This window comes from Allorhodopirellula heiligendammensis, from assembly GCF_007860105.1.
GTDB lineage: Bacteria > Planctomycetota > Planctomycetia > Pirellulales > Pirellulaceae > Rhodopirellula > Rhodopirellula heiligendammensis.
Map to the genome: position 1 here is coordinate 575592 of NZ_SJPU01000001.1, position 230686 is coordinate 806277.

Annotated in this window: 171 protein-coding genes, 1 other RNA gene and 1 pseudogene (2 of these 173 only partly in view); 102 read left to right on the forward strand and 71 right to left on the reverse strand. The window is 56.8% G+C overall.

The genetic code is table 11. The features are described from left to right. The 4 genes from Poly21_RS26955 to Poly21_RS02230 all read left to right on the forward strand — a co-directional run. Positions 1-92, forward strand: partial view of a hypothetical protein gene (locus Poly21_RS26955; protein WP_302117281.1) — the end only. It extends 139 nt beyond the left edge of the window; the window shows 92 of its 231 coding nt (coding positions 140-231); the start codon falls outside the window, past its left edge; its stop codon occupies positions 90-92. A gap of 201 nt (positions 93-293) precedes the next feature. Beyond that, the gene (locus tag Poly21_RS02225; protein ID WP_146405397.1) at positions 294-1367 is read left to right on the forward strand and encodes a DUF1559 domain-containing protein; all 1074 of its coding nucleotides are present in this window, start codon (positions 294-296) and stop codon (positions 1365-1367) included. Beyond that, positions 1367-1537 (forward strand): hypothetical protein, encoded by a 171-nt coding sequence (locus Poly21_RS26960; RefSeq protein WP_302117282.1) that lies wholly within the window; start codon positions 1367-1369, stop codon positions 1535-1537. Before Poly21_RS02225 ends, Poly21_RS26960 begins: the two co-directional genes overlap by 1 nt. A gap of 215 nt (positions 1538-1752) precedes the next feature. Beyond that, positions 1753-2493: a hypothetical protein gene (locus tag Poly21_RS02230; RefSeq protein ID WP_146405398.1), complete on the forward strand. Its 741-nt coding sequence runs from the start codon at positions 1753-1755 to the stop codon at positions 2491-2493. A 70-nt stretch (positions 2494-2563) separates the two neighbouring features. On the opposite strand, the gene ppk2 is transcribed toward Poly21_RS02230, so the two are convergent. After that, positions 2564-3457, reverse strand: a complete 894-nt coding sequence (ppk2, locus tag Poly21_RS02235) for a polyphosphate kinase 2 (protein ID WP_146405399.1) — start codon at positions 3455-3457, stop codon at positions 2564-2566. Between the two features lie 562 nt (positions 3458-4019). On the opposite strand from ppk2, the gene Poly21_RS02240 reads away from it, so the two are divergent. Both Poly21_RS02240 and Poly21_RS02245 read left to right on the forward strand, forming a co-directional pair. Further along, positions 4020-4205: a hypothetical protein gene (locus Poly21_RS02240; protein WP_146405400.1), complete on the forward strand. Its 186-nt coding sequence runs from the start codon at positions 4020-4022 to the stop codon at positions 4203-4205. A 109-nt stretch (positions 4206-4314) separates the two neighbouring features. Next, positions 4315-4440 (forward strand): hypothetical protein, encoded by a 126-nt coding sequence (locus Poly21_RS02245; protein WP_302117284.1) that lies wholly within the window; start codon positions 4315-4317, stop codon positions 4438-4440. A gap of 151 nt (positions 4441-4591) precedes the next feature. Here Poly21_RS02245 and Poly21_RS02250 read toward each other — a convergent pair whose 3' ends face one another. Further along, positions 4592-5854 carry a M16 family metallopeptidase gene (locus Poly21_RS02250; protein ID WP_146405401.1) on the reverse strand — a complete coding sequence of 421 codons (1263 nt, stop codon included), beginning with the start codon at positions 5852-5854 and terminating at the stop codon, positions 4592-4594. Between the two features lie 151 nt (positions 5855-6005). On the opposite strand from Poly21_RS02250, the gene Poly21_RS02255 reads away from it, so the two are divergent. From Poly21_RS02255 to pstB, 7 genes are all read left to right on the forward strand, one after another. After that, positions 6006-6938, forward strand: a complete 933-nt coding sequence (locus Poly21_RS02255) for a UDP-2,3-diacylglucosamine diphosphatase (RefSeq protein WP_302117287.1) — start codon at positions 6006-6008, stop codon at positions 6936-6938. 80 nt (positions 6939-7018) lie between these two features. Then, positions 7019-8212, forward strand: coding sequence for a BtaA family protein (locus tag Poly21_RS02260; protein ID WP_302117288.1), 1194 nt, complete (start codon positions 7019-7021; stop codon positions 8210-8212). Further along, positions 8209-9075 carry a class I SAM-dependent methyltransferase gene (locus tag Poly21_RS02265; protein ID WP_302117289.1) on the forward strand — a complete coding sequence of 289 codons (867 nt, stop codon included), beginning with the start codon at positions 8209-8211 and terminating at the stop codon, positions 9073-9075. The genes Poly21_RS02260 and Poly21_RS02265 overlap by 4 nt, the downstream gene beginning before the upstream one ends. Before the next feature lie 99 nt (positions 9076-9174). Then, the gene (pstS, locus tag Poly21_RS02270; protein ID WP_302117290.1) at positions 9175-10251 is read left to right on the forward strand and encodes a phosphate ABC transporter substrate-binding protein PstS; all 1077 of its coding nucleotides are present in this window, start codon (positions 9175-9177) and stop codon (positions 10249-10251) included. Beyond that, entirely contained in the window at positions 10251-11225 is a 975-nt protein-coding gene (pstC, locus tag Poly21_RS02275; RefSeq protein WP_146405403.1) for a phosphate ABC transporter permease subunit PstC, read from the forward strand. The genes pstS and pstC overlap by 1 nt, the downstream gene beginning before the upstream one ends. Further along, entirely contained in the window at positions 11225-12139 is a 915-nt protein-coding gene (pstA, locus tag Poly21_RS02280) for a phosphate ABC transporter permease PstA (RefSeq protein ID WP_146405404.1), read from the forward strand. Before pstC ends, pstA begins: the two co-directional genes overlap by 1 nt. 23 nt (positions 12140-12162) lie before the next feature. Then, entirely contained in the window at positions 12163-12987 is an 825-nt protein-coding gene (gene pstB, locus Poly21_RS02285) for a phosphate ABC transporter ATP-binding protein PstB (protein WP_146405405.1), read from the forward strand. 139 nt (positions 12988-13126) lie between these two features. On the opposite strand, the gene Poly21_RS02290 is transcribed toward pstB, so the two are convergent. Both Poly21_RS02290 and Poly21_RS02295 read right to left on the reverse strand, forming a co-directional pair. Then, positions 13127-15949, reverse strand: a complete 2823-nt coding sequence (locus Poly21_RS02290; protein ID WP_146405406.1) for a UvrD-helicase domain-containing protein — start codon at positions 15947-15949, stop codon at positions 13127-13129. Then, positions 15946-18918, reverse strand: coding sequence for a PD-(D/E)XK nuclease family protein (locus Poly21_RS02295; RefSeq protein WP_302117291.1), 2973 nt, complete (start codon positions 18916-18918; stop codon positions 15946-15948). Before Poly21_RS02295 ends, Poly21_RS02290 begins: the two co-directional genes overlap by 4 nt. A gap of 465 nt (positions 18919-19383) precedes the next feature. Between Poly21_RS02295 and glgB the strand changes: the two genes are divergently transcribed. The 3 genes from glgB (at position 19384) to Poly21_RS02310 (ending at position 23575) form a co-directional block, all read left to right on the forward strand. Further along, the gene (gene glgB, locus Poly21_RS02300; protein WP_146405407.1) at positions 19384-21372 is read left to right on the forward strand and encodes a 1,4-alpha-glucan branching protein GlgB; all 1989 of its coding nucleotides are present in this window, start codon (positions 19384-19386) and stop codon (positions 21370-21372) included. 137 nt (positions 21373-21509) lie between these two features. After that, complete coding sequence (locus tag Poly21_RS02305; protein ID WP_436967468.1) at positions 21510-22265, forward strand: DUF1559 domain-containing protein; 756 nt, start codon at positions 21510-21512, stop codon at positions 22263-22265. A 173-nt stretch (positions 22266-22438) separates the two neighbouring features. Then, positions 22439-23575, forward strand: a complete 1137-nt coding sequence (locus tag Poly21_RS02310; RefSeq protein ID WP_146405408.1) for a thioredoxin fold domain-containing protein — start codon at positions 22439-22441, stop codon at positions 23573-23575. A gap of 120 nt (positions 23576-23695) precedes the next feature. Here Poly21_RS02310 and Poly21_RS02315 read toward each other — a convergent pair whose 3' ends face one another. Both Poly21_RS02315 and Poly21_RS02320 read right to left on the reverse strand, forming a co-directional pair. Then, positions 23696-25798, reverse strand: coding sequence for an ABC transporter permease subunit/CPBP intramembrane protease (locus Poly21_RS02315; RefSeq protein ID WP_146405409.1), 2103 nt, complete (start codon positions 25796-25798; stop codon positions 23696-23698). Next, a complete protein-coding gene (locus Poly21_RS02320) occupies positions 25795-26550 on the reverse strand; it encodes an ATP-binding cassette domain-containing protein (RefSeq protein WP_146405410.1) in 756 nt (251 codons plus the stop codon). The genes Poly21_RS02315 and Poly21_RS02320 overlap by 4 nt, the downstream gene beginning before the upstream one ends. Positions 26551-26805: 255 nt before the next feature. Between Poly21_RS02320 and Poly21_RS02325 the strand changes: the two genes are divergently transcribed. The 4 genes from Poly21_RS02325 to Poly21_RS02340 all read left to right on the forward strand — a co-directional run bounded on the left by Poly21_RS02325 (position 26806) and on the right by Poly21_RS02340 (position 32297). After that, positions 26806-27837, forward strand: a complete 1032-nt coding sequence (locus Poly21_RS02325; protein ID WP_146405411.1) for a transglutaminase-like domain-containing protein — start codon at positions 26806-26808, stop codon at positions 27835-27837. A gap of 194 nt (positions 27838-28031) precedes the next feature. Then, positions 28032-30095 carry an SH3 domain-containing protein gene (locus Poly21_RS02330; RefSeq protein ID WP_302117293.1) on the forward strand — a complete coding sequence of 688 codons (2064 nt, stop codon included), beginning with the start codon at positions 28032-28034 and terminating at the stop codon, positions 30093-30095. A 178-nt stretch (positions 30096-30273) separates the two neighbouring features. After that, the gene (locus tag Poly21_RS02335; protein ID WP_146405412.1) at positions 30274-30690 is read left to right on the forward strand and encodes an OsmC family protein; all 417 of its coding nucleotides are present in this window, start codon (positions 30274-30276) and stop codon (positions 30688-30690) included. A gap of 149 nt (positions 30691-30839) precedes the next feature. Beyond that, positions 30840-32297 (forward strand): beta-ketoacyl-[acyl-carrier-protein] synthase family protein, encoded by a 1458-nt coding sequence (locus Poly21_RS02340; RefSeq protein WP_146405413.1) that lies wholly within the window; start codon positions 30840-30842, stop codon positions 32295-32297. A gap of 69 nt (positions 32298-32366) precedes the next feature. On the opposite strand, the gene Poly21_RS02345 is transcribed toward Poly21_RS02340, so the two are convergent. From Poly21_RS02345 to Poly21_RS02400, 12 genes are all read right to left on the reverse strand, one after another. Then, entirely contained in the window at positions 32367-33515 is a 1149-nt protein-coding gene (locus Poly21_RS02345) for an N-acetyltransferase (RefSeq protein ID WP_146405414.1), read from the reverse strand. 242 nt (positions 33516-33757) lie between these two features. After that, on the reverse strand, positions 33758-35047 hold the full coding sequence (locus Poly21_RS02350; RefSeq protein ID WP_146405415.1) for a beta-ketoacyl-[acyl-carrier-protein] synthase family protein: 1290 nt from the start codon (positions 35045-35047) through the stop codon (positions 33758-33760). 6 nt (positions 35048-35053) lie between these two features. After that, entirely contained in the window at positions 35054-35560 is a 507-nt protein-coding gene (locus tag Poly21_RS02355; protein ID WP_146405416.1) for a 3-hydroxyacyl-ACP dehydratase FabZ family protein, read from the reverse strand. A gap of 2 nt (positions 35561-35562) precedes the next feature. Further along, positions 35563-35952, reverse strand: coding sequence for an acyl carrier protein (locus Poly21_RS02360; RefSeq protein WP_146405417.1), 390 nt, complete (start codon positions 35950-35952; stop codon positions 35563-35565). Between the two features lie 39 nt (positions 35953-35991). Then, complete coding sequence (locus Poly21_RS02365; RefSeq protein WP_146405418.1) at positions 35992-36516, reverse strand: 3-hydroxyacyl-ACP dehydratase FabZ family protein; 525 nt, start codon at positions 36514-36516, stop codon at positions 35992-35994. A gap of 93 nt (positions 36517-36609) precedes the next feature. Further along, the gene (locus tag Poly21_RS02370) at positions 36610-38025 is read right to left on the reverse strand and encodes a class-III pyridoxal-phosphate-dependent aminotransferase (protein ID WP_146405419.1); all 1416 of its coding nucleotides are present in this window, start codon (positions 38023-38025) and stop codon (positions 36610-36612) included. Between the two features lie 200 nt (positions 38026-38225). Beyond that, positions 38226-38657, reverse strand: coding sequence for a response regulator (locus Poly21_RS02375; RefSeq protein WP_146405420.1), 432 nt, complete (start codon positions 38655-38657; stop codon positions 38226-38228). Positions 38658-38678: 21 nt separating this feature from the next. Next, positions 38679-39533, reverse strand: a complete 855-nt coding sequence (locus Poly21_RS02380; RefSeq protein WP_146405421.1) for an alpha/beta hydrolase — start codon at positions 39531-39533, stop codon at positions 38679-38681. A gap of 418 nt (positions 39534-39951) precedes the next feature. Next, complete coding sequence (locus tag Poly21_RS02385; RefSeq protein ID WP_146405422.1) at positions 39952-41451, reverse strand: DUF1559 family PulG-like putative transporter; 1500 nt, start codon at positions 41449-41451, stop codon at positions 39952-39954. 4 nt (positions 41452-41455) lie between these two features. Then, entirely contained in the window at positions 41456-42931 is a 1476-nt protein-coding gene (locus tag Poly21_RS02390) for a hypothetical protein (protein ID WP_146405423.1), read from the reverse strand. Beyond that, on the reverse strand, positions 42928-43557 hold the full coding sequence (locus tag Poly21_RS02395; protein ID WP_146405424.1) for a hypothetical protein: 630 nt from the start codon (positions 43555-43557) through the stop codon (positions 42928-42930). Before Poly21_RS02395 ends, Poly21_RS02390 begins: the two co-directional genes overlap by 4 nt. Then, positions 43544-44041, reverse strand: coding sequence for an RNA polymerase sigma factor (locus Poly21_RS02400; RefSeq protein WP_302117298.1), 498 nt, complete (start codon positions 44039-44041; stop codon positions 43544-43546). Before Poly21_RS02400 ends, Poly21_RS02395 begins: the two co-directional genes overlap by 14 nt. Positions 44042-44482: 441 nt before the next feature. On the opposite strand from Poly21_RS02400, the gene Poly21_RS02405 reads away from it, so the two are divergent. From Poly21_RS02405 to Poly21_RS02455, 11 genes are all read left to right on the forward strand, one after another. Further along, positions 44483-44710 (forward strand): Sec-independent protein translocase subunit TatA/TatB, encoded by a 228-nt coding sequence (locus Poly21_RS02405; RefSeq protein WP_146405426.1) that lies wholly within the window; start codon positions 44483-44485, stop codon positions 44708-44710. A 1-nt stretch (position 44711) separates the two neighbouring features. Further along, on the forward strand, positions 44712-44996 hold the full coding sequence (locus Poly21_RS02410) for a Sec-independent protein translocase subunit TatA/TatB (RefSeq protein ID WP_146405427.1): 285 nt from the start codon (positions 44712-44714) through the stop codon (positions 44994-44996). A 138-nt stretch (positions 44997-45134) separates the two neighbouring features. After that, the gene (gene ispF / locus Poly21_RS02415) at positions 45135-45644 is read left to right on the forward strand and encodes a 2-C-methyl-D-erythritol 2,4-cyclodiphosphate synthase (RefSeq protein ID WP_146405428.1); all 510 of its coding nucleotides are present in this window, start codon (positions 45135-45137) and stop codon (positions 45642-45644) included. A 118-nt stretch (positions 45645-45762) separates the two neighbouring features. Beyond that, complete coding sequence (locus Poly21_RS02420; protein WP_146405429.1) at positions 45763-46785, forward strand: ROK family protein; 1023 nt, start codon at positions 45763-45765, stop codon at positions 46783-46785. A 22-nt stretch (positions 46786-46807) separates the two neighbouring features. Further along, entirely contained in the window at positions 46808-47269 is a 462-nt protein-coding gene (locus Poly21_RS02425) for a RidA family protein (protein ID WP_146405430.1), read from the forward strand. A gap of 48 nt (positions 47270-47317) precedes the next feature. After that, the gene (locus Poly21_RS02430) at positions 47318-48070 is read left to right on the forward strand and encodes a 3-keto-disaccharide hydrolase (protein ID WP_146405431.1); all 753 of its coding nucleotides are present in this window, start codon (positions 47318-47320) and stop codon (positions 48068-48070) included. A 108-nt stretch (positions 48071-48178) separates the two neighbouring features. Then, positions 48179-49189: a stage II sporulation protein M gene (locus Poly21_RS02435; RefSeq protein ID WP_146405432.1), complete on the forward strand. Its 1011-nt coding sequence runs from the start codon at positions 48179-48181 to the stop codon at positions 49187-49189. Positions 49190-49195: 6 nt separating this feature from the next. Further along, positions 49196-51115 (forward strand): DUF4129 domain-containing protein, encoded by a 1920-nt coding sequence (locus Poly21_RS02440; protein WP_146405433.1) that lies wholly within the window; start codon positions 49196-49198, stop codon positions 51113-51115. A gap of 92 nt (positions 51116-51207) precedes the next feature. Further along, positions 51208-52554, forward strand: coding sequence for a hypothetical protein (locus Poly21_RS02445; protein WP_146405434.1), 1347 nt, complete (start codon positions 51208-51210; stop codon positions 52552-52554). Next, a complete protein-coding gene (locus tag Poly21_RS02450) occupies positions 52551-53636 on the forward strand; it encodes a class I SAM-dependent methyltransferase (RefSeq protein ID WP_302117301.1) in 1086 nt (361 codons plus the stop codon). Before Poly21_RS02445 ends, Poly21_RS02450 begins: the two co-directional genes overlap by 4 nt. A 59-nt stretch (positions 53637-53695) precedes the next feature. Continuing rightward, positions 53696-55084, forward strand: coding sequence for a sensor histidine kinase (locus Poly21_RS02455; RefSeq protein ID WP_146405435.1), 1389 nt, complete (start codon positions 53696-53698; stop codon positions 55082-55084). A 51-nt stretch (positions 55085-55135) separates the two neighbouring features. Here the strand turns inward: Poly21_RS02455 and Poly21_RS02460 are convergent, their stop codons facing one another. From Poly21_RS02460 to Poly21_RS02475, 4 genes are all read right to left on the reverse strand, one after another. Next, positions 55136-55675, reverse strand: a complete 540-nt coding sequence (locus Poly21_RS02460) for a shikimate kinase (protein WP_146405436.1) — start codon at positions 55673-55675, stop codon at positions 55136-55138. Positions 55676-55959: 284 nt separating this feature from the next. Beyond that, the gene (locus Poly21_RS02465) at positions 55960-57375 is read right to left on the reverse strand and encodes a hypothetical protein (RefSeq protein WP_146405437.1); all 1416 of its coding nucleotides are present in this window, start codon (positions 57373-57375) and stop codon (positions 55960-55962) included. A gap of 166 nt (positions 57376-57541) precedes the next feature. After that, positions 57542-59089 (reverse strand): glutamate--tRNA ligase, encoded by a 1548-nt coding sequence (gltX, locus tag Poly21_RS02470; protein ID WP_146406794.1) that lies wholly within the window; start codon positions 59087-59089, stop codon positions 57542-57544. A 392-nt stretch (positions 59090-59481) separates the two neighbouring features. Continuing rightward, the gene (locus Poly21_RS02475; protein WP_436967486.1) at positions 59482-60426 is read right to left on the reverse strand and encodes an outer membrane protein assembly factor BamB family protein; all 945 of its coding nucleotides are present in this window, start codon (positions 60424-60426) and stop codon (positions 59482-59484) included. A gap of 32 nt (positions 60427-60458) precedes the next feature. Between Poly21_RS02475 and Poly21_RS02480 the strand changes: the two genes are divergently transcribed. The 6 genes from Poly21_RS02480 (at position 60459) to Poly21_RS02505 (ending at position 68061) form a co-directional block, all read left to right on the forward strand. After that, a complete protein-coding gene (locus Poly21_RS02480; protein WP_146405439.1) occupies positions 60459-61142 on the forward strand; it encodes a TIGR04283 family arsenosugar biosynthesis glycosyltransferase in 684 nt (227 codons plus the stop codon). Beyond that, positions 61135-61497, forward strand: a complete 363-nt coding sequence (locus tag Poly21_RS02485) for a hypothetical protein (protein ID WP_302117302.1) — start codon at positions 61135-61137, stop codon at positions 61495-61497. Before Poly21_RS02480 ends, Poly21_RS02485 begins: the two co-directional genes overlap by 8 nt. A gap of 163 nt (positions 61498-61660) precedes the next feature. After that, complete coding sequence (locus tag Poly21_RS02490; protein WP_302117303.1) at positions 61661-62851, forward strand: hypothetical protein; 1191 nt, start codon at positions 61661-61663, stop codon at positions 62849-62851. A gap of 34 nt (positions 62852-62885) precedes the next feature. Beyond that, a complete protein-coding gene (locus Poly21_RS02495; protein ID WP_146405441.1) occupies positions 62886-64142 on the forward strand; it encodes a P-loop NTPase in 1257 nt (418 codons plus the stop codon). 257 nt (positions 64143-64399) lie between these two features. Beyond that, on the forward strand, positions 64400-66718 hold the full coding sequence (locus Poly21_RS02500) for a ribonuclease R family protein (protein WP_146405442.1): 2319 nt from the start codon (positions 64400-64402) through the stop codon (positions 66716-66718). A gap of 185 nt (positions 66719-66903) precedes the next feature. Continuing rightward, the gene (locus Poly21_RS02505) at positions 66904-68061 is read left to right on the forward strand and encodes a fused response regulator/phosphatase (RefSeq protein ID WP_302117304.1); all 1158 of its coding nucleotides are present in this window, start codon (positions 66904-66906) and stop codon (positions 68059-68061) included. A gap of 62 nt (positions 68062-68123) precedes the next feature. Here the strand turns inward: Poly21_RS02505 and ftsH are convergent. Further along, positions 68124-69986 (reverse strand): annotated as a pseudogene (ftsH, locus tag Poly21_RS02510) (ATP-dependent zinc metalloprotease FtsH); the annotation flags it as partial. Positions 69987-70452: 466 nt separating this feature from the next. On the opposite strand from ftsH, the gene dxr reads away from it, so the two are divergent. The 4 genes from dxr to asnB all read left to right on the forward strand — a co-directional run bounded on the left by dxr (position 70453) and on the right by asnB (position 77656). Continuing rightward, complete coding sequence (gene dxr, locus Poly21_RS02515; RefSeq protein ID WP_146405444.1) at positions 70453-71739, forward strand: 1-deoxy-D-xylulose-5-phosphate reductoisomerase; 1287 nt, start codon at positions 70453-70455, stop codon at positions 71737-71739. Positions 71740-71799: 60 nt separating this feature from the next. Next, entirely contained in the window at positions 71800-73917 is a 2118-nt protein-coding gene (locus Poly21_RS02520; protein WP_146405445.1) for a site-2 protease family protein, read from the forward strand. Positions 73918-74485: 568 nt separating this feature from the next. After that, positions 74486-75652, forward strand: coding sequence for a DUF1559 family PulG-like putative transporter (locus tag Poly21_RS02525; protein ID WP_146405446.1), 1167 nt, complete (start codon positions 74486-74488; stop codon positions 75650-75652). Positions 75653-75742: 90 nt separating this feature from the next. Next, the gene (asnB, locus tag Poly21_RS02530; RefSeq protein ID WP_146405447.1) at positions 75743-77656 is read left to right on the forward strand and encodes an asparagine synthase (glutamine-hydrolyzing); all 1914 of its coding nucleotides are present in this window, start codon (positions 75743-75745) and stop codon (positions 77654-77656) included. 503 nt (positions 77657-78159) lie between these two features. Here the strand turns inward: asnB and Poly21_RS02535 are convergent. Beyond that, on the reverse strand, positions 78160-79545 hold the full coding sequence (locus tag Poly21_RS02535; protein WP_146405448.1) for an NAD-dependent succinate-semialdehyde dehydrogenase: 1386 nt from the start codon (positions 79543-79545) through the stop codon (positions 78160-78162). A gap of 201 nt (positions 79546-79746) precedes the next feature. Further along, entirely contained in the window at positions 79747-80049 is a 303-nt protein-coding gene (locus Poly21_RS02540; RefSeq protein WP_146405449.1) for a hypothetical protein, read from the reverse strand. A gap of 425 nt (positions 80050-80474) precedes the next feature. Here Poly21_RS02540 and Poly21_RS02545 point away from each other — a divergent pair, with 425 nt between their 5' ends. The 15 genes from Poly21_RS02545 to cmk all read left to right on the forward strand — a co-directional run bounded on the left by Poly21_RS02545 (position 80475) and on the right by cmk (position 97146). Continuing rightward, positions 80475-80864, forward strand: coding sequence for a hypothetical protein (locus Poly21_RS02545; RefSeq protein WP_146405450.1), 390 nt, complete (start codon positions 80475-80477; stop codon positions 80862-80864). Then, entirely contained in the window at positions 80845-81150 is a 306-nt protein-coding gene (locus Poly21_RS02550) for a hypothetical protein (protein WP_146405451.1), read from the forward strand. Before Poly21_RS02545 ends, Poly21_RS02550 begins: the two co-directional genes overlap by 20 nt. Before the next feature lie 600 nt (positions 81151-81750). Then, the gene (locus tag Poly21_RS02555) at positions 81751-83940 is read left to right on the forward strand and encodes a PQQ-dependent sugar dehydrogenase (protein WP_302117305.1); all 2190 of its coding nucleotides are present in this window, start codon (positions 81751-81753) and stop codon (positions 83938-83940) included. Positions 83941-84054: 114 nt separating this feature from the next. Beyond that, positions 84055-84246: a YqaE/Pmp3 family membrane protein gene (locus Poly21_RS02560; protein WP_146405453.1), complete on the forward strand. Its 192-nt coding sequence runs from the start codon at positions 84055-84057 to the stop codon at positions 84244-84246. 100 nt (positions 84247-84346) lie between these two features. Next, entirely contained in the window at positions 84347-85003 is a 657-nt protein-coding gene (locus Poly21_RS02565; RefSeq protein WP_146405454.1) for a DedA family protein, read from the forward strand. A gap of 105 nt (positions 85004-85108) precedes the next feature. Further along, on the forward strand, positions 85109-86032 hold the full coding sequence (coxB, locus tag Poly21_RS02570) for a cytochrome c oxidase subunit II (protein WP_146405455.1): 924 nt from the start codon (positions 85109-85111) through the stop codon (positions 86030-86032). Positions 86033-86137: 105 nt separating this feature from the next. After that, positions 86138-88636, forward strand: coding sequence for a cytochrome c oxidase subunit I (gene ctaD / locus Poly21_RS02575; RefSeq protein ID WP_146405456.1), 2499 nt, complete (start codon positions 86138-86140; stop codon positions 88634-88636). Next, positions 88636-89037, forward strand: a complete 402-nt coding sequence (locus tag Poly21_RS02580; protein ID WP_302117306.1) for a transmembrane prediction — start codon at positions 88636-88638, stop codon at positions 89035-89037. The genes ctaD and Poly21_RS02580 overlap by 1 nt, the downstream gene beginning before the upstream one ends. Beyond that, positions 89037-89738, forward strand: coding sequence for a cytochrome c oxidase assembly protein (locus Poly21_RS02585; RefSeq protein WP_146405457.1), 702 nt, complete (start codon positions 89037-89039; stop codon positions 89736-89738). The genes Poly21_RS02580 and Poly21_RS02585 overlap by 1 nt, the downstream gene beginning before the upstream one ends. Next, the gene (locus Poly21_RS02590) at positions 89735-90826 is read left to right on the forward strand and encodes a c-type cytochrome (RefSeq protein WP_146405458.1); all 1092 of its coding nucleotides are present in this window, start codon (positions 89735-89737) and stop codon (positions 90824-90826) included. The genes Poly21_RS02585 and Poly21_RS02590 overlap by 4 nt, the downstream gene beginning before the upstream one ends. A gap of 341 nt (positions 90827-91167) precedes the next feature. Further along, a complete protein-coding gene (locus tag Poly21_RS02595; protein ID WP_146405459.1) occupies positions 91168-91380 on the forward strand; it encodes a hypothetical protein in 213 nt (70 codons plus the stop codon). Between the two features lie 308 nt (positions 91381-91688). After that, positions 91689-92585 carry an AAA family ATPase gene (locus Poly21_RS02600; RefSeq protein ID WP_146406798.1) on the forward strand — a complete coding sequence of 299 codons (897 nt, stop codon included), beginning with the start codon at positions 91689-91691 and terminating at the stop codon, positions 92583-92585. A gap of 5 nt (positions 92586-92590) precedes the next feature. Further along, positions 92591-93841 (forward strand): DUF58 domain-containing protein, encoded by a 1251-nt coding sequence (locus tag Poly21_RS02605; RefSeq protein ID WP_302117310.1) that lies wholly within the window; start codon positions 92591-92593, stop codon positions 93839-93841. Next, positions 93841-96423, forward strand: coding sequence for a transglutaminase TgpA family protein (locus Poly21_RS02610; RefSeq protein WP_146405460.1), 2583 nt, complete (start codon positions 93841-93843; stop codon positions 96421-96423). The genes Poly21_RS02605 and Poly21_RS02610 overlap by 1 nt, the downstream gene beginning before the upstream one ends. A gap of 51 nt (positions 96424-96474) precedes the next feature. Then, entirely contained in the window at positions 96475-97146 is a 672-nt protein-coding gene (gene cmk, locus Poly21_RS02615; protein WP_146406800.1) for a (d)CMP kinase, read from the forward strand. Positions 97147-97264: 118 nt separating this feature from the next. Here cmk and Poly21_RS02620 read toward each other — a convergent pair whose 3' ends face one another. The 6 genes from Poly21_RS02620 to ychF form a co-directional block, all read right to left on the reverse strand. Continuing rightward, the gene (locus Poly21_RS02620; RefSeq protein WP_302117313.1) at positions 97265-98245 is read right to left on the reverse strand and encodes an alpha/beta hydrolase; all 981 of its coding nucleotides are present in this window, start codon (positions 98243-98245) and stop codon (positions 97265-97267) included. Between the two features lie 143 nt (positions 98246-98388). Then, positions 98389-99252, reverse strand: coding sequence for an alpha/beta hydrolase family protein (locus tag Poly21_RS02625; protein WP_146405462.1), 864 nt, complete (start codon positions 99250-99252; stop codon positions 98389-98391). 20 nt (positions 99253-99272) lie between these two features. Next, positions 99273-100352, reverse strand: a complete 1080-nt coding sequence (floA, locus tag Poly21_RS02630) for a flotillin-like protein FloA (RefSeq protein ID WP_146405463.1) — start codon at positions 100350-100352, stop codon at positions 99273-99275. Between the two features lie 151 nt (positions 100353-100503). Beyond that, positions 100504-100839 carry an amidohydrolase gene (locus Poly21_RS02635; protein ID WP_146406801.1) on the reverse strand — a complete coding sequence of 112 codons (336 nt, stop codon included), beginning with the start codon at positions 100837-100839 and terminating at the stop codon, positions 100504-100506. 38 nt (positions 100840-100877) lie between these two features. Then, on the reverse strand, positions 100878-101468 hold the full coding sequence (locus tag Poly21_RS02640; protein ID WP_302117314.1) for a hypothetical protein: 591 nt from the start codon (positions 101466-101468) through the stop codon (positions 100878-100880). Positions 101469-101855: 387 nt separating this feature from the next. Beyond that, on the reverse strand, positions 101856-102947 hold the full coding sequence (gene ychF / locus Poly21_RS02645; RefSeq protein WP_146405464.1) for a redox-regulated ATPase YchF: 1092 nt from the start codon (positions 102945-102947) through the stop codon (positions 101856-101858). A 348-nt stretch (positions 102948-103295) separates the two neighbouring features. On the opposite strand from ychF, the gene Poly21_RS02650 reads away from it, so the two are divergent. Together Poly21_RS02650 and Poly21_RS02655 are read left to right on the forward strand one after the other, a co-directional pair. Then, positions 103296-104129 (forward strand): SDR family NAD(P)-dependent oxidoreductase, encoded by an 834-nt coding sequence (locus tag Poly21_RS02650; protein WP_302117317.1) that lies wholly within the window; start codon positions 103296-103298, stop codon positions 104127-104129. 114 nt (positions 104130-104243) lie between these two features. Beyond that, positions 104244-104582, forward strand: coding sequence for a hypothetical protein (locus Poly21_RS02655; RefSeq protein WP_146405465.1), 339 nt, complete (start codon positions 104244-104246; stop codon positions 104580-104582). Positions 104583-105032: 450 nt separating this feature from the next. Here Poly21_RS02655 and Poly21_RS02660 read toward each other — a convergent pair whose 3' ends face one another. The 3 genes from Poly21_RS02660 to Poly21_RS02670 form a co-directional block, all read right to left on the reverse strand. Continuing rightward, positions 105033-106226: a DUF1559 domain-containing protein gene (locus Poly21_RS02660; protein ID WP_146405466.1), complete on the reverse strand. Its 1194-nt coding sequence runs from the start codon at positions 106224-106226 to the stop codon at positions 105033-105035. A gap of 757 nt (positions 106227-106983) precedes the next feature. Then, positions 106984-107964 (reverse strand): alpha/beta hydrolase, encoded by a 981-nt coding sequence (locus tag Poly21_RS02665; RefSeq protein ID WP_302117319.1) that lies wholly within the window; start codon positions 107962-107964, stop codon positions 106984-106986. A gap of 14 nt (positions 107965-107978) precedes the next feature. Next, complete coding sequence (locus Poly21_RS02670) at positions 107979-110162, reverse strand: carboxy terminal-processing peptidase (RefSeq protein ID WP_302117320.1); 2184 nt, start codon at positions 110160-110162, stop codon at positions 107979-107981. Positions 110163-110479: 317 nt separating this feature from the next. Between Poly21_RS02670 and Poly21_RS02675 the strand changes: the two genes are divergently transcribed. Continuing rightward, positions 110480-112357 (forward strand): hypothetical protein, encoded by a 1878-nt coding sequence (locus Poly21_RS02675; RefSeq protein WP_146405467.1) that lies wholly within the window; start codon positions 110480-110482, stop codon positions 112355-112357. Between the two features lie 126 nt (positions 112358-112483). Then, complete coding sequence (locus Poly21_RS02680) at positions 112484-113284, forward strand: MBL fold metallo-hydrolase (RefSeq protein ID WP_146405468.1); 801 nt, start codon at positions 112484-112486, stop codon at positions 113282-113284. Between the two features lie 29 nt (positions 113285-113313). On the opposite strand, the gene thiS is transcribed toward Poly21_RS02680, so the two are convergent. From thiS to aroE, 3 genes are all read right to left on the reverse strand, one after another. Beyond that, a complete protein-coding gene (gene thiS / locus Poly21_RS02685) occupies positions 113314-113517 on the reverse strand; it encodes a sulfur carrier protein ThiS (RefSeq protein ID WP_146405469.1) in 204 nt (67 codons plus the stop codon). Next, complete coding sequence (locus Poly21_RS02690; RefSeq protein ID WP_146405470.1) at positions 113514-114515, reverse strand: sugar phosphate isomerase/epimerase family protein; 1002 nt, start codon at positions 114513-114515, stop codon at positions 113514-113516. The genes thiS and Poly21_RS02690 overlap by 4 nt, the downstream gene beginning before the upstream one ends. A gap of 195 nt (positions 114516-114710) precedes the next feature. Beyond that, positions 114711-116201: a shikimate dehydrogenase gene (gene aroE / locus Poly21_RS02695; RefSeq protein ID WP_146405471.1), complete on the reverse strand. Its 1491-nt coding sequence runs from the start codon at positions 116199-116201 to the stop codon at positions 114711-114713. A 331-nt stretch (positions 116202-116532) separates the two neighbouring features. Here aroE and Poly21_RS02700 point away from each other — a divergent pair, with 331 nt between their 5' ends. Further along, positions 116533-117813 (forward strand): outer membrane protein assembly factor BamB family protein, encoded by a 1281-nt coding sequence (locus tag Poly21_RS02700; protein ID WP_146405472.1) that lies wholly within the window; start codon positions 116533-116535, stop codon positions 117811-117813. A gap of 167 nt (positions 117814-117980) precedes the next feature. After that, a complete protein-coding gene (locus tag Poly21_RS02705; protein WP_146405473.1) occupies positions 117981-119297 on the forward strand; it encodes a coproporphyrinogen-III oxidase family protein in 1317 nt (438 codons plus the stop codon). Here the strand turns inward: Poly21_RS02705 and Poly21_RS02710 are convergent. Further along, a complete protein-coding gene (locus Poly21_RS02710; RefSeq protein ID WP_146405474.1) occupies positions 119288-123088 on the reverse strand; it encodes a protein kinase domain-containing protein in 3801 nt (1266 codons plus the stop codon). The genes Poly21_RS02705 and Poly21_RS02710 overlap by 10 nt on opposite strands. Positions 123089-123230: 142 nt before the next feature. Here Poly21_RS02710 and aceE point away from each other — a divergent pair, with 142 nt between their 5' ends. The 4 genes from aceE (at position 123231) to Poly21_RS02730 (ending at position 129377) form a co-directional block, all read left to right on the forward strand. After that, positions 123231-125975 carry a pyruvate dehydrogenase (acetyl-transferring), homodimeric type gene (aceE, locus tag Poly21_RS02715; RefSeq protein ID WP_146405475.1) on the forward strand — a complete coding sequence of 915 codons (2745 nt, stop codon included), beginning with the start codon at positions 123231-123233 and terminating at the stop codon, positions 125973-125975. A gap of 128 nt (positions 125976-126103) precedes the next feature. After that, on the forward strand, positions 126104-127522 hold the full coding sequence (locus tag Poly21_RS02720) for a 2-oxo acid dehydrogenase subunit E2 (RefSeq protein ID WP_146405476.1): 1419 nt from the start codon (positions 126104-126106) through the stop codon (positions 127520-127522). A gap of 115 nt (positions 127523-127637) precedes the next feature. Then, positions 127638-128393 (forward strand): polyprenol monophosphomannose synthase, encoded by a 756-nt coding sequence (locus tag Poly21_RS02725; RefSeq protein ID WP_436967469.1) that lies wholly within the window; start codon positions 127638-127640, stop codon positions 128391-128393. A gap of 99 nt (positions 128394-128492) precedes the next feature. Beyond that, positions 128493-129377 (forward strand): hydroxypyruvate isomerase family protein, encoded by an 885-nt coding sequence (locus Poly21_RS02730; RefSeq protein WP_146405477.1) that lies wholly within the window; start codon positions 128493-128495, stop codon positions 129375-129377. 226 nt (positions 129378-129603) lie between these two features. Here Poly21_RS02730 and Poly21_RS02735 read toward each other — a convergent pair whose 3' ends face one another. Further along, positions 129604-130923 carry a TolC family protein gene (locus Poly21_RS02735; RefSeq protein ID WP_302117323.1) on the reverse strand — a complete coding sequence of 440 codons (1320 nt, stop codon included), beginning with the start codon at positions 130921-130923 and terminating at the stop codon, positions 129604-129606. A 299-nt stretch (positions 130924-131222) separates the two neighbouring features. Here Poly21_RS02735 and Poly21_RS02740 point away from each other — a divergent pair, with 299 nt between their 5' ends. After that, positions 131223-132614 carry a DUF6666 family protein gene (locus Poly21_RS02740; RefSeq protein ID WP_302117325.1) on the forward strand — a complete coding sequence of 464 codons (1392 nt, stop codon included), beginning with the start codon at positions 131223-131225 and terminating at the stop codon, positions 132612-132614. A 69-nt stretch (positions 132615-132683) separates the two neighbouring features. On the opposite strand, the gene Poly21_RS02745 is transcribed toward Poly21_RS02740, so the two are convergent. Then, the gene (locus tag Poly21_RS02745; protein ID WP_146405479.1) at positions 132684-134267 is read right to left on the reverse strand and encodes a sulfatase family protein; all 1584 of its coding nucleotides are present in this window, start codon (positions 134265-134267) and stop codon (positions 132684-132686) included. 34 nt (positions 134268-134301) lie between these two features. On the opposite strand from Poly21_RS02745, the gene Poly21_RS02750 reads away from it, so the two are divergent. The 4 genes from Poly21_RS02750 to Poly21_RS02765 all read left to right on the forward strand — a co-directional run bounded on the left by Poly21_RS02750 (position 134302) and on the right by Poly21_RS02765 (position 138993). Then, positions 134302-136065: a leucine-rich repeat domain-containing protein gene (locus Poly21_RS02750; RefSeq protein WP_146405480.1), complete on the forward strand. Its 1764-nt coding sequence runs from the start codon at positions 134302-134304 to the stop codon at positions 136063-136065. Between the two features lie 287 nt (positions 136066-136352). Continuing rightward, positions 136353-137582 (forward strand): nucleoside monophosphate kinase, encoded by a 1230-nt coding sequence (locus Poly21_RS02755; RefSeq protein ID WP_146406807.1) that lies wholly within the window; start codon positions 136353-136355, stop codon positions 137580-137582. Positions 137583-137587: 5 nt separating this feature from the next. Continuing rightward, positions 137588-138322: a futalosine hydrolase gene (mqnB, locus tag Poly21_RS02760; protein WP_146405481.1), complete on the forward strand. Its 735-nt coding sequence runs from the start codon at positions 137588-137590 to the stop codon at positions 138320-138322. 206 nt (positions 138323-138528) lie between these two features. Beyond that, the gene (locus Poly21_RS02765; RefSeq protein WP_146405482.1) at positions 138529-138993 is read left to right on the forward strand and encodes a hypothetical protein; all 465 of its coding nucleotides are present in this window, start codon (positions 138529-138531) and stop codon (positions 138991-138993) included. Between the two features lie 51 nt (positions 138994-139044). Here the strand turns inward: Poly21_RS02765 and Poly21_RS02770 are convergent, their stop codons facing one another. Together Poly21_RS02770 and Poly21_RS02775 are read right to left on the reverse strand one after the other, a co-directional pair. After that, a complete protein-coding gene (locus Poly21_RS02770; RefSeq protein WP_146405483.1) occupies positions 139045-142812 on the reverse strand; it encodes a glycoside hydrolase family 2 TIM barrel-domain containing protein in 3768 nt (1255 codons plus the stop codon). A gap of 285 nt (positions 142813-143097) precedes the next feature. Next, positions 143098-144288, reverse strand: coding sequence for a 3-dehydroquinate synthase (locus Poly21_RS02775; protein WP_436967487.1), 1191 nt, complete (start codon positions 144286-144288; stop codon positions 143098-143100). A 248-nt stretch (positions 144289-144536) separates the two neighbouring features. On the opposite strand from Poly21_RS02775, the gene Poly21_RS02780 reads away from it, so the two are divergent. Then, positions 144537-145574: an aldo/keto reductase gene (locus Poly21_RS02780; protein WP_146405484.1), complete on the forward strand. Its 1038-nt coding sequence runs from the start codon at positions 144537-144539 to the stop codon at positions 145572-145574. A 105-nt stretch (positions 145575-145679) separates the two neighbouring features. Continuing rightward, a complete protein-coding gene (locus Poly21_RS02785; protein WP_302117330.1) occupies positions 145680-146141 on the forward strand; it encodes a PEGA domain-containing protein in 462 nt (153 codons plus the stop codon). Positions 146142-146274: 133 nt separating this feature from the next. Here Poly21_RS02785 and Poly21_RS02790 read toward each other — a convergent pair whose 3' ends face one another. Together Poly21_RS02790 and csrA are read right to left on the reverse strand one after the other, a co-directional pair. Further along, on the reverse strand, positions 146275-146868 hold the full coding sequence (locus tag Poly21_RS02790) for a lipase family protein (RefSeq protein ID WP_146405485.1): 594 nt from the start codon (positions 146866-146868) through the stop codon (positions 146275-146277). A gap of 26 nt (positions 146869-146894) precedes the next feature. Continuing rightward, entirely contained in the window at positions 146895-147425 is a 531-nt protein-coding gene (gene csrA / locus Poly21_RS02795) for a carbon storage regulator CsrA (RefSeq protein WP_146405486.1), read from the reverse strand. Between the two features lie 566 nt (positions 147426-147991). Here csrA and Poly21_RS02800 point away from each other — a divergent pair. The 3 genes from Poly21_RS02800 to Poly21_RS02810 all read left to right on the forward strand — a co-directional run bounded on the left by Poly21_RS02800 (position 147992) and on the right by Poly21_RS02810 (position 151097). Continuing rightward, positions 147992-150034 carry an NAD(+) synthase gene (locus tag Poly21_RS02800; RefSeq protein ID WP_146405487.1) on the forward strand — a complete coding sequence of 681 codons (2043 nt, stop codon included), beginning with the start codon at positions 147992-147994 and terminating at the stop codon, positions 150032-150034. Next, on the forward strand, positions 150031-150528 hold the full coding sequence (locus Poly21_RS02805) for a YaiI/YqxD family protein (protein WP_146405488.1): 498 nt from the start codon (positions 150031-150033) through the stop codon (positions 150526-150528). The genes Poly21_RS02800 and Poly21_RS02805 overlap by 4 nt, the downstream gene beginning before the upstream one ends. A 212-nt stretch (positions 150529-150740) precedes the next feature. Beyond that, complete coding sequence (locus tag Poly21_RS02810) at positions 150741-151097, forward strand: hypothetical protein (RefSeq protein WP_146405489.1); 357 nt, start codon at positions 150741-150743, stop codon at positions 151095-151097. 143 nt (positions 151098-151240) lie between these two features. Here the strand turns inward: Poly21_RS02810 and alaS are convergent, their stop codons facing one another. The 8 genes from alaS to ffs all read right to left on the reverse strand — a co-directional run bounded on the left by alaS (position 151241) and on the right by ffs (position 161261). Further along, entirely contained in the window at positions 151241-154084 is a 2844-nt protein-coding gene (alaS, locus tag Poly21_RS02815) for an alanine--tRNA ligase (protein ID WP_146405490.1), read from the reverse strand. Positions 154085-154120: 36 nt separating this feature from the next. Beyond that, the gene (gene serS, locus Poly21_RS02820; protein WP_146405491.1) at positions 154121-155404 is read right to left on the reverse strand and encodes a serine--tRNA ligase; all 1284 of its coding nucleotides are present in this window, start codon (positions 155402-155404) and stop codon (positions 154121-154123) included. A gap of 286 nt (positions 155405-155690) precedes the next feature. Continuing rightward, positions 155691-156320: a peptide chain release factor-like protein gene (locus Poly21_RS02825; RefSeq protein ID WP_146405492.1), complete on the reverse strand. Its 630-nt coding sequence runs from the start codon at positions 156318-156320 to the stop codon at positions 155691-155693. A gap of 281 nt (positions 156321-156601) precedes the next feature. Continuing rightward, positions 156602-158098 carry an RNA polymerase factor sigma-54 gene (gene rpoN, locus Poly21_RS02830; protein WP_146405493.1) on the reverse strand — a complete coding sequence of 499 codons (1497 nt, stop codon included), beginning with the start codon at positions 158096-158098 and terminating at the stop codon, positions 156602-156604. 123 nt (positions 158099-158221) lie between these two features. Then, complete coding sequence (gene recR / locus Poly21_RS02835) at positions 158222-158821, reverse strand: recombination mediator RecR (protein ID WP_146405494.1); 600 nt, start codon at positions 158819-158821, stop codon at positions 158222-158224. Further along, complete coding sequence (locus Poly21_RS02840; RefSeq protein ID WP_146405495.1) at positions 158818-159204, reverse strand: YbaB/EbfC family nucleoid-associated protein; 387 nt, start codon at positions 159202-159204, stop codon at positions 158818-158820. Before Poly21_RS02840 ends, recR begins: the two co-directional genes overlap by 4 nt. A gap of 28 nt (positions 159205-159232) precedes the next feature. Further along, entirely contained in the window at positions 159233-161095 is a 1863-nt protein-coding gene (gene dnaX, locus Poly21_RS02845; RefSeq protein WP_146405496.1) for a DNA polymerase III subunit gamma/tau, read from the reverse strand. Between the two features lie 71 nt (positions 161096-161166). Beyond that, an RNA gene (gene ffs / locus Poly21_RS02850) (signal recognition particle sRNA small type) lies at positions 161167-161261 on the reverse strand. 176 nt (positions 161262-161437) lie between these two features. On the opposite strand from ffs, the gene Poly21_RS02855 reads away from it, so the two are divergent. Then, positions 161438-162127, forward strand: a complete 690-nt coding sequence (locus Poly21_RS02855; RefSeq protein ID WP_302117337.1) for a DUF2141 domain-containing protein — start codon at positions 161438-161440, stop codon at positions 162125-162127. Between the two features lie 223 nt (positions 162128-162350). Here the strand turns inward: Poly21_RS02855 and Poly21_RS02860 are convergent, their stop codons facing one another. Then, complete coding sequence (locus Poly21_RS02860) at positions 162351-163550, reverse strand: hypothetical protein (RefSeq protein WP_302117340.1); 1200 nt, start codon at positions 163548-163550, stop codon at positions 162351-162353. A 117-nt stretch (positions 163551-163667) separates the two neighbouring features. After that, positions 163668-167318 (reverse strand): translocation/assembly module TamB domain-containing protein, encoded by a 3651-nt coding sequence (locus tag Poly21_RS02865; protein WP_302117342.1) that lies wholly within the window; start codon positions 167316-167318, stop codon positions 163668-163670. A gap of 862 nt (positions 167319-168180) precedes the next feature. Here Poly21_RS02865 and Poly21_RS02870 point away from each other — a divergent pair. The 6 genes from Poly21_RS02870 (at position 168181) to Poly21_RS02895 (ending at position 175760) form a co-directional block, all read left to right on the forward strand. Next, on the forward strand, positions 168181-169182 hold the full coding sequence (locus Poly21_RS02870) for an ABC transporter substrate-binding protein (RefSeq protein ID WP_146405498.1): 1002 nt from the start codon (positions 168181-168183) through the stop codon (positions 169180-169182). Positions 169183-169310: 128 nt separating this feature from the next. Continuing rightward, positions 169311-170666, forward strand: coding sequence for a DEAD/DEAH box helicase (locus Poly21_RS02875; protein ID WP_146405499.1), 1356 nt, complete (start codon positions 169311-169313; stop codon positions 170664-170666). Between the two features lie 129 nt (positions 170667-170795). Then, positions 170796-172541 (forward strand): thioredoxin family protein, encoded by a 1746-nt coding sequence (locus tag Poly21_RS02880; protein ID WP_146405500.1) that lies wholly within the window; start codon positions 170796-170798, stop codon positions 172539-172541. Positions 172542-172543: 2 nt separating this feature from the next. Further along, positions 172544-173872, forward strand: a complete 1329-nt coding sequence (locus tag Poly21_RS02885) for an outer membrane protein assembly factor BamB family protein (protein WP_146405501.1) — start codon at positions 172544-172546, stop codon at positions 173870-173872. 29 nt (positions 173873-173901) lie between these two features. Beyond that, a complete protein-coding gene (locus Poly21_RS02890; RefSeq protein ID WP_302117346.1) occupies positions 173902-175137 on the forward strand; it encodes a sialate O-acetylesterase in 1236 nt (411 codons plus the stop codon). 107 nt (positions 175138-175244) lie between these two features. After that, on the forward strand, positions 175245-175760 hold the full coding sequence (locus Poly21_RS02895; RefSeq protein ID WP_146405502.1) for a hypothetical protein: 516 nt from the start codon (positions 175245-175247) through the stop codon (positions 175758-175760). Between the two features lie 373 nt (positions 175761-176133). On the opposite strand, the gene ahcY is transcribed toward Poly21_RS02895, so the two are convergent. Then, positions 176134-177474, reverse strand: coding sequence for an adenosylhomocysteinase (gene ahcY / locus Poly21_RS02900; RefSeq protein WP_146405503.1), 1341 nt, complete (start codon positions 177472-177474; stop codon positions 176134-176136). 294 nt (positions 177475-177768) lie between these two features. Between ahcY and Poly21_RS02905 the strand changes: the two genes are divergently transcribed. Then, the gene (locus Poly21_RS02905; RefSeq protein ID WP_146405504.1) at positions 177769-180255 is read left to right on the forward strand and encodes a PSD1 and planctomycete cytochrome C domain-containing protein; all 2487 of its coding nucleotides are present in this window, start codon (positions 177769-177771) and stop codon (positions 180253-180255) included. A 266-nt stretch (positions 180256-180521) separates the two neighbouring features. Here Poly21_RS02905 and Poly21_RS02910 read toward each other — a convergent pair whose 3' ends face one another. After that, on the reverse strand, positions 180522-181166 hold the full coding sequence (locus Poly21_RS02910; RefSeq protein ID WP_146405505.1) for a hypothetical protein: 645 nt from the start codon (positions 181164-181166) through the stop codon (positions 180522-180524). 355 nt (positions 181167-181521) lie between these two features. On the opposite strand from Poly21_RS02910, the gene Poly21_RS02915 reads away from it, so the two are divergent. From Poly21_RS02915 to Poly21_RS02930, 4 genes are all read left to right on the forward strand, one after another. After that, positions 181522-182409: a metallophosphoesterase family protein gene (locus Poly21_RS02915; RefSeq protein ID WP_146405506.1), complete on the forward strand. Its 888-nt coding sequence runs from the start codon at positions 181522-181524 to the stop codon at positions 182407-182409. 112 nt (positions 182410-182521) lie between these two features. After that, entirely contained in the window at positions 182522-183163 is a 642-nt protein-coding gene (locus Poly21_RS02920; RefSeq protein ID WP_146405507.1) for a hypothetical protein, read from the forward strand. 449 nt (positions 183164-183612) lie between these two features. Further along, a complete protein-coding gene (locus Poly21_RS02925) occupies positions 183613-185319 on the forward strand; it encodes a BBP7 family outer membrane beta-barrel protein (protein WP_302117350.1) in 1707 nt (568 codons plus the stop codon). A 264-nt stretch (positions 185320-185583) separates the two neighbouring features. Next, positions 185584-190167: a beta strand repeat-containing protein gene (locus Poly21_RS02930; RefSeq protein WP_146406814.1), complete on the forward strand. Its 4584-nt coding sequence runs from the start codon at positions 185584-185586 to the stop codon at positions 190165-190167. A gap of 364 nt (positions 190168-190531) precedes the next feature. On the opposite strand, the gene Poly21_RS02935 is transcribed toward Poly21_RS02930, so the two are convergent. From Poly21_RS02935 to Poly21_RS02965, 7 genes are all read right to left on the reverse strand, one after another. After that, positions 190532-192097, reverse strand: a complete 1566-nt coding sequence (locus Poly21_RS02935; RefSeq protein WP_146405508.1) for a sulfatase family protein — start codon at positions 192095-192097, stop codon at positions 190532-190534. A gap of 143 nt (positions 192098-192240) precedes the next feature. Then, positions 192241-192969 (reverse strand): YebC/PmpR family DNA-binding transcriptional regulator, encoded by a 729-nt coding sequence (locus Poly21_RS02940; RefSeq protein ID WP_146405509.1) that lies wholly within the window; start codon positions 192967-192969, stop codon positions 192241-192243. Positions 192970-192995: 26 nt separating this feature from the next. Further along, positions 192996-194126, reverse strand: a complete 1131-nt coding sequence (locus tag Poly21_RS02945; protein ID WP_146405510.1) for a hypothetical protein — start codon at positions 194124-194126, stop codon at positions 192996-192998. A gap of 36 nt (positions 194127-194162) precedes the next feature. Further along, positions 194163-194639, reverse strand: coding sequence for a 30S ribosome-binding factor RbfA (rbfA, locus tag Poly21_RS02950; RefSeq protein WP_146405511.1), 477 nt, complete (start codon positions 194637-194639; stop codon positions 194163-194165). A gap of 71 nt (positions 194640-194710) precedes the next feature. Next, positions 194711-197722 carry a translation initiation factor IF-2 gene (infB, locus tag Poly21_RS02955; protein WP_146405512.1) on the reverse strand — a complete coding sequence of 1004 codons (3012 nt, stop codon included), beginning with the start codon at positions 197720-197722 and terminating at the stop codon, positions 194711-194713. 314 nt (positions 197723-198036) lie between these two features. Next, positions 198037-199599, reverse strand: a complete 1563-nt coding sequence (nusA, locus tag Poly21_RS02960) for a transcription termination factor NusA (RefSeq protein WP_146405513.1) — start codon at positions 199597-199599, stop codon at positions 198037-198039. 461 nt (positions 199600-200060) lie between these two features. Further along, positions 200061-201200, reverse strand: coding sequence for a Gfo/Idh/MocA family protein (locus Poly21_RS02965; protein ID WP_146405514.1), 1140 nt, complete (start codon positions 201198-201200; stop codon positions 200061-200063). Between the two features lie 201 nt (positions 201201-201401). On the opposite strand from Poly21_RS02965, the gene Poly21_RS02970 reads away from it, so the two are divergent. Beyond that, positions 201402-204218: a COG1361 family protein gene (locus Poly21_RS02970; RefSeq protein WP_146405515.1), complete on the forward strand. Its 2817-nt coding sequence runs from the start codon at positions 201402-201404 to the stop codon at positions 204216-204218. Positions 204219-204415: 197 nt separating this feature from the next. Here the strand turns inward: Poly21_RS02970 and Poly21_RS02975 are convergent, their stop codons facing one another. Next, complete coding sequence (locus tag Poly21_RS02975) at positions 204416-205411, reverse strand: hypothetical protein (protein ID WP_302117354.1); 996 nt, start codon at positions 205409-205411, stop codon at positions 204416-204418. Positions 205412-205673: 262 nt separating this feature from the next. After that, positions 205674-209561: a secretin N-terminal domain-containing protein gene (locus tag Poly21_RS02980; RefSeq protein ID WP_146405516.1), complete on the reverse strand. Its 3888-nt coding sequence runs from the start codon at positions 209559-209561 to the stop codon at positions 205674-205676. A gap of 435 nt (positions 209562-209996) precedes the next feature. Here Poly21_RS02980 and trhA point away from each other — a divergent pair, with 435 nt between their 5' ends. Next, entirely contained in the window at positions 209997-210704 is a 708-nt protein-coding gene (gene trhA / locus Poly21_RS02985; RefSeq protein ID WP_146405517.1) for a PAQR family membrane homeostasis protein TrhA, read from the forward strand. A gap of 101 nt (positions 210705-210805) precedes the next feature. On the opposite strand, the gene Poly21_RS02990 is transcribed toward trhA, so the two are convergent. Then, positions 210806-211711 carry a sigma-70 family RNA polymerase sigma factor gene (locus Poly21_RS02990; protein ID WP_146405518.1) on the reverse strand — a complete coding sequence of 302 codons (906 nt, stop codon included), beginning with the start codon at positions 211709-211711 and terminating at the stop codon, positions 210806-210808. Between the two features lie 275 nt (positions 211712-211986). Between Poly21_RS02990 and Poly21_RS02995 the strand changes: the two genes are divergently transcribed. From Poly21_RS02995 to Poly21_RS03010, 4 genes are all read left to right on the forward strand, one after another. Beyond that, positions 211987-213144: a peptidylprolyl isomerase gene (locus tag Poly21_RS02995; RefSeq protein WP_302117355.1), complete on the forward strand. Its 1158-nt coding sequence runs from the start codon at positions 211987-211989 to the stop codon at positions 213142-213144. Next, positions 213141-213806: a hypothetical protein gene (locus Poly21_RS03000; RefSeq protein ID WP_367302518.1), complete on the forward strand. Its 666-nt coding sequence runs from the start codon at positions 213141-213143 to the stop codon at positions 213804-213806. The genes Poly21_RS02995 and Poly21_RS03000 overlap by 4 nt, the downstream gene beginning before the upstream one ends. A gap of 359 nt (positions 213807-214165) precedes the next feature. Next, on the forward strand, positions 214166-214363 hold the full coding sequence (locus Poly21_RS03005; protein ID WP_146405519.1) for a hypothetical protein: 198 nt from the start codon (positions 214166-214168) through the stop codon (positions 214361-214363). A gap of 175 nt (positions 214364-214538) precedes the next feature. After that, complete coding sequence (locus Poly21_RS03010; protein WP_146405520.1) at positions 214539-215624, forward strand: Gfo/Idh/MocA family protein; 1086 nt, start codon at positions 214539-214541, stop codon at positions 215622-215624. A 74-nt stretch (positions 215625-215698) separates the two neighbouring features. On the opposite strand, the gene Poly21_RS03015 is transcribed toward Poly21_RS03010, so the two are convergent. Further along, positions 215699-216850, reverse strand: coding sequence for an LptF/LptG family permease (locus Poly21_RS03015; protein WP_146405521.1), 1152 nt, complete (start codon positions 216848-216850; stop codon positions 215699-215701). A 123-nt stretch (positions 216851-216973) separates the two neighbouring features. Continuing rightward, positions 216974-217483 (reverse strand): hemerythrin domain-containing protein, encoded by a 510-nt coding sequence (locus Poly21_RS03020; protein ID WP_146405522.1) that lies wholly within the window; start codon positions 217481-217483, stop codon positions 216974-216976. 213 nt (positions 217484-217696) lie between these two features. On the opposite strand from Poly21_RS03020, the gene Poly21_RS03025 reads away from it, so the two are divergent. Continuing rightward, positions 217697-218884 (forward strand): hypothetical protein, encoded by a 1188-nt coding sequence (locus Poly21_RS03025; RefSeq protein ID WP_302117358.1) that lies wholly within the window; start codon positions 217697-217699, stop codon positions 218882-218884. Between the two features lie 2 nt (positions 218885-218886). Here Poly21_RS03025 and Poly21_RS03030 read toward each other — a convergent pair whose 3' ends face one another. Then, a complete protein-coding gene (locus Poly21_RS03030; protein ID WP_302117359.1) occupies positions 218887-220317 on the reverse strand; it encodes a DUF58 domain-containing protein in 1431 nt (476 codons plus the stop codon). 11 nt (positions 220318-220328) lie between these two features. Then, on the reverse strand, positions 220329-221333 hold the full coding sequence (locus tag Poly21_RS03035) for an AAA family ATPase (protein ID WP_146405523.1): 1005 nt from the start codon (positions 221331-221333) through the stop codon (positions 220329-220331). A gap of 240 nt (positions 221334-221573) precedes the next feature. On the opposite strand from Poly21_RS03035, the gene rpmI reads away from it, so the two are divergent. The 7 genes from rpmI (at position 221574) to Poly21_RS03070 (ending at position 229788) form a co-directional block, all read left to right on the forward strand. Beyond that, positions 221574-221780, forward strand: a complete 207-nt coding sequence (rpmI, locus tag Poly21_RS03040; protein ID WP_146405524.1) for a 50S ribosomal protein L35 — start codon at positions 221574-221576, stop codon at positions 221778-221780. A gap of 137 nt (positions 221781-221917) precedes the next feature. Continuing rightward, positions 221918-222289, forward strand: a complete 372-nt coding sequence (rplT, locus tag Poly21_RS03045) for a 50S ribosomal protein L20 (protein WP_146405525.1) — start codon at positions 221918-221920, stop codon at positions 222287-222289. A 14-nt stretch (positions 222290-222303) separates the two neighbouring features. After that, the gene (pheS, locus tag Poly21_RS03050; RefSeq protein ID WP_146405526.1) at positions 222304-223344 is read left to right on the forward strand and encodes a phenylalanine--tRNA ligase subunit alpha; all 1041 of its coding nucleotides are present in this window, start codon (positions 222304-222306) and stop codon (positions 223342-223344) included. A 161-nt stretch (positions 223345-223505) separates the two neighbouring features. Next, entirely contained in the window at positions 223506-225581 is a 2076-nt protein-coding gene (gene pheT, locus Poly21_RS03055) for a phenylalanine--tRNA ligase subunit beta (protein WP_146405527.1), read from the forward strand. 210 nt (positions 225582-225791) lie between these two features. After that, entirely contained in the window at positions 225792-226283 is a 492-nt protein-coding gene (locus Poly21_RS03060; RefSeq protein WP_302117360.1) for an RNA polymerase sigma factor, read from the forward strand. Continuing rightward, the gene (locus tag Poly21_RS03065) at positions 226267-226836 is read left to right on the forward strand and encodes a hypothetical protein (RefSeq protein WP_146405529.1); all 570 of its coding nucleotides are present in this window, start codon (positions 226267-226269) and stop codon (positions 226834-226836) included. Before Poly21_RS03060 ends, Poly21_RS03065 begins: the two co-directional genes overlap by 17 nt. A 3-nt stretch (positions 226837-226839) precedes the next feature. Continuing rightward, a complete protein-coding gene (locus Poly21_RS03070; protein WP_146405530.1) occupies positions 226840-229788 on the forward strand; it encodes a DUF1559 family PulG-like putative transporter in 2949 nt (982 codons plus the stop codon). A gap of 197 nt (positions 229789-229985) precedes the next feature. Here the strand turns inward: Poly21_RS03070 and Poly21_RS03075 are convergent, their stop codons facing one another. Continuing rightward, a protein-coding gene (locus Poly21_RS03075; protein WP_146405531.1) for a DUF1501 domain-containing protein crosses the window boundary here: on the reverse strand, positions 229986-230686 show its 3' portion. The gene runs 700 nt beyond the window's last position; the window shows 701 of its 1401 coding nt (coding positions 701-1401); its start codon lies beyond the right edge, outside the window; the stop codon is at positions 229986-229988.

The window sequence follows — 230686 nt, forward strand, 5'->3', positions numbered from 1 at the left end:
ACATCAGGTTAGCAGTTGTGTTGGCATCCGGCCACAATGCTTCTGTGAGCGAAATATCAGCGAATCGACATCAATTATTAACACAGTTGTGACCCCAAACTTAACAAATCCGCCAAGTCCATGAAGTCTCGATGAAGACCTCTGTTTTCACGCTCGAAAGCACTAGGCGGGTTTGCGGGCAGTTGCTCGAATCAGCACATCGGACGATGCATCGTCGAATCGTTCGACACGATGTTTGGAACGCTTTCCAGCCACGTGCAAATCAGTCTCTTACATTTTGCAGAGGAGAATCGATGACGACAAATATTAGAGGGGCATGTTTGCCAGCGACACGATTGTTGAGTCGCCGACGTGCATTCACATTGGTGGAATTACTCGTGGTGATCGCGATCATTGGGGTCTTGGTCGGATTACTGTTGCCTGCCGTACAGGCTGCCCGTGAAGCGGCTCGCAGGATGCAATGTTCCAATAAACTGAAGCAGATGGGGCTGGCATCACTGAATTTCGAAAGTGCCTACAATAAACTGCCAGAGGGCCCCATCGACGGTGACCGGGAAGCAGTCGAGTATCCGAGCGAAGCTCCTACGACAGCGGGCAATCCAAAAGACGACGTGTGTTGTCGAGCGTCTACCCGCAGAGGATGGAGTGCTCAATACAAAATTCTGCCTTTCATGGAAGGCAACAATATCTATGAACTCGGCCGCGATGACCCTCCATTCTGGGCCACGCAATCGGGAAATGGCAATGAAAATGTGGTTGCCCAGCAGCTCGTGCCAGGATTCTATTGCCCATCCCGGCGGTCACCCAAGGGCTACGGTAGTGCCTTTTACGGGCGCACGGACTACGCAGGTAGTGCTGGATTCTACCACGGTCGACCGGATTCCGTGATCGATTTCATCCCCGAGGCTCCGCTCGGTGCTCCCGCCGAAGGAACACGCACCGCTCCGAATGGTGGACTGGCACGTCAACGTGGCGGAGCCATCGTTTGGCCAGGCCTCGGAGATAAGCGAACCCTCGCCGATATCACCGATGGCACCTCCATGTCGCTCCTGTTCTCCGAGAAGGCGTTGCATCCCTCTCAGCATGGTTTGGACGGTGGTGACAATGAACGGTGGAATAATGCTGGCTGGGACGAATGTGTGGTCCGTTGGCACTTCCCACCCCGCGCTGACCAAGAAACCTATGCCCCCGAGGAGGGCGGATCAACAAACTGGAATCGCTACTTCGGCGCCGCTCACATGGGCGGACTCAACGCCGGATTCTGCGATGGATCCGTTCGATTCTATTCATTCTCAGTCGATGCGACTGTGTGGAAACAATTGTGTCTGATTAATGATGGCGAAGTCATCGACGAAGGAAAACTATAATGCGAAGTTTGCAAGTGAAGTACAAGATGTGTTTGTTGTTGGTGGTGATGGGATGCAGTATGCAGTGCGGCTGTGGTGGGCCACCGCCCCCACCACCCATTGACGCTGCGATGGAAGCGGAAAGTCAAAAACATGATGAAGAAGTGAGAGAGCAGGAATCGGGCATGTAGCCCTGCCTGACACCAGTACCTTATATGTTTTCACGACGCCACCTCTGAGGAGGTGGCGTTATTTGCATCCACGCGGTGGATAGACAGTCAACTTGATAATAGAGATAGCAATGCGCATAAGACAAAAAAAATGGTCAGCTCTCGTGGCACTCTCAATGGTACCGAGCCTGGGGCTACTCGGATGCGACTCGTCACCTGCGATCGATCGATCGCGAATGCATATCCATCAACCCGCTCGAATAGAGGGTTCGCCCGACGTTCCCGAGTACTCCGTCTGGCGGCCGTTTTTTAAAACCGATGCTGGGAATGTATCTTCAGGAACCACCGTCGGGACGGCGTTCTTAGCCCAGCCCTACGCCGAAGGGAAGACTTATCTCGTGACGGCAGCCCACCTGTACGGAACCGCAACCGGGTTGAGTCGTGATATTCGACCTAGCGAATGGGCGTCAGCGATTCAGTCGACGCATGTCGGCGATGCCTTTGGAGCGACTGACGCTATCAAAGCAGTCGGTGCTCCGCTCACACCGGTCGACGCAGATTCTGAACAACAGAGGTGGGTCGATCTCGATATCATCGCACTCAACACGGGACCGAATCTGAACGGGAATGCGTTCAAGTTCTCCAATGAGTCCGTCCACACTGGGCAACGCCTGTGGCTGGTGACGGCGCTCTTTGCCGGCGCATCAGCGAGTCAAAAGTGCCATGCTGTCACCGTGAACACGGTTGACCCATCCGGTTCGATCTCTTATACGTTCGAAAACGCGAAAATCTCCTTTCGAGCGACTGAAGGGGCTCCTCTGCTGTTCGACTCCGGAGCGATCGCGGGCATCCACCTGCGCGGCCGCGAAGCGCAACCCAATGAAGGTTCCCCGGCAGGCAACCCCACGGGATCGGGATTGAATAGCGAAGCCCTGAGATCGGCACTGATGGAGCTGTCTGCGACTCAGGGAGGATGAGGCTGTGTAGTGGCGGTTGGCGACTCAACTGCGTGCGATCGTCCGCTACGCAGTCTTCGGGGGTGCAAAGCTAGAAGACTGACTCAACAAACATGTCGTCAGGTAGTGGTTTTCTCTCGTAATGATCGTGTCGTTCACGCGGCGGCATTTCTACTGCTGCGTTTTCGGTCTCCTGATATGGGATCTGCTTCAGCAGGTGTCCGATGCAGTTGAGCCGAGCCCGTTTCTTGTTATCCGCTTCAACAATCCACCACCGCGAGAATGGCAGGTTGGACTTCTGCAGCATCACCTCTTTCGCTTCAGTATATTGCTCCCAGCGACGCCGCGACTCAAGGTCCATTGGGCTGAGTTTCCATTGCTTGAGAGGGTCGCTGATTCGGCACTGAAACCGAAATTGTTGCTCCTCGTCGGAAATGGAAAACCAGTATTTGACCAGATGGATTCCCGAGTCGACGAGCATTTGTTCAAAGCTTGGTACGTCGCGAAAGAAGGCTTCGTATTCATCCTGGGTGCAGAAGCCCATCACACGCTCGACCCCCGCCCGATTGTACCAACTGCGATCGAAGAGCACGATTTCCCCGGCGGCGGGAAGATGAGGAACGTAACGTTGGAAATACCACTGGGTTTTTTCTCGCTCCGACGGCGCCGTCAGAGCAACCACGCGGCAAACTCGCGGATTGAGCCGCTGTGTGATCCGCTTGATCGCGCCACCCTTTCCAGCGGCATCTCGACCCTCGAAGACGACAGCAACCTTGGCACCCGTTTCGACGACCCAGGCCTGCAATTTGATCAACTCTTGCTGTAATTGCAGGAGATGCCGAAAATAGTTTCGCCGGGTCAATTCGCGGTCCTCCTGCGAATTTGGATCGCGATCCGAGATCGCTTCCTCTAGTTCTGCCTCAAACTCCTCATCGATGGAGTCAAGGATTTCTTCACGGATTCTCAACAGATCTGATTCGTTCATGGCGGTGATTCGTGGTCGTTCCAAATTGACGCTCGCTACTGAAATCGATGGCAGGCGACTGATTCATATCATTCCATCGGGGGCGATTCAAAACAGTCAGTCACTGGCAGCAAGCATAGATAGAACCGGTCGGTCGCATACATGCATTGCGATGCAGTTTAAAAAACTTCACGCCAACTTCATCTGTCGATTTGGATTGGGCTGGATGCCCGTATGGTCGCGAAGCTCATCTGGAATTTTGTGACTGAAGGCAGAACTCAGCAATGGTCCCTACAGAGCTGGGCCGGAGAACGTTCCAGCATTGATGCAAAGCGATTCATTCACAGTGCAGTGGTGCCGCCCCCTCCGCATCGGTCGGCTCCATTTGTGGTTCGGTCCGCGAGCAAATCGAACCCTATTTGAGCAGCAGGGCCTGTCGGGCGAGGTCGCTAGTTTCGCCTGTGAGCGGGGCACCCAGGCAGTTTCAAGGTCGAAACCAAATTTCCCAAGATTCACAAAGTCATGCATTGACTGCCAATGTCATACGGCGTATGCTGGTTTGTATGTGAGGCAGAGAGAGATCATGACAAAATCCAAAGAAAAGTCGAAAGCCAACAAGAAACTCACCGAGAGGATCAACTTGCGCGTTTCGGAGAAAGAGCTGGCGTTGCTGGAGTCGGCGTGTAGCGCGGACGAGCGGTCGCTGAGCAATTGGGCCAGGCGTGTGCTCGTGCAAGAAGCTCGTCGGCAACTTTCGGAGGATTCTTGATATGGGTATCGATTGCTGAACCTGAGTAGTATCGTCGGAGGGGTGTTCTCGCCGGCGCAAACGAGGTCGTTCGCATCCGCGTACGGCAAACCATTGAAGGAGACGAGACATGGCTGGTAAAAAAGGCAAGAAAAGCAAAAGTAAAAAAGGCAAGAAAGCCAAGGACCTGAAGGGCAAGAAGTCCAAGGGTAAGAAGAGCAAGGGCAAAAAAGGCAAGAAGGGCAAGAAGAAATAGTTCTTCCTCCGCGTAGCCAGATTGATTTTGGCTTGAAAGGGCTGTCGAAACAGTTTGTTTGGACAGCCTTTTTTTTATGCGCATTCATCGAACGCAAAATGGCGTGCTAATTCGGGCGGGCGATGAGGGGGCTCAGGGTGCCCCGGGGTCGCTACTCTTGCTCACCGCACCCGCGAAAGATGAGCGCGTGCGCAGCGCTGGGCTGGAGTGCGTCGAGCCAGAGGCTGACATCGCGATCCCTATAGCCGAGCATTGTCGTGGCGAAGTCGGCGTCGGTGATGCATTGACCATAGTGAATGAGCGACGCACTGCCCTCATCGGTGTATTCGCAGGCATGAGGATCGTGCATCTCGATGCTGCCGCGGATAGTGTCGCGAACGTAATCGAGCCACTGTTGTGATCGCAATTCTGGACTGCCGATCAGCCGCCAGAACGCGTCGAGTACCCGCTCCGGCTCTGCGCTCGTTTGCGTGACGAGGCCAGCATAACCGCCATCAGGATAGGTCGTGCTGATGAAATCAGGTGAATATGCCAGTCGTTCATCTTCGCGAACCAGGCGATTCAGTGGTGATCCCAGGTCACCAGCGGAAAACACGTGTTCGAGAAAATCCCACTGCAGCCGCGCAGTGATGCCCTCGCACAGCGGTCCAATGGGGAACAGCAAGTAGACGACGGAATCCGCGTGCGAGGTATGGATGGTTGTCGTCTGTCCCGCCTGCCAGGTCGGCAATGGACCATAGTTGGCCGGGCACCTGCGTTCGGAAAGGGGATGGTCAGGCATTTGTTCCATACACCCACCGACAACCTCGAGCAATTGTTGGCGTTCGATGTCGCCCGCCAGAAACAGCACTGAGCGGTTGCGTGAGTATCCCGATGCATGGGCGTGACGCAGTTGATTGGCATCAATGGCTCGCAATTGTTTGGCGGTACCGAGTTGATCGTGACCGAGCGGATGCCCAGGCCATAGCAGACCTGGCAATCGGCACAGCGAGTGATGATATGGATCAGAATGCCATTCGCCGATCTCCTGCAGGATGACTTCGCGTTCAGCTTCGATATCGTCAATCCGCAACAGTGGTTGGCCCACCATATCAGCGAGTACCTCCAGCGCGTCCGCCCACACGCGTTTAGGAACGTTGGCGCTGAACGAGGTATGCGTGGATCCCGTTTCTGCATCACTGTCCCCACCGTGGCGTACCAATCGAGCTTCCGTGTCTCGATACCCGCCCGGAAACTTGTGAGTTCCCCGAGAGGGAATGTGCTCAAACCAGTGATAGACGCCGTGACCTCCGGCTTGGTCATCGTCGGCACTGCCGACGAACACGAGCCAGTTCATCGAAACGGTGTTGACCGGCAGACGCTGGAAATAGATTGGGACCCCATTCGGTCCCGTGATCAATTCAAAGTCAATCATGATTGCAGAAAGCACTCGTGTGGACAAAAGGTGAGCGGCTGAGTGTGGGCGTTCCAGTTCCGTGCAGCCAAGCTGGGTCGAAGGTGCCTGTGAAAAAACTGTCCGAATTCATCGAACCTATTGGCTGAGTTAACAGAAACGACATCATCGAGTGCTAAAGTCACTTTCAGTGAAGAAGCCAATTGCTTGTTACTTTGAATACAGGACCAAGGGCGTGACTGACATGGAGATTCGGCCAGTACGTACCCTTCTGGTCAGCGACGTGCATCTGGGGTGTAAGCACTCCAGAGCGAAGGAGTTTTTGGAGTTCCTGCAAGGCTTCGCACCCGACAAACTATACATTGTCGGCGACTTTATCGACACCTGGAAAATCAACTCCGGCTGGCACTGGTCGACGGCTTGCGACGATACGATATCGCATCTGCTCATGCTCGCAGAGCGAGGAGCACAGGTGTTTTACGTTCCCGGCAATCATGATGCATTTCTGCGGAACCCCATGTTTCGCATGGCCCTGCCACCTGAGTTCAGGCAACTTCAGATTGCGAATGAATTTGTGTTCGAAACACTCAGGGGCTGGCGATTCCTGGTTACCCATGGCGATCTATTCGATTGTTTTGAAACGCAAGCACAATGGGTCTCGAAAGGGAGCTCTGTGTTCTACGACGCCTGCTTAAGCGTCAATTGGTGGGCCCATCGCTGGATGATGAATCAGAGCCGGAATCCGTACGGAGCTTGCGCACTGCTTAAGAATCGAGTCAAGCGTGGCATCCGATTTATTAGCCAGTACGAATCAAAAATCATGCATCACGCTCGTCAGCAGTCATGTGAGGGCGTCGTTTGTGGACATATCCATACACCGGGAATCCGCTACTCCGACTCGATGCTGTACTGCAACACCGGAGATTGGGTGGAAAATTGTACGGGCCTCATTGAGGACCATGACGGTGAAATTCGCTTGGTCTCTCGCTATGCCGAGGAGCAGGTGCTCTCGCTCCCCCGGCTTGAAGGACGTGCCAATGGACGGCGTTTGAACGCGTCGCAGCGACTTCCTCAGCACGTCGGCGAAAAAGACTTTGCAGCTTAAGTTGACACTTCTTTGGTTTCCCTAGTTTGAACTGATAATCGATGATTACTCAATGGATCGGACGAAGATGCTTCTCAGCCGTGCATCAACGAAACCTGGTTTACAACACCTGTTGGGAAGACCCCCGGCTGGATCGTCAGGCCCTCAATCTCGGTGAGAGCGACAATGTGCTGGTGATCACCTCAGCGGGCTGCAATGCATTGGACTATGCCCTCGATGGGCCCCAGAATGTGTTTGCCGTTGATATGAATCCATTGCAGAATGCTTTGCTCGAATTGAAGATGGCGGCCATCAGCGCGTTGTCATTCAGTGAGTTTTTCACCGTGTTTGGTGAAGGCGGGAACCCCGATTGGCGATCGATGTACTTCGATGCAGTGCGAGGTCGACTCGATGAAAAATACCAAGATATTTGGGACAAACGCTTGGATTTCTTTGAAAAGAGTCACCGTCGAGGCAGCTTTTACTTTCGCGGTACCTCTGGCTTGTTTGCTTGGATTATCAATGCTTACATGGATCGCATGCCAGGACTACGCGATGCCGTGCTCGATATGTTGGAGGCACCGTCGGTCGAGCACCAACAGGAGATATTCGTGACCAGAGGCGTCAGTGAACTGCTCTGGAGTAAACCGCTGCGTTGGGCGTTGCGGCGCGAGTCGACGATGGCGATGCTCGGTGTTCCACGCAGTCAGCGAGACCAGATCCAGCGAGGGTACCCAGGAGGAATTACTGGCTTTATTCAAGATCGGATCGAGAGCGTGTTCAGGAATGTATCGCTCCGCGACAATTATTTCTGGCGAGTTTATTTGACAGGCCAGTACTCAAGCACCTGTTGCCCAGAATACCTCAAGCCAGCAAATTTTATGCTGCTCAAAAATGGATTGGCGGAGCGGATCTCGACCCACACGACCACGGTGGAGGGATTTTTAAATCGCTCAGAATGTGAGGTCTCGCGGTTTGTGTTACTCGATCATATGGATTGGCTCTACGATCGCTATCCAGAAAAGTTGGCCGCCGAATGGCAGAGTATATTTGATCGCGCGGCGGAAAACTCTCGCATTCTGTGGCGAAGTGCAGCTCTCGAAGTGGACTTCGTCGATCCACTGCGAATCAAGGTAGATGGATTGCAAGTCGCCCTGGGGGAAGTTCTTCATTATCAATCTGAGCTAGCCGAGCAGCTGCACCAGCGCGACCGCGTCAATACCTATGGCAGTTTCTATATCACCGACCTGCACAAGCATGCAGCCAGTACTGGTGCTAAGGGAGTCGCCGCGTGAGCATCACTTCACCCAGAATTAAACTAAGTGAGGACTTAAAGGTGCTTTGGCATTTGCTGTTACGCCCGGTACGTGGGCACACCCATGCCGAGCGATTAGAAAGCTTTTATCGTGGTCAGGCAGACAGCTATGACTCCTTCCGCTCGCGATTACTTCACGGGCGCGAACGGCTGATCGGCAGCCTTGAGTTTCCCGATGATGGTGTGTGGGTAGACATGGGTGCGGGAACGGGCGAAAACGTTGTTTTTGCAGGCGATTCGGTGTCTCGCCTGAGAGCGATTCACCTCGTTGATCTCGCACCGTCGCTCCTCGAGGTCGCCCAACGGAGAATGCAAGAGCGCGCTATCACGCAAGCCAGAGTGCATCTGTGCGACGCTACCCAATTCGAGCTGCCGCCCGCGAGTGTTGATGTGATTACGTTTTCATACTCGCTGACGATGATCCCAGACTGGTTCGAGGCGATCTTGGTCGCCCAACGTCTGTTGAAGCCTGGTGGAACGATCGCAGTGGTTGATTTTACGGTTTCGAGAAAGTTCGCATCAGCGCCGCAGCGTCAGCACCATTGGTGCCAACGCACTTTCTGGACACACTGGTTTGCCTTCGACAATGTGTTTTTGACCCCTGACCATCTCGCGATGCTGACTCGCTTGTTCCAAACAGAACGATTGGAGCAATCATCAGGAAGGGTGCCCTACCTGCCGTTGCTGAGAGCTCCGTTTTATCTCTTTGCGGGGCGAAAATCACGGCAGCGTTGCGACCCAAGCAGCAGTGAAAATCACGTTTTTTCCCGGGATTCCACGTATGAATTCGCCTCCCAGTCTAGTGGGGATTGTCAGTTGCGACCGGGACGGGGAACAGTGTGAATATTTCGTTAAGGAAGGTTCCCACGGGCAGTAGCTCAAACTACAAGTAAGAACCTGAATTTCAAATCATCCAGTGGCACGTAACCAAAGAGGCCCTTTGTGCTCAAGTCGGTATCGATTCTTAATACGCTACTCGGATTGGCAATGGTTGCTGGTTGCGGCCCGTCACGCTCGTCGGATAGCTCCGGTGCAACGGGAGATACCTCTCATGTGAAACTACAGGGTTCTGGGGCGAGTTTCCCTGCGCCCCTCTACGGTCACTGGTTCAAACAGTTTAGCTCAGAGACGCCGGGCGTCAGGGTTGACTATCAAGCAAAGGGCAGTGGCGGTGGTATTAAGGACTTCATTGAGCATACCGTCGATTTTGCGGCCAGTGACGCTGCGATGAATGACGACGAGATATCTCAGGTCGATGCGGGCGTAGTGCTACTGCCATTGACTGCCGGTAGCGTGGTGCTGGCCTACAATTTACCGAGCCTTGAGCAGCCACTGAAGTTGTCTCGTGAAGCATACAGCAAAATTTTTCTCGGCGAGATCGCCCGCTGGAACGATCCTGTGATCGCGGAGATGAATGAGGGCGCCGATCTGCCTGACTTGCCGGTCACAGTGGTTGTTCGAGCCGACAGTAGCGGGACGACCTATGTTTTTACAAATCACCTATCAGCCATCAGTAAGGGATTTGCGAGCGGGCCTGGAACTGGAAAGAGCGTGAGTTGGCCCGAGAGTGACAAGTTCATTGCTGCACCTAAAAACGATGGTGTGACGGCGACGATCATGCAGACACCCGGCGCCATTGGTTATGTCGAGTTCGGATTTGCGGCCCAGGCTAAGCTGCCAATGGCAGGGCTTGAGAACCAATCGGGTAAGGTGATTGCGCCGACCCTTGAGAATGCCGCAGCAGCGCTCGCTACCGTTGCGATGCCAGAGGACATGCGGGCGTGGTTGCCCGATCCGGTCGGCGAACAGGCATACCCGATCGTCAGTTACACATGGCTGCTCTGCTATCAAAAGTATGATGATGAGAACAAGGCTCAGGCACTCAAAGATTTGGTTCGTTGGTGCCTGACGACAGGGCAGAGTTCCGCTCCCGAGATGGGATACGTGGCACTCCCGCCAAACGTCATCGAATCCGTGCAAGCGAAACTCGATTCCATTCATTCGAATAAAGTGAACTGATGTCTAAGTCCGCCGAGTGGGAGTCGCGAGCGTCGGTGTCGACGGCTCCCACCAAGTTTGATGTCGCGAATGATCGCGTGTTCCGCCAGTTTACTCGTATCTTTGCATGGCTCACCGTTGCACTGGTCTTTTTCATTGTCTACGAAGTCGCTGGAAAAGCGTTGCCCGCGATCCGCGAGCATGGGCTGTCGTTTCTGACGTCGACTACCTGGAATTTGCAGAAGGGCCAATTCGGTGTGTTACCAGAGATATGGGGAACTCTCTATAGTTCGATCTTGGCACTGCTGATTGGTGGATTTTTTGGTGTTTCGATTGCAATCTTCTTAACGCAAAACTTTTTGCCTTCCAAGGTCGAGTGGGTATTTAAGAACATCGTCGAGTTATTGGCAGCAATCCCCAGCGTGGTTTATGGCCTATGGGGAATCTTTGTCGTCATCCCGATGATCCGGCCTGTGGCGAACTGGCTCCATAGTCACCTGGGCTGGTGCCCACTGTTTGGCACTTCGCTCTCAGGTCCGGGCATGCTACCGGCGGCGTTGGTGTTGTCCATCATGATTTTACCCACGGTAACAGCGATCTCGCGTGGATCCTTGAGCAACGTGCCCAGCAAGCTGAAGGAGGCCGCCTACGGACTGGGGGCAACTCGGTGGGAAGCGATCTTCGGAGTCATCTTGCCCACGGCGTCGAAGGGGATTTTCGGTGCTCTCGTTCTGGGATTCGGCCGCGCTCTAGGAGAGACGATGGCCTTGGCGATGTTGGTTGGCAACTCCAACCAGATGAGCGTTTCGCTGTTCTCTCCCGGGAACACGCTTGCCGCCCTCTTGGCAAACCATTTTCCTGAGGCGACTGCATTGGAAGAGCCGGTGCTGATGTATGCCGCCCTCGTTCTGCTGGCGATCACGTTGGCCGTCAACATCTGTGGTGCTGTCGTGCTCAATCGAGCATCTGCTCGCCTAACGGGAGTGGCTCACTGATGACACCCGATGAAATCACGACCGAGTTCGCTGAGATTGATTTTCCGAAACTCGATCGGTCGCTACGTCATCCACGCACCATGATCAGTGCGGCGCTGAGTATAGGGGCGTTTCTGGCGACGGTCGTGGCATGCGTCCCATTGTTGAGTGTGCTCGTCATGCTGGTGTATCGAGGTGGCAAGAAATTGTCGCTGGAACTGTTTACGGAGTTGCCGCCGACCGGGTTTGAATCCGGCGGCGGATTCGGCAATGCGATCGTCGGAACCATCGTGATCGTGGCAATCGCAGCGGTCATCTCCATCCCCAGCGGTGTCTTGACTGCCATCTTTCTAGCTGAGTTTGGTGCGGGGTCTAAAACAGCGTCGGTCGCTCGGTTTTGCGCCAAAACGTTGACTGGTCTGCCATCGATTTTGGCCGGTGTGTTCGCGTATGCCGCCGTTGTCGTAGCGACAGGAACGTATTCTGCTCCGGCAGGCGGGGTCGCGTTGTCGCTGTTGATGCTGCCGACGATTATTTTGACCGCCGAAGAGGCGATGCGAATGGTACCCACGAAGATGAAAGAAGCCGCCATCGGCATGGGGTGCACGCCAACCCAGGTGGCTTGGAAAATTGTATTGCCAACTGCGCTGCCCGGCATTTTAACGGGTGTGATGTTGGCGATCGCGCGAGCCGCTGGTGAGACCGCACCGCTGTTATTCACAGCACTTTTCAGTAACTACTGGATCTTTGAAGATGGGCAATCGCAAGTGATGGAGCCGACCGCATCCCTCGCCGTGTTTATCTACAACTTTTCCGGAATGCCGTTTGAGAACCAGATTGAGATGGCATGGGCGGCATCACTGATCTTGGTGCTGATGGTTCTGACGACCAATATCACCGGACAAATTATTTCACATAAGACAAAACTAACCTAACGTAGAAATTTGGAGAATCCAACATGATTGCGACACCGAGCGATGAAGTGGAAGACTTGTTGGCCAATGGAGATGGCGACCTGCTATTGGATTGTAGGATCCGAAATCTTTACTATGGATCGTTTCGGGCGGTGCGTGATAGCCACATCCCAATCCATCGAGGGTCCGTAACAGCCTTTATCGGTCCATCCGGCTGCGGTAAGAGCAGTGCGCTCCGTTGCCTGAATCGTATGAACGATCTGGTGCGCGGTTTTCGCTTCGACGGGCACGTTCACTTTCGAGGCAAGGACATTTACCACGCGCATATTGATCCGGTTGCCGTACGACGGTACATCGGCATGGTTTTTCAACAGCCCAATCCGTTTGCCATGAGCATTTTCAATAACGTCGCCTTTGGTTTGCGCTTAAATCGCTATCGAGGCGATATTGGCGAGAAGGTCGAAGAGGCTCTTCGTGGGGCGGCTCTTTGGGAAGAGGTCAAGGACAAGCTGAAAAATAGCGGCCTCTCCCTCTCCGGCGGACAGCAGCAACGACTCTGTATCGCTCGGGCGATCGCGACCGAACCCGAAGTCCTGCTGATGGATGAGCCCTGCTCGGCCCTCGATCCAATTGCCACTCGGCGGATCGAGGAGCTCATCAGTGAGCTTACTGAGAAGTACACGATTGCAATCGTCACCCACAATCTGCAACAGGCCAAACGTGTGGCAAACAATACTGCCTTCATGTACGTCGATACCAGTGAAGGCGGCCGGACAGGTTATCTCGTAGAGTTCGGAGAGACACAAGAACTCTTCGATTCACCGCAGGAGGATGCCACCAAGCGTTACATCCAAGGCGAATTCAGTTAGTGTTCAGCACACGATGATTGGTAGGTGTTTGTAAGTTTTCACCCCGTTACCGCGAGAAGTTTCCCCGGACGGAGCCATCTGGCTACGTATGTCGACCGACGGCTCAGCTCGTCAGGAGATCGCCCCAAACGGCAGTTCGTTAGCAGGATTGGCTACTGTCAGCCAGGTGCATCCCATTGCGCCGTGGTGTTTCATCAAGGGGCAGGAACGCAATCTGCCGTTGAAGTGATGGTTTCGTGGTAGTATCCGTTTGGATCTCTTCGGCATTCTGCCACCATCGCTCATTGCCAAGTTCGAACAAGATCTCGCGTCCTGCAGTGGGGTCAATGTCCGAATTCGAGGCAAGGTTCCATGCATGAAACAGCAGCGATGCAAAGTTCTTGTTATTGAAATCGGGTTTGTTCGCCGGTGGAGTGAGCAGATAGAGACCTTGCCGGGAACGAGTCATCGCGACGTACAGTAAGCAGAGGGCCTCTGTAATGCGGGAGGTGATATTGGCACCGAAGTTTTTTTGCCACCGTTCCGGCAGGTAGTGCCATTGTTTTTCACTGACGCTGCGGCTCATGCCGACCGGCGGAGCGCCCAGATCGGGCAGGTCGGCAATGCATTGGGGCGATTGGCCGATTAGATCCTTGTGCAGTTCAGGCAGGAACACAGCATCGAATTCCAGACCTTTGGATTGATGGACCGTCATCACGCGCACCGCCGCTGCTCGCGGGCGCGGGACCCGTTTCGAGTTGACCAGATCAACAAAATCTCGCAGACGCGATCGAGCGGTATGGCGATACAACGTAGCCAGTTCAACGAGTTGGTTCAGTCGTCCACACTCGCGGTCGTCACAGGCAGTTCGCAATGCCTCGGTGAGAAACAGCACTGTGGCGGGTAACCCGAGGTTCTCGAGCATACAACGCAGTTGATTCGCTGCCGCATCAGGAGCGTCATCGTTTGCGAGCGGCAAGCAGTTCGCTAGCGGTGAGTGCGAGATGTGGAACCGCCAGCGGCCGTCGCCGGGATGCTCCACCATCATCAGTGCCGAAAGCACCCACCGCACAGCGACGGAATCTGAAAGGGGATTGCCGCCTTCTGCGCTGACGTCGACCCCGCGTGATTCCAGGTGATCGATGAGCATCGCCACGGTCGCATTGGTCCGTGTCAGAACACCAATGGTTAACTGTGGTGCCTGCCGATGCAGGTCTTCAATTTGATTAGCGGCTTCGACGAGTAGTGCATCGGTGATTTCCTTGGCGGTTGGTTTGACCGGTTTAGCCTTTGGCACATCCGCGTTTTCCTTAGGCGCAATCAGCGGTCCGGTCATGAACCGTACGAAACCGGGTAATGATCTGGCTGCGGTATGTTTGGGGAACTTTGTTGCGAAGGTTTGTAGCGCGGTCGCCTCATAACAGCCTTTCTCTGCAGGATCATTGTTCGCCGGTGTCTCAGCGAGGGGATGCCGAGTCAAGTTCTGGAAGGCATCGGTAACGGCATCGAGTACGATCGCAGAACTGCGAAAGCTTTTGTCCTGTGAACTCGATACGATCCCATCAATATTGGAATCAACCGCATCAAAGATTTCAGCGACGCCACCGCGCCAGCCGTAAATCGCCTGTTTCGTATCGCCCACACAGAAAAATGAATGGCTGCGACGCGAATCGATCGGACTCTGGCTTCCGGTGGTAACGCCATCTGGACTCGCATCAGACTTCACCGTGGACTGAGCGAGTACTTTGAGCACCTGCCACTGCACCGGAGCGGTGTCTTGGAACTCATCGAGGAGAAGATGGTTGATGTTGGCATCGAGCCGCCGCTGGATCGTTTCTGCATCGAGACTACGAAAAATGCCAGCCAGTCGAACAGCGATATCATCGAAGGCAAATGCACGTTGGGATTGCTTGACTTCGGAAATCGCTTCTTCGTAGTGCACCGCAACTCCACCTGTGGCTTGGTTCTGGCTCCTTAACAACGAAAGGGCTTCGCATTGGACAGACTGATACAAAACGTCAAAGCCGGAATCGATCTCTGCGGGAAATTTACTTCGCCCGTACTTAACTTCCTCATCGAGTCGACGCGATTTGTGAATGTTTTTAAGCAGAGTTTGTTCAATGAGCGGTGCTAGGTCACGCGCGTCGAGATGATCCGCCATCTTCTCGAGCAGTTCTCGCAAAGACTTCTGCGGTGGAGATGCCATGCGAAAAGATCCCGCCGTCGCGGTGATCAATTTTGATTCCGGGCGTGTCGGTACCTGGATCAAGTCCCATACATCCACGCCGGCCTGCCGGGCCATCGCGTACGTCGTTTCCACAACGGTAATCAGCTCGCGGGCGATATTTCGTTTGACGTCGCCGCGGCCAAGCATCGAAATCAGAGTTTCGATCTCGGCGGGTTTGAGGGTGTCGATCATGTTGCCAACGGCGACCTGCCGCAGCCAGACCTCTTCGACATCGTCGGTCAATCGCCACCCCGGAGGAAGCTCCAGTTCAAATGGTAGCGCACGAGCGAGTTGCGAAAACAGACTGTCGAGTGTGCAGATTCGCAGCCGGTGAATATTCCGGAGCAACCGATGAAATAGGTCACCACAAACGTGCCTGGGAAGTCCCGGCAATCCGACCTGGTCGCGTAACGCCGTTAGCGCCTCTGGTTTTGTGGGATCGGCGGCTTGGCCGAGCGTCACTAGTACCCGCGTCAAAATTTCCCCTGCGGCTTTGCGGGTAAATGTGGTCGCCAGCACGGTCTCGGGAGGTGCGCCGGTCAGCAGTATTTTCAGTAATCGGGCGGTCAACTGGTAGGTCTTGCCAGTACCCGCTGAGGCGCGCACAAGCGTGGGTTCAAATGCGCCTCGTAATAACTCGGGAGTGAGCAGGTCCTGGCCGAGCAGCAGTTCGTCAAACGCATCGTCTGGACGCGTTTCGCCGTGCTCTATACTCACGAGTTCCGCATTGGCGACGTCCGTTCTGGAATTGTTCATGGTGACTCCTCGCTCGCTTGATTGTCGTCGTCGGCCGGCATCGTATTGAGTGCCTCGTTGAACATCATTTCATAGTCGTCAAATTCCACACCGGCCGGATTCGGCTCAAACTGACACGATCGGATCTGCCTCACGCAGTGATGGATCAGCTCGTCGGCTTGGTCAAACTGCGCCTGGGTGAAGCTGGCGAGATTAATTTTGGTCTCGGTATCCTTCTCGGCGACGTTGAAATATCCCAGTTCAACATCAGCAGGATCAGCCTCGATGCCCAGGTCAGGGATGAACCGACGATAGAGCGGCAACTGTAAGTCCACCCACTGCGTCGAGCCATCGGGCAACTTCTTAAGATGCTTTTTTTCTGGCAGGTGCCCGTGAGTTTTATAGTCGAGGATGGCCCATCGATCGAGTTCCGGATGATAGTCGATACGGTCAAATCGCCCTCGCAGTCCAGTGAACTTGCCATCGATTAAGATTCCAGTTGGACGCTTGGGACGCTTTGTCTTGCGGTCAAAGTCGAGCTCGTCAACGGATGCTTCGACTTTGTGAATCCGCCATCCCTGCGCGATCCTTTCGGCTTGACGCAACGCCACTGTCTGCAAGCGACGTTCGGCTTGCCGAACCTGCAACTGAACCGTCGATGCGGTATTGTCGCCATATCGCTCGGCCGCATAACGATGCAATTGGGCAACGAGCTCGGCGGCGATTTTGTCTGGATCGGCTTCGTCCTTGGCACTGCTCTCGCCGAAATTCTCGAGTGCACCGTGCACAAGATCGCCGAATTGGTTCGCAGCAAGTTCGAGTGATCCATCATCCAACGGCCTCAGTTTCAGGACGTATCGCAAATAGAATCGATAGGGACAGGCGAGGTAGGCCGAGAACGCCGTCACACTCAAGGTCTCGATCGTGCGACCGGGTTGCGGTGGCGGTGGGCGGAAGTAACCCATCGTGTCATGTCCGCTTCGCTCGGACGCAGCAGCGCTGTTTGGTGGAACGATTTGGACGGACTCCCGAGGCTCGGTCAATATCCGGCAAACGCGGCGGGCGGCATCATCGGCAGAGGACGCAGCCAGCAGACGGCTCGGTGGTGTTGGGGATCCGTCCGCGGAATGCGTCCCGACGAGAAACCGAACGTCTTTGCGAATGCTAAGCATTTGATGCATGGCATGCACGTCTCGGGCATAACGTCGATCGTTGATTCGTTGGCTAAGGGTTGACTGTAGCGAAGACGGTACATAGGGATCCGATGATGCAGCCTCGGGGACGAAGGGATGGTTCAGTCCACAAACCACCATTGCCGGGGCGTCATCGAGGGCCAAGTCGAGCCAGCCCAGAATCTCGATCTTATCGGGGGCGGGCGTGTCGGCAAGTGAAATTTCGCCAACGCGTCCGGCAATCAGCTCGAGGGCCGCGAGGGAATCAATGGCGGGATCGAGTGCCTCACTCACGTTCTCGAAATCCCCCAGTCGCGCAAGGGTGCTCGTGAGGGCCGGTGACGTCAGGTCGCCCGTCGCGTGGCCTGTCACGTCGCTCTCAGTCTCGGCGGCGTAAGCACGAGTGAGTACCTCGGCGACCGCCTTGCTCCACTGCCGAATCGTGCGGGCGGGACGATTCAAGGGGGTCAGCCAGTCCTCAACAGCACCGAGGATGGCTTCTGCCGTGACCGTTTCGGTACGCGTGGCGGGGAGGGGAAGGTCAACGCTGCGCGGGAACGCCTCGGACATCAATTGGTCCAACGTCGTCAGCCAACCGGCAGGGTCATGAGGTCGTTGTCGCTCGCTCGTAGTGGCACTGAAATGGCGATCGATCAAAGTGTACACCGCGGCATGCCGAACGAGTGCGGCGAGGGATCGCCACGTTCGACGTTGGCGGTAGGTTGCGAGCAGGTCCAGCAATCTTCCGACCGAGGTTTCAGCGACGGTCCAACCGACGTGCCGGTAGGTGGGCACGCGTAGCAACCGGCATTGATTCTCGATTGGTTCCGTCTGCGAGCGGTCAGTCACTCCAATGGTAATGGCGTCGACGCTGTGTCGGCTGCCGAAATCAGCCAGCGACTCAACCACCGCCTGCGATTGGTCGTCGACGGGACCGGTGGCGATCAGCTGCTCATCGCGAATCGGCAACTTGTGGTCCTTCCAACGCTCGGGCAGGAGGCAACCGATCTCATCAAAATGATCAGCCAATGACGGTGGCGCGGCAATCAGTGCCGTCACTGGCGTGTCGACCTGGCTTAACATCGCCTTGACCATTTCAGAGAGGTCCGTTGCGCCAACTAGCACGATGGGGCGCAAGGCGCGGCATTCGCGTTGAGCGATTTTTTCAATCGCGGCACCATTGGGGTCACATCGCTGTGCAGCCTCCAGCTCATGGCGGTACCTTTTCATGGCATCGACTAGGAACTCCCAGCGGCGCCGATCGGCGCCGGATTCGGCCTTCTCTAGCACGCTCTCGAAGGTGCTGTTCTCTGCTGCGATTGTAGTCCATAACCGTCGTGTGGTGGCCGCTAAGTCCAACCAGGGCGTTGTCGCATCCGGCTCTGGCGGTGTCGGTACGAGTGTCTTCAAGGCTGCGGGATCGGATGCGGATAACACGCGAGCCCAGGCAAGAATTTGTTCGAAGTCGGTGGCCCACTCGGCCGGTCGCCGATACAACAGGCTGGGAAGCCGTCCGACGAGATTGAAGCGAGGAGGACGATACTCGCGGCCACTGGCATGGGCGGCGAACTGCAACTTCTCTCGCAACCGAGATAACGCCCGGCTCGACGGTAATACGACGTCGAGAGAACTCAGGTCCAGTGGTGCGGGAGCCACTGATTCTGGCTGTTCGAGCAGCCACTTTGCTGCGAGTTGGATGAGCGGTCGATCCCAGCCGCAGAACACCCGCTCGCAGATTGCGCCGTGAGCAACCGGTCGCCCTGATCTGCGTGTCGTCGCTGCCGTTTTATCTACCAATTCCTGATTCTCCTCAGCCAACTGCAATCATCCCTATGGCGACAGTGCCAGAGGGCCACGGTATTTGATGGCCACGGTGCCAGGTGGCATCCTGCCCAATCGCCACAGTGTACGAAGACAAGCCTTCTGGAGAACCCACCGCGCTCAACGGCGGCAGACGTTTTCGCGTTTTCACTCAGCGATGGGCGATGCAATCTCGTCAGCACGATTTCGGTATCTCATTTGCGGCGAAGGTCTGAGAAGTGAGCTGTTTCCAAGAGGTGAGCTGTGACGCCGAGGTTCGCGTGACGAACCGAGATGAGGCAGCTACGAAGCGCCAAGCGACAGTCGCTTGCAGTATTTTTCGCCAATTGAGATCGAACGGGCGAAAACGCCAGTTTGCGGCGATCTGGCCGTCGGAGGGCTGATCACACAGTGGCATCCTCGCGCGGTAAACTTGCCCATATCAACATGCTTGATTCCTATTCACCAACGGTGTAAATCCTGATGAAATCGCCCGATTCCCAATCAACCGACGCAAAATCGACAGCGACTCCAGCAGAGGGTAGCCAGCAGGATCGGGCGAATTCTGCCGTGGGACAGCCTGGCGGCGCACCGTCGGTCGTCAATCGGCCGGAAGTATCGCCAGTTGCCGCGGAACCCCGCAACGAGCGCTACGATTGGCTCGGTGCTCATTTAGAAACGCGCGACGGTGTGGCTGGAGCCCGGTTTGCCGTGTGGGCACCCAACGCGACCGAGGTCAGCGTGTTAACTGATGGAAATGGCTGGCAGGCAGGTCGCGATTGGCTGCAAGGAAGTGACTCGGGCGTATGGAGCGGGTTCATTGCAGGCGCGACCGAGGGAACTCGGTACAAATACGCAATCAAGACAAAATCAGGAGCCGTGCTCGATAAAGCGGATCCATTTGCGTTCGCCGCCGAGCATCCACCCGCGACGGCCTCGATTATCCACAATCTTGACCAATACCAGTGGAATGACGGCGATTGGATGAACCGCCGCGGGCAGGTCAACTGGCTGCAGCAACCCGTTTCGGTCTACGAGGTGCAACTCTCCTCATGGAAACGTCCGTGGGATGGCCGCCGCTACCACAGCTACCGCGAACTCGCCACGATGCTGGTCGATTACGTCAAAGAGCTAGGCTACACACACATCGAACTGATGCCGATTACGGAATTCCCATTTGACGGCTCGTGGGGATATCAGGTGACCAGCTATTTCGCCCCCACAAGTCGATTCGGCGGTCCCGATGAGTTCCGGTACTTTGTCGATCACTGCCACCGCAACGGCATCGGCGTGATTGTGGACTGGGTTCCGGCGCACTTCCCATACGACGCTCATGGCTTGGCCCACTTCGACGGTACGGGCTTGTACGAACACAGCGATCCGCGTCAAGGTTTCCATCCGGACTGGAACACGCACATTTTCAACTATGGACGCCAGGAAGTCCGCGAGTTCTTGCATTCCAGCGCCCGGTTTTGGTGCAAGGAATATCACATTGATGGACTGCGCGTCGACGCTGTCGCGTCAATGTTGTATCTGGACTATTCGCGAGAAGCCGGTGAGTGGGTGCCTAACCAGTTTGGCGGCAATGAGAATCTCGAAGCAATTGAATTTTTGAAGCATTTTAACACTCACTTGCACGCGGATTTTCCAGGCGTTTTGACGATTGCGGAAGAATCGACTTCGTTCGGTGGCGTCTCCCGGCCCGTCTACACTGGCGGACTTGGGTTCGGGATGAAGTGGGACATGGGTTGGATGCACGACACTCTGGAGTACATCAAGCGAGACCCAATCTACCGCAAGTACCACCAAGGTGAATTGTCGTTTCGTTCGGTGTATCAGTTCAGCGAAAACTTCATGTTGCCGCTGTCGCATGATGAAGTGGTCCACGGCAAAGGATCGCTGCTGTCGCGGATGCCCGGCGATCAATGGCAGCGGTTTGCGAATTTGCGTTTGCTCTATGGATACCAGTACGCTTCACCAGGCAAGAAGCTACTGTTCATGGGTTGCGAATTCGGACAATCGTCCGAGTGGAACGCGGAGAGCCAGTTGGACTGGTCGCTGCTGCAGTTTGACGTTCATGATGGTATCAAACGATTCATTGGTGATTTGAATCGGATCTACAAAGACTACCCGGCGCTGTACGAACTGGATTGCGATCCGGCTGGCTTCTCGTGGATCGCGGCAGATGATGCCGACAAGAGCATCTTCACATTCTGCCGATTTGCCAGTGACGGCGGTGCAGTCGTGGTGGTGCTCAACTTCACCCCGGCGCCTCATGTGGGATATCGGATCGGCGTCCCCCAAGCGGGCACCTACACGGAGATTCTTAACAGCGACTCGGAACTTTACGGGGGCAGTAATGTCGGGAATCTCGGAAAGATCACGAGTAACGACGTGGCCGCCCACGGGCGTGAGCAGAGTTTGAAGCTCAATATTCCACCGCTCGCTATCGTAATGTTAGCGGTGACCTGAGGCAGGATCGTGCGAGCGGTCCATGTCAGTCAAATTCGACTGGCCCCATCATGCGTTCAAACAGATGCACGTTGCCTGTTGTGTAAGCGGCTCGAGAAGCTGCTCGCCGCTGCTCCTGCTCGAACAAACTGGCGCAGTTGGGACTTGCAGTTCATAATTTCGAGTTTTCGATGGAGCACCTGCCCTCTGGATCCATCAACCCAACCGGACCGGTTTTGAACGAACCCGTCGGACAGGATGTCGGCTATCTGGTGCAGTTGTGCCCTTACATCGAACAGCAAGGTATCGCCAATCATTTTGATATCTCGTTGGGAACCTATGACGCCGCCAACGCACCAGCCCGGAAGCAGACCATCGCCACGTTCATTTGTCCGTCATCACCTTACGCCCCCAACACGGAGGGCACCTCTGGCCTGACGAATTATGCGGGCTGCTATCACCATACCGAGGCCCCGATCGACACGAACAACACGGGATTGATGTTTCTGAACAGCCATGTGCGATATGGAGAAATCACTGACGGCAGCTCTCACACGATCTTGATCGGTGAGATGCTGCCACAGCTCGATAGCTTGGGGTGGGCTTCGGGAACGCGAGCATCGCTGCGCAACACCGGCTGGTTTGCGGGCAAATCGATGACGCCCGGTGCCACGGATATCGCACCCTATCCACGACCGAGACTCGCTGGCAGCGGTCCGGTCTTGACCGCATCAAGCGAAGATCGGATGGCAGACATTGAATTTGTCGGTGGCTTTGACAGCTACCATGCAGGGGGCGCCCAGTTTTGTTTCGCCGACGGCTCGATTCGATTTTTGAGTCTATCCGTCGATCCCGCCCTCTACCAGAAACTCGGCAATCGGGCAGATGGAGCGATGATGGGGACGGAATATTAGTTCGATTTTAGCCTGGCTCCCCATTCCCCCAAGCCTGCCCTGGCGGTGGAATCGGAAAATTCCGTAGATTCCACTCAACCCTCACCATCGGCATAACCGATGGACAGAGAACAGCCCCCCGCGATTGCATGGGGCCGAGCAATCCTGCAAACAGACAAGAAGGACTTTGTCCAATGCGACTGGCCTGGCTAACACAACTCAAGTCTCTCCACATCGTTCGTGCTGGCGTGCTCATCGCTGGTAGTTCAGTATGCTTTCAACCGCTCTCGGCAGAGATTCCCTGGCGTGACCAGTTAACGGCGGCTCACGCCGAGGCCAAGGCTCAAAACAAGCCGTTACTCCTCCATTTCTACACCGATAACTGTGTCTGGTGCGATAAACTCGAAGCCGGTGCGTTTCAGTCTCCGGAAGTCGAGGCGGCTGTCGCAAACGGCTTTGTGCCGGTCAAGATTCATGCGAGCGAGTCACGTGACCTGGCGAAAATGTTCAAGGTGACCAAGTTCCCGATGGACGTCGTGGTCACACCGGAGGGTGAGACTCTGGCTCATACGGTCAGTCCCCAGGAGCCAGCCAAGTACATCGCAATGTTGACGCAGGCGAGCAGCAAAATGCCCGCACCGGCCGCCTTTTCGCCGGAGATGTACCCGAACAATTCGAATACACCGGCTGCTGGGATGCAAATTGCAGGCGCTGAGCATCTTGACGTGGAGTTGCCCAACCTGCCCAAGAGCGACATTGATAGCCGGCCGGTTGACGAGGTCGCCGCGACGCCGGCTATGCAGTCCACCTCTGAATCGTCCGTGGGGAAACCTGCCGCAGAGATGCCAGGTGGCGGCATCGCTAGTCTCGCATCAGCGCGAATGAAAACCGAAACACCAGCGACTGCAGACCCCCAGACCGCGTTGGATGCGGAATTGGATGCATCACCGAAACTTGCGATGGAGGGTTTCTGTGCCGTCACGGTGATTGATGAAGATCAGTGGATCGAAGGCAATCCCAAGTTCGGTGTCGTGCATCTAGGCAAGTTATATCTATTCAGCTCGACAGAGAAGATGGATGTTTTTCTCGCCGACCCGATGCGTTACACGCCGGTTCTCAATGAAATCGACGTTGTCCGATTCTTCGAAGAACGCAGGATTGTCCCCGGCCAGCGACGATTTGGCATGCGAGATCCGATCCATCAGCGAATGTTTTTCTTCGCCGATGAAGCGTCCATGAATCACTTCCACGACGAGTTCGAACGCTACACAGACGCGGCGATCGAGGTCATGAATCAAGCCGTCGCTGACGCCAATCCGGACACACTGTGATGGTGATCACCAACAGCCTTCTGCCTGGAATCTTCGCTGCGATCCCGCGGTGAAGAGAGTGGATCGAACGTTGTTGAGTGCGAGTAGAGTATCAAGGCGAGCGTTGGAATACGCAGGTTTCTAGGCCTTAGCGGCTTCCAGGGACGTCGAGCGTGGGCTCAGGTGCACGATTAGGATTCCTGTCAACAGGCAACCACCAGCGATCACCAACCACAGTGGCGGCAGGTGACGGTTGCCCTCGATCTCCGCTCCGAGGAACGTAAGTTTGTCGTGGTAGCGTCCCACGAGTTCGAGCGAACCGTTGTGAAGAAAATGCATCAGCATGCCGGGCAGCACGCTACCGCTGCGATAGGCGACCCATCCCAGTGCGATACCTAGGAGCGTGGTCGGCAGAAAACGTTCGATCAATAGTGTACTGCCCACAAACACATGAAACAGGCCGAACAGCACTGCTGTGGTCATGATTGTGGGCCAGGGCCGCAAGACACTGCGGAAGGCAGAGAAAAGATATCCGCGGAAACAGAGTTCTTCGATGACTGCGGGAGCGAGCGCCAACGTCGAGAGTAATAGCACCGGCGAGATTGTTTTCCATTTCTCAAGCACTCCGCGGGTGCGTTCAAGTTGCTCTTCGTTTAATAGAGCCAGCTTCCACTGATCGGCCAGCACAAGCGCCTCATAGGCGAACGCCCAGGCGCCGAGCGACATTACGGCCGCCCCGATGTAGAACCCGATGTTGGATTGGTTCAAACGATACGTCGACGCGAGACGGTGTTTACCAAGGAGGGTTGCAGCGAGGGGAATCAATCCGAACGTGGCGATTAGAGAGACGGCGTTCAGTGTCAGCTGCAGTGGCACATTGATCTCACTGCCCTGCCGACCAATCCATTGCATCAACGAGTTTGAAACGACAAACGAGGCAGGTAATAGCAGGGCGATTACCATGCCCGCTTCACCCACGCTTGGTCGTGTGGTGGCGAGTTCGGGACGTCGAAACAGTGATCCGATGGAACGATCGCTGGTGCGGTTGACTGCATCGCTACCAAACAGCTTGGCCGCGATCGCCAGCGCGCCAGCTGCGTAGCAAAGCGTGGAGACCACCGCGACCGTCGCCCCGAGTGGATGAACGTCGCCAGCTAAAATCTCTCGCGCTAGCAACACGATGTTCAGCAGCGGAGCAACCGCGAGCGGACCTGTTAGATTGATGCCGGGCATCAAGGACAGCATCGCGGGGGCGAGGGCGAGGAGCATGACCGGAATCAAGTACGCCTGGGCTTCCTTGAACGATCGAGCGAAGCTGGTCAGCGAAAGCAACACCGCCGCAAAGAAGGCGCTGAAGAGAACGAGCAATAAGAAGATGTAGCCCATCTCTTGGAAGCCTAGTCCGCCACCTTCACCCACCAGGATCGACATCAGCCCGGTCAGCGTCAATGTGACGAACATTGCGCCCAAATTGGCGACCGCTGTCAGCAACGCCACGCTCACCACGGCGATGTATTTCGCCAACAACAGCCACCATCGCGGTACGGGAGAGGCCATCAACGCTTCCATCGTCCCACGCTCGCGTTCGCCTGCAGTCAAATCGATCGCGGGATAAACGGCTCCGGTAATGGTCATGAGGACCAAGACCAAAGGGATGATCGACGCCAACACGTTGCCGCTCTGTGGCTCACCAATCTCCGTTGTTGTCACTTCGAACGGAGTGAACTCTGGCAGAACATCTTTCATGATGCGCTCGGCATCTTGCATTCTGAGCCAGTGCAAACGCTCGATTAAAATACGTCGAGCCGATTGGCTGGCTTGATCTCCGGCAAAGGCAGTCACCTCGATTGCTGAGGGTTCACCGTCAGTGATGGTCAGTTCTGCCGCGACGTCGAGCTCATTGGCGAGCAGAGACTGGTTTGGATCCCCATCGGGCGTGACGACGACGTTGAAATCTGCCAGTGCGCCGCCGCTAGCCTGCAGGATCGACTCCGGCGGGTGACTGCGCTGATCGAGGAGCAACGATTGCAGCCATTCGCTCTCTTGTTCGCTGCCTACGCCGACGACAAAACCATTTGTACCGGGCCCGGCAGACGAAATTAAAAACCGATTCATCGCCATGCTCAGCAGCGGATAGACGAGCAACGGCATCATGACGAGCGTCAGAATGGTGCGGCGATCGCGCAGCGTTTCACGTAGCTCTTTGCGGCTGAGTCGAGCCAGTCGAGACCAGGAGAGGTTCACGTAGCAGTTTCAATCGGGGAGGAGGAGTGATTCATGAGGTCATCGAACATCTCGACGAGATGGTTCCGCCCAGTCACGCGGCGCAGTTCGGAAAGATTGCCCTCGTATTGCATTCTGCCGCGGTGCAATAATCCAAAGCGGTCACACAATCGCTCAGCTTCATCGAGCCGGTGAGTGCACACCACGACCGCTTTGCCTTCTTGGCGGAGGTGGGAAATGTACCGGAAAATAGTCTGCACGCCCACGACATCGAGTCCACGGGTGGGTTCGTCGAGCAACATGACGGGCGGATCATGAATCAACCCCCGCACCAAAGTCACCCGCTGCCGTTGACCCGTCGAGAGCGTCCCCGCCCGCCGATCCAGCAGTCCTTGGATATCCATGACCTCTGCAAGGGTCCGTAAACGTTCGCTAGCGTGATTGGGATCCACTCCATACAAATCGGCGAAATACAGGAGCATCTCACGCACACTCAGCCACGGGTACACGCCATCGCTGGCAGAGACAAACCCGAGCTTCGCTTTCGCAGTAAATGGATCGGTCGACGTAGGAATCCCCGCGACTTCCGCATCTCCGCTGTCCGGTGCGATCAACCCCAATACCATTCTGAGTGTGGTTGTTTTTCCTGCTCCGTTGGGGCCGAGCAGACCAAAGACCTCTCCAGGGGCGACCGCGAAGGACAAGTCGTCGACGGCACAGACGGTCTCGTTTTCGGCCACAAATCGCTTCGTCAACCCGTGAATTTGCAGCATGAGGAGGTTTTCAGTGGTCGCGCGGAACTGACGGAGTGCAGAGGAACCCCACCCTACGCAGCGGCGAGGAGAAAGGATCGCCACTGCTGTGCGGATACGATTCCAATCCGCATAACCGTTACAGCTCATGGGCTTCGTCGTCGAGGCGACGCGTTTCCTGGAACGGTCACGCAATCGCGATTATCCTCGAGGTATTCATTTTACTAGCCAGTGTTCGTTGAGCTGGTATCCGCCCACACCACCGGAGCATCGTCCATGAGCCACGCAGCGTTTTCTCGTCGCCACTGGTTGGCCGCATCGAGCGGCTTGCTCGCCGCCGCCGCACTCCGTTCGCCCAACGCCTGCGCGCAGGTAGTCGCTGGCCCCGCCGAACCGGCAGCCGAGCCGGACGGTGGCGACTCGTCAGCGCCGACCTACGGCGAAGCAAAGTCCTTCGACTGGCAGTTCGGAATGAAGCTCAGCACGCCGGTTACATTTACCGCCGGGCTGGGCACCTTTCCCATTCCGATGGACTGGCCCGAACAAACCGTCACGCTGGCCAGTCGGGACGTGTCGGGGCCAGTCACTCAGTTGCAGACGCGAGATCTGCAGGGTGGTGCGCGGCAAGCTGTTGTGGGAATCGCCCGCATGACGGCCCATCAATCGCTCGACGTGCTGCTGAATGTGCGGATTGATAAACGAAACATTATTGCACCGACGCAAACCGATTCCCTGGTAATCCCCAAACGCGTCCCGCGTGAAATGCGTGCGTACCTGGGGAATAGTCCGATGATTGATGCCACTCATGGCAAGATTCGATTGCTCTCACGAGAACTCGCCGCCGAGGCGGTAGATGATACGTCCGCATGGCAAACGGTTCGACGTATCTACGATCGCGTACGCGAGCAAGTCACCTACACTGAGGGACCGATTCGTAACGCGTCGGACGCACTTCAAGATGGCAAGGGTGATTGCGAAGACATGACGAGCTTGTTCGTGGCTCTGTGCCGAAACGCCAATATTCCCGCGAGAATGGTCTGGATCCCAGGGCACTGCTACCCTGAGTTTTATCTGGAGGAACAGGCCGGCGGGGAAGCCTCGGGGCACTGGTATCCTTGCCAAGCTGCGGGGACTGAGCAGTTTGGCGAGATGCAGGAGGATCGTCCGATTCTGCAGAAAGGTGATCGCTTCAAAATTCCCGAGCAGCGACAAATCGTTCGCTACGTGAGCGAGTATTTCCGCTGCGACCGGTCCGGCCAAGCGTCTCCGAGTGTGAAATTTGTCAGCGAGATGCAGCACTCCGATTGAGTCGATTAGCTCCCGTTTCGACGCCCGCGGGCCGTCAACCAGGCATCCTAGCCGGCCGCTCTGATGGAAATCGGTGAACTGATCTTGCATTTCAGCATGCCGAATCGCTATCGCTGAACACAAGCATCCCCGTAGCGGCGGGTGCTGTTGTCGCTTTGGCACCATTTCCTTCTCATCACAACGGAAGCCGCACGATGCGTCGGTCCCCGCTGTTCAGTTTTCCTAATTCTCGCCACTATTCGCAGACCCGCAGTGCTTGTCGCTGGATGCTGATGGTCGCAGCTGCGCTGCCGATGAGTCCAGGATTGGCCCAGTCTACTGGTTCGCAATCCGGTGGTTCCGCTGAAAACTCGACGGTGTCCGACCCCTATCTCGTGTTTGTCGCAGATGCGTCAGCTCACCTTCGTTGTGGTCCCGGGGGTGATTATTACCGCACCGATCCGTTGCGGCATGGTCAGGAACTCGAAGTGTATGTCGAGTACGCCGATGGTTGGTTGGGCGTACGCCCCACCTCCGACAGCTTTTGCTGGATTCCCGCTGATGCGGTGAGCCTCATCGACACAAATAAAAACAAGACTTCAGGACAGCAGGCTGACGCGATTGATGCGGAGGTCATCGAGGACAAAACCAAAGCCTGGATTGGCACGAACCTCGGGCGTGCCCGCCGCTCGCTGTGGCAAGTCCAGCTCGGTGAAGGTGAAACCGTCACGATCTTGGGCCGCAGTGAGCGTGATGGTCCCGATGGGCCTCAGGCCTGGTATCGCATTGTGCCGCCGTCGGGCGAGTTTCGGTGGATTCACCGTGATCAGGTTGTCACGACAGCGGAAGAACTGATTGCGGGTTTGAAACCCTCGTCTGTCGAAGTTGCGACATCGGAGAAATCGATTGAGTTCTTGCCAGCGGGCCCGAATTCGGTCGCTGGCAAGACATCTGAGACGGAGCGACTCAAAGAAATTGCCAGTATTCGTCGGCTCGAAGAGATCGAGAAACACATTGATGAACGTCAGCGAAGTCGATTCGATCGCGTGCGGCAAGATGAGTCCGGCAGCGAGTTAGTTGAGGCGGGGAACGCGCCGCATGGAGATCCGCACAATCATCACCTGCGCAGTTTTTCTCAGCGTGTGACTGACGGTTTGGCAACCCTGATCAACGGGCAATCACCTGGCTTGAGCGAGTTGGAACCTCTCACTGGGCGCTCTAGCCGTCGCTCGGCGGAATTGATCCCGATCGAAAATCGCGTCGCCGCATTGGAGCCAGGGCCCCCCACGGAAGCTCCCATCGCCGCGTCATTGGAAACTCCACCGGCGTCTTCCCTGGCGAGTGCAGCACCTGCCATCGGAGCCACCCCCACGCAAGTCGCTGCGGTGGGATCGGGACTTGCCAGCCCTGGAGAGGGCAACCCAGTTGCGGACGCCAAGACAGTCGCTGCGACGGCGCACCCCGAGTTTCGCTCAAGCGAATCGCAAGTCGCGATCATGTCTTCGCCTCGACTTGTCGCCAGTTCAGAGACTTCGGCATGGGCGCCGCCAGCCTTCGCAGGACAGAACCTGCAGCCAGCCAAATTGCGAACCATCACTTCGGCACAGCTCGAAGGCGTTCAGCAGTCCGTTGCGACCTCAACTCCTGAATCATTACCGATGATCATGTCGTCACTGATGGCCAGAGGCGCGTCGGCACCCGAGATCCGAATTGTCGCGGATGCTGCGCAGCGATTTTCAATGAACGAGCTCGCACAGCGAGCTCGAGACTACGAGGCGCTCGCCCGACGCCGAGATGGGGATACACTCGTCGCGACAACCACGATGTCAAACTCGCATGCATTTGCTGCGGCACCCACAATCCCAACGCCCATGCCCACCCCGTCGCCAACGTTCGTCGCTGACAGTTCCTTTGTCGCACGTGCCAATGTTGCACAGATATCCGGGGGACCATCGCCAATCATGCCGACATCCCATACCGGCGATCCAGCGAACTCCAGTCCTCGCGTCGCGCCGTCGGCCAGCATGCCTAACGCCGCTCCGCCAGCGGCCGAGCAAACGGGCGTCCTCGTTGAAGTTTACTCGGCGGACCCGAGTCGCCCACCTTATGCGATCACCGACCGAGGTGGGCGTACGCTAGCGTATGTGACGCCTGCCCCCGGCGTTGAAATCCGTAATCACCTCGGCAGCGAAGTTCGTGTTCGAGGCGAGACGGGGTATCTCCAAGGTCTTGATACTCCCCATCTGCTCGCTACCCAAGCCGAACGGTTGCTTCGCTAGGTAATTGGCTGGTCCCGCCAAGATGCTGCGATCGAGTGAAAGAACACGGTGTTCATCATTGAGATGGAGAGTGTGAGGTCTGCGATGATATTGTCGCGACCTCTGTACCGCTGTTGAACTGACGGGACAACCGCTATCATCAATTGCTCCGAATTCTCTCACTTGAAGATTGATTCTCATGGCAGTTGAAATCACAGCGGTTTACCAGGGGCAGCTTCGTTGTCAGGCTACCCATGGTCCTAGCGGTCAGCAGTTCTCCACAGACGCGCCGACCGACAATGGTGGTCGTGGCGAAGCCTTTTCACCAAGCGACTTGGTCGCGACGGCGTTGGGGACTTGTGTGATGACCATCATGGGAATCGTCGCTGCACGTCACGAGGTGGATTTGACGGGCACACAGGTGCATGTCACCAAGGAAATGGTGCAGTCGCCGATACGGCGAATCGGAAGCTTGAAGACGATCGTCACATTCCCCGCGACCCTCGACTTGGATGAGGCGATGCGTGATCGATTGACATCGGCGGCCCGGCAATGTCCTGTCCATCAGAGCTTGCATCCCGACATTGATGCTCCGATCGAATTCGAAATTGCTTGATCGGCTGATCTGTCCAAGCGATTTCACAAGAAATTCCCCGTCTCTAGGCTGGTTAGCCGGAGGCCTGCCGATCATACTGAACGGTCGTTTCGTGCGCGCTCTGCAGCTCTGTTTCTCACGTATTACCCACCATCCCTAAGTTTCGCCCCATGAAATCGTCCGACATCGTGATTACCGGCGTTGGCATGGTGTCGTCAATTGGTGTGGGCCGGGAAGCGTTTACTCAGTCCTTATTGGGTGGTGTCAGCGGAGTGCGGCGGTACGACGAACAGGCATGCTCCGCGAGCGAGGATATCGTTCTCCAGTATCGCTGCGAGGATGGTGAGCCCGTTCTTGTCCAAGAAACCGCAGTCGTAGCGGGCTTGGTCGATTTCGATGCTAAGCAGTTCGTTACGCCACGCAAAGCGCTGAAAGTAATGTCGCGGGAGATTCAGACTGCCTACGCGGCGTCGCAGTTGGCTGTGCTCGATGCCGGACTGCAGCCTTACTTGCCAGCGCAAGCGGCGGCGGTCGAGCAGCGCATCAAACATTCTCAATCAGAGCCTGCTGAACAGCGACCGGGCTATACCGAGCACGGCAAAATTTACAGTGACCGGATCGGAACGGTCTTTGGCAGCGAATTATTATACGGTCCGCCTCTGGAGTTGAGCGAAGCGTATGCGGACAGTGTCAATGCCGAGGGTGAGTTTGACGCGAGCGAATTTGGCAATTCCGCGATGCGGCATATCACGCCGCTGTGGCTGTTGAAATATTTGCCGAACATGCCTGCGTGTCATTACAGCATCGTGCTCAACGCTCACGGCCCCAACAATTCCATCACTGTCGGTGACGCATCTGGAGCGGCAGCATTGATTGAAGCATGTGGGTATTTGCACCGCGAGATCGCCGATTTCTTAATTGTTAGCGCCAGTGGTACTCGGCTCAATGCAACGCGTGCCTCATTTACTGAGGACCAGCCTTTGGCCACGGTGGTTGATCCCATTTCGCGGACTAGCCGACCGCACGCGATTGACGCCGATGGGCTCGTGCGCGGCGAAGGTGCTGGCGGTTTGGTGCTAGAGCGAGCCGACACCGCTGCGGCGCGAGGCGCCAAGCCGATCGCTCGGGTCATCGGGTTCGCCTCTCGTTTTATTGGATCGCCAGCATTTATGTCCGGTGATCGAACATCTGACATTCGACCCGACGCCGGCCGTGGGTCTACCCACGCCATCATCGCCGCCATCCGCGGAGCATTGGACGCCGCAGAAATGCAAGCCGAAGACATCGGTGCGGTTGTCGGCCACGCTGCGGGCGACCCCGTGCTGGATGCTTGCGAGCGAGCAGCATTGGAAGATGTTGTCCCCGATGCTGCAGTCGTCTTGCCCGCCTCGCTGCTGGGGCATACCGGAGCCGCCAGCGGTATGATGGGCTTGTTGGCAGCATGTGTGATGCTCCAAACGGGAAAAATCCCGCCGGTGCCGCACGCGGAAGCCTGCGTCGCTGACGGCTCATCCAATTCGCATCCACTCAACGTGAGCGATCAAATTCGAGATCTGGTTAAGCGGGTCGTGTTGGTGATCTCGCACACCTCGCCCGGCCACGCGACAGCCGTCATTCTGGCAGGCTAGTGATCTTCAGCGTCAGCCGACTGCTGCTCGATTTGGCATGGTGCGGGTTTTGCAGTCTGACGACGGCAGTTACATCTGGTTGGCAATCGGTTTCGAATACAGTCGATAGGTTTTGTCGAGCGTCGACCCTGACGCATCGAGGATCGACCTCATTGCGGCGTTGGTTTTTAAAATCCACGACATCTCGCAGTGCGTCGCGCCGCGATTGAGGCTCGCCGTGCGGCATCGATCGATCATCGAGAATGCGATCGCGGCGCCGGTGCGAGTGTTTTGGTACTTCTTGGAGATACCCATCAGTGGCACCCGCACTGAATGACATGGCGTGCATCGGATGCGGTAGAGCATCCGCAGCCAGCCGAACGGGAAAAGCTTGCCATTGAGATCGGCGATCACTTCGTTCAGATTGGGAATGACAACAATAAAACCAACGACCTCGCCGGCTACCTCCGCCAGCACCACGGCATCTGTCGAGAACAGTCGTCGGATCAGTGTTGCGAGATCATCAACTTCACCCTGCGTCATCGGGATATGCCCCCAATTGTCTGCCCATGAGTCATTGAACATCGTCAGCAGTAGGGCAAGTTCGGATTCGAGATTCCGTCTGTCGACGTTGCGGAGGCGAATGTCGGTGTTGCGAGCGGCCAACTTCAGAACTTTGGCAATCCGCTCTGGGTACGGCTGAGTGATGTCTAGATGATATGCATAAACATCCATCACTTGGTGCAAACCGGCGTCCTCAAACAACCTTTGATAGTAGCGCGGATTGTGTGTCATGAACACGTAGGGCGGGCGATGATACCCATCGACAAGCAATCCAGCCTCGTCGTGGATCGAAAAATTGAACGGGCCGACCATTCGGTTCATTCCGCCCTCCGCGAGCCACTGGGCGGCTGCATCAAATAATGCCTCGGCAGTCTCCGCAGAATCGTTGCTTTCAAAAAAACCAAAATGCCCTTCACCCGCTTCGTGGTGCTGCTGTGCGAGCTGACAGATTTGAGCTGAGATCCGTCCGACCACCAGGCCGTCGCTCTCTGCCAGAAACAAGGCCGCACTGGCATGCTGGAAGTAAGGGTTCTGTTTCGGGTCTAGTCGCGTGCGAACCTCGGCGAGCAGTGGCGGCACCCAATGTGGATCTTCACCGTAGATGGACCACGGGAGCTGCAGAAAGTCATGCAGGTCTCGGCGGGTTTCGACGCGACGAGTCGTCAGATGCGGCATACGTCAACAAGCCTCGGCAGCAACCATCAACTCACAGCTGCCAAGGCGGGTGAACCGAAAAAGTTTCAAAGGGTAAAATGATCCTGTACCTGGTCGGCAAGCCACTGTATCTTGCCAACCTGGATCACGCGCGATGGGTGAAGTTGTTCGCCTCGCCGTCGCTTCGAGTAAGTGAGTCAAAAGCCGCTGAAGATACTCAGCATGTGGAATGCATGCCGATCGTCAACCTGCAGAACCGTATGCTAGCCGTTGAAGCGGCTGAGGCACAGCGTCACGTTCTGGCCGCCAAAACCAAAACTATTGTTGAGCGAGTAATTCAGCTCCGCTTCACGCGCTTGATTAGGAACGTAGTCCAGGTCGCAGTCTGGATCCGGGTTCTCGTAGTTGATTGTCGGAGGCAGAACACCGTCACGCATCGCCATTAGGCACACGATCATTTCTGTCACGCCGGCGGCGGCGATCAGGTGCCCCATCATGCTCTTCGTGCTGCTGACGGGAGTAGTCGCAGCGAGCTCACCAAATACTTCGTGACAGGCCTTTGATTCAACGCGGTCGTTGACTTTGGTGCTGGTGCCGTGTGCGTTAACATAATCAATGTCAGCGGGGGTCAACCCTGCATCCGCGATCGCCATCCGCATGGCCGCGATACCACCATGGCCGTCCGGTGGAATATCGGTAATGCGGTACGCATCTGCGGTGGTGCCGTACCCGGCAACTTCGCCATAAATCGTCGCACCCCGCTTCTTGGCCGCTTCCAGTTCTTCCAGAATCACCATGGCGGCGCCCTCACCGAGGACGAAGCCATTACGCCCGGCGTCGAAGGGGCGGCTGGCCTTGGTGGGCTCATCGTTACTCTCTGACAGTGCTGTCAGCAGATTGAATCCCGTCACACCGAATGGGTGGATCATGCTGTGCGTGCCACCTGCCAACATCACATCGGCCTCACCGCGACGAATGATTTCGGTCGCCTCACCAACAGCCTGGCTACTGGCTGCACAAGCGGTCAAGCAATTAAAATTGGGGCCTTGGGCATTAAAACGTGTGGCGAGGTGAGCGGCCGGCATATTGGGCTCTTGCTCAAGTTCTTTGGCGGGATCGAGCAGGTCAATGCCAGCGGCGATGAACCGTTTGACATCGTAGGTGCCTGTCGAAAGCGCGGCGACCATCATGCGGCTGAACGTGCCGAAATCTTGGTTGCCCTCACCGCTGCCCAGGTACACACCCATCCTGGTAGGATCGGTGACCGAATCGAGGACGCCACTGTCGGCGACCGCTTGGGAGGCCGCGGCGATCGCGAACTGAGTGTGTCGACCCCGACGGACGTGCTTGTCGCCGTCTGGAACGGTTTTGGTTATGTCCCAGTTCTTGATTTCCGCGCTGATTCGCGTGGGGAATCCGGTCGCATCAAATAACGTCGTGGGCGCGACGCCACTGCGACTTTCTTTCAGACCAGACCAGACCGTTGTGACATCCCAACCCATGGGGTTGATCATTCCGATCCCAGTAACGACGACTCGGCGACGCGGCGACATGGACGCTCAAAGATTCTTGTAGTAAGGAACAGGATTGCCATCGGCGGTGACTGCAACGTGAAAGAAATTCATCAGTCGCAGCATCGTCCGCAGGTCTCCCGGGTTGAATAGCGGACCATCCACAAGATGCCCCTCTTCTAAAAATGCGAACATCAAGTCCGCTTCGGCTTGCAATTCGCCATTGCAATGGCTTGTGCCGCTGACGACGGCACCCAGTGTCTGGGTACGGCCTAACGTTACATGGTAGTCTAGTTTGTCGCCGGGCTTCGCAGGCGCGTAGTACTTGACCTTGCCGACCTTCGCCAACACGACACGTTTGGTGAATCCGAAATGCTCGTGAACGAGAATCCCGCCCACCTGTGCCAAGCCTTCAATGATCAATGTCGGGGGCAGCACGGGGTACCCAATGCTGTAGCCATCGAGTACCTCCTCATCGAGCGCAACATTCTTGATGCCACGCGCATGAGAACCACTGACAAATTCCGTGAACCGATCTACCCAAAACCAACGCATGATTACGCATTGACCTTGCTGTTGACGTAGCTGCACAGGTCACCGACGGTGAGCAGATTGCCGAAGTCTTGAACCCGTGGGTTTTGCTCGAACTTGGACAGGTCTGCCCAGGGCATGCGGGACTTCAACTCGGTCATGCCTTCCGGAGTCACCACACCATCTTGAACGTATTGACTGTTGGTCAAAATGTCCTCGGGTGAGAGCTCTTCGCGAGGGATCTGGATATTGAAAGACTTTTCAAGTTTGAAAACGATATCGAGAAAGTCAATCGATTCTGCACCGAGGTCACCGACGAGGGTCGCGTCGCGAGTGGTTTCGTCTTCGTCTACACCGAGGGCGTCGACCAAGGCGGCCTGAACCTTCTCAAAAATTTCGTCTTGATCAAGCGACATCGTGTATTCCTATTTTGGGATGAACTGTAAGAGGTAGAATTAGGGGGTCGTCGTCGGTGCTGCGTTCTCGCCTGGCTGCTTCAGGGCAGCGACACAAGGACAATCACCATAGAGTTGAAAAAACTGCTCGTCTGCAAGCCGTTTGAGCTCGCTGTCGGTATCAAGATGATCGGGGTCGCCACTAGAGCAGCTTTCCAAAATCAGTCGCGCCGCTACCGTGATGCGGTCGCCTTTTCGAGCCACCGCTTTCACGGTCGTCGTCGCTCCGTCAACCTTGAAAATCTCCGCTTCCACTGTGAGCGTTTCACCTGGTGAAAGGAAGTCGCCAAATTTGACGTTCCGCACCTCTCGTAGCAAGACCAAGGCTTCGTCAAAACCGGGCGTCGTGCGAATCAACCACACCGATGCCTGATGAAGTGCCTCGAGCATCATGACTCCCGGCATGACCGGAAAACGAGGAAAGTGATCCCCCAGATACTCTTCGTCGGCGTCCAATGTGCGTTCGCCGACCAGCCGATGGCCGGGTTCGAGCAGGGAGATGCGATCAAGCTGACTGTATTTCATGTGCGAATAATAGTGACCTACCGAAAACCCCTCAACCGGAGATACACCCCAGAAATCAGAGAGTGCCTGTAATTCTAGGCCTTTTTTTCGGTGTCAGCTCAATTTCGCTTTCATTTGGGTCAATCCTTGGTCTAACAACTCGATCGCAGTGTCGATATGCGCGTTTGTCGTGATTGTCGGTGGCGGCAGGAATCGGATACGCGTGGGCGCGGCACCGCAGAGAAACCCGAGTAAACCGACGTCAAAGAGCAGCCCCATCAGCATTTTAGCCTGCTCCAGGGAGCCATCTCCAGGTGTGAAGACCATCATCATGCCCTCGCCGTAAGGACCTCCGATTAACCCCTCGTGTTTCTGGGCCAGCTTCTCCATTGCGGCGGCGAAGTATTGGTGGCGACGGGCATTTCCGCCCTCGTCGCCGAAACAGCCTGATGATTCGAGCAGGTCGAGCGTCTTCAGTCCCGCTCGAATGGCGGCTGTCGAGCCCGTGAAGGTTTGGCTGATGATGGGAGCGGTGGGGTGAAACTCTTTGCGATACAACGTCGCACAGACTTGCGTGATCTTCCCAATCGTGACAATGTCCGCGAACTCATCGAGGCCGTAGTGTTGGAATGCAAACGGGCGACTGGTTCTCGAAAACGATTGGATTTCGTCGAAAATAATGGGGATCCCCGCCGCCCTCAAGGGCCTGCACAATGCTGCAAAGAAATCATGGCTGCCGGGGTAGTAGCCACCTTCACCGGCGATGGGCTCCGCCCAAAACGCGGCATATTGCTTCGGATTCCTCGCCAATAGTTTCTTGAGTGTGTCCGTGGCGCGTTTCGTCGACCCAGCGGGATCATGGGGATCCAAGAATGGCAGATAGTCGACATTGATCGCCGTTGGGATGCCATCGCGATAAGCTGGGCGGTCAGTCACCGCCGCCATCGCGATCGAGCGACCGGCGAAGGCGTTGTCAAAGGCAATCACGCGGCTGGCGGGTTGCGCATGGTGAAACGCCAGTTTCAGTGCGTTCTCGTTCGCCATCGCACCGCTGGTCGATAAGATCGCGTGAGCGAGCGCCGCGCCCGACTCACAGGCGAGTGTTGTCAAACGGCTGAGCATCTGCACGCTGGGCACATTTTGCTGCAAATTACCCTGCATGACGGTGTCTTCCAACGCCGCATCCACGCTCGCCGCAACCATGTCAGGATGTGAGTGACCGCAACCGTGGACACCGATCCCACCAATGAAATCCAGCTTCACACTGCCGTCGGCGAGTTCGACGTAGGGACCATTACCCATTCCCGAGGAGAAGTAAGGCCAAATGGGTGGGGCGCCGCGATCACGCGTGTAATCTGCGATGATGGATTGATAATGCTCCCCGCGTTCAGCCTGCGGTGGCGATACAGAATCAATTTTCGCAGCGTGGTCGCTCACCGCCGCCGCGATCAGGCGTTTTGCCTCAATGATTCGCGGGTCGTCTTGAAGTGATTCGGCGTGCAGCGGGGATGGGGTGGTGGAAACGGGCATGAATCTTGATGGATGGCTAGAAAGAATGACAGGGACGACATAACGAGCGACAAGGCCATCGTCAGGTTCAATGTCAAGTTTTACAATCTGTGGCCTGTCGCGAAATGCTGTCAGGCTTCAGGATCCGGTCAGGCCGAAGCGATTGAAAACCGATGAGCTCACTCGGCATCCGATTCGCTTTGCCGGCAGACACCGCTTTCTCACTCGCGTTCGCCCAGCAACCGTGCGACGGCATCGAGGAGGCGGTCCATGGGGAATGGTTTGCGAATGTATTCGCTCACCCCGAGCAATTCGGCGTAGGCCTGGTGACGGCTGCCTTCGTTGCCAGTGATCATGACCACGGGTAGCGGCAGGTCGAGATCGCGGCGGAGCTTCTCAAGTACGAGGAAACCGCTGCGTTTGGGCATCATCATGTCCAAAATCATCAGATTCGGGTTCTCCCGCTCTGCGAGCGCCAAACCTTGATTGCCATCTCGGGCCACGACCACTTCGTATCCTGCGGACTCCAATGCGTAACTAACCGTCTCGACAATTTCTACGTCGTCATCGACCAACAGCACTTTCCTGCCCGATGGTTTTGGTTCATCCGGTTGGGGTGCCGATGCGGTTTGCTGATCGATCGATGCATTCATCTTGTGGCTTCAAAAAAGGGGTCAATTCGACGAGAAACCCACCATCGTTCGGTCGGCATCGTCCAGCACCGCATCGCCCACGCAGGTCGCGTCGGGTCTCGGCGAGATGATCTTATCAAAACACCAGCGGTCGATGTCCTTCAACGCCGCAGTATTCATGACATCATCGTCTCGATACTGGCGAATTTCAACCTGAGCACGGATCATCTGCGCCATGGCGATGTCTCGCACCAAAGCTTGCGGTTCGTCGTCCACGCCATTGATGGCTTGCAGCCAGAGCATTGGCAACTGACGGGCGCGTAACTGTTTGAAGTCAGAGATCGTCCCCTGAGAATTGGGGAACTGGCCTCCCGCCCGAATCACACCGGCGAACCGATCGCTGTGCCGCATCGCAACTTGACAGGCCATCGTCGCGCCACTGCCGTAACCGGCCAGGATGATCCGGTCGGGATGAATGGAGTAGGATGACTGGGCTTGTTCAACGGCATTGCATACGATCTCGCATGCTTTTGCCGTCGCGTTCGGTCCCCGCGACCAATCGAATCCGAATCCGCGAACATCCGTAGCGCGGGTTGCCCGCACACCGATGCCGACATAGTTGCGTGTACTAATGTGCGGCATCACCTGCTCAATCTGCCGCTCGTTATGGCCTGATGAGTGCAGCCACACGAGCAGCGGATACTGGTAGCCCGCTTGGTAGTGCAACGGTGCAAGCATTTGCACACTGCTGCGGAGATTGCTGATATTCGGCGGCGCTAACATGTTATCGCTGCTCGCAGACGGATCGCTCACCTGGGTGCTGCTATCGGGCGCTTCGTCGCAATGTGTCTCGGTTTGTGGTCTCGATATCCAACGTCGTGAAAACGAACCACTCATCGGAAGGCCTTGTTGCAGAGTAAACAAAGCAGCCGAGAATCCGACACCGTCGGCCCCTCAACCGCGAAGGTGAGACGACGTGAAGGCTAGTTCCTCAGCTACCCTGTTGTCAACTCCGAATCGAAACTCTCCTGCGTGGGGAGCGCGCTGCGCCACCCTGTGCGAACAGCAAAAAAAACGCGTGCCCTTGAGGTATGCACGTTGTCACAGATCTCGCGAGGGAGCGGACAGAGCGGAACCTTTCCGAGCAATTGATTTCACCGCCTCCGCGGGCGCCCAGGCGAGCAGAGGACGACCAGGCATCGGGCCGCGTCGGGAGGCCCGACCGCTTATACGCCTCGGTTCACGACATTAACGGCGTCGGTGACGCGTTTCCGCTGCGAGTCGAGTGAAGCTCTCGACATGTTGCGATGGGCGATCACCAATCGAACACTTCCCTGCCTGCGATCGTTAGCAAGCCGCGTAGTCGCTCGTTGGTCATGTCGGCTTTCTTGAGCGTATGCACGGCGCCGTCAAAGGCGAGCACGATGACTTCGTCGCGATCGCCAAAAAAGCTACCGATGAGATCGTTTTCATCGAGTTGCCACACTTCAGGCTGCGTCCATGGCACGGCTTGGTCGATCGGCGCGATTGCCACTGCAATCGTATTGCTGGTTCCGTCTGTGATCTCTCGGAAGTGTGGTTTCTCATGTGTACCGTCCCACATTGATCCTTTGATCGCGGGCAGACGGATCGCCGTCATTCCTGCTTCGGCAACAGAACTTTGGAAACCAGCGACAATGGTATGTGTGAATTCCTGATTCGCCTCCGAGTCCCAAGTTTGGTGCTTGTCAATCTCTTCGTAAATTCGTTGCTCGCCCGTGAACGGAGCCGTCGACACACGCCAGCTCAATAGCTCGTCGCCGCTGGCGTTCGTTGTCGCCGGCAGAGGAAAGTGCTTGTACGCAGAATGGTAATTGTGCAGTCCGATGCCGATCTGCTTCATCCTGTTGATCATTGTCTGCGTTCGGGTTTCCTGGCGAGAGTGGTCGACCTGCCCAGACACCTCGTCGAGGATGATCAATGCGATGCTCGCAGCAGGTGGCGGCTGGGACTCGATCATCACGGCGCGGTCGTCTGCCGCGACACGCAGTGCTGATTTCCACGGACCGCGTGCCTCCGTCAACGCATTCACCTGTTCGATAAGACGCTGCACAGCTTCGTCGCTGGTGGCCTGCAGCGCGATTTTGAGCGCCGCCTGCGGAGGCAGTGACCACTGAACATCAATCATCTCGATGTCTTGGACGAGTTGCTGTGGCGAGATGGCAATCGGCAACCATCCAGCGGGTAGAGTCTGCGGCCATAACGCGATTAAATCGTCTCGCGATTCCGGTGGCAGACTGATCACGAATTGATGGTCGAGCTGCCGATTGGCGAGCGGCGAAGCAAAACGCTCTGTTGTCTGAATGGTCCCCGATGCAATGCGTTCAATGTCACGGCCAAAGGTGGCCCAAACAGAATTCACTTTCATGTCGCTGGCAATAACTCCAAAGAGCGATTCCCAAACTTTTGACAACACCTTCCGCAGCGTCTCCGAGTTTTCCGTAGCTGCTTGCACCACGGGCATGCCACTCAAAATGTCACTTGTTCGCCATGAAACGAAGAGGCGATCAGTGCCTGACTGTCGTAGCGCATCAATCTGTTTCTTCACGTCAGTGAAAGCGGCGTTGATCTCTTGGTCGGTAGCACCGTCAAAGTGCGATTGCTTCACCCAGCGTTCCAATTCAACACAGTCAATCTTGGTCAGATCGATCTCGAGCACCGCAACGGTTGACTTGCTCAGCGTGAGCGAATCGGGCGGATCGGCGCTCACGTTGTGTAGATTGGGTGGTGCCTGCGAGATGAGCACGAGCGCAATTAGCATTGTATGTCGGATCATGAGTTCACTCCGTCAGTTCGAGAGGAAGGTTGGTTGCGTTGTCCCCGTGATGACGCTCCGCCCGAGTGAGGTTGGCCGTTCGAGGTGTTAGCAATTCGTAGCCAAAGGGCTCGTTCGAAAACGCATCGGGCCAGGCGGGCAGCGTGAGTTCGTCGAATGACTCCGGCAATCTATCATGCTGCGCCGCGAAGTCGCGGATGGCTTGGATCGTCGCATTGCGAGCAATGGATTGTTTGAAACGGTATTCCGCACGGCATGCTGCGTCGGTAGCCGGAAGGATCAAATTCATGACAATGGCGGCTGGGTTGAATTCCTCTTCTGAGATTCGCCTCATCTCGTCTTCACTTCGGCTGGAATTCTGCAGACGGATCGACTCGGGCAACCACGTCCATTTGAGAATGTTCGATGCGTTACGATCCACTTCGATCGCAAAGGCACGCAACACGCACTCACTATCGGAGAGTTCGTCGACGCGATCGCCCCATCTGGTTTCTCGTCGCAGGTATTCTCTCGATTGTTCGGCGGTCGCGATCACAATTAAACCGGCCTTGAGCAGTGACATTGATGGCGTCTCGCTGTCGCTTTTTCGGAAGCTCATTGATCGCAGTTCGCTGTAGGATCGGATGATTTCGCGAAGTTTCGCTCGCGCCGCAACCTCGCCGATGGGCGCGTCTGGATTCTTTGCGAGTCCTGGTGCGAGATTCGGTATCACTTGCACCTCCTGATCGATCGCGCCGCGAGTATCCAGTAATCCTTCAGGCAATGCGGCGAGTGCCCAGTAAAAGTTAGGGCAGTTTTCGATGGATGACGCCTCTTCAATCGCCTCCAAAGTGATACCGGCAATCATCATCCCTACCAGCCGACTGATAAGGAGATTGCCGGCACGACCTGACATCTCAGAAAGTCGAAACATCGTCTGCATCGTCCGGGTGAAATCCTCCCAGCGACCTGAATGCATCTCCAGCTTGGCCCGCAACCGCAACAGTCTGGCCAGCGTGCGGGACTCTTGGACCTCCGGAAGCAACAAGGCATAAATTTCCTCAAGAGACTGCGAAGCGTCCACGATCGGATAATCGATCAGCATGCAATCGGTCGCACGCTCCAACTCAGCGAGCGAATCGCTGTAGTGCGACAGGAATTCGTCGATCTCTTCCCCATGCTCCGGTTTCCAGTCCGACTCGAACCAGCGGTCGTAGCGTTCGGGCGTTAATTCAACGTCACGATTGCGTAGTCGGGTGGTCGTGGACATCAACACCGCACGCGAAAAGAACGGCATCGCGTTGGTTTGCTTTTGCACATGAAGTGGTGGCCAAAATTGATATCGCAGCGCCGACTGGGGCTCCGCTGCTGGGCTGATCACCAGCGTGTGAACAAACGAGTCATCCGTTTCGCGTTGGCTAACGGTGACCTGCGCCCGTCCAGCAGTTACCCCAGCGATCACCAGCAGTCCGGCAACGATTGGTGTTAAAACTCGATTCATAGTGAATCCTCCCAGTTGAGATAGTCCATGCGAGTGAGCGTTGAAACGAAAGTTTCGCTGCTGCCAGCGTCGGCGGTGTCATTCCTGTTGACTGGCGCCGCGATCGACAGGCCATAGGCGTTCAATTCACGTTGCTCCCAGGAATCCTGCAGCCCAGTCGTGAGGATTGCGGCTCGCGACTGGGGTGCACTATCCGGTATGGTGAAACCAGTCGGCGGTTGATTGTTGTGGATCGCTCTGTACTCCTCGTCATGACTGCGATGCGCTGTACTGCTGCGATCCGCTGTACTGCTGCGATCCTCTGTACTGCTGCGATCCTCTGTACTGCTGCGATCCTCTGTACGGATCGTGAAGTGATCAGCGACTATTCCGCGATTCTCTGCGATGGTTGGGCGGATCCCATACCCCGCAGCAAATGCCGCAGTAAGGCAGGCGGCGATCGCCGCGACGATCGCCAACGAGTGCGAAGCTCCTCGCTTCGATTGCTCCGGCACGTCACTGTTGGACGATGCCGCCGCATACCCCATCTCATAGAAAGCGACACGTGGATCTGTAGTTCCCGTTTGCGGTTTCAACTGCGAGAGTTGTGTGAGGAATGCTCGCTCACTCGAGTTATCGTGTGACATCGCTGGCCCTTCGAAGTTGATTGCTGAGCACGTTGAGTGCGAGGTGGTAGTGTCGGTGTGCCGAGCTACTGGAGACGTCCAGCACATCGGCGATGGTGTCAAATGTCATTTCGCCCCACACTCTCATGGTGATGATTTGGCGGGACAGTTCATCCAGCGTTTCCATGGCTTGTGAAAGCTGGTCCGCATCGACGTCGGCGGTGGTGTCTGGCTCGCGAAACCATCGTTGCTCGCCATGGGCAGCCTCTCGACGTTGCCGCCGCGATTCTGCCCGCATGCTGTCGAGGATCCGGTTGCGAGTCACTCGAACTAACCATCCCATGACATCGCGGGGTTCGATCGACTGTTTGGATAGCTCGATGAATGCATCCTGGACGGCATCTTCGAGGAGCGGGAAAGCCACACTGCCATCGATCGATCGTGCAATCAGCAGCAATCTCGCGTGGTGGGCGTCCCAGATCTCGCAAAGCCGGTTTGGATTCACTTCCGTTGATTCTCGCTGGCGGTTCAAATGCGTTCGTTCTGTACCAAGGACGACGAAGCCGCCAGTTTATCCCAGAAAAATGAGTGGCCTTTGACGCGGCCGCCCGGCCTGTCTATAATTCCAGCATCACGGGGTAAATTGCCAACAGCGGCGGTTGTCCCGCGTTCTTCGGTCCCGGAGATGTTTGTGGACGACCGATTGTGCTCGAGCGAGCAGGATCGGGAGGCTCTGCATTCGATCTACCCGCTTTCGCCGAGGTTGTTCGCTAATTCTAAAACGCTGTATCGATGAGGTCGCCCTAGGCTGCTCGAACGAGTATGTCGGTGGCTACGTCGAACTGATAGCGTCTTGATGCGGACGACATCCAAATCATTCCTAGTCGATGATTTTGGTTCACACTTTCATGTTCGAAATACCCAACCAATCTGCGGGACAAATGTCATGTTGACCACTCTCACCTCTCCGGCCTTGCTGCTCGGTTTTATCGGGGGCATGCCCGGCACCTCGGAGTTATTGATCATTCTCTTCATCGCCTTATTGCTCTTTGGTGGCTCCAAGCTGCCCTCATTGATGAGGAACTTGGGCAAGAGTGCGAACGAGTTCAAGCGGGGCATGGCTGAATCGACGGACGACGTTGACGAGTCGGAAAAGCTGCACGAAAAGGTCTGAGATGTTTGGTCTCAGTTTTTTCGAGATGTCCGTCATAGGGATCATTGCGGTCGTCCTATTTGGTGGCAACCTGCCCGAGGTGGCGAGGAAGTTCGGCCATTCGTACAGCCAGTTGCGGCGCAGCTTGCACGACGTGCAGCAGCAATTCCGCGAGGCGCAGCGAGATGTTGATCGTGCAATGGCGGTCGATAACCAGTCGAAATCGAACGCCAAAGCCGGGAGTTACGATGAGGACGAAGATGACACGCCCGAACCCTCCGCACCCAAGTTCACACCGCCAAGCTGAGCAGTAGTACGGGACCGTAGTCCCGTCGGAGGCCCCGTTTCGTTCAATCGTTTCCTCACGGCTCGCTGGAAACCCAATTGCTCGCTGGGGGGCTGAATGGCTTGCTCGGGACAATGGTCCCAGGCTACGAGTTAACCTATGTCGTCTTCCCCACTTCCGTTTCGCATCGGCCTCGGTTACGACTCCCATCGACTGGAGCGGGGGGGGCCGCTACGGATCGGTGGTATCGACATTGGCGATGACGGGCCGGGGTATTTTCATGCGATCGGACACAGTGATGCCGATGTGTTGCTCCACGCGGTAACCGACGCGTTAGTCGGGGCCATCGCAGCGGCGGATATTGGCCGTTTGTTTCCCGATGACGCGGAAATTAATCGAGACCGCGATAGTGCGGAGTTCGTTACCGCGGCGCTGACGAAGGTTAGCGAGGCCGGATATCAAGTGGGCAATCTCGACGCCGTCATTCTGGCTCAGCAGCCAAAGATGGCACCGCATATCGATACCATGCGGCAGCGGATCGCAAGCCTGCTCGGGTGCCCGCTTGATGCGATCGGGCTGAAGGCGAAGACCGGCGAAGGTGTCGACGCGGTGGGGCGCAGTGAGGCGATTGCCGCGCGGGTCGTCGTGATGCTGCTACGGGCAGATTAGCCGAGTCCCCTGGAATTCAATCTGCCCGCTGCTCGCCCGTGTATCCGGAGCGACTGAATCTGTTTATGCTAGCAATCGCACGAGGTAAGTTAGCCCCATCAAACGCTCGAGGGTTGTTTTGAAAGATATTTGGATTGGCTTCGATCTAGGCGGCACGAAGATGCTGGCCGTTGCATTCGACAGCGACATGAACCCCGTCGCTCGTCGGCGCCGGAAGACTCGCGGCAGCGACGCGGGCATTGCACGGATCGTCTCCACGATCAAAAAAATGCTTGACGAGAGTGAAATTGATCCAAAGCGTGTTGCTGGGATTGGCATCGGATGTCCCGGCCCGATCGACCTCGACGCTGGACGCCTACTTTCGTCCCCCAATCTTGGCTGGGACACCGTTGATGTGCGGGAAGTGCTCAGCAAACAGTTCGATTGTCCAGTCGCGGTTGTCAATGACGTGGATGCCGGCGTGTACGGTGAATATCTTTTTGGTGCCGCGGAAGGCAGTCGCTGTGTTGTAGGAATCTTCCCGGGGACTGGGATCGGGGGCGGGTGCGTTTACGAAGGCAAGATTCTGCACGGTGCAGGCATCTCCTGCATGGAGATCGGGCACACCCGAATTAGCTCGGGCGTCCGCTGCAGTGGTGGAGAAATTCCGGGCACCCTCGAGACGGAGGCGAGCCGCCTGGCGATCGCGTCGGAGGCAGCCAAGCTAGCCTATCGTGGCGAAGCCCCCGCGCTCTTTAAAGACGCTGGTACTGATCTCTCGTCGATACGTAGCGGCACGTTAGCGGACGCCGTGACGAACGGTGACAAGGAAGTTGAGCGAGTGATCAAAGAGGCAGCGACGGTTATCGGCTACGCCGTTGTGAACGTCGTCCACATGCTGTGCCCTGACAAAATTGTGCTCGGGGGTGGTTTGGTCGAAGCCATGGAGAGTCTGTTACTCGATGGCGTTCGCAAGACCGCACACGCGTGTGTCATGCCGGTGTATAAAGATCGGTTCAAAGTTGTCGCTGCCAAACTCGGTGACGATGCGGCAGTGATGGGAGCGGCCGCGCTGGCTCGGTCTGAATTTGGAGAGGCCCCTGCCGCACCGCAGGGTGATCAGGAGCCCAGCCAGAACGCGAAAAAGAAACCCGGCAAATAGTTACCAATCGGAAACCAGAAAGATGAGTCACGACGCCCGCATCGAGCAGCTGAATCTCGAATTGCCGCCACCGCCCCAAGCCATGGGGCTGTACAAGCCGATCGTACAGGTGGGAAATTTGGTTTACTTGTCCGGTCATGGACCATTGCAGAGCGACGGTTATCCTCTGTCAGGTCGGTTGGGAGCGGACATGGACGTCGACAGTGGTCAGGCCGCTGCGCGATTGACTGGTCTCGCCATGTTGTCGACCCTTCGTAATCATCTCGGAACTTTGGACCGCGTCTCGCGTTTAGTTAAACTATTGGGACTTGTCCGCTGCACTGAAAGTTTTAATGCCCAACCGGCTGTGATCAACGGCTGCAGCGAATTGTTCCGCGAAGTCTTCGGCAACGAGGCTGGCATTGGTGCTCGCAGCGCTATCGGGGCGTCGGCATTGCCTGCCGACATGGCTGTCGAAATCGAAGCCATCTTCGAAGTCGAATAGCGTATCCTCTCTCCCCTCTACCACGTCCCTATCATTCAAACCCTTCCCATGAAAAAATATCTATTCAACTCGATTGCTGTTCTCTCTCTGGTCTGTTCGTGCAGCTGGGCTGTTGCCGAAGAGTATTTGACTGGAATCGATTGGGCGGAACCGGAAATTGTCACGCCGGGCAAGACTGACAACGATCCGCCCTCGGACGCGACGGTATTGTTCGGTAAGGCTTCGGACATCTCCAATTGGAAGGGAGCCGATACGTGGAAAACCGACGGCGACGTGTTGATTACAGGAAGCGGAATGATTCGCAGCGAGGCTGAATTCGGCGACTGCCAAGTCCACATTGAATGGTCAGCCCCGACGCCTCCAAAAGGCAACTCACAAGGGCGTGGTAATAGCGGTGTCTTCTTGATGGGGATCTACGAAATGCAAGTGCTCGATTCCTTCGATAACAAAACCTACTTCGATGGCCAAGCGGCGTCGATCTACAAACAGACACCGCCAGCGGTCAATGCTATGCGGCCACCGGGTGAGTGGAATAGCTATGACATCTTTTGGACGGCACCACGGTTCAGCGAAGACGGTGAACTTGAGTCACCGGCCTACATCACGGCGACCCACAATGGTGTGTTGGTGTTAAATCATTTTGCACTGCTCGGAGACACGCCATTCAATCGTGCACCTCAGTACAAAGACCGTGGACCTCAAGGCCCCATCGCTCTGCAGGACCATGGTAACCCAGTACGTTTTCGAAATATTTGGGTGCGAGACTACAAACCGGCCCAGAAGGCGACTGAAAAAGAGTAAGCCGACGCTGTGCTTCAACGCAGCGGTAGCTTGGGATCTAGCTCTCGAGCGAACAGTTGAATCTCGGACGGGACGATGGTCCCATCCTACGAATTGGATTCCTTACGCATGAACATCGCGACGCTCCTCGAAAAACGGCACTGCAATTGGGCTGAGCTGGAGCGTCTATGCGAAGCGATGGAAGTGAGCGGAAAAACTCATAAAGCGGGTGAACAGTACCGAGGAGCCGCTGGTATTGTACGTTTTGCCGCACTCTACCGCGGCGCGTGCGCGGATCTCGCGCTGGCAGACGCGTATCAATTGCCGCCCTCGACGGTGACGTATCTGCACCGGCTCGTCGCTCGGGCTCACAACCAACTTTATCGCAGCGGCAAGTTCTCTCCGGTTGGATTCTTCGAGCTGGTATTTCGTGAAGCCCCCCAGCAAATCTTTGCCGATTCCTGCGTGCGCGTGGCGACCATCGTATTCTTCGGCATGTTTGCGTTATCGATGTACCTAGGTTACGAGCAGACGCTCTTTCCAAGCTTTGCTGCCAACGTGGTCGGCCAGGGGCAACTCGAAGCACTGGAGTCCATGTACGAACAAAAAATCAGTGGTTCACTGAGTCATTACGTGGGCATGTCCGGGTTCTACATCATGCACAACACAGGTATTGGATTGCAGTGTTTCGCATATGGGATCCTACTGATCCCCTGCCTCTATCTTTTAGCGTACAACGGCGTTGCACTGGGCACGATGTTCGGATACATGGCCCGCGAGAACACCGTGGGCAGCGATAATTTCTTTCACTTCGTGACAGCACACGGTCCTTTCGAATTGACTGCCATCGCTTTGTCTGCGGCGGCAGGATTGCGGTTGGGAGTTGGTTTCTTTCATACCGAGGGACTCACTCGAATCGATTCGATGCGGCGATCGGCACATCGCAGCGTGCCGATCATGGCGGCCGCAGCGACCCTGTTTGTACTGGCAGCGTTCACCGAAGGGTTCCTCTCCCCCAGCTCCGCCCCATACCTGCTGAAGGCCGCGTGGGCGATCATGTCATCGGCACTGATCAGCTTCTACTTTGTGGTGTTGGGATTCCCCCGCGCACGTCACCGCCTCCCGATGCAAGTCGAGTAGTCTGCCGTGCAACTCGATCGAACTCATGTCGCAATTCGTGTGCGAACACTTTCGGAAATCGGCGATCTGTCATTGGTGATGATTCGACGGTATCCCAAAGCCGTCTTTCAAGCATTCTTTTTGGGAGCGGCCTTTTGGATCGTCGCGGATCTGTTGCTACTCGGTTGGTTACCGCTGCAATCGCCCCGGGAAGATGTGTTCGGCGATGATTCGTCGGGAGATCAGTTTCGGTATTTATTTTGGATGGCCACGCTCGTGTTTCTGCAAGCGCCAATCGCAGGAGCGCTGACGACGTACACATTGGGGCAATCTATTTTTGAACAACAAATTTCGTTGAGGAAAGCGATTCGAGAGGTGCGTCCGGTACTTTGGCAATTGATTCGTGTGCTGGGCATTCGTCGCTTAGCGATACCAGCGATGATTGTCGTCGGGCTGCGTTGGGGCGCAGCGACCGATGTTTTCGTCGACTTTTTTGTGCCGGTTTTCCTGTTGGTGGTGGTCGCTCTGATCCGCAGCAGTCGCCCATTCGTCGCTGAGATGATCCTGCTTGAACGGTGCCCATTGCGAAGCAAACAACCCGAAGTGATCACTTTGGGCCGCCGTTCCAAAGCTCTGCATTCACCGATGGCGAGTGAACTTGGCGGACGCTTTTTGACGGTTTCGATGACCCTTACGATGCTTCTGGGCTGTGTTTTTTTCGCATTGCTCTGGATGCGCGGAATGGCTCTGGGGAACTGGACAGCAGATTCGTTCGCACTGCTCGTCTTCTACCCGCTGGCCTTGTGGCTGGTTGCGTCCCTGAGCGTCGTGATGAAACTTCTCGGCTATCTCGACGCAAGGATTCGTTTGGAGGGTTGGGAAGTCGAGTTGGCCATCCGCGCTGAGGCGATTCGGCAGTTCGGCGAGGATTCGATGTCCGTCGTCCTGCAGCCGAGAACGACAGGTGCTTCTCATGCGGCACTCACGCTGCCGGATGCGACTGTCATCACGAGCGAAACGCAGCCCAACGAAGGTGCGAACGACGATTTATCTCAGGACGCGCCGTCGCAGGTAGGCACTACCCAGGCAGCGGCGTCAGTACCGAGTGTCAAAACACTCGCGTTTTGGGGGGCCTGCGTGTTGGCGAACCTCGCATCCTCGCCCCCCTTGAACGCTGCTCCACGGCACGCCGAAAGAGTCGCTGCCGATGTATTTTCCGTCGCGTCAGTATCCGAGAGACCCGTGGTAGCTGACTCGCCATGGTTCGACTCCGAGCGGGGAGAGCTGCGTTCGATAGAGCTGCGCGACAATCGCGTCGATTCCAAAAATCGCAATAGTCGATGGCTGCCCGAACCGACCCAGCGGCCGACGAAACCGTCGAATTCCCAGTCTTCATCCGCCAGTACGTCTCCGGCCAGCAGCACTGGGGTGAGCTACTTCATCGGTTGGACGCTACTGATCGCTATCGTTTGCGGGTTGGTGGCGCTGCTGTTGTATGTGTTCGCTAATAGCTCGTTTGACTTTCGTAACGAAATGCCCATTCAAACGATGGCGAGCGGTGGAGTGCTCGATGAACAAACGAAACAACGAATTGCTGAGTTGCCTGCCGAATTGCGAGGCACGAGTGTCAGTCCGCGAGCAGAGCTCGAGCGATTGCGGCAGACTGGAGATTTTGACCGCGCAATTATCTTCCTTTTTGGACACCAATTATTGATGCTCGACCGGGTGGGCCAAATTCGCCTCTCACGCTGGAAAACGAATAACCAGTACGTCCGTGAGACGATGCAATCCTCGCCACCAATGGGCGAGCAACTACGCGACACCGTCGCTGCATTTGAACGCTCCTACTTCGGAAAGCATCCTTTGACAGGCGAGCAGTTCGAACGGCTGTGGCAAGCAAATCTCGAGATGGAAGCGACGATAGCGATGTACGGAGTGACAGCATGACTGCCCTCGGAGCGACTCCAGCCGTCTGGTTATCCAGATATCCACTGTCGCGCGCGTGCTCCACTCGCGTCTCGCATCGCTCCGTAGTCGGAATGGATCATGAAACCCTGTCCTCCGCGGACGGATTTCACCTCATTCGGTCTCGAAGTGCGTGGCGTCCGAAAGAATTCCTGCGAGGCCGCGGGCGGAAGTTGGCGATTGTTTTCAACCTCGCCAAAAGTTCGAGTGTAGTCGGCAGCCTGCTGCTCTTCGTCTTGCTGTGCAGTGGATGCTCGCGTTTTTCAACCGAATATGGCGCCAGCGACGGGGTGCCAGGGGACGAGAGTCTAAACGGATTTGGGGCGTTTCGTACCGCGCTTGAAGGTGCCCCAGCAGGTTTGGTTCCGGAACTCGAGATTCACGATGTCGCCCGACTATCTGATCGTGAGTCCGAGAGTGATGCGATTGTTTGGCTTCCCACACGCTGGCCTCCCAGTAATCCGCAAGAGGTCCAAGAGTGGCTCGATCGCTGGCTGGCCCAGGATCATCGTACGTTGATATTTGTCGTACCTGATAGTGGCAGCACCGAGGCCTATTTCCGGGAAGCTTCTGCAACGGCGCCCGCGGATCAGCGTTTGAGTTATCGGCGGCGGTTGGCACAACTGATTAACGAGCGTTTGCTCGCCGAAGCCAACCGGAGCGATATTGGTTTAGGAGACTGGTTTACCGCGCGAGCATTGCCCTACCGAGTGGAGCTGCCAGGCCGCCGCCTCGTCGACTTTTCCGTCGAGCAGAGCACGGCGCAACCACCGGCTGCTAGTAACTCGACAGATCCACTTCACTTTGAGGTCGTGGAACAGGAAGCTGCGGATGCGGCCACCGGATCAAGATCGCTGACGACACTAGCGAGGATTACCCGTGATCGCTGGAAGAGCTCACAGGTTTTGGTTGTCTCCAGCGGGTCGTTGCTCACCAATTTTGCGATGACCGCACCGGCTGCACGCGAGTTGACGCGTGATCTTCAAAACGCGATTCGACGCATCAGCGAGACAGATCCAGCGACACCAATCACGGTGGGCTTCTTGTCATCTCGCTATACCGCGATTCCGATTTCAGCAGCGCAGCCCGGATTGCCCAAAGCGAGAGGTTGGGAGTTAATGACCGAGATGCCACTGAGTTTGATTAATCTTCATGTGGCCTTTCTCGGAATCGTTTTATGCCTCATGCTGCTGCCCGTATTTGGTCGGCCACGAAGTGTTCGCTACAACCAACCGACGCATTTCGGAAACCATCTTTCTGCGATGGCGGCATTGATGCGGCGCAGTGGCGGAACCGTCTATGCCAAGCAGAAAATCAGCGCGTACCTGCGACTGGTCCGTGGCGAAACGTCTGGACCCTGGGTGTTACCCCAAGAGGACGCTGTGGATTCAGAGCACCCTAATGAAACCGAAACCCGATGAACAAGTCCACTCTACCGGCCCGCAACGACGATTCTTCGTCAGCACGCCCTGACGGCCCCAGTTTCGTGATGCTGAGCTGTGCCCACGGTGCCGAAGGCATTGTGAAATCCACGATCGCTGAGGATGGGTGGCGTCTCTCGTTCTCGCGCCCCGGTTTTGTCACGGCCAAACACGATGGTTTACGCTCGCCGCCCAGCGGTATTTTTATTCGTACGGCATCTCGTTCACTCGGCAGTGGCAAGTCAGGTGACGCCGATGAATTGATTGATCGATTGATCGAATCAACTCAGTCCCTCACTCTCCCGGTTGACCATCTGCACGTATACCCACGTGACCGCGCACCCATCGGTCGATTTGATTTCGAACCTGGCCCCGACGAAGTGTCGACGGCGGTGGCCGAGCGAATCCATCAACGACTCGGCCCTGATCGCGTTCGATGCGCGACCCCAAATGAGATCGCCCAGCCGTCACAAACCATTCTCGACGTGGTGCTCATCGATCCCTCTCACTGGTTCTTTGGTATCCATACAGCGACAACGTTGCCGAGTCGTTGGCCTGGAGGTGTGCAACCGGTTGCACCTGAGTATGAGCCGATCTCTCGAGCGTACTACAAGGCAGCGGAATCGATTGCGTGGAGCGGGTTCGATCTTCGCCCCGATGACTTAGCGGTCGAGGTAGGCAGTGCCCCCGGGGGCGCATGTGGCCGCTTGCTCGAAATGGGGCTACACGTGATTGGTGTGGATCCCGCCGAAATGGATCCGAGAATTGCTGATCATCCGCGGTTCATTCATTATGCCGCCCGGGCGGGCGACCTACCCCGTCGAGTCTTTCGCGGAGCCAAGTGGCTGTTAGTTGATTCCACCGTCAAGCCAGATGCGACGTTGAGCACGGTCCGCAATATGATCGAAAGTCGCGAGACGAGTTTCCAGGGATGTTTGATTACCATGAAACTGGGAGACTATGAACGCGCCAGTCAAATACCGCGTTGGGAGCGGGAAGTTCAACGATGGCGACCCAAGCAGGTTGAAATACGTCACCTGGCTCGGAATCGCTGTGAAGTCTGCTTCGCTGTGACCCTGTGAAGCCGCACGTTTTCGTCGCTACCGTCGCCCGGCGGTTACGATTCGCAGAGTAAAACGCCATGAAACTCGCCGCCAAGCTCATTCTTGTTTTCCTGCTCGGTGTTCTCGCAATCGTCTCGATGTTTGCCTGGCAGACAATCCAGAGACAGCGTCTCTGGGATGAACAACGCCGGTCTGCGCATGCTGCCGACCTCGCTGAAACTCTGACGCCCGCGATCGAGGAAGCCTACAAAAAAGGGGGCACAATCACGGTTCAGCAGGCGCTGGAGATTTCCACACGCCAGCTCAGCGGGCCGCAGGTGCGCTGGATCGACCGCCAGGAAGTTACTGGAAACGCTGCGTCGCAGACCACCGAGACCACTTCGAGACAAACCACAAGTCTGACAATCACCGACGCCGATGGAAACCGCAAGTCGTATTCATACGTGCCCATGCAAATTGGCGATGAAAACGCGGGAACCGTCGAGATAGCGGAGCCTTTAGCCGACCAAGATGCGTTTACCCGACGGTCGTTTCTAACTTCGGTTTTGCTCTTGATCGGCGTCGCGATACTTTCGGCGGCCGTCATCTTTTTCGGAGGTATCACGCTAGTAGGCAGGCCTCTGAGTCGATTGATTGCTCAGGTCAATCAGATCGGAGCTGGCAAGGTCGACCTGCCCCCTGCGTTGACGAGCAACGATGAGCTGGGCCGACTCGCGTTGGCGATCAGCGAAATGAGTCACCGGATCGGGCGGCAGCGCGACACCATTCGGCATACCGATCGGCTCGGCACAATTGGAACGCTCGCCGCTGGGATGGCTCACGAATTGGGCACGCCGCTCAATGTTGTCGCAGGTCGTGCGGGATTGATCAAAAGCGGAAAGCTGAACGCCGAAGAAGTCGCCTCGAGCGCTGCGACAATCCAAAGTGAAGCTGAGAGAATGACGGTAATCATTCGCCAGCTTCTTGACTTCGCGAGGCAGAAGCCGTCTGCCCATCACTTACTCGAGTTGAATGACCTCGTGGGGCAAACCTGCGAGGTTCTGCGACCTTTGGCGGCGAAATCGAATGTCGAAATGATTGTGGATCTACCCGATGAGATTGTCTCGATTGACGGTGATCCAGCCCAAGTTCAACAGGTGCTGACGAACCTCATCACCAACGCGGTCGCGGCGATGCCGAATGGTGGCGTGGTGACTGTCACGCTGGCTCAGCGAGCTGACGACCTAGTACAGAATCAGCTGGCAGAAATTCGAGTTACCGATGGTGGCGTGGGTATCGATCCGCAGGACGTCGAACGAATTTTTGAACCCTTCTATACGACCAAGGACGTTGGTCAAGGCACGGGGCTCGGCTTGTCCATTGCCTATGGCATCGTCCGCGAGCACGGCGGCAATCTCCGATTCGATCGCGCTCCTGAGAGAGGGTCCCAGTTCACGGTGACGTTTCCAGTTTTCGCTCCGGAATAATTTGAAACTCGGTACAAATGGGTCAATGTGGAGCGGGCACAGCTTGCTGGCTTACTCCTCCGCTCTTCGACGTAAGAACGCAGTTTCGATCTCTTGGACAATTTGTGGGATTGCTTGCAATGTTGTATCGATTCGCACATCAGCGACCTCGCGGTACAATGGCTCTCGCTGATTCATCACGGCGATTATTTCCTCAGTGGGTGTTAAACCCGTCAGTGCAGGTCGGCGCGTCCCAGTCGTATGATCGGTGGCAAGTCGCTCGGCGATGACCGCTGGATCGGCGTCCAGCCAGACGCACCAGCCCGTTGTCGCGATGGCAGTACGATTCACAGGGCTGAGAATCGCGCCGCCACCGAGAGCGATCACGCTGGGGCGATGCTGCGCTACGCTCTGGAGAGCGAGTGTTTCGCGGTGGCGGAACCCAGGTTCACCTTCCTCCGCGAAAATCTTGGCAATTGAGGTCCCGGCAGTGGACTCGATCACGTCATCAAGATCAGTCCACGGCAAGTTGAGCTGCGCGGCCAAAAGCTTGGCAACCGTGCTCTTGCCGCAGCCGCGATAACCGGTCAAATAGAGATGAGGTCGTTTCATGGCAACATATTTTAGCCGTTTGGGCGCTAGCGGACTGTTGAGTTAGTCGCTTTCGCTGTGCGAATGCACCACTCCTAACCCGAAACGCGAGGGAGGTATGAGCTGGTCTACCTCGCGGGCACGTCGGGTTCGTAAATCAACGGGCCACTAGTCCCGGTGGATCGATTGGGCCTCAGGCGAGACGCAAAGTTTTTACCTGACGTTAGCATGGTCCAGCTAGGGTGGAGTCCCCGTTCTGGCGATTGCAGCTACCCGAACTTCTTGATTCGCGAACGCTTTAAACATCACCGAGGTTGCGAGACTGGAGTGGTCTCGCCCCGGTGCGGTTGCAACCGACTGATCCGTGCGGCTGGTTCTGTGTCCTCGAGTACACGATCTCCTGCACGACTCACGGGCATGTCGCTGGCCACGGGCATGTCGCTGGCAAGCCCGTTTTGCGGCAACGCGTGTCGTGGTGGTCGAAGGATCGACAAGAGACCACTGGTCTGCCCTGACAATGGGATCCAGACGCTGTGTGATGGGGCGAACAGACGTGCTAAATTGAGCGAATCAGTCCACTTGGCACTCGAGAATACGATTGGCCTTCCGCCCGCTGAAACAACGACTTCGGCGGGCAGCCATTCTCGTCCAGGCAGACTACGGCAGATTCCTTCGACTCGCAGCTGAGCCGAGTACAAGTCAAAACGCAGCGCCAATGCATCGAAGCTGAAATCATCGGCCGTTGCGACCGCGAGTCGACAGCCCAGGTCCTCAGCGAGCCGCGGCAAGAGTGATGCAGACATCCAGCCTTCGTCAGCAGTCAATTGTCCCGCCACGTTGACCGACCAATCTTGGTCGAGTTGGCAACGGTCAATCGAAATCATGCCGCGGCCGCGAACCTGGTGTGGTAAGTTTTGCGTGAGTTGGCCCAAGTCAATGTCACGGAAATGCCCAGCGAGATTGACGGACCATGCTGGATCGGTGATGCCGTCCTGGCGTGTCCCCGCGAAGCTGCCGTCAAAGGTTGCGTCGGCACCCAAGCGGTTCAGGAACGGGTAGTAGTCAGCGAGTACCGCGAGCGGTAGATGCACCTCGCCGGTCTGTAGCGACCACGCTGTTGTCGGCGGTGATGTTCCACGATTCCGGGTAACTTCGATCTGAATTCCCTCGCTGTCTTGGCGATGCCCGGCAGGAATGCAGCGGACGGTCGCCCACACCGTGTTTTCGCGCGTCTCCAGCCAAGCGTCGAAATCTTGGATCGTCTGGGCGGTCGAGCTGCCACGAAGTGTGACATCATCGGCGGCGATGCGTACCGGCACTCGGGTCTGATCTGGTTGACATAGAAAACGGTAGTGCAGCAACTCGGCAACCTGCTCGAGTGACTCGACCCGGATTTCGGGTTGGCTGAGCCGGATCACGGTGTTTTCACTCTGCGAGATCCACTGGAGCGAACGAACCGACGCCACCGGCTGGAGGGTTTCGGGATCGGACAAACGCACATCGGTTAACCGCCATGTCGATGGATCGGCCCGGTCAAAATCGCCGATTTCGACACGCAATCCCGTCATCAGGGCCACGCGAGATTCGATCGCATGGCGGGCTCGGTGGTGGTACCAAGGCGTCCAGGTCACCAGGATCGCGAGCATCGTCAGGCCAGTGGGAGCGGCGCAGCAGCCAACGAACAGCCATCGAGCGAGCGCCCGCGTCGTTCGTTCGTGCATGGCAAATCCGTCCTGAGCGGAAACGAGAGAGAGCAACTATCTCTGAAACTACTCGATTTCGCGTCCTGGCGGGAATACCGGAATCAGCGATTTACGCGGCCTCACGCGGCTTGGGACCAATGTCCTGGGCGATTAGACCCGTGGATCGCGGAGCGATCGGCGACAATCACTCTGCGAGCGTTTTGTCGATCCGCTCGAGTGTTCGTTCCTTACCCACAATCGCTAGCGTGTCGAACATGCCGAAACCGCCTGCGGCGCCCGTCGTGGCGACTCTGAGGCCGTGAATGATGTCGCCGAGCCCAATGGATTCGTCTTCACAGAACTGATGGACAGCTGCCTCGGCCGCAGCGGCCGAAAAATCGTCGCACTCTGCCAGTCGGTCGCGGATTTTGCCGAGTAATTCCTTGGCGGCGGCAGGTTTTGAAATGCGTTTTTCAAACGCTTTCGAATTGACCTCGTAATCGTCGACAAAGCAGTAGTCGAAATCGATGATATCGCCAGCCATTTTCAGGCGGTCGCCCGCCGCCATGACGACGCCGGCCAGTCGTTGTCGCGACTCTGCGTTTTCCGGATCCACCCATCCCGCCGCCACTGCAAATGGAAATACGAGTGAAGTGCGTTCCGCAGCAGGTAACGCGGCGAAGGCATCGGCTTGGAATGAGGTTAGCTTTGCTGGGTCAAATGAAGCTGGTGACTTCGTCACGCGAGCCAAAGTGAATAGCTCGATCATCTGTTGACGCGTGAATTTCTCATGCTCGCCGTCGAGGGACCAGCCCAGTAACATCAAGTAGTTCAATAACGCATCGGGCAGAAAGCCGATCTCACGATAAAAATCCACCAGTACGGGGTTAAATGTCTCGTCATCGGTGGTTAACCCACAACGCTTGGCAATGGCCTGCCCTCGAGTCATCAGATTCGCGAAGTCACGGTTCTTTACATATTTGTCGAGCTTGCGTTTGCTCAGCTTCGCTGTCCCGCCCGGCTCGGCGACATAGGGTAAGTGTGCATACTCGGGCAACTCGTATCCAAGTGATTGGGCGATGAAGATCTGCCGCGGCGTGTTGGGTAAATGCTCTGCCGCCCGCACCACATGGGTAATTTTTAGCTCATGATCGTCGACGACGCTCGCGAGGTGATAGAGTGGACTGCCGTCGGCGCGGGCGATCACGTGGTCTTGCTCTGATGCCCACTCGACGACGACTTCACCGCGAATTAAATCCTGAATAACGCACTGACCTTCGCGCGGCATTTTCAGACGCACGACGCCCTCACGTCCCTCCGCCTCGAACTTTTGGGCGGCTTCGTCGTCTGCGGCCATCCAACGCCGGTCATACACGAATGCCCCCCCATTCTGCCGAGCCTCGTCCCGTAGCGTTTGCAACTCGTCGGGCTTGGCGAAATCACGGTAAGCATGCCCGCTCTCGAGCAACTGCGCAATTGCTGTGCGGTACAACTCACCTCGCTGAGACTGGAAGTATGGGCCGTGAGGTCCGCCGACCTCGGGACCCTCATCCCAATCCATGCCCAACCAACGAAAACCATCAAGAATCGGCTGCAGGGCGGCCTCCACGTTGCGTCCGGCATCGGTGTCATCGATCCGCAACACAAATTGACCACCGCTCTGGCGGGCGAGCAGCCAATTAAATAATGCCGTGCGAACCCCGCCAATGTGAAGGTATCCGGTCGGGCTGGGGGCGAATCGTGTGCGAATCATATCAGTCATGAAATTGTGAGCCGACGGCGCTAGCCGCGGGCGGAATCAAAGTGGGAGAGGGGGGAGGATGCCTAGGATGCACAGATTGGCGTTCTCCGGCTAGCGGGCTGTTGAATTTCTAAGCCGATTCGCGAGTTGTGAACTTGCAATTGCTGGAGTGCATATAAGCGCAGCAGCCCATCTGAGCGGGGTGTACCGCGGCGGCTACGACCCTGCCAGGGTGGGCGTGCATTGATTGCATTTGATCCCGGTGGTGTTCGCTACGCCCAAATCACCGGCTAATTCCTGCGGTGCTTTCTGAATCGATGTCGTTTGGGTGAGCTGCACGGCTGATGCCCCAGGCTCGATGCGACCGCCAGTACCCTCGCTAACCGCGACAGTCGGCTGACCACTCAGTCCTGGAGGATTGTGGAATTGGAGACGTTGTTGCCAAAATCGTCGAAGCGATCGAGCGTCCATACGACGCGTTTTGACTCCGGAGCAACTTCAATCAGGATGGGTTGGCCGGGTCCGGCATGGCAGTTGCCAAACACCCAATTGCCGTTGTCGAGCACCTCGACGGTGGTGACCCATGCTAGACGGATGCCGGGCAGATCGTCTTGGTGAATTTCGCGAACGATCTTTTTCGCAGGAGTGACTTCGAGCAAACAATGTCCGTTGCCGCCACCGATCAAAGTGTTACCGTTTTCAAGTCGGGTTGCCGAGAACAAGCTGTTTCCGAACGCGTCAGGACCGTGTCCACCGCGGGCGGATTTGCCAAACATCGGCACTTCGTATTCCCAAACCACCTTGCCGTCGGCGTCATACTCTCTCACCTTGCCGTCTGCTTCGTGCGCGACCAGGTAGTTTCCATTGCCGAGTTTACGAACTAACCGGGTGTCCGAGTGAGTGCTGGGGTGATCGGTGACGAGTGAGATTTCACGACGTAGCTTCCCGCTGCGGTCGACTTCGATAATTCGCGCGGGGCCAGATTCAGCGATCAGGGTGTTGCCGTTGGCGAGACGCTCGAATGCGTGAACCTCTACAGGCTTTCCGGCATTGCCATTTTCGATGCCGCTGTCGTATTGCCAAACGATCGATTTGGATTCTGGATCAATTTCGACGACACGCGTTTTGCCTTGACGGGTGAGGATGTGGCCGTTTTCGAGCATGGCGATATCGTGAATTCCACCCCAGGGCATTTGCCAGGAGATTTCACCATCAGGCTCGACGATCACCAGCCCTTGTTGTCCGTGCAGCAGGACACGGTGGCCGACCGCCTCGTCGGCCGAATAGCAGACGCGGGGGCAAGTCAAGCAGGCGGCGAGTAAACACGATAGGATGACGCGAGAAATCATTGGCATATTGGGCTACGGAGTCGGGAGGTGAAATGGAGAAGTCGGTTTCGATTATCATTCCGACCCTCAACGAGTCGCAGACGATTGAAAACGCGCTTCATGCGGCGCGAGCCTTGGAAGGGCTCGAGATTATTGTTAGCGACGGCGGCAGCGTGGATGACACGGTTGCCCGAGCGCGTCAATTCGCTCAGCGGCATGACGGGGACGTGATTGTAATCCATTCACCTCTCGGTCGTGGACGGCAATTGGCCGCCGGGGCAAGGATTGCTCGCGGGGACGTGCTTCTGTTCTTGCATGCGGACAATCAGCTTCCCGCACATGCGATCAGCCAAATCGCCCAAGCGAGTTGGCCCGTTTGGGGTGGGTTTCGGCAGCGCATCGACCACCCGAGTTGGCGGTTTCGCATTTTGGAGATTGGGAACGCACTCCGCGCGATCGTTTTCGGGCGAGTTTTTGGCGACCAAGCTCTCTATGTTCATCGCAGCCGATACAACGAGGTGGGCGGGTTCGCTGAGGTTGAGCTGATGGAAGATGTGCTGCTATCCTCCCAACTCTTCCGCCATCATCGTCCGCGACTTCTCGCTGGCCCGGTCACCGTGGATCCTCGTCGCTGGCTGCGGCGGGGCGTAGTCCGGCAAACATGGTTGAACTGGCAACTCCAATACGCTTTCGCACGCGGTGCGACCCCCGAAGAACTGCGAAAACGTTATGGCTAAAACACGATCCGCCCAAGAGCCTCGCTCGGCTAGCCAACCGGACAAGCGCAAGGCGAATACGCTTGCCTCGCGAGGACAGCAGCCACTTCGCAAATCGGTGCGCGGCGACCTTCAATCCAAGTGGGTGATCGTGCTTAAGGCAGGGCTCTTTTTGGTTCTCGGTTGTTTATCTGGCGGGCTGCTGCTCAGTACCATCGTCACCCTGCGAAACATGGCGCTGTTGGCGCTCACCATCTGGAGCTTTTGCCGGTGCTACTACTTCGTCTTCTACGTCATCGAGCATTACGTCGACAGTTCCTATCGCTACCGCGGATTGATCGACCTGGTGAAGCATTACTGGAAGCGGTCGACGTAGCCATCGGAGCTTCATGCTCAAAATTGCTTGGTTTCGTCTTGTTGTGAGCAGCGGGTTTTCGCTATCCCGGAAAATCCTCAAGCTCCTTCTGCGGGTACTTCGATGCCATACGCAGGAGGATGAGATCGTCAACTCGATCCGCTCCACAAGCAGGGATGCCACGATGACGCTCGCGTCTGATACTAAAAAAAACTCTCCAAACCGTTTTCGTGCGAACGAGCCCAGCCATGGCGAGCGTTCTGACTCGGAAGCCATGCCACCGACGCTACTTCGTCTACCCCAGCTGAAATCTGCGGTTGCTGAGGAGAAGGAGCGGCCAATTGAGGTTGAGAATGAATGCCAACCGCTACCTAAAGTCAGCTCGAGCGGACCGCGCGGCATTCCCATCGGTGCTCACACCGTCTCGGACCGAGTCGTCGCAGCGGCCACAACTAAGAATCCCGAATCGCCTGCTGGCTCAACGCATCCGCCACGCCCACGCCTAGCTGAGCGGGTTGGTCTGAAAGACTTTAATGCTGCGGCGTGGATCGATCGCATCGCGACTCGCAAAACACTCTCAGCTGCTCTGGTAGTCGTCGCGGGGATCGCAATCTGGGCGCCCCGACCGGGTGAGTTCAATCGCCACACGGGGCCGTCGTCGATGCCCGAATCGCTGGAGGCTGAAGTGGCTGATCCACTGTTGACGTCGACGAGTCAATTCGAGAATGCAGCGCGGACGCCTGCATACGAAACTCCAGAGCATGGTGCGGAGCACGCGTTGCTCTCGAGACGCGCCGAGACAGCCATGGAACGCGAAGGTTCGCAGACAGAGTTTTTAAACAAGACGGCGCAGACCACGCCAGCGCCGGTCGAGCATGTCTCGCATGAAACTTCAGATGATCAGTATCAAAACGCCGGTTACGATATGGATCCGCTGGCTTCCGCAGCGAACGAACAGATCCGCCGCATGGATGCGACCTACGCCGACCTGCCATCGATGCCGGTGGCTGAGACTGCGGCAGCTGAGAGTGCGGACCTAACGCCCGACGTTGAGAATGAGCCCTTGGGTGGGCTTTCAAGTCTCTCGCAAAGCCGCACTCCCAATCCCATCAAGAACTGGGCGGATTATTTGCCCCCGGTGGGAGCAGTGGATTTTGCAGAACGCGGAGAGAGTCACGCAGATGGGCCACCGGTAGAGTTCGCTGCGGGGCAAGCGGGAGTGGTCGCTGGTGGAGCGATGTCTGTTCCAACCACGGACACGCCCATTGCTCCGGACGCTCATTTCGGTCTGCCTGGTAACGATGAGTTGATCGACGCCGATGAGCACATCGCCATGCCTCCAATGGACGCTGTTGATCGAGCTCAGACTCGTTAGATCTATTTTTCAATCGCACTTATCGAGAACGCTCATGTCATCTTCCCACAACTCGTCTCACACCACCGCTACTGAACCGTCCGCAGAGATGGCTGCGCAGATACTCCGCGAACGCATTGGGCAGGAGAACGTTACCCAGTCCAGTGTGTTGGCATCACGGCGGTTGGATGAAGCCTTGTTACGTCTCGAACGGGCGAGCGAGCGAAGTCGCCTCGAGCCCTCCCGTCCTGCTCCGACGCCAGAACCGCCAGCGGAGTTCGAACGGAAGGAACGGGTTGCTCCACTTGAACGGATACCGAACCAGGGACGAGTCGAACCGGCAATCGCTGACTCACACGCACACGCCAGCGAGATGTCTGCCGACGCGATCGAAGCATTGTTCGGTCAGCCCATCGATGTGATGATTCTGTCGACCAAGGCGAAGATTGACGAAGACCGAGTTCTGCAACCAAGCGATACGCGTGAGCCATCGCCGCATCGAGACGAACTGCAATCACCTCCCACAGTTCCGCGACCACCAGAATCCGCTGTGCCGGCACCTGTCGTGACAGCTGCGTCACCACCGCCAGCAAATCCCACGGTTTCTTCTGAGTCGGCCCCGGAGCCCGCCTGTATCACGCCACCGGCAACTGAGTCACCTTGCCAGCGTGAGACTTCGCACGAGTTTGTCGCCGCTTGGCAGGTGGATGAATTGATTGTGCCGAGCACGATTGATGAGCTCTTTCTTGCCGATTCGCTAGCCGAGCAGCTCGCTGTGAGATTGGCCGAAGCTCGCTTGGAAGGGTTACAGACAATCGCCATCACGAGCGCAAATCGCGGCGAAGGACGTTCGACGGTGGCGTTAGGTTTAGCACTCAGCATTGCATTTTCCGGCCTGCGAGTCGCATTGGTCGACGCCGATCGACACGGCGGTCACCTCGCATCTGACTTGCAACTGGATCTGGACCATAGTTGGGTCGAGGCGATGCGTAGTGGTATGCCGCTAGAAGAAATAGCGGTTACGTCGCAGGCCGATGCACTGACGCTACTGCCGCTGCTCGAAACGGAAGAGGGGGCGAACTTTGCCCACGAAGAGTTGGAGATGATGTTGGCTCGGCTTAAGGAGTCGTTCGACATGATCGTCGTTGACTGCGGAGCCTCGGCCATCGATGACATCGTGCTATGCGGAACAGCCTTGATCGTGCGAGACAATCAGCGGACCGCAGCCAGTGAAGTCGAAGGGCTGTCGCGATCACTTCGCAGTCGTGGTGTCCAGGGCGTCGGTGTGATCGAGAATTTCTGCGACGAATGATGTGACGTCGTGTCGCGAGGAGATCGGCTGTTGTTAGCGATCCTGCGGAGCGTAGGCGTCGCGAGCGCCAGCAGAGCCAGTCGAAACCGGAAACGCGGTAGGCCGCGGTGAGCCGGGCACGCAGCCGGCAGGCACCTGATCGCGTCGCCGTCCCGACCGCGCCCGCATCAGGGTGCACACGCACGACAACGCCTGCCAGAGATCCCAGGCTGGGACCACCATTTGTGGGAACGAGATCGGGGAGGTATTCTGTTTCCATGGAAGTATCTCAACATTTGACCGATCGCTTGCTGCGATGGGTCCACGCGGCGGAATACCGCCCCAGCAAACCGAAACAGATCGCAACTCAGTTGCAGCTCGATGGCGATGGATATCGCGAGTTGCGGCGGGTGATCAAGCAGCTTGCCAAAGAAGGTCGGCTGGTTTACGGCGGCAATCACCTGGTCGTGGCTGCCGCGGCGATTGGCGGGCCATCCGATAGTGTGCGTGGCAAATTTCGTCGCGCAATGGGGGGAGGGTTTGGATTTGTTCGCCCCTCAAGCGGCGGTGGCGGTGCTGATGATGATCGGCCCGATGACATCTTCGTCCCCCCCGGGGCGACCGGCGGTGCGATGGATGGGGACCTCGTCGAAGTTGAAATCAGTCCGAGCCGGCGCGGTGGCATTGAGGGTGTCGTGATTAACGTCGTGCAGCGCGAGCGACGGCAATTCACAGGCACATTCTATAGCCAAGCGGTTCCCTTGGATTCAGCCGAGTCATCGGAGCGAGGTGCTCATTTGCACGAGATCGATGGACCTGTCGTCTATCTCGATGGCGTGCATTTCAGTGCTCCCGTCAGCGTCGGAGATGTCCGCGGCCTACCACTTGTCGATGATGACAAGGTTTTTGTCGAAATCGTTGAGTTCCCCGGTGACGACGGCGGGGGCGGGGAGGCCGTGATTCTGGAGCGGCTCGGCAGCAACAAAAATCCGGCGATCGATACCCTGACGGTGATGCGGCAGTACGCTCTGCCCGATGAATTCCCGCAGCGAGTACTCACGGAGGCTCGCCAACGTGCCGATGAATTCGACGAGGATTCGCTGCCGGACGATCGCACAGATTTGACCGATCTGTTGACGATTACAATTGATCCATTTGACGCTCGCGATTTTGATGATGCCATCTCGCTGCAGCGAGAGGACGGTCGGTGGCGCCTGTGGGTTCATATCGCCGATGTCAGTCACTTTGTTCAACTGGGTGGGGCTATCGACGAGGAAGCTCGGCAGCGGGGTACGAGCGTGTATCTGCCTGACCGTGTCATTCCCATGATCCCGGAGATCATCAGCAACCATCTCGCATCGCTGCAGCCCGAACGACGGCGTCTCGTCAAAACGGTCGAGATCGAGATGACGGACGATCTAACGGTCACGCATAGCGAGGTGCACAACGCGGTCATTCATAGTGACAAGCGGTTCAACTACGAACAGATCGACCAGTATCTCGCGGCCCCTGCGGCGTTTCGGGAATCGTGGGGCAGCGAAATTTGTGACCTGCTCGACGACATGCATACCCTGGCGATGAAGATGCGCAAGCGGCGGTTCCGAGCCGGTTCCCTGTCGATGGACCTACCCGATATCAAACTTGATCTTGATCGCAGCGGCAAAGTGAAAGGCGCGTTCCTGGTAGAAAATACCGAGAGCCATCAAATCATCGAAGAGTTCATGTTGGCAGGTAATCAAGCCGTCGCGACCTGGCTCGATGACCTGGAGTTGAATTTTCTGCACCGAATCCACGAGCCACCGGAACGACGTAAACTCCGCAGTCTATCCGCCTTTGTCGGCGATCTGGGATTGGGGATCGACAATGTTGAGAGCCGCTTTGAAATTCAAGCTGTGCTCGATAAGGTCGCGGGCACTCCCTTAGAGAACGCCGTCAATTTCGCGGTTCTCAAGAGTATGAACAAAGCTGTCTACGGACCGCACCGCGAGGGTCACTACGCGCTCGATATGGAACACTACTGTCATTTCACCAGCCCGATCCGCAGGTATCCGGATCTAACGGTGCATCGACTGGTTCAGAAGCTGATCGAGAAAAAGTCCACACCTGACGACTCGTTTGCCGAATTGGTCAAACTCGGCCACGAGTGCAGCGACGCTGAACGCAATGCCGCCGCCGCTGAACGAGAGTTGATCCAGCTTAAACTGCTTCATTTTCTCAAGAAGAAAGTGGGGGAGACACTCGACGCTGTCGTCAGCCGCGTGTTCGCCGACGGGTTGCATGCGCGGTGCATTAAGTTGCCTGTCGACGGGTTTATTCCGGTCACTACACTACCGAGCGATCAATATCGCTTTGAACGCCGTGGACAAATGCTAATCGGCTTTAAAGACGGAAATCGATTCCGGTTGGGAGACCTATTAACGGTGCGGATCGACAAGGTGGATCTACAGGATCGTCAGCTGTATTTGACGGTGGTCAGGAACCGATCAACTCGACCGAACGAGCATGACGCTGCAACGGGTGGCGGCAAGGCGAAATCGAAGTACAAATCCAAGCGGCGAACCGACCGTCGAGGCCGCAAGAAAAAACGCGGACGTTGAACAGAGTCGGCTGGAAAGGCTTGTCAAATAGACCACCTAGAAGGTACAATGGAGGGCCTAGTGAAACTGGGCTGCGCGACACATTGCGTCTTCCAATGCACTCATCTAACCGTCGCCCTGCTGTCGTGCACTTGATCAAGATATGGAGATTTGATCGGCGCGAGTAACCGTGTCGAGTCTCCCGATTGAATCACGCTCTGCCCATTGTCATCCTGCTGGTCGAAGACAGCCCGACCGCTCGATTTCACGTGCAGGTTTGCTTAAAGAAGGGCCTGCAAAATAGCTATTCGTTATTGCAGGCAGAGAATCTGGCGGTTGCAATCTCCACCCTGCGGAAGAATTCAGTAGATATCGTGCTGCTGGATTTAAATCTCCCCGACAGCAATGGCCTGGATACCTTTCGGCGGCTCGCCCACATCAGCGCTGGCGCCGCAATCGTGATCATCAGCGGTGATACCGACGAGCAGATGGCAGTCAACGCGGTCCGACTCGGTGCACAAGATTATATTGTCAAAGGGGCAGGCTTCACGGCCGAGGTCTTGGGCAGGACGGTGCACTTTGCTATCGAGCGAAATGCTCGGCATCTGCTCGAAAAGGAACTCGCCAGTGTCCGGCTGGACCTCGAGATCGCCGACACGATCCAACAGCGATTGTATCCGCGCAGCGAGTCGAAATTTCCCAATGTTAGCTTGGCGGGACGGTGCTCTTCGGCAACGCACAACTGTGGTGACTATTACGACTACATTACCCGCCCCGATGGATCGCTCTTGGTCGTCATTGGTGACGTCAGCGGCCACGGGATTGGACCGGCGATGATGATGGTCGAGACCCGCGCATTTCTCCGCGCTCTGGCCTCATCGTCGATGCCGCTCGGCGAGATTTTGACGCATATCAATCGGTTGATTGCTGACGATATGCAGCAGCAATTGTTTGTGACCCTGTTTGTCGCGAGCCTGGATGCCAGCGGGCAGCAACTGAGCTACAGCAGTGCCGGGCACCCGGGGTACCTTGTCAAGCCGGACGGGCGTGTGGTGACACTGCAAACTGACAACACGCCGCTGGGAATCTCTCCATTGGAAACCTACCCGACCGCGTCCGTCTCGGAATTTGCGCCTGGTGACCTATTAGCACTGTTTACCGATGGAATTTCCGAGGCGACTCACGACCACCAGGATTTCCTTGGCGAGCAACGGGTGCTCGATGAGGTCGTGTCAGGACGTGAGCTTCCCGCACCTGCGATACTGGAGTCCATGTTCACGCTCGCCGAACGGTTCAACGGCACCGCGACCCAGCAAGATGATCGCACCGCGGTAGTTGTCAAGACTGCGGCGAAGCCCATCTAAGCAGCTATCGACATTGCATGCCTTTGGCCCAACTCAATAAGCCGGCGGAGTCTGGCTTCCTATTACGTCTCGAGGATGCTCGATTGGGATTGACCAGCATCGTCATTTTCTCGCGGCACGATTTTGGCTTTGGGTTTGGCGTTGACGGTTCCCGGGACAAGCCAGGGGCCCTTGCTATGTTCACGGATCAATCGCATCAACTCTGTGCTGTCGATTGCCTCGACTTCGAGTAGACGCTGGGTGACCGCTTCGAGCACCTCCCGGCGTTGTTGGAGAATGTCACGGGTCTGCAGCAACATGTCCTCGACAATCCGCGAGACCTCTTTGTCGATCAATTTCGCCATCTCTTCGCTGTGGACGACTTGGTAATCACCCATTCCGCCGCCACTTAAGAAGGGCGAGCGGGTGCTCCGCCGCAGGTTGACCCGTCCGATGCGGCTCATGCCATAATCCATCACCATGCTGCGGGCAACCTCGGTGCAGCGTTCAAGGTCGTTTTGTGCTCCCGTGCTGATGTCTTGAAAAACCATTTCCTCGGCGAGCGTGCCTGCCAGCATTACTTTCATTTGGCTCTCAAGCTCGCTCTTGGTCATCAGGAACCGTTCCGATTCGGGACGCTGCATCATGTATCCCAGGGCCGCGAGGCCGCGGGGGATGATGCTCACTTTGTGCACCGGATCGGTATTGGGCAGAGCGGCGGCAACGAGTGCGTGCGCGGACTCGTGGTACGCGACACGGATTTTTTCATCCTCATTCATGACTCGATTCTTCTTCTCGAGTCCGGCTGTGACACGTTCGACGGCATCATTGAATTCGTCCATCCCGACCGATGGACGTTCGTTTCTGGCCGCCAGCAGAGCTGCTTCGTTGACGAGATTGGATAGATCTGCGCCTACAAATCCGCTGGTGATCGAAGCAATCCGGCGCAGGTCAACATCTTCGTCGAGTTTGACGTTCTTGACGTGGACCGACAGGATATGCTCGCGGCCCGCCACATCGGGGCGATCAACGAGTACGTGGCGGTCAAAACGTCCCGGCCGCAGGAGGGCTGGATCCAGGGTTTCTGGACGGTTCGTCGCCGCGATGACGATAACCCCAGAATTCGCACCGAAGCCGTCCATCTCGACGAGCAGCGCGTTAAGCGTCTGCTCTCGCTCATCATGTCCACCCACTGCGTTACCACTGCGGCTCTTGCCGAGAGCATCGAGCTCGTCGATGAAGATAATGCAGGGCGCACGATTGGTGGCTTGGGTAAACATGTCGCGTACGCGGGCAGCACCCACGCCGACGAACATTTCGACAAAGTCACTGCCTGAGAGGCTAAAGAAGGGCACACCCGCCTCCCCTGCGATCGCCCGCGCCAGCAGCGTTTTCCCGGTTCCGGGCGGGCCTACCAACAACACGCCCTTGGGAATGCGGCCGCCCAATGATTGATATTTTTCGCTGTTTCGCAAGAAATCAACCACCTCGCGAACTTCGTCAACGGCTTCATCGATGCCAGCGGCGTCTTCGAACGTCGTCGGGAGATCTTCTTCACTGTAAAGCTTGCCCCGACTTCGTGAGAACGACATCGGGGAACCAACTCCCCCCATTCGCCGCAACATCACGATTCCCAGGGCAACGAGCACACCGATCATCAGTAGCTCGGGCCAGTGATTTTCGAAAAAACGACTGGGGCGATCGTAGTCCCAGTTCACTCCTGAGCGATCCAGCATCGTGATCAGCTCCGCTCCGAGCGCATCATTCGGGTAACCTCGGATGGTCAGGAACTCGACCTGCGTCGGTGTGACCCTGGCGTCACTTTCTCGCCCTGTCAGCACACGATATTTGATCTGTCCAGTGATGCTGTCATCAGCGACGAGAATATCAGTCGGATTACTGTATTCGTAGGATTTTCCCTCACTTCCGGGGACGACAATTTTGGCGGTTTCTGTTTTGGCTGTGTTCGAGCTCCGTGAAGGCGAATCCAGGAACGTCGGGTCGGCAGCGTTGGATGCATCGTCCCGGAGAATCACGGTTTCGCCGGGATCGGTACCCACTTCGTCGATTTCAACCGCGGATTGCGAACTCTCCGCGTCAGCGGCTACTTCGCTCAGCGTCGCAGTCTGACTCAACAGTTCGATCAAATGGGGATATGGCAGTCGCTTTTGGGTGTCGGAGACTAAAAAGGCACTCACCAACACGGCACCGGCGATCACGATCAGGACAAACCAAATGTTGCCGCTGCCGCGATGCTCGGATGATCCACGGGACGATTTGGGTTGTTCGCTCATTACAAAAAGGTTTATGGGGAAGGGCGAAAGTTGCGGATCTCCGGATTGTGGTTACCGCTCGGCTCGTACATGATACGCCCCATCCCAGGATTTTGTTAGGAACAATTAAGGCAGAAATATGCACAACGGACGCCGGATCGCGATTCTCGGTGCGACTGGTAGTATCGGTGTGGCAACGCTCGATGTGGTTGCGCAGCTCGGCCAGAGGTTTCCTGCAGACGATTGGCGGGTAAGTGCGATTTCTGGCCACCGCCAGATCGACGAACTCATCAAGGCGGCCCATGCGGCCCAGCCGGTGCCGGATTTGATCGTCGTTTCGGACGCGGATGGTGCTGATCAAGCGCGTGCTCGGATGGCCCAGTACGGACTCCAACGCCAATGCCGGCTGGACGTGGGGCCGGAGGCGCTCGTGCGAGCGGCCACCGACGAGGCTGTCGATACGGTTGTCGCGGCGATTGTGGGACGGGCGGGCCTGGAGTCCACGCTCGCGGCTGTCGAGGCGGGTAAGCGGGTAGGATTGGCAAACAAGGAAACGCTGGTCATCGCGGGACCTGTGGTGACCGCAGCGGCCGCGCGCAGCGGTGCGGAATTGCTGCCCATCGATAGTGAACACTCAGCAATTTACCAATGTCTTGCGGAAGCCCGCTGTTTGAATTCCCATGCGACGCATCCGTCGGCGGCAGACGGCGAAACCCGCTGCTCTGGTACGGCGGGCGTGGATTCGACCCCAGCGAAATTGCCGGGGGTTCGCCGGTTAATTTTGACTGCCAGCGGCGGGCCATTTCGCGATTGCTCGGTCGCGGAGATGGAAAATGCAACCCCGGCGGCTGCTCTCAAACATCCCACCTGGGACATGGGCCAGAAAATCACCATCGACTCGGCGACGATGATGAATAAGGCCCTGGAAATTATCGAAGCGAAATGGCTGTTTGATGTGCCCGCAGATCGAATCGAGGTCGTGATCCACCCGCAATCGATCATCCATTCGCTGGTCGAATTCGAGGATGGCAGCGTGGTCGCCCAGCTCAGCCCACCGGATATGCGGCTGCCAATTCAGTATGCTTTGACGTATCCCAGTCGGCTGCCCTGCCCTGCTCCGGCACTGGATCGCCAGCAGACCTGGGACATGAGTTTGATTCCCGTGGATGCGGATCGGTTCCCCGCACTCGAGCTGGGATTTGAGGTTGCTCGGGTGGGCGGCACTGCCGGAGTAGTGCTCAATGGAGCCAATGAGGTGGCGGTTCCTCTATTCTTGAGCGGCAAAATTCGCTTTACTGACATCGCTCGGTTGTGCAAACAAACGCTCGAGGACCACAACCACGAGTCCGCCCCCAGTCTCCAACGACTGCTACAGCTCGATGAGTGGGCGCGCCTCCGGGCCCAAAAAATCGCTGAAACCATATAGCTTTTCTCGCCGTATTCCAGTTTCGCTTCCCTTTCGCTTGCTCCATTTTTATCTGAATTCATGTCACTGTTTGACTGCATGCACGTCGCCTCGCTCTTAGCCGCGACGGACGACCCCGGTTATTTCGCTTCGTTGTTAAGCGGAACATGGTTGTGGGCCAAAGTGCTTTTGGGGATCGGCCTGGTCGTTTTCGTCCATGAACTTGGGCATTTTTTGGCGGCGAAGCTGTTCGGCGTCAAATGCGAAAAGTTTTACGTCGGGTTTGACGTGCCGCTGCAGATCGGTCCGATCAAATTCCCGCGGACACTTGGTAAATTCACCTACGGCGAGACCGAGTACGGCATCGGCATCATCCCGCTGGGCGGCTATGTCAAAATGCTCGGCCAGGACGACGACCCACGCAAAGCAGAAGAGGAGGCGCGTCGAATCCGCGAAGAGGGTGCCGACGGCGAACCCGCCAAACTCGATCCCCGCTCCTACCCAGCGAAATCTGTTTGGCAGCGGATGATCATCATCAGTGCCGGCGTTGTCATGAACGTGATTACGGGAATCCTATTCGCCGCCGTTGCATACTTTTACGGTGTGCCCTACACACCTGCTATGGTCGGTGGCGTGACGCCTGGCGGTGCGGCTTGGGCGGCTGGGGTCCAGCCCGGTGGACTGGTTACCTCGGTGGCGGGAGGCGAAGACGATAACCAGATGCATTTCAGCAAAATGCAGCAGGAAATCATGCTCGGGGGCATGGACCACCCCGACCAAGCTGTCGATGTGCACGTCGCCTATGGGAGCGACTCGCGAGAATACGCCCTCACCCCACAGCCCCATCCGCTTGAGCCAAGCCTGCGGATGATCGGCATCTACGGTCCTGTCGGGTCAAAGTTGCCCACCAAGTTCTTCGCGACACCGGGGACTTCCGCCGCCAAGGTGCTGACGGAAGAAGATGCCGACGCGGAAGTGGTCAGTTGGGACGGCCATCAGCTCGATGCGGAAGCGCCGATGCCGATCGCACCGCTGCTCAATGAAATCTATAGCGCACCCTCCAAGCCCATCGAGTTGACGCTCGTTCGCGCCGACGGAAACCAGCACAGCGTGACGCTTTCGCCGCAGCGCGAGAAAGAGTTCGGTTTGCGGTTTAAAGTCGGTAAAGTCACCGCGTTGGTCGATGGTGGACCCGCTCAAGCAGCGGGGATGGAGGTTGGCGATGAAATTGTCTCGGTCAACGGTGACGAAGCGATCGATTTGTACTCGCTCGTCCTGCGGTCGTGGCCTGCAGGCGAGGCTGTCGAAGTGACCGTCCGTCGTGGCAAGGATACCGCGGCCGAAACCAAGACGTTGTCAATCACGCCCGTCCAAACGCTGCAAACCTATCCGCCCGTTTCGCAGCTTGGCGAAACCATGGCCAGCACACCGCTCGGATTTGCTTACCACGCCGATACGACTGTCCAGAAAGTCACGTCGCCAAATAGCGATCTGCAGGTAGGCGATGTGGTGAAGGAGGTTCGAATTCGGTTCGCCGATGAGAAAGATAAGACCTCGCTTGTCCAGGCATTTGGTGAGGCGGCGATTGAGCAGCTCCAGGAAGGCTGGGAAATCGGCCCGTCGATGCCGCTGGGCGTACTGATGGAAACGGTGCAGGTTTTGCCCGTTGGTACCGAGGTGCTCGTCAAAGCCACTCGACCTCCCGAGGGTTCTGTGATTGAGTCGACGATGAAGGTTCAGGTTTCTGAGCGAGACTGGTACGAGCGCGGACTGAATTTTGCTGAGGTTTCTCGGATTCAAACCGCCAGCTCAGTCGGCAATGCGATTTCCTTGGGGGTCCGTGAAGGCGTTCGGGGCCTCGAGCAGGTCGGTCGGTTCCTCGGCATGTTGGTGACCGGCAAAGTCCAACCCAAGTTTCTCGGCGGCCCCATTCGGATTGCTCAAATGGCCAGTCACGAAGCAAAACGCGGCATTTCTGCCCAGTTGCTGTTCTTGACCATGCTCAGCATGAACCTGGCGATCTTGAACTTCTTGCCGATTCCAGCGTTGGACGGTGGGCACATGATGTTTTTGATCGCGGAGGCCATTCGTGGCAAGAAGCTCGATGAGGCTCTTGAGATGCGGCTAACTTTCGCTGGCGTTTTAGCGCTGTTGGCTCTGATGATCTTTGTCTTTGCAAACGATATTCTGCATCTGTGATCGCGTTTGTGGGTTCAGGCAACTCTTTCAGTCTAGGACGTGTAAAGCGCCTCGCATGAGCACAAACATCACTTGATCGGCGGAGGTGTCCGGTGGACTTTCGCCGATTGTTTGGGGTCTCCGCTGAGAGGCTTCATGACTGCCCGTACAGCTGGTTGCTTCGACATGTGAGGGTGGGGGCGGCGGCATCACGCGGTCTGCCGCGACCTGTGGAAAACTGGCGCGCTCAAACGTGGGCCGCAGCCATCCCGCCGGGAATGTCCAGTAAGGTGGATTAAGTCGCATTGTTGTCATTTGAGGTTGACCTCGAAGCCGATATTGCCATGATAGAGAGGTGATCCGCCACCCCCGTACCACGGAGGAATCTCCAGGTCAGGTTGGGGGGCGTTTCCAACTGCAATTTTGTTGGTGTTTGTTCGATAGCCGCGTACCTCGTTGTTGGCTTGCCTGTGGCAGTCGGTATCGCGGAGGTTCGTGTATCGCTCGTCTCATCCGGTCGCGGTGGTCTTGTCCATCGTTGGTTATCCGGCAGATGCCTCTTTTCCATGATTTTTGAGGATATTCTGTAATGAGTCGCAATCAATCTCCCCGGCGTCCGGCCTTCACACTCGTCGAGTTGCTGGTAGTGATCGCTATCATCGGCGTGTTGGTGGGGTTGTTACTGCCCGCAGTCCAAGCGGCCCGTGAAGCGGCCCGCCGGATGTCCTGCAGCAATAATTTCAAGCAATTGGGTTTAGCCCTGCATAACTATCACTCCGCCTACAAGCAATTACCGCAGCAGGGCGGTGGTTCGGGGCAGCCTACCGACAACCAGGCCAAAAGTAACAAATCCCGGCTGTCCGCGATGGTTGGCTTGACTCCGTTCTTTGAACAGCAAGCCGTTTGGCAGCAGGTTTCGAATCCATACCAAGCTGCCAACGGAAATATTTGGCCAGCGATGGGGCCGGCCCCGTACAACACGGCATATGTGCCTTGGCGAACTCAGATCGCCACCCTCCTGTGTCCCTCGGACGTGGCACCCAACGGGCAAGTCGCGACAGGTCAATTGAACTATGGCTTCAGCTTCGGAGATTCGTTCTGGAACTGTAACAACACCCGAAACAATGCGGGCAAGCCACTTAATATCGGCCAGCACCGTGGGTTTTTTAAGGACCGCTTCGTCAGACGCTTTCGGGACTGCCTCGACGGGCTGAGCAATTCCATCCTGATGGCCGAGATCCAGCGAAGTAGCGGCACACGGGAGCTCGCCGGAGACGCCTTGGTGCGAAATGGCAGCGGCAGCACGATGCGCAATAACCCCAAAGCGAATGTTTTGGAGTTTGCACGTGATCCGGAGCGTCCGCTGTTCTATAAGCCAGGGGTCACGTTGGCAGTTGACACGAGCGGTGCGAAAAACCGGTTTCGCGGGTCGAACTGGGCTCAAGGCGAGCCGATGATGAGTGGTGTCGGGCAAACTCTACCGCCGAACTCAGCTAACTGCGTTCGGGGCAATGGCGATGCCAATGGACCCGGCGGCATCTTTTCAGCGGGCAGCCGCCACCAGGGTGGTTGTCACGTCCTGATGGGTGACGGAGCGGTCAAGTTCATTACAGAGAGCGTTGACACAGGCAATACAAGCCAGGGGCCTATCGGTACGACTGCACCGGGAGCGCCACCGGCGGGATCGGCCAGCAACTACGGAATCTGGGGCGCCGCAGGCAGCATCGCAGGCCGAGAGACCACGTCGCTCGAGTAAGTCTCGGTGGGGGTGTTGGGATCGTGACGTGTCGGTGATACTGAGCCCTCACGTTACGTTGAAACAGCCCTCGGGAATTGCTTAGCACGCATGTGTGGAATCACTGGTTCGGTATGGCTCCGCGACCATCATCGCGTTGACGACGCGTTGATCTCGCGGATGACTCACGTGATTTCCCACCGGGGGCCCAATGACGCTCAGGTGTGGGCGGATCGATCGCACCGCGATGCCAGCGGAAATCCGATGGGCGTGGCGCTTGGATTTCGTCGCCTGTCGATTATTGACGTCGCCGGATCGCGGCAACCAATGGCCAACGAGGACGGCCGGGTGCGGATGGTCTTCAACGGCGAAATTTATAATTATCGGGAGCTTCGCCAGCGCCTCCAGGGTTCGGGGCATCGTTTCGCTACCGAGGGCGACGGCGAGTCGATTCTCCATCTTTATGAAGATCTCGGTACGGACTGCTTCGCGCACCTCAACGGCATGTTTGCCATTGCGATTTGGGACGCCAAGCAAAATCGCTTGGTGCTCGGGCGAGATCGAATTGGGCAAAAACCGCTGTACTATTCGTTCAAGAACGAGCGACTCGTATTCGGCAGCGAGCTGAAGTCACTCGCCGCAGTCCCAGGCGTCTGCGAGCAGATTGATCCAGCGGCGGTAGATCAGTTCTTGACCTATCAATACATCCCTCACCCCGGCACGATCTGGAAGGGAGTCCACAAATTGCCTCCAGGGCATTTTGCAGTACTCGATAGCCAGGGGTTCCGGGTCCAGCGGTATTGGGATTACGACCCCTCGCGTGAGATCGCCATTTCGCATGGCGATGCAGTCGAGCGCATGCGAGAATTGCTCAGCGACTCGGTGCGAATGCGAATGCGGAGTGACGTCCCGCTGGGGTCGTTTCTTTCAGGCGGAATCGATTCCTCGCTAATCACGGCGTTGGCAGGAGACCACACCGAGACGCCGCTGCGGACGTTCAGCATTGGTTTCCCGATCGCCGATTTTGACGAGACGGCTTATGCCGCTCAGGTGGCGAAACACCTGGGCACCGATCACACCCGGTTCGAGGTTACCCCCGACGCGATCGAGATTCTAGACAAATTGGTGTGGCATTATGATGAGCCGTTTGGCGATTCATCGGCGGTGCCGACCTGGTATTTGTCCGAGTTGACACGCCAGAGTGTCACCGTGGCCTTGTCAGGAGATGGCGGGGACGAGCTGTTCGCCGGATACGATCGTTACCGAGCATTATGGCTGAGTCAAAAGATCCAACGGTTATTCCCGGTGCATCGCGCACCTGGGATGGGGTTGATTCAGCGTCTGCCCGACTCCAATCGCCGCAATAGCGTGGTGCGGCGGGGGAAGCGGTTTCTCGAAGCGATTGGCCAACCAACGGTTCGACGGTATATGAATTGGTTGCAGATTTTTCCCGAGTCGCTGCGGGCCTCGCTATACAGGGATGACTTTTTTGCGGAGCTTCCCGACGAGGACCCGGTCGCGTTCCTGGAGTCGGCGTGGGAACGCAGCTCAGGACGCGATCTCGTCACGCGGGCTTCGACCGCCGACGTGCTTTCGTACCTGCCCTGTGACCTAATGACCAAAGTTGACATTGCTTCGATGGCCCATGGTCTCGAAGTGCGACAGCCAATGCTCGATTACCGGGTGGTGGAGTTCGCCGCTTCCCTGCCGGTGCGATACAAGTTCCGGGGCCGCCGCGGAAAACTATTACTCCGCGATGCATTTGGCGACCGCATTCCTGCCTCAATATTCACACGGCCGAAAATGGGCTTCGGTATCCCAATCGCAAATTGGTTCCGCGACGAATTCCGGGACTTGTTAGGCGACACGATGCTGGCCCCGGACGCAAAGATTCATCGCTTCTTCCGTCCCGAAGCCATCGCAGCGCTCGTTGCCGCCCACCAATCCGGTGAGCAGAACCACGGCTATCGCTTGTGGAGCCTCTTGATTTTGGAGACGTGGATGCGTCAGACCCAGGGCGTGTAACCTACCGCAAACCCACTGGCGATCAATTCGCTATCTCGCATTCTCGCACTCTGCTGCTAACTCCGCCCCCTCAGCCATGGGACATCATGCTCGGTTCGACTCGCATCTATTTACTGGGGATCTGCACTGGTGTTGGGATGACGTTGACGCTTCTTGCAGCTGCAGCAAGGCTCGGGTTTCTCGCATCCGATGCGTTGCTTGACCTCGGTTGCCTTGTCTCCGGGGTTCTCCTTTTGCTGGCCAGTATCGTGTTGTGGTTGCGTGGCAGGTCGACCATCCTGTGAACGAGATGGCTCGTCGTCGCACCCATTGCCGCTATTACTTCGTTGCCGCCACTCACTCCGCCGCCGCGCTCGTGAGTTGTCAGCGACAATTGCCTGGCGTCACTCACGGCTTGCGTCCTTAGAAGACGACTGCCCTCAGCATCGCCCTCACATACAAACGACAGCGCATTGAAGCCGCTGGTGTGAACCGGCCATTCGAAATTTCACGCTCGCCATGACTCAATCGTTTTCCTCGTTCATGGGGCCTAAGTGAATCAGCTTCTTATTCACAAATTCGAGGATGCCGAGATGAGAGAGTTCACGCCCGTACCCGGAATTCTTAATACCTCCGAATGGCAGCTCCGCCTGAGAGTTCGTCGGTTGATTGAGGAACACCATGCCAGTTTCGATTTGCTCAGCGACGCGGCGTCCACGCTCCACGTCTTTGGTGTAAACACTACCACCGAGTCCGTACGATGAGCGATTCGCAAGTTCGATCGCGGCAGCTTCATCCTTCACCACATAGATTGTCGCGACGGGGCCGAAGAGTTCCTGGTCGAAAGTCGGCGAGTCTGGCGTGACCCCTGTCAGGATAGTCGGGTTGAAGAAAGCGCCCTGGCAATCCGGTCGATCGCCTCCCAGCAACACCGTCGCCCCGGCGTCGATCGCGGATTGAACTTGCTTATGTAGCTTGACCGCAGCATCTTCCGTCGATAGTGGCGACAAGGTGGTGTCATCATCGAGCGGGTCTCCCAGTTTGAGGGAGGACATCGCCCTTTTAAAACCTTCGATAAATGCGTCAGCGACAGCTTCAACCAGGATGAATCGCTTGGCGGCGACGCAGGATTGACCGGCGTTGACAATTCGCCCTGCGACCGCCAGCTCGATAGTCTTTTCGAGGTCTGCATCTTCGAGGACAATGAAGGGATCGTTACCACCCAACTCCAAAACCGAACGCTTCAAGTTCTTTCCAGCGAGGGCTGCGACCGCCGCTCCTGCCTTTTCGCTGCCAGTCAGTGAAACGCCTTGCACTCGTGAGTCTGAGATGATCGATTCGACGGTCTCCGTAGAAATGAATAGATTCGTGTAAACGGCTTCGGGCAACTCGCTCTGAGCAAACAGTTGCGAGATTGCTTCGGCGCACTGGGGCACGTTGCTGGCGTGTTTAACCATCACCGTGTTGCCAGCCATGATGTTCGGCGCAGCGAACCGCGTAACCTGGTAGAAGGGAAAGTTCCACGGCATGACGCCCAACAAGGCGCCGATTGGCTCGAAATGGATATACGCGTTGGCTTCGACGTTCTCCATAGGTTGGTCGGCGAGGAACGTCTCCGCGCCGTTCGCATAGAATTCTGCAATCTCGGCGCAGTATTCGATTTCCCTACGACTCTCCGAGATTCGCTTGCCCATGTCGAGCGTGATCAGTCGAGCGAACTCGTCGGTCTGCTGACGGAGTTTCGCCGCAAAGGTGAGCAGAACCTTCTGCCGTTCGCGAAACGTGGTTTGACGCCATTTCCCATAGGCGTCATGCGCCTGAGCGACGGCATTGAGTGCTGCGTCCTCTGAGAGCGGCGTGAATGTTTGGAGCGTTTGATTGGTTGCGGGATTGATGCTAGCGATGGTCATGATTGGTTCCTCTGGTAATCGGCAATTGAGTGTGGGGGGCATACCACGGGCCGTGCTTTGACTGCCTGTTGATCTTCTAAGGCGACCCGTCAGCGAGGCAGTTTGTCTCGTCCCTCGCATGTACCACGGTATGCATTGGTGCATTTGGACGGCGAAATCAACTATCTCAACAGCCTGTCAAGCACGCCTGCTTCGGCGCGATCAACGCGCCGCCGCTACGACGTCAAAGCCGGCTTGCTTGGCGCGATCAAGCAGCGGTTGCGACGGTTCGGTGGTCGCAGTCGCCACGACCTGAGTACCTGGAGGCAGATCGACAGGGCGGTAAACACGCCGAGTCGCGTCTTCGACCAGCAACGGAAGGCCATCGCCAATCTCTTGATGCTCGTCGGTCAGAATGCCGGTGTGAACGCTGTCTGCATCGGTACCTGCAATGTCACTGCGACTACGTACGCCAGCGTCGTGAGAGAAGGGTTGGTGCTGCCAATGAACGGTGAGGGTGGCCATAACGGATGCTCCTAAAAGTTGAATACAGGTGGGGATGTTGCTGCGTGTCTTCGAACTTCTGTTGTTCACTGCAGCTGATAACCACGACGTCGGGGCGGCAAACGCAATGCATGCAGTCGCTCATGATGGGTCGCTGACACTGGTGAGTGCCTCGCTCATGCACTTGAGCGGCTGCTGCACCAGACGAGCGACGAACGCCTGACATGAGGTTGGTGGTTGCAAACGATGTACCATGCTTTGGCGTTAAAGTCGGTGCTTCGTTCTTGGGCGTACTGAAAGTGCGGTATTGGAGGGTCGCTGTTCGCTTCATCTGGTTTTCACTAAAGATGCCGTCGGGAGTGCGTCTAACGGGGTTCGTTTCCCGGCATCGTAATTGCTGGGGGGTTTGGGGACTGAATTCAATCCTCAAGCCTGGAGAATCATCTATGCTCGCGAAACTTACCCAGCAAGATCTCATCGAATTGATCGGCAAAGAATCGGGGCGGTGCGTGTCGATCCTCATGCCCACCTACGAGAGCGGGCCTGAGACGGCGCAGAATTCGATTCGATTCAAAAACCTAGCGACGCAAGCGATTGAGAATACGAGTGACAGCTGTGAGAAATTGCAGCACCGACTTCAGGAACTATCTCGTCTCGGACAGGATGACAACTTTTGGCAGCACCAATCGGCTGGCCTTGCGATTTTTGTATGTGAGCATGGAGAGCAGAGGTTTTGGCTACCACAATCGCCACGAGAGACGGTGTACGTCGGCAAGGAGTATTGCGTCGAGCCGGTTGCAGCAATGGGGTCAGTCGTTGCTCAACCGATCGACTGAGGAGCTGAAGGAAGTACTGGGCACTGCCATCGCTCGCGACATGGGATCGCGAGATATTCTGGACATCTTGCCGCAAGCCGCAGCAGGTCGAGTTGCCACCTTGATGTTAGGAAATAGTGGCGTCATCCGGGGAACCTTCGACCGATCAGCGCGATCAGCGCAGCTAGTCGACGAAGGTCAGTCAGACTTGGTTAACCTCGCCGTTCGAGAGACATTGCGAACTGGCGGACAAGTAGTACGAGAACATGGCGACTCAACTCAGGTTGCGGCGATCTATCGGTTCTAAGCAACGACTTTGTGAATCCACTTGGCACCACCCGCGGCCATCAACGCTAGATCAATGGCACAGGTAGGGCATGCCCAGAAGCCTCCGCTCGGGCCGGCAAGAGACGGTGGACGGACGAGAACTTGTTTGCGCTCGCGGCAGACACCTGGTCTCCACGGGGCCGTGTAGCCGACCATCTTGGAGCTATTTGTTCGATCGAATCATGTGAGGGAGGGTTGCGGCATGTTGCCCTCCCGCAACGTCAATCAGAGATTGTTTCAACCTGCAGCGACGATTCAGCAAGCAGGATTAGTAGCCATCCCGGTTGCGATCCGATCGGCGGGGCCTGTACCTGATTGTCTACCGCGAACAGGATTCGTCCTCCGCTTTCTGCCTCGATGAGGCTCCTCACGCCTTCCTTTGGGCTGGCACAGAACATGCATAAGCCTTCTGGCTCGAGCGATTGAGCATTTCGGCGGAGGTCATCCTACGAAGTGCGGCATTGCGTCTGCCAACCTTTTGTGGAGCCCCCCGGTGCGAATTCACCTAGTAGCTATGTTTGTTGGGGTCGTGAGCGCGTTCGCGCCACTGCCTCGGACGGTCACTGTTGCCGAGATGCCTATGTCGCCACGCCAGCATTCGATCCCAGACCAGTTCATCGCAGTCGACACTTCGCGTGTAATGGGATCTCCCAAGCCACTGCCTCTTGAAGCGGTGCGAGTTTTTGCGCAGTTGGAGTTCGAGCGGCCTGTCGAACTGACGTTTGCACCGGATGGATCGAACCGAGTTTTCGTGGTCGAGCAGCGCGGCGTGATCCGATGCTTCGATAATCGCCCTGACGTGGATCATGACGAGACATTTCTCGACCTGACCGACGTTGTTTCTCGAATTGGCAATGAAGAGGGCCTGTTGGGTCTCGCGTTCCATCCGAACTATGCGGAGAACGGTGAGCTCTTTGTCTATTATTCGATTGATCCTCCCACATCGATAGTATCTCGCTTTCGAGTGTCACCAGAGAATCCGAATCGGGTTGATCGAGATTCCGAGCAGCGTTTGCTGGAGATTCCGCAGCCCTATCGCAATCACAACGGGGGCAGTCTTCGCTTCGGCCCCGATGGCTATCTCTACATCGGGCTGGGTGACGGAGGCCTCGCGGATGACCCCCATGTCAACGGCCAGAACTTGAGTACCTTGTTAGGTTCGATTCTTCGCATCGATGTCGACCGTCAGAGTAGCGGGATACCCTATGCGATTCCGGATGATAATCCTTTCGTTGATCGAGCAGGCGCGCGCGGTGAGATCTGGGCGTATGGCTTTCGGAACAATTGGCGGATTTCGTTCGATCACCAGAGTGGTCAACTGTGGACCGCGGATGTTGGCCAAAACCGCTTTGAAGAAGTGGATCGGGTCCAGCGTGGTGGCAACTATGGTTGGAACCTCCGTGAAGGGTTCCACGATTTCAACAACAACTCTGCCGATCGAGATCCTGATCTGATTGCGCCGGTCGCCGAATACTTTCGGCATGAAGGCCAATCGATTACCGGAGGCCATGTTTATCGAGGCAGCCAGCTCAGCGACTTTTCCGGACATTATTTCTATGGCGACTACCTGAGTGGAAAGGTGTGGGTACTACCCGCGATGCCACGAGACGGTGATCAGATTGGTGGACCCGTCCCTCAACAGGTGGCTGACACCAAGTTGCAGATCGCGGCGTTTGGCCAGGACGCCCAACACGAACTTTACCTATGTGCTTCCGATGGCATCTACCAGTTGCGTCACAAGGGTGTCGACTTGAAACAGATTGCCCAAGCCTTTCCCAGAAAGCTATCGGATACCGGGCTGTTTGATTCGGTCGCGGACCATCGAGTGGCCCGAGGTGTCATTCCGTATGAAGTGAATGTTCCGTTTTGGTCTGATCACTCTCTGAAGGACCGCTACATGGCGCTGCCCGAGCCGGCGAGTGTGACATACGATTCTGAAGAGGAGTGGGGATTTCCAATTGGCACAGTGCTAATCAAGACGTTTTGGATGGAGCTGGATCGCGAATCCCACGCAGAATCACGCAGGCTAGAGACGCGGTTAATGGTGCATTCGCCCGCCGGATGGCAGGCCTACACATACGTCTATAATGACGACTGCAGTGAAGCACATCTGCTGGATGGTTCCCGAGTCTTACCGCTGGAGATTCGTACCAGCGAAGGAGCGATCACACAGCCTTATTACGTTCCCAGTCGCAGTGAGTGTTTCGCCTGTCACACGGAGCAGGCTGGATTTGCGTTGGGGCTCAATACACGCCAGTTGAATCGTGAGATGACCTACTACGGCACTCGCGTGGATCAGATTGCGATGCTCGACCGTCTGAATATCTTTACGGAATCGGTAGCAGCGGCGGAAGTTCCCCAGAGCCAGGAATTCCCCGATTGGGGCGAGGGCAATTTCAATCGCGGGGGCCACGGCCGGAGTGCACAAAAGCCATTGCCGGAAGATGTTTCTCGATTGGCGAGAGCTTGGCTGGAAGTCAATTGTGCAATGTGTCACCGACCCGACGGAATCGGTCCAGGGCAAATTGACTTGCGTGCTGACACGCCGCTACCCGAGACGCACTTGCTCGGGGCCAAGCCGAAACAAGGCCAAATGTCACCACCGGATGGACGTTTGATTGTGCCCGGTCAGCCCTATCTGTCCGAGCTTGTGCTTCGTGCAGGCCATCGCGGAGTGCGTCAGATGCCACCCTTGGCTACCAATCAGGTCAGTGAGCGGGCAATCGACGTGCTTCGAAGTTGGATTGAAAAGTTGAATGAGACCGAGTAGGCGTCCCCAACCGAGTTGAGTGGATTGGCATCCTTATTGCTTCCACTTCGGTGATTACCAGTCTCTGGGATTACCAGTCCCTAGGGCAACCGAACACCCAGCAGGAGATTACCGATGGATTTCATTCGAGTGCTATTCGCGTTCATTGTGCCACCCGCGGCGGTATACATCCAGCTCGGAGCAGGCAAGCAGTTTTGGATCAATTGCGTATTGACGTTACTGGGTTTCATACCCGGCATGTTGCACGCGGTCTATATCATGGCATCGAGAAGACCAGGGCTGGAACGGCTGCAACAGAACACCTGAGTAGGTGCGCAGCCCGTTGCCATTTCATTGCACGCGTTGATTGCGACTGGGTGTGTGCGGCTGCTCTCGCAGATTGCGTCTCAACTTCACTTTATTAGCCATGGACGATTGGATCACGAGTTTTCTGGAGCAGTTTGGATCGATCGGCGTTGGCGCGTTGATGTTGATCGAGAACGTGTTCCCGCCGATTCCTTCCGAAGTGGTTATGCCCTGGGCGGGATACTCGGTTAGTCGCGGCGACGCCTCTTTCACCTTGGTCGTTGTCGCTGGGAGCGCAGGCTCTTTGGTCGGTGCAATGTTCTGGTATTACCTCGCCAAATGGGTCGGCAAGGAGCGTCTGTCCCGGTGGATTGACGGTCACGGTGCTTGGTTAACGATCACGCCGCGAGATCTCGATCGCATGGATGAGTGGTTTGAGAGATATGGTTCGGCAGCTGTGCTGGTTTGTCGGATGATTCCCGGGGTTCGCACCCTCATCAGCATCCCGGCCGGGTTCTCGGAGATGCCGCTCGTTCCTTTTTTAATATTCACTGCCATTGGAACGGTGCTCTGGACTGCTCTACTGGCGGGTCTCGGTTGGTGGCTCGGCGACAATTACGGTGACCTATCTGGGCCCCTGGGTTGGGCCAGCACTGCCGTTGTCGTGGGGCTGTTCGCCTGGTGGTTATTGAGACTGGTCCGGCAGTATTCGTCGCACGCCGTTGGCATGGAGGTTGCTAAGGAGAGGCCGTCGGGCAGCGAAGAGCGGAGTGATTAGCGGGACGACACGCAACTGCACCCGGAGTGTGTGCGGACGTGTCGCTGACCCCGAGTCTTGGCGTCGCCGCACACAACGAGAACCGTCCCCCTTGCGACCAACTGCATGATCGATTCGCCATCCCAATCCGCGTTGCTGCCAGCCGGCGAGGGAGCGGCACAGATTGCGGATTTGTTTTACGTGATGGCATTGGGTGGTGTGGTGATCTGGGCGATCGTTGTTGGATTGGCTGTGTACGCTATTTATCGTGTGGAAGAGCATGACGCCAAAAAGACGCGGGTGCTGGTGATCGGCGGTGGAGCAGTCTTCCCAACGGTCGTGCTGACTGTGTTGTTGACCTACGGATTGGCGATGTTGCCAGATCTTCAACGGCCCGCGGCTGTGAACAGTCAGGTCATTGAGGTGTCGGGGGTGCGGTGGTGGTGGCGGATCCAATATCGTCTGGCGGATGGTACCACGGTCGAAACGGCAAATGAGATTCATTTGCCGGTCAATGAAGAGGTCGAATTTAAACTTTCCAGCGAAGACGTCATTCACTCATTTTGGATTCCATCGCTGGGCGGCAAGACAGACATGATTCCCGGTCGGAATACCCGACTGAAGCTTCATCCGACCAAGGCGGGCGTTTATCGCGGTGCTTGCGCTGAGTTTTGCGGCGCGGCCCATGCCATGATGTCGTTCGATGTCGTCGTTGAGTCCCGAGAAGACTTTGACGCTTGGTTGGATGAGCTACGCAAGCCCGACGGCGACGCCGGGACCGCGGGCCGAGTGGTGTTCGAAAAGCGTGGTTGCGGCGCGTGTCATGCCGTTCGCGGCACGAATCTGGATGGCGTGGTGGGGCCGGACTTGACACACTTTGGCAGCAGGCGAACGATCGGTGCGGCGGTCATGGCGAATACGCCGGAGAACCTCCGACGCTGGATCACCCACACACATGCCGTCAAGCCAGGCGTAGAGATGCCTGCTTTCGTTGGCATTCCGGCAGACGAACTTGACGCATTGATTGACTACCTCGGGAGTTCGCGATGAGGCGCTCCTGCGAGCAACTGGCCGCTCGATCACGGCTTCAGGCAGTGAAATCACGCACCAATACGGTCGTCCATACGATTCTGTGGCAATTCGTGGAACGGTGCCATGGATAACAGCGAACAACGGCTACTCAAAGCCTGGGAGACCCCCAAGGGTTGGCGGTATTGGTCCGCCGTTAACAACTCGGAAGTGGGGCTATGGTACACGCTGACTGCGTTCGCCTTCTTTTTGTTCGGCGGCGTGTTGGCGCTAATCATGCGGATTCAGTTAGCCGTACCAGACAACGATTGGCTCACGGCCGAGCAGTACAACCAAATCTTCACGATGCACGGCAGCGTGATGATGTTTTTGTTTGCGGTACCGATTTTGGAAGCGATCTCGATCATGCTGCTGCCTGAAATGATGGGGGCGCGTGATCTACCGTTCCCGCGGCTCTCGGCATACGGATATTGGTGTTTCTTGATCGGCGGCATTTTCGTGTGTGGGTCGCTGTTCTTCGGCGTAGGACCACGCGGCGGCTGGTTCATGTACCCGCCAATGACGACTGAGTATCAAACCGACGTTGGGCCCGACATCTGGCTGCTGGGGTTGTCGTTCATTGAGATCGCCTCGATCGCTGCGGCAGTTGAGCTGATCGTGGGTGTCTTAAAGTGTCGTCCACCGGGAATGCGGCTTAACCTGATCCCGCTGTACGCCTGGTACATCCTCGTGGTCGCCGTGATGATCCTGTTTGCGTTCCCGCCGCTCATTGCAGGCGACTTGTTGATGGAACTCGAACGAGCATTTGACTGGCCATTCTTTGATGCCGCTCGCGGCGGCGATCCACTGCTGTGGCAGCATCTGTTTTGGATCTTTGGCCACCCCGAAGTGTATATCGTGTTTCTGCCATCGATTGCGCTGGTCGCGATGATCGTACCCACGTTCGCACGCACTCCGATGGCGGGTTACGGATGGATTGTTCTGGCGGCAGTAGGAACGGGGTTTTTGAGTTTTGGACTGTGGGTTCACCACATGTTCACGACGGGACTACCGGGCATCACGATCGGAATTTTTTCAGCAGCTTCGGAAGCCGTCGCGATCCCGACGGGAGTGCAGATTTTCTGCTTCATTGCCACCTTGCTGATTGGGCGCGTGACTAAGAGCGTGTGCCTGCTGTTTGTATTGGCCGGTTTAGCAACATTCATCATCGGTGGACTGACAGGTGTGATGGTTGCGATCGCGCCATTCGACTATCAAGCCCATGACACCTATTTCATCGTCGGGCATCTGCATTACGTGCTCGTTGGCGGCACGATTTTCCCAATCATTGCCGGTATCTATTACTACTATCCCTTCGTGACCGGAAAGCAGCTTTCGGAACGATTAGGGACTATCACCTTTTGGCTGACATTGGTGGGATTCAATGTGGCATTTTTTCCAATGCACCTGACGGGATTGATCGGAATGCCACGGCGCGTTTACACGTATCCTGGCGGCATGGGTTTTGAAATCCCTAACATGATCTCGTCCGTGGGGGCGTTTGTACTGGGACTCGGGTTCGTGGTGCTGCTCTGGGATGTGCTGCGTCCCAAGGGCAACCAGCCGTTTGTGGCACGCAATCTATGGAATGCGGGCACGTTGGAGTGGAGCGGCCAGGTGCCAGACAAGCCGTGGGGGATTCGTAGCATCCCGATCATATCGACGCGGTATCCGCTGTGGGACCAGCCGAATTTGTTGGCAGATATCGACGCGGGCAAGTTTTATCTTCCCGATGCAGAAGAGGGTCTACGAGAAACCATGGTGACCAGCACGGTCGATGCGGAGCCGATGCAGTGTCTGCGTGTTCCCGGGCCAACATTCTTGCCTATGTTCGCTGCCTTGTTCACCGGCGGAATATTTATCTTTTCGACTTATCACTGGTGGGCTGCGGCGGGTGTGAGCGGAGCGTTGTCGTTCATCGCGATCGTATTCTGGCTATGGACGGGAACGGCTGTCATCCCAGAGAAAGATACGAAAGAGGTGGGGCTCGGGTTGACCTTGCCGATCTACGTATCCGGGCCAAGTGCAGTCGGCTGGTGGGCCATGTTCATCACGATGCTGGGCGATATGACCGCATTCGTGTCGCTGGTGTTTGGATACTTTTTCTACTGGACAGTACATGAACAGTTTCCGCCAGCGGAATTTGATGGACGTGAGGTTATCGGTCCGGGAACGATGTGGCCACTCGCGTCAGTGGGCTTGGGCTTGTTGGCCTGGGTAGCGGTGATATGGGCGCGGCGCTGGAATCGAGTCGGCCATACCGTCGGTTTCTATTCCATGATTTGCATGGCTGGTTCAGCTGGAATCGCTAGCGCGGTGGCGCTAGCCTGGGGGCCCTACACATTCGGTATGGACCCCACACATCATGTCTATTCAGCCTCGGTGTGTGTTCTGGTCCTATGGACGGTTATCCACTTGGTGGTCGGTGTCGTGATGTTGATTTATTGTGCAGTCCGACGGTGGGCGGGAAGAATGAATTCTGTTCACGACGCAGATATCGTGAACGTGACCTTGTTCTGGCACTTTTTGGTGCTCAGCGTCGTCATGACTGGATTGATCATTGCTCTGTTCCCAAAGGTAGCGTGATGCACGATCCGAGTGAGCGGCACGACGAATCGCAACCGCAGCAAATCCAAGAACACCTATGGTGGATCGTGCTGTCCCCTTCGATCTGGGCGATCCATTTTTTAGCCTGCTACGTGACCGCGGCAATTTGGTGCGAGAAGGTCGGATCAAATTCCGATAGCGGATGGCTGTTGGGTTTGGTCGGTGGGTACACAACGGTAGCTGTGGTAGCGATTAGCGTTATCGCGGGCTGGAGTCTGCGCAGCTATCGTCGACGTGATCAGTCGCCGTCCTACGATTCTGATGATCCATCGGACCGGACGCATTTCATTGGATTCACGGCATTCCTGCTTTCCCTCCTCAGTCTGGTCGCGACATTCTTCACAGCGCTGGCGATGGTAATCGTGAGGAGCTGTGATTGATGAAACCGTTTTTTTGGAATCTCGGTTGGTTGGTACTCGGGGCTGCTTGGTTGGGGCCGCTGCCTCACTTGGCACGCACATCGTTTGCCGCACACATGACGTTGCACATGGCAGTAGTTGCGGTGGCCGCGCCGCTGCTATCGATCGGCGTGGCGGGTCGACGGTTTGATCCTGTGAAGCGAGTACCTACCTTGTTTGCACCTGTGCCCGCGTCGGTGGGCGAGTTATTAATTGTATGGGCATGGCATTCCCCGGGACTGCATCACTTTGCCCGTTTCGAATTCCTTGGGTTCGTGCTCGAACAGAGCATGTTTCTAGCGGCGGGTGTTTGGGTTTGGTTATCAGCGTTTGGTGGCGACTCTCCCCGGTCACGCGAACGCAGCGCTGCAGGCGTGATTGGATTGCTGTTGACGTCGATGCATATGACGTTGCTTGGTGCATTGCTCACGATGTCCCCACGTCTACTGTATTCACACCATCACAGTAGCGGCAAACTCGATCCGTTGACGGACCAATATCTCGGTGGTGCAGTCATGCTGGTGGTCGGTGGCGCCGCATTCTTAGCAGGAGGGCTGTGGTTGACCACGGATCTCGTGCGTAGCAGTCAAACTCGCCACAGAAATTGCCGAAGATCATATCGGATCCCAGTGTCCTCGCAGACGATGGTGGCGTCTGCATCCAATACACAGGCAGAATCATGAAAAGGCGACTGATAGAGCTTGGTATTCTCGCAGCGATTCTCGGACTGATCGGGTTGATCGTCCTGGTCAGCGGTGTGTTTCCAGTAAATGCCAGCAGCGGTCACTGGGCGGTGACACGGTGGATCCTCGACTACGCAAGTGACCGTTCGGTGGCGTTTTATAGTAGGGGCATCGAGGTGCCGCCTCTAGATGAACCCGGCATGATCCCACTGGGCGCGGCGACTTATGAATCGAACTGCGTATTCTGTCACGGCCAACCCGGCGAAGACCAACCGCCGGTCGCAAAAGGTATGACACCGACGCCACCAATATTGTCGAGTTCCGTCGGCGAGATGAGTTCACAAGAGCTGTTTTACACGCTCAAACATGGCATTAAGTTCGCGGGCATGCCAGCGTGGCCGACGCAAAAAAGAGACGACGACATTTGGCCCGTTGTTGCCTTTCTGCATGAACTGCCATCGTTGGATAACGCGACCTACCAAGAGCTTCTCGGCCGAACTGCGGAGGAAGATTCAGACTCGCCGAAGATCGTTTCTCTGGTGCGCAAGCACTGCGCTGTCTGCCACGCTGTCGATGGCTCCAAAGGCGTGGAGCGACGGGTGCCGATCCTTGCCGGTCAGAGCGAAACCTATCTGCGGAACGCCTTGATAGCGTATCGAGCAGGCAAACGGATTAGCGGAGTGATGATGCCAATTGCGCATCGTCTGACGGATTCAGAGATTGACCAGCTGGCGGCGTACTTCGCCGGTCAAGAGGTTGCGAAAAATGCGACGACTGCTGAAGTGAGTGAACGCGAGTTTCAATTGGGGAAGGAGCTGGCAGAAAATGGCGATGCCGCTGACAAGATTCCCTCCTGCGTGGATTGTCACGGTCCAGGAGGGATGGCTCGCGACGCGGAATATCCCACACTGGCCGGTCAGCCTGCTTGGTATCTCCGCGAACAGCTCAAACTGTTTTCCAAGCAACATCGCGGTGGAAGCAACAACGCGTCTCTCATGCACCCGATCGCAAATAAGCTGAGTGACAAGCAAATACGGAGCTTGGCCGTTTTTTACGAACGCAGCAATCACGAGGGAGCATCCGACTAGCCGCGATCCAGTGTCAATTGATGGCTCGCAAAATCGCGGTGGCGTTCCCAATGTGTGCGCCTGCTTCCCTTGGGATCGCATAGATCGTTTGGAGCGACACCATCGAGACTTGCTCGTAATCGTCTCAGAGTGCTGCTGTAAGGTCACTCGCTGATTCGGGTGCTTGAGATGGTGACCGGATTCCGGGCCCGTTGGGATTGCGACCTTCGCTCCCCTGGCCGGCGGCAGCTCGTGGGAATCGAGGGTACGGGCGAGTTTGGCGCGTTACTTGCGGTCTCACCTTCAAGAGACGTGCTGCTATTCCCTATTTGAAAAATTGGCCGCTGAGGAGGTGGCGTTTGATGACAACTTCAACAAGCGAAGACAAGACCACAACGGAAGAATTGAAAGAAGCCATTGTGGACGACGAGCAACCAATTGATAAGAAAGTTCCTGGTGCTGCATTTTCCGTTGTAACGCTCTCGTATTTGGTGGTCCTCATTATTGCGATGGCGGTTTTAGGGTTTCTGTTTTGGTGGTTCGGCGCCGAATCGCCGCCCAATGGAACTGTGTAGGCTGCTTGTTCAGCACTCAGCACGAAGTCGGCTCTGTTTCTCACGCTGTACGCCCCGGTTGACCATCTGGCCGACCGGCAATTTGCTAAGAGAAACGATGGTTGCGCCCTGACCATCTGCAGAGCTGGGAAATGCGGAGACGACAGGCCGTCGGCATCAGACCGATGGATAACGGCAGGCGAACACACTAGCATGTGTACAGTCATATTCCGCTGGCTGTGCATGGCCGGATCTCTTCGCCTCTCAATTCGATCGTATTCATGGCTCCACGCAGTGCATTCGAGACTTGCAAACTGCTCCGCGACAACATTGCGAAAGTTGTTCTAGGCAAAGATGAGCTGATTGATTTGCTGATTGTGGCCACCATGGCTGGCGAGCACGTGCTTCTGGAAGATGTGCCGGGTGTGGGCAAGACACTCGCTGCGAAGGCGTTGGCGAGCAGTCTGGATGCCAAATTCACACGGTTGCAGTTCACACCCGATTTGCTGCCGAGCGACATCACGGGCAGCATGATCTATCGTTCGGCGACCGTTGATTTCGCATTTTCACCGGGGCCGATCTTCGCGAACGTTGTTTTAGCTGATGAGATCAATCGGGCCCCTCCACGGACTCAGTCTGCGTTGCTCGAAGCAATGAGTGAGGGGCAGGTCAGCGTGGACGGGGTCACCCACCCGTTGCCCAAACCGTTTATTGTCATTGCGACGCAAAACCCGTTTGAATACCAAGGCACGTACACACTTCCGGAAAGCCAGTTGGATCGTTTCCTACTGCGGACGTCGATCGGATATCCGGCGCGGGAGATGGAGCGGAAAGTCTTGCAAACTCACCAGTCCGGAGAACCAGTCGATCGACTTCAAAGTGTGTTGTCCGCGGACGACATTCTTGCGGCTCAGTCCGCTGTCGGGCAGGTCCGTTTCGACGAAACGTTGACCGGGTATCTTCTTGACATCGTGGAGGCAACGCGTCGCCATGAAGGATTTCAAGTAGGCGTCAGCACGCGTGGACTGCTGAGTTTCTATCGAGGTTGCCAGGCGATGGCGGTGCTGCGGGGACGTGACTACGTCGTGCCTGATGATCTCAAGCAGCTCGCCGTCCCCACTTTGGCTCACCGTGTATTGCCCGACGGTGTATTTCAAGGTGGCAGTCGTTCGGTCGTCGAGCAGCAGTTAGCGGATTTGATTGAATCGATTCCCGTTCCGGTGTAGCCAACATGATGGATCGACGCAGCACTCGCCACCGTTTGACGCGTCTGGGAATCCAGGTGATGCTGATCGGCGTGTTCGGCATTCTGGGCGGATCGCTGAAGGGTCTCAACCTGCTGGTGGTCGTTGCTGCCGTTACTTTGGGCGGGCTGTTTGCACAGTGGCGTGTCAGCCTTGCGATGATCGACGCGCTGCGGATCCATCGCCGGATGCCAGCAGAGGGGTTCGTGGGCAAGCCAATGCGAATTCGGTATCAGTTGCACAACTCACATCGGCTCATGCCCCTGTGGCTAATTCGATTGGAGGATACCTTGCAGCGAACGTCGTTAATGTCTGGTGGTGGGCGTCCGACAAGTGCGGCTGTGGGCCAGTTGCAGCACACCATGACTGGTGCAGGGTTGCTGATGCCCGGGCAAACAACGAGCGCATATTTCGACGTGACGGTGGCTTACCGTGGCAGGTACGAATTGAATTGTTGGCGGGTTTCGAGCACCGCCCCATTCGCCCTCTCAACGGCGTCACGCGAATTCGATGGGCCGCCAGACTTCGTCGACGTCTATCCCCGTTTACTCCGATTGCGGCGATCATGGCAACGGATTTTGCCAAGCCAGGTGGGCAGCCTGTCGGCGGCAGCACATCGGCATGGGCATGCAGATGATGAGTTTTTTGGACTGCGAGAGTACCGCCATGGCGACAGCCCCAAGCATATTCATTGGCGTACGACAGCCCGTCTGAACGAACCGGCTGTCCGACAGTTCGAGCAACAACAACGATTTGACCTGTGCCTATTAGTCGATGTTTGGTCGGATCGGCCAATCACCGGTAGTCCCTATGCGTCAGGCAGCGATCCGCTATTGATCGACGACGCCATCGAGACTGCGATCAGTTTGGCAGCGAGTATCGCCATGGAGTTAACTCAGGGAGGTGAAAATCAGGTGCTGCTGGTCGTGGCGGGTAGCGGATTAGACGTCGTCGTTGGAGGGCCGTCAGTGCTGGGCCGAAAACGTATGCTACAATCGCTGGCACATGTCGTCCCAAGTACAAGTGTCGCAGTTGGCGCGGCGCTCACACAAGCCGCTGAGACTGCGGGACGGTTACCTGATCTCGTTGTGATCAGCCCTCGTTCTCAAGCGGATGCCATTGCGACTGACGCGACGACGGCAACGGCTCTGCGGCAGTGGAAAACCCGCAGCCAAATTAGCTGGGTGGACGTTACCGACAGCGGCCGACACGATTGGTTTGGGATGGAGGAGACTTGATGAGTTCAATCGATGACCCCATGCTTCCTTCCGAGAGCGACGCGGGGACGCAACCCAGCGTAACGCCCGCCACTGGGATGCACGCGGATTCTCGGCTTCGTCTACGCACGCAATTTGCATTCGCGTTTGTAACGGGCTTGGGGGGCATGCTGCTGGGCACGGGCGCTGACACCGGTCCGCTCTCGCTCATAGTGGTCGCCTTTGCGATCATTGGTTTTGTCTTTGTCGACTGGATGAAGCTATTCGCGTTGCCCGCCATCGTGGCTTATGGGGCGATGGGCTTAACGGCGGTGGTTTGTATCGTTGACTTTGCTCAGGACTCCTATGTACTGGCTCCGAAGATGGTGGCGGTCGCGCAGTTACTAGCGGTCGCCCAAGCGATCCTGATGTTACAGGAAAAAAATCACCGGCTCTTTGAGCAGCTACTCACCTTTGCGTTACTCAATTGTATTGTCGCGGCAGTATTTAACGACGCCTTCAGTTATGCAGTATGGTTTTTTCCGTTGACAATCGCGGCAGGGGTTGCACTGACGCTCTTGTCGGCTGATGAAACGGTGGCACGGGCCGCACAGATGGGACGTGACCCGGCAGGCAAGCCGGTTCAGGGCATACAGAGCTACAACAATCGAGCGGCGCTGGGATCGTTTTCTCGCGTTTCCAACCGAGTATCTTGGACTAGCCTGTGCTTGCTGCTACCAGCCGTTACTGCGATTGCTGCGGTGATTTTCTTTGCATTGCCGAGGCGGGTCGACGCGCAGCGCGGGATCGCTGCGAGTGCCATGGTGGGGTTCAGTGATTCGGTAAGCTTGCGGCAAATTGGGAGCATGCAGCAGAGTCATGATCGTGCGCTGCGTGTGCAACTGAAGGATCCCGCTAGAAACAAGCCGTATTCAGTGACGGGCGGGATCTACCTGCGTGGTCGCGTCCTCGAGCGATATGCTGCCGGGAAGCCAGCGGAAAAAGGTGGGGGAACTTGGCGCAACGTTTCCAGCAGATTTGAGGGCAAACCGGCCGCTCTGCCGCCACGATTCGTGCCCGTCCGCGAGAGTGACCTCAACTTTTACGATCGAGTTCATGCCGAGATTCGCTGTGAGTCAATGCGGGATGCGGCGCTGTTCGCACTTGCACCGTACCATCGCATTATCGGCAGCGGCGCGATTGTCCAACATCCGTTCCAATGGACCCTCAGTCGTAATTCGATGAGGGGCACTCGCGCTGCGGTGAGGTACGAACGTCTCGAATATCAGTTTGGCACGCTCGGTTTCCGAAATGGGATTCAGACTCACTGGATCCACGATTTATCGCTCGCACCTGCCAACGATACCAACCGCGGTCAATTGGAGTGGATGACCGATTGGGGAATCGATGTTTCATCAGTCATTAATCAGGAGTCTGCTAAGAAGCAGCGTTTCACGCCGGCGCAACGTCAGTATCTCAATGAGTTACTGAGTTTCCCAGCTGAGGAGATCCCGACAGCCAAGTTGCTTGCTGACGAATTGGTCAGCACCATGTTGCCGGGGAAGCGGAATGCTTACGAAGTGGCAACCCGGCTGGAGGAGCATCTATCCCAGAGTGAACGCTACAACTATACCCTGAATCTCAACAACGCCCTCGTCAAGGGCATGGATCCGCTGGAACAGTTCCTAAGCGTTGACCGCCGCGGTCACTGCCAGTACTTCGCCTCGGCCCTCGCAATGATGTTACGCAGTCAAGGCATTCCCTCACGAATTGTGGTGGGCTATCACTGCGATGAATTCAATAGCCTCGGCCAGTACTTCGTCGTTCGCCAAAGTCATGCACACGCTTGGGTGGAGGCGCTGATCGACCGCGACGATATTCCCCTCTCCCAACATGTTTACGGTCAACCGGAATCCCTGCGATACTGGTTGCGGCTGGATCCGACGCCCGGAGGCGGCGGTATTCCGGACACGGAAAGCAATCCGATCGGAGGTGGTCGCAAGATTGCAGAGCTGGCGCGTAACTTCTGGAGCGACTATGTGGTCGAAATGGATCCCGAACGTCAAGGATCGACATTCCAGACCACACCTGGAATGGGATCAATGTCGACGTCCTATCGTACCTGGATTGAGCGCGTTAAGCGTTTAGCGTTGCGAATTAATTCGGACGACATTCAGTGGCCGGTAGAAAAGAGAGCGAGCTACACGCTGGCGGCGGTCGCGGCGACCGTGCTATGCGGATTCGCCATTTTGTTCTTACGACGCCAGTTTCCAAATGCGTTTCGCCGCACGCGGGCAGAGCAAGTGGTGCATGTGGCGCGGCCCAGCATCGCCTTTTACTCCGAAGCCCTCGAATTGCTTGAGCGAGTGGGGTATGCTCGCTCGGCCGGTCAGACACCGGCTGAGTTGACGGCGAGTCTGCCCGATGAGCAGCTGCGCAGTCCTGCATCTGTCCTGACGAGGCTGTTCTACCGGCTGCGTTATGGTGCGGAGACTCGCGAGCCGGCGGAATCCGATCAATCGCTCGAGATTACGATCGAGCAGTCTCTGGCGAGTCTGCGTGCGCGGCTCCAGCAAACCGACACGATCCATTCAGCAGAAACCTCTGCGGACGACAAATCCTAACTCAACCACTTATCGATAGCAGATTGACGCCAAGGAAAGTAACGCATGGGAATGATTGTCACGATCGACGGACCGGCAGGCGCCGGGAAGAGCAGCATTGCGAGGGACGTTGCCAAGGAACTTGGATTTGCATTTCTTGATACCGGTGCGATGTATCGTGCGATTACATGGGGGGCAATGCAAGCAGGGATTGAGCTCTCGGACGTGGTTAAATTGGTAGATTACGCTGAGCACGCTCGCCTGGCGTGGCACGATGACCGGATCGATCTTGACGGCGAAGACATCTCAATAGCGATTCGTACACCTCAGGTCACCGCAAACATACGCCACGTTGCTGATCCGCCCGAAATTCGCGGCTGCCTAACGCGACAACAGCGCCGTATCGCCGAAGGTCGCGATCTCGTTACCGAGGGACGAGATCAGGGCACTGAGGTGTTCCCAGATGCCCAGTGCAAGGTGTTCCTAACTGCGTCGCCACAGGAGCGGGCTCGTAGACGACAATTGCAATTACAGGCGGCCGGACGCGAGGTGACGTTGAACGAGGTATTGGTGGCACAGAACCAACGGGATCTTGAAGACCGTATGCGACCAGTCGGTCGGCTTCGGGCGGCAAGCGATGCCGTCGTGATTCAGACCGACGCAATGGAGGCAGAGCAAGTCAAAGACGCAGTGCTTGACGCGGTGAGATCATGCATGGAAAAGTTGCAAATCGTTAAGGACTGAGTGATTCTTCTGTGGGTGCTTCGAGCCTCGGAGAAGCACTGTATTTGGTCGCTCTTGCTGAAGTCCAGGCGACAAATCCTGACCGCTCGATCCCCAGAAAATTCATTTAACGACGAGTTCATTCAGGGACGGGTTCATTCGGGACTGGTTCATTCGGGACTGGGCGGTTTGCCGAAGGTCCCAATGCCTGCACGTCCGAACTCTGTTCTTCCAAGGTGCGGAGTGCTTCGAATTCCTGTCGAAGTGTTTCATCGGACATGCGATCGTTGTGAGATAAATCGGGAACTTCGATCCATGTCTTATGTGCGGTGGTAAGCGAGTCGAACAGGGCGCGGCCGTTCTTCATGGGCACAATCTGGTCGGGTGGGCCGTGCGATGAGACCACGTTGCCGCGAAAGTTCCGTAGTCGCTCACTACTGTCGTATGGATTGCGAATCAGCCAGCGAACTGGGAGCCAGAAGTACCGATCGGCGCCAACTTGCATGGCACTGTCAAAGGTACGATCGAGGATCAACGACTTCGGCGGATCGCCCCGCTCCTGCATCGCGGCAACCAACCCTGCTGCGATACCGCCCCCGATCGACCGGCCATAGATGGTGATGTTCGCGGCAGTGACGCCGGTCACATTGGATAACGCGTCGATGGCTGAAACCGCATCGGCAATTGTGCTCGCTTCGGTGGGCGTGAACCCTTTCTGTTGAAACCCTCGATACTCCGCCGTTAGCACTGTGGCATTGGCAGTGTCGGATAAACGTCGCGTCCAAGGATCCAAGTCAGCCGCCCGGATTCCGTTGCCGTGCAGAAATAAAATCACACGGTCGGGATGCTGGCGAGCCGCTATCCTGCCGAGCAACTTCGCTCCGTCTTCGGCGTGGTATGCCAACGAGGTAACTTCGCCATCGATGGGATGCGCAGAATTAAAACGAGTGACCTCGCCCGGCCCACGGTGTTCCATGTAGGCACCTGGGAAAACCAGTCGTGTCTCCATGCAAACCAGTGCAATGCAGATCGCCGCATAGCTTACCGCTAACAGAATCGCGAGCCTTGGTAATTGCCTCTTCCAGGTCGGCCGCAGCTCCCTGGAAGCTTGGAATTGCATTTCCGTGGGTTCGTTTTCGCTGTCCATCGTATCGCCCACCGTCGCACCTCACAGAGCAGGTTAGAGAGAATTCAATCCGAGTCACCCCTGGAAACGAGCTCCGTATACTCGCCTCACACGAGGCGTGTTTTGCTGTTTTCCAATCACGCCGACGCGTATCGCCGCAGGAAGGCGGCACTCATATCGGCAACGTATTGAGCATCCGCTGGGTTGTTGACTAGCAAGTGGTCGGCGTCACTGAGGGTGAGCAGACTACATCGCGGCAATCCCTGCTCATCTTCGATCAAACTAGCGATTCGCAGGGCGTGATCGTACCCCAGTGTTTGGTCGACAGGTGAGTGAAATGCCAACACCCGGCTGCGAATCCGATTCAGATAATCGGCGAGTCGATGACTGCGAAAGTCATCCAGCATCTCACGGCGAATCGACCAAGTCAGTCCGCCGATAGTTACATCGCCGCGACCATTGCTCTGTATTTCGGGATTCATGCGTAGGAGCAAATCAGCAAGATGTTGCGTGTCGCTCGGGGCGGCGATGCTGATCACGGCGGCGAGCCGTTTGCGAAGTTCAGTGCTCAGTTCAGCGTCGTCGTTGAACGGCATACCCGCGGCCGTCGCGAGCGATGCGGCGCCGCCGAAACTGTGCCCGATCAACGCGGTCACCGGTCCGAGCGTCTCAGTGGCAAAGCGCACAGCTGCTGCCAGATCGGCCATGTTGGTGGAAAAGTTCGTATTGGAAAAGTCGCCCTCGCTGCCGCCGAGCCCCGTCATGTCGAAGCGCAGTACCGCAATACCGCACTCGGCCAGGCGACGTGAGATTCGTGTGATTGCCTTGAGGTCCTTGTTGCAGGTGAAACAGTGGCTGAAGACGGCCACGGGACCAGACACCGCTGCCGATGGTTCCCCACTCTCCCCAGCGAGCGTGGGTTGGTCAACGATGCCCGCTAACTGGAAGTTAGCACCACCAAGAAAGTCCACGCGGTAAGAGCGTCGCTTAAAGCCCGTCATTCCGGCTCGACCTCCACCACTCACGCGGAGCCGTCCATCGGCAGCTTGGAATCCGTCGTCCCGATTCGTCCGGCGGTAAAGGCTTCGGCCATCGCTTTGGGTACATCGGCCTCGGCGAGCACGAGCTGCGAACGATTTTCGGAGACGCGTGCCTTCATCTGCTGTTCTTGCGCGATTGCTTCGGCACGCCGCCGTTCGGCCTTGGCACGCGCCACTCGGGTATCAGCTTCGGCTTGGTCCCGCTGCAACCGGGCTCCGATGTTTTCGCCGACGTCAATATCCGCGATATCAATCGAAACGATTTCAAAAGCCGTTTGTGCATCGAGGGCACGCGAGAGCACCACGCGCGTGATCATGTCCGGATTTTCCAAGACATCGAAATGGGAGGTCGCCGATCCTATGGAACTGATGATGGCTTCACCGACGCGGGCGATAATGGTGTCCTCGGTCGCCCCGCCAATCAGTTGTTCGATATTGGTGCGGACGGTGACTCTCGCTCGCACACGCAATTCAATACCGTTTTTGGTGATGGCACTGAGAGTCGTTTTCCCGCTGCGTTTAGGGTCGGGACAGTCGATGACCTTTGGATAAACACTCGTTTGCACTGCATCAAGTACATCGCGGCCGGCCAGATCGATCGCAGCGGCTTGATCGAAGTCCAAGGGGATTTGGGCGCGGTGGGCGGCGATGATGGCGTGGATCACATTCATGACATTCCCGCCGGCCAAATAATGGGCTTCCAGACGTTGGGTGCTAACGCCATCGACGCGGCTTGTATTGAGTTTCGCTTGTGCCGCCATCACCTTTGCCTGCACGATCACGTTCGGATTGACCTTTGTGAAATGCATGCGAATCAGATTCACCAGCTTCACGTCGGCGTCGGACATGTACGCCTGAAACCAGAGTTTGCCGTACTGGACCATGAAAAAGAATAGGACCGCGAACATCGCAATCGCGATGAGAACTCCCACGGTGATCACGATTGGGTAGATCGAAGCGGGTTTTTCACGCTGGGCCAGCAACCCTCCGTGAATCAGCAGGTTCAGGCCCAGTGACGGAGCGGCGGAGAAATTGGCGAGCAAGGCAGATGTCAGGAACATGGATATCGGGTTGCCAAGGAAGGATACGTGACGCGTCTGAGCCGAGCGTCGCGTCGGCGTGACTCCTATGTTAACTCAAGTGGCTGACACGTGGTGACTTGATGCGGGTAAACTGCGTCGAGTCACAGGCAAATTATTTCGGCGTGAAATCTCACGAAGACACAATTTGAAAAATGCGATCGACGGCTAACCGTAGGGATCGGGCGGCCATCACAAAATTGGTGTGCCCGCTGACTTCAGGCTGGATTTGTTCATAGAGCGCCGTTGCCCCCACTAGCCGTCGCATCTTCTTCTTGGCCATTTTTAAATAAGCGACCGGATCGATGGAGTCATCGACTGGTCCCACCGCGAGGATGAAATCGTATAGGTCGCGGACGATCTCACGCAGATCGTCATCATCTTCAGCTTCGTCACAGTGTTTAAGGAAGGTTCGCACCATCCACACGTGGGCAATTTGTGCGTCGATCGCGCGAACCCGTTCCAGCATCCCACTGTTCTGGGCCGGCTGTTGATTGTCAGTCGAACTCAAGTCGTCGGCTCTTCGATTGGTTCGGCGCCGATTGTTTCGGTGACGCTGGTGGCTTGAACAGGCGCGGCCAAGTCAGCAGCGGGCTTGGCAGGTGCGTGGCCGTGCGGTGTATTCATTGCGACAATCACAATTCCCACGACGGTCAACGCCATGCCCACCCAGAGCAGTGGGCTGACGGTGGTCTCGGCGTGGAGTCTGAGCATCGACACGATCGCGCTGACTGAAACCGCGCCACCAAAGACGATTGGCATGACGAGCAAGGCGTTGCCGCGACTGGTCATCATTGCGGTGGTCAAGCACAGGGCACCAAACGCACCGAGAATCCCCGCCAAAAATCCCCATTTCATCGTTGGAAAGTACTCGCCGGTGAAGCTGAACGAATCGCCTTTGACCGACATCATGGCGAGTCCGCCACAAATCGCAATCACCAGATACGCAATGCCAATGAACACATAGGGCTTGAACGGTGACCATAGCGGCACACCGTCGACGCGCGGCGACTGGGCATTTCCGATTGTCGGACCGTAACAACCCCAGAAAACTGCCGTAGCAAGTGCAAAGAGAATGGGTATTAACATTTTGTTCATGAATCCCTCAAGGGAGGCGGTTAGTGAGAGAGTAGCCAATCGCACATAGTCTGAGTGAATACCGGCCAGTTGGACAACGGTCGTTTGCCCCAAAGATCAGGATTTTGCCGAAATATTGATGGTCAAACAGGCTGTTGAGTGAGTTCCATTCGCGATCCGCACGCACCAATAGCAAGCCGACTCGCAAGCGAGGGTCGAGCTGGACGGCCTCGCTGACGGATCGGGTTCGTCTCTCAACAGGCAGCTATGCCGCCGTCGCTAGACGGTGGGGAATGCTACCGGATCATCAACCGTGCCACCCTCATCAGTGCGTCGCTGCGGGGGCACGGGGTTACGGGGTTACGAGGGCACGGGGTTACGAGGGCACGGGGTTACGAGGGCACGGGGTTACGGGCCGATTAAGAAGTGGCAGATGTCACCGTCTTGCATGATGTAAGCTTTGCCCTCGGCGCGAAGTTTCCCAGCCGCCCGGATCTCCTTCTCCGTTTTGTATTCCTCGAGGTCGGCGAGACTGTAGATTTCCGCACGGATGAACTTGTGCTCGAAATCGGTATGAATCACGCTCGCCGCTTGCGGGGCTGTTGATCCGATCCGGAATGGCCAGGCACGTACTTCCTTTTCACCGGCGGTGAAATAGCTCTGCAGCCCGAGGGTCCGGTACGTTTGTCGCGCGATCACATTGAGCGAAGGTTCCTCGAGCCCCACGTCGGCAAGCATTTCGGCTCGGTCTGCTTCGTCGAGTTCAGCGATTTCCGCCTCGAGTTTGGCACAGACGCAGGCCACGCTCGCCCCTGACTTTTTCGCGTGCTCGCGTACCTTCTGCACCAGTTCGTGTTCGCCGGCCAAGTCGTTCTCGTCGACGTTGGCGACGTAAAGAATTGGCTTCGCCGTCATCAGTCCGTAACTGCTGATCGCCGCCGCTTCGGCTTCGGGTAGCTCGAGCGCTCGCAATGGCTGCTCGCTCTCGAGATGCGCATTGCATTTCTGAATCGCCGAAACCCGCAGCTTGGCATCTTTGTCACCGCCACGGGCGCTCTTCTCCGCTCGGGGCAGAGCGTTTTCAAGCGTCTGCATGTCTGCCAGCACCAACTCGGTCTCGATGGTGTCGATGTCGGCGATTGGATCAACGTTTCCCGAGACGTGGATCACGTCGGGGTCTTCGAAACACCGCACGACCTGCATGATCGCATCGACTTGGCGGATGTGACTGAGAAACTTGTTACCCAGCCCTTCCCCATCGGAAGCACCTTTGACGATGCCCGCAATATCGACCAACTTCAGTGCAGCGGGGATAATTTTCTGCGGCACGATGTACTGCGTGATACGGCTCAAACGCGCATCAGGCACACTAACGATGCCCTCGTTGGGCTCGATCGTGCAAAACGGATAGTTGGCACTTTGAGCCGAGACGCTGCTGGTCAGGGCGTTAAACAAAGTGCTTTTGCCTACGTTCGGCAAGCCGACGATTCCGGCTTCCATCGAATACCTTTATTGGAGGGGACGGTGATCGAGAGCGGATTTCTCTCAACGGATACTGCCTTGAAAACACGAATTTCCAGTGGCGGGTCTAGTTATTGCCGCTCCGCGTCGATTCGTCGACCCAGGCAACAATCCAGCATACGGGGGCGGTCCCGGCCAACCACGAGCGCCAGCGACCTACATAAGGGCGGATTTCTGCCAGTGTCGGTCGGTGGCGGGGATTGCCGTTACGGGGTTGCCACGAGGCAGGCGGCGGTGGCCAACTGAGCCTCCACAGGGGCATCCCATCGAGGGGCTGGCCTCTGGGCGTGACGACTCAGATGCTATGCTGACGCTCAAACCACAGAAATGTCACCGCACACGCAGCTTGTTAGTGAGGACCACCACATGGATCTTGGTATTTCGAACAAAATGGCATTGGTAACCGGTTCGTCCGCTGGCATCGGCCTCGCTACGGCGACTCGACTGGCCGCAGAAGGCGCCCAGGTCTGGCTCAATGGCCGCTCCGAAGGCCGACTACACGAGGCTGCTGAGACAATTCGATCGGCAATGCCCGCAGCAAGAGTCAATGTTGCCGTGGCGGATTTAGGTACCGCACAGGGCTGTGCGTCGCTGTGTGAGCAGATCCCAGCGATTGATATTCTCGTCAACAATGTGGGTATTTTCGAACCGAAGCCGTTTGCAGACATTCCCGATGAAGACTGGTCCCGTATGTTCGATGTTAACGTGATGAGCGGGGTTCGACTGACTCGGCATTACCTGCCATCCATGCTGAAATCAGATTGGGGCAGGGTGATCTTCGTGTCGAGTGAATCTGCAGTCCAAATCCCTCAGGAGATGATTCATTACGGGATGACCAAAACTGCTCAGCTGGCCATTGCACGCGGGGTCGCAGAAACGACCACCAAAACTGGGGTGACGGTAAATAGTGTTCTGGTTGGGCCGACCAAGTCCGAGGGGGTAGGAACGTTCGTGGAGCAGATGGCCCATGAGCAAGGGATCACGTTTGAGCAGATGGAGCAAGAATTCTTTTCCAACGTCCGGCCAACCTCGCTGATGCAGCGATTTATTAATGTTGACGAGGTATCTGCGATGATTTGCTACCTGTGTTCTGGTCTCGCGTCGGCCACCAACGGGGCGGCGCTGCGCGTCGATGGTGGCGTGGTCAGGTCGATCCTCTAATAGCGAGTTTTTGCCTTGTTTTTGCAGCTGAAATCTCTCTGTGTCTCAAAAGTGTGACTTGATATCATTTGTCGGTAGGCGACACCAACCTCATTTACATGGACGGACCGAAAGATGAAAACGCGAATTGGACTTGCGCTATTGCTGACTGCGGCGCTCGCTGCCTTCTGCCTACTTACGCCGCGCGTCTCCGCTGGTGGTGCAGCGGCGGACCGCGAAAGAATCCATCCTCGAACGTACCGGGTGGCTGATCTGGCAGTCTGGTCAAAGGATGGGCAGTTCCAACCCAAGATGATGATGTCCTTCATTCAGGCTTCCGTCGAGCCCAAGGGTTGGGAAGCGAAAGGCGGACAATCAACCATGGCGCCGTACGTCCAAAATGCCTCTCTCGTGATTGCCACTACCGCTGAAACCCACGATAAAATCGCGAAGTTTCTGGAACAATATCGCTAGCGGTCAATCGAGACGTAACGCTAGTTGTCAACGGCTGCTGTTGCGTTTTGAATTGTTTGAGCCGGGATGCATCAGCGTATGTGTCGCTGGCAAATGCATGACGGCGGAGCACTGGCCACCTCGGCTTGGAATCCGAGGTGACCAAAGGTACCAACTTGCTCGATCTATTTTTCTCCGGCCAGTGGCACTTCTTCTGGGGCCGGGTTCTCCGACACCCACTGGGAGAGTTCGTCTGATTCAACAGCCGGTTTTGCCTCGCCGCTCCCGCAGCCGACGGAGCAGACCATGGCTAAGAGAAGGAGCAATGCTGTAAAAATAGGTTTCATTGTATTCGTTAGAGTGAGAGGGTAACGGGCAGGCTGGCGCGAAGTGGATTCCCGCGTCCAGTCAACGAGAGACGCGGCCGAGTGTAGGAACCAAAGTCCCACACCGACCGCAGTCAGAACTGAATCAATCCAGGGTAGCATCGGTTTCGCGACCGGCGCGGGTTCCCAGGGCTCCCCACAAACCGAAGGGACTGCTCGAGCCAGGTGCCAAGCCGCCAGCGTGTCCCCCGACGTGAGCGCTATTGCGATTACCAGTGTCGATCGAATCGGTGACAAAACGCACTGCCCCATCACCCATCAAGACGTGCACGCCGCCCTGGTGCCGGCTACTGGCCGACAGCAACCCGTTGTTGAAGTTGTTGGTTTCCATGCACATCAGGCCATTGGGTGGCAAGATCGTGTTGAAAGCGCCCCACATCGATCGGCTCATCGCCCATTTCAGACCACGCCGCTGCTCGGCTTCGGTGCCACCACCTTGCAGCAGCGAGAACGTCGCAGTTGGCGACCAGAACTGAGGTCGGAGCGGGTCAACGTAAGTGTCACAGGTGGTGTTGCCGCCGGCGACTCGCACATTTCCTGTGGTCGACAACGCACCCCGGGTGCGGATGTCGTTGTCACCTAGGTCAGAGGCGACTTCGCCTGCGCAGATGGTGTTCGAGAGCCCGTCCAAAACATCACGGAACCGAGCACTTTCTCGCGGCACGAAGAACCCGCGGCACGAGGCTTGGCGATCAATCGCAGCGGCAGTGTTTTCAACGCCATTGTCACCTTTGCTGCCGTTGATTCGGTTTGCGGAATCACCCAAGCTTGCGACGTAGTTGGAGCGTCCTTGTCCAGGCAGTCCCGTGCCAGGATCGCTCGGGCAACGAAAGCCGGGAACCTCGGTCAGCCAAGGGTCGTAGCGCTGAGCCGAATGGTTGGCCAACCAGCGGCGAGGACCAGGGCCCATGGGCGCAAAGATGTTCCCGGTGATCGGGTCCTTCAGCGGATTGCTAATCTGCTGCCAGAGTGCTTGCTGTTCAATAAACGGAGTCATTCCTACCAGGAAACTGACCTCCAGGCGACTGTTGCCGGGTGCCACGTCCGGGTTTCCACCTGTGTTGGGAGTGCCGGTTCCTTGAATTGGAATTTGGTTGTACGCCGCATGATAGTTATGGACGGCGAGGCCGATTTGTTTGAAGTTGTTACTGCAACTCATTCGCCGCGCAGCTTCGCGGGCTGCCTGAACGGCCGGCAGCAGTAGACCAACGAGCACGCCAATGATGGCAATCACCACCAGCAGCTCTACGAGGGTAAATCCAAGTCGTACACGTTTCATTCAAATACTCCAGAAAAACAATAAGGATGTCAGAACTGAAAGCCAGGTGGCGGGGACACAATTCAATGGACGCCATCACGGGGCGGATCTCAGCCACGCGAGACGTCCTTCGTGAGGGTGCTTGTGGCACCTCTGCACCCAGGGGCTGGAACTGACGAACCATTTCAATGGAAGCGTCTAGGTCCTTAATCCCGTTCTGTGCCCCTAAATTACTCGCTAACGGCGGTTTCGGAAACATCGCTTTACCCCTTGTTTTGCGACTATTTGAGTCTGCGACGGAGTGGGTTGGCTGCGATCGTTCGTGATTTTGGTTGTACGTCTCTGACTGTCGGGTGTGCGACGTTCGGCGTTTCGTTGCGATAGGCATCGGTGCAACCACGAAAGACACGGACGACACGAACGGAACCACCACTAGCTTTTCGTGTGGTCCGAGTCTTTCGTGGTTCCAAGTTCGCGTTGGTTGCACGCTCCGCTCGCACAGCTCTTGGACTGGACCGTCCTGGGCTACCCCGAATGACGCACAACATGGAATTGCCACCAAGCCGCGGCTTCGGAAGAGGAAAGTCTCTTCGTAGTAAAAATCAATCGCTTCGAACGCTTCGTTCGCTCCGGTGCACACGCTGGAACCATGCCGACGCCCTTCAGCGGAGTGTGCGTTGCCCGGGCGCCTCTGGTGCTCCTGGCATTTCACCCACTACTCGGGAAGTGCATGCTCGCTGTGGCAGGCTGGGATGATTGGCGGGGCGCACGCACGCCTTCAAGGGAAGAATTGCCTGCGAAAAAAACGACTGACCTGAGCTTGAGTCTTCGGATGCATCAGCGTCACGATGTGGCCTTGTTGCGGTATCTCCGTCAAGGTCACCGAGACCCCCGCCTGGGCAGACAATTCGGCAAATCGTCGACTGTTCGCAATGGGCACGAGCATGTCGGTCTCGCCATGAATTAATTGGATTGGTGGGTCGTTTGCTGAAATATGAGCGATCGGCGAGGCGGCGGTGTAGAGCTCGGGAAATTGACGGCGGGAGCCATGAAGGAAATAGGACAAGGCGTCGTTGTCGAGGGGGAGACTCTGGAAGTCGCAAGGCGGGCCGCCAGCGCAGACTGCGGAGATTCGCGGTAGGCGAGCCCAACGTGAATCTGCAAGAGGCCAATTGCTCGCAATGGCTTGGACCTCGCGTGATTCATCCGCAAGCACACCGACCAACGCAGAGAGATGGCCACCTGCGGAGTATCCGAAGAGACCCAGGCGGTTGCGATCGATGCTCAGCTGCTCGGCGTGATCCCCGAGATACACCAAGGCATCCCGAACATCATCGACTTGAGCAGGAAACTTGGCATCGGGCGCCAATCGGTAGTTGATATTCAAGACGCAGATCCCTAATTCAGCGAGCTGCTGGGCATAGCCACTGATGGTCCACTTGCTGCCCGTTAGCCAGGCGCCGCCGTGCACGACGACGACGGCTGGACGTAGTCTACCGGTGACTTGGACGGTGGGTTGGGTCGGTGGCACTACCGTGCTGCTACTCGGGCGATCCGTCTTCGCGATGGAATCGCCCGGCAGGACCGGGATGTAGAGATCCGCCAGCCCGGCGTTGCCGGTTTGGAGATCAGGTGATCCGCTAAATCGAATGTTCGAGAACGTATCGACTTTAATCGACGCAGGTGGCTCGGCCCGCATCGGGGCCGACACCAATAACGTCGAGGCTACGGCAGCGAGCAAGCGTAGAGAAGGGATCACGGGAACGATCCGGTTCAGTTCGCCCGCGCCAGATTCTGGGCACGCAGACCCTCAATGTACTGCTGCGTGATGTTAAGCACTTCTTGATTGTAAAAGGTGTCATGGAACACCTCTTCGCTGCCAATCTGCGCTTCAATCTCTTTCTCTTGCTCGTCTTTTTGCGCTTTCATTTCAGCGCGACGCTGCATGAATTTGTCCTCGTTGAGTGAAATTGTCTTGAGATCTTTTTGCTCAACGTAGAGTCCAATCCGTCGCATCAGCTCGATGAACTCCTCATCTTGGGCGATCCGCTGCTGGGAGCTGGCTCGCAAGGAATTGATCAGGTCTGCAGGCGCCATCCGATACAGATCGTGTTTCGCGGGGTTGATCCGATCATGGGCCAGAGCGTAGTCCAGATCACCTTCGGCGACGGGCATCTTGCTAATCACGCTCGGCAGCACAATATCCGCTGCGACGCCGTCAAGTTGGGTGCTCTGGCCGTCGGGCAGATAGAACTGTTGTAGCGTGACCTTCAATGCGCCGTAGTTGGCACGCCGAATTCGAAACAGCGATTGGCCGATGTCCATCAGAGTTTGCACGGTGCCTTTGCCGTGTGTCTGCGGATCACCGACAATGATCCCACGGTGATAGTCCTTAATCGCACCGGCAAGAATCTCACTGGCACTCGCACTGAGTTTGCTTGTCAACACAACCAAGGGGCCATCCCAGACGGTGCCGGGATGATCATCATCGTATTTCTGCACTGAGCCATTGGCGTCTTTGACCTGCACAACGGGGCCTTGATCAATGAACAGGCCAGTCAAACTAATCGCTTCGGTCAACGATCCACCGCCATTGCGGCTGAGATCGAGCACCACACCGGCCACGTTTTCTTTCTTAAAGTCTTCGAGGATCTTCGCGACGTCACGGGTGCTGCTGCGGTACTCGGGATCGTTGCGACGGGCACCCTCCATGTCCATGTAAAAACTAGGCAGGTTGAGGTAACCAATCTTGAGCTTGCCGGGTTGGCCTGGAATCTCGTGCTCAATGACTTTTCCACGTGCGGCCGAATCCTTCAATTCGATGTGGGCGCGAACGATCTTCACAATCTCCATGTTTCCTGTGCCGCCTGGGCGAACGCCCAAGCGAACGGTTGTGCCTGCTTTGCCGCGGATCAGTTTGACGACGTCTTTGAGCGGCATTTCGATAATGTCGACCATTTCTCCGTCATCACCCTGGCCGACAGATACGATCGAGTCATCCGGTTTGAGCTTGCCGTTTAAGTCGGCGGCACCACCAGGAATGATCGCTTTGACCTGGGTCGTGCCATCTTTTTCGCCAAGCGACGCGCCAATACCATCAAGGTTGAGCGCCATGCTGATGTTGAAGTCATCCAGCGTCGCAGGGGACATGTACGTTGAGTGTGGATCATAGCTGTTGGTCACCGACGTCAAGAACATCTCGAGGATGTCGTCACTGCTAGTCGAGCGCCAACGATTTGCGTAACGGTCATAGCGACGCATCAGTTGATCGCGTGCCTCTTGACCGACGACGGGCTCATCGGAGTCCTTGAGGTCGAGCAGCGATAATTTCAATTGCCGCCGCCAGCGATCTGTCGCTTCGGCATCGTCGCGGGCGTACTGAGCCGCATCGCGATCGATGATAACTTGTTCATCAATGTTGAAATCGAAGTCGCCCTTGAGTAGCTCGCGAATTTTCGCCACCCGTTGATCAACCCGCTGTGTGAAGCGTTCGAAGATGTAATAAGCGAGGTCAAGGTTGCCAGCCCGTACATGATCGTCGACCACCGTCGAGTACCGTTCAAACTGGTCAATATCACTCTGCAAGAAGTAGAGTTTCAGTGGGTCGAGGGTTTGAATGTACAGATCGAGCGCCCGTGCGCTGAGTGTATTGTCGAGGTCTTTGCCGGACACGTGCTCGCTGGGCATCAACTGCGCGATCAAGCGTGATACGACGCTGTCCTGGGGGGAAGGTTTCGGGAGTTTTGCTGGAACGGGTTGCTGGGCGGCCGCGGGTGGGGCGGCTTGTTGAAGATTTTCAACGGGTACCGGCACGGCACGCTGTCGATCAGGGACCGCATTTTGCAGTTGATCGGTATTCTGCGCGTGCAGCGGAGTGCACAGGCCAGAAAAACCCGCGAGAAGGCCCAGTGTCGCTGCAGCGAACCGAGGGGGATACGAACCGAGGCGTTGCGACATATGAGCTCTGCGTGGGGTAAAGTGACCGAACTCGCAGGCATCGCTCACCCCTCAGCGAGGCTAAGGGGCTGTTTCCATGCGCACGAGCACGTTTTTAGGAGAGGTTATCAGATCGATAGTAGGAAAGCACGGGAAGTCAGGCAACCGTGATTTTCCATCTTGTTTCTCTACGTGTCTGCGTCGATCGGGTTCGGATCGTAACGATTGTTCGGGAATTATCGAATGTCGCGGGCCGGTTGTGCCGATAACTTTGCTTGAAGCGGTTCTGCTGACAACGGCGGGGCGTACTCAGGCAAGCATTGTTTCAGGAATCAGGGATGAACACTCACTCACAACTCGCCTCGATACCGACGAGATTTTCGGTGACCGCATGGCGGTCGATCGTCGCCGCCGGGATGCTCGTCATCCTGTCGCCCGCGATGGTTGTTGCGGCTCCACCCTCGCCAGAGGATGACATTGATTACGCCGCCAGCGGATTCCGACTGCCTCCGGGGGTGCACCCAGGAGACTGGTCCACTGCCGCGAAGGTGAGTGCCGCCGGCGGGATTAACTACGCCAGTCAACCGGCGATCAGCGGTCCCATGATGGGCGGCCCGATGATGGGCGGCCCGATGATGGGTCCTATGATGGGGAGCCCAGTGACGGGGCCTATGACGGGCCCGATGATGGGAAATACGCCCCTGTCACAAAAAATCCCGACTTCGTTCCCTTCGGGACCGATTCCAGGGACGCCAGTTCCGACCGGATTGCCGGGGCCCATCGGCCCGGCAGCCTACCACGCGGCGATGCAGAATCCCTATGGACAGGTGATGCCGGTCGGCTACCAGGGCGGACTGCTGGAATACTCCCAGCCCGGATATGCATGCGATTCGTATGCGGGTGGTTACGGTGGAGATAACTACTGCGGCGACGCCAATTGTGGGCAGAGTGCCTGTGGTTGTTGCGGTCCGGGTGGTTTTCAAGGACTTTTGCCAGCCGTGATGGGACACTGCAATCTCTGCAACGGGCAAGGCTGCGGGGTGTGCAACTCACGCTTGTACCAAAGTGGCTGTCTCGGCCGCGGAGGGATGCTGGGCGATTGGTGCAGCGGCAAGTGTATGGAGGGCGACATGGGAATCCTGCTCAGCACGATCGGCGGCGGGGCGGTTGGTTGTTTCAACGCACTGCTTCCCTACAGCGAGGCTGGCAAGTGTGCCCAGCGATGGTACGACCTCTCGGTCGAGGGATTGTTTTTGGGAAATAATTTCTCGCAGGGCAACATGGCATTGACGACTCGTGGCGTTGGGGGGCCAACCGTCATGAGTCTCGATGATGCCAAAGCAAGTGATCTAGAAGCCGGTGTGCGGGTATCTGCAGCCGTCATCCTGGGAGTCGGTGGAAACTTAGAAGGTACGTACATGGGCGGGCAAGAATGGAACAACAGCGCTCAAGCGTTTGCAGACGACCCGAACAATCCGGATTTGTACTCCTACATTTCCGACTACGGTAATCTGCCAATCGGCGGATATGACGACACCGACCGTTCGATCATTCAGCAGGCGTACACCCAATCGCGATTCCATAGTGGTGAAGTCAACTATCGCCGTCGTGCGGTCGGCCCCGGCTGCCGCTTCCAAGGCTCATGGCTGGTGGGAGCCCGGTATATCCGCCTGGACAACGATTTCGGTTACGGCACCGTCGGAACCTTCAACGATGGCACTGGCGGTTTCGGTGGCGGTTCGAACGATCAACTGCGGTACTACAACTCGCTGACGGGAACGAAGAACAACATCTTTGTCGGTCAGATTGGCTACGACGTGTGGTGGAACATGGTGCCGGGCGTGCAACTCGGATTCGGCATGAAGGGCGGCTGGGGACAGAACGATTGGGAGCGAACGAACAACATCTTCGCAAACTCAATCGGCCCTGGAGCCACCGCTGGCTCGGCCAGTATCAGCGATCGCGACCGACGTGGGACCGTCATGGGTGAGTTCGAAACGAAACTCGTCTATCGGCTCTCGCACTCTTGGTCGTTCCGCACTTCGTATCACCTGTTGGCGGTCGACAACATCATCAACACGGTACCACCGGCGGACTATGTTCGCACCTCGTTGGGAACTCTCGGCAGCGGTGGTGTGGTCACAACGGCTCCACCGACCAGCTTCAGTGACGTGGTCCTGCAGGGCTTCACAGTCGGTGCAGAATACATGTGGTAGACCGGATTTATGGCAAGCACGCTCCCCGGAGCGTGTTTGCTGCGGGGTGACGGGTACGAAGAAAGCGAAAAACGATCTACACTGCATGCTCGCCTCTGTTCCCGCAGCCCCGATCGCTCTCTCTTCATGATATCTCGCAAACCCATTTTTCCAGGTGTCATCGAGCTGAATTTTCAAGCCGGTGAAGTACTTGGTTGCAACCTGTACCTCATTTACGATCAAGACGAGTGGGTTTTGATTGATATTGGGTACGAAGAAACGGTGGATGACTACATCCAGATCATTCGCGATTTGGATTTCCCGCTCTCACGCTGCCAGACGTTGATCGCCACTCATGCCGACGTGGACCACATTCAGGGTTTGGCGAAAGCCAAACAGGCACTGAAAACCACCGTGACCGCGCATCCCAATGCGGTCGAGCCGCTGCAGAATGGCGACACATTGAAGACGCTCGCCCTGATCGAGGCCCAGAATTTGCGGTTGGAAATGCCGCCGGTCCAGATCGATCATGTGGTCAATGATGGCGACATGATTCGCGTGGGCAAGTTGGAGTTGGAAGTCTGGCATACTCCCGGTCACACCGACAGCCAACTGGCGTTTCGCTTGGGCGATGTTCTGTTTTCAGGAGATAATGTCTACCGCGACGGATGCATCGGCGCGATTGACGCTCATCACGGCAGCGACATCAAAGCCTTTCTCCGATCACTCCGGCGGATTCGAGACAGCGACGTCCGCTGGCTCGCCCCTAGTCATGGCCCCATTTTTGCCAAAGACACGGCAATGCTTGACAAGGTAATCGCTCGTGTCGAGGGATACCTTCACATGGCGGATTTCGGGACGCTTGCCGAGGATTGGCCGCTGATGGATGCCTGGGACGAAGAGGTGGCCCAAGGCACGCTCCCCGACGGCCTGGAATTGCCGAGCTAAGCGGCAATCCCTGCATCACTCTACCCGCCCTAACCGCCGCCGACGAGCGTCACGAACTCGACTCGGTCGCCGTCGGCGATCAAGTGTTGCCCATGTTGATCACGCGGCACGACGTCCTCGTTGACCTCGACGGCCAAGTAGTTCTTAGGCACGTCGACGTGCAGAATCAGCTCGTCGATCGTCATCGGACGATCGATTTGCGTGGAGTCACCATTCACTGTGATTGTGATCATGAGGCTTCGTCGAAGGCGGCATCGAAGGCCACGTTGGAAGGCGAGAAATCGAGTTTTTTGGTGAACGCACAGGCTTCTCGCGCTCCAAAGGTGCGTTCCATTCCAGAATCTTCCCACTCGATCGACAACGGACCATCGTAGCCGATGACGTTGAGAGCGCGGATGATCTCCTCAAAATTCACACCGCCTCGGCCCGGGCTACGGAAATCCCAGCCCCGCCGCGGGTCGCCAAAGTTCAAGTGGCTGCAGTTGATCCCGGACTTGCCATCGAGAGTCACGATCGCGTCTTTGATATGAACGTGATAAATGCGATCAGGAAATGCGCGGATAAATTCGACAGGATCGATCCCCTGCCAGATCAGATGGCTGGGGTCAAAGTTGAATCCAAATTCAGGGCGATGGTCGAGGGCTTCGAGGGCACGCTGGGCCGTGTAGATGTCAAAGGCGATTTCGGTGGGGTGGACTTCCAGGGCAAAACGCACACCACATTGTCCGAACACGTCGAGAATAGGATTGAATCGCTCGGCGAGGAGGTCAAATCCGGCGTCGAGCATTTTTGCGGGGACCGGAGGGAAGGAGTAGAGCAAGTGCCAGATGCTGCTGCCTGTGAAACCGTTAACGACATCGACGCCGAATTTCTGGGCTGCGCGAGCAGTATTGGCAAGTTCCTCAGCGGCGCGAGCATTTACCCCAGCGGGGTCTCCGTCGCCGTACACGTGGGCCGGAAGAATCGACTTGTGCCGCTCATCGATCAGGTCCAATACGGCTTGGCCGGCCAAGTGGGCGCTGATCGCGTGGCACTGCAGGTTGTGTTTGGCCAGCAAGGCGTGTTTTTGGTCGCAGTAGTCATCTTCAGCGAGTGCTCGGTCAACTTCGAAGTGATCGCCCCAGCAGGCAAGTTCAATGCCGTCAAAGCCAAAATCCGAGGTCATCGCCGCGAGTTCTTCGATTGGCAAATCGGCCCATTGACCGGTAAACAGGGTGACTGGACGAGGCATTGAAAACTCCGACAGGTGGGGTGAAGAAGGACAGTTGGCCCGTAGGATAACGGAGCCCGCTGCCCCGTTGTAGCACCCCCGAGTAGGCATGTCTCGGCGAGACCTCCACTTCGAGGGTAGCGCATGCCAGTTCAATTTTTCAGCGAGCGAGGCGGCGCAATCAATTCTGTCGACGGCCCCGCGGAGAGGCGCTACTCAGTTGATTCGCACAGGGTTGGTGGCTTGTTTGATTTTGGCTCGCATCAGGTCCGTGGGAGCGTCTTGGCCGGTGAACAATCTGAATTGATAGGCGGCTTGCCGGACGAACATGTCAACGCCCGTGATCAATCTCGCTCCGGTTTGTTTTGCGTACTTGATCAGCACGGTGTTCTCGGGGTTGTAGACGGTATCGAAGACGACCATGTACTCGTTGATCGAGCTCATATTGTAGGGCGAGACGTCAACATTGGGGTGCATCCCCACGGGCGTGCCATTGACGAGCAGGTGCGCTTTGACCTCATGGCGCTGGTCCCAAGGAATGGTGTTGCAGCCAATCTCGTGAGCGAGCAATTGACTGCGTTCCTCCGTCCGTGAGGAGACATAAACGTCGCATTTGCGTTGTCGCAGCCCCCAGGCGATCGCCCGGGAAACGCCCCCGGCGCCCAGGATCAGTGCCACTTTTCCCTGCATCGAATTTTCTTGGCCACGCTGCAATGAGAAGGTCTCTTCGATGCAGTCCATCGCCGCCCGGTAGTCGGTATTGTAACCCAGTCGCTCCTCGCCATTGAAAATCATCGTGTTGATAGCACCGATCCCCGTGGCGCTCGCTTCCGCCTGAGTACAGTAGTCCAAGGCAGCTTCCTTGTGGGGGATCGTGATGCTGATCCCCTCAATCCCAATGCTATGGCAATGGTTCATGAAGGTTTGCAAGTCGTCTTTGGGAACTCGCAGAGGTAGGTAGCGGGCGTTCAACCCCGCATCGATGAAAGCCGAGTTATGAATCAAGGGGCTGTGGCTATGTCCCACGGGATCGGCAATGACGCCAAACAGTGAGGTCTGGGGATTGATCGACTCATAGTGGTAGACATTGTTCATCTCCTTCCAATTGATTTGGCCTGGAGCGAGTTTTTTATCCGCACTGAAGGTCGCGTACGTGAACGGCGACCCGACCCGATTGGAGAGGATCCGGGTGATCATGCCCATTTCCCCCATGCAGATGCCGATCGTGGGGATCTTGGCATTTTGCACGAGCTTAATCATCCGCACATTGTCGGAAAAAGTATTCGCCATCGTCGCAATTTTGACGATATCAGCGTCCTCCTCTGCCATGGCGGCATGAATTTCCTCCAGTTCATCGGGCGTGCCACTGAAGTCGTGGTAGCTGATAATTCGCTTCGTCGAGCCGTAGCGAGGTATCTGGGCCGCCACATCGGCTTCGATGTCGACGTATTCCACGCCAGTGGCAATCGCGCTGCGGAGCAGCATCAAGCGTTCCTGTTCCGATTTCTCCCATCGCCCCCCGTCTTCCTTTCGCCGAGCCGTGAGTACGACGGGGCCAGGGCGGTCTCCGACCAGCCGTTTGAGGTTGACCGCACGAGTGATGTAGTCCAACCGCAATTCGACAAGCTGAGCGCCCTGCTCAACCAAAAATTGATGTTCGGCGATCATTCGTTGATGGCGGGCACGGCCGAGGCTGACACAAATCATGGACAAAAAGCTCGAAAGACAGAAGAAAAACACCGCATTGTTGAGCAACAGCGAGGGGCGGACAGCTTATAATAGTCGGGCCGGTCTCGACCAGTCCGGCGGAATTTCAGATCAGCGTACCGGCAGGAATTTGTCACGGGTCGGTAGGATCGCGTGGCCTGCTCGCTGGCTGGGCAATTTCGATCGCTGCTCGCTGGCTCTTGGGGTTGGGATCTAGCAAGTTTAGGTTGGTATCCGGCGAGTCGGGGGGGCGTGTCTCGACACGCCAGCAAACGATTCGGCGAGCTGCCGCGTACAGCTCCTACTGATAACTTCATACTGAAATGAGATAATGCAAGTCAAAAACACGGACCGTTGGAACTTCGCCACCGCACTGTTGGCAATCATAGCCTGTTTGCTGGCGGCAACTGCCCATGCTGAAGCGCCCGCTGCTGGACAACTGCCGACCTGGACCATGGCCCGCGCTGACAGCGGCGCCAGCGGTGCGATTGACCGCACATTGCCCGGCAATCTCCGTTTGTTGTGGGAGCTTAAAACAGCGGAGCCGATCGAGACGACGCCTATCAGCGACGGATTGAGCGTGTTCGTCACCGATGTGATGGGAGGGGTGGAGGCCATCGACCTCCGCTCGGGCAAGTCCCAGTGGCGACGAGATTTTGATACTGGTTTCGTGTCCTCTCCCGGGCTATTTTTGCCGGATTCGCTGTCATCCCAGAATCAGTTGACCGCGCCCATTCCGGTCATCTCCGCTCCGCCCCGTAAGAGCGTCGAGGGAGGAGACCCGACCTCTGATGCAGACCGTGCGCTGCTTGTGGTGGGGGACGTCGAGGGCAACGTCGAGGCGCTCGATCCCAGCACTGGTGAAACCCGATGGAAATACTCCACCGAGGGTGAGATCAGTGCTGCCCCGTCATTTTTCGCTGTTCCGCGTGGCGACAACTACGAAATTCGAGTGCTGCAATCCAGCCAAGACGGAAGTCTGTACTGTCTCGCCGCCGAGGACGGTGCTTTGATTTGGGAATATGAAACTGGGGATCAAATCCGCTGTTCGCCCTCCATCGCGTCGGGGAAAACATTTCTGGGGGGCTGTGACGGCCAGCTCCACGTGATCGATCTCGCCACAGGTGAGGCCGCTCGCGAGCCCCTGCCGCTCGGTGGCCCCACCGGTAGCACGCCCGCGGTCAGCGGTGACGAGGTCTTCCTGCCGATCATGGACGGTACAGTGTTTGCGTTCAATCCAAGCTCCGGCGACGTCCGTTGGAGATTTGAAGACCCTGACCGGCCGCAGGAGTACCGCAGCAGTGCCGCCGTCGGAGTCGACCGCATCATTGTGTCGAGTCAAAATAAGCATGTCGACGCGATTAACCGTGCGACAGGCAAACAAATGTGGCGGAAAACCCTGCGACGGCGTGCCGATGCTTCACCGTTGATAGCGGGCGACGATGTATGGATCGCGTCGACGGCCGGTTTGCTGCTACGATTGTCTATTGCAGACGGCACGGAAAAGTGGTCGTTTGAGTCGCGTGGCAAATTCATGGCTGCACCCGCCATTATCGGTAACCGCCTGGTGATTGCCGATGACGATGGTGTTGTCCGCTGTTTTGGGACTTGACGCCTGGGGCGTCGACTCAAGCCGATCATGGTCCAATGCGGCATTGGTCCCGATAAACGTCAACGTTACCAACGACGCTGTTTCGGTGTACGCTGAAGCGGCACGCAGCTGCCAGCGCCCGACATGTCTTCCCATCCGATTCCCGCACCAACCTGGAACTCTCTGCCATGACGAGCACCTCGAGCGACGACAAGACCGAAGTGGGTAGTGTCTTCATTTCCAACTACCCACCTTATAGCCAATGGAGTGCCGAGGCGCTCGACGATGTTCGTTCTGCGATGGATTCGCCGCCAGCCAACGACAATCCGCTCGGCCTCTATCTGCATATCCCCTTTTGTCGCAAACGATGCAAGTTTTGCTATTTCAAAGTCTTCACGGACGTCAAGGCAGCCGAGGTTCAGCGATACGTGGATGCGCTGTGTAACGAGATTTCAATGGTCAGCAAGCTGCCCGTCATGGGCGAGCGACCATTTCGCTTCGTTTATTTCGGCGGCGGCACCCCGAGTTTTCTGTCCCCGAAGCAGTTGACCAAGCTAGCAGATCGGTTGCATGAACATATTACTTGGGACGGCGCCGAAGAGGTCACATTCGAATGCGAGCCAGGGACACTGAGTGAAACGAAGGTCAAAACGCTGCGAGAAAAACTGGGCGTCACTCGCATCAGCTTGGGGATCGAGAATTTCAACGACACATTGCTCGAAGAGAACGGGCGTGCGCACCTGTCCAAGCAGGTTTTTGCCGCCTGGGAATGGATCGAGGCGGCTCAGTTTCCCAATGTGAACATTGATTTGATCGCCGGCATGGTGGGCGAAACTTGGGAGAATTGGCGAGATAATATTCGCCGCACCATCGAGATGTCGCCGGAGAGTGTGACGATCTACCAAATGGAGTTGCCGTTCAACACGATCTATAGCAAGGACATGCTCGGCAATCAAACCGAGAGCCCTGTCGCGCCTTGGCAGTTGAAGCGGGACTGGGTCGATTTTGCCTTCGATGAATTGATCGCGGCAGGGTACAAGGTCAGCAGCGGATATACGCTTGTCAAAGATACCGGCAAGGTCAATTTTTCTTACCGCGACAATCTATGGCAAGGCGCCGATCTGATTGCTACGGGCATCGCGAGCTTCGGACATGTCCGCGGCGTGCATTACCAGAATCTGCCGCACATGCCGGCCTATCTCGAGACGATCGAGGCGGGCAACCTACCGTTGGGTCGAGGTTACGTCCCGACGCCGCAACAGTCCTTGATTCGCGAGATGATCCTGCTGCTCAAACGAGGCTTTCTTGAGCGAGATTACTTCCGCGATAAGTTTGGTGCGGATATCGTCGCCCAGTGGTCCGATGTTTGGCAGCAATACGTCGAGCAAGGCATGGTGGTGATTGATGGCAATCAGATTCGCTTGACTCGCGAAGGGTTGCTGCGAGTTGATTCACTGTTATCCGCATTCTTTGAGCCCGAGCATCAAAACGTGCGCTACACCTGACCAAGACGGCGGACGCGCGTGGCGCCGATCCCGGGCAGATGGATTGTGTCGAGCTCCATGTTCCATGGCAGCAATGCAGTCACTTCGGGGTCGCTCGCTACTACTTCGGTGAGCAATGTATTGCCACCGCACTGGTTGGCCAGTGCACTGACGGCCCGGACGGATGTGCCATAGTAGTCGAGGCGATCATTTTCCGTCGTGACGAGTGTGGCACCGCAATGAATTCCAATGCCAATCTGCAAATCGAGCTGTGAATCAAGGGGCGGGATGTGTGACTGCCATTCGTCCCGGATTTGCACAGCTGCCTGAACCGCTTGCTCGCGACGATCGAACGCCGCCAATAGCTTTTCACCCATGGTTCGCGTTACGGACCCACGATGGGCAGCTACCGTATTCTTCGCTAGCGAAATGAGGTCGTGTGTGCACTGGTAGACTTCTATGTCGCCTAATTTCGCCGAGATGGCGTCGATATTGTTAATTGAGATGGCCAGTAGAGTGACTTGCTCAGACGAAACTGGATTTTCGCTGGACAGCGATTGATTGGTAAACAGCTCACGGAACTTGGGCATTGATGCGGCTGCCGTCGCTGTCACTACATCGTCGCGTGAAATCGAACGTTCCAATCGCACGACGTGGAGCGTGTCAAAATCATTGGTCAACGTGATCGACTGTTGACCACGTCGTAACACGGGCACATGAATATCGCCGCCAATTTCCGATAGAGTTCGTTCGAGCGAGCTCGGGGCACTCGTGTCACGCACGCGAATCGACTGGGTACGTGGTAGGCGCGGACCGCGAATCAAGTAATCGCCGCTGGAAAGATCCAGCGGCAACGTGAGACGCTCATGCGGTTCGATCCGCATTTGGGCGACAACATGAGGTGCATGTTCTGGTCCGCCGATACAGTACTGTGAGTCATTCGCCTGACGGATCTCCGGATGAACGCGGAATACCATCTCGATGGCATTTTCAACATTGGATTGAAATTCCACGTCGCATGCGGGACAAGCGGTATGGGTAGCGATCTCCGATAAATGGGCTGTTGTCGCTGCGGGGGCGCGGCAGGTGGGGCACAAGATGTCCCAGCGCAGTTGCAGTAAACCTCGATGTGCTGCGACGAGGCACGTATCGACCATGGATTGAGCATCAACCTGCAGCGTCTCGGCCAGCTGCAAGGGGTGGATGGCGGCGAGTTCCTGCGACGCTCCCGTACGAATCCAATTGCCCAGCTTCTCTGCGATATCCGGTGCGATGCCATCGTTAATCACGCGAGCGATTCGCTCTTCGAGCCGAGTTCGCTGGCCCTTGGATATCCGTGCTGGCTTTTCAAAAGGATCGGTACCATCACAGACGAATCGCCGCTGCTGGATCACGCGATCGATTCGCTGGTAGACGCGGTCGAGATTACGAAAACCCTTCCAATCAGCTTCGACGACCGCGACGAATCGACCCAGCAGGTTTCGAGGAGCGATGCGAACTTGATGAGAAAGTCTGGTGCCACCACGGTCCGTTCGCTCGAACGTGACAATGCTCAAGAACCACTTAAACGGACCCGAGGTAAACTCCCGCAATATTCCCATTCGTTGCCCTTCGATCCATTCGAAAGGGTGCTCTTCCCACGCCACATGCAGGCCAGACAGGCGGAAAGAGCCGAACTGCCTCAGCCCCACTTCCGGATCAAATTCGCTGCGATATTGAACCGCGGGCAATCCCAGGGCATGATTGAGACGATGGGTGTCCGAAACAAACGGCCACAGCTCTCCGGGAGTACTCGCCAGCTCCCAGGATTTCGTTTTGTCCCAGACGTTTCCCTGCGAAGTCTCCGGTGCACGCGGGTGTGCGGCAAACGACGTCGCTTCGCCCCGCAACACTTGTTCGATCGCCGCGAGGAACTGAGCTGCATCACCATACCGCTCAGAGGGGGCTTTCGCCAAACTACGAGCAACCAACGAGGCCGTCAGGTCCGATACCTCGTTGCGTGTTTTTTGTACCGATGGAGGAGCCTTGTGGCGATGCATCGTTCCCAGTTGCATGACCACCTCAGCACGAAATGGCGGCGCGCCGGTAAGCATTTCGAATAGAGTCACGCCCAATGAATAGATGTCGGCCGTCGGCCTCACTGCCGCATCGCTGTCAAACTGTTCGGGCGACATGTATTGAGGCGTACCCATGATCATGCCGTCGGGAGTCTTCTCCATGGATGTTGTCTGATGGATGTGACGGGCAATCCCAAAATCGGTCAGCTTGACACGGAAGTCGCTCAATGGCCGGTCACGGTACGCGGTCGAAAGTGAGGCATCTCCGATGAATTGCAGGAGCACATTCTCGGGCTTGATGTCGCGATGTATCACGTCACGCGCGTGCGCGTCGACCAGGGCTCGCGAGATATCGGCCACGAGCTTCAATGCCGTTGGTTCATCTAAGTGCGAATGTGCCGAAAACCATCGCTTCAGATCGATTCCGTCAATATATTCCATGGCAAGAAAGTGGTATCCACGGTCCTCGCCTACCTCGATCAGTCTCGTCACATGGTCATTCTGAACGTCGGCGAGCAGTCGAGCCTCTTTGCGAAATCGACTCACCGACCGAGCAACTTCCGCCCGGTGGCGACGAAGCACTTTAATCGCCACATCACGGTTGTTCGCGAGATCGACCCCGCGATAAACTCTTCCCATCCCACCTTCGCCAATGAGCTCCTCAATCCGGAAGCGACCGAGTTGGCCAGGGACCATGCCTGCCTGCGACGGGGGCCTGCCAGACCCAGGTACTGGCTGAGTCATGGCAGGTGTGATCTCTCCACCGAGCGTCACGGTCGGATCGGAATCTCGGCGGATTATTTCTTCGGTGCATTGCTCCCCAATGTTGGGTTCCCCAATGTCACGCTCCGCGAGGTCACGCTCTCGTAGGTCAGCATTGACGCCGTCGCCACGGTCGCCGCCGCTGTTCCGATTCGCCCCCGAGTCGTGAGCGAAATCATTCTCAGTCGCCAGCGATCCCTTTGAGAATAACTGCTGCCAGCGTGACAGCGTTGGAGGGCTGGATTCATCGTGTTCCTCATCATTGGCGATGAGCGATTGAAGGTCATCCCAGTCAATTTCACGCCCCCAGGAGGTAGGTGAGATGCCAGAGACGGTTGTGAAGATGGGCAGTAATAACGCTCGCATCAGCGTGCGCAATTCGTCCAGCTCGACGTCGCGTGAGGTTGGTAAAACCTGCTGCGTAGCTCCCATGTGCTCACCAACCTGCAGCCCCGTAAGGTCAATTGCGGTGATGAATTCACCGTTGCTACCAGGAGCGGCGAGGATGCACTCGACGAGCCGGCTTTCCTGACGCAAGCCGACACGATGGGCGGCTGCGAGGGCATCGACGAGATCTGTCGCCAAGGCGATGCGATGACGGGGTGAAAGCCCGTCGATTTGATCGCTCAGGCGGTGCCTCCGCGGATCGATATCCCCTGGCAGGGAGAGTATGATCGTTGGCGGGTTTTGATCGAGTGACTCTGCGAGAACGCTGCGAATTGAGGGATGCGCTGCGAGCTCGATCAGCCGCAGACGCCATCGCAAGTCACTTAAACGGGCTGGGTTTCCGGCAATTCCAGACAGCACGCGCAGCTCTTTGATGAGGGCGGGGTGTGGCATTTCGCCACCCCGACCGGAGCCTGCTGAGACAAATGCAGCCCCATCGGGGCCGCCCGAGATGCGTTGCCACGTCGTCCCCGGACGCAACTCCGGTTCGTTGCATGCTCCGCCAACCTCGGACGCATCTTCCGCACTGGTTTTATCTGACTTCATCGCGCGAGTTTATCATAGTCGCAGAGACTACATACCTTGTTGAAAACCGGGTTGAGTGAGTAAAGTAAGGGGCTTCCGAGTTTTTTCGCAACTACCGCAGCTTTTGACCACGTTCCCAGAGGCCGGGTTTTTCCCGTAATTGATGTCCGATTCTAAAAACGTCGCCGAAGTCGAAGTCGCCCAAAACGAAGTCGCCCAACAGCTCGGCGAATTGCAACGTTCCGCTGACGTTGACGTCAATGCATACGAAACACAGGAATGGCTCAGTTCACTCGAATACGTGCTCGACAGTCAGGGCCCAGAACGAGTCAAGTTTCTCATCGATCAGCTGCGTGATCGTGCCGCCGAACACGGTGTGCCGCTGTCCGCAGACACGTCGACACCCTACGTCAACACGATTCCGCCCAACGAACAGCCCGCCTATCCAGGGAACCGGGAATTGGAACGACGGATTAAATCCATTATCCGCTGGAACGCGATGGCGATGGTGGTGCGGGCCGGCAAACGGGGTGGAGGCGTCGGTGGACACATCAGTACGTTCGCGAGTAGTGCCACGCTGTATGAGGTCGCGTTCAATCACTTTTTCAAAGGGCGTGGTGAGGATGGGTACTCCGGCGACTCTGTTTATTTTCAGGGCCATGCTTCGCCGGGAATGTACTCGCGGGCCTTTGTCGAGGGTCGGCTCGATGAAACGAAGCTAGAGAACTTCCGCCGCGAACTCGAAGAGGCGGGCGGCTTGAGCAGCTACCCGCACCCATGGCTGATGCCCGATTTCTGGGAATATCCTACCGTCTCGATGGGCCTCGGTCCAATCATGGCGATCTATCAAGCCCGCTTCAACGAATACCTCAATGACCGCGGCTTGAAAGATACGAAAGGTCAGAAGGTTTGGGCGTTTCTGGGTGACGGCGAATGTGACGAACCTGAAACACTTGGTGCCATTGGCTTGGCATCGCGAGAGAAACTCGACAACCTGATCTTCGTTATCAACTGCAATCTGCAGCGACTTGACGGTCCGGTCCGTGGCAACAGCAAAATCATTCAAGAACTTGAATCGATTTTCCACGGTGCGGGCTGGAACGTGATCAAGGTTATTTGGGGCGGGGAGTGGGACGAATTGCTCGCTCGCGATACTACCGGATTGCTCGCCAAACGCATGAACGAAGTCGTCGACGGCCAGTACCAGAAGTACACGTCGATGCCAGGCAGTTACATCCGCGAGCACTTCTTCGGCAAATACCCCGAACTGCTTGAGTTGGTGAAGCATCTCTCCGACGAGAAACTTGAAAAGATCCGTCGTGGCGGACATGATCCTGAAAAGGTCTATGCAGCGTATAAGCAAGCGACCGAGCTGAATAACGGCAAACCGACTGTGATTCTGGCGAAAACCGTCAAGGGCTATGGGCTTGGTGAAGCTGGCGAAGGCCGCAACGTGGCCCACAATCAAAAGAAGATGAACGAGGCTGAGTTGCTCGAGTTCCGCACACGATTTGGGATCCCCATCAGTGACGAGGAAGTCGGGAATGCCCCCTTCTACAAACCGCCAGCCGGCGGTGCGGAGATGAAATATCTGCAGGCCCGCCGCCAAGAGCTGGGAGGCTATCTGCCGAGTCGGCCGACGACCCATCCGACGCTGGAAGTCCCCTCGATGGACGACTTCGCCAAACTCATCAGCAAGCTCGAGAACAAGAGCATCAGTACGACTTTTGCGGCGGTGCAAACGCTGATCGCAATGTGCCGCGATAAAAAGATCGGGAAGAATGTTGTGCCGATTGTGCCCGATGAATCTCGCACGTTCGGGATGGAGGGCATGTTCCGCCAATTCGGTATCTACGCCCATGCGGGCCAAAACTACGAGCCCGCCGATTCGGACCAGCTCTCGTACTACAAAGAAGCTCAGGACGGCCAGATTCTCGAGGAAGGTATCACCGAATGCGGCTCGATGAGTAGCTTCAACGCTGCCGGTACTGCCTACAGCTGTCATGGCGTAAGCATGATTCCGTTCTTTATCTATTACAGCATGTTTGGTTTCCAGAGAATCGGCGATTCAATCTGGGCTGCTGCCGACATGCGAGCGAAGGGGTTCCTCGTCGGTGGTACCGCAGGGCGAACGACGCTCAATGGAGAAGGTCTCCAGCACCAAGACGGGCATAGTCTGCTCAATGCGATCGCATTTCCGACAGTGCGTGCCTACGACCCGGCGTTTGCTTATGAAGTCGTCGTGATCGTGCAAGAGGGATTGCAACGGATGTTCGCCGATGGTGAGCAGTGCATTTATTACATCACCGCCGAAAACGAAGAGTACATGCATCCCGAAATGCCTGAAGGTTGCCAAGAAGGCATCATCAAGGGCATGTACAAGTTTAAGAGCGTCGATGTCGACGGCGGCAAACAACGCGTGCAGCTGTTCGGCAGTGGTGCGATTTTGAATTCAGTGCTGAAGGCCCAAGAGATCCTCGCCGAGAAATACTCCGTCGCTTCGGACGCCTGGAGCGTGACCAGTTACACGCAGCTTCGCCGCGATGCTGGTGCCTGCGAGCGTTGGAACCGTCTGCACCCCACCGGGACACCGCGCCGCAGCTATCTCGAAGAAACGCTCGAGGGTGTTGAAGGACCATTTATCTCCGCGAGCGACTACGTTCGCGCCCTGGGAGAGCAATTGACACCATGGATTCCTGGTGACTACTACGTGCTCGGGACTGACGGAATGGGCCGCAGCGATACCCGTGAGGCACTGCGTCGACACTTCGAGGTCGATGCTGAGTCAATCGTGATCGCCACTCTGTACCGTTTAGCCAAAGCGGGTGAGTTTGAAATGTCCGACGTCGCCCAAGCAATCAAGGATCTCGACTACAATCCGGATAAAGTCGATCCCTACTTTGCATAGAAAGAGAAAATGAGGGTTCAGGGTTCAGCGTTCAGAAATAGAACGCATGGGCCTCGTTTTGAATCCTCTCGTTGAACGCTCTTTCTGCTTGACACCCTCCAACCTGAATCCTCTTTCTACTTTTTCTCATGCAAATCAAACTTCCTGAACTGGGCGACGGAATCGAATCTGGCGACGTCCTCGAAATCTTCGTTTCCGTCGGCGACGTGATCGAAGCGGGCCAAGACATCGTCGAGATGGAAACGGACAAAGCTACTGTACCAGTGCCCGCCGATGCCGCCGGCAAAGTTACGAAGATTTCTGTCAGCGAGGGTGACACCGTTCCCATCGGTGGCGTGTTGATCGAAGTCGAAGCAGCGGAGGGAGCTGGTGAGGAGTCTCCTGTAGCGGAAACTCCAAAGGCGGAGTCCAAGGCCGAATCGAAGCCAGAGCCTAAGCCCGAGCCCAAGGCAGAAGCGAAGCCCGAGCCGAAAGCTGAGCCGCAGCCCCAGGCGAAACAAGCCCCGGCCGCAACGCCCCCCAGTCAGCCCGCTGCCCCCGCCGCGCCGGTAGCTCCCGCGACGATCGAGCCAGCCGCCGCGTCGACCGACGCGAGCTCAATCCCTGCTGGCCCTGCGATTCGGAAATTGGCCCGCGAAACCAGTGTTGATCTTGCCAGTGTTCGGGGTACCGGTCCCGGTGGACGAATCACCCGTGACGACGTGCTCGCTGCGGTTCGCTCGGCCAGTCAGGTCAAGGCCGCCCCAGCAGCCAGCAGTGGTGGAGGAGCACCTTCGCGACCAGCACGCCCTGCCGCCCCAGTGTCGAAGGATTTACCCGGTACGGCCGATCAAGATGATTTTGGGCCTATCCGAGTTGAGCGAATGAGCAAGATTCGCAAAACGATTTCCGCGCAAATGCATGCGTCATGGTCGAATGTCCCACGCGTCACTAATTTTGACGACGCTGACATTACCGATCTGGAACGACTGCGGAAATCCAGCAAAGAGGACTATGCTGCCCAGGGTTTGAAGCTCACGACAATGCCGTTTCTGATCAAAGCGGTAGCCACGGCGCTGCGGCATCACCCCACCATTAACGCGGTGATTGACAGCGAAAACGAGCAGATTGTTTACAAGGACTATGTCAATATTGGCATCGCTGTCGATACTGATCGTGGTCTCGTCGTCCCCGTTTTGAAGGACGTTGATCGCATGGGTATTCCCGACATTGCTCGAGGCCTCGCTGAAACGGCCGGCAAGGTGCGAGGAGGGCAGTTCGCCGTCAGTGATCTGAAGGGCGGTTCGTTTACGATCAGCAATCTTGGAGCCATTGGTGGGCAATACAGCACACCGATCGTCAACATTCCTGAAGTCGCAATTTTGCTGGTTGGACGCAGCCGAAAACTGCCTGTCGTGATGCCTGACGACTCGATCCAGCCACGGCTGATGATGCCGCTGAGCCTGTCGTACGACCACCGGCTCGTCGATGGTGGTACCGCAGCCCGGTTCCTCAACGATGTGATTGGATACCTCCAAGCACCCAGCCGTTTGCTGTTAGCGCTGTAGGCATCCGTGGGACAGGCCTCCAGACTGTCATTTCCGTGCGGACAGGCCCTGAATCCATCTACCGACGGATAACGGGCTGTCGTGCGGTTGGCGGCGTTTTAAATGAGTAGTTTCGTTGACTAGCGGACCCGATCCATTGGCTGATGCAAACGGTTTGCCGTCGAGTCCGGCAGCGCCACGCGTTCTCGTTGGCGTTTGCACGTACAACGAGGTGGGTAATATCCGTGAAATGCTGCGGCAGATCACCCAGGCGCTGCCGACGGCCGATATTCTCGTGGTCGATGACAATTCGCCCGATGGCACTGCTGCAGCGGTCCGAGACTATGCCTCCCAGACTGGTCTGACATCCGTCAAATGTCATGTTCGTGAACAACGTGGACTTGGTGGTGCCATCCTAACGGCAATGGCGGCAGCGATCGAAGGTGGCTACGACCTGTTCTGCAACCTGGATGGTGATTTATCGCACAGCCCGGCGGATCTGCCCCGACTCGTCGACGCAGTTGTTGCTGGCGCTGACGTGGCTGTTGGGTCTCGATACGTCGCCGGCGGCAAAATCATTGGCTGGCCGCTGCGGCGAAAATGGATGAGCCATTGCATCAACGCGATCACCCGCCGCCGGTTAGGGCTGCCAGTCCGTGATGCCAGTGGTTCGTTTCGTTGCTACCGAGTCAGTAGGCTCGCGCAGCTCGACCTTAGCGATCGTTCTTACGAGGGCTACGCGTTCATCCAAGAGGTCCTGTTGAGGCTTCATCACGCGGGCGCCAAATTTACGGAGGTCCCAATTACGTTTACCGAGCGTATCGAAGGCAAGAGCAAGCTCAACCTGAGCGAAGCTATCCGCTCAGGTTGGACCGTGTTCCGCATGAAATGATTTGTTAAGATCAGGCTTCCGCGTTCAGTCCTGCGCTCGAGCGTTTTTCGCCAGTTAGCAGTCATCCAACCTCACTTGGTCCTCTCTTTCCAATTCGTTATGAACACGCCACTCACACGACGCAGTATTCTCTCAAGTTCGTTCGCTACCGCTGCAGGAGCCGCGACTCTCATGGGCGGCTCACTTCGCGGTGATGAACCCGAGTCCGCCATGCCATCGGTCGATGCAAAAGCGGGCCGACTGAATCAGTCGGTCTGTAAGTGGTGCTACAACGGCATGTCACTGGACGAGTTGGCGTCGCATGCCCAGTCGATGGGCTTGGTGGGAATCGACCTGCTCGGTCCTGCTGATTTTCCAACGCTGAAGAAACATGGCTTGGTTTGCACGATGGTCGGATCGCATTCGCTCACCAATGGACTGTGTGACACTAAGTATCACGATGAAGCGCTGGAGAAGATGGCTGACGCGATCGCAGCGACGTCAGCAGAGGGTTGGCGAAATGTGATTTGCTTTAGTGGCAATGCCCGAGGTATCGATCGCAAGGTAGGGATGAAGAATTGCGTCGATGCCTTGCGGAAGATCGTGCCGGTCGCTGAAGCCGCAAATGTCACACTCCAGATGGAATTGCTCAATAGCAAAGTCGACCATGCTGATTATATGTGTGACAACAGCGAGTGGGGCGTGGAACTGGTGAAGCAAGTTGCCAGTGACAATTTCAAGTTGCTGTACGACATCTACCACATGCAGATCATGGAGGGTGACATCATTCGCACTATTGAAAAGAACCATCCTTACTACGGTCACTACCACACTGCGGGCAATCCAGGTCGTCACGAACTCGACGACACGCAGGAGTTATTTTATCCGCCGATCGCTCGCGCCATCGCTGACATCGGATACCAGGGATACTTCGCTCACGAATTCATCCCCGCTGGCGACCCTCTCAAAGGCCTCCGCAGTGCTGTTGCCCAGTGCACGGTGTGAATCGCCTCCAACAACCCTGCGTCGTCTTGGCATGGAGAAAGCAGCCCTCCTGCATCACTGCTGGCCTCAGCGGGGTGAGCGTTGCCGATCTTACCTCGCCGGCAAGTGGTAACTGAGCCTGGGCCACGGGCTTGCGTCTCAGATCCTGGGATTTAGTCCACGGGTTATCAGACGCGGTACATGCCAGTGCGTCAAAACCAGCTTGAACCCCAACGGGGTTGCGCCCTTACCACGCTGCAGTGTCGTTACCGGTGGCGTGATGGAAATTGTCGATGGCCAGGGCGAGGTCTTTTTGACGTGCGAGTCGATTGCCTCGCAGTTGATAGATTTCCAGTTCAACGAGCAGGTCGCTGCCGGGATTGGCCGCATCGATCTGGATCTTGCCGCGTGCCTCATCGAGTCGCTCGGTGGCCAGTTGCAATTGTTCGTCGACGAGTTGTAGCCTCGCCTCGGCGCTCCTCACATCGAGCACGGCCTGCAGGGTTTCATTGCGGATGACGTCTTCAAGCGACCGCTGCAGTTCGCCGCATTGACACCGCCTCGCGTTCAGGTCGTTGTCGGTGTTGTCGTCTTTGAAGCACTTGAGGATTCCCATTGCCGCCTTGGCCAGGGACAGACCCGTGCCTGGACTGAGGGTACCCATCAGCAATCGTGCGGCGTCGAGATTGCAACGATTGAGATCGCGACAGAGGACTCGCACGGCCCGCAGATCATGACGCTGGACCAGTGCTGTTGCGACCGCTTCGCCGGCACCGATTGCAATCGCATCGGTTGGTAGCGCGTCGACCATGACCGCCGTGGCAACCTCCGCTTCGTTGCGTCCGGTCAACCGTGACAGCTCTTGGCGAAGTTTCAATGCGTTGAACGATTGCTCGGTTTTCACGTCGAGGAGATCGAATCGGGCCTGACGCAGCTTCAATGGGTTGGCGTCGGGGATATCCAATCGTTCCGCTTCATCTGCCAGCGAAATGAGCTTGTCCTGCGCGGCGATCGCCTCGTCGGCCACTTCCACAGCCAGTGTGGCGGCAACCAGTTTGTGGTAGGTGGTCTTCGCTTGGGTGGCGCTTTCACTGCGCCGAGCCAGTGCCACCTCACGCAAGACATTCTGCACCAGTCTCGCGGCACAGCATGCATCGGAGTCGTTGGTATCGATGCCCCGCATCACGGCGTTGGCTTCGGAGTCAATGGATCGTGCCGCCGGTGAGTGATCGTATGCCCACTGCCCCACATCGGCCGCTGTGTAGGCGGGCAGGAGCGTTTCCGTAGAGGTTTCGGCCAGGTCCGTTGGACCGGCAAGATCGACTAGGTCCTCGACGTACGCTGGACTGGGGACGGTTGGAGCTAGCGAATCGATGGTGATGTCATCGCCTAGCGATGGGACGCTTTCACCGTGAGCATCGTGATCTCCTCGCGCCCACGCCAAGGGCACGCCGAGCGCCTGGGCAGCATGCGGCGATGCATACCAACACACCGTTCCCGGAGCGAGAGTGGCGAGCAAGAGCGACAGGCCGAAGCGTCGGTAGGGGATCATGTGATTCGTTGACATCCCTGTCTCACGATTTTCATAGCGGGAAGATGACGAGATGTCTGTGTTTTCGGAAGAATTGTGTGAGTCCCGCAGAATTCGTGGGTGTTGTCTAACTGTGCCGACTAGGGGCGGTGGCTATGCCGTGAAACTCCGACTGCGCGTGTAGGTCCGATAGTTTGTAACGATTACGAAGGTTTTTCTAATGAGAGGGGTTGTGATGATCCGATGCTAAATGACGTCGAATCTCCCACAGCACGATGTTGGTCGGTGACCACCGCCTGCGAATCTGGAATCTACTCATGTTTGTCTCCGAAACTATGACGACCCTCACGCCGGCACATCCCGTTCGCTCTCTTTGGGTTGCCATCATTCTCATGATGATGGCGGGCGTCTCCACATGGGACGCAGCAGACACTTACGCCGCACCGCAAGGTGCGGCGGTCCAGACGAAATGGGCCCCTGGTCAAGTCGACGCTGACGCCACACGGGTCGCGGCACGGTCACCCCAGTTAGTGCAACGATCAAGCGTTCGCCGTCAGAGCATTGCGAGCAACTCTGGCCGCTCGACACAGCGTCCGTCAAACGGACAGGTGCAGCAGGTAGGCTTCCTGGAAGACTATGGCGCTCACGGAAACGTTTGCGATTGCAATGAGTGTGCTGGCTATGACCCCGCCTGTGGCATCGAGGGTGGGATTCTCTTGGAGCCGAACTGTGGCTTGGAGCCCATTTACGCGATGGAGGCGAGCTGTGGGTTGGAACCAGCATGTGGCATGGAATCTTTCGGCGGTGATGCCTGCGGCTGTGACTCCTGCAGTTCCGGGTACGGGACCTGCGATGGTTTCAGCAATAACCGCTACTGTGAGCCAGCTCGCTTTCCGCTTTTTCTACCCGTGTTAGGAGTGGACTGGAGTCGGTTTGAGTTCTTCTATGGAACTCAGGCCTTTCTGAATCCGATGAATGTCCCTGCTACCGGATCGGGCACGAATGCCAACAGCGGCAGCTTTGGATTTCATGAGGGTTTTAACGAAGGACGCGACCTCAAAAAGTTGTTTGATATCGACCTGTCGGCTCAGTTCGGCCTCCGCGCCACGCAGAATAACCTCGAGGGCCAGCAATTTACCGAACAACACCGCAATCAGATCTTTCTCACCGGTGGCTTGTTTCGCCGGGTCGACTACGGGCTACAGTATGGTGTGGTGTTGGACTACCTGAGCGACAATTGGTACTACGACACGGACCTCCTGCAGCTGCGAGGTGAGCTGAGCTGGAAGTTGTCGCCACGACAAAACTTCGGCTTCCACTGGATGGCCGGCCTCAACGATGACACGGTCCCCACACTCGTTACCAATCAGTCGGGCACCGTGTTCAATGGCAGCCAAACGGTCCAAGCCAGCGATCAGTATCGTGCCTTCTATCGATACTGCTTCGGTCCGACAGGGCAATGGACGTCTTACATCGGAGGCACCGACAACAATCACTTTCTGATTGGCAGCGACATCGACGTGCCGCTCGCTGGTGGATTGTCGATGAAAGTCGGCTCGACCTACTTCGCGCCTACGGGTGACACTTCGGTTCCAAAGTATCAATCCGAAGGATGGAATGTGGGAATCAGTATGGTCTATCGTCCAGGTTGTCGAACGGGATCCAATCGCTACCTGCGTCCGATGTTCAACGTTGCTGATAACGGATCGTTCTTCGTGTACAGGTAGAAACGAAGTAGAGGATCCAGGACGATTTCTTAAAGTCCTGAACCCTCGTGACGCAGCACCGTTACCCTGTTATTCATAATCCCACTTCATGATCCAGGGGTCATCGAATTGCTTCTGAGCGGCCTTCAGTTTAGCTTGATATTTCTTCAGCAATTCTTGATTTCCCGAACTCTCGGCGAGATTATGTTGTTCGTAAGGATCCGCCACGATATCAAATAGTTCGAACTCGGGTCGCTGGATATAATGACCGACGGTGGTGTTGCCGTAGGGAGCTTCGAGACCTTTGGCGAGCTGGGCCTGCCAACTGCTCGCTGCCCACAGGTCGCTGGCAAAGGGATAGGGAAGCGGGTGGGCGATGTTCCAAATCAGTTTGTATTTTTCGTCGCGAATGACTCGCATCGGATAATACATCTGAATTTCGTGGAACGTGTGTGAGGCAAAAATCTCGTTGTGGTGTGAACGTTCTGGATTGCTCAATACATCGAGCCACGACGTGCCGTGATAGTGATCCAGAGGCTGACCACCGTCCCGGTTGTCAATGGGCGACAGGCCTTTCTCGAGCCAGTACTTGCGGGCGTTTAGCATGTCTTTGGGGGCGTTCTTCTTCCGATTGAGGCCACCAGCGAAATCCAAAAGTGTGGGTGTGACGTCCACGTGGCTGACCAAAGCATCGCTTTCGACACCCCGTTCGGCGACGTACGGATTTCGCACCACCATGGGAACCCTTAACCCACCCTCGTAGACGGTTGTTTTCCCACCGGCGAATGCCATCCCATGATCGGATGTGAAAACGATCAGAGTTTTCTCATACAGGCCTGCGTCTTTGAGAATCTGCACCAGACGCGCTACCCCTTGATCAATTCGACTGCACGATTGGTAGTACTGAGCCAGTTCGCTGCGGGTCTCGGGTGTGTCGGGCAGAAACGGAGGGACAATCACATCCGCGGGATCGAAGAAGACTTCCTTCACACCCGGAAACTCACCATGTTTCGCTTTGTTGCCGAACAGGTTGGGTTTGAGTTTCAGGTCGGACGTCTTGTCGACACCACCACCGCGGTGCGGATCGGACGTGGCAAAGTAGAGAAAGAAGGGCCGCTCGTCGGTGGTGTCTGTGATGAACTCTTTCGCGGTATCGGCCATGGCGACCGCGTTGCGGCTATTTCCCGTTAGGTAAGTTTCGAAGTGGTACACTTCCTCCGGAGCGACGTGGTACTTGCCGATCTGGCCGGTGCGGTACCCAGCACGCTGCATCACTCGCGGCAGTGCCAGTCCAATCACATCGTCAAACGATGAGAACTTATGATAATGGTGCTGATGTCCAAATTGTCCGTTGCGGTGGTTTTGCAGGCCGCTCATGATGACGCTACGGCTGGCACTGCAGGATGCCGTCGTGGCGAAGGCATTGCGAAAAATCAGGCCGTCAGCGGCAACGGCATCGATCGCTGGCGTCACCGCACAGGGATCTCCATAGCAACCCAGCGTCGGGCTCTCGTCGTCTGTAATGATGAATAGCACGTTCCGCTCGGCAGCGTGGGAGGTTGCCGCCAGCGTCACGCTGCAAGCAAAGCATGCCAATAGAGTTGCGGCCGCTGCCCAGGGGCGTCCCTGCCGAATACCGAATGAAATTCGAGAAGTTGAGCTTGTGATATACATGAAAAACGGTTGCCTTAACCAACATACTGCGAGAGTGTTACGGAAGCCCGCTATTCTAACCCATCGGGTGTGGTTGGGGGTGTGGAGTCTGGTTTTCCTGCTCGCAGCCGGGGCACCCGCGGCCGACCGCAGTGCGGCGTATTTACCAGCGGCATCGGCTGTTTCTGCCGCCGAATCGATCGCACCCGCAGATGCTGCGATTTGGCAGGCCGGCATCCTACCCACCGCGGCGGTAGGAATTGACGCAGACTCGCGAGGTGGTGATGCAGATTGGTGGCGCTACGTCGCCTTGTGGCGTGGCCATCACGACAATCTCGCATCGCCAGCCATCCGTCGTTGGCTGGCACTGCCCTTATCCGATGAAGTTCAACTGACCGCGCGGAAAGGGCGTTTGGCACCTCGCTTCTTGCCGTGGAAAGCCGCCAGTTTTGCGGTCGTGCAAACGCCTCATTTCGAGATTCTGACACGGGCGAATGGGCCCGATTCTAAACAGATCGCACGGGACCTCGAACGAATCTATTGGGTCTGGACGCAACTCTATTTCCCGCTCTGGAGTGGTCGAGATCAGGTTGCCGTTAGCCTGGCCGATTGGAACCCCTCGTCGACATCTGCCGACGAGTTTCTATCTCAACATGCCCGCTCCCGGCTTTCCCTGCGAAAGCGACATCGGGTGGTCCTGCTGCCCGATGAGACATCCTACCAGCAGACCATTGCCCATCCACAAATCGCAGCGGGTAGCTCCGCCACAATCGCGGCCTCGACTGGATTCTACAGCGACTCTCTGACAACGTCCTTCTTTTATCCTCAAGCAGACCAGTCTGCGATCGCGCACGAGATCTGCCACCAGTTATTCGAAGAGGCGACGGATCGCGGTCGCGCTAATGCGACCACGGCAACTACGAATGAGTTTTGGTTAGTCGAAGGTATTGCTGGGCATTTTGAATCCCTGCAATACGGCGATACCCTGGCCAGTGTTGGAGGGTGGGATAGCAATCGCTTGCAGTACGCCCGCTATCAGAATTTGATTGCTCGTCAAGGCAGTATTCCGATTGATGAACTGCGCGGAAATCGCACGGAGATCCAGCGGCGAGGTGATCTGGCACGATGGTACTCGCAGTCGATCCTGCAAACGCACGACGCTCTCGATCGTGATCCTGCATCACCACGGCGAGCGATCATCCTGAACATGCTGGCGGGCATTTACGGCGTGGATATCACCGACTTTGTCAGTCTACGTGACATCAATTCCGAGACGCTCGATCCTGCCGAGCGAACTGATCATTATCTAATGCTTGATGACGCCGATTTGCTCGCCCATCCGATTACAGGCAATGCAGGTGCCATTTGCTTGGCCGCATGTGAGGTTTCCGATCGCGGTTGGGACTCACTTCCGCCGCTCCCGCACATCCGCTGGTTTGATGCCTCCCGTACTGCGATCACAGACGACTCAGTGCGACGTCTGCTCGGTGACGCCTCAGGGATTGACCAGTTGAGTTTGGAAGCGACCAAGGTCACTCCAGCAATCGGGGGTCTACTCTCGCGGGCGATCGAGCTACGCGAACTCGATCTCAGCTGGACAGCGATTGACAATTCGGTCGTGGAACTGCTGAAAACGTGTCCGCATCTAGAGACAATCTGGATTACCGGAACGCCGATTACCGATGACGTGATCGACGTCATCGCTGCCCTGCCGAATCTGAAAACCATCGATCTTCAGCGCACCCAGGTCTCCGCGGCGGGGCTCCAGCGATTGCAGACGCTTCGCCCCGAGCTGGACATCAATCCGCTGCAGTTCTGAACCGGAGACTGTTCATGATGGCGTGGATTGGTCGTGTGAGGATTATCTAGCCGATTCCGAAATTTCTCTCACCTTTGTCAGTTACCACGTCAGCGGGTAGGATGCTGCTTTCCGCTTGCCAACCCCCGAATTACGGTCGACTGCTGATGTCTCCCGATCTCGATCCCACACCCCAATTGCCGATCCCAGCAACTGACGTCCGTAACAATCAACGGTCTGACGCTGATTCGACTTCGATCTCAGCGGAGCAGAGCAATGAATTGATTTCCGAGCCGGTGTCTTTTGGGATGCAAGCGTCCCGTGTGGTAACCGATGAGGCTATCGCGGCGGCGAGTCAGAATGCTGTGGAAGACTTGGAAGTCAAGGATGCTCAAGTCATTTTCAATACGGTCTGGGACGACCTCGAAGAGGAGATCGGGCACGAAAATCTCAGGTTTTCTAAGGAATTGATCTTACTGGGTGGAGCGCCCGGCTCGGGGAAAGGCACCAACACCGAATTCATTGCGAAGGCTCGTGGCCTGACCTGCCCTCCGATTGTGATCAGCGATCTACTGAATACTCCCGAGGCCGAACGCATCAAAGAAGCGGGCGGCATGGTGGGTGACACCGAGGTGGTCGGAATCCTGTTTCGAAAACTGCTCGAGGAAGTTTACCGCGACGGATGTATTCTCGACGGCTTCCCACGTACACGGGTGCAGGTGGAGTGCCTGCACTTGCTCGTTCAAAAAATGAACCAGCTCTATCGTGAGTACCACCACACACCGTTGGCGATTAACTTTCGCAAACCGACTGTTCATGCCGTCGTGTTGTTTATCGATGAGAAAACGAGCATAGAGCGGCAGCTGCTACGGGGACGCAAAATTGCCGCTCACAATGAGCGCATCCAGCGTGAAGGTAGCGGTCTGGAGATCGAACTTCGGCCGACGGATCTTGATCCGATCGCCGCGAAACGTCGCTACCGTGTGTTCAAGGAAAAAACATGGGACGCGCTGCAGTCACTCAAGCAGATTTATCATTACCACTTCATTGACGCTGACGGGCCGATCGATGAAGTGGAAAAGAAGATTCGTGTTGAGTTGGATTATCAATCGTCACTCGAACTCGATCCAGAGACCTATGATGCTGTACGCGGTTTACCGCTGGCAAGTGAGATGGGCGTTCACGCGCGGCAGGAACTCGTCCGTCGCTTAGATAGCTACCAACTCGGTCACCGGGAACTCTTCCACCGTGTCATCGAGATCATCGATAAAAGATTCATGCCCATCATCCAGCGTCACGCGATCGCGGGACTTGCGGTTATCAATAGCGAGGATTCCATCTTCGAAGATCCGATCACGTTGGCGATGGTCATCGATGTGTTTGCCGAACGCGGTTTTCGCGGCGTCGCCAACATTAACTTCGCCGAAACACCCGATCATTTTAACCTTGAGACGGGCAAGATTACCTGCCGGACCAAAAAGATCTTCCGCTTTCAAATTCGCTTCGAAGGCAGTGAGATCCGGCGTGGCGGCAGGTAACTGAAGTGGCTGCAAGTTCCGCCTGCGATCACGACTCGCACTCAACCGCCGCGGGACGTCGACTGCTGCTGATTCCGACGGCGATGGAGCGAGATCGATTGGTCTCGGCGATGTTGCGCCGTGGGGATGCGGGACACGCATTGGTGGGCACGACGAGAATCGAAACGTGTGGGTTCGGAGTTGTGGCTGCCGCGGCGATGACGATGCGGTATCTCGATCAGCACCGCCCAATTCACGTCATCTTGGCCGGCATTGCCGGTTCCCTTGGACCGGAGTGTGAGGTTGGCTCGGCATACTGGTTTGACGAAGTCGTCTGCGATGGGATCGGCGTTGGTTCCGAGGACTCGTATCTATCGGCGACCGTACTCGGTTGGAACCACCTTGATGCAGACGCGAGCGGCGAACCGATTGGAGATCGCCTTGGGCTGCACCTGCCTGAATCGTCCACGGAAGGTGCACGCAGCCCTGGACTGCTGACTCGCTGCGCCGCATCACCCACTCTTGAGGATGCACAGGCGGCGCGGCGACGTGCCGAGCAAACGTGTTTGGGAAAGACTTTCGCAGCGGAGGACATGGAAGGATTCGCGGTGGCGCTTGCATGTCAAGTCGCAGGCGTTCCTCTCTCAATTGTCCGCGGAATTTCCAATGAGGCTGGGGATCGGAATCATTCGACCTGGAAAACCGCACCCGCTCTGGATGGGGTCGCCGAGCAGCTGTGTTCGCTTGATGCGATCGACTGAAAGAGTTTGTGAGCCAAAAGTAATTTGTCCTTCCATCCTCACCATTTCTTCCGCAGTGGCAGCGCTCATTTCGGACGCTCACCCTGATACATCCAGAATTCAACATCGTGGCGCTACCCGCGATCCACCTCGGGGTGCACAATATTACTTGTGCCCACGGTGACTTCCCAGTGATAAATACATGTTGCCCGAACGCGTCGCACGCTATGTCATCTGAACCGAACCCATACTTGACGCCCGCTGACCTCCACCCAGTTGTGACGCGCCGCCGGATGAAGGCTTCTCCGAAGTTGCGTCTCGCATTCATTTGTGCTGCCACTGCATACCTTGTTTTTACCGCGATGTTGCTGACATCGACCCCCGTGGATCAGCGGTACGGCGCCTTGTTCGTTTGGAACCTGCCGATCGTAGCGACAATGTCGCTGGCGGGTTTCTGGTCCAAAACGCTTGCAGGAAGCTCAGCAATCGTTGCAGCGAGCGTTCAGATCGTGTTTGCCGTGCTGTCACGATATCTTGCGTTCGGTGGCGACATTACCGGAACCGTCGTCATTACAACCCCGATCGTTCTCGTGTTGCTCGGTCTCGGTCTCGGTCTTTTAGCATTGAAACCGGCTGCAAGTGCGGAGCAATCCTGCGATTCACACGAACTCGGACCTGGCGATCAACGCTGACACGATTGCTCTACCCACTGTCTAGTGAAGGTGGTGAATGCCTGTGTCATCTCACAAACCGACGGGTGAGATGGAGAATGAAAAACGGTAGGGTTGGTTTCCGGGCAGAGTGTACTGAGCATGGGTCCGTGCACCCCAGCTGTTATCGCCACCGACTCCTTGCAGGTTTAGATCAACAAAGATCGTGTTGAACTCGCTGCGTTGAAGTTCGTAAGGATGGGAAGCGGATTCCACCTCCGACATTGTGTAAGGCCACACGCTCATGCTCAGCGGTTGGTCACCAGCGATCTCGATCCCATGGCCGGAATCGTCGCTGAGTCTCAGCCATCGAACGTCGCAGCGGTTTGCAGCGTCTTGAGGACGCACATATTTGTGGAACAAGTCCATCGGTGTGGATTCATAAACCGCGATTTCGCCGCCCGTCTTGCGATCCCAGTAGGTCTCTTGGGGGCCGCGGCCGTACCAGGTGACATGATCAAGATCGTTGCCAACCGCGAACTGAATGCCAAACCGTGGCAGCAATGGGGTTTTGCCTTGGCCAGGGACATTACCTCGGCCAGGGACATAGCCAGCCTGCACGTGGACGACGCCGCCAGAGAACACCGTGTATTTCAACTCGCAACTCGAGCCGCCAATCTTCAGGTTGCCAACGACGGTGATCTCGACGCGATCCTCTAGTGCTTCGATATCGAAGTCCGTGACGATCATCTTTTCGGCGGCGTTCTGCCAAACACCAAGGCGTGCAACGTATTTGTTTCCGTATTGATTGTCGTTTGGAATTTTCCAGAAATTTGGTGTCAATTCGCCATGCAGCAACTCTTTCCCACCGATCAGCAGCGATGTGAGCGAACCGGTGTGTGTATTCACCGCGACTTTGACGTTTCCTGTTTCAATAACACGCTGATTGTCATCCGGTGACAAGATCGTGATCTTCTCTCCGGTAACACTCGGATCAGACAGTACGCCCGCACTGAGTTCGAACTGGTCCCAAGCAACACGATGTCCAGCAGCGGCCCACGGCGTATCCGAAACGGTATCAAACGCGATGCTTAACAATGCCTCACCTTGCATCTCATCCGTCTTCATTGTTGGAATCACAATCGTTTGCGTGCTGCCCGGCTCGATGTTGAACGGTTTGAGGGTTGCTTTCCCCACTATCTTGCCATCGAGTCGCAGCGTCACGTGGGGGACGAACTCGTTCGTGTTGGTGAATGCAAACTTGTTTTGCACGCGGAACGTGCCTACCGCCAGATCAACTGCAGTTACCTTGATGTTCTGATGAACTTTCTTGACTTCCCAGAGGTGCGGGTTTGGATTTCGATCCGCGCTGACCAAGCCATTGATACAGAAGTTCCCATCGTTCGGACGGTCACCGAAGTCACCACCATAGGCCATGAACGTCTCGTCGGCGTCTTGGGGCGTCTCCTCCGCAACGGCATTTCGCAAATCCAGGTCGAGCACCAAGCCATTGCGATCGCGGGAATTAACGTCGCCCACTTCCGTCGGCGACAGAGCTCGATTGTAGATCCGTACCGCTTGGATCGGCACCGCTGACGTGCGATCCACGTGTTCAGAATTGCGTCCGATGTTGACTGGGAAACCACTCGACGCGATCTTGCCGGTAAAGGGTTGCCGTTTGACTCGCTTGCCGTTGACGTACAGTCTCATGTGAGCGCCATCGTAGGTCGCGGTAATCCGGTTGGCGCCGTCAGCGAGCCCTGCTTCGTCATAGGATGCTTGGAGCCCCTTCCACGCATCCGAGTAGAGTGTGAAATTGATGCCTCGAGAATCGAGTCGCAGCAGGTATTGATGATCACCTTTGGAAATCAGAGGGTTAAATCCGCTGGCGCGATTGCCGATAACGACTGCTTCGAGAGTGAGTTTTTCGGTGAGGTCGAGAGCATCGATGTCCGGCAGGCTGACTGCTCCCGTGACACCTTCGTGCTCCGTGAAGGTTCCCGAAACGCGTGCCTCAATCTGCTGACCGCTCTGATCAGTAACGAGATATTGAGCCGGAATTGGTTTACGGAGTCCTTGGTCGACCCAATCCCAAATGAAGCCGCCTTGCAATGCATCGTGGGACTCCATGGCCGTCCAGTAATCTTGGAAATTGCCAACGCTATTGCCCATCGCGTGCGCGTACTCGCACTGAATCAATGGGCGATCGGGATTCTCCGTGGCGTACTTCACAATGCGATCGATGCTCGCGTACATAGGACAGCGAATATCTGTATTTCGATCTCCGAATCCTGCTTGTTCGTACTGCACCGGGCGGGACGGGTCACGCTGCTTCACCCAATCGTAATTGGTCATGAAGTTCACACCGTTTCCGGCTTCGTTGCCAAGCGACCAAATGATAATGGAAGGGTGATTCTTGTCCCGCTCGACCATCCGCTGCAGTCGATCCAGGTGAGCTTTGCCCCACTTGGGATCTTTCGCTAAGGAATCTTTGCCGTAGTGCATGCCGTGCGACTCAATGTTGGTCTCGTCAACGACGTAGAGTCCGTACTCGTCGCACAACGCATACCACATGGGGACGTTGGGATAGTGACTCGTCCGAACCGCATTGATATTGAACTGCTTCATCAGTTTGATATCAGCAATCATCGATTCCCGTGAAATGGTGTGTCCGGTGTCCGGGTCATGCTCGTGTCGATTGACGCCCTTGAGATAAATTGATTTTCCATTGACATGTAGCAAGCCGTTTTTAATTTCGACCTTACGGAAACCGATTCGCGTACTGACGACTTCGATGGTTTGTTCGTCGGCGTCTTTGAGAGTCAGCACGAGGCGATACAGATTTGGCTTTTCGGCTGACCATAGATTGGGCGTCTCGACCGCCTGGGTCAGCGAGACGTTTGGAGTCTGGCCAGTTGCCCGCGTGAGTTGTTTTTCCTGCTGTGCGATGATCTGGCCAGAGTCGTCGAGCAACTCCATTTCGAGTGATACTTGACTATCGGTCTCTGGAACCCCAGCAATCTCGATCTCTACCTCAAGGGTGGCGTCGCGATAGTCTTTGTCGAGGTTGGTATGGACGAAGTAGTCACGGATATGCAGCTTGTCGGCAGACCACAGCGATACGTTGCGGAAGATACCGCTGAGTCTCCAAAAGTCCTGGTCTTCAAGATAGCTGCCGTCGCAGTACTGGTAGACCTCTGCAGCGATGGTGTTACTGCCGACGTTGACGTGTTCGGTAATGTCAAACATTGCCGGTGTGCGACTGCCCTGGCTGTATCCGATTTTTTCACCGTTGACCCACAAGTAGAAGGCTGAATCGACACCATCGAACTGGACGAAGACTTGTCGTCCGTCCCAATCACTCTCAATGGTAAAGTCGCGGCGGTAAGAACCCACGGGATTTCTGGCGTTGAAATTTGTGTAGTCTGCGGGCGGCTCACCCATCACTCGCGGTGGATCTTTTTTAAATGGGTAGGTCACGTTTGTGTACAACGGCACGCCGTAGCCGTGCAGCTGCCAGTTACTTGGCACGGGAATATCGTCCCAGCCGCTGACATCAAACTCTGGCCAGTAGAAATCATTCGGCCGACTGGCCGGATCTTTGGCCCAGTGAAACTTCCAGTCACCGTTGAGACTCTGGAAAAATGGACTCGCGTTAGGATCGTCTGAACAGGCGGACTCCCGATCCAGGTAGGGCAGCGACGTCGCTCGTGGTGGGAGTTTGTTAATGCTGATGACCTGTTCGTTCTCCCAGTCCGGTGTCTCGCAAATTCCGACCGCCGGTAGCAACGCCGCACCTATTAATGCTGGCAAGGTGATCCAGAGCGGGCACTTGGTGGCATTCATCGGGGCATCCATCATCGGTAATGAGGTGAGGAAACAAGCAGGGCAGATTCACACGAGGCAGCACTGCTAGAGCGGTTAGCCGTCAACGACTAACAGACGAGACGGCCGACCAAAAATCGCGGGTTGCAGTCGTCGCAGAACCTCGCAATCCACGACCGGCCGAATGCAACGACACGGATTTTGCACTCGGCTTTTCAGGCCATAGTTTATCACACTGCGACACACTCAAACTAAGGTTGTCGATCAATTTCAACAACCGGATCGCATCTGGCTCCGGACCCTGAGTAGCGCACCGGAGTCTTACTTGCTGCCGCGAGCGATCTGGCGAAGTTCTTCGATACATTCGCTCATCACGCCGGGATTGATCTCGTGCACATTCACGCTTTCGCCGATATCACGGAGCATGGTTACCGTGAGCCGGCCACCGAGATGTTGGCGAAACTCCTCGAGTCCGCACAGCACCGCATCAGAGTCATCGAGAGCGTCGCACCACAGGGGAGAGCCGATTGCGGCAATGGCCTGGCACACCCGCATCGCCTTTTCATGTTCCAACCCCAGCACACGGGCGGAATAGAGTGTATCGAGCGCTACGCCAATTCCGACTGCTTCACCATGTCTCAGTTCATAATCCGTCATCGGTTCGAGTCGGTGGGCGGACCAGTGTCCGAAGTCAAGCGGTCGCGCTTCCAAGGCTTCAAACGGATCTCCACCCAAGGTGATGTGATCGAGATGCAGGCGACACGATCGGGCGATGACCTCCGAACTGACGGCGGGATCCCGCTGTTGAATTTCCGCAGCATGCGATTCAATCCATTGAAAAAAGGAAGCATCCTTCAATAGCGCGACCTTGATCGCCTCGGTGAGTCCCGAGTGGAAATCGCGGTCAGGCAGGGATTGCAAAATTGCTGCGTCGTTGATCACCGCCCAGGGGACGGCAAAGGTGCCGATCCAGTTCTTTTTACCGAATTGGTTGACCGCATTTTTAACACCGATGCCGGAATCGGATTGGGCAAGCGTCGTCGAGGGTAACCGGATGAGGCGGATACCCCGGTGGGCGATTGCTGCTGCGTACCCAGCGACATCGAGTACCGCCCCACCGCCAGCGACAATTATATAGCTCCGTCGATCCATGTCATGATCGTTGATGAGACCGAGCAACTGCTGCAAGACCTCGGCCGAATTCTTGCATTGTTCTCCGCCAATAATCGTGTGTGTTTGCCCCACCAGGTTTACGCGATCGGTACTGGCCAGTCGCTCCCCGAGGCGGCTGGCGAGGTCCAGATGCTCGGCAGTCGCGTCGTGCAAATTGGAATCCACCCAGAACTGCACCTTGGCAGGCTGCTCCGCGTCGCCAGTGAGCAAATCAATGAGCACGTCAAAATCGTTGCCCGCGACGTCGAGGGTGTGCCGCAAGCGGTGTGTGAACGAGACGACGAACGGGACATCGATATCGTTCACCGGTTGATGTTCACTGGATGGTCGAGGTTCCATTGGCTGAGCCGTCGTTCGCTGCACACAGGCACTCCTTTGCCCCCCGCAGATGGGGCGAGGATGCGATGCCGCAGATTGGGCGGGCACGACAGATTCAGCATGATCAGACACGAGGCGGGCGGTGGGGAGAGTAGGAAGAAACGGTGGGGGCGTTAAGAAGTGGGATTGATGTTGAGTGACGGGACGTTACAACGCCGCTTTGACTTATTGTAACTGCAAATGGACTCGTTCCCAAGGAACCCACGACGATGCAACAACGACGACTTGGCCGCAGCGGATTGACGGTTTCCGAAATTTGTATGGGCACCATGACATTTGGCAGTACGTGCGATGAACCCCTCTCGCACGCCATCTGCGATATGGCGTTCGATGCGGGCGTCAATTTCTTCGATGCTGCGGAGATTTATCCCGTACCGCCCCAGAAAGAAACGGTGGGAGTCACCGAAGAGTTCGTCGGTCGCTGGTTGGCGGGAAAGCCGAGAGACGCGATTACGGTCGCAACTAAGATCACGGGTCCTGGTCATGGTTGGTTTACACCCCCCGTGCGTCATGGCCGCACGACTCTCGATCGTCATCAAATCATCCGCTCTTGCGAGGACTCACTGCGGCGGCTCCAAACCGACTATATCGATCTCTATCAGACACACTGGCCCGATCATGGATTGCCCTACGAAGAAGTCCTGGAGGCACTGACGCATCTGAAACGATCTGGCAAAGTCCGGGTGATCGGCTGCAGCAACGAAACCAGTTGGGGGTTGATGAAGAGTCTGTGGGCAGCCGATGTGTGCGACGTGGATCGCTATCAGACAGTGCAAAACAATTTCAGTTTGATCAATCGCCGCTGCGAAAGCGAGTTGGCTCAGGTTTGCCGTCGCGAAAATGTCAGCCTGCTACCCTATTCGCCGTTGGGCGGTGGAGTGCTGACGGGCAAGTATAACGACGGGCCTCCGCCCGGTGCCCGATTTAGCGACTATCTCGCCGGATCTGGGGAGCGACAGAAACGTATGGCACAGCGTTTTGTCAACGATCGCACAATTGAAACGACGCGGCGGTTGATGCAAATCGCCCAGTCAATTGGTGTTACCGTGACCACCCTCGCCGTGGCGTGGAGCAAACAGCACGATTTTGTGGCGTCCACCATCATCGGTGCCACAACGGTGGAGCAATTGCGTGAAAGTTTGGCCGCGGCCGATAGGATCCTTGATGCCGAAACCTTGGATCGGATCGATGAAATTGACGCTGAGATCCCCACGCCGATGACCGAGGACGGCCTGCGCAGATTGTAGCGCCGTCGCCGAGAAGACTGTGGTTTGCTCTGGCAGTCCCACCAAGATTATTGCTAGACCGGGTGTATTCTGCGATTTCGAACATGATATCGGTATGGACTCATCGTGTTTCACACCCAGCCCCATTGCTACCCTATGCGCCCCGCGAAGTCACTCGATATTCGGCACCGCCGCGTAGCGACGTGCGTGGTAGTGCTGTTGGTATGCTGTCTCAGCACGGGCTGTGTCCGCCGCCGCATGACGGTGCGCACCTCGCCCCCGGGCGCTACGGTTTCGATCGACAACCAATTGATCGGTACGAGCCCCGCAGCGACCAGTTTCGTGTACTACGGCACTCGCGAGATTCGGATCGAGAAAGATGGATACCGGACCGAAACCATTCGCCGCAAAATCAAGCCGCCCTGGTATGAATGGCCGGTGGCAGAGTTCGTTAGTGAGACGCTGTGGCCTGGGGAAATCCGCGACGAACGGATCATCGACGTCGAACTCGTGCCGGCGGTCACCGAATCGTCCGCTGAGGTGCTCGGCCGCGCCGAACTACTTCGCAGTCAATCCATTGGGGGCTGAGTTGCTGCAAGTTTGCTGAGTGTCCATTTTAAGCCCGTTTGTCGCCAGTTCGTCATAGCCTGGAGCGTTCCTCAGCTCTGGGGCTGCGTTGCATCAGACAATTCGTAAACTGCGTTCAATGCAGCGCTCTTAACTACGAAGGGGCCGTTAAAAAGTGTTCTATCAACCCATGCACATTGGGTTGCATGATGATGCTGAGGTGCGTTGCGGCAGTGCGGTGTGTTTGCACATGAGCAAGTTGCCTGAGGTCGACGGCGCGGACCCCTAGATCAATCCGTGCCCAGATCACCATCCGGCGAATACTCGGGTCACAGTTCAAATTCTCTGAAGCGCGGCTGGGATCGGCAATGATTGCGATTTCGGGGATGAAGTCGCCACCAAGGTAATGAATCGCGTTGATGACGCATCCGCTACGCATCACAGGAGCGATCGATGCTAACGCGGCAACACGATGATTGGGCGTTTGGGCAATGGCACGGCGTGCCAGCCAGTCTCCGAAACTATGGGTGACGATCGCGAGTCTCGTGTCACTGCAGTCATCTTGGATCCAATCGGCCAATCTCGCTACACTGGCGTCGACGTCGCGAAAAATATAGCGGTCACGCCAGATCTCAACATGATCCCACTGCTTCCTGAGGTGGTGTTGCAATGGCCACATCGCCAATCGCGGCTCGAGCAGGCCAGGGATCAACAGGATGCGGTTGATGGTGGCGGTTTGCTCAGGCATCGACGCATCGGGGAGTGAGAACGAGACTATGGGGCGGTAAAAAAAGCAGCCAGTGGGGCACGCGACGGGCGAACGTGAAAGTCCGACTTGTTCTCGCGAAGTTCGCCGTCGCGGCCAATCCTACCTGAAAATACCTGCAGTGTGGTCGATGGCGAGCGATCACCACCGTGGTCGGGCATCGCATCATCATCCCGCCGCTCGTCATCGCTATCTTTGCCAGCGGCAATCATCTCGTCAGCTGACACCAATCCGTCGACGACATCATTGCGCCGTGGTAAATGGGCTGCAGCTGGGGCGGCAACCGGTTGGCTGTCGAGGAAGCTGCGCACTCGATTGGCGGGCCTCCCTGTAGCAGCGGCGTGGGTGGAGGCAGGTGCTGTGTCGGCAGCCTCCAAACCGCTGGCGACGGCCTTCTCGAGTTCGGCCCGCAGGACGCGAACATCGCGGGGGGCCTCGATTCCGATTCGGATTTGATTGTTTCGCAGTTTGATGATCGTGATCGTGATATCGTCGCCGATCTTGATTTTTTCGTTCAGTTTTCGTGTCAGAACCAACATGGCATTCTCCTTATTGCCCAGGTTTCACGACCGCCCGAATGTGGGCGGTCGTGAAAAACCAGGATTGAAACTCGAAAAGGTGGTAAGGCGGGGGCCGCCGCAGAAGTCCGTGCTTCTCGCGGCAACGAAAGAGAGTTAAAGCAATCGCAGTGCCAAAACTATTCAGAAGTCATCTCTTTTGTTCGTAAGTGCTTGTTACGCAGTCGATTAGGGGATATTGTCGCTACTTGGTGGTGGTGTGCCGTACAGCGGGAAAGGAAGGAATTACAAGTCGGATTCCCTGCTTTACAATCCGCTGGTGATCAACTCCAAACAAAACGGCACAACCGCTATACTCTGCCAGAGCCTGCCACTTCGAAAAAGGTTCGCGGGCCCTGCTGAACAACGCCGCTTTGCTGTGAAACCATCGTGCTTTGCAAACTGATCAGTCGTTGAGGCGCATGCCACGGTTTGCGGTTCGTCTGCGTGCCGACTGGGGTTAGCCCCACAACGGCGATTGAAGCGACGCTGTCTAGCGAACCTGTTCTTTATGATTGAATTCCTCCTGCAGCGAATGGAAGCGGCGCATGCCACACCCGGACCCCGTGCGAGAGCATGGCTACTACCGCACTACCGCTGCCTCGCCTGAATTGCGCGTGGCCGATCCCGAGTTGAACGCCCAAGCATCGATTGAGATGTTGCAGCGTTTTAGTGATTCGGATCTCATCGTGCTGCCTGAACTCGGTTTGACGGGCTATACCTGCGGTGATCTGTTTGCCACGCGTACGCTGTTGGACGCGGCCGAGGACGCGTTGTTGGCCATCGCAAAGTCGACCCGTTCAGTGGGCGGGATCGTCGTGGTTGGATTGCCACTGGCGGTGGGCACGAGTGTGATGAATGTAGCCGCCCTGGTCGCCCGCGGGCGTGTGTGGGGAATCGTCCCTAAAACGTTCCTGCCCACCTATCGTGAGTTCTACGAAGGTCGACATTTCCGCGCTTCGGGTGCGGGAGATCCCGCGAGCGTTTCGATTGGTGGCGGTGACATTCCGTTTGGCACGGATCTTCTGTTTCGAGATCAAGATGCCGTGATCGCGGCGGAGATCTGTGAGGATCTGTGGGTGCCGGTGCCGCCGAGTTCGCACGCCGTGATCGCCGGCGCGAATGTTGTCGTAAATCTGTCTGCAAGTAACGAGACCGTCGGCAAGGCCCAGTGGCGACGTGACCTCGTCGTCAGCCAATCGGGGCGTTTGATTTGCGGGTACGTCTATGCATCGGCGGGCGGGGGTGAATCATCAAGCGACCTGGTGTTCGGTGGCCATTGCCTGATCGCTGAAAATGGGGGGCTGCTCGGGCAATCACGCCGAATCGGTGATGGCGAAGATCCTGTATTGCCCGGGCCGACTTGGTTGACGCGGGATCTCGATTTGCAGCGTCTCGCTCACGATCGTCGTGTCATGGGATCCTTCGACGATTTCCGTGACTCATTACCGCAAACCTATCGCTACATCGACGTGGAACCGGCGACAGCTAAAAAATCGGAGGCGATAAAGAATCGTGTGCAGTTGCAGCGACGAATCGACCCGCATCCATTCGTGCCCGACAATGCGGCCGAGCGGGAAGCTCGCTGTGCAGAAATTTTGGCGATTCAAACCGGTGGGCTTGTCAAGCGACTCGAGGGACTGCCGCCGGGCCTCACACTTTCGATCGGCGTCTCGGGTGGTCTCGATAGCACACTCGCTCTCCTCGTGGCCGTCGGCGCCGTCGATCACCTGCAGCGAGACCGAACTGTCATCGAAGCGCTCGTCATGCCGGGATTCGGTACTACTTCACACACCCGCAGCAATGCGATCGATCTCGTCAAACGACTCGGTGTGACCTGTCGTACCGTCGACATCCGTCAACTGTCCCTGGACACGTTCATCGGCCTCGGTCACTCGCCTATGGGGATTGACGTTGATGAGGCAACGGAGATCGCCGATCTGCAGCGGGAACTGGAGTCGACCCATGATGAGGCCACCGATCTGGTGTTTGAAAATGTGCAGGCGCGGATGCGGACGCTGCTCTTGATGAGTCGCGGGTTTGTGCTCGGCACTGGTGATCTCAGCGAACAGGCGCTCGGCTGGAGTACCTACAATGGCGATCACATGTCGATGTACAACGTCAATTGCTCAATCCCCAAGACACTCGTTCGATATCTCGTGCGGTACTTCGCCGATCATCGCTATGAAGGCGAGATGCGGACGCTGTTGCACCAGATTGCCGACACGCCGATCTCTCCTGAACTGCTACCGCCGTCGAGTGACGGCGAGATCAGGCAGAGCACGGAGGCGTCGCTCGGTCCCTATGAGCTGCACGATTTCTTTCTTTACCACTTTGTCCGCGGTGGATGCGATGTTACGAAGATGCAGTACCTCGCATCGCAGGCTGAGTTTGCCGAGTCGCACTCGGCGGCGGTGATTAAGGAAACCCTGCAAACATTCATCCGTCGATTTTTCGCCAGCCAGTACAAGCGCAACTGCGTTCCCGATGGTCCCAAGGTCGGCTCGGTCTCGCTCTCACCGCGCGGAGATTGGCGGATGCCGTCGGATGCATCGGCTGCCGCGTTCACATCAAAGCGGGCTCGCTCATGAAAATTTGGATCGACGCAGATGCCGCCCCAACGGATGTCAAAGCAATTGTTTTCCGCGCCGCGTCGCGGTTAAACATTGAAACTATTTTGGTGGCCAACCAAAAGATCGCGACGCCCGCCGGCACGCCCACGGCGCGATCGGTCGTCGTCCGTGAGGGCGCCGATCAAGCCGACCGATATATCGTCAAACATGGTGAAAAGATGGAGATCGCGATCACGGCGGACTTGCCGCTCGCCGGCGATCTCGTTGCCAAAGGGCTGCTCGTTATCGATCCACGTGGCGAAGAGTACTCGGCGGCCAATATCGCCGGTCGATTATCGATGCGGAATTTCATGGACACACTCCGCGGCACCGGCGTCGTCACCAACGGCAGTGCCCCCTACGGCGAGAAAGACAAGAAAGCCTTCGCAGCCACCTTCGATCGGTTGCTGCAAAAAGCCATCCGGTGGCACGAAAAAACGGCGAGCGACGAGTCAAGTTGCGAACGAACTTAAACGCATAAAAATACGATTAGCCGAAACGTGGTTTCAGCCAATGGACGAAGACGCAATAACCGTTGAAACAATCGGTGGCGGCTCCTGATTTGTCGCTCGGCTCTCCGAGTCGAACGCGGTCGTTCCGAACGCTCTCGGTTCGGAGAACCGAGAGACTTTGTTTGCGCCCGCGGTCCAACTGGGCGGATTCCCTTGCCGGAAATTTAACTGAGATGAGCGAAACGAAGCAACCCGATCGTGAATCGTTTACTGCGGATTGGCTCAACCATGAAACCTCACAAATGAACATGGTTCTCTTTTATTCGCTGTATCTCGGTGGCTTAGCGATCTTTGGAATCGCCGTGCGTGTGATAAGCCCTACCTTTTGGTCAGCAGTGTCCACGATCATTGCCGCCATCGGTTACGTCATCTTTGTACCCATTCTCAGTATCCGCTGGATACAGACGCGGGATGCGGCGTTCATTGCTACTTCAATTAGCGGTGTGGGACGCACCGGTGAAATTTCGTTGGGACGACACGTTTCACTTTTGGCCGATGGCCTGCGACACCCTTCGGGGTCGGCGACATAAACGGTTCGGATTCCGGGGATGGCGCTGCGCTTATCCCCGGCTACGGTCTGGCAATCCCTTCGGGATGAAAACTCATGCGTTAGGGAGCAGGACAACGCCTTCGCATAACGCGGCGGCAATCCCAATGCTCCATCGGCGCCGCATCAGCCGCCGCGCAGTTGCTCGGTCATGCTTTGCCGGGCTTGCTCGATGGCTTGAGGCAACTTCTGCGGGTCCTTGCCGCCGGCCTGGGCCATGTCGTCGCGTCCGCCTCCGCCACCACCGACAACTTTGGCGGTATCACCCACCCAGCGTCCGGCTTTGAGTCCTCGGTCAACGAGTTCGCGGCTGAGCCCACCGACCAGAACAACCTTGTCGCCCTGCGCGGCTCCCAGTAGAACGGCAGTTGGTCCTTTGCTCTTCTTACGGATCTGGTCGATCCAACCGCGCATCACATTCGCGTTGGCACCTGGCGTGTCGGCGACTACGAGCAGTGTGTCACCAATTGAAACGCCGGAGGCGATCAGGTCGTCTGCGGTTAGGTTGTCGCCTGTGGTGACTTCCTGCAGCTCGCTTACCAATCGGCTACGGTCGGCCAATAATGCGTCGAGACGGTCGGTCACGTCATCAATCGCGACATTGAGCCGCCGGGTGAGAGCTCGCACGGCGGCCCGGACGGCATTGTAATTCGACGTGTCCGTCATCGATGCTTTCGACGCGCGAGGGTCGAATTGGAATTCAGCTGAATGTTCCGCTGCTTTTCCGGCAGCCAGTTCCTTCTTCAGGCTTCGCACGTCCTCAATCAGAGCTTCCGTGGCGGCAGCAGCGTAACTGGCTTGGCAGCCGAGCCGATCAGCGACCTGATCGAGCAGGCGCTGGGTCTGCTCGCGATGCTCTTTCGCACGCTGCCCCGTGAGCGCTTCGATCCGGCGAGTACCGGTGGAAACGCTCTCTTCGACGACCAATTCGAATGCGCCGATGTCCGCAGTGTTGGTCAGGTGGGTACCGCCGCACAACTCCCGACTGAATTCACCCATCGAAACCATCCGGCACGGGTCTGGGTACTTCTCGCCGAACAGCATCATCGCTCCCGCCTTTCTCGCCGTCTCCAGCGAGACGGTGTCCCATCGGATAGGCTCACTCTGTGCGACATGGGCGAGGACATCCTGCTCAATCTGCACGAGGGTATCATCCGGGATGGCTTTGGGGTTGGTGAAGTCAAACCGTAAGCGATCCGGCTCGACTTTACTGCCTTGCTGTTCGGCGTGGCGTCCAACGTGATTGTGCAGGGCGTGATGAAGCACGTGGGTTGCCGAGTGAGCGCGAGCCAACGCGGTTCGGTTGTCCACATCGACCTTCGCGACGCAGGTTTCGCCTTCGCTTAACTTGCCGCGAGTCAGTTTGCCGAGGTGTACAATTAATGATGCGTGGCGTTGGGTATCGATCACTTCAAATGTGAAATGCTCATTCTCGATCACACCCGTGTCGCCTACTTGCCCGCCCGATTCACCGTAAAACGGCGAGTGATCGAGCACGAGTCGATGGACGGCGTCGCCGGGACGGTCTAAGTGCGAAAGTAGCTGCCCTTCGTCTCCTTTCGATTTGCCGTCACCCGTGATGATGCCCTTGACGATGGCACTGGCCTCGGTCGATTCGTAACCAACAAATGGCGTTTCTCGCAGTGCTTCTTTAAGAGTTTCCAAGGGGCCGGTTTGGAACAGCACTCGCTGGCCACCATCACTGACGCCCGCATGCTCTTCCATGGCTTGTTCAAAGCCCGACCAGTCGAACGTGAAGTTCTGCTCGGCAGCGAGAGTTTGCACGAGCTCTGGTGGTACACCGTAGGTGGTTAACAGATCAGCGGCATCGGCGCCCGGCACCATGACGGAGGATTCTGCGCGCATGCCGTCAAACAGATTCCCGATACGTTTCATGCCACCATCAATTGTTGAAAAGAACGCTCGTTCTTCTGACTCAATCGCCTCGCTCACACGCTGGGTGGTTTGTCCCAGTTCGGGATAGGCGGCCTTCGATGCATCAGCCACTGCGGAGGTGAGTTGATACAGGAACGGTTCGCGCAAGTTCATTTGGTATCCGTCGAGCACGGCGCGACGAATCAAGCGGCGGATCACCGAGCGGGCATCTTTGGGGCCTGGGTAGACGTTTTCATGAATGGCAAAGACGGCGGCGCGGGCGTGGTCGGTGATGCGGCGAAGACGCCGACCATGATCGCTGCCATATTCATATTTCACCCCACAGACTTCTGCCGCAGCCTCAACAATTGGGAACAGGCTGTCGATGTGAAAGTTTGTCGGCACACCTTGCAGGACGCTGGCGGTTCGCTCTAACCCCATCCCGGTATCAATGTTTTTACTCGGTAGCGGATGCAGATTATTTGGCGGCACGCCAAGACGGTTGAACTGGGTGAAGACCAAGTTCCATATTTCAACCTCACTTCCGTCGTCGAGCTTGTAGTAAATTTCGCTACATGGACCGCAGACGCCATCGGGGCCTTCGCTCGGCGCCGACGCAGGCCAGAAATTCTCGTCCTCTTCCATCCTCGCGATCCGTGAACCCGGCAGCCCGATGGATTCATTCCAAATCTGGTACGCCTCGTCATCGTCTTTGTAAATCGTCACTGTCAAACGATCTGGTGCAATGCCTAGCCACTTTTTGTCGGTGAGGAACTCCCATGCCCAGGCAATCGCTTCTGGCTTGAAATAGTCGCCGAAGCTGAAGTTACCGAGCATTTCGAAAAACGTGTGGTGGAAGGCCGTCCGGCCCACATTGTCGATGTCACCGGTCCGGAGGCATTTCTGGCAGGTGGTCGCGCGGGTGTAATCGAGTTTGACTTTACCGAGAAAGTGATCTTTGAATTGATTCATGCCCGCGGGCGTGAACAGGACGGAGGGATCCCACGCCGGCACGAGCACATCGCTGGGTTGCCGCACGCAACCTTTAGTTTCAAAGAATTCGAGATATTTTTCGCGTAGTTCGTCAGTCTTCATGGCAATTATTATTAGATGGGATGCGGTTGGATTGGTTTAGGCGATCGGTTCGAGGACTTCTTTGCCAACCCAGGGCTGGAGAATTTTAGGAACGCTGATCGAGCCATCGGCACGTTGGTGATTTTCTAAAATGGCGATCATGGCGCGACCGGTCGCGATAGCGGTACCGTTGAGCGTGTGGACGTACTGGGTTCCCTTCTGGCCGGGCGTTTTGTATCGCACGTCGAGACGCCGGGCTTGGTAGTCGGTGCAGTTGCTCGTGCTGGTTACCTCCCCCCACTCGCCACCGTCACCACGGCCGGGCATCCAAGCCTCGAGATCATATTTGCGGTAGGCGGGACCTCCGAGGTCGCCTGCGGCGGTGTCGATGACCCGGTAGGGAACCTCGAGGGCGTCAAAGATTTCGCATTCCAGTTCACGCATCTCTTCGTGAACAGAATCACTTTGCTCGGGCACGGTGAAGGCGAACATCTCGATCTTGGTGAATTGGTGAACTCGGTAGAGGCCCCGCGATGCACGCCCCGCCGCCCCCGCCTCGGTGCGGAAGCAGTGACTCAGTCCACACAATTTGATGGGCAGTTTTTCGCTGTCGAGGATCTGGCCGCTGAGCATGCCGCCGAGCGGGATCTCGGCCGTGGCGACCAAGTTCAGCTCGGTGTTCTCAATACTGTAAATCTGAGTTTCTGGACCGCGCGGATTGAAGCCCGTGCCTTGCAGGACACTCGTCAGGGCGAGGTCCGGCGTCGAGACGGGGGTGAATCCGCGATCGGCTAAAAAGCTGATCGCGAACTGTTGCAGTGCTAAATCCAAGCGAACAGCAGCGTTGCGTAGGAAATAGAAGCCTGCCCCCGCCACACGGGCGCCACCTTCGAAATCGAACAGGTCATGCCGCTCACCGAGGGCTAGATGGTCGACCGGCTTAAAATCAAAGCTGGGTTGTGGCGTTTTGCCAAAACCGAGTTCGTTCGCGTCTTCCTCGCCGCCATCGGGGACCTCTGGATGGGTGAGATTGGGTAACGCGGATTGCAGTTCGAGAATTCGAGCATCCAGTTCGCTCTGTTCCGACGCGGCGGCATCTTTCTTGTCCCGCAACTCACGCCCAGCGGCAATCAACGAGTTCCGCTCCTCAGCATCCTTGGCCGAAGCGATGCGTTTGCTTGTTTCATTGGCCTGAGTATTGAATTCCTGCGATTTTTGCAGCGCCGCTAACCGCTGCGTCTCCAGTTCACAGATCGACTGCACGTCGACCTTGACACCGCGGCGTGCCGAGTTTTGGGCAACCAGTTCCGGGTTTTGCAGAATAAATTTGCGATCGAGCATCAGCGGAGAGCAATGTGAGAGGGGACTAAAAACTGAGTCAGGGCGTGAAACCGCACAACTTAACGAAAGTTGCCAACTTTTCGCAGGCCCGGTCCGCAGAGCCTCGAACGTGATGTCGATTCAATTTTGCTCCGTCGGCGAAAAAACCGTAGGCCGATGAATCGAGCCCCTATCACTCACGCCGGTTCGGCCTGCCACGTCGGCCGTGACGCTCTACCGGCCGACACACGTCGCTTGAAATGCCAGATTTGTTTGAATATCTGGCGACATCAGTTGCGAAACGCGGTCACCGCAACGGTTTGCGGTCGTGGTGGGCGCGGATGCGATTGACGAGCGTCCACGCGGGATGGTGCGTCCTCAGTAGCGCTACAATGCGGCTCGTCGAAACCTTCCAGCTCGGAGCGACGAGACTCGGCTGTCCACCGGCGACGTGCAAATCGTTCAGGAGCATCGCCAGCACAGCGGGTTTGAACGAATTGTCGTCGGCAAGTTTGAGTGGCGACCCCCGAAAGCGATCTCGCACAAACTGCTCCACTTGATCGGGTGGTGACGTGCCCTCGGTCGCGAGCGGAGAGGTTGACCGCAGGCTGACGGCTAAGACGTACCGCAGGCGGCGAATTGCCACCTCACGGTTGCGGTGCTGGTTTCTCTGCTCGGTCGCTTCGGCGGTGATTTCAGCGGGTCGAAACGTGACAAAAACTCCTGAGGCCGTGCGGTTGCGATGCTGGCCTCCAGGACCACTTCGCGATTGCATGCGGAATTCACAGGTCTTCAGCAGCTCATCGACCGACCACGCGGCGGGATGAGGCGACGTGACATTCGGTAGCGAGAGTCGCTGATTCTGACTCGGCATTTCCGCGGACGACCGGTCGCCCTGTGACGAGCCGGAATCGGGAGAAGACTCAATGTCGGACATGACTGACTATTCATGTAAGTCGGGGAGCGACGGTAGCTTGGTGGCCAGCGGTGTTCGCTGCGCACGACAACTGACTCAACACGAACACGGGTAATGCGTTGTAATATAATCTGGACATCGGCGGGGCCCACAACCACCGGCCAGATGCTGGACGCCCCAAGCCGTGGCCCGCTCCGCCGCGGTACGGACTAACGCTTTTCGTCACCGGCCACGTCATGATCCAACGCCATAGGTTTCAGTGCCACAGGTTGTCGCGACTGCCGCACCACGAAATCGGAGGTCTACGTCGAGGTGAGCGTCCAGTCGCGGCGCTGTCGGCTGCTCGGGATGCCCATTTTCTTGCGATACTTGGTCACTGTTCGCCGGGCGACGCTCATGCCGGCATTTTGCAGCTCCTCGACCAAGGCTTCATCGCTGAACGGCTTGCTCTTGTCTTCCTTATCGATCAACTCTTGCAGCTTCAGGCGGATCGTGTCCCAAGCGACATCGTCACCATCGTCGGTCTGGGTGCCACCGACGAAGAACCGCCGCAGCGGGAGGATTCCCCGCGGCGTTTGGATCCACTTGTCGTCGACTGCGCGGCTCACGGTAGTCACGTGGACACCCACCTTATCGGCGATCTGCTGCATTTTAAGCGGTTCGATCGCTTCGGGGCCCTCATCGAGAAATCGTTTTTGGTGCTCGACGATTGCTTCGGAGACTTTGGTCAGCGTGCTACGGCGTTGCTCAATGGAATCGATCAACCACTGGGCACCGTTGATCTTCTGTTTAATGAACTCGCGTTCTTCGGCCGAGCAGTCTGAGGCTTGCAGGCGACTCCGGTAGTATTTGCTGATGAACAGGTTCGGAACGCGGTCGTCATCGAGTCGAACTCGATACTCCCCTGATTCATCTTGTTCGAGAATGATGTCAGGGGTGACATTGGGAACATACGTTTCCAAAAATGCTGCGCCTGGTTTCGGATTGAGCAGGTGAAGTTCCATTCGCAGCTCTTGGATCTGTTCGATCGAGAAGCCGGTTTTCTTGGAGATTTGTGGGAGGCGGTTTTCGGCCAGATCATTTAAGTAAAACCGAATGAGCTTCTGCAATTCCTCGAAATGCGGACTCTGGGGATCAAGTTGCAAGATCAAGCATTCGGCGAGATCCCGCGCAGCAATTCCGGTGGGCTCGAGCGACTGGACCACCCGCAGCGCCTCTTCGGCTTTGGCGAGATCCTCTTTGGTATGGCCGGGGGGCAACATGTCAGCGACCGGCGTGCGCAGGTAGCCGCCGTCGGACGCGTTAAGCGTACTGATGATTCGCTCCGCGATTTGCTCGACCTCGTCGTCAATATCCATCTCGGCGAGTTGATGGAGCAGGAAGTCGTTGAGTGATTCCGGGCGGGATTGGGCGTTCGCCATCATGTCGTGCCGCCGATCGGCTTCCTCGGACATGCGGTTGCTGCTGCGGCGAAACGAGTCGTCGAAATTGCTCGATGAGTCGGCGTCCATGTTGAGCAGTCGCTCAAAGTCATCCTTATTATCGTGATCGTTGTCGACGACCAGCTCTTTTTCATTTTCGCTGCGTGAATCCTTGCTCGACGAGTCTTCGTCGGCATCATCCGGCGACATCGGGTCGCCTGAAACCTGCTCGAGCAGCGGATTTTCGTTCATTTCCTGCTCGATACGCTCCTGCAACGCGAGCGTCGGCATCTGCAGAATTTCCATCGACTGGATCATCCGAGGTGCAAGTTTCTGCACCTGGCTCTGTCGGGCGTGTAGCCCCACTGACATCCGCATGGGAATCCCATTCTCTCAAAGAAAAGTAACCTGATAACACGTCCGCCTTATTCTAGAGCGAATACGGTGCCAACGGTAAGAACGGTTTTCGTTTTTTCTGATAATTTGAGCTGCAAAAAGCACTCAGAGTTTCTGTCGTCCCGTGAGAGCGTCGGCAATGATCTCGCGATTGGCATACTCAAGGACGCTGCCAGCGGTGATTCCACGTGCTAAACGTGTGATTTCGACGGGGAACTCACTGAGTTGATTGGAAAGATATAGCGAGGTGCCGTCACCCTCGACGGTCGGATTGGTGGCCATGATAATTTCGGAAAAATTTCCCGTCCGGACCCGCTCCACTAACGCGTCGATCGTCAATTGGTCCGGTGTCACGCCATCGAGCGGGGCGATGCGGCCGAGCAGCACATGATAGAGACCTTTGTAGGCCCCCGAAGCTTCGAGACTGAGTAAGTCGCGTGGCTGTTCGACCACGCAGAGTCTTGTCGCGTCGCGGTTGGGATCCGCACAAATCTGGCAATATTCTTGCTCGGATAAATTGAAACAAGCGGCGCAGTAGCGAACATCCGTGCGCACGCGCCGAATGGCATCCGCGAGAGCCAACGCTTCGTCTTCGCGCACGCGCAGCAAATGAAACGCCAGTCGTTCGGCACTTTTGCGGCCGATGCCCGGTAATTGGCTAAGCCGATCGACGAGCTGTGAGACCGCCCCGGCATGACTGCTCATCCATTGCCGCCCGTGATGCTCGCCAGGATTCCGTCCATGCCAGGTATATTGACGTCGAGATCGCTAGCCAGTTGGCTAACGGCGTTGGCGTATAGCTGTTTGGCGTCCGCTCCGGCGGAATTCGTCGCTTCTTGAATTGCTGCGCCGAGCCGCTCAGGTGGCAAGGCGCTATCCGTGCCCGCACCGAAAACCTCCGGGCTGACGTCGACGTTTTGAACCTCGCCGACGCCATTCATGGTCACGGTGACATGCCCGCAGGAGGAACTCGCGGTGACACGTTCTGATTTCATGCGATCGTTGAGCTGACGCATGTGATCAGGGATGTCTTGCAGCTTGCCGATCATCGAGGCAATGTTGCCGAGGTTACCAAGTCCTTTGAACATAAAAATCGTCTTTCAATGAGTAAGGTGTTTAAGATCGGGGGGTATCAATGCGAACAATTTCCGCGCCGAGAAGATCGATGCAAGCTCGCACCATTGGGTTGGCTTCAATCTCCCGCATCCGTTGCATGCGATTTTGCGTCTTGGGCTTCGCCACCGCCTGCTGCATCGGTGGTGCTTTCGTCCCGGTTACCAACGTGACCGTGAGCTGACGGCCAGTCACGCGGGCAATCGTGCGAACAATCTCCTCTTTGTTCTGGGGCGAGCCACAACGACTCATCGCTAGTCCGGACGTTTCTGGGAAAGTCAGCTCGACGGTTCCGGGTTGCGGCACGCCGAACTTTTCCGCGGCTTTGACCAGCGTCGCGGTCATGGGATCCATCTCGTCGAGTATCTGTTTCCAAGACGAGTGTAGTTCGGCATCGCTAAGGGGCGCAGAAGTTATCGAGTCAACCGCAGGTGGATGGTCTGCTGGCGGTGGTGTACTCGCAGGGGGCGGCGCCGTCCCAAGCGTCTGGGTTGCCGCCGGTGTCTGCGCTGCGGCCGGTGTCTGGGTTGCCGCTGGCGTTGCCGCCGGCGCTGGCGTTGCCGCTGGGGGGGCGGTCCCAGGCGGGATCGCAGTGGGTGGCGTCGAAGCGGGGGTGAGGTGGCCCGTCGCGATTGCAGCCCCGACCGAGGAGGGCTGCGTTTTATTTATCGCGTTTTTTTTTTCGCTATGATCCGACGCCAGTCCTTGGGCTGCGGCCGTCAGGTCGACGATCGCTTGCAGGTCCGGCAAATGACAGATCTGGATTAATGTTGATTCCAAGAGCACGCGGGCGTGAACGCTGTGGCGGATCCGCACCAGGGTTTCGTCAACCAACCCCACGATGGCAAGTACCGTTTGGAGTCCCCATTGCTGGCCCAGTTCTACCAGCGAATCGTGCATCGAGCCGGCCGCGTACCGCAACATCGAGGCGTCGCAGCCTACGCTCGCGGTCATCAAATCTCGGAAGTAACCGAGCATCTGTTCTGTTAATCGCCCGGCATCGACCCCCGCGGCAACGGCCTCGTCGACCTGGATGAGCGCAGACGCCGCATCGCGAGCTTGCATGGCTTGAGCAAGCCGATGCAATCGCTGGTCGTCCGCCGTACCGAGCATCGCGTGAACTTGATCGGCGGTCAGATGCCCATCGCTAAAGCTCAGGACCTGCTCGAGCAACGATTGGCTGTCACGCATCGAGCCAGCCGCCCGTCGGGCGAGCAATTCCAACGCTTCGTCTTCGGCGGTGCTATTTTCGGCCTCTACGATTTCACGCAGTCTACCCACAATTTTGCTAGATTCCACCGGTGCAAAATCGAACCTTTGGCAGCGGCTCAGCACGGTGATCGGAATCTTTTCGGGATCCGTGGTGCAGAAGATAAACTTCACATGTTCGGGGGGCTCTTCGAGCGTTTTCAGCAGCGCGTTGAAAGCTGCGCCGGTCAACATGTGAACTTCGTCGATGATGTAAATCTTGTAGCGTGAGCGGCTCGGCCGCACACCGACGTTGGCCCGCAACGATCGGATTTCGTCAATCCCTCGGTTGCTGGCCCCGTCGATCTCGATCACATCGACGTCTTCACCGGAGTCAATCGCTTGGGCGACGTCACTCTCGCTGTCGGGGTGCGAGGTGGGCCCGCCGGGATGATTCAGGGCTTTCGCGAAAATGCGCGCCGTGCTGGTCTTCCCGACACCACGAGCTCCCGTGAACAGATACGCGTGTCCCACACGCGAGGTCTCGATCGCACCCTGCAAGGCTTTTGCAACGTGGTCTTGGCCGACCAGCTGGTCGAAGTCCCGGGGCCGATAGCGGCGTGCGACCACGACGTAGGAGTCGTTTCCAGAATCCTGTTCGTTCGCAGAAGTGCCCATGTTTTCGGCGTCAATTAAACCTAAGGATCAGTCCGAAAAGGGGTCATGCTGGGATCGGAATTCATCCGCGCGGTGGAGGCGACCCTCACACAAAGCGGCACTGCTTATGGCTGCTCCAGTTAAGGCCTGACCAGGTTCACAGCTTGCAGTCGCAAGGGTCGCCACCATCACGCGGACAACATTCGTCCCGGCGGCGGACACCCAGTCTAGAACACCGAGCCGATTCGCGAAAGATGCGTGCGGCGACTAACCGCAGATTCCGCAATTGTGATGAAATAGAGTACAAAACGCACTCATCAGTTTCATCCAGTTCCTGTGCTGCCATTTTCCGGAGACTTTTTAGTGGATTCCCACCAGCCACTCGCGACCGATTCGAATGACGACGCGGTGAAAAAACGCAAACCGCTCCACCAACGCGGCGATCCGTCATGGAAAACCTACTCGGATCAGTGGAAAGAAAACCACGGCACCTTGTTGATGGTGTTTGCGGCATCGATCACAGTCGTTGGGGTTGCGATTCTCCTGTTCCAGCAAAATCGCTTTCGCAAACCCGCCTTCCCGACCTCGCAGATGTTTCCCAAGCCGCCCGATGAGACCAGCTTGGAAGCGTTTGCCCCCATCGATGACAGCGAATCCGATCGCATCCAGGGCCCCACATTTCGGTTGCGGATTGCAGGGGCGACGCTCGAGCCTGACGCCGACGAGCGAGGTGCGATCCGGATCGCAATCTACCCAACGAGCGATCGTTTTAATCAGCCTGAATCCGCGATTTGGAAGCGTTCGGTCGCGATTGACCCAGCCTCCGAGACGGTCTGTTTGATCCCGATTGATGGATTGCCGCCGACTTTCGCGATCGCGGTATTTCTAGACGCTAACGAGAACGGGCAACTCGATCGCAATGTGTTGGGAGTTCCATCAGAGCGTTACGGTTTCAGTAATGACGCCCGAGGGAAGGTTGGGCCACCCGGTTTTGAAGAGGCTGTTGTCGCTCGGCCAGCGCCCGATGAAGAGCTCGAAATCAAAATCTGGTAGCGAAAAGATCGAGGTGAGAGAGGCGGGGAGTCACGCTCATGCGAGCGTTACGACCCGCCTCTGGCAACAATAGAGATGATGCAACCTCCAATTTGATCGCGTGATTGCCGTTCGCGCCGTTCGCGCCGTTTTTCGCGCAATGCGAATCACACACCAAGCGGCTGTTGCCGCCTCACAGCCTGGCGGCGTCGTTGGCTCGGCCCCTACTTCAGTCGGGCAATCGCTATTGCTTGCTAGGCTCGATGTTTGCGGCAGCCGGTTTCGGCACCGAAAAGAAGGTATTGGCGCGGCGAACGCTGGCCGGATCCGCCTTTTCAAGCTCCTTGAGTGCTTCGGCAGCTTCCGGTTTCGGGCATGCCCGGAGATAGTTGACCACCGGGACGCGCACCCAATTATTGTCGGCGTCAGCTGTTAGGAACAGTTCTTTCAGTTTGTCGACTTGGCTCCAGTCTTCCCAGCGCGCCAGATCGGGGATGACGAGGTCGGCCAGATCGCTCCGATCGAGAATCACGTGCAGAGATTCAACGAGTGCACTGCGGGGGATCACGCCGCCTTCGGTGCCATGGAATCGAATTGCCATGATCGCGGCATAGGTGTCCGCATAGGAAGCTTGTTGATTGAGTAAGAACTGTTCATTGATCAGTTCCAGACCCGGCTCACCCGCCAAGGTAAGATAGCACGCGATGAGTGCATCCAACCCTGTGCGAGAGGTTTTTTGTGTGCTGATGAGCATTCCTTCAAGCAGCGGGATGTCCGCTTTGCTTCCACAAACGCCGAGCATCGTCAGGTAGAGCCGCTTGCGATCAGGCGACATCGTTTCGTCCTGAATCCACTCTACTAATTGGCCGTGGTCCATGTCAGCTTTGATCTGCTGCAGGTCCGTGTAGGGTGTGATGGCGAACTCGTCGTATGCATCGCGTGAGAGCATGGAGTTTTCGTCCTGCAGATAGGGCAAGTAAAAACGCAGCCGATCGGCCGCGTTTTTCTTCGCGATGTCAGGAATGCGTAAGAGGTATTGCTCGGCCTGGGGGGTTACAGGCAAACAGGACCACTGCATGTCGCTGGGGTCGGCCCCCGAGAGCAGGAATCGGCGGCCTTTGGCGACATCGCCGAAATAGACAACCTTGACATGCTGCCCGGCCTCGACGTGGGAGTCGCCTTTGAGCACCGTTTCGATTTTCATCTCCACTTCGCCAGTATCCGCGTTACGGGTCACGTCGCCTTGCAACGCCGACGCGATGACGACCGCGTCCATGATCTCCATTTCCTGTCGTAGGGTTTGGGAGACGGCTGTGCAGAATGGGCACGCGAAAACACTACTGACGGGCGTGAAGCAGAACGCAATGGCAAGCACCGCCAGGGTCAGTAATGAGAACTGCCAAGGCCGAAATCCACGCGTTGGTGTCGTTATTCTGATTTGCATGTTGAACTATCGTCTGGCGATGGAAGCGAAGAAACCGTGAGGGAGATTCACCACCATAGCGTAAGCCGGAAATCACGGGAATCAATGGTTTAGTCTTCCATACGGCTGAGTAGCCGATTAGTTCCCGAAGAGTTTGTCAAAACGCAGCTTTTCGAGGCTCTTGTTGATTCCCTCTTCGAGTTGCTGTTGGCCACGCCCGATTTGCTGTTGCAGGTAATTACCGGCTGCGTCCTGGGCCGCCTTGGTCCCGAGGTCCACAGCCACTCGGCGGATTCCTGCTGAATCGAGGCTCGGGCGGCTAAGTGTTCCGTCGATCGGTAGGGTCATTGTTTGGCCGGCCAGCCCGCGTAGGTCGCTCCCAAGCCATTTCGCATCGAGCGGAATCTGGGCGATCATATTAAGTCGTCCGTCGAAATCGACTTGGCCGCTGGTGACTACCCGAGCGCGATCAATATCGAGCATCATGGCGCGGTGTGTGACAACGCCCTGAGAGACATTGAACGCCACACTCTGGGCTGGCAATGTGATCAGTGTGCGTCCGGTTTGCGGCGCTTGAGGACTGGAGCCGATCGCGGCCAACGCCTGCAGTTGTCGAGCTCCCGCAATGACTTGATCCGCCAGTGGGCCCGCATTCATCTGGACCCGTTCAATATCCAGTCGGCCCCGCACCTCGCTGCGACGGGGCTGATCGATCCAGACGACTGCGTGTTCGAGGTCGGCGCTGAAGCTGCCCTCGACTCGCGCTGCATCGGAGGCAATCGGAGCCAAGTATTTGAGCCACTGTCCGGTCATGTCCGGGGTTAGCTCAACGTTCCGGGCAATTGGGCCCGGGCGCATTTCGATATACAACTCGGGTCGATAGTGGACGTCGCCCGCCAGAAGGATCTCTCCGCCGGTTTGCTTGCGAGGCTGATCGCTCAGCGGCGGAACCTGGGGGCCAATCGTCTGGGGGGTCAAGCGACTCGGTCCAAGCACTGGAATACTGCTCGGGGCGACGGTGACAACGCTTTCAGTCATGCGGAAAGGCACCTGAGCAGGTCCAAACAGCATGCCGGCGGTGTCCACGGTCTCCCACCCGAGTGAACCTTTGATCGTGAACGCGTAGTCCTTGCTGTTGTTTTGTGCGTAGAGGATTTCCAGTGGCGTTTCGTGCAGCCCTTCAGCAACGATGCCGACACCTGTCAGGCGGCTCAAATGGCGAGCCACTTCGTCTATCTTGAATCTTGCTGGTCCGCTCAGATGCACATCGGCAGCGCCCTGTTGCCACGAAGCAGCGCCCTCGAGAGTCACGCCACACCAGTCGGTCGATACGCGGAGCGATGTGGTCCGGACCGCCATGGTCTGCGTGTTGATGTCGAGTTTACCACTGACCTCCACCGCGGGTTCGGACCACACGAGCGAAGTTTGGGTTGGCGGCATCCCAGGCCGTGACTCGCGAAGACTTAAATCGCGACCAGTGAGTGTGGTTTGGCAGTGGAGCGTGGCGGCGTCGCCCACAATGGCCGTGCGGCCTTGGATGTTTCCTGCGATGCTCCATCGACCGCTGGGCGAGGCGGTAGCGGCGCTGCTGAATCCAACTGCGTGAACATTCTCCTGCGGTCGATCCCGCGGCATGTCACGGCGTCTCTCAGCAATCGATTTGGGTTGAGGGGGCGGGGCGGCGAGGTTGAGTGAGTTGGGCTGCAATCGTCCCAGGTCCGCCCGCCAGGCAATATCGAGGTCGGTCATGTTGTTAACCCACTTGCCCTCGACAGCAGCGGACATGGCGTCGCCCGTCACCGTGAGCGAATCAATCGTCACTTCTTGTCGAGGCCACAGTGCCTTGCCTGCGAAATTTAGCTTGACCAATTCTTGACGCAGGTGGTTTTCGCCAGCGGGTACCTCAAGTGAACTGAGCTCGCCGACCACGCTCTCGACTAACATCTCACCCTCCAGGTTCAAGCTGGTCTGGGCCGAGAGCAGGAAGCCGCCTCGTACTTTGACGGCCTCATCGGGCATCCAGGGATGTAACATCTCAACGATCGACTCGATACGTCCCTGCCCCCGCAACTGTAGCGGTAGCATCCGTTGGCGACTGGGGTGTGGGACCGCTCGTACGAGGCTGACGTCTGCGTTGAGCCCATCGCCTTCGATTCGAAGTGAGCCCCCGGAAAGCTCATCGAGCGACCAGTTGCCGGTCGCGGTCGACCAGCGGCCCTCCGCGTCCAGAGTGGAGGTAAGTTGGGTTTGCCGCAGGCGTCGCTCGGGATCGAATTGGATCATTAAGTGATCAACGCGGCTGTTGCCGCGCAATCGCCACAGGCCTCCTGGTTCGGCATCCCATCGGACTGTCGCTGTCACATCGCCCTCAAGGTCTTGGTGGTCCAGTTCGAAGAGCGGGTTCAGCATTTGTGCGAGTTTGCCAAAGTGAACATTTACTTCGGCGGAACCGGAGGCGACACTGCCGTGCCCCTGGATTCGCGCAAACGGACTGTTGAGCTCAAATTGTTCCGCTGACAGAGACTTCGAGTCGCTGGCGACAATGGCAGTTGCGTCCATGGGGGCAATGACCACTGACTTGCCTGCCGAGGTCGCTTCGATGGTATCGCTGTGAATTACCAACCGTCGGCGTCGTGATCCGCTTGTTGCTCCCGTTGGCCGACCGTCGTTGATCGGTTCAATCGTGGCGTGTATTGTCCCCCGGTGCAACGTCGCGTTACTGCGAAGTGGCAGTAATTTAGGCATGGCGACCTGCAGACGCGAAAGGTCGATATGCATATCCGCAGTGGCGTCGACCCGGTCGAGCCAAGCCAGTGGATTTGAGCCTGCGCCAGCAAGTGATATGGAGTCGGAGAACGTGCCGTTTAAGGCAACGCTCGCGAAATCCGTTTTCGCGGAGACTTGGCGGGCAACGATCTGGCCGGGATGCCAAATCCAGTCGCCGTCGAGTTGAGTGAGTTCATTGCCCCAGAGCCGGTTGCCATTGCTAGGGTCAAATGCTGCTAGGCCACGCAGTTCAATTTTGCGTAGCGATACATGCGGGTATCCTGAGCTGGGCATTTTAACGGTGGCGCTCCCAGACAAATCTCCGGTGATCGAGGCGGGTAACTCGCTTTCAGGAAACCGACGCGCAGCCAAGCTCAATATGGAGATCGGCAATGAGTCCGCGTCGATCTTTAAGGTGATGGGCATCATCGTCTCGGAAGCCCAGCCCACAATCGTTTCGCCTTGCAGCGAGCCTTCGCCACCGCCGGGTTGGCTGAGCACGCCTTGCCATGTCGATGTCAGTTCCTTGGCATCGATTTGAACTGACGCATTGGACTGCTTGAGCGACCACGTTGATTCGGTGACCGCGTCGGTGACGTCGATGTGCAGGCCCAGGATTTGGATTGATCCCGACGGCGACATCGAGGAAGTTGAATCTGTCGAGGAGAGCAGGTCGGTGAGGTCGGTCTCGATCGAACTGCTGCCCTCATGCACTTCGCAGGCGACGTGCACGTCACGTAGTACCACCTCTCCTAGCTGACCGCGAGCGAGTTCGCCTGAGAGTAATTGAGAGAACGTCATCCCGGTTTGGATTTCAGCGACTTCCAGGCTGGTTCCGGCGCGGTGGCCGGTGAGTTTTAGGCCGGTCAAGCGAACTGGGGTGACCCATCCTATCTGCACGCTGTCAACATCGGCGTTCCATCCATAGCCCGCCATCGAGTCGATCAGTAGCGAGCGTCCGAGAGGCGAAACGCTGACGAGAGAGGGTGCGCTCGCTACGAGCAACGCCACGAATAGAGTCATGCTGAAAGCAATCGTCCGCCGCCGTCGGGATCGATCGGCACGACGATGTGATGTGTGTTCGGCTTGCGTGCGCTCGCGAGCCTGGAGATCGTAACTGCTGACCGCTCTGCGTCGCATCCGTGCGTCTCGCTGATAAGGGAGTGGCGAATCTCAACGCGGCGATGCCAGGGGAGCATTGTCGCGAAGCAGTTTGCTTATAGCGAGTTATGGCCGCCCAGCGCAAGAGAGGTTAGGCGGATTCTGAATGCGCATAAAAAAAGCTCCCGGAAAGTACGAGGTCCTAGGGGGGCGGAGGACAACGCGCTTCTGTTCCGGGAGCCGGTGGTCGGTATAGAGAATCTACCCGGGCGAGTTCTTTCTGGCTGGTTTCGCTGCGGTAGTTCTCGCTGCAGTGATTTCGCACTGAGCACATGAATTATCGTCGAAAGCCTTGCGGGTTGCAAGTCGCAGATTTGTTGCTGCTAAAATGTTCGAGTGAGTGCTTCGCATCCATGCTAGCACCGCTCGAACGATCTGAACATAGTGAAACTTGGTGGTCAAATGATGTCATCCATGGCGTCATTTTAATCACCTTCTTCGCAGCCTAGCACGCATTAATGTGTGTTCGACCCATGCGAAAATCATTCCGTCTATGATCGTCTTTTGCCGCGAGCGACTTGCCGAAACAACCCGCTTGCGACGATGGGGGAAACTTAGCCGGGATGCCTTTCGCGGGTCAAGCCAAGTTTGGAAAAGTTTTTCAAACTTGCGATCACTCGTGCACAGCACGGGCGTTCCGCCTGCACAAAATACGGTAAACTACGCACCTAAGAAATTTATCTTTTCATTCAAGTCGACTCATTGGACCGGGAACATCGAACTCATGCACTTGCTTGTCTCACGCGGAATTTTTGCGGTTGTGTTGTTGACTTTGTTGTGCGGTTGTCGGCCTCCCCGTGATGCGGGCGACCACGGGAGCGCGACCACGAAAAGCGAGCTGCACTTTGCGGTGATCCCAAAAGGCGAGAGTCATATTTTTTGGCAGTCGGTGCGCAGCGGGGCTCAACAAGCCGGTGAAGATCTCGGTGTCCGTGTGACGTTCAAGGGGCCGTCGAAGGAGAGTGATCGGAGTGAGCAGATCAGTGTGTTTCAAAGCTTTCTGAACTCCGGTGTCGATGGAATCTGTTTGGCGCCGCTGGATGCCGATGCGCTCGTGCGTCCGGTCGAGGAAGCAGGCCGTGCTGGCGTGCCCGTGGTGATCTTTGACAGTGGACTCAATACAGACTCAGGAGATTTCGTTTCCTATGTCGCCACGGATAACTTTCGCGGCGGACAAATGGCAGCCGATGCCATGGCGAGCAGTCTTGGTGCCGATGGTGGCAAGGTCATCTGTCTGCGTTATCACCAAGGCAGTGAGAGTACCCACCAGCGTGAAGAAGGGTTCTTAGATGGCATCGCCAAGTATCCACAGATCGAAGTCATCAGTAGTGACCAGTACGGTGGGACGACGACTGAGTCCGCAGTGGACAAGTCGCAGTCTCTGCTGAACCGGTTTGGCACCGATGTCGATGGGGTGTTCACGACGTGTGAGCCCAATGCTGAGGGCATGTTGCGGGCGATCCGCGATCGTGATCTGGCTGGTAAAGTTAAATTGATTGCTTTTGATAGCAGCGATTCCCTTCGCGAGGCCCTGGCTGCTGGAGACGTTTCGGCAATTGTTCTGCAGGACCCGGTCCGCATGGGCTACCTCGCGATCGAAACACTTGCCGCGGCCATCCGGGGTGAGTCAGTGGAGTCTTTTGTCGATACCGGACTGTTTGTCGCTACGCCGGACAACCTTACTGACGAGACGATCGCCCGCCTGCTCAATCCATCGCGAGAATGACTGCATCGCACACCTCGCGAGATGTGGAGCGTCCCCAATCGGAACAAACGTCACTCCGCCTGATGAAACGCGATGATTTCCACCTACTGGGAGTGTCGCAAAACCCGCTGAGCGGATAAACTTTCGAGATGAGCTATACTAAAACTCCCAGAAATGCCCGTAGCGGTCGCCGTGGGCCACCACCCCGCTTCGAGGATAACGAAGATTCCATCGCCCTGTTGGAGTCGGTCGGCCCCGTAGTTTTGCCGCCCGAAATGGAGTCATTCGACGAATTGGACCTGTCGCCCATCATGCGTCAGTCCCTCGCTAAGACGAGTTTCACCAAGCCTTCGCCTATTCAAGCCGCCTTGATTCCGTATGCCCTCGAGGGCTGCGACGTGATCGGCCAGGCTCGCACGGGTACCGGCAAAACGGCAGCATTCGCCATCCCCATTCTTGAGCAGCTTGATTCGCTGGAGGATTGTCGGGATCCACAGGCGATTATCGTCGTGCCCACCCGCGAGCTTGCGGACCAAGTGGCTAGCGAAACAGCGCGTCTGGCTTATGGGGTGCCGACGGAGATTGCGGTCCTCTCGGGCGGCAAGAACATGAATCGCCAATTGCGCCAGCTCGAGAATGGTGTTCAGATTGTAGTCGGTACTCCCGGCCGAATTCATGATCACCTGCAACGAGGAACTCTCCGGCTCGATAAGGCGTGGTGCGTCGTGCTCGATGAGGCCGACCGGATGCTCGATATTGGCTTCCGCCCGCAGATCGAACGGATCATGCGTAAATGCCCTCGGAGTCGCCAAACGTTGCTGCTCTCCGCTACCCTGCCGCCAGTCGTGCGGCGACTCGCTGAGAGCTACATGACAGATCCTACGGTGATTGACTGTTGCCAGAATGAAATGGCGGTCGACACCATCGAGCAACGTTATTTCACCGTTGCCAATGAACGCAAAGTCGAACTGCTCGAACAGTTGCTCGAGCGAGAAGATCCAGAACAGGCAATCGTGTTCTGCCGCACCAAGCGAGGTACCGATCGGCTGCACCGGCAGTTGTCGCGACTTTATCATGGTGCTTGTGGATGCATCCATGGCGACCTTCAGCAGCGGGAGCGTGATCGTGTCTTGCAGAGCCTGCGAGACCGCAAATTGAAGCTGTTGATTGCAACGGATGTCGTGGGCCGCGGGATTGACATCACGACCATCTCACACATCGTCAATTTTGATGTGCCGCAGGACTGCGACGACTATGTCCACCGCGTCGGTCGAACCGGACGGATGGGCCGCGATGGCATCGCCTTCACGTTCGTTGTTCCCGGTGAGGGGGACATCCTGACGAGTATCGAACGACGGATCAACAAAGAACTGATCCGAGATTCACTGGAAGGATTTGAGCCGCCCCTGACTGCCGCTGAGCAACCGCCCGAGCCGGATGAACCGGTCGCCGAGGTTCGCCGCAGCCTCAATCCAATGACCCGGAAAAAGAAGCGGCGACGCTAATCACCGCTGGTACAATCTGACACACTTTCACTGTGGTATCCGCAATGACTTTCGAGTCCAATGGTGCTCAGGAGGTTGGATCAGCGGGCTGATCCAGGGCCGTTTTGAAAACCTTGGGAGTGTGCTTGGATGTGGAAAACTGGATTGGTCGCCGCGGCGTGGTTCGTTTTGAGTTGCCCGAACTGCCGGTCAGCTGATGCGAAAAACGATGCACCTAGCCATTTGGGCCAGCACGTCGAATCATTCACGCTGGACAATTGCTACGGCAAAGCTGTGTCATTGGACGACTTTGAGTCCGCCCATGCGATCGCGATCGTGTATCTGGGTACCGAGTGTCCACTGGCTAAACTCTATGGCCCACGCTTGTCGGACATCCAGCGGAAATACGCTGATCGCGGCGTGCAGATCATCGGAATCAATTCGAACAAGCAAGATAGCCTGACGGAAATGGCTGCCTATGTTCATCGCCACGAAATCGGCTTCCCGATGCTCAAGGACCCTGGCAATCGCGTCGCCGATGCTATGGGAGCCCAGCGAACGCCGGAAGTATTTCTGCTCGACCGTGATCGCATCGTGCAGTACCACGGGCGAATCGACGATCAATACGGCGTGGGTTACGCCAAGGAGCGAGACGCCAAACCTGAACTGACCTTAGCAATCGACGCGTTGCTCGGTGGTGAATTGATTCAGACGCCCGAAACCGAAGCGGTGGGCTGCTACATTGGTCGTGCCCAAGAAGTCGAGCCGACCGGCAATGTGACGTTCAATAAAGATATTGCGCCGATCTTCAACAATCGATGTGTGAATTGTCATCGGGACGGCGAGATCGCACCCTTCACACTGACAAGCTACGACGATGTGCTGGGATGGGAGGATACCATCTTGGAGGTAATCGCGGACAACCGGATGCCGCCCTGGTACGCCGATCCTCAGCATGGCACATTCGCCAACGATGCGCGACTGAGTGAAACCGAACGTGATTTGATCGAAACCTGGATTGACAACGGGATGCCGCAAGGAGACCCCCGCGATCTGCCAGCGGCACCCGAGTTCGCAGTTGGCTGGCAGATGCCGCAGCCGGACGAAGTCTTTCCAATGCGAGATAAGCCTTTCGCTGTGCCCGCCGAAGGTATTGTCGATTACCAGCACTACGTCGTCGACCCCGGCTGGAAAGAAGACAAGTACATTGTGGCCGCCGAGGCGAGGCCAGATAAACGCGGCGTGGTCCATCATATCTTGGTATATGTGATTCCGCCCGGCGCGAATAAGCGAGATTTTCGTCAAGTTGTTGCCGGTTACGCGCCAGGCTTGCCGCCGCTGGAATTGACCGACGGCGTGGCCCTGGAGGTCAAGGCGGGCAGCAAATTGCTGTTCGAGATGCACTACACGCCCAATGGCAGTCCGACCGATGACCGTAGTTACCTGGGGGTGAAATTCACCGACAAAGCAAACGTGCGGAAGCGTCTACGGGGCCGGCTCGCCGTTGACCAAAAATTCAAAATCCCCCCTGGAGTCTCCGATCATGAAGTCAAGGCAGCCTACGTTGCTCGCCAAGACGAGAACCTGATCAGCTTGACGCCGCACATGCACCTTCGTGGAAAATCATTTCGCTACGACGCGACATTTCCCGATGGTCGCCAACAGACTCTGCTCAGCGTGCCCAACTACGACTTCAATTGGCAGTTGAAATACGTTCTCAAAGAACCGCTGACACTGCCTAAGGGTACTCTCGTCCAGTGCACCGCAGTCTTCGACAACAGTGAGGGAAACATGACAAACCCCGACCCCAGCAAGACGGTGACGTGGGGCGATCAGAGCTTCGAGGAAATGATGATCGGATTCATGGACACCGTTCCCGTAACAGATGAGTTTTAAGAATGGCTCGCCTCACGCTACTGACTTTGGTTCTGGTGACGTGCGTTACCGTCCTATCTGGAGATGATTTCACCCGCTTCCGGGGCGCCGATGCCACGGGCGTTGCGACCGATCATCCCGGCCTGCCCACGCGGTGGAGCGAAACGGAGAATGTGGCCTGGGTCGCTGACGTGCCCGGCCAGGGGTGGGGCAGTCCCATCGTGGTGGGCGATCGAGTCTTTCTAACATCGGTCGTCGCAGACGAGGAAAACCTGCGGCCGCAGAGCGGTCTGTACATGGGGCTCGGAGTCCGTGACCCTGCTAAGGGTACGCACCACTGGATGGTGTATTGTGTTGACCTCCATTCCGGTCAGCTACGTTGGGAACGGGAGGCGCATACGGGGCAACCGGTCGTGCCGCGACACCCCAAAAGCTCCTACGCTGCAGAAACATCGACGACCGATGGTCAACGGCTGTTCGTGCTGTTCGGTGACCTGGGGTTGTATTGTTACGATCTCGACGGTGAGCTGCTGTGGTCCCAGATGATAGAGCCGAAGAAAACGAATATGGATTATGGCGCCGCATCGTCGCCTGTGGTTCATGATGGACAGGTCATTGTCGTTTACGACAATGAAGAAGAGTCTTGGATTGCCGCGTATGATTCGCAGACCGGACGCCAGCGTTGGAAGACCAGCCGGGATGAAACGAGGTCGTGGGCGACCCCATTTGTCTGGGAGAATGACATTCGGACAGAAATCGTCGTACCTGGCGAAAATGCCAATCGCAGCTATTCACTCGAGGGCGAGGAGTTGTGGAGCTTCGATGGTGATATGTCGATGTTGGTCATTCCCTCGCCATTTGCAGCCCATGGGATGTGTTACATCTCATCGGGTTATGTGGGTGATGCTCATCGGCCGACGTTTGCCGTCGCTCCGGGCGCCGACGGTGAGATCGCTCGCGATGGTAAATACGAGCGCAGCGATTTCATCACGTGGTACCAGCCGCAAGCGTCGTCGTACAACACGACGCAGATTGTCTACGGGGAGTATCTCTACACGGTCTACGACCAAGGTTTCATTACGTGTCACAACGCGCTGACTGGTAGTGAAGTCTATGACAAACAAAGATTCTCGCCGAAGGGATCGTTTACCGCATCTCCGTGGGCATATGACGGCAAGATATTTTGTTTGAGTGAAGATGGTCTTACCTATGTCATCAAGGCGGGGCCGGAATTTGAAATTCTGGCGACCAACCCGCTCGAGGAACTCTGCATCGCAACGCCGAGCATCGTCGGTGGCAACCTCCTGATTCGGACGCTGACCAAGCTCTACTGCATCTCAAATGCACATTGATACTCTCACTCCCACCGGAGCTTCCCCCGATGCGACTTCGCTGCAATCTGTTCGTCCTGGCAATGGGGCTGAGTTTTATTTCGTTGTGGGACTTTTCTGGCGCCTGTCTGGCTACGGCGGCAGAGCCAAAGCCGATCAAGGTGTTCATACTTGCCGGTCAGTCCAACATGGAGGGGCATGCGAAGGTATCCACTTTCGATTACATCGCCGACGATCCGCAAACGCAGTCGCTATACGCCGAGATGGTGGGACCGGACGGCACGCCCAGGGTTGCTGATAATGTTTGGATTTCCTACCGCACGGGACGAGGAGACAATAACGGTGAAGGCTTTGGCAAGCTCACCGCCGGATATGGCTCACGATCGGATCCGACGATCGATGGGGGCAAGATAGGTCCCGAGTTCACCTTCGGGCTCGCCATGGATGAGGCATTCGAGGAGCCCGTGCTCATCATCAAGACTGCCTGGGGAGGCAAGTCGCTCTTCTACGACTTCCGTTCGCCCAGTTCCGGTGTCTATGAACAAACCGAGCGAGACATTGAAAAAAATCGAAACCCGGTCGAACGGAGCGGCCACTACTACCGTTTGATGATTGAGCATGTCCGAGAGGTGCTCAGCGATATCCAGCGTGTTTACCCCGGCTATAAGCAGGAGTACGGCTACGAAATTGCAGGATTTGTGTGGTTCCAAGGCTTCAATGACATGGTCAATCGCGACGTCTACCCGGAATTGCCGTCTCAAAGTGAAGCCAATCGCTTTGAAAACTACAGTGCCTGGTTGGCAAACTTGATTCGGGACGTGCGGCGCGATCTTGACGCTCCTCACATGCCATTCGTAATTGGTGTGATGGGCGTCGACGGCATGAGGACTGAAAATATCAACGATGGCAACCGGCAATTTCGCACCGCGATGGCAGCGCCGGCAAGCTATCCGGAGTTCCAGGGGAACGTCGGCGTGGTACAAACCGGTGAGTTTTGGGACGAACCGCTCGCAGCGATCCAAGCCAAGGTGCAACGGGTTGCTCAGCAGCGCTATCTGCTCGACAAACGCGAAGTGAGTGAGGGCAGGATGACCAAAGCAGAAATGGAAGCAGCCGTGGCAGCATTCGAGGCTGAATTGATTTCTCCGGCCGAGGCCGCCCTGCGAGCCCGAGGTGCCTCTAACGCTGGTTACCACTACCTCGGCTGTGCGAAAACATTCGCCCTCATGGGCAAGGCCTTTGCTACTGAAATGCTGGCGATGATGCCGCCTCCGCCAGCGGAGTGATCGATCTTGAGAGAATTTATGGAGATCAGCGAAACCTAGGGTATCAATTGGGGTTAAGATGCCGACTCTATTGTCGACCTTCCCCATTTTGCCCAAGGTAAAACCAGATGAGAAACCTGTTCGCCCTCGCGTTGATTGCCGCTCTTAGCGTGACCACTGTTGCTGATGAAGCGGCGCCTAAGAAAAATAAAGGCAATCGTGCAGGTCGCAACCAAGCGGTTGCTAAATTGACAAAAGGCCTTGAAAGCGCCGGTTTGTCCGCAGAACAACAGACGAAAATTAAAGCAGCAACGGTTGCATTCACCGCAAAAGTAAAGGAACTGCGTGAAGACGGCCTGACACCCGAATTGATGAAGAAACGGACCGAAGCGATGAAGGCCGCCCGCGAAGCTGGTCTAAAGGGCAAGGATATCCGTGCCAAGGTCAATGAGTCCCTCACTGCCGAAGAGATTGCCACTTTCGAAAAGATGACCAAGGCGACTGCAGAGTTGCACAAGGCCGTGGTGAGCACATTGAGCAAGGAACAATTGGAAGCGTTGCCCGAAGCAGTTCGCAAATCTTTGCAAGCCGGGGCCAAACAGGGCCAAGGGCGCCAGGGTAAAGGCAAAAAAGACGCCGCCTGAAATGACAGGGGTGCGGTTGCTGAGCGTGTTTTAACCGCGTGGGTCTCACCTTGCGTACCCTACACGCGCGGCCGGATAGCGTGGACTTAGTGGAACGCGTGAGCGGTAGAGTTGGCGGTGCCGCCCGGTGCCTGAGGGCGCTTGGCGCACATCGTTGTCAGCTGAAGTTGAAGTTGACGCCATTTCACACGCGGCCCAGTGGGTACGCGATTTGACAATCGTGATTTTCAGACGAGATTCGTCAGGGGCACTTGCCCCACTTCTCAATGTGGACAATGACGTGAGCCGAGCGTTGTGACGGCTGGCAGGCGAAACCACCTGCCAAGCCGCTGATTCGTCTCGGCTCACTTCTAAACACACACTTCCGCGACCATTAGTAGCGGTAGTGGTCTGGTTTGTAAGGGCCTTCGACTGGCACGCCAAGATAATCCGCTTGCTCCTGCGTCAGCGTGGTTAGCTTGACTCCGAGTTTGCCGAGGTGAAGCCGTGCGACTTCTTCGTCGAGTCGTTTAGGCAGCATGTACACCTTGTTCTCGTACTTATTTTCCTGGTTCCAAAGTTCGAGTTGAGCGAGGACCTGATTGGTGAACGAGGTGCTCATCACGAAGCTTGGGTGGCCAGTGGCACAGCCGAGGTTCACCAAGCGTCCCTTGGCGAGAATGATGATGCTCCGTCCGGTATCGTTAAACGTGTAGCGATCGACCGCGCCGATATCGGATGGTTTGATCTCGCTCTTGGTCGCCTTGCCAGCCTCAACTTGGGCCTCCAACCAGGCGATATCGATTTCGGTGTCGAAGTGACCGATATTGCAGAGAATCGCGTCGTTGGCCATCTCAACCATGTGTTGGCCAAGAATGATGTCTTTGTTACCGGTTGTGGTGACAAACAGGCGACCTTCCTTGCTGGCTTCTTCCATCGTGGTGACTTCGAAGCCTTCCATCGCTGCTTGTAACGCGTTGATGGGGTCAATTTCGGTCACGAGCACGCGGCAGCCGTAGCGTTGCAGACTTTGAGCACAGCCCTTGCCGACATCGCCGTATCCGCATACGACAGCGACTTTCCCAGCCAACATCACGTCCGTGGCTCGCTTGACGCCGTCGGCGAGCGATTCTCGGCATCCATAGAGATTGTCGAACTTGCTCTTGGTCGCCGAATCGTTGACGTTGATCGCTGGCACGCGAAGCTTGCCGCTGCGATTGAGCACTTCGAGGCGGTGAACTCCGGCGGTGGTCTCTTCACTGATGCCGCGAACTTCGCTGAGCAATTCAGGGAATCTGTCGTGTACCATGGCGGTCAAGTCACCACCATCATCGAGGATCATGTTGAGTGGTTCGCCCGAGGGGAAATGCAGTGTCTGCTCGATGCACCAATCAAACTCGGCATCGCTCATGCCCTTCCAGGCAAAGACAGGGATGCCGGCCTTGGCGATCGCGGCTGCAGCGTGGTCCTGGGTGCTGAAAATATTACAGCTACTCCAGGTGACTTCGGCGCCGAGTTCGACCAAGGTTTCGATCAAAACCGCCGTTTGGATGGTCATGTGAAGACAGCCGGCGATGCGAGCACCTGTGAGTGGCTTGGAAGCACCATATTTGGCGCGCAGGGCCATCAAGCCAGGCATTTCGTTTTGGGCCAGTTCGATTTCTTTGCGGCCGTAATCGGCCAGCGAAATGTCCCGAACTTTGTAGGGCAGTCGTTCCGTAGCGACTTGCGACATTTTCAATTCTCTCGTTTCAGGGTCTCGTAACAAACAGGTAACGCGAAACGCGTCGGACTTCACCAAGTGCGTCCAAAACGTTCGCCAGACCGATCACAGGGACTCCCGCTGGCCCGATTGACAAGCCAAATATTGTAGCGAAACCTGAGAAAATGCCACCCCAATTACAGCTGTCCATTTTGGCTATTTTCCCGGTTATCACGGCCGCGGTTTTCGATCAAAATGGTGGACCCTCGCCAGCGCTCTGAGATCGCTAACTCCCGCCCACCCCCTCCTGCCCGAACGCCTCGCGTGATGCCAAATTCGTTTGTTCGTAACCTTTTTGTTTGCTGCACAGGCCTGGTGAACATGTTCGGCATGATGGCGGTTTCGGCCGCAGAACTCGAGTATGCCAGCGATGTTCAGCCGCTGCTCGCCCGCCGCTGCTTCTCCTGTCACGGGCCCGACCAGTCTGAGGGCGGCTTAGCGTTTCATGAGGCGGAATTGGCTCTCGTCGAGTCTGAATCGGGGGAGTTCGCCATCGTACCCGGTGACGCGGAGTCCAGCGCCATGCTGACCCGAATTACCAGTGATGACGAATACGAACGGATGCCGCCTGAGGGCGATCCCCTGACCGAGAGTGAGGTGGAGTTGCTGCGGCAATGGATCGATGAAGGGGCTGAGTTTAGCAAACACTGGGCGTTTGAGCCGCTCACGGATCCTGTCGTTCCCGATGTCCCGAGGGACAGCGAAGAAGTTCATCCGATCGATGCGTTCGTGTACCAGCGGCTCGCCGAAGCTGGTCTGCAGCAGGCTCCACCCGCAGACAAGCGGACGCTGATTCGACGCGCCACCTATGACCTAACCGGCCTGCCACCGACGCCTGATGAAGTGGAATCGTTTGCGAACGACACGGATCCGCGAGCCTACGAGAAACTCATCGACCGGTTACTCGCCTCGGATCAGTATGGCGAGAAGTGGGGCCGCCATTGGCTTGATCTGGTGCGTTATGCCGAGACTAACTCTTTCGAACGTGATGCCGCGAAACCGAACGCTTGGAAGTTTCGCGACTACGTGATTCGCTCGTTCAACGAAGACAAACCTTACGATCAATTCGTCCAGGAACAACTCGCCGGAGATCTCTTTGATCATCCAACGACCGAGTCCAAGACCGCCACAGGATATTACCGCCTCGGTATCTGGGACGATGAGCCCGCCGATCCGCTGCAGGCCCGCTATGACGAACTTGACGATCTCGTCACGACAACGGGGCAAGCTTTCTTGGCGCTAACGATCAACTGCGCCCGCTGCCACGATCACAAGATCGATCCGATCCCGACGACGGACTACTACGGCATGCTGGCGATTTTTGCGGACGTTGCGCCCTACGCCACCCGCGCCGATCATGTCACCAATAACCAAATTGATATCACCTCGCCTGAGCTCCTGGTCCAGTACCAACAGTGTGACCAAGATTTTGCCAGGATCGAGTCCGAACGCACCGAGATTGAGCAGGCGGGCATCGTCAAAATGTCCGCCCCCGACCAACGGGCGACCGAAGGCAACCGCAAGGACCGCAATAAAGTACTGCGAGAAAAGCTAGACCAACATCTGACGGCCGCCCAGCGTAATCGGTACGCAGAACTCGGCAAACAACTTAACCAGGTGAGGAAACGTCGCCGCGAATTGCCGCCGCGCGAGCAAGTCCTCGGGCTGGCCGCGAAGCAGAAAATGGCGGAAACGTTCGTCATGTTCCGCGGTAACCCGCATTCACCCACCGACGCGGTCACCCCACGCGTCCCAGAGATTTTCGAAGATGACGTTTTCCCTGGTGAAGCGTCGTCCGGCACAACCTCCCAGGTCGCTGCTGATAAACGGCGATTGGCGTTCGCCCGGTGGGTTACGACGGCAGAAAATCGTCTCACGACGCGCGTGATCGTGAATCGCATTTGGCAGCATCATTTTGGTCGCGGCATCGTGCGATCGACCAATAACTTTGGGCAACTTGGGACGCCGCCGACCCACCCGCAACTGCTCGACTATCTTGCACACGTGTTTGTGGACAAGGGCTGGAGGTTCAAGGATATGCACCGGTTCATGATGACCAGCCAAACCTACCAAGCCGCTGCGGCCTTGACGCCGGAGCAAGCCCAAGCGGTGGGGAATACCTCCGTCGTGGATCCCAACAACGATCTGTTCTGGCGTTTCGATCCTCGTCGACTGACGGCCGAAGAAGTGCGTGACACCCTACTTACGGTCGCTGGCACCCTTAATTTGAAGAGCTATGGTCCGAGCTTCTACGAGGAACTCTCGCCGGAAGTCCTGGCGGGCCAATCCCAGCCGGGTAAGGGCTGGGGAGATTCGAGTGAATCGGATCGCAATCGCCGCAGTGTCTACATTCACGTCAAACGCTCGTTGTTGACTCCCATGCTTGCTGCTTTCGATTTTCCGGAGCCCGACACGACTTGCGAAGCCCGGTTCGTTACCTTGCAACCCGGCCAGGCGATGTCGTTGCTCAATAGCGATTTCATCCATGAGAAAGCCCGTCAGCTCCTCGCCTCAGTCCGCTCAGAGCTCCGTGCCAGTGAGGTAAGCGACGAAGCCATTGCTGCAGATCGTGGAATTCTAGTTCGTGCGGTTATCTATCGTGTCCTTGGCCGCGAAGCGACCGATCAAGAGATCAGCGAGGGTGCCGAGTTAATGAACTCCCTCATTAACGATAGTCACCTCAACCCCGAGCGAGCCGAAGCGCTCTATGCCCTCAGCGTTCTGAACTGGAACGAGTTCGTCTTCGTGTTCTAACGGTCGCAGTCGCTCGGTTCTGTTAGTCGAAAGCAGTCTGAGCTGCGACGAAGGTCGTCTTCCCACCACGGAAATACAATCGTATCGCCTTGTTTTTCCGTGCGACCTTCGGACCGCCCAGCCATCGACGCCAGTCCGGCGCTGTTTGCCAGGCGGAGCGTGCCGCCGACGGCGAGATGGCTGTTTCGGCGTCAGTAACTGATCGCATTCCCGTGCCGCCGCAACGCTCGTGACGACGGAGTCGATGAGCCCGGGTGTCCTGCGACCTACTCGGCAATCTGGGGTTTAACTTCGTGCCAGACGGCGAGGGCTCCGTCGGCGAAACTGGCGAAAAAATTTGGTTCGCATGGTCGCTCTTCGAGAATCGAGCGCCAGAATGCCCGGGCTCGGAATCCGCCGCGACGTTGGCCTTTGCTATGACGCCCACCATGTTTGAACCTTCGACGGTGTCCGTCATGGCGTCCGCGACCGTGCCGTTCAGGGGAGTGCTCGCGCCGTCGGTGATCGGGCTCGGCGTCGCCGTCTGAGGTGTGCTCGGATTCGCTAAACTCGCTGACGCCAAACGCGTCGTCCGTGGCAATGCGGCGTGTTAACTCAAACCATCCATCCCGGGTGGAGAGGACTTCGGTCCATTTTTCCGGGGTGACTTCCCCTCGAAATTCTTCCAAATCTGAAAGCTGTTGGGCGGAGGCCAGATTCATCGCCCAGTGACGCCCGGCTGCCTCGCCGGCGGGCGAGGGTTGGGCAGCTTCGTTTTGTTCAGCCTCGGCCTCTACCGCGAGCGCCTTCAATCGCTCCACGGTCGCCTCAATCGTGGTGATCTCTTCAAACGGTCCGATCTCATCGAGCTTGGTTTCGAAGGCGTCGCACGCGATCGCCGACCAGTTGACTTGGGAGCCGGTTCGTTTCATGCGTCGCTTCAATTCGTGGGGAACTGTAATCGTGGTACGGGAAAAGTTTTTGTTGTTCATGTGTTTCCTGTGGAAATCCTCCGTGTCCGGCAATGCAACCAACGCGGTCGATTCGGGCGAATATCACCCGCCGGATAGATATGCATAATGTATGCATTGCAGGTTGTGAGGGCAAGCGTGTTTGTCAACTTTGTTAGAAAACGCGTGGATTGGCGGCGCTGGACATGTTGGCAGGGCTCATGGCAGCATCGCGCAACGCTGCTTTTTTGAGGACGACGTCACGAGGTAGGCGGATTTCGAATATGCTCGCCTCGACCTCATTGATTCAAACCACCCGCAGAAATGAAACATATTGATGACTATTCACGATCGAAGACTTGGACGACGCGCGGTACTGCAGAACGGCACGCTTTTTTTGGCGACTGCCGCAGTGATGCCGGCGGTCGCACTGGGAGCAAAGCCCGCTGATCCGTTGAAGATCGGTGTGATTACCGACTTGCACTACGCTGACAAACCAGCGGCAGGCACGCGTTATTACCGGGAGACATTAAGCAAGCTCGAAGCTGCGGCGCTGCAGTTTGAACAGGATGAGCCCAGGTTCGTCGTCGAGCTCGGCGATCTCATTGACGCGGCCGATTCCGTGCAAACCGAGCAGCGGTATCTGAGCACGATCGACCGCGAGTTTTCACAAATTTGCAAGGATCGTCACTACGTTTTGGGGAACCACTGCGTCGAGACGCTCAAGAAGGATGAGTTCCTCGGGGGCGTTGGTCAGGAAAAGTCGTACTATTCTTTTGATCGGGGTGGCTACCACTTCATCGTGCTCGACTCCTGCTTCCGTAGCGATGGCGAGCCCTATGGACGTCACAATTCGGTGTGGACGGATGCCAATGTCCCGCCCGCTGAACTGGAGTGGTTGGCGGCGGACTTGAAGGCATGCAGCGATCCGGTGATTGTGTTCGCTCACCAACGTCTTGATGTCAGCAACAGTCACGGGGTCAGAAACGGCGCCGAGGTGCGGCGCGTGCTGGAGGCCTCAGGGAACGTATTGGCGGTCTTTCAGGGGCATAGTCATCGCAACGATGTCACTGAGATCGCGGGTATTCATTACTGCACGCTCGTCGCGATGGTCGAAGGATCGGGGGCTGACAACAACGGTTATTCCGTTATCAGCCTGGATTCCAGCGGAGCCATTGCGGTCGACGGGTTCTGCAAACAAGCGGATTATCGGTGGAAATCTTGATAGCTCGTTGAGACGGTGCACGGTTAAGCGGCATTTCATTTGCATCGCACTTCGACCGCCACGACGGCAACCGGTTTGCTGTCTTCAGAAGGACTTTACGGAGGAGATGAAAATGAATGTCAAACGAAACCATGGTGTACGAAGTTCACGCCGCCCGCTAATGTCGGCAGTTGCCCTCGCTGGGCTAGCGCTCACCCCCGGTGTCCTGCCGGCGCAGGACATCGGCAAAGCAATTACCGACTCCATCACCCAACGAGCAGTGCCAGGAAACGTGGTACCGTCTGCCAATGGAACCCAGAACACCACGCAATCGGCCGCTCAGCGAGGTCTCGATCGTGCCCTCCAGGGCACACTGCAGGGCCAGCCGACGCGAGATGCCATCCGGTCTGGACTGGGGGAGGCCGCCCAGTCTGCTGCTGAAACGCCGCAGCAAACGATGCAGCGTGATCAGAATCGCCAACCCCAAAATCAGCAGTATCTCCAGGGCCAACAGACATTGCAGCCGACTCCGACTGGCCAGCCATGGCAGCGCGACGCTCAGGGGCGACTGTTTTATCAAAACGAACTGGGAGAGCGGGTGTACCGTGGCGATGGCCAGGCAACTCAATGGCGGCCGCAGAATTCACCGGACAGCTCGCTCGAGCAGCAATTCAACCGCTTGAAGCAACAGGTTGAGTCCTTGGCTGCAGAGGTCGAGGATCTGAAAACACAAGTCCGTCGATTGAAAGCAGAACAGGCAACACCCGCTGAGTAACGGGGATCCGCGCAATTTCAAACGTTCACGCCGTCTTGGTGTCCTCGGAGACCTTTCAAACCGTTGTCGCGGCACTCAACGGTCGACGGTCCGCTGCTGCGTGAGCAGCTGGATTTCATGCGTAAACCCTTGGGGGGCATCACTGCCAAGACCGTCGCCCCAGGGGTAGTTTCGGTTTGTGATGGCACGTCGATCACCTTGGTTTGCTTAAATGGGAAGTCTGAGGTGTTTGCGGGTGTCTAGTGGACTTTGCCGATTAGCAGGGCTTTGCGGATTTTTCTGATTTCGCCGATTTTCATTTCACTGTTGGCTTCCATCTTGACGATATCGCTGGTGAGCCGGTGATTCTCGACCGACGAGCATCTGTTTTTTCCAAGCAGACTGCTGCCGTCGGATGTAGTTTCACCCACTGCCTCCCCCCCGACTTCTCAATTTGATGGGTGACAAAAGTGTCGCAACGTCTGAACAACACACACCGAATGATGCTGGTGGCAGTCGCTGCCACGGCGGCCTTTTGCCTAAGCACCCCGCTGCTAGCCCAAACGCGTTCGATTTCGACCAGCGGCCTGGGTTCGGAACAATCCGCACGAGCCGCTTGGCAGCCTGTGCGAGATCTGTCGAAGGGTTCCGCCGCCGCGACAGACAACAGCGGCCAGATCCGCTTGGTCGATCATCAGTCTCCCGCTGCGACCCAGCGTCAGGCGACCCAGCGAAAGCCAAGTGCCGCCCAAGCGAATACGAGCCGCTTGCGACCGGTTGGGCACTCGGCGACGGCGAACTCAGTGTTGTCGGAGCCAATCGTGATGGAAGGCGAGATGCCAATGGATGGGCAAATCATGCTCGAGCCCATGCAACATTACGGTGGTGAGCCGATGCACATGGGTGGAAGCTACGGATGCGACGACATGGGCTGTGACGGCAGCTGTGGGCCGGCGATGGGCGGCTGTGATGGTGCCAGCTGTTCGAGCGGATACTGCAGCAACGGAGATCCGATGTGCGGTGAGTATCGTGACTGCAACACGATCCGCCCCTGTATCACGCTGTGCTGGCCTCAAGACGGCTGGTTTTCAGCCGAGTACCTGATGTGGTGGCAGGATGGTGTGAGTCTTCCACCGTTGGCGTCGACCGGTCGTTTGTCGGATCGTGAACCCTTGGCCAATGGCAGCGTGTTGTACGGCGGCAACGACGTCATCACAGACAACTTAAACGGTGGACGTCTCGACTTTGGTTTCTGGTTTGATAAGTGTCACACGTGGGGCATCGGTGGCGGTGGCTTCGCTTTGGATCGTGGCACCAGCAGCTTTGCAGGCGGTTCTCAGAACGACCCACTGGTCCGCCCCATTATCACGGTGCTGGACAACCCTGCACCGAATATGGACGAACTCGGTGAAGCGATGGCACTGGTCAATTATTCCCAAGTGGGTCACACCGGAACACTCAACATTGACGTCGACAGTCGCCTCACGGGTTGGAACATCTACCTGCGACACTTCCGTACCGCTGAGCAAGGCTGCACGCACACGGGGCCGTGCTCCTGCCCGACCCGGTGGTGTGCACGTTCGGAACACCGTCTTGGGTTCCGCAGTGTTGAGCTCGATGAAGGTATTGGAATCGATAGCAACATCATGGTGGCAGGGGCTGGCCCCGGCGACGGACCGCTGACGTTTGCACTCACGGAATCGTTTCGCACACGCAACCAATTCAATGGTATCGATTTGGGTTGGTATCACACCCGCTCGATCGGATACTGGAACTTCGACCTTGGACTGCAGTTAGGTGTCGGCAACATGCGTCAATCCGTTCAGATTGCTGGCTCGACGATTGTCAACGGAACCGGCCCGGCTCTCAATGGTGGTTTGTTGGCCCTCAATTCGAACATTGGGAACTACGAACGCAATGAGTTTGCCGTTCTACCTGAATTCAACGCCAAGATCGGCTACCAGCTCACCGATCAGCTCCGGGCGACCTTCGGTTACACGTTTCTGTACATGTCCAACGTTGTTCGCCCTGGCGATCAGATTGACCGAATCATTGACACCGCACAGATCCCCAACGCCAACGCTCCGACACCGACGGGAACGTTCCCACGGTTTGCCTTCGACAATACCGACTACTGGGCACAGGGTCTCAGCTTTGGGCTGAACTATCGCTGGTAACTCAGGTTCGCCGTTGGGACTGGAAAATGTAGGGATTACACCGGTTTGGTCGGTGTCGACCCTGACGGCTATCGCGACGGGCGAAGGATCGCCGATTGATCTGAATATATCAATTCGAAACTAAATCGCTGTGAAAAGCATCCAAGGAGCGGGCTGAATCGCCGGTTCTGAACTACCAATCCCCACTTGGCGCATGCCTCCGGCACCACGCATCGAGCGTGATGCTCTCAAATCACACACTGAATGCTCGAAGGTATTGAACCGATGATTTTTCAACGCATGATCGACCGTTTGACTGGTCAGCCCGCTCGCGCCGCTCACCCACGCAAACGTGTCTCTACCCGCCGTGGCAACAACGCTCGTCGGTTGAGCTTGGAAGCGTTGCAAAAGCGCGAGTTATTCGCCAGCGATCTGGGAGCGATCAGCGGCACGGCGTTCGTCGACGCCAACGATAATCAGACCTACGACGTCGGCGAAACGCTACTAAAAAACGTTGAAGTCAAACTGTACCTCGATGACGTCACGCAAAACGGACTGGTTGACTCGGGAGAGACCTTGGTAGGGACCGTCACGACGGGGGCCGATGGCACCTATCGATTCACCAATCTCGATGGGAATGATGCCGATTCGCCGCCGTCACCGATCAATCAAACTGACGACGGCTACTATGTGGTGTCGTTTGGTCCTGGCACGGGCGGTGTGGAAGACGCCGATGGGAACCCGCTCACCGATGTGGTGTTGCCCCAGGATCAGGGCGTCCAGATTACGGACGACACGGGTGTGACCGCCGAGACGATTGACGACTTCCATTTTGCTCAGCCGGGGCAGCCGATCGGCGAAGACACCGCGGGTGGGGTGACGCTCAGTCAATCCGGAGCCCTTAACTCCAACGGTGGCGTGCTCGGCGACGAACGCGACGTGCAGATTAATGTGGCAACCAGTACGGGCGACAGCAGCATCTTCCGCGTGGACACCACGCCCAGCAATCCGTTCTTCACCGTCCAGAATGGCAACGTGACATCCACCGTACTGGTCCAGTACGATGGAGTCGACAATGACGATGTGAGTGACAACCAACTCGACTTGAATGTTCAGGGTTTTGGTGTCAACGGCGTGGACATGACGGGTGGTGATAGCGTTGCGGGATTGGCAATTGCTGTTAAAGCGGACCAAGTCGTAACGGACGGCTTCATCGTTCGTATGTATGACGTCGATGGGAACATGGCAGAGTATTCCCAGGACCTCACTGCCAACACGGTGCAGTTCCTGTTCATTCCTTTCGCGGACTTCACCAGCTCCGGGGCCATGGACTTCACGAAAGTCGGCGCGATCGAAGCAACTGTCGATAGTATCAACAGCAACGGCGGGGCGGGCGTTACGGGGCTGGACGTGGAGGTCTCGGTCCTCGAATCGCAACGGTCCAACGAATACATCGTCAACGGTGTCGCCACCATCTCGACGGGATCGATGATCCTCGGGGGCGAGGTCTTCGTCGACAACGGTGGTGGAAACAACGAACCCAACCAAGACAACGGGCTACTTGATACCGACGAAGTTTCGTTCGGCGGTGACCCCATCGAAGTGGTGTTGTATGACACCGATCCCTCGGTAGGAACACCGACACCCATTGCGACGACAACGGTCGGTACCGATGGTTCCTACGACTTTAGCACGCTTACCGGTGGTGGGGATCTCGGGCCGGGCACCTACTACGTTGTCATTCCCACGGCGCAGTTCGACTCGACCGGTCCGCTCAATGGATATATCGGTAGCACGGTTGCGAACCCCGGAAATGGTGGTACCGACACGACGGACGATAATATCGACGGCGACAACGACGGTGTGTTCATCGATGGACTTGGATTCGTCAGTGGTGCGATCACTCTGACCGCCGGGGCCGAACCGAGTGGCGATGGCAACACGAACACCACCGTCGATTTCGGGGTCGTTCCGACGACGGATTTGCGAATCGACAAAACCATCGACAGCAGCAGTGACTTGGTCCTCGGCGGTTCAGCTTCATTCACCGTGACCGTTCAAAACCTCGGTGCCACTGACGCCACGCAGGTGCAGATCACTGATGTCATCCCCGGCGGGCTGACATTCGTGAGTGTCCTCGATGATACAGGGGCGACTGTTTCAACAACCAGTTCTGTCGACGGTGACGGAAATGTAGTGCAGACATTCGCGGTCCCTGGCACGTTGGCTCCTGGTGCGAGCGTAACCTACACCATCAACACCACGATCGATTCCTCGGTCTCAATCGATCCCATCAACGAAGTCATCGTTAGCGGCTACGAGGTGGAGGTCGACGCTGATCCAAACGACGCTGACCGCAACCCAGGTGACCCGCTCGACGGGCCGCTTGCAAACAACGTCGCCGTCGAGAGAGTGGATCTGCCGCTCGTCGAATTGACCGTCACCAAGACCGACGGGATTGACTCGCCAGACACGGCGATTGCTGGCCAGCAGCTGACTTACACTGTCAGCGTGCAGAATACGGGCAATGATACCGCTGAAGCGATCGTCGCCCTCGACGCCCTGCCCGCTGGCGTTACTTACGTTTCCGACTCGGGAACCTTTACGATGGGTAGCGGTACGTTTGAGGTGATCAGCGACGGAGGTGTCGATGATGGCAAACTTCGTATCACCTTTGGCGACCTGGCGATGAACGAGCAGGAGGTCGTCACTTTCGACGTGCTGATCGACCCCAATTTCACCGCGCCGGACTCGCTGCTGAGCAATACGATTGTTGTTGGTGGCGATAACGTTGCTGACGCGTCGGCAACCGATGTGACGACGGTCGCTCGCGAAGTCGACGTTTCTGTTGGCAAGTTGGTCGTCGCCAGTCGAATTCCTGATGTCCGCGGCGATGACGATCCCTCGGGCGACATCATTGACAATACGGCCCCGTTCGACGTCGTTGCCGGTGGGTACGTCACCTATCAAGTGTTCGCGAGCAATGACGGCGTTTCCACCGCGCGGGGAGTCACCGTCACAGACACGCTCGATTCCGGACTCACACTCGTGGACGGCAGCTTTGATCCGCTCACCAGCGGTGCGACGATCTCGGTCAATGGGCAAGACTTGACGTTCACGGTGCCGGATCTAGCTCCTGGTGAATCTCGTGTCTTCACGTTCGAAGTTGCCATCGGCAGCGATCAGCTGGATCCGATTGACAATTCCGCTGTGATCGCAACCACAGACCCGGAGACAGGTGATGGCACTGCCAACAACTCAGCCACGGTCTCGATTGACCCCGATGCACGAGTCGACCTGGTGTTGGAGAAGACTGCCAACGTCCAGACCGCTGTCCCGGGCCGAGATCAAGTCATCTACACATTTACGATCAGCCATGACGACGACAGTCTCTCGGACGCTGTTAACGTCGATGTGTCGGACGTGCTCCCAGTGGGACTGACCGGGGTCGTGATTGATGCTCCCGGTTCGACGGGCACTCCGACTTTCGATACCACCACACGCCAATTGCTCGTTGAGTACGCAACCATTCCAGTTGGAGAAACTCGCACCTTCACTGTCACGGCCAATGTGAATGCGGACGCCACGGCGGATCTCGTCAACACGGCTGAGGTGGTGACACCTGGGGTCACGGATCTCGATCCCACCAATAACACGGATTCGGTAACCGTGACATTGACCCCCGAGTATGACCTGCAAATTACGAAGGCGGTCGTCGGGTCGGGCGATGTCACGCCGTCAGCGGATGTCTCGTTCACGATTGTGGTTTCGCATGACACGAGTGACGACGGCACTGAGGCTGACAATGGGCTCAGCCCCTCGCTTGCCCAAGGGGTCATTGTGACGGACGTTCTACCCGACGGACTGACGTTCAAGTCTGCCTTCGTTGGCAGTACAGAGATTACCCCGACTAGCACCACCAACGGTACTATCATTCTGCCTGCATTCGATCTGGCTCCCGGGGCAACACGCACCATCACGATCACCGCGACGGCCGACAGTGATGCCACCGGTGACCTGACGAACAATGTATCTCTCGCGGCCGCAGATGACACTCAATCGGATAACAACGCGGCATCCGTTGTCGTGACGGTGGTCCCCGAGGCTGTCGAGGCCGACGTGTACGTGACCAAAACGGTCAGTGCAACGCACGCTCAAGCAGGCAGCGAGTTGACCTATACGATTAACGTGTTCAACGACGGTCCATCACCAGCCGATGCGGTCACCGTCATCGACACCTTGCCTACCGGGCTCACTTTCGTTAGCGGGACCGGCCCCAACGGTGCACTGACGGCCAACGGGCAAACCGTGACAGTGACGCCGCTGAACAACGCGCCGCTCGCCTCAGGGGGAACGTTCCAGTTCACGATTATCGCCCGCATCAATGAGGGCGTAACCTCGGACCTGGTCAACTCGGTCACCGTCACAACGACGACCACGCAGCCAGATAATGACAAAGCCGATACCGCGACGGCAACCACGACGATTGATGACGCAAGTAATCAAATCTCGGGGATGGTTTTCCGTGACTTCAATAACAATGGAATCATGAATGGAGCCGACAGCGGATTGGCGGGCATCGAAATCCTGCTGACCGGTGGCGACCTGGGGCCAAATGGACGCACAACGATGACAGATGAGGATGGGTTCTACTTCTTCGACGATCTCGTCCAAGGTGACTACGTCGTCCAGCGACTTGGAATGCCTCAGTACTACCTCGACGGCCTGGAACAGGCGGGGACGGATGCTACGCCCGCAGATACCGGCGACTCGATCGACGTTACCCTCGATGGGACTTCGCTCAACAGCGCTCCGGACAACAACTTTGCTCTCGTACCCTACTTGAGCTACCGCCTGTGCGTCCTCTAACGCACTGAAATTTCACGAGCACTTCATTTGTCATGATCGACGGGAGCCGGTGTTTTTAACGATCATTGACATGAGATCCGCCTTCGGGCGGATGACAGGTCGGGGGGCCTGAAGTGTTCGCGGAGACAGCGGTGGGGTGATCCATAAAATCACCACGCCGCGAACTGAGCTCGGTCTTTCGGGGGGAAGACCGAGCTTTTTTTATGTCCAATCGGTAGGTTCGTGGGTCTCGCGCCTGTGCTTAGCAAGCTCTCGAAAGCGGAGTCCGCTCCACGATTGATTCCGCTCACGATCTGCGCAACCACAAGCGTGTTTACGCCGGCGACAATCGGACGTGCCAAACGTTCCCGGGAGGCTATGCAAACTACTCCTGGGGGATTTCTCGACTGCGCCCACTCGCGAGCGACTCGTCGAGTAAAGACTGCAGTTCACGCGCAATGTCAGGACGTTTCAACGCCAGATTGGTAGTCTCGCCGGGATCGTTTTCGAGATCAAACAGCTGCCCCGGTGCATCGGGTGCTGTATTGGGAAGCTGGTATTCCTGGAGTTGGGGGTGGGTTGCGTAATTATTGCCACCGGAACCCTGATGAGCGAGATACTTCCACTTGCCACGCCGGATAGCTAGCCACTTTTGACCAGCGAAACCCTGAGCCAACAGATAGGGGCGAATTGGCTGGGATGGTTTCTCACCCAGCAACACGGGCAACATGCTGAAACTGTCTTCGGCGGCGTCTCGGGGTAACGGCTCATCAACAATTTCCGCAACCGTGGCAAACACATCCGTTAACGATGTGAGCTCGTCAGAGGTCGTATCTGCAGGAACCTGCCCAGGCCACCGCACAATCAGCGGCACGCGATGGCCACCTTCAAAGTTGTCACGTTTGACGCCACGCCACGGGCGGGCACCGTCGTGGTTGTGATCATGACGCATATGATAGACAGCGGGCACTTCCGGACCGTTGTCGCTGGAGAACATCACGAGTGTATCGTCAGCGATCCCCAATTCTTCAAGCGTCGCCATCAACTCGCCGACGACATAGTCCAATTCAAAGATGAAGTCGCCATGAGGACCCGAGTTTGTTTTTCCCTTGAACTCATCGGCAGGAAACGATGGTAGGTGAACCGCCTGAGCAGAGTGAAATAGAAAAAATGGTTGATCGGGTTTCGTCATCGCCTGCGTCCTTAGAAACTGCTGGCTCTTCTCCAGGAATTTCAGATCGACTTCTTCGAGATTAAAGTCCAGCGCCACCTGACCGGGACGATTGTCGATTGAGTACGCGTGCTTGGGTAAGTCGCTCTTATCAAGCTTGCCCGTCGGCGGTACAGGAACCCGATCACCTTCAATGTAGGCGTACAACCAATCGGTGGTGGGACAGCACGCCGTGCCAAAAAAGCGATCGAATCCATGGTCGATCGGACCGCCTTCGATGCGCCGCGAGTAGTCAATCTGTTTCACGCCGTCGGGGCCACCATTGTGGATGGGTTGACCTGCTTCGTCACGGAATGTCAGACCGATATGCCACTTGCCAAAACACGCGGTTGCGTAGCCTTGATCACGTAGCAGTTCAGGCAACGTTAAGCGACCTTCCGCGATTAAGGACGGCCCGCCGGCGCCGCTAAACACGCGGCCACCGTTGGGCACGCGAAACGCCATTTGGCCAGTCAACAGACTGTAGCGAGTGGGTGTGCAAACCGTGCAAGGGCTATGTGCATCGGTGAACCGCATGCCCTGTTGAGCGAGGCGGTCGAGATTCGGTGTCGGAATCTTCGACTCGGGGTTATAACATCCCAGATCCCCGTACCCCAAATCATCCGCCAGAATGAAGACGACATTGGGTCGTTCGCTGGCTTGGGAAACGCCCAGGAGAAGAAACGAAACCGCGAAACCGATGACTGAAATCACTCGGATCAAGCAAATGTGCAAATTCATGAGAAATCCCGATGGAGCAAGTAGAATGCTCAGCTTAGCACCGATTGATCCGTAGAAGTATGGTGATACCTCCGCGGAGAATTTGCTTGGTGTCGCCTCCCGTCCGCTAAACGAAGAGACATGCGCGTCCGGGAGCGACGCGTCTATTCGTCTGTGAAATTGGCATTCGTACTCACGGTCTGGATGTCGTCGTGGTCGTCGAGAGCTTCGAGTAATGACATCATTTGACCAGAGACCGTCTTGTCGACGTCCACGTTCGTCGATGCGATCTGCGTGACTTCATTCACCTCGGGTTGCAGTTCCGCCTTCTCAAAGGCATCCGACAAGGCGTCGTGGTTATCAGGAGCGCAGGTTACCTGGATCTGGCCTTCGTCGTCGGTCTCAACATCCTCGGCACCGTTTTCTAAGGCGACTTCCGTCACGTGGTCCTCGTCCGTGCCAGCAGCGAAAAGAAACAAGCCCTTGCGTTCGAACAGGTAGGAGACGCATCCGGTCTTGCCCAGTTCACCACCATGTTTGCCGAACATCGTACGCAATTCCGGGGCGGTTCGATTTCGATTGTCCGTCAACGCTAGGCACATCACGGCAACACCGCCAGGACCATAGCCTTCGTAGAGCACTTCCTCGACGGCATCACCACCGAGCTCTCCAGTGCCACGTTTGATCGCCCTTTCGATATTATCTTTAGGCATCGAGACCGCTTTGGCATCGTCGATGGCTTTCCGCAATCGGATATTACCAGCGGGATCACCGCCTCCACCTTTGGCAGCAACAATAATCGCCTTGCTCAGTTTGCTCCACTGTTTCCCGCGGGCGGCATCGACGCGACCTTTGCGGTGCTGGATATTGGCCCATTTTGAGTGCCCTGCCATGTTACTGATTCCTTCGGCGTCGTTTTTTAACGAGGTTTCTGTTTGGTTAGTTTTCGATTGGTGGGTTTCTTGCTGCTGCCCGATTTGTCGTCGCTCTTGGCCGACGATGTTTTGCTATCGCCGGTCGTCTTTTTCTTGGCAGTGGATTCCGCATCCGATTTTGCCGTGGACGCTTTCTTAGCGGGCTTCTTCTTGGGAGCAGCAGTTGATTTCTGAGTGGAGGCCGCAGCCTCGGCCTTCGTTTCTTTGGTCTTCGCCGCGACTTCACTCGTCTTTTCTGCGGACGACTTTTTCTTTACCTTCGGCTTATTGGTCGTCGACGTGGCTTTGGCTGCAGAGCGAATCGGTTTCTTCTTGCCGGTCGGCGCCGCGACAATCGCTTCGGCGGCGGCCTCGGCTTCCGCTTCAGCCTTCGCGGTTTCGCGTTCTTCGGCTTTGCGTTTAGCGACGCGTTTCTTCGCTGCCTTCTTACTGACTAACCACTCATCGAGGTCCGCTGAGCTACCCTTGGATACGGTCTCGAGTAGTTTACGAGCGTCGGCATCAGCCGGATCTACCAACAAGGCGACAGCAGGTTGATGCAGCAGGCTGGCAAACTCGACACCCTTGCTCTTCGGAATGGCACGCTCGAGTCCTGGTACACGTCCATCGGAGGCTTCGTTCTGGCTCGCGATTCCACTGACGAGCATGATGACCATGGCGGAATAATCGATTGGAATCGAGTGACCACCGAGCCCATGCTGAATGATGTAGCTGAGCACGAACGGTGTCATCGAGGGCAACTTCTCGAACTTAGCAACCGCTTTGCCGAGGTTTTCTTTCTTCAGATGATCGAGATCAAAAGAATAGAACTCTTCAAAGATTGCCTGCAGGTTCGATTTCAATCGACCTGCCGCTTTGGCGGGGTCGGGCAGGTTGGAAAGCACACCGGACAACTCCGTCACGGTCGTGACCCTGACCTCATTCCAATCAAAGTAATCTTGCTCGAGTTTCGCGAGGCCCTCGTCGGCCAATTCGCTGGGGCAATCTTCTAGAAGGCAAGCATACAATGCATGCTCCAGAAGCGGACGCGATGGGCTGGCTGGCGGTACACTGTAGTGTTTCTTGAGAGCCGAGTGCAGCTTCGCGATGAGTTTCGTACGATTCGATGCGGACATAGAGACTGGTGGTGGGGAGTGTTCAGGGTTCAGGATTCAGAGTTCAGCCGAGGGCTCATCAGTACTCTTAGGCGGCAACGCGTCTGTATCGTCGGTAGATGCTGTAGGCTCGTCCTCGGTGCTGTGCGATGTGGAAACACCACCACCCTCACCCTCAGGACTGCCCTCCTTTTCCGCTTTCAGTCGGGCCAAGATTTCATGGACCGCAAGCGCATTTTCCTGACCACGATTGAGTTCAAAAGTGAGGCGTGGCGTGTAACGAGTATCGAGGCGATTGGCAATCTTACTCTGCAAAAAACCAGCCGAGTTCTGTAAACCTCGAATCGACAGATCTTTCTGGGCGTCATCCCCCATCACGCTCACCGAAACCTTCGCCTCTCGCATATCCGGCGACACGTCGACGGAAATGACGGTCACGTCGCGAACTCGCGGATCACGGATGTCGGTGAGAACACTGGTAGCGACCACTTCGCGAATCGCTTCAGCGGCTTTGAGTTGGCGACGAGTTGACAATTGAGAGAGTGGGAGAAGGGGTGAGCGGAGGAGGGGGAGAGTGACGAAAGCGAGCAGTGAAAGGCAAGTGGCTAGAAACTAGCCTCCAGCTTGCGAGCGACCTGTTCGATGCGATAGGCCTCGAGCACGTCGTCCTGCTTGATGTCATTGAATCCTGACAAGCGAATACCGCATTCCATTCCTCGCGGCACTTCCTTGACGTCTTCTTTGATGCGGCGAAGCGTGTCCAATGGATAATCGCCAATCACTCGCTGATCACGGCTGACGCGAATGCGGCATCCGCGAACAATGGATCCCTGGGCGACATAGCACCCGGCAATCGTTCCGACTCGGCTGATGGAGAAGACCTGTTTGACCAACGCGCGGCCGAGTTCGACAATGCGTTCTTCGGGTTTGAGCCGGCCTTCGATCATCATTCGAATGTCGTCAGTCAGCTTGTAGATCACGCTGTACCGCCGAATTTCGATGTTCCGCTGATCAGCGAGCTGGCGTGCTTTCTCATCCGGGATCACATTGAACCCGAGGATCACAGCATCCGAAGCACTCGCCAGTGTGGCGTCGGCGAGTGTGATGCCGCCGACGGCGCGCTGGAGCACGCGAATCTCGACTTCCGGATGATCGAACTTGCTGAGTTCCTTATCAATCGCTTCGAGCGATCCCCGCGCGTCGGCACGGATGATCAAGTTCAGTTTGGCCCGTTCTTCACCAGCAAGATTCCCACCGGCGAGCAGATCTTGGAACGAGTCAAAGGAGACCTTGGTCGTGATTCCAGAGAGCGATTGACGGCTGTATTCATCTTCACGGCTGCCCGCAATCTGGCGAGCTTGTGTGATGTCCTTGAGCACATGGAATCGATCGCCGGCGCCCGGAGGCGTGTCCAAGCCGGTCAAGCTCACCGGGACGCTTGGCCCCGCTTCGGTAATCGGCTTGTTCGTTAGCGTATCGTGCATGGCTCGTACGCGGCCGTGGGCCGGACCGCAGACAATGATATCGCCCACGCGGAGCGTGCCGTTCTGAACGACAACTTTGGCAACAACACCTTTGTCACCGTGCTGTTCGGATTCCAAACAGACACCGAGTGCCGAGCGGTCTGGGTTCGCACTGTATTCGTGCAACTCAGCGACCGTCATCAGGGTTTCGAGAAGGTCGTCCATCCCTTCGCCCGTCATGGCACTGGTCTTGACGACTTCGACATCGCCGCCCCATTCACTCGGGGTCAGGCCGTGTTCAGTCAGTTGGGTCATGACGCGGTTGATATCAACACCGGCCAAATCGACCTTGTTCAGGGCGACTACGATCGGTACCTCAGCAGCCTTAGCATGACTGATCGCCTCTTCCGTTTGAGGCATGATGCCGTCATCGGCGGCGACGACGATCACGGCGATGTCCGTGACGTTGGCACCGCGAGCACGCATCTCCGTAAATGCTTCGTGACCCGGGGTATCGACGAACGTGACGCCCCGATCACCCTTGGTGATGTGGTAGGCACGGATGTGCTGGGTGATACCGCCCGCTTCGCCCTTGACGACGTCGATTCCGATGAGGGAATCCAGCAAACTGGTTTTACCGTGATCGACGTGGCCGAGGAACGTCACAATGGGGGCACGTGCGACGAGCGACTCCGCATTGTCCTCCTGCTCTTCAATCTCAGTGATCAATTCATCTTCGAGCGACTCGGCCGCCTTCAGCTCGATCTCAAGATTCAGTTCTGTCGCGATCAGTTCCGCAGTTTCTAGATCCATTTCAGAGTTGATGTTGATCATCATGCCCATGCCCATGAGAGTTTTCATGACATCGGACATGGCGACCCCGGAAGCCTCGCAGAAACTACGCACCGAACAGGGCAACTCGAGCTGTACGCGTTCTTTCCGCGGTGCGGCCGTGTTGGTGCCCTTGCGACGGATGCGTGGGCGATTGCGGCGTGAGTAGCTGCGATCGTCGCTATTGCCGATCACACGTCGGCCACCGCCGCCGCGTGCTCGCTCGGCGCGGGCACTCGCCATCCCGGCGAGTCCCTTCTTGCCACGTGGCTTGTCGTCTTCCTCGATAATCTTCTTGCGGCCAGCAAATTCGCCAACCACGGCTGTTTCTTTTTCCTTCTTGGTTCGTTTCCGCTCGGCGTCGTCTTTCTCCAGTCTCGCTAGCGGCGCCTTCATGCCCTGCTTGTGACCTTCGATCACGTCGCGGGTCAATTTGATGTCTGGCTTTTGAGCCGGCCCGGTCGTCGAGATCGGAGCTGCTGGTGCAGGGGCATTCGGTAACTGGGCCAGATTCACCTTGATGCGTGGCTCACGCTTGCGAGCTTTGGCTGCATCGTTGGGTTTACCAGAGCCAGTGCGAGCGGAGGCGCGGTCGAGCGAGCGCATCTTTCCGCCACCACCGAGGCCTTCGCGGCGAACGGGCTCTCCGGGGCGATTGGGGACCACGCGTCCACCCGAATTGCTCGCCATCCGGTCGGCAATCCGACTAGCCATGCCACTATCGGCCGCGGGTGCTGGATCTTTCGATTCAGCACGAGGCGCGGGCGCACTCGCCGGTGGGGCCGGCGGCGTCTTTGCTTCCTCAACGGGCTGGCGGGCCTCTTCACTTGGCTTGCTGCCTGCGTCGACCGGTTTGCTGCCCGGTTGCGACGGCATGACGTCTCGCAAGCGAACTTCCGGTTTCGGCGACGATGGCTCGACCGGTTTCGCAGGGGCAGGGGTCGGCTCGGCCGGTTTCAAGACAGGTGCCCGCAGCACAGGGGCGGGACGCTTGTTGGCGCCACCGTCTGACGGAGAACTCTGACGAGTCTGCGGCCGACCGATTTGGATGGACGGGGGCCGCCGCATCGCACTTCGATCCAAATCACGAACCGGAGCAACCGGTTGGGTTGGCGATTCTTTCGTAACCGGAGCGGCTGTGGGAGCCTTCGGTGCAGCCTTGGACGCACTGGAAATGCTGTTGCGTACCTGATCGGCTTCGTCGTCGGTGAGACTTGCGAGCGCAGAGCCTTTGCCGGTGATACCGGCTTTCTTCACCAGATCAACGAGATCTTTACTGTCAAGGCTGAGTTCTTTGGCAAGCGCGTAAATGCGTACTGGCACTGGGGGGGAATCCTGTCAAGTTCGATAGATGGAGTCCGCCGGCCCAGAGCGGGCTGCTCGGCTCCATGTTGTTTTGTTCAAAATCGCATAAAAAGACCTCCATCGACCTCGCTAAGGATTCGTAATCTTCGCCCAGCGACTGGTCTCAAAGAGCCAGTATCCGGTGTTGTCGAAGCTCGAAAATTTCACGGGGTCGGGGAATTTCATAGCGGTAAAAAATGGAAAATTCGCCTGCGACTACGATCGCGTCTCAGGTTTGTCACGGATAGGATAACGCGCCAGGGGGAAATTTGAAAATGGCCCCCCCGCCGCTCCTAGAGGTTTCCCCCAGAATCCTTGTCAGCGGGCGTCGCTGCATCGGATTCGCCCACGCCAGCAGTCTCTTCTGGAGTGGATTCTTCCGGTGCAGCTTCTAGATCTGGAGGAGCGGTTTCGTCGTCGGTGCCGACCGCAGCAGCTTCGCCTAGCTGGGCTTCGTCCGGGTCAGCCTCGCCAGCTTCCGTTTGGCTGGAGTCAGCTTCCGCGACCGGAGCCGCGTCCGAGGCCGGAGCCGCGTCCGAGGCCGGAGCCGCGTCCGAGGCCTCAGCGGATGCCTCTGGATCATCTTCCGTCGCGGCTGGCGTAGGGTCACCCTTCTCGGAAGCCGGCATATGGGCTTCCATCTCGGCCCGTTCGCGATCGAGCTTTTCCGTCTCGCGACGGACACGACGTTCGTCTGCGGCGGCCTTTTCGGCTTCCTCAGCGCGCGCCTCTGCGATCTCAACGATTTGGTCGACCTGCTCTTCCGTCAGGCCCGCCATTTCAGCGAACTGGTCCGGCTCGATCACCGAGAGGTCATCGTAGGAGAGATAGCCTTGCTCCACGAGCGTTTGAGCGATTTCTTCCGTAATGCCTGGGATTTGGCTGAACCCACCAACTGCCCGCTCGATTTGCTCTTCGAGTTCGCCCCCGGTCATGATCTCAATGTCCCAGCCGCACAGTTTGCTGGCCAGACGCACATTTTGACCACGGCGACCGATCGCGAGCGACAGCTGGTCTTCTTTGACGAGGACAATGGCGCGGCCGATCATGTCACAGAGCAAAACCTGATCGACTTCGGCAGGCTGCAGTGCGTTGGGAATCAATACCTCGGGATCGCTATCGTAACGGACCACGTCGATATGCTCGCCGGCGAGTTCCTCGCGCACGGCCTTGATCCGGCTGCCGCGGTATCCCACGCACACCGAAATCGGATCGACTTGAGAGTCGTCACTGCTGACGGCGACTTTGCTGCGATAGCCTGGTTCGCGAGAAATGGATTTGATTGCGATGACTTCGTCGTTGAGCTCTGGAATTTCCTGCTCGAAGAGTCGCTGTACGAATTGTGGCCGGGTGCGGCTGAGCACGACGCGGACGCGGTTGCCGCCTTGCGGGCGGACTTCGTAGACGATCGCCCGCACCCGCTCGTTGGCGTGGAGGCTTTCGCCAGGGATCTGCTCGCTGCGGGGCAAAATCGCTTCGACGTTGCCGAGGTTCACCGTGGCCACGCCACCATCAGCTCGACCGATGATGCCGCTGACGATCTCACCAATTTGGTCGCGGTACTCGATCATCAACGCATCGCGTTCGGCTTCGCGAACACGTTGGATAATAACTTGCTTGGCCGTTTGGGCGCCGATTCGGCCGATTTGGTCATCGCCGAGCGGTTCGCCTTCAAGAGTTGCGGCGATCTTGCCACTCTCACGATCGATCGAGACGACCACGTCCGATTCTTCACCGTACTGCCGCTTTGCTGCGCTTTGAAGTGCCGACTCAATAGCCTGAAACAATAGCTCTGAATCGATATTTCTGTCGCGATGGAGCGAATCGACGTATCGCAAAATGTCTTGCGGGTTCATGGCGACAAAAGATGGAAAAGAGGATGGAGAAGGTAAAAAGCCAGGCCCTGATAAAAAAATTAGCCCGGACCAAAAAAGGCCCGGGCCAACATAGGTTTGCCTGAAGTCTGTGTGGAGCAGGCTATCCGAACGGGGTGTCAGTGTCAATCCATCTGTTGCTATCAAGCCCCGAGTTTCGTCCGCAAATCCTACTTTTCTGTCGCCTATTCGGACCACCGCCCCGTTCACATAACCCGCATCCTCGGGCTGAATTTTGGGAAGTGGCTCGTCCTTGGAACCAAACCTGCGGAAGGGTTGTCAGCGTTCTCGATACGGCTGAGAAACAGCCGCAGCCGACGATGAGGGGCCACGCCCGGAGGGTCTGCGCTCGGAGGGTCTGCGCGATGAGTCCTGCCGACCTTCGATGCCTCTCATAGGAGCCGCGGCGAATCTGCCTGTTGCATCCGGCACGACCGGTTCGTTCACTCGATCGCCGCTGCGATGGTGTCGAGCAGCGTCTGCGTCTGGAGAGCTTGGTCGTGGAATTGCTGCCATGGTTTTTCGACGTCAGCGGACGCGTCGGTTCGGATCCAGCCGATGAGCCGTGAAATCATTTCACGCTCCTGATGACAGCGGGACGGGCGACTGACTGGCGCCGTGATGCCCCCGGAATTCGTTAGCCCATCCAGTTCACTGGGTGGCGTGAAGGTGTGAACTTTCCCTGATGCTTCGTGCACCCAGCTTCGGGCGGGCTTGTCGGCCCATGGTCGGGTGAAATCGTCACAAACGATCGATGCCTCCGCTCCGGCGATCTCACACCATTTTCGTGTGCTCGTATCGAACCCGCAGGACAAAGTCGCTGTGGTTTCGTCTGCGAAACGCATCGTTGCTGAAACCCGCACATCAATGCCATCGCGCATGACGGCCGTCGCGTAGACCCGCTTGGGCAAGTCGCCGGTGGCGAACCGAATCATTCCGGCGGCATACCAACCGAGATCCAGCAACGCCCCCCCACCTAGACTGCGATCGAGCCGATGATCCCCGTTCTGAAATGGGTTAAGAAACGAGACTGCCGCACTAACATGGCGAAGCGGGCCGACGCGAAAGCCGAGACTCTCGCTGGCCGCAGCCGACTCGTCGGCAAACAATTCGTCGGGTTTGGCCGCTGCCAGTGCGGTATCAGGCTGAGGCGTCGCCGTCCTCAGCCACTGTCGAAACTGGAAGGTGCGTTCATGGTGCAGCCACGCCGTCGCATCGAGAAATCGCACATCGGCTCGATTCGCAGCGTCAAGCATCTCGCTGACCTCACGGGCGGAGAGTGCGACCGGTTTCTCACATAAGATGTGTTTGCCCGCAGCGCATGCTGCGAGTGTCCACTCGTGATGTAACGACGGGGGCAACGCGATGTATACCGCGTCGACATCATCACGCGAGAGTAGACGCTCGTACCCCTCTACGGCGGCGGCGATCCCATGGCTATCGGCGGCCCACCTCGCCCGGTGCGCGCAGCGAGACGCGATGGCGCTGACGGTCGCACCCGGAGTTGACTGCAGATCGGCAACCAATCGCCGGGTGATCCGGCCTGTGCCGAGGACGCCAAATCGAATGGGGAGTGGTGACATGGCGTTGGTTCGGGGCGGGCGCAGAAAGACAGAAGTGGTGAGCAATCGCCCTCATCTTTGTCGCAATGCAGATAACCCGCAATCGGCAACCCAGCTTCTCAGGAGATTTTGCTTTTGTCCCTTGCCAACCCCGCCCTGGGCGTATCCGCGTGCTAGCGTTCCTACGGACGAATTCTTTTTCTCTGCACGACCGACGGAACGATGTACTTCACCACGATCATTGACGATCTTCGCGACCAGCAACGTGTCTCAGCACGTCTGCTGCGTGGATTGTCATGGTCGATCGTCGCGATCATTCTCGCGTGCGGTGGTTGCACTCATTTGCGTCTCCCAGCGATTGATGGAACTGGCAGTTGCCTGTTTGCTCCGCTTCCGACAACAACTCAACTGGTATCGCCATGCACAAATGGCCCGTGCTGCTTGAATCCCTGCCGATGCCTGGGGTGCATTAAGAATTTGGGCTGTTGCTTGAGTTGCCCCGGTTTTGACTTTCCTAATCCCGCGTTCGAGGATCCGGCCGATCCGCCACCGTGTGCACAACCGGGGGCCGCGACTGGCAGTGGCGTTGTTGATAACGAGCCATGTGTGCCAGGACCCGATTGCAGTGGCGAATGCCTCGTCGGTCCACCTGCGGTGCTCTATGGTAGCGAACTCGACGCCAAACATGCGTGTACGTTACCGTCCCGCGGCAAACGTGGCTGTATTTTATTATCACCCCAAAAAATAGTTGCGCCCGTCGGCGGAGAGGTGATGTTCCTCTCGGGTATCTGTGGAACGGATGGCTACTTGCAGGTTGCAGAGCCGCTCGAATGGATGCTCAGCCGTGATAGCGTGGGCAACATTATTGCGGTGGACGACAACGCGCCCGGGTTGCTTCACAAACTCGCCAGTGTGCCCGTTGCGAAAAAGCAAGACGGTTCCTATGCGCGTGGTGTGACCAGTACCAAAGAGATGCTGATCACGCGTGGCAACACCAATCCCAACGACGATGTCAAACTCGAGAAGGGCCAGACTTGGATGACATTGAGCAGCTCCAGCGAGGGTACCAGTCACGTCACCGTGCTTGCTCCTGAAAGTGAATGCTGGGATCAACGCAAAGCCTCGGCCACGATTTATTGGGTCGATGCCCGATGGGTATTTCCCGCGCCGCAGCGTTTGACCGCGGGCGTGGCTGCGGAGCTGCTCACACGGGTGACTCGTGCCGAAGGATCGATGCCAGCTCGTGGTTGGAAGGTGCGCTATGAAAACATGAATCCGGAACTGGCCAGCTTTGCGGGCACCGATGGCTCTTCGGTCGTGGAAGTCAACGTGGACGATTCTGGTAACGCCCCAGCGACGCTCGTACCCATCCCCGGCACGGCGGGCAACGCGGTCGTCGATGTGCGTGTGATCCGCCCCGGGGGAACCGCCGATAATATGCCCGATTTGACCCTTGGACGCGGTCAGGCCTTCGTAACCTGGTCGGCACCCCAGCTGACCTTGCGTACCGGTGGCCCCGAAGTCGCCTCCTACAACACACCTTTCGACGTATTTGCAAACATCGCCAACCCCGGTGATCAAGACGCCACTGGTATCGAAGTTCGAGCAGCGATTCCTGACGGTGTGAAGGTCATCTCCAGTGACACATTCGCCAAAGTATTCCCCAACAGCGTGGTGTGGCAGATCGGTACGATCCCGCCGCAGCAGCAACTCGATCTGGGGCTCAAGCTGAGTTCCGGTGCACCGGTCTCCATCGACTTCGAAGCTCGCGGTGATGGTGGGCTCTCTGCCAATGGCAATATTCGCGTGGACATCTTCCGGCCGGCGTTGGCCTTACGTGTCGCCGCCGCGCAGGACCGGTATGAAACAGGCCAGAAGGTTGCCTTTGAAATTGAAGTTGAAAATACCGGTGATCGACCACTGCGTGACGTCTCGCTGACGGCATCGGGTGATCAGTACATGATGCACAGTGAAAAAGGCAGCCGTGAGGTGGGGAACGACAAAATCGACGGTCCACTTCAGCCCGGCGAGATCTGGCGAAGTACGGTGCATTTCACACCGACCGATTCAGGACTTCGCTGCGTGACCTTCCAGGCAAACGCGGCCGGCGGCCAACAGCAGTCACAGTCTTCATGTGTCACCGTCATCAATCCCGCACCGCCCACGCCCGCCCTGTCGGTGACGGTCTCGGCGGCGCGAGATCGACTCAGTGTCGGAGACAACGTCTTCGTACGTGGACGGGTCGAGAACACAGGTAGCATTCCACTCAAGAGCGTGCGAGTGACCATGTCATACGATGCGCAGTTGTTACCGCAGCAAGCGACAGTGGATTTTCCTCGTAACCTCGATACGCCCTATCTGATCACGTGGACGATTCCCGAACTACCCGCTGGTGAGACCGCTGTACTCGAAGCCGAGTTTGCCGCTCAGCAGACCAGCGCGGCCAGTCAGTTCATCTTCACCGCTGAGTCGGCCGAGGGAGCCCGTGGACGCAACTCGACCTCCATCCAGATATTCCCTGGAAATGCACCCAATACTCCCTTGGTCGTCCCGCCGGTGTTGCCACCTGCTCGGACTCCGCCAGCGATCCCGGGCGGTCCCGGCACGCCGCCGCCGCTCCCGCAGGCCCAGGCGCCACCGCCGAGCCCGTCCGACCGAATTGACCCGGGGACGCTCCGCCTGGATGTTTTGCAACGAGACATCTCACCACGGGTTGGTGACCCCATCGGTTACTCGATCCGGTTGACCAACGATACCGATCAACTCGATAGTGTGGTGCAGATCGCATTTGATTTGCCCAACGGTGTGGCAATCGAACGACTGACCCAAACACAAAGTCCTGAATTGGGAAGGTTCACAAGGGGTGGCAACACCATCTACTTCGAAGAAATACGCTCAATCAAACCACGCGAGTCGATTGATTACGAGCTCGTCCTACGTAGCAATCAACCCCAGAACTTCACACTTGTGATCGAAGCGGTCAGTCGCAATGTCCCCGCTGGTATCGCGGTGTCACAGCCTACCGAGGTCGCTCCGTAGGTCACGACACGCCAGCCCCAATTTCACCGTCCATCAAGCCACCTCTCTGGGCAGCGGAAGGCTAGACGGGGTTGGTAAGGATCTTCGCCGAGACGGGGCCACGGAGAAGCCGATCGTCTCGTCACATTGCTTACTTTCCCAGGTCGTCAAGTGGGGCCTTGCGCGGGACAATGGTCCCACGCTACGCACCACTTTTTCTAACGGTGCGTTCGTGAGCTGGCAGGCAGGGTTTGGAAGCTGGCCTTGGCGTCCGCTGGTTTGACCTCGGGTGTCGGCGATTTCATAGCCACATTGAGCGAGTTGCTCGACTTGCTGTTGGCGACATTCCAGTTCGGTACCCCTGCCGATGGCAAAGCGGTTTCTGGGAGCGAACGGGCACTGGCCGCCTCTCGGCGAATCGTCGTGGTAGTCAAGCCACTGGTGGGTGGTTGAGAACCCGATGCGGCAGCTTGCCATTGACGATAATCAGGTGAGTATCGCTGCGCCAAGCTTTCGGCGGCACTTTCCTTGGCTCCGGGCAGTAGCACGACACTCGTTGAGCCTTGGATTGTTTTGCCCTCTGCTGTCGTGAACGACGCCACAAGTGAGACTCGCGTTTGGTCACCGCCCACTGCATCCCACGGAATCCAAACACTATAAGACGCACCTAGATCAGAGTTGCTGAAGTGACGCGTGAATTGCTCGGGAGTGAATTCGTATCGTTTGACTAAGGGCATCTGGCCTTTCGCCTTGCCTTTGCCCTCGTCGAAGGCATGTACTCTCAGCGTCCCCTCAACTGGGACAGGACGAGATTTCTCATCGTAAAAGAAGACCCGGGCCCCGAAACCCCGTGTGGGAACGCGACCTACCTGGGTCAGCGTGTCGGGAGTCCAGGTCGCCGCGAGCTTCACCGGGTTGGGATAGGGCTCCGGCATGCCATCTTTGGACTTCGACCATGGCATCCGATCGAAAATTGACGTCGCTGGTTTTGTATCGACCATCGAATCCTTGGTGCTGAGAGTTGTGCACCCCGTGACAGTCGCCAGCAGCACACAGCCCAGACTCCCAACGAGCTGGGGAGATCGGGCGACAGGGCGAGCATTCCCAGCAGGCAATTGCTCCCGGTGCGCAACCACGGCCCACACCAAGGCCAACCGACTGGAACTTAAACTTCCACGAGGCGTCGGCGTGGTTTTGCAATTCATTTTTTTCATTGCGGTTTCTTTCGAGTGGCTGTTGGCCCGTAACTGGGGACCCTGGTCCCGAGCGAGCATGTCGGTCTCAAACGGGCCCACGGCCCATCGGTTTGGGGGAGCCCAGTCCGTACGGCTGGGAGTTCTAGAGTCACGAGGAAGGGCCCACGGCCCGGTAGCATGTGAAAATCGGCGAGACATTGCCCCACAGCGGGGCGTCTTGGATCACAGTGCCCTGCGTGCAGGGCACTGTGCATCGTGGAGCGATTGGCCCGGCGAGTCCTTACTCTGGTTTCGCCTTGCTAGGTCCGATCCAGTTGCCCAGTTTGCCTTGGAAGCTCGACCACCGTCGTGGTGGCGTACTCGTTGTTGGCGTGGCGTCGGGCAGTTTCGTCGGTGAGGTTCTTACCGAAGCCGGTGTCGCTGATGTTCTCTGACCGGTAGTCGACGCTCCGTCGGACGGCGAGAAGATACGCGGTTCGGAAGACCTCCCATCGCTTTGCGGCGCGGTCGACTTTGGAGTGGCATCAGGCCGGTTTGTATTCGGATACACCATCTCGGGTGTACTGTTTGGAACCTGCGGGATCTCATCGACTTCGGGCACCCACTGCTGTGACTGACCAGGAACCTGCGAGTTTCCAAACGCATCCGATTGGAATAGTTCCGCGGGTGTCATGATCGATTCACCCGGAGCTAATTCCACGCCAGGTGGCAGGCCAGAGCCCTGCGGCAGTTCCCCGTCGTGTCGCATTTCGGCGTCGGAGGGAATCATGCCACCATGAATCATGTGGTTCGGGTAGATCGGTGGTACCGTTCGACCTGCTGAGTTCGTCGGCATGTCGGCGGCTGGGAAAACGTCTACCGTTGGTTGGATATCGGGGAAAATGGTCGGCCCAATCGCGGGACCCCACAGACCATGTCCGCCCGAGAGTCCTTCGTTACCGTGTGCCTCGACCACATCGGCCAAGCACCAGCTCATGCGATTGGACTCTTCGACCTTGACGTATTCGAGATCTTCGTCACCAGTCACAAGTGTGGGCGTCATGATCACGAGCAATTCGTTGCGTTCTTCCTGCTCGGAATCGTATCGGAAGAACACGCCCAGCAAAGGAATGGATGATAGGTACGGCACCCGCCTGGTCGTGTTGGAGCGTACCTTTTGGATCAATCCACCAAACACAACGGTCTGTCCATCAAAGGCTGTGATAGTCGATCGGGCTACACTCTGGTCAATCGCCGGAACGAAGATGTCTGCACCCGCACTTGTCGTCCCGATAACCTGACCAGTCGTAAAGTTCACGTTCTTGCGACTGGCGTCAATGTCCATGATGATCAAACCATCGGCACCGACTCGCGGGGTGACTTGGAGCGTGATCCCGACGTCGATGTCTTCGATACCAATCTGCGTGTTGAATTGGGTGGCGACGACTTCGGTTGGTCGCGGAAACGATTGGCCAACGTTGATGAATCCGGTGGTGTTATCCACCGTCATGACCTGCGGGCGACTGAGCACTTGCAACCGGTTTGCCAGCTGAAGGGTACGCAAGAACAGGCTGATGGAATCGCTGGCGGCGGAGAAGGCAAATCCTTGCGCGCTACCGGCATTCATCAACTGGCTCGTAGCAAGTCCAAAACTCGTGACACCTTGGGACGCGAGCGTATCCCGACCAGCGGAGTTGCGGTTAGGCAAACCGTTGTTGTTGAAATTAAAGCCGGGAATTGAATTGGGGCCGGTGCCAGCGGTATTTGCAGCAATTCCTCGGTCGAAGAGCAAGGAATCTTGCAGCCCGACCTCACCGCCAATTTCGAATCCATCACTTAGTCTGACTTCCGCGATCAATGTCTTGATCAACACCATCGGTGGGCGACGGTCGAGGCGGTCGATCAATTGACGAACTTCCTCGTAGAGTCGCGGCGAAACGCTTAGCAACAGGCTGTTGGTTTGGTTTTCAGGAACGACGATCAAATCTCGGTCTGGCAGATCGTACGGACCTGTGTTTTGTTGCAACTGAGGAATAATATTCTGCGACTGTTGCCGAGCGGTTACGTAACTCGTGATCGCAGTGGCGATGTTTTCAGCGATTTGATGCTTCAGCCAGATTACTTCGGTAATCCGCTCGGCAAACCCAGTGCTGTCGAGTCGCAGCAAGATGCTCTCGACGACTTCGAGATCTTCAGCAGATCCGCTAGCGATAATGCTGTTGGTGCGAGCATCTGTGGAGAACCTTAACCCCACGAGGGCACTGTCACCGGCCGACAGCGATGTCAGCCCAGCTTGGTTGCCCGCACCAACGCTCGTTCCTGCGGTACCCGCATCGGTACCAAACAGGTTTTGTAACGCGGTCGTTAGTTGCGTGGCATCGCCATTTTCGACCGTGAAGACTTTCACGAGCGAATCCACGCCTGCAGGCTGGTCGAGCTGGCGAATCAATTCGGCGATCAACTGCATCCCTTCGCTAGGGGCACGAACTACGATGGCATTGGAGTTGTTGTCCGCCGTCACAACGGTGCCACTGAGAACACCGGAGTTCAGCACGGAGTTGCCTGCTTGACCAAGAGCGACCATGGATAGAGTTGACGTTTTCGGAGTCGTGCCTTCTGGCACGTTCTCGGGCTCAGCGGTGACGGCATCCTGCAGCACAACGGCGAGATCTTCGGCGCGGGCATTTCGTAGTGGGAAAATACGAATCTGGCTCGTCGCTGCCGCTTGGGAAACATCGAGTTCGTCGACCAAGCGAGTCACCTCCGCGAGATCGCGGGGCGAAGCCGCGACGACGAGCGAGTTGGTGCGTTGGTCCGCCCGCACGCGGACGCGGACTCCCAGGCCTGGACGCTGATCGGAATCTTCACCGGGTTGATTGGTGAAGAACTCGCGAATGCTGGTTTCCACATCGAGAGCCGACGCATGCTTGAGTCGGAAAACACGCAACTTGTCCGTGTCGGGGATCGGTTGATCAATTTTGTCGACGAGGTCCATGACTGCTTTAATCGCTTCAGCTCGTCCGATCAGCAACAGAGCATTGGGGGCGTCAAGAGAGGTGATGCTGACATCACCCTGACGAGCCGACAGCACGTCTTCGTACAGCTGTTGGAGCAACGCGGCGACGGCATTGGAGTCGGCATATTCCAACTCACGCACTTCAATCTGCGGCTGAGTGATCTTGGCTTGGGCCTCGATCTCGGCGATGACCTGTTTGATCCGTTCGACGTCTCGCTTGGCACCTTTGATAATGATCAAACCGGAATCGGGGACAATTTGAATGTCGGTGTCTCCAATCACGCCACCCTCGGCGTCCTCTGCCGCTGCGTCTGCGACGGCTGCGGCAACATCAGCCGACGGAGTTGGGATCTCTTCTTCGACGACTTCGTCACTGTCCCCCGCATTCTGCATGAAAGCAGCCGTGCGGAAGTTTGCTTGGTTGCGCATCCCAGCGGGTCGATTGAGCTGTTGTTCCTGCTCGGGAGTGGCTTTGCGGTCGAGAGCCTCGAGGAGCCGGATAGCGCGTTGGACGGGGCCGACCTCGGCGTGGACAAGCCGCAGCACTTCTGTCTGCTCGTCGTTGAATCGCACGGGTTGGTCAATTGCGGTGAAGACCCGCTGCCAGACTGTTTGTGAGCGTTGCGCCGCCGTCAGCGTCACTGAGTCGATGCGACGATCGACATCGACCTGCGTCGGCGCGGTCGCTTTGCCAAGGCGAATTTGAAAGGTTGCCCGCTCGCCGCTACGGCTGGTTGTGACGGGGACATTGCCACCTGCTATCGCACGCAGGAGATCCTCGGCTTCTCGCCAACTGATGTGTTGCAGTTGGATCTTCACTGTGGTTCGCTCACCCGCTTCCAGAACGGTGGACTGCAAGTGTTTGGTCAACTTCGCTGCATCATCAGCGATCTTGTCCTGAAGCGAGGGGGGAGCCATGACGAGAATGGCACCGCCGCCTCGATCGTCCGCCGTAATGCTGACACCCACTTCGCTGTGATACCGGAGGCTCAGTCGAGTAGCAATCGGATCGACGAGTTCAATGGGGACCGCGACCTGCCGCAGTTCCGGAGCGTCAAGCCGATCGCCGAACGCCGCGGGCATCGAAATGCCGCTGGACGCAATCGCGATCAGCAATACCGTAGCCACCCAACGATTGGACTGGTTAGCTAAAAGTCTTATTCTGTTAAACATGCGGTTGATCTCTGGGCCAAGTACCCTGCGTGGGAATCGAAAACGAACGGCTCCCGCGGCAACGCAGTGGGGGTAGTTTCCGTACAACTGCTTCCATCGTCACAACCGGACCGCATTCTTGAGTCCTTGTGGTCGCGATCGAAATGCATCTCGCTACAATGTTCGACGGGTGGCTACATCCCTGGGGTCACAGCAAGCGATTTTCCCATGAGAACCGCGACACCGACCTTGCGAAATGGAGAGGTGCCAGGCGGTACCGTGATCGATGTCGAAGACCCCGATATCGATGGAATCTGCTGTCCGCTGGAACGGGTTGAGGAATGATTTGTTCACTGCCCACGGCGACCGTCGTGTGGCTCACTCCGATCACGCGCTGGGGCGTGTGAAGATGGTTACTACCCTCCGAATGGAAATCCGCTTCGATAGCGCTGCAGCATGAATAGCGAAACCGTTCAAGAAGCCCCACTCGAGCCACTTCACGAGGTGCCGGTGGGAGTGGCATTACAGGGGTCACCTCCCATTCAGCCCGATCAGGAGTGGGCGAATGCCTTGACCCACGGGATCGCCACGGTCGTTTGGTTGGGGCTGTCGGTGTGGCTGGTGACACGAGCGTCACAAATCAGTGCCGGCCTGGCGATCGCCTGTGCCGCCTATGGAGCGAGCTGCATCGGCACGTTCTTGTGCTCGACGTTGTCCCACACTTTTCTCGAACGCCCGAGATTAGACCGCTACCGAGCCTGGGACCAAGCCATGATCTATTTGATGATCATTGGCACGTACACGCCGATCACCTACCAAATGGCAATTCCGCAGTACCGGCTGCCGTTGCTTGCGGTGATGTGGGGGTTCGCATTGTGGGGATTTGTCAACAAAGCGATTTTGAACCACCGCATTCATTCCATCAGCACGATTTCCTATCTGATGCTGGGGTGGCTACCCGCCATTCCACTCTATGGTCGCATCTCGATGGCGCTTTTCGGCTACGTGCTCGCCGGGGGCGTGATCTACAGTCTAGGGGTCCTGTTTTTGATTAATGATAGCCGCGTCAAGTACTTTCACGCGGTGTGGCATTTGTTCGTATTGACAGCTTCGATTGTGCACTTCGTCGGGATTACAAAATACGTGGTTATGGTACCGACATAGAACCGAGCGAGGCATCTTCGTTGCCATGTACGTTGTAAAAATTGCCTGATGCATTGTTGTCGCGGCCTGCAGGACGAGCCGTCAAGCCGCTCGATCTCTGTCTAAAAACCCATGTCGCGGGGGTCCGTCAACCCGTCGGCCATCCGCCGCAGGGCCTCGGTTTCGATTTGACGGACTCGTTCTCGCGTCAGACCCAATTCTGCGCCGATCTCCTTGAGTGTCATTGGCTCGACACCATCGAGTCCAAAGCGAAGTTTCAAGACGGTCGCATCCCGCGGATCGAGATTATCTAACAGGCTCATCGCGTGTTTCAGGATGTCGTGATCGAGCATTGCCTCGTCGGGCGACTTCACGCGCTCGTCCATCACCATGTCGCCGAGCGACCATCCTGAATCGGTCTGGTCACTCTGCGGAGTTGCGTTGTTGATTTTAATCGCCTTGCGGATGATCGGCAGCTTCTTTTTAGGTAGGCCGAGCATGCGGGCGACTTCCTCGTTGGTCGGCGTGCGACGGAGTTCTTCATTGAGTCGCGCCGTCCCCCGCCGCCATTTACTGAGTAACTCGACCATGTAGGCGGGAATTCGGATCGTTTTGGCACTATTGATCAGCGATCGCTTAATCGCCTGCTTAATCCAGTAGCTCGCGTAGGTGCTAAAACGTGTTCCATGCACCGGATCGAAGCCTTCGACGGCCCGTAGTAGCCCGAGATTGCCTTCCTCGATGAGATCTTGCAGACCCAAGCCCTTGCCGGTATAGCCCCGTGAGATGTTGACGACCAATCGCAGATTGGCGCGCACCATCCTATCACGTGCCATCACATCGCCACGGGCAATCTGCGTCGCCAGCTCCGTCTCTTCCTGGGCAGACAGCAGCGGGGTTTCGTTGATCTCGCGGAGATAAATCTCCAGCGGAGACTGGGCTGCTTGGCCATGGTCGACGGTGGGTTTGCGACTTCGTGATTTCAACAAGGCGACTTCGCCTTGTTCCAGTTGCTCTGTAAAGCTCATCTCGTGCGGTCCGATCAAATAGGAGGTGCTCAGCAGGCAGGGGAGGCGCTGCGGGAGCAAGAGGGAGGGTCACTTTGGATGTCGTCCATTTGCTTGGCTTCGGTCGAGGCTTTGAGAATTTGATCGCGTCGTACGGGTTTTTCCGGATATGAGCAGCCGTGAAGCTGGGCAAGTTGGATGCTGTCTCAATCTCTGTTGCATTCTCATGAGCGATTCATCTACAAGCATTGGATCGACCGCAATTGTTCATCTCCTATCCAGCCATCGGGCCTGCCATGCCCCCTTTTTCCAGATTGCCGCTTGCACACCTCCTGGTTGTTGTGATCGTCGTGATCGGTGCTGCGCCCCAGGCGTGGGGGCAGCAGCTTACTCAGTCGCAAATTGACGAGGCGATGCAGCTACAGCTGCCGACCGACCCTGCGGCCGTTATCGCGATTGTCGGTGAAAGCAGCATCCTCTTGGGTGAAATCAATCCAAAGATCGAAGCTCGCATCCAAGAGGTGGTCACCACAGCGGCGCAAGAAATTCCCAAAGACCAGATTCACTTCGCACGCGTGAGGATGATCCGCGGGTTGCTGGCACAGACAATCCAGAATCGTATGATGCGAGAGTCGTTCCTGCTCGATCAGGTCGCCACGCAAACCGCGGAAAAACGTCGCGAAGCAGACGCGAAGATGCAGGCCCAAGCCAGGCAGATGTTCTTCGAGTCCGAGGTGCCCGATCTGCGTAAGAAGTACGACGCCGAGTCGACGGCACAGCTCGATGAGAAATTGCACGAGGAGGCGAGTTCTCTGGCCGCACGTGAGCGCGAGTTTATCGACCAGATGCTTGGGCACGTCTACCTACAGCAGAAAGTGGATCGGGATCCGCCCATCGCACTTTCGGAAATTCATGAATATTACATCATTCATCGCGATGATTTTTACAACAAGTCCCGCGCAAAATGGGAGCAGATCACAGTCAAGTTTGAGAACTTCGCCAACAAAAAAACTGCTTACGACGCGATCTGGAATATGGGCCGGGAGGCTTTTTTTGGCGGTAACATGCAAGCGATCGCTCGCGAGAAAAGCCAGGAGCCCTTTGCGAGCGATGGGGGGGTGCATGACTGGACAAATCAGGGCGCATTAGCTTCACAAGTCCTCGACGAGCAGATTTTCTCGCTCCCCACGGGGGCCATGAGCCAGATCATTGAAGATGTTGATGCCTATCACATCGTCCGGGTCACCGCGCGCGAAGATGCCGGAGTCACCCCGCTCGCTGATGTCCAGGAGGATATCCGCCAAATTTTGCGTGGTGAGAAGATTGCCAAGGCGCAGACTGAGGCATTGAAAGAAATCAGTCGCCGTGTCCCAGTCTGGACTTTGTTTCCAGAGGATATTCCAGGCGCGAAACCGTTGCCCCAAATCGCCGCTCGTCCATTCAATCGCCAATGAGTTCGCCATCGTCGATCAGCAACCGGCTAGCTCGCTATGGAACGTCTCAGTGGACGCGCCGGAGCGTTCTGGCGGCGATATTGACGGCCGCAGTGATGCCTGCAGGTTGTGGTTCACTTGCGTACCGATTAACCAGCGATGTGCCGGAGCAATACGTTCCTAATCCGCTTGATCTGCCCGCCGTAGCCGATGACTTTCTGTGGCTACAGGTAGTCGACACGCTCGACGACTATTTTCGGATCGCGCGGCAACAGCCCGTCGTAAACAGTCGCGGGCTCGTGCTCGAAGGCAAGATTGAAACAAGCTATAAGGTCGCTGGCTCAATCTTTCAGCCATGGCAGAAGGATAACACCACGGGGTTCGAGCGGCTGCAGAGCACGCTGCAAACGATCCGGCGTCGAGCCATCGTAACGGTGCGTCCGGTCACCTCGGGGTATAGCGTCGAGGTCATCGTTCAGAAAGATCTCGAGGACACTGATCGCACTCAGCACGCGACCGAATCGATCATCGGTGCCCAGCAAGGTGAGGCGCGAACCAACCGTGCTGACACATTTGGTGAGAGTCCCCAAACGCTCGGTTGGATCCCGTTAGGACGGGATACCTCGCTCGAGCAAGCCATCTTGAAAGACATTTTTGGGCGGGTCACGCAGCCCGACGGGTGATCTCTCCACCAAGGTGGACGTCTCACTGGCGGCAGGCGAACAGGGTTTCGCCGACTGCGGATGTTCGTCCCGCACCGTTGGGCATCCCGCCCTCGATAATGGCCGAGGGGGGCGGCTGAGCATGCAGATGGGCGTTCTCCAAGGCAGCTGCAAGGGCTTGCGTGCAACATGCGACTACATGCACGGTACCTCACTGCGTGGGAAAGGCTAAAACGCCTCGTTACGCGGGCTTTTATAACGAGTTGCCGTCAATCGGTTGCGCCTGCGACAACTTGGCACAGCGCGTGCAACTCGTCGACCTCATCAGGACATCACCAATGGTGTCTCCCGCCTATCTGTAACGAATGAGGTTAAAACGAATGTCACGCATCAGCCAAACACTTTCACTGATCACTGCCTTGATCTCCGGTGGCATCTACGACACTGTCGAAGCGAGTCGCGTCAACTCACTCGAGACAAACGCGTCCATGGTGCGAGCAGTCGACACGAGTGAAGAGGATCTGCGGATCATGATCGAGGCTCGCATCGCTGTGGGTAACGATCTTCGTAAGCGGTAGTTCCCTCACAAGACGGAGGTTTTGCGTATTGCCGCGAGCCCGCATTGCCACTGGGAACGGTGCCAGGCGACGATCGCTTTTGAATCACTTGCTAGCGATGTGGTATACTTCAGATTGATTACACCCGTCACCCCGTGTGGACTCGACCTGGAGCGGAACACCACCGCGACTCATCATGAGCGATCGATTGAAAATTGCCGGCATCAATTTCGACCACTTTCATATGGGCGACCTGCTGCGGATGGCCCACGAACATCGAGACGTGGAACTGGTAGGAATTTGTGACGAAACGCCCGCGCGGATGCAGGCTGCGTGCGAAGCATTTGAAATTGCCGACGACAAGGTTTTTACGGATTATCGGCGACTGCTCGAAGCAACCGAGCCGGACCTTGCCATTCTGTGTCCCGCTGCCTCGACGCATGGGGAGTGGGTCGAGCGTGTTGCGCCATTTGGATGTGACATTCTCATCGAGAAACCCTTTGCCGCTTCGCTGTCCGAAGCTGATCGGATGATCGCTGCTTGCCAAGCATCCGGCAGTCGTTTGGCGATCAATTGGCCGCTGGCCTGGATGCCCTGTCATCGTACTGCGAAGAGGTACGTGGATGAGGGGCATATTGGGGATGTTTTGGAAGTCCACTACTACGGTGGAAATCGAGGACCGCTGTGTCATGGTGCTGACAAGATCGAGCGTACTCCTGCTGAAATCGCGAAAGAGAAATCGGAGAGTTGGTTCTACAAGAAGAGCCAAGGTGGCGGTTCGCTCCTCGACTATCTCGGCTACGGAACCACTCTGGGAACATGGTTTATGGATGGCAGAAGGCCACTTGAGATCACGACCATGGTCGATGCAGAGGAAGGCCTGGAGGTAGATGAGCACAGCATCACGATTGCGAAATACGAGACTGGGCTATCTAAGTTTGAGACCCGCTGGGGGACCTATACCGACCCCTGGACAAACCAGCCGCAACCGAAAACGGGTTTCGTTCTGGTCGGAACTCGCGGCACGATCGCCAGCTACGATTACGACAACCGAATTCATTGGCAGAATGAGTGGTGCCCCGCTGGCGAATGGGAGGAGGCTGATACGTTGGTGGCACCTTTTCAGAATCCGGTGCAGTACATGGTCGACGTTATCCGCAACGACAAGCCGATTGAGGGACCGCTATCCATCGAAATTAGCCGGATTGGACAACAGATCGTCGATGCTGCCGTGCTCAGTGCTAGCCAACGCAAAACGGTGGGCTTAGTCGAGCGAGAATGATCCAGTGGGGAGGCAGCTCGCCTTCGAGATCTGAAATTTGCCTAGGTCCGCTCGGTTTTCACGTGAGCCGTGCCTTACACGCGCTGGACGGCGCGCAGCCGCACATACGCCAGGGGGGCTACGACCAGCAGAGGCAGCCATGCGGCCAGCCCCGGGGAGAGCATCGTGCCGCTGCCGCCGAGGGCGCCGGCAAGTGTTTTCAGGGCGAAGAACCCGAGCACGAGGCCCACGGCCGAACCGATCAATACAAAAATCTTACGCCCACGAGTGTTCACCACCAGTGGCAAGACCAGCATCACCAGGGCGAAATCCAGGGGGGCACGCACGATCCGCTCATGCACCTGGGTCTGCAGTGCCAAACTGCTGTGGACAGCGGGGTTGCGAATGCGACCACTCAGTTCCCAAACCGACGCGAGGCGAGTCGCGGTATCTTGCGTTTGCAGCATGTTCGGATGGACTGTCGTCGCGACAAAACATTCGTCCGCAGCAAGCCACTTTTGGTCGGCGGAGGTCAGTAGGATCGGCTGTCCATTGCGGCTCGCTGAGGCAATTGTACCGATCGCCTCGGGGCGTTTGACGCCACGCAGCAAATAGCCAGATACCGGCGAACCACCATCATCGGGATGCGCGTCCATCCACTGGGCCTCTTGGGCGATCAAGATGTCCCCGAATCCTTCGTACTCGCTATCGATCCGAAAGTTTGGTTTGACGATTTTGCGGGCTTTCGTCTGCAGTTGTGAACCCTCGATCAAGATTCCCGCGAATCGGTCGAAGGTAGGGCGGACGGCTTGTTCGATCTCCCCGTTGAGATCTTCCGCCTTCATTGTCAACGAGCTTCGGAAACGTGGAATGACAAACTCTCGGCACACCAACTGCGCTGAGATAATCACCAGGGAGGCGATCACCATGGGGCGGAAAATCCGTCCGTGCGAAATGCCTGCTGAGAGTGTGGCAGTTAACTCGCCGGTACGTCTTAGCCAGCCCACGGTGAAGAGAAACGACATCAGCGTGATAATCGCACCCGTCATGTCGAAGAGTAAAATCAGGTAGGGCCCGTAGAATCGTCCGAGTACGGAGGGGAGACTTTCGCCCGAACGCGTCTGGGCGACTAAGTCTTCAAACGCAGTGAATGCGTGAAAGACGATGAAGATGCCTGCCAAAGACAGGAAGCACACCATCACTGTGCGCAGAAAGAGGATCAGGATATAGCGGTCGATCTTCGTCACAGCTGGAGAGCTCGAAAGCGTGGAATCTCAGGGGGCGCGTCCGCTGTTCTAGGTAGCCCGCCGAAGGTCCCCACCGCAAGGCGACTTGCGATCTTTTGACCGCGCCGTCGCCGTTGTCGAAGTTCAGTCGCCGACCCCGATGTCTTCGTCGAGCGCGTCGAGGATCAGCTTCAGCTCCGCTTCCTCGTGGTCGTGAAACTGGACAAGAAACTCATCGAAGCGATGCAGTATTCGCTCTTGGGCGGTCGTCACCTCAGGAGTGGTGCCCTCGATGGGGGTGTCACCCGTGTGAGCGTCTGCCGCCGCTTCGGCCAGATGTCGGGCTTCTTCGAATAGCACGGCATGTTGCGACCGCAGGGTGTCGGCGGTGATGGACAGCTCAGCTTCCGTCCCAATGGCTTCGTCGAAATAGCCGTACGCTTCCTCCAGACCAAAATGCAGTGCCAACTGGTCTCTCAGATCCGAAAACAACGTAAGTAGTTCGGGCCAATGGTTCGCCGCAGCTTCACGCGACTGGGTGAGTAATCGCATGCGATCGATCAAGATCTTGAGATCGCGGTTATCGTCCTTGATGTCCTTCAAAAACGCGGCATTGACCGTTAGGCGACGGGATGGATCAGAGTTGCGTGACATCAGGTGGTTCCTGCCTTGGAGAATGAAAAGCTACACCCAGTATATCTTATTTCTACTATCCGAGTGAAGCGATCATCGGGCCTCAGTTTGTCGACGGGACGCCCTTGATTTGTGTCATCTGATTGTGGTAGCTCAGCATCGACGTTTGATTCTCATCGCACCCGCCCGGTTCAATTCGAGCGCGTGACAGCCGACTGCAGGAAAGCCGATTCCATGATCAAGATACCGATGGCCCGCATGTTTTGTGACCGATCGATTGCACTGCTCGCACTGCTCGTCGTGGCGAGCGCGACGCCCAACGCACCGGCTGAGGGACCATCGCTATTGCGAATGTTTTCTCGCGGTGACCAGCGTGTCAACGCGGACGAGTCCAAATCATACTCACTGACACCCGAAGATGGCCCCTGGTTGGTGCTCGCTCATACGTTCGTGGGCGAAGGTTCGAGCGAACGGGCCGAGCGGCTCGCGCTGGAGATTCGCCGCGATCTCAACCTGCCCGCGTTCGTGTTCGAAGAAGACTTTGACTTCTCCGGCACGGTGAACCCTGGCTCTGCCGTCCAACGCACTGGCGGCGCGCACGGTCAACGCCGCATGAAGTACCAAAATCAGATTCGCTACAAAGCACATGCGGTGTTGGTGGGTGAGTACGACAGCCCTGAACATCCCCAGATCGATGCTGATTTGGAACGCGTCAAAACCGCGTCCTGTGCAGTGTTCGGTGATAAGAAGGAGATGGCGGCCGAGACAGACTTCCGGAACCCCGTGACGGCGGTGAAGGTGATGCATCAGCGGTTGACCGAGCGATTTGCTGACAAGAAACGCGGTCCGATGGGGAACGCATTTCTTACCCGCAACCCCATGCTACCCGAGGACTATTTTCGGGCTCCGGAGGTCGACTCGTTCGTCCGCAGTCTCAACGACGACAAACCAAACAGCCTGTTAAATTGCAAAGGCAAGTACACCGTCGTCGTTCGCACGTTCACCGGTTTCAACACGATTGTCGATGGCAAGAAGGAGAAAAACTACGAGCCCAGTGCGAAGCGAATGCTGCAGTGTGGTGTCGATGCCAATCGCATGGTTGCATTGTTGCGGGCCGAAGGTGTCGAAGCCTATGAATTCCATGACCGCACTCAATCGATTGTCACCATCGGCAGCTTTGAATCTCTCGGGAAAGAACTGCCCGGCGGCGGATTCGAATATGCACCGGAGATTCAGCGCGTTATGAAAGAATACCGCGCTTTCAATGTGGATCCCCAGTTGGCTGATCATGTCAAGCGTCAGACGACACAGGGTGTGCCGGTCAAGTGCGTCGCCCAAAAGTATCCCTTTGACGTCGAGCCTCTGCCGATCGCCGTTCCCAAGGTAACGAAGCACAGTCTCTACGGAGCGATCAGCCGCTGATTCTATCGCGATACCTGTTCGCGGCACACGTCGCGAACGCTGTCCTGATCCATGAGGTGCGAAACATGAATTCTTTCGGCCAGTAGCGGTGCTGCTAAACGAGTGAAGTCGTCAATGCTGATGGCATTGAGAACAACCGCGACGGCCCACCCGCGCCGTGACAACCCCACCAGTGACGCGACTGTTTCCGGCGGTGCCTCTTGCAGAATCACCAGCAACGTCGTTTCCATGGACAGTCGCGGTTCGGTATCGATCAGGAACTCCGGTAGTGTCAATCCATCAGTTCGCTCGATCCGGGCGAGTGTGCGGGTGATCTCCTTGAGGTGTTCTGGTCCCCGATCGACCTCGATCAGAACGGGACGGAGGCGATCACTCTTCCGCCGCATGGCCGTGGCGTCCCCAGCAGCTTGTCGGACGGCAAAATGATCGCCGATGCGATGGTCGCCACGAAATCCCTCCGTGCGAACCCGATCGGCCGCATCGCGGCCATTGGTGGCCATTCCGAATGGCTCGCCAGCCTCATGGAGTGCCGCGGCAATCGATACCGCTGCTGTCACACTCAGGTCCGTTCGTAACGGTTCGTTGCGATCCGGATTGGTAGAGACATGGAGGTCAACGACGATCGTCGCCCCAATTACCGACGACGGCTCATAGATCTTTGTATGTAGCGTGCCGGTTCTCGCAGTGGCGGCCCAGTGGACACTACGCATGGGATCTCCAATCTGCCACTGCCGAATCCCACGAATGCGAGTAGGGTCAGGCATCACGTTCGCGCGAATGCGAATTTCCCCCATCGGGCGGCGAGAACCAATTTCATAATTCGATATCAGTTCGATCCGTGGCAGCACGGTGATGAATAGCGGCGGTGTACCGAGGCGATAACGCCGAAACATGCCGGCGGGGTCGCCAGTCTCGAGTACCGTGGGGCCGATCTGGAAGTATCCCCGGCGGCGGCAATGGACACTGTATCGGAGATGTTTGGTCTGCCCTGGCAGCAGTGCCAAGACAGCCAAGCGCGCCCCTTCGACCGTGAGCGGTCCCATCCGGGTCCGCGAAACGAGATCATCGGTCTCTTTGATTTCGTCGACCGCAGCCCGCGGCAATAGGTCTTCTGCGAGCACCCAGGCAACGGGCAACCGTCCCGTATTGGTTACCGCAACGCATACGGGAACCCGTGATCCAACCAGCACCTCCATATCACGGCCTTGCTCCGGCAGCTCCTCGCGGACCGCGATGACGCTGATCGACCACTGGGTCGAAACAAATGCGCCGATGCCGATGACCATCGCGACGGCGACCGCCGCCACCATCCACAGACCCGCGCCAGCGATCATGCCGAGCACCAGCATCGCGGCACCGATCGCAATGACAGTAAACCAGGGTGGGGAAGGCGGTGAGGGCGCGCCTGCGTTGGTGGAGACTGGAGAACTCACGGCGATCGGTTTCACGCCTGGATTGTCGGAACGGCGATCTCGCCCAGTATCTCGTCGAGCACCTTCTCTGTCGTCATCTTCCGCAAACGGCTCTCGGGCCGCAGGATGAGGCGGTGGTTCATCACCGGTGCGAGAATCTTCTTGACATCGTCGGGCAGCACGAAATTGCGTCCGCGAACAGCCGCCATCGCCTGGGAGCAGCGGAAGAGAGCAATCGTTGCCCGCGGACTGCCGCCGAGGGCAAGGTGTTCATTGTTGCGGGTTTGGTGCACGACCTGGAGGAGGTACTGCTGAACCCGCGGATCGACATGGACCTCGCGGATAGCCGCTTGCGCCGCGACGAGCTGATCCGCTGTGGCCACCGCATCGAGTCCGTCGATGGGATGGGTGCGCTGCAGCAGGGAGAGCATCCGCAGTTCTTCTTCGATCGTCGGGTATCCAAGCGAGAATCGCATCAAGAATCGGTCGAGCTGAGCCTCGGGAAGCGGGAAGGTGCCCTCATGGTCGACCGGGTTTTGTGTCGCAATGACTAAAAAGGGTGGTTTGAGTGTGTAGGTCTTGCCATCTACCGTTACCCGTCCCTCTGCCATCGCCTCGAGGAGTGAGGCCTGTGTTCGGGGAGTCGCTCGATTGATTTCATCGGCGAGTAGGATTTGCGTAAACACCGGCCCACGACGAAATTCAAACTCCGCTGTCTTCTGGTTAAAAATCGATGTGCCGGTCACGTCCGAGGGCAGGAGGTCAGGCGTGCACTGGACTCGCTTGAACTGACAGCCGAGACTTTTAGCGAGCGCCCGAGCCAGCATCGTCTTGGCAACACCGGGAACGTCCTCGAGCAGGATGTGCCCGCCGCTGAGCCAGGCGACGAGCGATAGGATTAATTGTTTGCGTTTTCCTACGATTGCGTTCTCGACATTTCCGATAACCCGTTTGGCGATCTCCGCAACTTGTGCAACATCCGTGCTGATCGGTGGCGGTGGAGGTGTCTGAGAGGCAGAGGGGGCGGTAGGGCTCAACGGAAACGCTCAGAGAATACGAGGCTGGGTACAGGCGTGCCGGTCAGGGCGAGGGAGGCTCGACGCTCAGTGACGGACATGCGATCGGGCTCGACGGGCCAGCCTATCATACCCCATCGGACACGGATCTGCCTGCTTTGCCGAGACAAACCCCCTGGTGAATGCTTTACCACTTCGCTATCATCCGCCGAAAATCACGCATTTTGCGAATTGAACAACCCCTGCAATCATGGAATTTTCATGGGAACCAAAGTCAAGACCCACAAGGGCACCAAAAAGCGATTCCGACTCAGTGCCAATGGCAAGGCAATGCACCGCCAGAGCGGCACGAGCCACCTGGCGAAAGGCCTGAGCAAAAAGCGACGCCGCAACCTGCGTGGCACCACGTCGCTAGACAGCTGCATGGAACCAACGATCCATGCCGCTCTCAACGGCTACAGCAACTAGATCTCTATTTACCCGTCAATCTTCACTCTTAGGAAATCGCCCGGCAACTCGATTGGGCAAAACTTCGGCATCTGCTTGCCGGGGCCTGAATCGAGACTCGGCAATGACTGAAACCCCTCCACAAGGAATTTCGAAAGATGCGTACACGTAAAGGTGCCGCCCGGACACAAGCTAAAAAACGTCTGTTCAAACGTGCAAAAGGCTTCGTAGGCGGTCGTGGGTCATTGACCCGATCGGTCAAAGAGACCCTGCTCCGCAGTGGAGCGTACGCGTTCCGCGACCGTCGGGTGCGGAAACGTGAATTCCGTAAATTGTGGATTATCCGGATCAATGCGGCTGCGAAGATGCATGATCTGCGGTACAGCGAGTTCATTTTCGGTCTGAAGAAAGCCAATATCGGTTTGGATCGGAAGTCCTTGTCGGAAATGGCAATCCACGATCCCGCCGGGTTCAAAGACGTGTGCGATGCGGTGAAGGCTGCGTTGGCTGCCGAAACGCAAGCAGCGTAAGGTCGGTTTTTCGCATGTCGCTGCAAAGTTTCCTCAGTCGCTTGGATCAGCTCCAAAGCGAGGCCGAATCTGCATTTGGAAGCGCTTCGGATTCCGAATCGCTTGAGCAGGCGCGCGTCGCTTTCCTTGGTGCCAAGAATGGGCAGTTCAAGGACGTGCAGAAAATGCTCGGCGGTATCGAGCCGAGCGACAAGCGTGCAGCAGGCATGCGGCTCAACGAAGTCAAAAATGCCATCAACGACGCTTTCAAAAAAGCGGAAGATGGTTTGGCTGGAGGGGTCGATGTGCAAATCGATCCGACATTTGATCCCTCCCTGCCCGGTATCCGGCAGACTCTCGGCCACGTCCATCCGATCACTCAGACGATCGATCATCTCACCGAGATCATGGGGCGGATGGGCTTCGAGGTTGCTGAGGGGCCGGAAGTGGAAGATCCGTGGCATAATTTTGTGTCACTGAATATTCCTGAAGATCATCCTGCCCGTGACCCGCTCGATAACTTTTATCTCGCCACCGCGGGCGTGAGCGATGCCGATGGAGCAGGCGAGACTGGGGAAGGCAATCGGCTGCTTCGCAGTCAAACCAGCACGGTGCAGATTCGGGTGATGAAAACGCATCAGCCGCCGATCCGAATCATTTCACTCGGTCGTGTCTATCGACCCGATGCGCCCGATGCCACTCACTTTCCCATGTTTCATCAAATGGAAGGCTTGCTCGTCGACCGAAACGTCACGATGGCCAACCTGAAGACAGTGCTGCGGGTGTTCGCCAATAACTATCTCGGAGACGACGTTGAGATTCGTTTCCGGCCCTCATTCTTTCCGTTTACCGAACCTAGTGTCGAAGTCGACTTTTTGTGGAACGGCACGTGGATTGAATTTGGAGGCGCGGGCATGGTGGACCCGAATGTCTTCGCGGCAGTCGGTTACGATCCCGAAAAGGTCAGCGGGTTTGCGTTCGGTTTAGGCGTTGAGCGGCTGTGCATGCGGCGTCACGGAATCACTGATATCCGTGACCTCTACAGCGGCGACCTGCGGTTCCTGCAACAGTTTTAATGCACTGTTGCCATGGCAGGATGAGCTGCCTGTCCCACTCGCAAGCCCAACATCGCCTTCCAGCCTGACGTGCTCAACTTGACAGGCTGGGAGCCTGCCCTGCGACAGTTCGCTCTTTTGCACGCTTTCATTCTTCCTTCCATCTCTTTGACACGATCCCCATGCTCGTCACTCTCTCCTGGTTGTCGCAGTACGTTGACCTGAAGCTTCCCCACGATGAGTTGGTGGATCGCTTGAGTCTTTCGGGTTTGAATCATGAATCAAGTGAGACAGTCGACGGCGAGACAATCGTCGATCTAGAAGTGACCAGCAATCGCGGCGACTGTCTCGGTCACATCGGTGTGGCGCGGGAGATTGCCGTCCTGACCGAGCAAAAGCTGAAGTTGCCCAAGGTCCAGTTCACCGAGTCAGCTGTGCAGGCCGCCGACCTGATCAGCGTTGCTAATGATTTTCCTGAGGCATGCCCGCGATACACCGCTCGCGTAATCCAAGGCGTGACGGTCGGCGAGAGCCCTGAGTGGTTACAACGCGCCCTGCGATCGATGGGGATTGGCGTCGTCAATAACGTGGTCGATGTCACCAATTATGTCATGATGGAATGCGGTCAACCTTTGCACGCGTTCGATGCTGCTGCCGTTGCTGGCCAGCAGTTGGTTATCCGGCCGGGACTCCCCTCGGAGAAGCTGCAAGCGATCGACCATCGTGACTACGATTTGACCGCTGAGACGTGCGTGATCGCTGATGCTGACGCGGCGCTCGCGATCGCTGGCGTGATGGGCGGTGCCAGTAGCGAGGTGTCCGAACGCACCACCGATGTAATTATCGAGGCCGCAGACTTCACGCCACTTGCAGTCCGCCGTACCGCCCGACGATTGAAGCTGCACAGTCCATCGTCATTTCGGTTCGAGCGACGCGTCGATCCACGCGGAATCGATTGGGCGAGTCGCCGAGCGTGTCAATTGATCACGGAAATTGCCGGCGGGTCCGTCGCAGCTGGCGTGATTGACACGGCTCCTTCGGTCGCTGATCGTCCGCCCGTCGAGCTCCGGTTGTCGCAGTTGCCACGCGTTTTAGGTATCGAGATCGATGTGGCGACGGTTCAACGAATTTTGGCGGGACTGGGGTGTCGAGTCGACCTTGCCCATGACGGTGCCAGTGAAGCCGGTGCGAATCGAAACGCCGCGAGCTTGCGGTGCGTCCCACCGTCTTGGCGGCATGACCTCACTCGTGAAGCCGACTTAATCGAAGAGGTTGCACGGATTCATGGCTACGACAAAATTCCAGAGAATGCGCCCATTCCGGTCGCGCCGAGTAGCAAGCGCCCGTTTGATTCCGCCATGGCTCGTCTCCGAGGTGTATTGACGTCGGCGGGCTTGAGCGAAGCAATGACACCGAGTGTGGTGACTGAAAAATTAGACGCATCGCTGTCGCCGTGGACCGATCGCCCTGCAATGCAGACGCGTACCGCGATGTTGGAAGGTTCCAAGCGTCTGCGCCGCACCCTGATCCCGAGTCTGCTCCAAAGCCGCGCGGCAAACTGGGCATCGGCCTCACTGCATGCCGATCTTTTTGAAATCGCTCACGCCTATCTTCCGCCACAAGATGACGGGAATGCTGATGCGTTACCGGTTGAAACGTATCATGTTGGATTGATCATGGGCGACGACTTTTTCGTTGCCAAGGGGATCATTGAGACGGCGTTGACGCGTCTGGGCATTCGCGGCCAGCTCAGCGTTGAAACCGTCGAGCGAGATGGATTCGCGAGCGGAGGCGTGGTCGCATTAACACTAGCTGATGGTCAAACCGATGAGGTGATCGGATACTTAGGTGTCGTGGCCGATTCCTTGGTGCGGTCCTGGAAGTTGCCCGGCAGCGTTATTGCTGCCGAACTGTCCGCGGAACGACTTGTCGAGCTTTCGCATCTCGTTCCTCAGCAGCAGGCCGTGAGTGCATTTCCCTCCATCCTGAGAGATCTCAATCTGGTAATTCCCGAGTCGGTTCGCTGGGACGCACTGTCCAATGTGATTCACTCTGCTGCCGACGAGCGGCTGACAAACCTGTCCTACCAGGAAACGTATCGCAACGAAAAACAGGATGGCCCCGATCGAAAACGAGTTCTGTTCTCGTTGGAACTGCAGAGTCTGAGTGAAACCCTGAGCGGCACTGATGCCGACGGCATCGTCGAGAATATCGTTGCGGCTTGTGAGCGGGAACTCGATGCTGTCCTGATGCGATAGTGGGCACCGCCTAGCAGCGTGGTCCCGAGCATGTCTGGGTAGCACCGCGCGCACGCGTCTCGGTAAGAATTTTCAGGCACGTTGGTGGGCGTGGCTACGAATCGTTTCATTCGTCATCAAATTCTATTCTGCAATCGGGAAATCTGTAGTTGTGCGGTGACTACTCCATGAATGGGCCTATCCGCTGCCGCGAACAGGAGTAAGAAAACGATGCGGTCCCCGCAGATTCGCGAATTACTCGACTCGCAGGGGCCCGCCCTCAGGTTGTATGCAGCTCAGTGGTGTCGTGCACCTGATGACGCGGTCCAGGAGGCATTCATTGATTTGATTGCCGCATCGGCGTGGCCAGAAAATCCACAGGCCTGGCTGTACTCGGTGACACGCAATAAAGCCAAGAACATTGGTCGCACAGAGTCTCGCCGGGCTAATCGCCAACGGGCGGTGGCCGAACAGTCGGACGCCGATTGGTCGGTAGCCCACGACAAGACATGCCCGTTCGATGCAGATGATTTGCAAAACGCTCTTGACCAACTCGATCCTGATGAGCGGCAGATTGTGGTCGCTCGGGTGTGGGGCGAAATGAAGTTGGATGATCTGGCTGAACTGATGAACTGTTCAACATCCGCGGTCCATCGCCGCTATCACGCCGCCATTGAAAAACTACGCATGCAACTGGAGGTTGAAAATGCCACCAATCGATGAGTTCGAAAACAAACTGAGAGGCATCCAACCGCGTCCACTCGCGTCGAGTGCTTACGCGGCGGTCGAGGCCAAGTTGCAGGAGTCGGAATCGCAACGGTCTGATCCCAAACCGCAGCGGAGTGTGTCGCGCGCTGCATTGGTTGGCGTCTGGGCGAGCGGATTTGCCATCGGTGCGGCCGCGATGTTGCTCGTGGCACCATGGCTGGTCCCCCCCAGAGAAACGTCTGGTCCGAGCATTTCGGACGCCCGTCCCCACGCTCGCCTAGAGCACCAACCGATCGTCGCAACGAGCGAAGATGCGCCGGCGGAGAGGTTGGTATCCCTGCCCGGTTGGACACCACAGCACCGTATGTACTCGCCCTCATCGGCAGTGCTGACGGTCGGCAGCGATCTTCGCACGATGGCAGATTGGCCAGAAATCCCATCTTCCCTGCGACGTGTTCCTGGACAATCCGACGCAACCGTACCCGACGAAATCACCCGCGATCATCACCATTCTCATACGCCGACGACGCGACGGGAATTGATTGATCAGATTCTCAACGAGGCCTAGAAGATGAAGCTGCAGACATTGAAAACTCCCCTCATCAAGCACGCAACATGTGTGCTGATGGTGAGCCTGTTGTGGCAGGCCTTTCCAGCTAGTCGGGCACCCGCCGATGATCCAGCGAAGTCGGCATCAGCCTCACGAGAAAGATCCGATGAAGTCCTGCGACGAGAGGACGATGGCTGGAAGGAGTATGACTCGCCTCGTGGTAGAATTCTTCATCGTGCGTTGACGGTGTATCCGGCGGCTGAGTCATCAACGCATGATTCGATACGTTTGCTACCCAAGAGCGAAGAGATGCGAGACGCCAACGCGGCGATTTGGTATATCAAAGCGCTGGGGTTTCTCGAACAGACAGCGGCACGCCAAGCGATCGAGCGATTCCAATCCGAGCAGACGGAGCGAATGTGGGACGATATCAACTTTGAGCCCGCCCCGTGGTCGTGGCTGCGGACCCCACCAGACCAATTGCCCATAGAAGAGGTAAATAACTATTTAGTGTATTCGAATTTCCAACGTGAACTGCTGCACCGGGCCGCCCGATGTCGCAACTTTGATTTAGACCGAAATATTCACGAGGTCGACGATGTCGTGGGCTTCCTGTTACCGGAAATTCAGGCACTTCGACAGCTTGGCCGTCATCAGTCGTTACGCTGTCGAGTCGCGATCGCTGAAGGAGAATACGCAATCGCGAGAACCATCTTAGGCGAGAACTTTCAACTCGCTCGTCATCTCTCCGATGAACCTTTCTTAGTATCGACTCTCGTGGGGAGTGCTATTGCCCAATCGAGTTTTGAGGATGCGATCTATCTTCTCGGTGAGCCCGATAGTCCTAATCTCTACTGGGCGATCGCCGAATTGCCTAATCCGTTGATCGATCAGCGTCGAGGCGTGGAACTAGAGACCAACCTGCTATTTCAGCAAGTGCGCCCTCTGGACAGAATCGATGACGATCCGATTACCGACATAGACTGGGCTGACTTTCTTAACCAGATCATGCCGATGATCGGTGACGAGAGTGAAATCGGAAAGCGGTTCAAATCGACCGGTGTACTGGGGGTGTCACTCTATATCGCGACGGCGGAAGGTGAGGTTAATTCGTACCTGCGTGACGAATGCGATCTGACGCCTGCACAGATAGATGCGTTGCCGGTAACTCAAGCGTTCTTTCTAGCAATGCGGCGGATGTACGAGTCGGCAAGTCACGAGGCGAATCACCTCTACCATGCTCCTGGCTCTGCCCAGGCGTCAATGATCCGCAACATCCAAAAACGTCGAGAGAGAATCTCGCAGCAGTATCCAACTTTGGACAACACAATCCAGTGGATCATCCCGGACTTCGCGCGGTCTGTGGTCCACGCAAATTGGCGACTCCAACAGCGGCTCGCCATACTGCAGATCATCGAGGCTCTTCGCGATCACTTGGCGACACATGCGTCGCAGTGGCCCGAAAGGCTCAGCGATATGGCCCTGCCCTGCCCTGACGATCCGGTAACCGGCGAGCCATTGAGTTGGTTGGTGGAAAACGAATTTGCCACGCTTGAGGCCGCCTTTAATGGCCTTGAGAGTCTGCGAATTCGCCTTGAAGTTGGATTGCTACAGAGCTCCGATACCGAAACGCCGCCAGCGGAGTCCACGGCAGTTCAAGCAACATCGAATTGGCAAACCACTTTCGAAGTCGACGATCGAGCGACATGGAATTCGGCTTTTTCCGATGATGTGCTCGGCCTGCTCTCGCCCGCAGAACGTAGCTTCTGGCAGGCCATCCAGCGCGGCGTATCCGACGCGATCGATAATGACTCCGGAGGTTCCAAACTGCTCAGCGAGTTGTGGCCGGGCCTCCCCGCCTCGTCGCTTGACAATTCGACCGACATGGACGGGGCGCTCCAACCCGGTCTCGGTGCCATCGCTGAATTTCCCATCCGCTGGGTTGTCGCCCTACCGAGAGCCTTGCGAGCTGTGTTTGCTGAAACTCATCCAACCCTGGGCCTGGGGTCGCCAGATTCTCAGTCGCTGGACTGGGTTAAAGATGTTGAGTGGTTGGCGATCGGTGTTGATCCAGATCAAGGCACAGTCAAGGCGATCATTCAATGTCAGAATGACGACACAGCGAAAAGTGTGCGAAGCCAGATGCCAAACCTCATGTTGGCGTTATACCGAAAATGGGTAGATCCCCAGGCGGACGTTCTGCCTGAGACGGAGCCGGATCTATTTGTAAGCGAAATCACTAGCGACCAAGTCACATTTTTCGTCGGTGGCACCGATCAAGACCCCAACGGTCTTGTTCGACTAATTCGGATGATCCACGCAGGCTTTCAGGGTACACTCAACAGCCGCCTGCAAAGCAAGATGTCAACTTTGATGTTGGCCGTACACAACTACCATTCCGCGTTCAATCGGCTCCCTCCCTTTGCACAGAATTCCGATCCAGCTCAACGACGAGGGCTTAGTTGGAGAGTTTATTTGCTACCGTTCATCGGCGATGGTGAGTACGTCGATCTCTACCAGAGGTTTCATTTAGATGAGCCCTGGGATAGCGAACACAATTTCAAACTCCTGGAAGAAATTCCTGACATCTACCAGTCTCCTACCGGTTCGACATTCTCTCGTGCGGAGGATGGTCGGACAACGTTGCTGGCGCCAGCGAACGAAAAACCGTTTCTCGGCGGAGAGAACGATCATGCATTTCGACAGATTCTCGATGGGCTATCGAATACTGCGGCGATCGTGGAAGTCCGCCCGGAACTGGCAGTTCCCTGGACCAAACCCGAAGACTATGCGTACGACAATGCTAACCCTACCGGAGGCTTGAATGTACGGGCCGGCTCCACGGTAATCGGGCTGGGTGACGGATGGGCGGGAGCAGTCCCGATAGACCAAGGCGACGAAACCTGGCGAGCGTTGTTTACCATCGATGGGCGGGAGCAATTGAACTTGAAACACGACAGCGAGAGGTAGTGATGTTCAGGTGTTCGCTGGTCAATCTGATAGCCGTTTGCGATTGGTCGTCCTAGCCTAGGGAATCCGATTCATCGTGTGGCACTCGTCTGGAACAGCGACCGGGATGGGCTCTGTAATCCAGGACGCGCTTTCAACACCGCCGAGCGGTGTCTGCGTTAAGAACGGAGCCCGCTGCGAACGAACATTCGTGTTCTCTAGCTTAAGATTTCACGAACCACGTGCGCCGGTTCGACGCCGGTCAGTTTGAAGTCGAGGCCTTGGAACTTGTAGGTGAACTTCTCGTGGTCGATACCGAGCAGGTGAAGCATCGTGGCATGAAAATCTCGAACGTGAACACGATTCTCCACGGCATTGTAGCCAAACTCGTCAGTGGCCCCGTGGCTGATCCCGCTGCGAACACCACCGCCTGCGATCCACATTGAATAGCCTTTAATGTGGTGGTCGCGGCCACTGCCTTGTGCCATCGGCGTGCGTCCGAACTCACCGCCCCACACGACCAGGGTGTCCTTGAGCATGTCACGCTGCTTTAAATCCGTGAGCAACGCCGCTGTCGCTTGATCGACTAACTTTGCTGTCGTGGCAGTTCCTGCCTTGACGCCCCCGTGATGGTCCCAGCCGCGGTGATAGAGTTGGACGAATCGCACTCCGCGTTCGGCCAAGCGACGAGCCAACAAGCAGTTGCTCGCGAAACTACCGTCACCTGGACGGCAGCCGTACATGTCAACGATGTGTTGCGGTTCGGCGGACATGTCCGTCAGTTCCGGCACCGACGCCTGCATCCGAAATGCCATTTCGTAGCCGCTGATCCGGGTCGCGATTTCGGGATCGTCGAGCGTGCCATTGCGGATGCCATTGATTCGCGAGATTGTATCGATGATCTCTTCCTGTTGGCGGC

Coding starts and splice junctions, on each gene's coding strand:
- Poly21_RS02225 (WP_146405397.1), top strand. CDS start 294: ATGACGACAAATATTAGAGGGGCATGTTTGCCAGCGACACGATTGTTG.
- Poly21_RS26960 (WP_302117282.1), top strand. CDS start 1,367: ATGCGAAGTTTGCAAGTGAAGTACAAGATGTGTTTGTTGTTGGTGGTG.
- Poly21_RS02230 (WP_146405398.1), top strand. CDS start 1,753: ATGCATATCCATCAACCCGCTCGAATAGAGGGTTCGCCCGACGTTCCC.
- ppk2 (WP_146405399.1), bottom strand. CDS start 3,457: ATGAACGAATCAGATCTGTTGAGAATCCGTGAAGAAATCCTTGACTCC.
- Poly21_RS02240 (WP_146405400.1), top strand. CDS start 4,020: ATGACAAAATCCAAAGAAAAGTCGAAAGCCAACAAGAAACTCACCGAG.
- Poly21_RS02245 (WP_302117284.1), top strand. CDS start 4,315: ATGGCTGGTAAAAAAGGCAAGAAAAGCAAAAGTAAAAAAGGCAAGAAA.
- Poly21_RS02250 (WP_146405401.1), bottom strand. CDS start 5,854: ATGATTGACTTTGAATTGATCACGGGACCGAATGGGGTCCCAATCTAT.
- pstC (WP_146405403.1), top strand. CDS start 10,251: ATGTCTAAGTCCGCCGAGTGGGAGTCGCGAGCGTCGGTGTCGACGGCT.
- pstA (WP_146405404.1), top strand. CDS start 11,225: ATGACACCCGATGAAATCACGACCGAGTTCGCTGAGATTGATTTTCCG.
- pstB (WP_146405405.1), top strand. CDS start 12,163: ATGATTGCGACACCGAGCGATGAAGTGGAAGACTTGTTGGCCAATGGA.
- Poly21_RS02290 (WP_146405406.1), bottom strand. CDS start 15,949: ATGAACAATTCCAGAACGGACGTCGCCAATGCGGAACTCGTGAGTATA.
- glgB (WP_146405407.1), top strand. CDS start 19,384: ATGAAATCGCCCGATTCCCAATCAACCGACGCAAAATCGACAGCGACT.
- Poly21_RS02310 (WP_146405408.1), top strand. CDS start 22,439: ATGCGACTGGCCTGGCTAACACAACTCAAGTCTCTCCACATCGTTCGT.
- Poly21_RS02320 (WP_146405410.1), bottom strand. CDS start 26,550: ATGCTGCAAATTCACGGGTTGACGAAGCGATTTGTGGCCGAAAACGAG.
- Poly21_RS02325 (WP_146405411.1), top strand. CDS start 26,806: ATGAGCCACGCAGCGTTTTCTCGTCGCCACTGGTTGGCCGCATCGAGC.
- Poly21_RS02330 (WP_302117293.1), top strand. CDS start 28,032: ATGCGTCGGTCCCCGCTGTTCAGTTTTCCTAATTCTCGCCACTATTCG.
- Poly21_RS02335 (WP_146405412.1), top strand. CDS start 30,274: ATGGCAGTTGAAATCACAGCGGTTTACCAGGGGCAGCTTCGTTGTCAG.
- Poly21_RS02340 (WP_146405413.1), top strand. CDS start 30,840: ATGAAATCGTCCGACATCGTGATTACCGGCGTTGGCATGGTGTCGTCA.
- Poly21_RS02345 (WP_146405414.1), bottom strand. CDS start 33,515: ATGCCGCATCTGACGACTCGTCGCGTCGAAACCCGCCGAGACCTGCAT.
- Poly21_RS02350 (WP_146405415.1), bottom strand. CDS start 35,047: ATGTCGCCGCGTCGCCGAGTCGTCGTTACTGGGATCGGAATGATCAAC.
- Poly21_RS02355 (WP_146405416.1), bottom strand. CDS start 35,560: ATGCGTTGGTTTTGGGTAGATCGGTTCACGGAATTTGTCAGTGGTTCT.
- Poly21_RS02360 (WP_146405417.1), bottom strand. CDS start 35,952: ATGTCGCTTGATCAAGACGAAATTTTTGAGAAGGTTCAGGCCGCCTTG.
- Poly21_RS02365 (WP_146405418.1), bottom strand. CDS start 36,516: ATGAAATACAGTCAGCTTGATCGCATCTCCCTGCTCGAACCCGGCCAT.
- Poly21_RS02370 (WP_146405419.1), bottom strand. CDS start 38,025: ATGCCCGTTTCCACCACCCCATCCCCGCTGCACGCCGAATCACTTCAA.
- Poly21_RS02375 (WP_146405420.1), bottom strand. CDS start 38,657: ATGAATGCATCGATCGATCAGCAAACCGCATCGGCACCCCAACCGGAT.
- Poly21_RS02380 (WP_146405421.1), bottom strand. CDS start 39,533: ATGAGTGGTTCGTTTTCACGACGTTGGATATCGAGACCACAAACCGAG.
- Poly21_RS02385 (WP_146405422.1), bottom strand. CDS start 41,451: ATGATCCGACATACAATGCTAATTGCGCTCGTGCTCATCTCGCAGGCA.
- Poly21_RS02390 (WP_146405423.1), bottom strand. CDS start 42,931: ATGAATCGAGTTTTAACACCAATCGTTGCCGGACTGCTGGTGATCGCT.
- Poly21_RS02395 (WP_146405424.1), bottom strand. CDS start 43,557: ATGTCACACGATAACTCGAGTGAGCGAGCATTCCTCACACAACTCTCG.
- Poly21_RS02405 (WP_146405426.1), top strand. CDS start 44,483: ATGTTGACCACTCTCACCTCTCCGGCCTTGCTGCTCGGTTTTATCGGG.
- Poly21_RS02410 (WP_146405427.1), top strand. CDS start 44,712: ATGTTTGGTCTCAGTTTTTTCGAGATGTCCGTCATAGGGATCATTGCG.
- ispF (WP_146405428.1), top strand. CDS start 45,135: ATGTCGTCTTCCCCACTTCCGTTTCGCATCGGCCTCGGTTACGACTCC.
- Poly21_RS02425 (WP_146405430.1), top strand. CDS start 46,808: ATGAGTCACGACGCCCGCATCGAGCAGCTGAATCTCGAATTGCCGCCA.
- Poly21_RS02430 (WP_146405431.1), top strand. CDS start 47,318: ATGAAAAAATATCTATTCAACTCGATTGCTGTTCTCTCTCTGGTCTGT.
- Poly21_RS02435 (WP_146405432.1), top strand. CDS start 48,179: ATGAACATCGCGACGCTCCTCGAAAAACGGCACTGCAATTGGGCTGAG.
- Poly21_RS02445 (WP_146405434.1), top strand. CDS start 51,208: ATGGATCATGAAACCCTGTCCTCCGCGGACGGATTTCACCTCATTCGG.
- Poly21_RS02450 (WP_302117301.1), top strand. CDS start 52,551: ATGAACAAGTCCACTCTACCGGCCCGCAACGACGATTCTTCGTCAGCA.
- Poly21_RS02455 (WP_146405435.1), top strand. CDS start 53,696: ATGAAACTCGCCGCCAAGCTCATTCTTGTTTTCCTGCTCGGTGTTCTC.
- Poly21_RS02460 (WP_146405436.1), bottom strand. CDS start 55,675: ATGAAACGACCTCATCTCTATTTGACCGGTTATCGCGGCTGCGGCAAG.
- Poly21_RS02465 (WP_146405437.1), bottom strand. CDS start 57,375: ATGCACGAACGAACGACGCGGGCGCTCGCTCGATGGCTGTTCGTTGGC.
- gltX (WP_146406794.1), bottom strand. CDS start 59,089: ATGATTCGCACACGATTCGCCCCCAGCCCGACCGGATACCTTCACATT.
- Poly21_RS02475 (WP_436967486.1), bottom strand. CDS start 60,426: ATGATTTCTCGCGTCATCCTATCGTGTTTACTCGCCGCCTGCTTGACT.
- Poly21_RS02480 (WP_146405439.1), top strand. CDS start 60,459: ATGGAGAAGTCGGTTTCGATTATCATTCCGACCCTCAACGAGTCGCAG.
- Poly21_RS02485 (WP_302117302.1), top strand. CDS start 61,135: ATGGCTAAAACACGATCCGCCCAAGAGCCTCGCTCGGCTAGCCAACCG.
- Poly21_RS02490 (WP_302117303.1), top strand. CDS start 61,661: ATGACGCTCGCGTCTGATACTAAAAAAAACTCTCCAAACCGTTTTCGT.
- Poly21_RS02495 (WP_146405441.1), top strand. CDS start 62,886: ATGTCATCTTCCCACAACTCGTCTCACACCACCGCTACTGAACCGTCC.
- Poly21_RS02500 (WP_146405442.1), top strand. CDS start 64,400: ATGGAAGTATCTCAACATTTGACCGATCGCTTGCTGCGATGGGTCCAC.
- dxr (WP_146405444.1), top strand. CDS start 70,453: ATGCACAACGGACGCCGGATCGCGATTCTCGGTGCGACTGGTAGTATC.
- Poly21_RS02520 (WP_146405445.1), top strand. CDS start 71,800: ATGTCACTGTTTGACTGCATGCACGTCGCCTCGCTCTTAGCCGCGACG.
- Poly21_RS02525 (WP_146405446.1), top strand. CDS start 74,486: ATGAGTCGCAATCAATCTCCCCGGCGTCCGGCCTTCACACTCGTCGAG.
- asnB (WP_146405447.1), top strand. CDS start 75,743: ATGTGTGGAATCACTGGTTCGGTATGGCTCCGCGACCATCATCGCGTT.
- Poly21_RS02535 (WP_146405448.1), bottom strand. CDS start 79,545: ATGACCATCGCTAGCATCAATCCCGCAACCAATCAAACGCTCCAAACA.
- Poly21_RS02540 (WP_146405449.1), bottom strand. CDS start 80,049: ATGGCCACCCTCACCGTTCATTGGCAGCACCAACCCTTCTCTCACGAC.
- Poly21_RS02545 (WP_146405450.1), top strand. CDS start 80,475: ATGCTCGCGAAACTTACCCAGCAAGATCTCATCGAATTGATCGGCAAA.
- Poly21_RS02555 (WP_302117305.1), top strand. CDS start 81,751: ATGTCGCCACGCCAGCATTCGATCCCAGACCAGTTCATCGCAGTCGAC.
- Poly21_RS02560 (WP_146405453.1), top strand. CDS start 84,055: ATGGATTTCATTCGAGTGCTATTCGCGTTCATTGTGCCACCCGCGGCG.
- Poly21_RS02565 (WP_146405454.1), top strand. CDS start 84,347: ATGGACGATTGGATCACGAGTTTTCTGGAGCAGTTTGGATCGATCGGC.
- coxB (WP_146405455.1), top strand. CDS start 85,109: ATGATCGATTCGCCATCCCAATCCGCGTTGCTGCCAGCCGGCGAGGGA.
- ctaD (WP_146405456.1), top strand. CDS start 86,138: ATGGATAACAGCGAACAACGGCTACTCAAAGCCTGGGAGACCCCCAAG.
- Poly21_RS02580 (WP_302117306.1), top strand. CDS start 88,636: ATGCACGATCCGAGTGAGCGGCACGACGAATCGCAACCGCAGCAAATC.
- Poly21_RS02585 (WP_146405457.1), top strand. CDS start 89,037: ATGAAACCGTTTTTTTGGAATCTCGGTTGGTTGGTACTCGGGGCTGCT.
- Poly21_RS02590 (WP_146405458.1), top strand. CDS start 89,735: ATGAAAAGGCGACTGATAGAGCTTGGTATTCTCGCAGCGATTCTCGGA.
- Poly21_RS02595 (WP_146405459.1), top strand. CDS start 91,168: ATGACAACTTCAACAAGCGAAGACAAGACCACAACGGAAGAATTGAAA.
- Poly21_RS02605 (WP_302117310.1), top strand. CDS start 92,591: ATGATGGATCGACGCAGCACTCGCCACCGTTTGACGCGTCTGGGAATC.
- Poly21_RS02610 (WP_146405460.1), top strand. CDS start 93,841: ATGAGTTCAATCGATGACCCCATGCTTCCTTCCGAGAGCGACGCGGGG.
- cmk (WP_146406800.1), top strand. CDS start 96,475: ATGATTGTCACGATCGACGGACCGGCAGGCGCCGGGAAGAGCAGCATT.
- Poly21_RS02620 (WP_302117313.1), bottom strand. CDS start 98,245: ATGCAATTCCAAGCTTCCAGGGAGCTGCGGCCGACCTGGAAGAGGCAA.
- Poly21_RS02625 (WP_146405462.1), bottom strand. CDS start 99,252: ATGACGGGCTTTAAGCGACGCTCTTACCGCGTGGACTTTCTTGGTGGT.
- floA (WP_146405463.1), bottom strand. CDS start 100,352: ATGTTCCTGACATCTGCCTTGCTCGCCAATTTCTCCGCCGCTCCGTCA.
- Poly21_RS02635 (WP_146406801.1), bottom strand. CDS start 100,839: ATGCTGGAACGGGTTCGCGCGATCGACGCACAAATTGCCCACGTGTGG.
- Poly21_RS02640 (WP_302117314.1), bottom strand. CDS start 101,468: ATGAACAAAATGTTAATACCCATTCTCTTTGCACTTGCTACGGCAGTT.
- ychF (WP_146405464.1), bottom strand. CDS start 102,947: ATGGAAGCCGGAATCGTCGGCTTGCCGAACGTAGGCAAAAGCACTTTG.
- Poly21_RS02650 (WP_302117317.1), top strand. CDS start 103,296: ATGTCACCGCACACGCAGCTTGTTAGTGAGGACCACCACATGGATCTT.
- Poly21_RS02655 (WP_146405465.1), top strand. CDS start 104,244: ATGAAAACGCGAATTGGACTTGCGCTATTGCTGACTGCGGCGCTCGCT.
- Poly21_RS02660 (WP_146405466.1), bottom strand. CDS start 106,226: ATGAAACGTGTACGACTTGGATTTACCCTCGTAGAGCTGCTGGTGGTG.
- Poly21_RS02670 (WP_302117320.1), bottom strand. CDS start 110,162: ATGTCGCAACGCCTCGGTTCGTATCCCCCTCGGTTCGCTGCAGCGACA.
- Poly21_RS02675 (WP_146405467.1), top strand. CDS start 110,480: ATGAACACTCACTCACAACTCGCCTCGATACCGACGAGATTTTCGGTG.
- Poly21_RS02680 (WP_146405468.1), top strand. CDS start 112,484: ATGATATCTCGCAAACCCATTTTTCCAGGTGTCATCGAGCTGAATTTT.
- thiS (WP_146405469.1), bottom strand. CDS start 113,517: ATGATCACAATCACAGTGAATGGTGACTCCACGCAAATCGATCGTCCG.
- Poly21_RS02690 (WP_146405470.1), bottom strand. CDS start 114,515: ATGCCTCGTCCAGTCACCCTGTTTACCGGTCAATGGGCCGATTTGCCA.
- aroE (WP_146405471.1), bottom strand. CDS start 116,201: ATGATTTGTGTCAGCCTCGGCCGTGCCCGCCATCAACGAATGATCGCC.
- Poly21_RS02700 (WP_146405472.1), top strand. CDS start 116,533: ATGCAAGTCAAAAACACGGACCGTTGGAACTTCGCCACCGCACTGTTG.
- Poly21_RS02705 (WP_146405473.1), top strand. CDS start 117,981: ATGACGAGCACCTCGAGCGACGACAAGACCGAAGTGGGTAGTGTCTTC.
- Poly21_RS02710 (WP_146405474.1), bottom strand. CDS start 123,088: ATGAAGTCAGATAAAACCAGTGCGGAAGATGCGTCCGAGGTTGGCGGA.
- aceE (WP_146405475.1), top strand. CDS start 123,231: ATGTCCGATTCTAAAAACGTCGCCGAAGTCGAAGTCGCCCAAAACGAA.
- Poly21_RS02720 (WP_146405476.1), top strand. CDS start 126,104: ATGCAAATCAAACTTCCTGAACTGGGCGACGGAATCGAATCTGGCGAC.
- Poly21_RS02730 (WP_146405477.1), top strand. CDS start 128,493: ATGAACACGCCACTCACACGACGCAGTATTCTCTCAAGTTCGTTCGCT.
- Poly21_RS02735 (WP_302117323.1), bottom strand. CDS start 130,923: ATGTCAACGAATCACATGATCCCCTACCGACGCTTCGGCCTGTCGCTC.
- Poly21_RS02740 (WP_302117325.1), top strand. CDS start 131,223: ATGACGACCCTCACGCCGGCACATCCCGTTCGCTCTCTTTGGGTTGCC.
- Poly21_RS02745 (WP_146405479.1), bottom strand. CDS start 134,267: ATGTATATCACAAGCTCAACTTCTCGAATTTCATTCGGTATTCGGCAG.
- Poly21_RS02755 (WP_146406807.1), top strand. CDS start 136,353: ATGCAAGCGTCCCGTGTGGTAACCGATGAGGCTATCGCGGCGGCGAGT.
- Poly21_RS02765 (WP_146405482.1), top strand. CDS start 138,529: ATGTCATCTGAACCGAACCCATACTTGACGCCCGCTGACCTCCACCCA.
- Poly21_RS02770 (WP_146405483.1), bottom strand. CDS start 142,812: ATGATGGATGCCCCGATGAATGCCACCAAGTGCCCGCTCTGGATCACC.
- Poly21_RS02775 (WP_436967487.1), bottom strand. CDS start 144,288: ATGGAACCTCGACCATCCAGTGAACATCAACCGGTGAACGATATCGAT.
- Poly21_RS02780 (WP_146405484.1), top strand. CDS start 144,537: ATGCAACAACGACGACTTGGCCGCAGCGGATTGACGGTTTCCGAAATT.
- Poly21_RS02790 (WP_146405485.1), bottom strand. CDS start 146,868: ATGCCTGAGCAAACCGCCACCATCAACCGCATCCTGTTGATCCCTGGC.
- csrA (WP_146405486.1), bottom strand. CDS start 147,425: ATGTTGGTTCTGACACGAAAACTGAACGAAAAAATCAAGATCGGCGAC.
- Poly21_RS02800 (WP_146405487.1), top strand. CDS start 147,992: ATGCCACACCCGGACCCCGTGCGAGAGCATGGCTACTACCGCACTACC.
- Poly21_RS02805 (WP_146405488.1), top strand. CDS start 150,031: ATGAAAATTTGGATCGACGCAGATGCCGCCCCAACGGATGTCAAAGCA.
- Poly21_RS02810 (WP_146405489.1), top strand. CDS start 150,741: ATGAGCGAAACGAAGCAACCCGATCGTGAATCGTTTACTGCGGATTGG.
- alaS (WP_146405490.1), bottom strand. CDS start 154,084: ATGAAGACTGACGAACTACGCGAAAAATATCTCGAATTCTTTGAAACT.
- serS (WP_146405491.1), bottom strand. CDS start 155,404: ATGCTCGATCGCAAATTTATTCTGCAAAACCCGGAACTGGTTGCCCAA.
- Poly21_RS02825 (WP_146405492.1), bottom strand. CDS start 156,320: ATGTCCGACATTGAGTCTTCTCCCGATTCCGGCTCGTCACAGGGCGAC.
- rpoN (WP_146405493.1), bottom strand. CDS start 158,098: ATGCGGATGTCAGTGGGGCTACACGCCCGACAGAGCCAGGTGCAGAAA.
- recR (WP_146405494.1), bottom strand. CDS start 158,821: ATGAGCAGTCATGCCGGGGCGGTCTCACAGCTCGTCGATCGGCTTAGC.
- Poly21_RS02840 (WP_146405495.1), bottom strand. CDS start 159,204: ATGTTCAAAGGACTTGGTAACCTCGGCAACATTGCCTCGATGATCGGC.
- dnaX (WP_146405496.1), bottom strand. CDS start 161,095: ATGGGCACTTCTGCGAACGAACAGGATTCTGGAAACGACTCCTACGTC.
- Poly21_RS02860 (WP_302117340.1), bottom strand. CDS start 163,550: ATGCAAATCAGAATAACGACACCAACGCGTGGATTTCGGCCTTGGCAG.
- Poly21_RS02865 (WP_302117342.1), bottom strand. CDS start 167,318: ATGACTCTATTCGTGGCGTTGCTCGTAGCGAGCGCACCCTCTCTCGTC.
- Poly21_RS02870 (WP_146405498.1), top strand. CDS start 168,181: ATGCACTTGCTTGTCTCACGCGGAATTTTTGCGGTTGTGTTGTTGACT.
- Poly21_RS02875 (WP_146405499.1), top strand. CDS start 169,311: ATGAGCTATACTAAAACTCCCAGAAATGCCCGTAGCGGTCGCCGTGGG.
- Poly21_RS02880 (WP_146405500.1), top strand. CDS start 170,796: ATGTGGAAAACTGGATTGGTCGCCGCGGCGTGGTTCGTTTTGAGTTGC.
- Poly21_RS02885 (WP_146405501.1), top strand. CDS start 172,544: ATGGCTCGCCTCACGCTACTGACTTTGGTTCTGGTGACGTGCGTTACC.
- Poly21_RS02890 (WP_302117346.1), top strand. CDS start 173,902: ATGCGACTTCGCTGCAATCTGTTCGTCCTGGCAATGGGGCTGAGTTTT.
- Poly21_RS02895 (WP_146405502.1), top strand. CDS start 175,245: ATGAGAAACCTGTTCGCCCTCGCGTTGATTGCCGCTCTTAGCGTGACC.
- ahcY (WP_146405503.1), bottom strand. CDS start 177,474: ATGTCGCAAGTCGCTACGGAACGACTGCCCTACAAAGTTCGGGACATT.
- Poly21_RS02905 (WP_146405504.1), top strand. CDS start 177,769: ATGCCAAATTCGTTTGTTCGTAACCTTTTTGTTTGCTGCACAGGCCTG.
- Poly21_RS02910 (WP_146405505.1), bottom strand. CDS start 181,166: ATGAAACGAACCGGCTCCCAAGTCAACTGGTCGGCGATCGCGTGCGAC.
- Poly21_RS02915 (WP_146405506.1), top strand. CDS start 181,522: ATGACTATTCACGATCGAAGACTTGGACGACGCGCGGTACTGCAGAAC.
- Poly21_RS02920 (WP_146405507.1), top strand. CDS start 182,522: ATGAATGTCAAACGAAACCATGGTGTACGAAGTTCACGCCGCCCGCTA.
- Poly21_RS02930 (WP_146406814.1), top strand. CDS start 185,584: ATGATTTTTCAACGCATGATCGACCGTTTGACTGGTCAGCCCGCTCGC.
- Poly21_RS02935 (WP_146405508.1), bottom strand. CDS start 192,097: ATGAATTTGCACATTTGCTTGATCCGAGTGATTTCAGTCATCGGTTTC.
- Poly21_RS02940 (WP_146405509.1), bottom strand. CDS start 192,969: ATGGCAGGGCACTCAAAATGGGCCAATATCCAGCACCGCAAAGGTCGC.
- Poly21_RS02945 (WP_146405510.1), bottom strand. CDS start 194,126: ATGTCCGCATCGAATCGTACGAAACTCATCGCGAAGCTGCACTCGGCT.
- nusA (WP_146405513.1), bottom strand. CDS start 199,599: ATGAACCCGCAAGACATTTTGCGATACGTCGATTCGCTCCATCGCGAC.
- Poly21_RS02965 (WP_146405514.1), bottom strand. CDS start 201,200: ATGTCACCACTCCCCATTCGATTTGGCGTCCTCGGCACAGGCCGGATC.
- Poly21_RS02970 (WP_146405515.1), top strand. CDS start 201,402: ATGTACTTCACCACGATCATTGACGATCTTCGCGACCAGCAACGTGTC.
- Poly21_RS02975 (WP_302117354.1), bottom strand. CDS start 205,411: ATGAAAAAAATGAATTGCAAAACCACGCCGACGCCTCGTGGAAGTTTA.
- Poly21_RS02980 (WP_146405516.1), bottom strand. CDS start 209,561: ATGTTTAACAGAATAAGACTTTTAGCTAACCAGTCCAATCGTTGGGTG.
- trhA (WP_146405517.1), top strand. CDS start 209,997: ATGAATAGCGAAACCGTTCAAGAAGCCCCACTCGAGCCACTTCACGAG.
- Poly21_RS02990 (WP_146405518.1), bottom strand. CDS start 211,711: ATGAGCTTTACAGAGCAACTGGAACAAGGCGAAGTCGCCTTGTTGAAA.
- Poly21_RS02995 (WP_302117355.1), top strand. CDS start 211,987: ATGCCCCCTTTTTCCAGATTGCCGCTTGCACACCTCCTGGTTGTTGTG.
- Poly21_RS03000 (WP_367302518.1), top strand. CDS start 213,141: ATGAGTTCGCCATCGTCGATCAGCAACCGGCTAGCTCGCTATGGAACG.
- Poly21_RS03005 (WP_146405519.1), top strand. CDS start 214,166: ATGTCACGCATCAGCCAAACACTTTCACTGATCACTGCCTTGATCTCC.
- Poly21_RS03010 (WP_146405520.1), top strand. CDS start 214,539: ATGAGCGATCGATTGAAAATTGCCGGCATCAATTTCGACCACTTTCAT.
- Poly21_RS03020 (WP_146405522.1), bottom strand. CDS start 217,483: ATGTCACGCAACTCTGATCCATCCCGTCGCCTAACGGTCAATGCCGCG.
- Poly21_RS03025 (WP_302117358.1), top strand. CDS start 217,697: ATGATCAAGATACCGATGGCCCGCATGTTTTGTGACCGATCGATTGCA.
- rpmI (WP_146405524.1), top strand. CDS start 221,574: ATGGGAACCAAAGTCAAGACCCACAAGGGCACCAAAAAGCGATTCCGA.
- rplT (WP_146405525.1), top strand. CDS start 221,918: ATGCGTACACGTAAAGGTGCCGCCCGGACACAAGCTAAAAAACGTCTG.
- pheS (WP_146405526.1), top strand. CDS start 222,304: ATGTCGCTGCAAAGTTTCCTCAGTCGCTTGGATCAGCTCCAAAGCGAG.
- pheT (WP_146405527.1), top strand. CDS start 223,506: ATGCTCGTCACTCTCTCCTGGTTGTCGCAGTACGTTGACCTGAAGCTT.
- Poly21_RS03060 (WP_302117360.1), top strand. CDS start 225,792: ATGCGGTCCCCGCAGATTCGCGAATTACTCGACTCGCAGGGGCCCGCC.
- Poly21_RS03065 (WP_146405529.1), top strand. CDS start 226,267: ATGCCACCAATCGATGAGTTCGAAAACAAACTGAGAGGCATCCAACCG.
- Poly21_RS03070 (WP_146405530.1), top strand. CDS start 226,840: ATGAAGCTGCAGACATTGAAAACTCCCCTCATCAAGCACGCAACATGT.